Origin of the sequence: Pseudomonas piscis (assembly GCF_009380155.1) — a bacterium.
Lineage (GTDB): Bacteria > Pseudomonadota > Gammaproteobacteria > Pseudomonadales > Pseudomonadaceae > Aquipseudomonas > Aquipseudomonas piscis.
The window spans coordinates 846,939-1,068,259 of sequence record NZ_WHUV01000003.1 but is presented as its reverse complement, the minus strand read 5'-3'; the positions used below and the strand labels follow the sequence as shown (position 1 = coordinate 1,068,259).

Below are 221,321 nucleotides of genomic sequence, written 5' to 3'. Positions count from 1 at the left end.
TCTCGTTAGCGGGAGGCGAATTCTACAGCGTTACACGCTGCTGTCAACACCTCTTTTTAACCGCTTTCGATCGAGAGGATCGAAACGCTAACAAGGCCACTTTCGCTGCCTTATCAGCTCCTTTCGGACTTCGATGAACTGAAGCGTGACCGCTGTCGAAATCTTCGCAACTCGTTGAATCTCAAGGAGTTTTCCGTTTCGACTGCGCCGGAAGTGGGGCGAATTATAGACCTGTAGAATCTGCCGTCAAGCATTAATTTGCATTTTCTATGACTCAACGCAAAACAGCCGATTCGACACCTCTATATAGAAGCGTGAAAAAGACTTTGCGCACTATATTGCTCATCTACCGTTAGTTGAGCATCATGCCCCAAGTACTCTTTCTTCCCCATACCTTGGACGCCCTGCATGAACGACCACCCCCGCAGCCTCGCCTCGACCTTGTTTCCGGTCGGCCTGCTGCTTATTGCCATGGCCTCGATCCAATCAGGAGCCTCCCTGGCCAAGAGCATGTTCCCCGTCGTGGGTGCGCAAGGCACCACAGCCCTCAGGCTGGTTTTCGCCAGTATCATCATGCTGCTCCTGCTAAGACCCTGGCGTGCCAGGTTCACCGGCAAGACATTACGCACGGTGCTGGTCTACGGCATGGCATTGGGTGGAATGAACTTCCTCTTCTATATGTCCCTGCGCAGCGTGCCACTAGGAATCGCCGTGGCCCTGGAGTTCACCGGCCCACTGGCCGTAGCTCTCTGCGCCTCGCGCAGGCCACAGGACTTTCTATGGATAGCCCTGGCGATCGTCGGCCTGGTGCTACTGATCCCGACCGGAGCCACCGAGACCGCCATCGACCTGGTCGGTGCCAGCTATGCATTGGGCGCGGGGATCTGCTGGGCGCTCTATATCCTCTTCGGCCAAAAGGCCGGCGCCGAGAACGGGATCCAGACAGCAGCCCTTGGCGTGTTGATCGCAGCACTGCTGGTCGCCCCCATAGGTATCGCCCATGCCGGCGCGGCACTGCTCACTCCATCCCTGATCCCAATAGCGCTGGGGGTGGCCGTATTGTCCACCGCACTGCCCTACAGCCTGGAAATGGTCGCTCTGACTCGCATCCCAGCACGAACCTTCGGCACCCTGATGAGCATCGAGCCTGCCTTCGGTGCGCTCTCCGGCCTGCTGTTCCTGCATGAATACCTGTCCCTGGCTCAATGGGCCGCAATCGCTTGCATCATCCTCGCTTCCGTTGGGGCCACCCTGACCATGCGCCGCGACTCAAAGCCATTAGTTGCAGCTGATTGAGAAGCAACTCTGGTAATTGACGCTCAATTAGGCCATGTTTAGCCGGCTGTTCAACGTCACCCAGGAGGTTGTCGGACAGGGATATCGCCAACGCAAAAGACGCCAGATACTGCAGTCACACTCGGGCATCAGATCCGAGGCTAGCGATAAGGACGGGGATGAAACGATTTTTGATTCTGCTGACCATACTTGCCATTACAGGTTGTGCGGCAACCACCAGCAAGACCGAAGTCAAACGGGGTAAAAAAGGACTCCACATCAATTGCTCGGGTTTGTCCTCTTCTTGGGACAAGTGCTACACCAAGGCAAGCGAGTCCTGCGGACCGAAAGGTTACAAGGTGATCGCCAAATCCGGCGATGCGGTCGAAGATCCAGGGGATTACCCCTTCGGCCTGAACCCTGCCGGCTATACCAGCCGCAGCATGATCGTGATCTGCAAATAACCCGGCTTCTCAGTCGTGGGGCAGGCGCTCCAGTTGTCCGATGATCTGTTCATGATTGCCGGCCAGGAGCTGCTCCTGGAGGCTCGGGCTCACCAGCATCCGCGCCACCACCAGGGCCCCCACGCATTGCGCCAGGATCGACCAGGCCAGGCTCTCGCTGCCCAGCGTTTGCGCCCAGGCCTGGTGTAATCGATAGATAAGATCCTCGGCCCGCTGGCGCACCTCCTCCGGGCCTCGGGAAATCTCCGCCCCCAGCGCCGGCAACGCGCAGCCTGCTCCCGGCTGCTGCACATGGGCCATGCTCAAGTATTGCTTCAGACAGCGTCGCAACTTCTCCCGATCGTGCTGGCCGTTGCCTGCCAGGCGCTCCAGGCTCTGGCGCAGTTCGCGCTCGACAATCGAACCGAACAGCTCGTCCTTGGAAGCAAAATGGCTGTAGAAAGCCCCGCCGCTCAGGCCGATGGCCTTCATCAAGGCATCGACCCCGACAGTGGAAAAACCTTCGTCCTTGGCCTGGACCGAACTGCTCTGCAACAGGCGTTCACGGGTTTCCTGCTTGTGACCGGCGGAATAACGCATCCCTGAAAGCTCCCTAGACATTCTTGACGACTGAAAAATCATAGCATAACGTTCGTTTACCTAACGATCGTTTACCAAAGAGCGAGCCCCTCATGACCTTGAACAAGAAGAAAGTCGTACTGGTGGTTGGTGCCGGCGATGCCACAGGTGGCGCCATTGCCAAACGTTTCGCCGCCGAAGGTTTCATCGCCTGCGTAACCCGGCGCAGCGCGGACAAACTGCAACCTCTGGTGCAAAGCATCCAGCAGGCAGGCGGCGAAGCCCATGGCTTCGCGTGTGACGCCCGCAAGGAAGAGGAAGTGATCGCCCTGGTCGAACAGATCGAAACGCAGCTCGGCCCCATCGAAGCCTTCGTATTCAACATAGGTGCCAACGTGCCGTGCAGCATCCTCGAAGAAACGGCGCGCAAGTATTTCAAGATCTGGGAAATGGCCTGTTTTTCCGGATTCCTCAATGCCCGTGAAGTGGCCAAGCGCATGGCTACCCGCCAGCGCGGCACCATCCTGTTCACTGGCGCGACCGCCGGGATACGGGGTGCCGCCGGGTTTGCCGCCTTCGCCGGAGCCAAGCACGGCATTCGCGCCCTGGCCCAGAGCATGGCCCGCGAGCTGGGGCCAATGAATATCCATGTGGCCCACGTCATAGTCGACGGCGCCATCGATACCGACTTCATCCGCAGCACATTCCCCGAGAAATACGCCCTCAAGGACCAGGACGGCATTCTCGATCCCGAGCATATCGCCGAGAACTACTGGTACCTGCATAGCCAACCCCGGGATGCCTGGACCTTCGAGATGGACCTGCGCCCCTGGAGCGAGCGCTGGTGAACCCTCTCTGCAAGAACAATCATCGAGATTCGATCATGAGCAAAAGCGTGGAGTTCTTCTTCGACCTGGGCAGCCCGACCGCCTACCTGGCCTACACCCAACTGCCGCAGATCTGTGTCCAGACCGGCAGTCAACTGGTCTACCACCCCATGCTGCTGGGAGGCGTCTTCAAGACCACAGGCAATGCCTCCCCCATCAGCATCCCCGCCAAGGGGCGCTACATGCTGCACGACCTGGCACGTTTCGCCCGGCGCTACCAGGTGCAGCTCAGCTTCAACCCGCACTTCCCCATCAACACCCTGTTGCTGATGCGCGCAACCACCGGTGTGCAGATGCGCCTGCCGGAACGTTTCGTCGACTTCATCGACTGCCTGTTCCGCGCACTCTGGGTCGACGAACAGAACCTCAACGACCCCACCACCGTGACCCAGGTCCTGGAACGAAGCGGTTTCGATCCACAGCAGATCCTCGACCTGAGCAATGATGAAGAGGTCAAGGCCAGGCTCAAGGACAAGACCGAGCAAGCGTTGCAGCGAGGAGTGTTCGGTGCCCCCAGCATGTTCGTGGGAGACGAACTGTTCTTTGGCCAGGACCGCCTGGATTTCGTGCGCGAAGCACTGGCTGCACAGTAAGGCCTAGTGCTCCCGGTGGCCTTCACCGGGAGCACGCTCCTTGGCATCACCCGCCTTGCGCGGGTGATGGTGGTTTTCAGATTGCCGCGGTACGCACCTGCAGCCAATCCAGCGCCGCCCCTTGCAACAGGGGGCTCAGGCGCTGCCGCACTTCCTCGTGATAGGCATTGAACCACTCACGTTCTTGCTGGGTGAGCAACGAAGGCTCCAGGCAACGAGTATCGATGGGGCACAGGGTCAGGGTTTCGAAACGCAGGAACTCGCCGAACTCGCTGCTGCCCGCCTCGCGGTTCAACGCCAGGTTCTCGATACGCACCCCCCAACGTCCAGGGCGATAGGTCCCAGGCTCGATGGACGTGATCATCCCCGGCTGCATCGCCGTCTGCGGTGTCGGCGCCGCCTGATAGGCGATCACCTGCGGACCTTCGTGGACATTGAGGAAATACCCGACGCCGTGTCCGGTGCCATGCCCGTAGTCCACGCCTTCGGCCCAGATCGGCGCACGGGCGATGGCATCCAGCAAGGGCGAGAGAATGCCCCGCGGGAACTGCGCACGGGACAGCGCGATGACCCCCTTGAGCACCCGGGTGCAGTCACGCTTCTGCTCGGCGCTGGGCGTACCGATCGGCACCATGCGCGTGATGTCGGTGGTCCCCCCCAGGTACTGGCCGCCGGAGTCGATCAGCAACAAGCCGTCACCCTCGATCACCGCATGCTCCTGGGCAGTGGCATGGTAATGGGGCATCGCGCCATTGGCGTTGAACGCCGCGATGGTATTGAAGCTCAGCGACACATAACCCGGACGCCGCTCACGGGCCGCGGTCAGGTGTTCATCGATGGTCAGCTCGGTGATGCGCTCACGGCCCAGCGCACCGTCCAACCAGGCGAAGAACTCGCACAACGCCGCACCGTCCTGCTCCATGGCCTGGCGAATGTGTTCGGCATCGGCCAGGCTCTTGCGTGACTTGGCCAGGGTCGTGGGGTTGAGCCCTTCGACCAGCCGTACCTGCGGATCGAGGTGCTCCAGCAGGCCCACCGTGACCCGTGCCGGATCGATCAGCAGGCTCGCAGTGCCGGGTACCGCACCCAGGGCCGCCGCCACTTGTGAATAATCACGCAGGCTGACGCCATCGGCTTCAAGTACCGCACGCAGCTGCGCATCGATCTTGTCCAGGGCCACGAACAGGGTGGCCTGTTGCTGGCTGATCAGGGCGAAGGAAACGAATACCGGGTTGAAGGACACATCCGCGCCACGCAGGTTGAACAGCCAGGCGATGTCATCCAGGGTGGCGATGAAATGCCAGTCCGCACCACGCTCCTTCAGCTCCTCACGCAGCGCCGCGAGCTTCTCCACCCGGCTTTGCGTGGCCTGGGGCGGCTGGTGCTGGTACACCGGCTGGTCGGGCAACGCCGGGCGATCATGCCAGGCCTCCAGGAGCAAATCGATATCGGTACGCAGGCTGGCTCCACGCTCGGCCAGCTTGTCGCCCAGGGTACGGGCCGACGCCAGCGCCATGACCGCGCCATCCACTGCAACCACACCACCGGCAGGCGTCTGCTGTGCCAGCCAGTCCAGGGGACCGGGTTGGCCAGGCAAGAGCTTCACCAACTCGATGCCGCTGCCCTTGAGCTCCTTGGTGGCCTGCTCCCAGTAACGACTATCGGCCCACACGCCGGCAAAGTCCGCAGTCACGATCAAGGTGCCGACCGAACCGTGGAAACCCGACAACCATTGGCGCCCCTGCCAGTATCCCGGCAGGTATTCCGACAGATGCGGATCGGCCGAGGGTACCAGCAGGGCATGGATACCCTCGCGGTTCATCAACTGGCGGACATGCGCCAGGCGCTGGGGGACCCCTGCGTTGGTCGAAGGCTGCGTACTCATTGTGTCTCCTTAACCGGCTAATCATTGTTATGGAAGATCGGGGCCGCCCGATCCTCAGGTCTTGGCTCCGGCCCAGAATGCCGGAGCAGTGGCGAGTGACGCCTTGATCAGTTGTGCTGCACGGTCCACATCCTGCTCGGTGGTAAAACGTCCGAGACTCAAGCGAATGGTCCTGCCGGCCTGCCGGGCATCGAGCCCCAGCGCCAACAGCACGTGGGACGGGGTATTGCTTGCCGAATTGCAGGCCGACGTAGCGGAAAACGCCATGGACGCACTCAATGCGGCGGCATCGAACCCACCTTCGGCGAAGGTCAGGCTCAAGGTATGGGGTATGCGCTGGGTATCACTGCCATTGAGGCGCAGGCCGGCGATATCGGCCAATTGCGCGAGCAGCCGCTGGCGCAGGCGGGCGATCTTTGCAGTCTCCTCCTGCCACGACTCCCCCGCCAAAGCGAAGGCCGCACCCATGGCGGCAATCTGGTGGGTGGCCAACGTCCCGGAACGCAGCCCACCCTCATGCCCGCCGCCATGGATCTGCGCCTGCAATTGCTGGCGAGCCCGGGGCCCGACATACAAGGCACCAATGCCCTTGGGGCCGTAGAGCTTGTGGGCGGAAAACGACATCAGGTCCACCGGCCAGCGGGCGAGATCGATGGCGACCTTGCCAGCGCCCTGGGCGGCGTCCACATGCAACAAGGCCCCGTGCTCACGGACCACCTGGCCGATTGCCGGGATGTCGTTGAGAGTGCCGAGCTCATTGTTCACCAGCATCAGCGACACCAGTACGGTGTCATCTCTCATGGCCCGGCTCACTGCCTCGTGGCTGATCAGCCCATCGGCATCGGGCGCCAGGTAGGTCACCGCCACGCCGGCATCCTGCAACTGCCGGGCAGTATCCAGAACCGCCTTGTGTTCGATCTGACTGGTGATGACATGGCCGCGGGCCTGTATCACACCCTTGAGCGCCAGGTTGTTGGACTCGGTGGCCCCCGACGTCCAGACGATCTGTTCCGGCTCCGCACCGACCAATTGCGCCACCTGCTGCCGCGCATTCTCGACGCTGCGACGCGCCTGCTGGCCGAAGGCATGGGAGCTGGACGCCGGATTGCCGAAATTGCCATCGAAGCCCAGGCACTCGAGCATCACCTGGATGACCCGCTCATCCACCGGTGTGGTGGCAGCGTAATCAAGATAAAGAGGACGTGTGTTCATGGCTGAAAACCTGCAGAGCTTGTTCCAGGACCGGGGTCGACTCGAAAAAGAAGACCCATCGACGCGTCATTCGCAGCAGGCGCATCAACGGTAGTCAGCGAGGCGATACCCGATCAGATGCTTAAAGGAAGAGGACTTCATTTAAAAGTGCGTAGGAACGCTCCTGGCAGCCAGCTTAACAGGCCAGGACCGCAAAATTGAAGTGGGACTTAACAAAGGCTTTCCACCAGCAGTGGAACCAAGGACAGCACCAACAGCGCCGCCATCCCCAGGTTGAACAGGCGCAACCAGCGCGGATTGCGCAACACATTGCGCAGCAGGCTGCCGCAGGCCGCCCAAAGACTGACGGTCGGGGCATTGATCAGGGCAAATACCGCAGCGATCACCAGCACATTGGTGAAATAGCCTTGCAGCGGCGTATAGGTGCTGATGGCGCCCACAGCCATGACCCAGGCCTTGGGGTTGACCCACTGGAAAGCCGCGGCCCCCCAATACCCCAGGGGCCGGCCCCGGCCCTGCTGCTCATCGGATAGAGGACCGGAACGGGCGATCTTCCACGCCAGGTACAACAGGTAGGCCGCCCCGACATAGCGCAGCACGCCGTACAGCAGTGGATAAGCCTCGAACACCGCCCCCAGGCCCAGGCCGACCGCCAGCACCAGCACGAAGAAACCGCAGCTGATGCCGAGGATATGCGCAATCGAGCGCCTGAAGCCGAAGTTCACGCCTGAGGCCAGCAACATGGTGTTGTTGGGGCCAGGGGTAATCGAAGTGACCAGGGCAAACAGGGCGAACGCCAACAGCAGGTCGGGGCTAAGCGGCATGGTTTGAAGGATCCGGGAGCAGGTCGGTCAGGCTTCGACCCTACTCCACGCCCACGGCGAAACCCACGGACAGTTGACGGAAACTTCGACCGGTACAGTCTTCTTCAACTGGCTGGCTGGACACGACTGATACTACGTTGGGCGCTCATTTCACCGCTGTCATCGAAGGCCGCCGAATGCCCCTGCAACTCGGCCTTCTTCTGCTGGTACTCCTCGAACGACAAGCCGCGCCGGCTCAGGGCTTCCAGGGCCAGCTCGCGGGTTTCCTGGGCGGTATAGGGACGCAGTTCCGGAGCACCGGGGCTGGCGCAGCCGGCCAGGACACTGGAAACCAACAACAGCAAGACAACGGATAAAGCCTTCATGGCGGGCACCTGGAGCAGGTTGCGAACGATGGAGCCAGGCTACTCGCGGCCCGCGCGGGGCAAAAATCATCCCGCTCGATAGTCGCTATCGACTGTTCATGGATCGACGCTAATCAACATGCATATTCCCAAAAATTCTATAAATAGAGAAACACGCTCTTTTGCGGAATAAAAAACAGCATTTATAACAACCACATCCCGTCACCAACTGTTGCCAGGGCAACTGTTGCGCTGGCAACAACCGATCAACAAAACAGTGCTGGTCCAACAACAGCCAAACCTTGCTCACAAGGCGCAAGCCTCGTGGCACAAGGCTAACAGGGGGTTGGTACAGCTCTTGCTCCAGGGCCTGGCACCTGCCAAGGCTCGTCGAGCCACTGTCTTTGCCAAGGAGTTGTCCATGTCCCGTCCCTTGAATGTCGTTGCCCTCTCCGGTGGTACCTGGCGCCCGTCCCGGACCCTGGTCCTGACCCACGCCCTGCTGGCCGAACTGTCGAGCCAACTGCCGATCGCCAGCCACCTGATCGAACTGGGCGACATTGCCCGGCCCGTGGGTGCGGCCCTGTCGCGCCAGGAATTGCCGCCTGAAGTGGAGGCCGAATTGCAAGCCATCGAGAACGCCGACCTGCTGATCGTCGCCGCCCCGGTATATCGCGGCTCCTATCCGGGCCTGCTCAAGCACCTGTTCGACCTGATCGACCTCAACGCCCTGGTGGACACCCCGGTCCTGCTGGCCGCCACCGGCGGCAGCGAGCGGCATGCCTTGGTCCTGGACCATCAGTTGCGCCCACTGTTCAGCTTCTTCCAGGCCCTGACCCTACCGATCGGCGTGTATGCCACCGAGGCCGACTTCAGCGACTACCGGATCACCAGCGAGCTGCTGCAGGCACGCATCCGCCTGGCCGCCGAGCGAGCCGCGCCGCTGTTTGCCGCGCACCTGGACAAACTGCTGAAAATCGCCTGAGGAGCAAACATGGATGTGTTCTGGTTTCTCCCGACCCACGGCGACGGTCATTTCCTGGGCACCACCCAGGGTGCGCGCCCGGTCACTCTCAACTACCTCAAGCAAGTGGCCCAGGCCGCGGACAGTCTCGGCTATCACGGCGTGCTGATTCCCACCGGACGCTCCTGCGAGGACTCCTGGGTCATCGCCTCGGCCCTGGTACCCCTGACCGAGCGCCTGCGCTATCTGGTGGCGATCCGCCCCGGGATCATCTCGCCCACGGTCTCGGCACGCATGGCCGCGACCCTTGATCGCCTGTCCAACGGCCGTTTGCTGATCAACGTGGTGACTGGCGGCGACCCGGACGAAAACCGTGGTGACGGCAGCTTCCTCAGCCATGGTGAGCGCTACGAGGTTACCGACGAATTCCTGCGGATCTGGCGCCGGGTGCTGCAAGGCGAGGCCGTGGATTTCCAGGGCAAGCACCTGCATGTACAAAACGCCAAGGCCCTCTACCCGCCGGTGCAGACGCCCTATCCACCGTTGTATTTCGGTGGTTCCTCCGAGGCTGCCCATGAACTGGCCGCCGACCAGGTGGACGTCTACCTGACCTGGGGCGAACCGCCAGCGGCAGTGGCGCAGAAGCTCGCCGACGTGCGCGAGCGCGCTGCCCGCAAGGGTCGCCAGGTGAAGTTCGGGATCCGCCTGCACGTCATCGTGCGCGAAACCGAAGAGCAAGCCTGGAAGGCCGCTGACCGGCTGATCGAGCACATCAGCGACGAAACCATCGCTGCCGCCCAGCAGTCGTTCGCGCGGTTCGACTCCGAAGGCCAGCGACGCATGGCCGCCCTGCATGGCGGGCGCCGCGACCAGCTGCAAATCGCGCCCAACCTCTGGGCAGGGGTCGGCCTGGTACGCGGTGGCGCCGGCACCGCCCTGGTGGGCGATCCACGGCAAGTAGCCGAACGGATCAAGGAATATGCGGACCTGGGCATCGACAGCTTCATCTTCTCCGGCTATCCGCATCTGGAGGAGGCCTACCGCTTCGCCGAACTGGTGTTCCCGCTGCTACCGGAACCCTACGCCAGCCTGGCCGGCCGTGGCCTGACCAACCTGACCGGGCCGTTCGGCGAAATGATCGCCAACGACGTGCTGCCCAACCGCTGAGCTTCGCAGCCAGCCGTGGCCAGGCGCCCCTGGCGCCAGCGACGGCTCCTGCACCGTCCTTCCCCGGCCGCAGCGACGGCCAAGAATGAGGAACACCGCGTGACTGCCACACCGCAAAGCGCCCTGTTATCCCCCCTGCAGACCGCCCGCCAGCTAGCTGCCGAATTCGCCCTGAGCGCCGTCGAGCGCGATGAGCGCGGCGGCACTCCCAAGGGCGAACGCGACGCCCTGCGCCACAGCGGCCTGCTGGCCCTGAGCATTCCCCGCCAGTTCGGCGGTCTCGGCGCCTCCTGGAGCGAAACCCTGCAAGTCGTTCGCGAATTCGCCAGGGTCGACAGCTCCATCGCCCATGTCTTCGGCTTCCATCACCTGATGCTGGCCACCGTGCGCCTGTTCGCCCGGCCCGAGCAGTGGCAGCCATGGTTCGAGCAGACGGCGCGCAAGAACTGGTTCTGGGGCAATGCCCTCAACCCCCTGGACACCCGCACGGTGGTCAAGAACCTGGGGGGCTGGCGCGAATTCTCCGGCAAGAAGAGCTTCTGTTCCGGGGCCAGCGATTCGGAAATGCTCATCGCCTCGGCGGTGGACGAGAGCAACGGCGGCAAATTGCTGATCGCGGCGATTCCCAGCGGCCGCAGCGGCATCACCCTGCACAACGACTGGAACAATATCGGCCAGCGCCAGACCGACAGTGGCAGCGCCACCTTCGAGCGGGTCAGGGTCGAGGAGTCCGAACTGCTGCTGGACCCGGGCCCGCTCAGCACGCCATTCGCCTGCCTGCGCCCATTGATCGCCCAATTGACCTTCAGCCACATGTTCCTCGGAATCGCCGAAGGTGCCTTCGCCGAGGCCCGGCAATACACCCTCGGCGAAACACGGGTCTGGCATCGCTCCAACGCCCGCGACATCAGCCAAGACCCCTACATCCTCAGCCACTACGGCGAGTTCTGGGTGGCCCTGGAAGGCATCCGCCTGTTGGTGGAACGAGCTGGCGTCCTGCTGGACCAGGCCTGGGCCAAAGGCCCCGCCCTGGGCGCCGAAGAGCGGGGACACCTGGCCACCGCCATCGCCACCGCCAAGGTCGCTGCCAGCCGCCAGGGCCTGGAGCTGTGCAGCCGGTTGTTCGAGGTCACCGGGGCCCGCTCGACCCACGCTTCCCTGGGCCTGGACCGGCATTGGCGCAACCTGCGCACCCAGACCCTGCACGACCCACTGGACTACAAGCTCCATGAGCTGGGGGACTGGGCGCTGAACCAGGCCCTGCCGACCCCGACTTTCTATTCCTAGCCTTCTGCCTGCGGAGAATGCCCATGCAGCTTCTGACCCTGCCCCCCTCGCCCGCCCTTGCGACCTCGATCCGCGCCACTGCCCAAGTGTTCGAGGACCCGAAATCCCAAGCCTTGCTGGCCCACCTGCAGCAGGTGGCGCCAAGCGAGGCCAGCGTGCTGATCATTGGCGAGACCGGGACCGGCAAGGAGTTGGTGGCACGGCATATCCATAACCTCAGCGCACGACGCAACCGCCCTTTCGTGGCGGTCAACTGCGGGGCCTTTTCGGAATCCCTGGTGGAAGCCGAACTGTTCGGCCATGAAAAAGGCGCCTTCACCGGCGCCCTCAGCGCCAAGGCCGGCTGGTTCGAGGAAGCCGATGGCGGCACCTTGTTCCTGGACGAGATCGGCGACCTGCCCATGGCCATCCAGGTCAAGCTGTTGCGGGTGTTGCAGGAGCGCGAAGTCGTGCGCCTGGGATCACGCAAGAGCATCCCCATCGATGTGCGCGTGCTGGCAGCCACCAACGTGCAGCTGGAAAAGGCCATCAACGCCGGGAATTTCCGCGAAGACCTGTACTACCGCCTGGATGTGGTCGGCCTGGAACTGAGCCCGCTGCGAGAACGCCCCGGTGACATCCTGCCGCTGACTCGGCACTTCATCGAGGCCTACAGCCAGCGCCTGGGCTACGGCAACATCAGCATCAGCCCGCAGGCCGAGCACAAGCTCAAGAGCTACAGCTGGCCGGGCAATATCCGCGAGCTGGAAAACGTCATCCATCACACTCTGCTGATCTGCCGCGACGGGGTTATCGCCGAGGGCGACCTGCGCTTGTCGAACATGCGAATCGAACGCGCCGACGACGGCCACTGCGGCCCCGACGACTCAGCCGAGGGCTTGTTGGAGCGGGCCTTCCAGAAACTCTTCGCGGAGCAGGCCGGCGCGCTCCACGAAAAGGTCGAGGACGCCCTCTTGCGCGCGGCCTACCGCTTCAGCCACTACAACCAGGTGCATACCGCCAACCTCCTGGGGCTGAGCCGCAACGTCACCCGGACCCGGCTGATCAAGATCGGCGAGCTGGCGGTGAACAAGCGCCGGCCTGCGGACAACCTCAACGAGCGCACCCTGCAGTTGTCGATCTAGCCCGGCAAGTGGCAATGCAAGGCATCGTCATGGCTGCGGGCGATGCTGGTGCGTACCTGAAAGGAACCGAAGGTCACGGTCTTGGCCTGGTGCGCCAGGATCAGTTGCCAGAAGTCCTGCTCGCCACTCTCGAAACGCTGGAACGCCGCCTCGCCGGCCTCGCGGGTTTGCCACTGCAGGTAGTTGAGCACCCGCCGCCCATCGTCGCTGGCTTGCACACTGGCGCTGAGGAAACCGCCGTAGCCCTGGGCCAGCCGTTCGCTCTGCGCTGCCAGGGCCGATACCAGCGCCTCTTGTTGATGAGGCTCGATCTCGAACTCGATCAATTGGGTGAAGCTGCGATGTCTTTCAAAGGCGCTCATGGGTCATTCCCTACTGCGGAAGAGGATCTTGCGGTTGGATATGCGGCAGGGTAAAACCTCTAGTTAAGTAAAGGTCAAGCCCGTTTTTCACTTTTGGCGCACTCGATGATCGATCACGACACCATCCACAAGGAACTCACCGTCGGCCAACTGGCCGCCCGCAGCGGAGTAGCGGTCACCGCGCTGCATTTCTACGAAACCAAGGGGCTGATCAAGAGCCAGCGCAACCAGGGTAATCAACGCCGCTATCCGCGCTCGGTGCTGCGCCGGGTAGCGTTGATCAAGGTGGCCCAGCGCCTGGGCATTCCCCTGGCGGAGATTGGCCGGGCCCTGGCCACCCTGCCCGATGACCGGGCGCCCAGCGCCGCGGATTGGCAGCGCTTGTCGGAGCAATGGAGCCGCGAGCTGGACGCCCGTATCCAGCAGCTCACCTTGCTGCGCGAACGCCTGAACCTGTGCATCGGCTGCGGCTGCCTGTCGATGCAAGGCTGTCCGCTGCGCAACCAGGGCGACTATCTCGGGGAAACCGGCCAGGGCGCCCGCCTGCTGGAACCCGATGCGCCCAGCGATGACCTGACACCTTAGGCATGTCGAGACGGCAACCGTCGGACAGAAAGATCCGCTATCAAGGCTCATGGGGACTGCTGGGCCAGATCCCTGGGCAAATCGCCGAAGGCTGCTGCCCGAACTGCACCTCGTCGGCCCATCCCGGTCCTGCAACATTGCGGGTATAGAGTGAAAGTGCTCGATCCACCTCCCATAACAAGAGCAAGGAGCCCCATCATGAGCGTCAAACCCATTCCCGAAGGTTTCATTGGCGTCACTCCCTACCTGGGTATCCGCCAGGCCGCCGAAGCCATCGAGTTCTACAAGAAGGCCTTCGGCGCCCAGCAAACCATGCGCCTGGACATGCCCGATGGCAGTGTCGGCCATGCCGAGCTGCTTATCGGCGGCGCGCCCATCATGCTCGGCAGCCCTTGCGAGGAAACGCCGATGGGCAGTCCCGAAGCCCACAAGACCTCGGTGGGCCTGCATCTGTACGTCGAAGATGTCGACAGCTACTTCGCCAGGGCGATTGCCGCCGGTGCCAGCGAAGCGGAACCGATCAAGGACCAGTTCTATGGTGACCGCAGCGGTGCCCTGCGCGATCCTTTCGGACATGTCTGGTTCATCGCCACCCGTAAGGAGAACCTGACGGTCGAGCAAATCAATGAGCGCGCCGTACAGTTGTTCCAGCAACAGGCCCATTGACTCCCCCGGCGCCAGTTTCCACCGGAGCTGGCGCTGCCCCGACCAGCGGTAATCCCGCCTCGCTTCTTATTTATCTTCCTGCCTGTCGTTGCGATAAATGCCCTTGCCTGCAAGCTTCAACAGGCTCTGTAACATTTACTTTCATATCGCCTTTCGGGATTTACGATTCTCATTCGTCTTAATTAGATGCAGCAGGCCGCGTTGGCCATGGCTATGCCCAGCAAGAATCACATCAGGGCCAGCCCGGAGTTCCAGCGCAGCTCCACTCCTCGAATCAAGACGCCCATTCAATGTCGAAGAAATCCCGCTCAAAAATCTGGTTTCTGGTGCACAGCTGGCTGGCACTGCCCATCTGGTTCTTCGTGCTGATCGTCTGCGTTACCGGCACCCTGGCAGTGGTCAGCCAGGAAATCGTCTGGCTGGCCAACCCCGATGTCCGTGCCAGCAAACCCACGGACGACGCTCAACCCCTGAACTACGACCAGATCATCCAGGCCATCCAGCGCGCCGAACCCCAGACCCGGGTCGACACCATCAGCACCCCGGATGAAAGTCATTTTGCCTTGAGCGTCAACGTCACTTATCCGGATGGCCGCTCGCCCACGCTGTACGTCAACCCCTATACCGGAGCGATCCAGGGCGCGAGCCCGGACTTCGACTTCGAGGCCTTCACCCGCGCCCTGCATGGCTGGTGGCTGGTGCCCTTCACCAACGGCTATAGCTGGGGCTGGTACCTCGTATCGTTCCTCGGCGTACCGATGTTGATCTCGTTGATCACCGGCCTTGTGGTCTACAAGAAGTTCTGGAAGGGCTTCCTCAAGCCGACCCTGCGCCTGCGCCATGGCGCGCGGATCTTCTGGGGCGACTTCCATCGCCTGAGCGGCATCTGGTCGATCTGGTTCATCGCGGTGATTTCCATCACCGGTATCTGGTTTCTCATTCGCGCGATCCTGGGCGACAACCACATCAGCATCTCCAGCGAACCCATAGTCCCGGTGATCGCCCGGGAGCAGGTGCCGGTCAGCACCGACGGCAGCCCCGCGCCGATGATCAGCCTGGAACAGGCCATCGGCACCGCCACCCAGAAGATTCCCGGGTTCGACATCAGCTTCGTCAGCTTGCCGAGCAATGCCTATAGCCACCTGTACGTGGGCGGGCGCGGCTGGTATCCGCTGATGTTCCAGACCGCCAACATCAACCCCTACACCGGCTCCCTGGACTCCTCGTACCTGCTGGGCGACCGCTCCACCCTGGAGTTCGTCACCGAATCCATGCGCCCCCTGCATACCGGGGACTTCGGCGGGATCTGGATCAAGCTGGTCTGGTTCTTCTTCGGCCTGGTGCTGAGCATGATGGTGCTCAGCGGCCTGCTGATCTGGACCAAACGCACCGCCCTGGCCACCGCCAACGCCCTCAAGCGCGAGGAAAAAGCCACCCGCGCCCGCCCCGCCCGTAATCCCGCCCCGGCCCTGGGCCGGGAAACCTCGGAGAGTCCCCTGTGAGCCAGACCCAAACCGCCACCGCGGATTCCTCCCTGAGCCGCTTCTGGCACAAGTGGCGCTTTCACCTGAATATCCTCCTGGTGCTGATTCCCCTGGGTTTCATGCCCAAGTACTTCGCCGATGCCGCGCTGTTTCGCGGGGACAGCGGCCTGGGCGAGCGGGAGATCGGCGAAGTCCAGGTCGGACCCTGGAGCCTGCGCCTGGCCGAGATGCGCATCGAGCCACCGCGCAGCGACGGCCCCGCCGGGTATCTGAAACGCTTCAATGCCGCCCTGTGCCAGGCCTGCATCGAGCCGGTCAAGGCCACCTACCTGCGCATCGGCAAGCCTCGCAGCCTGCGGGCCGCCGGAGTGATCTTCTTCGGCAGCCCGTACCGCATGGGCGCCAGCCTGCCAATTCCGGAAAAGACCAAGGCCGACGCCGAGCTGTGGATCACCATGGAAGGCTGGGACGGCAGCATGCACCAGGCGGCCATTCCCCTGAGCCAGGCCTCGCCGGCCACCGTGGCCTGGCTCGAAAAACAAGGAGGCAAACCATGATCCGCGCACTCTTCACCCGACGCTTCGGCGCCACGCTCCTGCTGCTCGCTGGCGCAGCATTCAGCCACAGCGCCCTGGCCCATAACCCGATGTGCGAATGCAAGGCCATCGACGCCGAGCAGATCCGCTGCACAGGGGGCTTTTCCGATGGCAGCGGCGCCCCGGGCGTGACCCTGGACGTGATCGGCTACGACGAGACCATCCTGGTGCCCGGCAAGCTGGGAACCGACTCGACCCTGACCTTCAAGAAGCCCTCCAGCGAGTTCTACGTCCTGTTCGATGCCGGCCCCGGCCACGTCGTCGAGATCGACCAAGCGGATATCGAGGCCCCATGACCCCTGCCACTACCCAGGTCGTGCGCCCCGCCGGCGCCGGCCATGAAACCCTGTATGTCCTGCTGCTGTGCCTGCTGATCCTCTGTGCAGCCGCCAGCGTGGTGCTGTGGCACAGCGAGACGGACACCAGCAACACCATCGCCGCCCATCAACTGGATGCCCGCCGCGACCTGAGCGCCGGCGAACAAGGGATCTATGCCGACTTGCGGGTGACCCTCGACGAGATCCGCCTGCTGCAAACCGAAGGCCAGGCCCTGCCCAGTCCCGCGCAACTGGCCGAGGAAGGTTTCGCCCCCTTCGCCCAGGACGCCAGCTCGGTCAGCCGTGGCGGACATGCCTGGCAGGTGCTGGACCAGGCCTACCTGGGGCTGAGCCAGAACCCACAGGTGGCCGGCTCCTTCCTGATGCGTATCGCCCCAGAGGATGACGCCCAGGTGGATATCTGGCTCAACCGCAGTCCCTCGGCCAGCGTCCCCCACGACCTCGGCCAGCAACAGCTGATCGCCGCCGGCTGGCAGCAGGTGGTGGCGCAATTCGATGCCGGAGTGACCCGCCAGCACCGCCACTGAGCCCACGCATTCCCCCCGAGAGAAGAACACTAGCCCATGCCCATTTCATCTCCACGTCGTCCCTTCTTGCAGGTGCTGCTGGTCAGCCTGCTGGCCCTCCTCCTCAGCCCCCTGGCCAGCGCCGATGGGGCCAAGCGCCTGCGCATCGGCATCACCCTGCACCCCTACTACAGCTATGTGGCCAACATCGTCGGTGACAAGGCCGACGTGGTGCCGCTGATCCCGGCCGGCTTCAACCCCCATGCCTACGAACCTCGCGCCGAGGACATCAAGCGCATCGGCACCCTGGACGTGATCGTGCTCAACGGCGTGGGCCACGACGACTTCGCCGACCGCATGATCGCCACCAGCGAGCGCCCGGACATCCCGGTGATCGAGGCCAACGAGAACGTACCGCTGCTGGCCGCCACCGGCATCGCCGCCCGCGGCGCCGGCAAGGTGGTCAACCCGCATACCTTCCTGTCCATCAGTGCATCCATCGCCCAGGTCAACAACATCGCCCGGGAGCTGGGCAAGATGGACCCGGCCAACGCCAAGACCTACACCCAGAATGCCCGCGCCTACGGCAAGCGCCTGCGGCAGATGCGCGCCGATGCCCTGGCCAAGCTGACCCAGGCGCCCAACGCCGACCTGCGGGTGGCCACGGTGCACGCCGCCTACGACTACCTGCTGCGCGAATTCGGCCTGGAAGTCACCGCCGTGGTCGAGCCGGCCCACGGCATCGAGCCCAGCCCCAGCCAGTTGAAGAAGACCATCGACCAACTGCGCGAACTGGACGTCAAGGTGATCTTCTCGGAGATGGACTTCCCCTCCACCTACGTCGATACCATCCAGCGTGAATCCGGGGTCAAGCTCTACCCGCTCTCGCACATTTCCTACGGCGACTACAGCGCCGACAAGTACGAGAAGGAAATGAAGGGCAACCTCGATACCGTGGTCCGCGCCATCCAGGAGGCCGGGGCATGACCGCCATCGAGACCCTGCTGCGGGGCCCGGCCATCGAGTTCGACCAGGTCAGCCTGGTCCTGGGCCGCACCACCATCCTCGACCAGGTGACGTTCCAGGTGCAGCCCGGCAGCCTGCACGCCCTGGTCGGCCCCAACGGTGGCGGCAAGAGTTCACTGATCAAGACCCTGCTGGGACAGATGCCCCACCAGGGCCAGTTGCGCCTGCAGTGGCCGGATGCCCCGGGCACCATCGGCTATGTACCCCAGGCCCTGGAGTTCGATCGTGGCCTGCCGATGACCGTGGACGATTTCATGGCCGCCATGTGCCAGCGCCGGCCGGCGTTTCTCGGCCTGAGCCGGCATTACGCCAAGGCCATCGGCGAAGCCCTGGAGCAAGTCGGCATGCAGGACAAGCGCAAGCGGCGCATGGGCGCCCTGTCCGGCGGCGAACGCCAACGGGTGCTGCTGGCCCAGGGCCTGATTCCGGCACCGCAACTGGTGGTGCTGGACGAACCCATGTCGGCCCTGGACGAGGCCGGGATCCAGGTCTTCGAGCGCTTGCTCCAGGATTGGCGCCAGCGCGGCATCACCCTGTTGTGGATCGAGCACGACCTGGAAGCCGTGGGCCGCCTGGCGGACCGGGTCACCGGTCTCAATCGCCGGGTGCTGTTCGACGGCCCGGCGCAACAGACCCTGACGCCGGAACGCCTGCTCAGCCTGTTTTCCACCCATCCACGAGCCGCCGGGAGCGCTGCCTGATGAGTTATGAAGCTTTCCGCCTGATGGTCCAGGGCTGGGCCTCTTCAGGCTACCTGCCGGAAGCCCTGGCCTACGGTTTCGTGGTCAATGCCCTGCTCGCCGGCCTGCTGATCGGCCCGGTGCTCGGCGGCCTGGGCACCCTGGTCGTGGTCAAGCGCTTCGCTTTCTTCTCCGAAGCCGTGGGCCACGCCGCCCTGACCGGGGTGGCCATCGGCATCCTCCTGGGCGAGCCCTACACCGGCCCCTACGGCAGCCTGTTCGGCTACTGCTTGCTGTTCGGCATCCTGCTCAACTACCTGCGCAATCGCACCGGCCTGGCCCCAGACACCCTGATCGGAGTGTTCCTCTCGGTGTCCCTGGCCCTGGGCGCCAGCCTGCTGCTGATCCTGGCCGGCAAGATCAACGTGCACATTCTCGAAAACGTACTGTTCGGCTCGGTGCTCACGGTCAACGGCGACGACCTGCTGGTGCTGCTGGTCGTCGGTAGCCTGGTCCTGGGCCTGAGCCTGCCGCTGTACAACCGCATCATGCTGGCCAGCTTCAACCCGCAGCTGGCAGCGGTGCGCGGCGTGGCAGTGAAGACCCTGGACTATCTGTTCGTGATCCTGGTGACGCTGATCACCGTGGCCGCGGTGAAAGTCATCGGCGCGATTCTGGTCGGCGCCCTGCTGGTGATCCCGGCCGCCGCGGCGCGCCTGCTCAGCCAGTCGCTCAAGGGGTTCTTCTGGATCTCGGTGAGCATCGCCACCCTCTGCACCTTGTGCGGCATCCTGCTGCCGATCGTCTTCGACCTGCCAGTCCCCTCCGGCGCCGCGATCATCCTGGTGGCCGGCATCTGCTTCGCCCTCGCCGCCATCGCCCGCGGCACCGTCCCCAGCCTGAAAGGGAATATCGGATAAATGCACAATTCATCACCCAATCTGTCACTGCCGCGCCTGGCCCTGGTCCTGGTTCTCGGCGGCCTGCTCCATGCCCCGACCCTGTCGGCAGCGGACAATGTCCGCCAGCGCCAACCGGCACCCGCCGCCACCCTGCAGCCATTGACGGTGCTGGCCTCGCTGCCGGTGACCTTCGGCCTGGGGCAAATCCTGCTGCAAGGTACCGATGTCAAGCTGGAGCGGGCCGCCCCGGCCAACCTGCCGGGCTCGCGGCAGACCGCCTACTTCACCGGGCGCGGTGCCCCGGCCCTGGGCAAGCTGGCCCAGGGTGCCGACGCGGTGATCGGCCTGCGTTCGATCTGGCCGGACGACCCGCTGTATCCCAACGCCCGACGCAGCAATATCCGCATCGTCGAAATCGATGCCGCACGACCGGTGGATGGCGCCCTGCCCGGCGTCGCCCTGCAACCGGGCAAGAGCGACGGCCTGAATGCCCAGCCATGGTTGTCGAGCAACAATCTGGGACGCATGGCCGATGTACTGGCGGCCGACCTGGTGCGCCTGGCTCCCGCGGCCAAACCGCAGATCGAGAGCAACCTGGCCAACTTGAAACAGCGCCTGCTCAAGCTCAGCGCCGACAGCGAGGCGCGCCTGGCCGAAGCCGACAACCTCAGCGTAATGAGCCTGTCCGAACACTTCGGCTATCTTATCGGCGGCCTGAACCTGGAACTGCTGGAGGTGGACGCCCGAGCCGACAACGAATGGACGCCCGAAGCCCTGAAGAAACTGCAGGCTCGACTCAAGGACAACGACGTGGCCCTGGTCCTGCATCACCGCCAGCCGTCGGAAGCACTGAAGGCCGCCATCAGCGCCGGCGGCAGCCAGTTGCTGGTGCTGGAAACCGACAGCGCCGACCCAGCTGGCGAGCTGGAAACCAACCAACAGAAGATCATCCAGGCCCTGGGCCCGAAAAGCTGAGCCTGTAACCGTTGCCGAAGCTGAAAACGGTCTGGGCGGCACCCCGTGGCAGGGCTGCAATGCGTCCATGACCTGGAGGCTCGCCAGGCAAGGTCCTGCGGACCTTTGCGCAGCCTCGCAAGCTCGGCAACGGCTACAAGTGATGCCGCGGCGCTTACATATTTCCTGAAGATCGCGCTCATTTCCCGGTGCTAGTCTGCGCCTCGCCTAAATAGACGCCAGGAACAGCGCCATGAGCGATTACGTAAACCTCAACAAGACCAACTGGGACGAGCGTGCGCCCCTGCATGCCGCCTCGCCGGACTATTGCGTGCAGCGCTTCATCGACGACCCGCAATACCTCTCCGACGTGGTGCGTTTCGACCTGCCGCTGCTGGGGGATATCCGTGGCCTGCGCGGCATGCACCTGCAATGCCATATCGGCACCGACACCCTGTCCCTGGCTCGCCTGGGCGCACAGATGAGCGGCCTGGACTTCTCCCCCGCATCCCTCGCCGAGGCCCGTACCCTGGCCCAGCGCTGCGACACCGCCATCGATTACCACGAGTCGGATGTATTCAAGGCGGCCGAAGTGTTGCCGGCCGCCAGCTTCGACCTGGTCTACACCGGCATCGGCGCCCTGTGCTGGCTGCCGAGCATCGAGCAATGGGCCCGGACCGTGGGCGCGCTGCTCAAGCCCGGTGGCAGGCTGTTCATCCGCGAAGGGCACCCGATACTCTGGGCGATCAACGAAGATCACAGCGATTCGCTACGGGTGGAACTGTCCTACTTCGAACGCAGCGAACCCTTGGTCTGGGATGACAGCAGCACTTACGTGGAGACCGACAAGGAGCTGGAGGCCACGGTCACCCACGAATGGAACCATGGCCTGGGCGAGATCATCAGCGCATTGCTGGGCCAGGGCCTGGAAATCACCGGTTTGGTGGAGCACCAGAGCATTCCATGGGAAGCCCTGCCCGGGCAGATGGAAGTCGACGAACACGGCGAATATCGACTCAAGCATGCACCCTGGCGCCTGCCGCTGAGCTACACCCTGCAGGCCGTCAAGCGAGCCTGAGCCCCAGGCACGAAAAAGCCCGCTGGACCGAACGTCCAGCGGGCTTTTTCATGGCAGCGACGGCTTAACCGGCAGCCGCTTGCTGATCCATCTTCTGGCGCAGGCTCAAGGGGCGCATGTCGGTCCAGACTTCCTCGATGTAGGCCAGGCAGTCTTTCTTGAAGCCGCTCTTGCCCACGGTGCGCCAGCCTTGCGGCACAGCCTTGTAGTCAGGCCAGATCGAATATTGCTCTTCATGGTTGACCACTACCTGGAACAGGATGTCGTCGCGGTCGAATACGGAAGTCATTGCTTGTCTCCATCACTGAATGAGTGTCGCCGCGCCCAGGCGCGGCGATGGTGTAGAAGTAACGAACCAGGGCCGCGAAAAATTAGAGGCCGGCCACGGCGGCGGCCACCGCCTTGCTGAAGATCTCCGCCACCTGGTCGATCTGCGCCGCGGTGATCACCAGCGGCGGCAGGAAGCGCACCACGCTGCCATGGCGCCCGCCCAGCTCCAGGATCAGCCCGCGCTTGAGGCATTCGCGCTGTACCAGCGGCGCCAGGCGTTGATGTTGCGGCGGATGCCCCAGGGCGTCCGGTGTACCTTGCGGGTCCACCAGTTCCACTCCCAGCATCAGGCCCCGGCCACGAACGTCGCCCAGTTGCGGGTAGTCGCGCTGCAGGATCAGCAGGTGCTCGCGCAGGCGCTCACCCATGGCCGCCGCGTGTTCGGTCACCCGGTGTTCCTTGAGATAGCGCATCACCGCGGAACCTGCGGCCATGGCCATCTGGTTGCCACGGAAGGTGCCGGCATGGGCGCCGGGCTGCCAGGTATCGAGCCAGTCGCGATAGACCATCACCGCCAGCGGCAAGCTGCCACCGATGGCCTTGGACAGCACCACCACGTCCGGGATGATCCCGGCATGCTCGAAGGCGAACATCTTGCCGGTGCGTCCGAAACCGCTCTGGATCTCGTCGACGATCAGCGCCACCCCGGCCTTCTCGGTGATACGGCGCAGCCCGCGCAGCCATTCCAGGTCGGCCGGGATCACGCCCCCCTCGCCCTGTACCGTCTCGACGATCACCGCTGCCGGCAACGCCACGCCGGCTTCCGGATCGCAGAGCAGGTTCTCCAGGTAGTTCAGGTTGGCCTTGACCCCGGCGGCGCCCCCGAGCCCGAACGGGCAACGATAGTCATAGGGGAACGGCAGGAACTGCACGCCGTTGTTCAACAGCCCGGCCAACGCCCGCTTGGGTCCCAGGCTGCCCATCAGGCTCAGCGAACCCTGGCTCATACCATGGTAGGCACCCTGGAACGACAACACGGTGCTGCGCCCGGTGGCGGTCCGGGTCAGCTTCAGGGCCGCTTCCACCGCATCGGTGCCGGTGGGGCCGCAGAACTGGATCTTGGCCTCGGCGGCCAGGGCTTCGGGCAACAGGCCGAACAGGTCCTGGACGAACTGGTCCTTGACCGGCGTGGTCAGGTCCAGAGTCAGCAGCGGCAGTTCATCGGCCAGTACCTGCTGGATCGCCGCGATCACCACCGGATGGTTGTGGCCCAGGGCCAAAGTCCCGGCACCGGCCAGGCAATCGATGAAGCGCCGTCCCTCGACATCCTCGACGTGGATACCGCTGGCGCGCTTGAGGGCCAGGGGGATGCGCCGCGGATAACTGCGGGCATTGGACTCCTGGCGATTCTGGCGAGCCAGCAGGGGCGACTCGTCGAACTGGTAGAGCGTCTCGGCCACCGGGGCGGCATGCCCCACCGGCTGATCTTCCATAAGGCTGGTAACGGCTGACATCTGTGGAACCCTCACGCTGCAATTTGAGCAAAACGGCCACCGGCCGGATGCGCAGCCGAGAGGGGGTGCGCATTGACAGGTTTTCCTGTTCTGAAAACGCACCAGCAGCGTCGGGATTTACACCTTGGATCGGGGAAATTGCCCAAAGGCCCGTCCCGGGCCAGGGCGGCTCAAGCGCGCCGGGCAGGCAGGGTCAGTTCCACCCGCAGGCCATCGGGCTGGCTGTCGAAATGCAGCTCGCAGCCACAGCGCTGGACGATGGCCTGGACGATCGCCAACCCCAGGCCGCAACCACTGCTCTGGCTGTCACGCCAGAAGCGTTGGGTCAGGTGTTGCAGGTCTGCCTCGGGAATCCCCTGGCCGTGGTCCCGCACCTGGAAACGCACACGGCCGGCGACCAGCTCCAGGTTCAGCTCCACCGGACATTCTTCGGGCGTATGGCGCAGGGCATTGTCCAGCAGGTTGCGCAAGGCGGCGATGGCCAGGGTCGAGGGCATATCCACCGCAGCGCCAGCCGCGGTCGGCTCCAGATTCAACTGGACCCGCTGGCGGGCACCGACGACCGCGTCCTGGATCGCCAGGCGCGCCACCTGCTCCGCCGTGCACTGCACACCGTCATCGAACGACAGGCTGCCCTCGACGCGAGCCAGCAACAACAGCTGCTCCAGGGTCCGATGCATGCGATCGGCGCCCTCCTCGGCCCGGGCCAGAGCCTGGTCGTGGGCCGCTCCCTCGGTCATTCGCGCCACTTGCAAGTGGGTCTTGATCGCCGTCAGCGGGCTGCGCAGTTCATGGGCGGCATCGCCGGTCAGCCGCCGCTCGCGCTCGATGGTCCGGGCAATGCGCTGGAACAGCTGGTTCTGGGTTTCCAGCAGCGGGCGCAACTCGCTGGGCATGGGCTGGATCTGCAGCGGCTCCAGGGAGTCGGCGCTACGCCGCATCAGAGCATCACGGATGCGGTTCAGCGGCGCCAGGCTCTGGCCGATCCCCAGCCACAACAGCCACAGGCACCCCAGCAGGGCCACGCCCACCGGCACCGAAGCCGCCAACAGGATCGACAAGTTCAGGGCCTCGCGCTCCACCTGGCGGTCGGCGGTGGTGATGCGCAGGTCGCCGCGCACCAGGGTGAAGGTGCGCCAGGGCGCGTCGTCGATCATCTGGTCGTGGAACCCCAGCTTCTCGGCTTCCAGCGTGTGATCGGGAGTACTGTGGCTACGAGCCAGGATCTGTCCACGCAGGGAGCTGACCTGGCAAGCCATGCCGCCGGGAATGCTCAGGGCGGCACTGTCGATGTGATCGTGCGGACCATGGGATGGCAGAGCCGGCATCTGCTCCAAGAGGCCCGCGACCATCCGTGCCGAAGCCACCAGGCGCTGGTCCAGGGAGAACATCATCTGGTTGCGCAAATCGCTGAGCATCCAGGCGGCGGCCAGGGTCCAGATCAGGATGAAGGCAGCGCCCAGGGTTACGCTCAGGCGCAGGCGCAGGCTTCTCACTTAGCGACTCTCCTCGCCATCCGCCGGCCCCAGGCGATAGCCCAGGCCCCGTACGGTCTCGACGATGCCATTGCCGAGCTTGCGCCGCAGGTGATGGATGTGCACGTTCAAGGCGTTGCTCTCCAGCTCGTCGTTGAAGCCATAGACACTGTCCTTGAGCTGCTCGCTGGACAGCACCCGGCCGCGGTTGTGCAGCAAAGCCTGAAGCAACGACTGCTCGCGCCGGGACAGGTCCACCGGCTGCCCACCGAGCAGGGTCTCGCGGGTGCTGGGGTCGTAGGTCAGGCGCCCGTGCTCGATCAGGTTGACGCTGCGTCCCGCCGCCCGGCGCAACAGGGTATGCAGGCGCGCCGCCAGTTCGCGCAGGTCGAAGGGCTTGAGCAGGTAGTCGTCGGCACCGGCCTGCAGGCCGTCGACCCGGTCGGTCACCGCGTCCCGGGCGGTGAGGATCAGCACCGGGATCTCCAGGCCCTGCTGGCGCTGCTGCTTGAGCAGTTTCAGGCCATCTTCATCCGGCAGGCCAAGATCCAGTACCATCACGTCGAAATCGGCCACGCCGAGCATGGCCCGCGCCGCCGAAGCGGTGGCCACATGCTCGACCGTCAGGCCCTGGGCCGTGAGGCCGGCGACGATCCCGCTGGCGATCAGCTCATCATCTTCACAGACAAGTACGTGCATGGTCGGTCCTGTACAAAGGGCGTTGATTAAGCAAGCGGCGGATTAAGCGGACATTATGCCCGCCCGCTCCGGGCCACAAGGCGCGGTTTAATCATCGGTTAATCAGGGCCGGCCATTGTGCTCGCAACTTGCACCGGTTTAAGGCTTGACCATGCGTCGATTGTTCATCCTGTTGTTCATGCTGTTCACCACCCTGGCACAAGCCGGCAACAATCCGTTCGAGGTCAAGCCCGACTTCCTGCCGGTGGGCCAGGCGTTCGTATTCAGCTCCGAGCGTCTGCCCTCGGGCGAGACCCAGCTGTTCTGGCAGATCGCCGACGGCTATTACCTGTACCAGAAGCGCCTGAAGTTCGACGGCCTGCAGCCGGAGCAGCAGCCGAGCCTGCCGGCGGGCGAAGCCCATAGCGACGAATTCTTCGGCGACCAGACCGTGTACCGCCAGGGCCTGGAGGTGAAGCTGCCGGCAACCGCCACGGGCAAGGTCAAGCTGGGCTGGCAAGGCTGCGCCGACGCCGGCCTGTGCTACCCACCGCAAACCCTGGAGGTGGACCTGGGCGGAGCCCCGGCCGCAGCGGCTAGCGCCGGCGCCCAGAGCGGCACCGCAGCGGCCCAAGACCAACTGCTGGCCAACGACCTGCAACAGAAATCCTGGGGCCTGGGCCTGCTGGCGTTCTTCGGCTTCGGCCTGCTGCTGGCCTTCGCTCCCTGCTCGCTGCCGATGCTGCCGATCCTCGCCGGAATGGTGGTGGGCAGTGGCGCCAGCCCGCGCCGGGGCCTGGCCCTGGCTTCCAGCTATGTGTTGTGCATGGCCCTGGTTTACGCCGGCATGGGCGTGATCGCCGCCCTGCTGGGCAGCAACCTGCAGGCCTGGCTGCAGCAACCCTGGGTCCTGGGCAGCTTCGCCGCATTGTTCGTACTGCTGGCCTTGCCGATGTTCGGTTTCTTCGAATTGCAGATGCCAGCCTTCCTGCGCGATCGCCTGGAAGGCGCCAGCCGCCAGCGCCAGGGCGGCAGCCTGATCGGTTGCGGGGTCCTCGGCGCCCTGTCCGCGCTGCTGGTGGGCCCGTGCATGACCGCCCCCCTGGCCGGTGGCCTGCTGTATATCGCCCAGACCGGCAATGCCCTGTTTGGCGGCCTGGCGCTGTTCGCCCTGGGCCTGGGCATCGGCCTGCCGTTGTTGCTGCTGGTGACCCTGGGCAACCGCTTCCTGCCCAAGCCCGGCCCCTGGATGAACCTGCTCAAGGGCGTGTTCGGCATCCTTTTCCTCGGCACCGCCATCTACATGCTGCGTCCGGTGCTGAACGCCAGCCTGTGGATCGGCCTGTGGGGTGCCCTGGCCCTGGTACTGGCCTACTGCGCCTGGCAGCAACGGGTGATCGCCGGGCGCCTGCTGCACCTGTTCGGTGCCGGTGCGTTGCTGTTCGGCATCTGGGGCAGCGTGCTGCTGGTGGGTGCCGCTGGCGGCAGCGACGACCTGCTGCACCCGCTGAAGGTCTACAGCGGCGGCGCCCCCGCCAGCAACGCCAGTGCCCACGACGCCTTCACCACGGTCAAGACCCCTGCCCAGCTGCAAGGCGCCCTGGACAGCGCCCAGGCCCAGGGCCAATGGGTGCTGCTGGACTACTACGCCGACTGGTGCGTGTCGTGCAAGATCATGGAGAAGACCGTATTCGGCCAGCCCCAGGTCCTCGAAACCCTGAAGGACGTGCGCCTGCTGCGCCTGGACGTGACCCTGGATAATGCCGACGGCCGCGAACTGCTCGGTCGCTACAAGGTACCGGGACCTCCCAGCATGCTGTGGATCGGCCCGGATGGCAGCGAGCGCCGCAGCCAGCGCATCACCGGCGAAGTGGATGCCGCGACCTTCCTGCAACGCTGGACCCAGACCCTGGAAGCCCGCTGATGCTGACCTTTACCATCGGCACCTTCGCCATCGCCCTCAACCACCTGCTGCTGATCAGCGCCCTGGCCCTGGCCACGCTGGTGGGCTGGCGCGTGGCCAAGCGCGGCGGTGACAACCCGGAGTCGGTGCTGTTCTCGCTGTTCCTGATCGGCATGCTCGCCGCCCGGGTCAGTTTCGTCATCGCCTACTGGAGGCACTACCGGGACGACCTGTGGATGACCATCGACCTGCGCGACGGCGGTTTCCTCGCCTGGCCCGGGGTACTGGTCATGCTCCTGGCAGCCCTGGCCTGGGGTTGGAAACGCCCGGCCCTGCGCCGTCCCCTGGGCGCCGGGATCGCTACCGGCCTGGCGTTCTGGCTGCTGGCGACTCTGTCCCTGAGCCTCTACGACCAGGGTACGCGCCTGCCGGAAGTGGCCCTGCGCAACGCCAACGGCGACACCGTGCAGCTCACCGACTACCAGGGCGGGCCGCTGGTGATCAACCTCTGGGCCACCTGGTGCCCGCCCTGCCGGCGGGAAATGCCGGTGCTGGAAAAAGCCCAGCAACAACGCCCGGACCTGACCTTCCTGTTCGTTAACCAGGCCGAGAGCATGCAGAGCGTCGCCACCTTCCTGGCCACCCAGGAACTGAACCTGGACAACGTACTGTTCGACGGCAGTGGCCGCCTGGGCAAGGCCGTGGGCTCCATGGCCCTGCCCACCACCCTGTTCTACAGCGCCGACGGCCGCCTGCTCGGCAGCCATCTCGGGGAACTCTCGGAGGCCAGCCTGGCCCGCGCCCTGGAGAACTTCGACGGCATCCATCCGACTCCGGTCGCCCCCTCAAGGAAACCCCCATGCCCTTCATCCGCCACCTGCTGAGCCTGTCCCTGGGCGCGGCACTGCTCAATGTCCCGCTGCTGCAGGCCGAGGAACTGCCCGCGCCGATCCGCAAGATCGAGGCCAAGGGCGCCAAGATCATCGGCAGCTTCGACGCTCCGGCTGGCCTCAAGGGTTATGCCGCGCAGTACCAGAACCGCGGCATGACCCTGTACCTGACCGCCGATGGCCAACACGTGCTGCTGGGCAACCTGTACGACGCCGACGGCAAGGACCTCAGCGCCGAACCGTTGCAGAAACTGGTCTATGCACCGATGGCCAAGGAAGTCTGGGGCAACCTGGAGAAAAGCGACTGGATCGCCGACGGCAAGGCCGATGCGCCACGTATCGTCTACCTGTTCAGCGACCCCAACTGCCCCTACTGCAACATGTTCTGGGAACAAGCCCGGCCCTGGGTCAAGGCCGGCAAGGTGCAACTGCGGCACATCATGGTCGGCATCATCCGCGAGGACAGCCCAGGCAAATCCGCCGCCCTGCTGGCCGCCAAGGACCCGAGCCAGGCCCTGCAGGATCACGAGAAGGCCGGCAAGGGCAGCAGCCTGAAACCCCTGCAAAGCATCCCCAAAGCGATCCAGGCCAAGCTCGACGCCAACATGAAGCTCATGGAGGAACTGGAGCTGTCGGCCACCCCGGCGATCTTCTACCTGGACGACAAAGGCGAGCTGCAACAACAGCAAGGCGCCCCGGCCCCGGGCAAGCTGACGCAGATCCTGGGTCCGAAGTAGAGGGCGCATGCTCCGGCTGGGGTGTGCTCCCCAGCCACACCCTGCGGGCTGCCTGATACACCGCAACGCCAGGACCACGACGCCACTGAGCACAAGCAAGCGCCCTCGCCATGAACATCATCGCGAGGGCAGCCTCCCCTTCATTCGAGCATCCTGCCCGGCCTTACCAGTCGTAGCTCATTTCCACCGAGGCCACGCGCTCCTGGCCGTAGTAGCAGCCAAAGTTGTAGTTGCAGTCGGAGACGTATTCCCGGTCAAACAGGTTCTGCACGTTGAGGCTGCTTTTCAGCCCCCGCAGGCTCGGATCGAGCTTGCCCAGGTCATAGCTGACGGTGGTGTCGTACACCACATAGGCCGGTGTGCTGAAGGTGCTGTTCGAGTCCCCCGGTTTTCTGCCGGTGTAGCGCGCACCCACGCCAAAGGTCAGGCCGTTGAGCGCCGCCTGGGTGAAGTGGTAGTCGACCCAGGCACTGGCCGAGACTGGCGCCTGGGCCTCATTGCGATTGCCCTTGGTGGAGTCATTGGCCTTGGTATAGAAGGAGTCGATGTAGGTGGCGGCGGCCATCATGTCGATGTTGTCCAGGCTGGACTTGATTTCCAGTTCGATGCCCCGGGAGCGGATCTCACCCTGCTGCGCGTTGTATTCGGGGTAGTCGATGTCGCTGGTCAGGGCGTTCTTCTGCTTCACCTGGAACACCGACGCGGTCATCAGCGTCTTGTCCAGGGGCTGGTACTTCACCCCCACTTCATACTGCTCGCCCTCGGTCGGTTTAAAGGCCTTGGCGCCGCGCTCCGGGGCCCCGGTACCCACGGTCGGCAGGAACGACTGCGAGTAGCTGACATAGGGCGCCAGGCCGAACTCGGTGACGTAGGTCAGACCCACCCGGCCGGTGAATTTATGATCGCGCTGTTCGACGATGCTGCGGGCCAGCAAGTCCTTGTTTTCCACTTCGGCCCAGTCCTGGCGGCCGCCGATGGTCAGGATCCACTGGTCGAGCTTGATCTGGTCCTGGGCATAGATACCAGTCTGCTTGATCGTGTTGTCCCAGCGGGTGGTCAGCTCCGGGGTCACGCTGCCGGTGTCGTAGTTGTTCTTGCCGTACAGGTCAACCGGCAATACCCCATAGGCGTTGTAGCCGGTGTACTTGCGGTTGAAGTGACGGTAGTCCACGCCGGCCAGGGCGGTGTGTTCGAGAGCGCCGGTGTTGAAGCGATACTCCAGGTTGTTGTTCAGGGTGTAGGCGGTGTTGTGCTGTTGCCAGTCGAGCTTGGTACGGGTGGCCCGGGTGTAGTCGGTGACGCCGCCGGCATCGGTGACGAAGCCCCGCAGAAAGAAGCCCTTGTAACGGTCGCGCACATCGATGTAGCGCGCGGTGGAGCGCCATTTCAAGTCGTCGTTGAGGGCCTGGCTGAAGTCATAGCCAAGGATGTACTGGTCGCGCTTGTAGTCGTTGTAGCGCGAATCGCCGTTGAAGAAATCACGGTCGATCTTGCGCCCATCGGGACCACGCTTGAGGGTGCCGATCATCGGCAGCGCCTGATAGTCCGCCAGGCCGTCGTCACGCTGAATCTGCGCATACAGGGTCAGGCGGGTGGCATCGCTCGGACTCCAGCTCAGGCTCGGCGCCAGCAGGGTGCGCTGGCTGTTGGTATGCAGCACCTGCTCGCCGCCCTTCTTCGCCACACCGACCAGGCGGTAGGAAAACTCTCCTTGATCATCCAGCGGCCCGCTGCTGTCCAGGGCGCCATTGACCCGGTCATAGCTGCCCAGGCCGAACTTGACCTGATGCTGGGCGGTGCTGGCAGGACGCTTGGAGACCATGTTCACCAGGCCGCCGGGCTGGTTCTGCCCATAGAGCACCGATGACGGCCCCTTGAGGACCTCGATACGTTCCAGGGTATAGGGATCGATCTGCGGCGCGCCCCCAAGGCTGCCGGCATACGGCAAGTAGGCACCATCGAGGTACAGCGGGGTCGGGGCGAAACCGCGGCTGGTGATCTCGTCGGCAATGGTGTTGCGGTCGGTGTAGCCATTGACGCTCAGCCCCGGCGTGTAGCGCAGGACCTGGGTCAGGTTGCGCGCGCCCTGGGTCTGCACTTGATCGGCGGTGACTACGTTGATGGTCTGGGGAATTTCCAGGATCGGCGTGTCGGTCTTGGTCGCGGTGGCGCTGCGGGTCGCCACGTAGCCGTCCACCGGCCCCCAGGCCTGCTCCTGGGCCTGGCCCTGGATATGGGTCGGTTGCAGCTGCAGTGCCGACCCCGTTGGCAATGGGTAGAGGCTCCAGGTACCGCTGGGGGTGGTGGTCAGGCCGAGGCCGCTGCCCACCAGGGCCTGCTGCATGGCTTGCTCTGGGGTCAGCTGGCCGCTGACCCGGCTGGCGCGCTTGCCGGCAAGCAACTGCGGGGGCACCGATAGCACCCGACCGCTGTCCCGGGCGATGTGGCTCAAGGTCTCGCCCAGATCACCGGCAGGCAGATCGAACGACCGGGTGGCCTGGGCCTGTTGCGGCTCGGCTGCGGCGTGGGCGGCAACGGGCAGTGCGGCGTAACTCAGAACGACAGCCATCGCCAGCAGGCTGGGACGGAAAAAAATCTGGGACATGGGAAGGGCTCGTTATAGGTTGGCTTTCCATAACCAGGACACGGGAAAACCCCAACCCCCTCATCGTCCTGGTGTTTTTCTGGAAAAAATCAGCGCAACTCGATGCGGGTCAGCCAGAAGCCATGGCGGGTGACCTGGATCGGCAGGGTTTCGCCGAGAGACAGCAGCACCTGATCGCTGTCATCCAGAGGAAACACGCCATAGACCCGAACCCGTGCGGCTTCCGGGCTGATGCGTAGCAGGCCGCTGCGATAGGGCCGCAACAACTCGATCAACTCGCCCAGGGGCTCGTTGCGCACATCGATGCGGCCGTCGAGCCAGTCCACCCGGGTGCGCAGCGAGGGTGCCTGGCGTTCGATGCCATGACCATCGAAGGCAAAAGCGTCCCCGGCCTCGACTCGCTGCTGGCGCCCCTGGGAGGTGGTCAACAGCACGCTGTGCTGCTGCACAGAAACCAGGCTGCCCAGATCGTTGCGGCTGACCATGAAACGGGTGCCCAGAGCCTGCACTCGTCCATCGCGGCTTTCGACGATAAACGGCCGCGCAGGGTCGGCGGCGACATCAACCTGCACCGTGCCTTCACGCAAGATGATGCGCCGCTGCTCGGCATCGAAGCGGATATCCACCGCGCTGCGAGCATTCAGATGGATCCGGCTGCCATCGGCCAGGGTCCTGGAGGTGCGCTGGCCGGTGGCGGTATCCAGATCGGCCAGCACATGGCCCAGGGGCAGCACGCGGTTGACCAGGCCGGCAGTGCCGCCCCCCAGCAACAGCAGGGCCAGGCCGCCGCCCAGCACTTTGCGCCGCGAGGGCGCAGGCAGCGAACGCAAGGCTCGGCTAGCCGCTTGCAGTTGCCCGGGGCTGCGCTGCTCGGCGCCCTGCAGATGCTGCAAGGGCTGGCTCAGCACAGCGTTGACCCGCTGCCAGGCAGCGGCATGCTCACCACTGTGCGCCAACCAGTGGGCAAAGGCCTGCTGCACGGCATCGCCCGGCGTGCTGGATTCCAGCTTCAGCAACCAGTCCACCGCGGCGCGATTGGCCTGTTCGATAGCAGTACGGCTCATGCAGCGCACTCGCTGAGACAATGCAGGAAGGCCCGCCGCAGGTCGCGCTCGACGGTCGCCAGGGACACCTCCAGGCGCTCGGCGATCTGCGGCTGCGACAGGCCTTCAAGGCGATGCAGGATAAAGGCATGGCGCGCCCGTTGCGGCAAACCCTCGAGCAGCCGGTCGATCAACTCCAGCGCTTCGCGCACCAGTGCCAGATCTTCTTCGGAGGGGCTGAAGACCTGCGGCATCCGCGCCAGTTCCAGTAAGTACTGCTGCTCCAGGGCACGGCGTCGGAACAGATTGCTCAACAAGCGCTTGGCCACCGTGGCCAGAAACGCCCGCGGCTCGTTGAGATCGGCCAGCTGGCCGGCCGTCAGTGTGCGCACGAAGGTGTCCTGGGTCAGGTCCGCGGCATCCTGCGGACACTGCAATCGGCGATACAGCCAGGCCCGCAACCAGCGGTAATTCTCGCTGTAGAGGTTGGCGACTATGGCTTTGGTGTCTACGGGACTGTGCATCGAGACCGGCACGCTAATGGTAATTGTTATCATTATCCAGTTTGCCGATCGCGAAAATCAATGTTCATCGCTGCAAAACCCCACATTGCCACGGCGCACCCGCGGGGTGATGGTCAGGGGAATTCTGCCGGCGCCTCGCGTTCGAGAACTTGCTCCAAGTCGCTCAGGTCACCGCGCTCCTTGAGGATGCCCCTCACCTGATCGATCCACACTTGTTCCGAAGCGATCCCCGCCCACGACTGGCTGCCGAAGCCGTGATACGGCCGGTCGTCGAAGGTGCTGATGAGCAGCTGGTTCAAGCGCGCCGTCTCCAGGTTCTTGCGCTGGATCTGCACCTGCAGCGCTCCCAGTACCTTCTGCTGCTCCTGCGGATTCGGGGCGTAGGCCGTCACCCGCGGCGAGCTGAGCACCAGGAACTGCGGCGGCAGGTTCTCATCGATGGCGGCCTGCAAACGGTAATGCCCGTCAAGAATCAGGTAGCTGTTCAGGCCGCTGACATACCACAACAGGATCGGCGGCAAGCTGCCTTCACGGGCCTTCTTGCGCCACCACTTCAGGCGCCCGGCCAGCGGATCGACGCCATGCAGGCCAACCACCGCGCCACCCCCTGCCCAGAGTTCGACCCAACGCGCCGGGCCAGGCTGGCGGTTGTCGAGAATGTTGCGGCCGTCAATGGTCCACTGCGGCATATGGCTCAGGGCATCTTCGCCGCCTTTGAAGTACCACTGGTCGATGCCGCTGGGCAGTGATCGCCCATAGGGGTGGGCAGCAGGCTGCAGGGCCCGCACCAACCAATAGCCGGGGTAGAGAAAATCCGCTTGATGTCGCAGCAACTGCTGGACGAAAAACCGACTCCAGGCCTTGAGCTGCAGGGACGGGGCGAGACGCGAGTGTTGTTCCACCTGGGGCGAATCGATGGGCTCGACCAGGGTTTGCGGCAGTTGCCCAGGCAGCTGGTTGCGCACCAGCCACACCCCGTAGAGACAGCGCGACATGGTGGCCCAGAGCAGCGTCTGGCCTCCGACGACCAACTGCATGCGCCGGTTGTCGCCACTGAGCAGGCGCAGGTTCGGCTTGCCGTTGGCCGGAGGCCTGGCGTCCACCCCAAGGCCGCTCCAATTGCCAGCCAGATCCTCGATATCCCGCCAGAAAACCTGTTCCACCATCGTCCCTAATCCCCTGCCCTGTGGCGCGCGGGCGCGACTATAACAGAGGCCCCGTCAGCCACGCCGGGCAATCACTGCGTCCACCTCACCTTCGAGCCCCTGCCCGATCAGGCACTGGCGCACCTCATCGCACCACTGCTCCTGGGGTTCATTGCCGGCCCAGGCCTGGGTCGCGCTGACGTAGTGCGGCCGATCGTCGAAAGCCTGGATCAGCACTCGGTTGAGGTTCTCGGTACTCAAGGTCTTGTTGCGCGGCACCGTATCGCCACGCTTGTGCAGCGAATCCATGACCCGTTGCCGATGCTCGAGGCTCGGCGTGAAGTCGCGCGCGCAGGTAGCACTGAGGACGATGAAGGACGGCGCGAGATTTTCCGCGATGGCGGCCTGCAAACGGTAGTGCCCATCGATCACCAGGTAGGACGCCAGTCCGCCGACGTACCACAACAGCACCGGTGGCAGGCTGCCCTCCCGGGCCTTCTTGCGCCACCACTTGAGCCGCCCCGCCTGTGGATCGACGCGATGCAGGCCGATGAGCTTGCCGCCGCCGTGCCACCAGTCGATCCACTCCAGGGTCTGGGGTTGCAGGTTGTCGAGAAAGTCCTCGCCATACAGGAACCAGCTGGGCACGTGGGTCAACGGGTCGACCCTCGAGGTGAAGCGCCATTTGTCCAGGCCGTGGCCGGTACTGGACGGCTCCGGCACCAGGCCCTGGGCCAGCCAGTAGCCAGGGGTGAGGAAGTGCCGGGCACTGGCGCCCAGACGGCTGACGAAATAGCGGCTCCAGGCCTTGATCCGCAGCTCGGGCGCCAATGCCGCGTGCTGTTCGACGGTGGGTGAGTCGATGGGGGCGAGCAACCGGCATTCAGCGCCATCGACCAGCGGCTTGCGCACCAGCCAGACACCGCCATGGTCCCGGGCAATGGTGGCCCAGAACAGCGGTGTGTCATGGTGCATCAGCTTGAACCGGGCATTCGCGCCGGTGCGCAGGTACAGCGGCGGCTTGTCCGTGGCGCCGGGTTCGACCTCGACGCCCAGGCCGCTCCAGTGGCCCAGGGTGTCTTCGATATCGTGCCAGTAAAGCTGCTCTGCCATGGTTCCGGTCCTTGAACTGTCTGAAACGACAAAGCCCGACAAGGCTGCTGTCGGGCTTTGCGCGGCGGACTATTTCAAACTGAAGGTTATTTAGCCATTGGCCCCATTCATGGTTGCAGCAATGGCAGCAGCCCATGCGTCACGGCCAAATAGTACAAATCGAGACTCTATACCCTGCTTTGTAAAAACAGATAAAGAGTTGGGGAAAATGGGGATAAGACCTAAAAATCTAGTCCATGCCGGTTGCCATGACTGGATGTTTGAGATTTCAATCTCGTCAGGAGCGCTTTGAAAGTTAATTTTATGCGCGACAAATAGCAGACGCTGGTTCGTCAGAAAAAGCCTTCCGCCCACCGTCTCAATACTTCTTTGAAGGTTTGCCGGCCCTTCTTTGATGATTTTTTCGCCGCCTCGCAACTCTGCTTTCATTCAGTGCATCCTTGTCATTTTTTCTTCATGCTCAGTCCAATCGATAAGGGCAAACAAAAACCCTTACTTAATACTGCATTTCTATTTCCCCCCTGTATAGGCTTCCTGTAGAGACCGCTCGGTTATGCAGCGGCCGTAAAGCCTGAATGCGCGACCTTCCTGAAGGAGTGAGGCGCAGCCTTTGGAGTGGCTGCGCCCGCCGCAAAAGCCTACAAGCCCTCCAGCTCAGCCATCAGGTCGCTCAGGCGATCGACCTTCTCCTCGCTGATTTCATTGGCCCCCAGTCCGTCGATGTAGGCCGCCAGCTCCTGCACCGTGCTGCATTCGAACATCGCCCGCAGTGGCACGTTGCGTTGCAGGGTCTTCTGTACCCGCGAGGCGATCTGGGTAGCCAGCAGCGAGTGCCCGCCCAACTCGAAGAAGTTGTCGCGCACCCCCACCCGTTCCACCTTGAGCACTTCGGCCCAGATGTCCACCAGGGTGTGCTCCAGCTCGCTGCTCGGGGCCAGGTAGTCCTGGCTCTGCAACTGGCCGATCTCCAGGGCCGGCAGGGCCTTGCGATCGAGCTTGCCATTGGCGTTGAGCGGCAGGCGCTCCAGCCACAGCCAGTGCAGCGGCACCATGTACTCCGGCAACTCGGCGCGCAGGCGCGGCTTGATCCGCTCCAGGCGCTCGCTTTGCCCCAGGCCCGAATCGCTGGCAACCAGGTAGCCCACCAGGTGCTTGCCATTGACGCCCTCCTGCACCCCGACCGCAGCATCCCGCAGCTCCGGTTGTTCGTGCAGGCGCGCTTCGATCTCGCCCAGTTCGATGCGGTAGCCACGGATCTTCACCTGATGGTCGATCCGCCCGACGTACTCCAGCACGCCGTCGCTGCGCCGGCGTGCCAGGTCGCCGGTGCGGTACAGGCGTTCGCCCGCAGCACCGAACGGATGGGGCACGAAGGCTTGCACAGTGCGCAACGGGTCGCTGACGTAGCCACGGCCGACACCGGTACCGGCCACGCACAGCTCGCCCACCGCACCCAGGGGCACCAGCTCCAGGGATTCGTCCATCAGGTACAACAGGTTGTTGTCGGTGGGCGTGCCGATGGGCAGGTAGCTGCCCCGGGTCGAGGCCAGGTCCACGCGGAAGAAGGCCACGTCGTCGGAGCACTCCGCCGGGCCGTAGGCGTTGACCAGGCCGATCTGTGGATAACGCAGCAGCCACTGGTGCGCCAGCTCCGGTGGCATGGCCTCGCCGGTGGGTAGCATCCAGCGCAGGCCGTCCAGGGCGATGGCGTCCTGGGCCAGCATGCCCTGGATCAGCGACGGCACGCTCTCCAGCACCGTGATGCCCTGCTCCTGGACATGGGCCAGGAGCCCCTGGGGATCATGGGCGATGGTATTGGGCACGATGTCCACCCGAGCGCCGAACAGCGGCGCGGCAAGGAACTGCCAGACCGAGATATCGAAGCTCTGGGAGGCGGTCTGGGCGATCACATCGGCCTCGCTCAGTTGCAGGTACGGCACCTTGCTCAACTGGTTGTTGAGCATGCCGCGCTGCTCCACCATCACGCCCTTGGGCAGGCCGGTGGAACCGGAGGTGTAGATCACGTAGGCGAGGTTGTCCGCACGGCTGTAGCGTCCGGGATTGTCCTCGCGCCCAGCCCCGGCCTGGACTTCTTCCCAGACCAGCAAGCGCGGACGACCGGCGCAGCCGAACTCGTCCAGCAGGGCCTGGGCCTGTTCACGGCAAGCCTGGGTACAGACCAGGATCGGCGTGCGACTGAGCTCGATGATGCGGCCCAGGCGCTGGCCCGGCAGGCCCGGGTCCAGGGGCAGGTAGCCGGCCCCGGCCTTGAAGCTGCCGATGATCATGCCCAACAGCTCCAGGCCACGCTCGGCCAGCAGGGCCACCGGCTGGTCGAAATCCACGCCCTGGGCCACCAGGGCATGGCCCAGGCGGTTGCTGCGCAGGTTCAACTCGGCATAGCTATGGCTCTGTTCCAGGCAACTGGCGGCGATACGCTGCGGATGCGCGGCCACCTGGGCCTCGAACAACTCCACGTAGCTGCGCTCCAGCGGATACTGGTGCTGGCTCTGGTTGCAACCGGCCAGCAGGAAATCACGCTCCTCCTCGCCCAGCAACGGCAGCTCGGCCATGTCGCCATTAAAGCCCTGCATCAGCGCCAGCAGCAGGCGCTTGAACTCGCCCAGCATGCGCTCGATGGTCGCCTGCTCGAAGTAGCGCTGGTCATAGGACAGGTGCAGCCCCAGGTCGTCCCCCGGGTAGCAGACGGCCGTGATCGGGAAGTTGGTGTGGGTGCGGCCGGAGTCCGAACTGGCGTTCAGGCTCTGGGCCCGGTCCAGTACCGAGACCTCCACCGGGGCGTTCTCGAACACGAACAGGCTGTCGAACAGCGGCTGGCCCTTGGGCAGCTCGCTGGTTTCCTGGATCGCCACCAGTGGCAGATACTCGTACTCGCGCAGCTGCATGTTGCTGTCCAGCAACTGGCCCAGCCATTGGCGCACGCTGCAACGCTGGCCATCCTCGGGCAGCTTGACCCGCAGGGCGATGCTGTTGATGAACAGGCCGACGGTGCGCTGCATCTGCGGCATGTCCACCGGCCGCCCGGCCACGGTGACCCCGAACAGCACGTCGCGGTCGCCACTCATGCGCCGCAGGACCAGGGCCCAGGCCGCCTGGGCGAAGGTGTTGACGGTCAACTGGTGCTGCTGCGCCAGCTCGCGCAATTGCGCACCGTCCCGTGGATCGAGCCGGGTGTAGCAGTCGCCGACGATCATGCCGCCGCTGTCGCCGGCATGCTCGCGCAGGAACGGCCGGTCGCTGGGGATCGGCGTGGTGCGTTCGAAGCCCGCGAGATTCTGCCGCCACCACTGGCGCGCCTCGGCCAGGCTCTGGTGTTGCAGCCAGCCGATGTAGTCGCGGTAGCGCGGCGGTACTGCCAACTGCGCCTCGCGGCCTTCGCCCAGGGCGGTGTAGATCTCGAAGAAGTCGTTCATCAACAACGAGCGGCACCAGGCATCGATGAGGATGTGGTGGTTGCTCATCATGAACCAGTATCGCGCGGCGCCGACACGGATCAGCCGCAGGTGGAACGGCGCCTGGTTGAGCAGATCGAAACCGGCCTCGCGCTCGGCTTTGTGCAGGGCTTGCAGCCTGGCTTCTTGCTCGACCTCCTGTTCGGCCTCCGGCACATCGCTCCAGTCCAGGTACTCGATGGGCGTGCTGCCCGGCTTGTGGATAACCTGCAGCATGTCCTCGCCCACGTTCCAGCAGAACGAGGCGCGCAGGGCTTCATGCCGGGCCACCACGGCCTGCCAGGCCTGGGCGAAGCGCTCGGGGTCCAGTTCGCTGTTGATGCGGTAGCGGTCCTGCATGTAATAGAGGCCGGTGCCCGGCTCCAGCAGGGTGTGCAGCAACATGCCTTCCTGCATCGGCGTCAGCGGGTAGACATCCTCGATCTGCGCCGCCGGTACTGGTAGGGCATCGAGCTGGGCCTGGGTCAAGCACGCCAGGGGGAAGTCCGACGGCGTCAAGCCACCGGCATCGTCCTTCAGGCAATGGGCGATCAGGCTCTGCAGCTCACCCAGGTAGGCCGCCGCCAACTCGGCGATCAGCTCGGAGTCGAAGCGCTCGGCACTATAGGTCCAGCGCAGCACCAGTTCACCGCCGTAGACCTGGCTGTCGATGCTCAGCTCGTTGGGCAGCGGTGCCTCCAGGGCATGGGCCGGGCCGACTGACTCGTCCAGCGGACGCAGCAGCGCATCGCTACCGAAGCTCTGGTCGAACTGCCCCAGATAGTTGAAGGTCACCGGCGCCAGCGGTAGCGCCGCCAGGGCCGCTTGGCAGGCGTCATCGGCCAGGTAGCGCAGCACGCCATAGCCCAGGCCCTTGTGCGGCACACCACGCAATTGCTCCTTGATCGCCTTGATCGAGGCGCCCTGCCCGGCGGCTTCTTCCACCTGCAAGGGCGTCAGGCGCAACGGATAGGCGCTGGTGAACCAGCCCACGGTGCGGGTCAGGTCGATCTCGTCGAACAACGCCTCGCGGCCGTGGCCTTCCAGTTGCACCAGTGCCGAAGGCTGTCCGCTCCAGCGGCACAGTACCCGGGCCAGGGCGGTGAGCAGCAGGTCGTTGACCTGGGTGCGATAGGCCGCCGGGGCCTGTTGCAGCAGTTGACGGGTGCACTCGGCATCCAGGGTCACGCTGTGGCTGCGGGCATGCTGGTGTTGCTGGCCACCGTCCGGCTGCAACCCTGGCATTTGCGCTGCCGGGCCGGCCAGTTGCTGTTGCCACCAAGCCAGTTCCTCGCGCAGCGACTCACTGCCGGCGTAGGCCTGCAAGCGGCTCGACCAGTCGCGCAGGGCGCTGGTCTTGGCCGGCAACTGCACGGCCTGGCCGGCCTCCAGCTGGCGATAGACGTTCTGCAGATCCTCCAGCAGCACTCGCCAGGACACGCCGTCCACCACCAGGTGGTGGATGGCCAGCAGCAGCCGCTGCTCACCCTCCGGACCGTCCACCAGCACCGCACGCAGCAGCGGCCCATGCTCCAGGTCGAGGCTGCGCTGGGCATCGGCGAACAAGGTTTCGCAGGTGGCCATGGACGGCACCCGTACCTGCCACAGCAACGGCGCATCGGACAGCGGCAAGTACTCGGCGCGCCATTGTTCGTTGCTCTGGTTGAAGCGCAGACGCAGGGCATCGTGTTGTTCCACCACTGCCAGCAGTGCCTGCTCCAGGCGCTGGGCATCCAGGGGCGCCACCGGCTCCAGCAGCAGCGCCTGGTTCCAGTGCTGCGGCTGCGGGATGCGGCTATCGAAGAACCAATGCTGGATCGGGGTCAGCGGCGCCTCGCCGCTGAGCAGTCCTTGCTCGGCGCTGATGCGCTGGCTGCGGCTGGCTACCCGCGCCAGGGTTTGCACGGTCTGGTGCTGGAACAGGTCACGCGGGGTGAAATGGATGCCCAGCTGGCGCGCACGGCTGACCACCTGGATCGACAGGATCGAATCGCCGCCCAGTTCGAAGAAGTTGTCGTTGAGGCCCACCTGCTGCACGTTCAGCACATCGCACCAGATACGCGCCAGGCTCTGCTCCAGCTCGTTGCTCGGGGCCACGTACTGCTGGCGATTGAGCTCCGGATCCGGCATCGGCAAGGCCCGGCGATCGAGCTTGCCGTTGGCGGTCAGCGGCATGCTGGACAGCAGGATCAGGTGAGTCGGCACCATGTAGTCCGGCAACTGGGTCTTCAATTGCTGCTTGAGGGCTTCGCGCAGGTTGGCCTGCGCCACCTCGTTGTGTCCCGCGACCTCGGTCACCAGGTAACCCGCCAGTTGTTTGCCCGATGGCGCATCCAGCGCCAGCACCACCGCTTCGCGTACCGCAGGATGATCCAGCAAGCGGGATTCGATTTCCCCCAGCTCGATACGGAAACCGCGGATCTTCACCTGATGGTCGACCCGGCCGATGTATTCCACCTGGCCGTCGGCACACTGGCGCACTAGGTCGCCGGTGCGATACAGGCGACCGCCGGCGCTGCTGAACGGATCGGCGACGAAACGTTCGGCGCTCAGGCCCGGGCGACGATGGTAGCCCTGGGCCAGGCCCGCACCGCCCACATACAGCTCACCGGTCGCGCCTTGGGGCACCAGCGCCAGGTCGGCATCGAGGATATAGGCCACCCGCGCGCCGACGATGCTGCCGATGGGCACGCTGGCCACGCCTTCGGCCAATTGTTCCGGCGCCAGGCTGGCCAGGGGCATGACCACGGTTTCGGTCGGGCCGTAGGCGTTGAAGAACAGGCTCGGTTGGAAGGCCGCGCGAATGCGTTGCAGGTGCTCGCCAGTCAGGGCCTCGCCACCGGTGATGCACATGCGTACCGCCAGGGTTTGCTGCTGGGTCGCCAGGTGCTGGGCCAGTTGGCTGCCATAGCTGGGGGTGAAGCCCAGGATGCTGACCCGATGCTGGCGGATCAGCTGGCAGATCTCCTCGGCGTCCCACTGGCCCTGGGCCCGCAACACTACCTGGGCACCGCTGAGCAGCGGCACCAGCAAGCGCTCGGTAGCGGCGTCGAAGTTGATGGAATAGAAGTGCAGTTCGCAATCGTCGGCACGCATGCCGAACCGGCGGATCACCGCCTGGCAGTGCATGGCGATTTCCCCATGGGAGACCACCACGCCCTTGGGCAGGCCGGTAGAACCGGAGGTGTAGATCAGGTAGGCCTGGTGTTGCGGCAGGCTGACCAAAGGCAATTCGCTGGCCGGGTAGTCGGCCAGCAGCGCGCCGTCCTCCTCCAGGCACCAGCGCGCCACGCCTGCCGGCAGTTCGCCGAGGGCCTGGAACATCCGCGCATCGCTGAGCAGCAGGCCGATGCCGCTGTCCTCGATCATGTAGTGCAGGCGATCCAGAGGGTATTCCGGGTCCAGCGGCACATAGGCGCCGCCGGCCTTGAGGATCGCCAGCAGGCCGATCACCATCTCCAGCGAGCGCTCCAGCGCCAGGCCGACCCGCACCTGCGGGCCCACCCCACGTTCGCGGAGCATCCAGGCCAGGCGATTGGCGCGGCTGTCCAGCTCGCTGTAGCTCAGGGTCTGGCCGGCGAAGGTCAGTGCCGGGGCATCCTGGCGTGCCCGGGCCTGCTGGCTGAACAACTGCTGGATGCACTGGTCCAGGCGCTGCTCGCCGGCTTCGCTGCCCAGGCTATCGAGCAGTTGACGCTGCTCGTCCGGCTGCAGCAATGGCAGTTCGCACAGACGCTGCGTCGGGTCGCCCAGCAACGCCTCCAGCAGGTTGCGCCAGTGGGCAGCCATGCGCGCGATGCGTGGCTCGTCGAACAGGTCGGTGCTGTAGGTCAGGCAGCAGCCAAGGCGCTGATCCAGGTCGGTGACTTCCAGGTTGAGGTCGAACTTGGTGGCCCGGGCATCGTTGACCAGGTACTCCACGGTCATGCCCGCCAGTTGCCGGCTCTGCTGGAACTCCCAGCGCTGGACGTTGCACATCACCTGGAACAGCGGGTTGTAGGCGGCGCTGCGCGGTGGTTGCAGGGCTTCCACCAGATGGTCGAACGGCAGGTCCTGGTGGGACTGGCCATCGATCACCGTCTGGCGTACCTGCTCCAGCAACTGGCCGACGCTCATCTGTCCATCCAGCTGGCAGCGCAGCACCTGGGTATTGAGGAAGGCACCGATCAGGCCTTCGCTTTCCGGGCGGATGCGGTTGGCCACTGGCGCGCCGATGCGCAGGTCGGTCTGGCCGCTGTAACGATACAGCAGCACCGACAGGGCGGCGGTCATGGTCATGAACAGGGTCAGGCCGTGCTCGGCATTGAAGGCCCGGACCCGGGCCGCCAGTGCGTCGCCAAGGTCGAAGCGATAGAGCTCGCCCTGGTGGCTCTGCACCGCCGGCCGTGGCCGGTCGCTGGGCAGCTCCAGCAATGGATGCTCACGGCCCAGTTGTTCTGTCCAGTAGTCCAGCTGGCGCTGGCGCTCGCCGGATTCCAGCCATTGGCGCTGCCACACGCTGTAGTCCAGGTACTGCACCGGCAGCGGTTCCAGGGGCGAATCGCGATCGTCGAGGAAGGCTTCGTACAGCGCTCCCAACTCACGGGCGAAGATGTCCATGGCCCAGCCTTCGGTCACGATGTGGTGCAGGGTCAGGACGAAGTAGTGTTCCTGATCGCCGGCCTTGACCAGGCAGGCCCGCAGCAAAGGGCCGGTTTCCAGGTCGAAGGGCTGGTGCGCCTCGCTGTCCGCCAGCTGCTGCAGGCGCTGTTGCCGCGCCTCGGGGGCCAGGGCCGAGAAATCCTTCCAGGCCATGCGCAGGCCGGTATCGGCATGCACCTGCTGGCGAGCCACGCCGTTGACGCTGGGGAAGGTGGTGCGCAGGGTTTCGTGGCGCAGGATCAGCGCTTGCAAGGCCGCCTCGAAACGCCCGACATCCAGCACACCGCTCAGCCGCGCCATGCCGCCGACGTTATAGGCCGGGCTGTCCGGCTCCATCTGCCAGAGGAACCACATGCGCTGCTGGGAATAGGACAGCGGCACCGGCTGGCTGCGATCGACCTGGGCGATCGGTGGCTGCTGGTTGTGCGCCCCGGTCTCCTGGATCAGTCGCACTTGTTCGGCAAAGGCCCCCAGTTCGCTGGCTTCGAACAGCACGCGCAGGGGCAGCTCCACATCACAGGCCTGGCGAGTGCGGGAAATGATCTGGGTGGCCAGCAACGAATGGCCGCCCAGGGCGAAGAAATCGTCCGTCAGGCCGATGCGCGGCTGGCCCAGCACCTCGCGCCAGATAGCCGCGATCTGCTGCTCCAGCTCGGTGCCGGGCTCGACATGCTCGCGCACCTGCCATTGCGGCTCGGGCAGCGCCCGCCGATCCAGCTTGCCACTGGGGCTCAGGGGCATGGACTCAAGGCGCACCAGCTGCGCCGGTACCATATACTCGGGCAGCTCGGCGGCCAGGGCGGTTTTCAGGCGCGCGCTCTGCTGTTGTTCATCCTCTTCGTCGGCATGGGCCGTGTAGTAGCCGATCAACTGCGCTCCGGCCTGGGTCTTACGCACCAGCACCGCGGCCTGGGCCACGCCGTCCTGGGCGAGCAGGCGCGCTTCGATCTCCTGGGGTTCGACCCGGAAGCCCCGCAGCTTGACCTGCTGGTCGAGGCGACCGAGATATTCCAGTACGCCATCGGCGCACCAGCGCACCCGGTCACCGGTGCGGTACAGGCGCGCGCCCTCCTCGCTCAACGGATCCACCACAAAGCGTTCGGCAGTCAGCGCCGCACGCCCCAGGTAACCCCGGGCCAGGCCCTGGCCGCTGATGCACAGCTCACCGGGCACTCCAGCCGGCAGCACGTTGAGTTCGGCGTCCAGCACACGGCAGATCACATTCCCCAAGGGACGACCGATGGGCGAACGCTCGCCATCAGCCACCGCGCAGTGCCAGTGGGTGACGTTGATCGCGGTTTCGGTCGGGCCATAGCGGTTGTGCAGTTGCACGCCCGGCAGTTGCTCCAGCAAGCGGTTGCGCAACTCGGCGGGCAAGGCTTCGCCACCGGAGAACACCCGACGCAGGCTATGGCAGCCGGCGCTGAGCGGCTCGTCGACGAACAGCTGCAACAGCGGCGGGACAAAGTGCAGCGTGGTCACGCCGTGCTCCTGCACCAACTGGGCGATACGGTGCGGGTCACGATGCTCGCCGGGAGCGGCAATGAACAAGCGGCAGCCGGTGATCAGCGGCCAGAAGCATTCCCATACCGATACGTCGAAGCTGATCGGGGCTTTTTGCATCAGCACGTCATCAGCCTGCAACTGGTAGCTGTCCTGCATCCATTGCAGGCGCTCCATCAGCGCGGCGTGGGTATTGCCGACGCCCTTGGGTTGGCCGGTGGAACCGGAGGTGTAGATCACATAGGCCAGGTTATCGCCATGCAGGTGCAGGCCCGGGGCCTGGCTCGGCCAATTGTCGAGCTTGAGGCTGTCCATGGCGATGGCGCTGACACCAGCAGTGACCGGCATGCGCTCGAGCAGGTGGGTCTGGGTCAGCAGCAGCTCGACACCGCTGTCGCCGAGCATGTAGGCCAGGCGCTCGGCGGGGTAGTCCGGGTCCAGGGGTACATAGGCGCCGCCGGCCTTGACGATGGCCAGCAGGCCGATCAGCAGTTGCGGCGAACGCTCGGCGGCGATGGCCACGCACACGTCGGGGCCGACGCCCTTGTCCCGCAGGTAGTGGGCCAGGCGGTTGGCCTGGGTATGCAGCTCGGCAAAACTCAACTGGCCACCCTCCCACACCAGCGCGGTGCGTTCCGGGGTCAGCTGCCATTGTTCATGCAGCCGTTCCGGCAGCCAGCGCTCGGCCGGCGCACAGGGGGCCACGCTCCACTGTTGCAGCTGCTCGGCCTGTGCCTGGCTCAAGAGCGGCAGGTCGCCCAGGGCCGCCTCAGGTTGCTGGCAGGCGTGTTCCAACAGGCTGATGAAGTGTCCGGCCAGGCGCTCGATGGTCGCCGCTTCGAACAGCTCGTCGGCATAGTCGAAGGCCAGGCTCAGGCGTCCGTTGCGATCTTCCTCGGTGTGCAGTTGCAGGTCGAACTTGGCTTCGCGGCTGTGCCACGGCAGCTCTTCGGCCAGCAACCCGGGCAGGCGACGCAGGGCACTGAGGTCGCGTTGCTGGTGGTTGAACATGACCTGGAACAGGCCTTGCTCGCGGGCCTCGGGGAAGGCTTCCAGCAGTTGTTCGAACGGCAGGTCCTGGTTGGCCTGGGCGCCCAGGGCAGCCTGGCGAACCTGTTGCAGCAATTCGGCGAAGGACTGGCGCCCATGCAACTGGCCGCGCAAGACCTGGGTGTTGATGAAGAAGCCCAGCAGGCCCTGGGTTTCCAGGCGCGGGCGGTTGGCATTGGGCACCCCGACGCGGATATCGCCCTGGCCGGTGTAGCGGTACAGCAGGGTCTGGAAGGCTGCCAGCAGCAGCATGAATGGCGTCACCTGCTGGGCCTGGGCCGCCTGGCGCACGGCCTCGCTGAGGCTCGCGCTCAAGCGCTGGCCGTGGCGCGCGGCGCTGTGCCGGACCTGGGCCGAGCGTGGATGATCGGTGGCCAGGCTCAGGGCTGGGGCTTCATCGGCCAGCTGCTGCTTCCAGTAATCCAGCTGGCGCTGGCCTTCGCCCTGAGCCAGCCATTGGCGCTGCCAACTACCGTAGTCGGCGTATTGCAGGGCCAGTGGCGCCAGCTCCAGGGCCTGGCCTTGGGCGAAGGCCGCATACAGGCGCGAGAACTCGTCGATCAGCAGGTTCAGCGACCAGCCGTCGGCAATGATGTGGTGCAGGGTCAGCAACAGTTGATGTTCTTCATCATCCAGGCGCACCAGGGTCGCCCAGTACAGGGGCCCCTTCTCCAGGTCGAACTGGGTGTGGGCCTCATCCTCGCGGATCTGCCGGGCCCGGGCTTCGCGTTCGGCCGGTGGCAGGTCGCTGATATCGATCAGTTGCAGGTTGAATTCGCAGGGCTCATCCACTTGTTGCAATGCTTGGCCGTCACGCTCGAAGAAACGCGTGCGCAGGGCTTCGTGACGCTGGAGCAGTTGCTGGAAGCTGGCGCGCAGGGCGTCCTCGTCCAGTTCGCCACGCAAGCGCAGGCCACCGGGAATGTTGTAGGCGCTGCTGCATGGGTCCAGCTGCCAGGTGATCCACAGGCGGTTCTGGGCCAGGGATTGCGGCAACGGCTGCTGGCGCGACAGGGCGTTGATCGCACCCTGGGCAGTGCCACCGTCCTGCTGCAAGCGCGCGACCTGGGCACTGAACGCCGCCAGGGTCGGGGCCTCGAACAACAGGCGCAGCCCCAGTTCCAGGCCCAGCTCCTGGCTCAGGCGGGCCATGACCTGGGTGGCGGCGATGGAGTTGCCGCCCAGCAGGAAGAAGTGATCGTCGGCAGCCACCGCAGCGCATTGCAATTGCTCCTGCCAGATACGCCCGATCAGGGCCTGCAACTCATTGCCTGGAGCTTCGCCGGTGGCGTCCTGGCTAGGAGTCGAGGCATCCGGGAACAGCGCGTAGTAGTCCAGGCTGCCATCGGCCAGGCGGGTACGGCAGGCCGAGCGTTGCAGCTTGCCGCTGGAAGTCTTGGGCAAGGCCCCGGGATTGAGCAGTACCACCACGCTGGGCGCTTCCTGGCAGGCCTCGGCGACCGCCTGGCGAATGGCCTTGATCAGTGCCTCGGGCGGCAGGATCTTCTGCACGCTGCGGCTGATTTCCGCGGCGATGCCAATGCCTTCCTGGCCCTGGTCGGTGACGGCGAAGGCCGCCACCCGGCCTTTGCGCACCACTTCCACTTCGCGCTCGATGGTCTTCTCGATGTCCTGGGGATACAGGTTGTGCCCGCGCACGATCAGCAGGTCCTTCAGGCGCCCGGTGATGTACAGCTGGCCATCGCGCATGAAGCCCAGGTCGCCGGTGCGCAACCAGGTACGGCCGGCGTGCTGGACGAAGGTCTTGGCGGTCGCTTCGGGATTGCGCCAGTAGCCATGGGCGATGCTCGGTCCGGCGGCCCAGACCTCGCCGATGCGATTATCCGGCAGCTCGCGAAGCTGCTGCGGATCCATCAACAGCACCGCGTGTTCCGGCTGGCTGAAGCCACAGCTCATCATCGCGCTGCCCTGCCCCGGTTCGGCACGGTTCTGCGCCAGGGCCTGCTCGTCCAGGTGCAAGGCCGGGATGCCCTGGCCGCGCACGCCACCGGCGACGAACAGCGTGGCTTCGGCCAGGCCATAGGACGCCAGGAAGTTATCGGCGCTGAAACCGCAGGCACCGAACTTCTCGGCAAAGCGCTCCAGGGTGTCGAGGCGGATCGGCTCCGAACCGGAATAGGCCACGCGCCAACCGCTCAGGTCGAGGCGCTCCAGGGCCGACTCACTGACCCGCTCGCTGCACAGGCGGTAGGCGAAGTCCGGGCCGCCACTGATGGTGCCGCCGTATTCGCTGATGGCTTCCAGCCAACGCAGGGGCCGGGCCAGGAAGTAGGCCGGGGACATGAGCACGCAGGGCACGCCACTGAAGATCGGTTGCAGCAGGCCGCCGATCAGGCCCATGTCGTGGTACAGCGGCAACCAGCTGACGATCACGTCGTCCGGATTGAGGTCGATGCCGAAGCCGCGGCGGATCAGCATCTCGTTGGCCACCAGGTTGCCGTGGCTGACTTGCACGCCCTTGGGCAAGGCCGTGGAGCCGGAGGTGTATTGCAAGAAGGCGATGTCATCGTCCGCCAGCTCGACGGGCTGCCAGCCCTCGGCCAGGGCGCTGTCCAGGGTATCGACGCACAACAGTTGCGGTGCACCCTCGGCCTTGAGCTCGTCCATTTGCAACAGCGCCTCACGCAGCCCGGCGCTGGTCAGCAGCAGCCGTGGCTCGGCGTCGGCCATGATCGAGATCAGCCGTTCCTGGTGATGGCGCCGGGCCGATTCTGGCGGGTAGGCCGGCACCGCGATCACCCCGGCATACAGGCAGCCGAAAAACGCCGCGACGTAGTCCGGGCCACTAGGGAACAGCAGCACCGCCCGGTCGCCGAACTCGGCATTGGCCTGCAAGGCCGCGGCGATGGTGCGCGCCCGCAGGTCCAGGTCCCGGTAGCTGAGGACCACGCTCTGCTCCTGTTCTTCGGCGAGAAAGCGCAGCGCCACTTGATCAGGGGCCAGGACCGCCCGGCGTTGAAGGGCTTGGGCCAGGGTGCTGGGGAGTTCGAACGCGTCCGTCATGGGGTTTCCTGCCAGGATTGTGCATGCAATGGAGATCGGGCCCTGCGCTGCCGTGCCCTGTTGACCATCGACGGATCGAAAGGTCATGCGTGGGCCGCGGGCATCCGGAGGGCGCCGTGGCCGGGTCTGCTACCCGGAATCTTTCTCCAATGGGAACGGATGACGCCTGAAAATAATTAGCTGCTGGCGCCGTTTGCCGGCGGGCGTCTGCCCCGGGGCTTGCACAGCTTCGTCGCGTACTGTCACCAAACGGGAACAGACCCTGCGGCATGCTGCCTGGCAAGCCCTGCTCAGGACCGCTAATGCGCGCCCGTTCGCAATCTGTAAATCAGGAGAGCATTAGTTCTTTTTCTCAATTGACAATCATTATCATTCAGCCTAATTTGTCGCTCGATGTGTAGGACGAATCTGACCCCGCAGTAGTCCCACTACCCTCTTTGCAACAAGGTGATTTCCATGACGGAACAAGTATCCACAAGCAGGTGCGATTCACCGTTACTCCAGGCTTTTGTCGATAACCGCCTGATCCTGGTCAAGATTGCAGCACGCATCACCGGCTGCCGGTCCAGGGCCGAGGACGTCGTCCAGGACGCTTTCTTCCGGCTGCAATCGGCACCGCAGATCACCTCATCGTTCAAGGCCCAGCTCAGCTATCTGTTCCAGATCGTGCGCAACCTAGCCATCGATCACTATCGCAAGCAGGCGCTGGAGCAGAAGTACTCGGGCACCGAAGAGGAAGGCTTGAACGTCGTCGTCCATGGCGCCTCACCTGAAACTTCCCACATGAACTTCTCCACCTTGGAAAACATTGCCGAAGCATTGACCGAGCTGCCCTCGCGCACTCGCTATGCCTTCGAGATGTATCGCTTGCATGGTGTCCCACAGAAAGATATCGCCAAGGAACTGGGCGTTTCGCCGACCCTGGTGAACTTCATGATTCGCGATGCCCTGGTGCATTGCCGCAAAGTCTCGGGCAACCGCCCCGACACCTTCGCCCGTCGCTGACCCGCGACCGGTGCCGGGCCGTGGCGCCCAGCACCAGAACCGCTCGGGCTCAGCTCTCGAGCAGGCCGCTCCGGCCCAGGACCAGCAACGCCGCACGCTTGTGCAACAGATCGAATTCCTGCTGGCAATACCGACAACGGTCATGCCCGGCACACGCTGGCTCGTGGTTGGGAACCGGGGGGCGCTCGCAACCCGGTGGGTCCAGGTACAAGGCATGCACCTGGGCCGACAGCCAGAACGCCAGGCGGTCCTGGCGGGCCGCCTCCATGGCCTGCGCATCCACGGCCCCGGACTCTTGTCCCTCGACATGCAATGCCTGGAACAGCATCCGCCGTGCGGCAATCTCGTCGATGCCCAGCATGGCGCCAGTGCCTGGGGATTCAACGCTCAGCGGATTCACAAGGGCCATGGCAAGGTCACCGTCGAATGGGCATTCAAGCAAGTGACGTGGGCCGCCAGGAAAAATTTAGCCCGCCGTGAACCGGGCCGGAAACGGGCTCAAGCGTGGGGAACGGGCGTGACCACGATGCGATAAGGCTCGAAGATCTTCAGCATCTGGCCGTTGTCCCGCAACCTTTGCAACAACCCGGCGAAATCCCGGGCGCTGATGGGCGCCTTCGGCCGGATCAGGCTGTAGTGGTGGTAGACCTGGTCGATGCGCTCGGAAACCAGCAGGCGATCGGTACTGTCGACGTTGCGGGCCAGGAAGTCGCTGAGGTAGGAACGCGTCACCAAGGCGATATCCGCCCTGCCGCGCAAGACCATCAGCAAATTGCTGTCATGGGAATAGGTCAGCGTGGCGTTGAAGGTATCGGCCAGGTAGCGGGTATCGGCATTGAACTGGGCGAAGGCGTAGTGATAACCGCTGAACAGGGCCAGGCGCTTGCCCGCAAGGTCGGCGAAGTATTCCTGGCCGCGCCCGGGCTGGCGCTGGGCGACGAAGATCTCCGCATCCTCGAGCCCCATGTCGACGCTGGTGTGTTCGATATCCTGCCAGCCCCAGGCGGGGTTCTCGAAGATCGCCATGTCCACCCGCCCCTGTTCGAAATCGCGAAAGCGCCGGGGAATCGAAGTGGGCACCAGGACGAACTGGTAATCGCTCTGGGACTGGTTCAGCGCCTCCACCAGTTGCGGCAGCAGGCCAGTGTCGGCCCCGGTTTCAGGGCGTACGGTGTAAGGAGGGAAATGGGCCGCCGCGACCCGCACCAGTTGCGCCGAGGAGGCCGGAGCGACCCAAAGTGTTGCCAGAGCCAGCAAAAGCATTCGCAAGGCTGGCCGCAAAGGCAGGGACATCAAGGCAACACACCTCGGGCAAGAGAATGGGAATGCCGTAAAGCTAGGCGTTTTCGGACGCTTCGACAATCTGGCAAGCGATAATTAATCGGCGTTTCAGTGATCCTTCAGTACCAGCAGCAAGGCCTCTTGCGCTAACTGTTCCAGGGTCATGCTGCCCTCGGCGCGAAACCAGGTGGTGGTCCAGGACAGGGCACCGGTGAGAAAGCGCCGGGTGATGAACACATCGCCCCTGATGAAACCGGCTTCCTTGGCCTCGCCCAGCACTTGCAGCCAGATCTGCTCGTAGATATCGCGCAGGGCCAGGACCGCCGCCTGGCCCTCGGCCGATAGCGAGCGCCATTCGTAGACCAGCACCGCCATGGCTTCGCCGCTACCGCCCATGATCGACTGCAGCTCGCAGCGGATCAGCGCCAGCACCCGCTCACGCACGCTGCCGGCCTCGGCCAGCTCGGCGCGCATCAACGCGGTGTTGTAGTGGATGGTCTCCTGCATCACCGCCCGCAGGATGTCGTCCTTGCTCTTGAAGTGGTGGAAGATGCTGCCGGACTGGATCCCCACCGCGCCGGCCAGGTCACGCACGGTGGTGCGTTCATAGCCCTTGTTGCGAAACAGATGCGCAGCCGTGCGCAACAGCTTGCCCCGGGCGCTCTCGGGATCGGTCACTTGCCCGCTGGTGATCAGCTCGCGCACCACCTGCAAGGCTTTTTGCTCGTCCACCGGTGTTCTCCTACCTTCACTTCATCGATAGCCCTGGGGCCGGGCCCGTTAAAACCGGGCACGGCGCGCAATTTAAGCCCCCTACCGCCCCCAAGCAAGCGCTTGGGTAGAAGAATAGCCCAGGGCATTTACAAACCAAGCGCTTGCTTGGTAGCCTCCGTGCAGTTCTTTCCTCGAGAGCCCCGCCATGACCAAGACCGTACGAATCGGCTGTGCCAGCGCCTTCTGGGGCGACACCAGCAGCGCCGCCGCGCAACTGGTGCAAGGCGCCAGCCTGGACTACCTGGTATTCGACTACCTGGCCGAGATCACCCTGTCGATCATGGCCGGGGCCCGCATGAAGGACCCGGCGGCGGGCTACGCCACGGACTTCCTCGAAGTGCTCACTCCGCTGCTGGGCTCGATCCACGCCCAGAACATCCGCGTCATCAGCAATGCCGGCGGGGTCAACCCCCAGGCTTGTGCCGACGCCCTGCGCGCCGCCTGCGCCAAGGCCGGGGTGCCGCTGAAGGTCGCCGTGCTGCTGGGCGACGATCTGCAACCACAGTCCAAAGAGCTGGCCAGCGCCGCAATCGTGGAAATGTTCACCGGCGCCCCACTGCCGCCCATGTGCGTATCCACCAACGCCTACCTCGGCGCCCCGGGAATAGTCGCCGCCCTGGAACTGGGAGCGGACATCGTCATCACCGGGCGCGGGGTCGACAGCGCCGTGGTCAGCGCCGCCCTGGTGCATGAGTTCGCCTGGTCCTGGCATGACTACGACCGCCTGGCCCAGGCCGCCCTGGCCGGGCACATCATCGAGTGCGGCGCGCAGTGCACCGGTGGCAACTTCACCGACTGGCGCGACGTGCCGGACTACGAGCACATAGGTTTCCCCGTGGTGGAGGTCCAGGCCGACGGCCGTTTCGTGGTGAGCAAGGCACCGGGGACCGGCGGCCTGGTCAGCCCGCTGACGGTGGGCGAGCAACTGCTGTATGAGATCGGCAACCCCCAGGCCTACCTGCTGCCGGACGTGACCTGCGATTTTTCCCAGGTTCAACTGCAGCAAAAGGCCCCCGACGAAGTCAGCGTCCAGGGCGCCCGGGGCATGCCTCCCAGCCATCAATACAAGGTCAGCGCCACCTACCCGGACGGCTTCCGCTGCACCGCCAGTTGCCTGCTGGCCGGCATCGACGCGGTGGCCAAGGCCCGTCGGGTCAGCCAGGCGATCATCGACAAGACCAGCGAGATGTTCAGCCAGCGTGGCTGGGGCCCCTACAGCGAAGTGAACATCGAACTGCTGGGCAGCGAGGCCACCTACGGCCCCCACGGCCAGCGCCAGGACAGCCGCGAAGTAGTGATCAAGCTGGCCGTGCGCCATCCGAACAAGGCGGCCCTGGTGCTGTTCTCCCGGGAGATCGCCCAGGCCGCCACCGGCATGGCCCCGGGACTGACCGGCATCGTCGGCGGACGGCCGACGGTGTACCCGGTGATCCGCCTGTTCTCATTCTTGCTGGACAAGGACCGCTGCCGCCTGGAAATCGACTTCGCCGACCAGCGCCATGCCTGCTCCCTGCCTGAGCCCGACCCGCTGGACCCAGGCGCCCTGCCCGTTCCCCACCCGCTGCCCAAGCCCCAGGGCCAGGCCGATGCCAGCGTGCCCCTGGTCAAGCTGGCGGTGGCCCGCTCCGGCGACAAGGGCAACCACAGCAACATCGGGGTCATGGCCCGCCACCCCGACTACCTGCCGTGGATCGCCGAGGCCCTGGCCCCGGAAGTCCTGGTGGACTGGATGAGCCATGTGCTGGACCCGGTCCATGGCCGGGTCCAGCGCTGGTACCTGCCGGGCACCCACAGCCTCAACTTCCTCCTGGAAAACGCCCTGGGCGGCGGTGGCGTCGCCAGCTTGCGCATCGACCCCCAGGGCAAGGCCTTCGCCCAGCAACTGCTGGAAATCCAGATCCCGGTGCCCCAGCGCATCGCCGACGCCGTCAATTAAGGAGCTGCCGTGGTGTACGACTCGATCTTCAAAGCGCAATTGTTTGCCGGCCAGACCATCCTCGTCACTGGCGGCGGCAGTGGCATCGGCCGTTGCACCGCCCATGAGCTGGCGGCCCTGGGCGCCCGGGTGCTGCTGGTGGGGCGCAAGGCGGAAAAACTCCAGCAGGTCGCCGGCGAGATCGCCGAGGACGGTGGGCTGGTGGATTGGCAAGCCTGCGATATTCGCGACGAGGATGCAGTCAAGGCCCTGGTCGGTGAGCTGATCGAGCGCTTTGGCCCGATCCATGGCCTGGTGAACAACGCCGGCGGCCAGTACCCGGCGCCCCTGGCCTCGATCAACCAGAAGGGCTTCGAGACCGTGCTGCGCACCAACCTGGTGGGTGGTTTCCTCATGGCCCGGGAAGTGTTCAACCAGTCCATGAGCAAGCACGGCGGCAGCATCGTCAACATGCTCGCCGACATGTGGGGCGGCATGCCCGGCATGGGCCATTCCGGCGCTGCGCGCTCGGGGATGGACAACTTCACCAAGACCGCCGCCTACGAATGGGGCCATGCCGGGGTCCGGGTCAACGCCGTGGCCCCAGGCTGGATCGCCTCCAGCGGCATGGACACCTACGAAGGCGCCTTCAAGGCGGTGATCCCCACCTTGCGCGAGCATGTGCCGCTCAAGCGCATCGGCAGCGAATCGGAAGTCAGCGCGGCCATCGTGTTCCTGCTTAGCCCCGGCGCGGCCTTCATCAGCGGCAGTACCTTGCGCATCGACGGCGCCGCCAGCCTCGGCAGCCGCGCCTGGCCCCTGGGCAAGGCGCGCAACAGCCACTCGTACAACGGTTTTCATCGGGCCTACCTGCCCGATGTGCTCAAGGACGGGGAATAAGCCATGCCGGTGATCCAATCCCAACTCGACCCCCACAGCGCGCAATTCGCCCAGAACCAAACGGCCATGCTGGCCGGCCTGCAACAGCTGCGCGACATCCAGCAACACCAGTTGGACAAGGCCGCGGAAGCCAAGGCCAAGTTCGAACAACGCGGGCAGTTGCTGCCCCGGGAACGCCTCAACCTGCTGCTGGACCCGGGCGCGCCGTTCCTCGAACTGGCCGGCATGGCCGGCTACAAGCTGCACGACGACAAGGACGGCAGCCAGGCCGGCGGCGGCCTGATCGCCGGCATCGGCTACGTCTGCGGGGTGCGCGTGCTGGTGGCGGCCAACAACAGCGCGATCAAGGGCGGCACCATTTCCCCCAGCGGCCTGTACAAGTCCCTGCGCCTGCAACAGATCGCCATGGAAAACAAACTGCCAGTGGTGACCCTGGCCGAAAGCGGCGGCGCCAACCTCAACTACGCGGCGGATATCTTCGTCGAGGGCGCACGCAGCTTCGCCAACCAGGCGCGGATGTCGGCCATGGGCCTGCCGCAAATCACCGTGGTGCATGGCTCGGCCACCGCCGGCGGTGCCTACCAGCCCGGGCTGTCGGACTACGTGGTGGTGGTGCGCGGCAAGGCCAGGCTGTTTCTCGCCGGGCCGCCCTTGCTCAAGGCCGCCACCGGCGAGGTGGCCACCGACGAACAGCTCGGCGGCGCCGAAATGCACGCCCAGGTTGCCGGTACCGCCGAGTACCTGGCGGAAAACGATGCCGACGGCATCCGCATCGTTCGCGAGATCGTCAGCCTGTTGCCCTGGAATGCCCAACTGCCGGCACCGCCGCCCAGGACCTGGAGCGAACCGCTGTATCCGATAGAGGAACTGCTGGGGCTGGTTCCCGACGACCCGAAGAAACCCTACGACGCCCGGGAAATCGTCGCACGCCTGGCGGACGGTTCGCAGTTCCTGGAATTCAAGGGCGAGTTCGATGCCCAGACGCTCTGCGGCCACCTGCAGATCCAGGGCCGGGCCTGCGGTTTCATCGGCAACAACGGCCCGATCACCCCCCAGGGCGCGAGCAAGGCCGCGCAGTTCATCCAGCTTTGCGACCAGAGCCAGACCCCGCTGCTGTTCTTCCACAATACCACCGGTTTCATGGTCGGCACCGAATCCGAGCAGCAAGGGGTGATCAAGCACGGTTCGAAGCTGATCCAGGCGGTGGCCAACGCCCGGGTGCCGAAGCTGACCATCGTGGTCGGCGGCTCCTACGGTGCCGGCAACTATGCGATGTGCGGCCGCGGCCTGGACCCGCGTTTCATCTTCGCCTGGCCCAATAGCCGTACCGCGGTGATGGGCGGCGCCCAGGCCGGCAAGGTGCTGCGCATCGTCACCGAGGCCAAGCACGCCAAGAACGGCCAGGAGTCCGACCCGAAGATGCTCGACATGCTGGAGCAGGTCACCGCGCAGAAGCTCGACAGCCAGTCCACCGCACTGTACGGCAGCGCCAACCTGTGGGACGACGGCCTGATCGACCCGCGTGACACGCGCACCTTGCTGGGCCTGCTGCTGGACATCTGCCATGAAGCCCAGGTGCGCCCGCTGCAACCCAACAGCTTTGGTGTGGCGCGGTTCTGATCGCGCAGAACGGCCCACAGGTAGTGGGCCACAACGATCCGCTGGCGGCGTCACTCAACTTGAGAAGGACAACAACAATGATCTTCACCCAGGAACACGAAGAACTGCGGCGCACGGTGCGCAATTTTGTCGAGCGCGAGATCAACCCCCATGTCGATGAATGGGAAGAAGCCGGGCGCTTCCCCATCCACGAGATTTTCCGCAAGGCCGGCGAGCTGGGCCTGCTGGGCATCTCCAAGCCGGAGAAGTTCGGCGGCATGGGCCTGGACTACAGCTACTCGGTCGTTGCCGCCGAAGAGTTCGGCACCATCCGCTGCGGCGGCATTCCCATGTCCATCGGCGTGCAGACCGACATGTGCACTCCCGCCCTGGCGCGCTTCGGCTCCGATGAGCTGCGCGATCAGTTCCTGCGCCCGGCCATCAGCGGCGAGCAGGTGGGCTGCATCGGCGTTTCCGAGGTCGGTGCCGGCTCCGACGTAGCCGGGCTCAAGACCCACGCCCGCAAGGACGGCGATGACTACGTGATCAACGGCAGCAAGATGTGGATCACCAACTCCCCCAGCGCCGACTTCATCTGCCTGCTGGCCAATACCTCGGACGACAAGCCCCACGTCAACAAGTCGCTGATCATGGTGCCGATGGACACCCCTGGCATCAGCCTCAGCCCGAACCTGGACAAGCTCGGCATGCGCAGTTCGGAAACGGCCCAGGTGTTCTTCGACAACGTGCGGGTGCCCCAGCGCAACCGCATCGGCCACGAAGGCGCCGGGTTCATGATGCAGATGCTGCAATTCCAGGAAGAACGGCTGTTCGGCGCGGCGAACATGATCAAGGGCCTGGAGTACTGCATCGACAGCACCATCGAGTACTGCAAGGAGCGCAAGACCTTCGGCAATCCGCTGATCGACAACCAGGTGATCCACTTCCGCCTGGCCGAGCTGTCCACCGAGATCGAGTGCCTGCGGGCCCTGGTGTACCAGGCCACCGAACAGTACGTGCGTGGCCAGGACGTGACCCGCCTGGCCTCCATGGCCAAGCTCAAGGCCGGGCGCCTGGGCCGCGAGGTCAGCGACAGCTGCCTGCAGTACTGGGGCGGCATGGGCTTCATGTGGGACAACCCGGTGGCCCGGGCCTATCGCGATGTGCGCCTGGTGTCCATCGGCGGCGGTGCCGACGAGATCATGCTGGGGATCATCTGCAAACTCATGGGCATCCTGCCCGGGAAGAAGAAATGAGCCTGTTGCCGAGTTGCCAGACACTGTTGCTGGAATCACGCGACGGCGTGCTGTTCATCACCCTCAACCGCCCCGAGTGCCGCAACGCCATGAGCCTTGAGATGGTGGCGGAATTGCGCGCGGTGCTGGCCGCCGTGAACGCGCGCCGCAGCATCCGGGCCCTGGTGCTGCAGGGCGCTGGCGGACACTTCTGCGCTGGTGGCGACCTCAAGGACATGGCCGGCGCCCGGGCCCGGGGCAATGCGGCCTACCGTGAATTGAACCGGGCCTTCGGTGCGTTGCTGGAAGAGGCGCAGAAAGTCCCCCAGGTGCTGGTCTGCGTACTGCAGGGCGCGGTTCTCGGCGGCGGTTTTGGCCTGGCCTGCGTCAGCGATATCGCCATCGCCGAGCACTCGGCGCAGTTCGGCATGCCGGAAACCAGCCTCGGCCTGTTGCCGGCGCAGATCGCCCCGTTCGTGGTCCGGCGCATCGGCCTGACCCAGGCCCGGCGCCTGGCGCTGACCGCCGCCCGCTTCGATGGCGAACAGGCCCGGCAACTGGACCTGGTGCACTTCGTCGAGAACGACGCCACGGCGCTGCAGGAACGCCTGGAGCAGCAGCTGGCGCAGGTCCTGCGCTGCGCCCCCAGGGCCAATGCACAGACCAAGGCCCTGCTGCTGGCCAGCGTCGACCAGCCACTGGGGCCGCTGCTGGACCAGGCTGCCGATGACTTCGCCCAAGCCGTCGGCGGCGAGGAAGGGACCGAAGGCACCCTGGCCTTCGTGCAGAAACGCCAACCGTCCTGGGCCGGCTGACGCCCCACACAGACACAGGAAGCCTACGATGCCCGCGTTCACCAAGATCCTGATCGCCAACCGTGGCGAAATCGCCTGCCGGATCCAGCGCACCGCCCAGCAACTGGGCTATCGCACCGTCGCCGTATTCAGCGACGCCGACGCCGAGGCGCCCCATGTGCGCATGGCGGACGAAGCCGTGCGCATAGGCCCCGCGCCGGTCCAGCAGTCCTACCTGGACAGCGCCGCGATCCTCGATGCGGCCCGGCGCAGCGGCGCCGATGCCATTCATCCCGGGTATGGTTTTCTCTCGGAAAATGCCGAGTTCGCCGCAGCCTGCACGGCCGCCGGCATCACCTTCATCGGCCCCAGCGCCGCGGCCATCGAGTTGATGGGTAGCAAGCGCCGCTCGAAGATCGCCATGCTCGAGGCCGGCGTGCCCTGCATCCAGGGTTACCAGGGCGAAGAGCAAGACGACGCCACCTTGCAGCGCGAAGCCCAGCGCCTCGGTTATCCGTTGATGATCAAGGCCAGTGCCGGTGGCGGTGGGCGCGGCATGCGCCTGGTGCAGGAGCCCGGGCAACTGCTGGAGCAGATCAGGACCGCACGCTCCGAGGCGCTGCACGCCTTCGGCAGCGACGAGCTGATCCTGGAACAAGCGCTGGTCGAGCCGCGCCATGTGGAGATCCAGGTCTTCGGCGACCATCACGGGCAGTTGATCTACCTCGGCGAGCGCGACTGCTCGATCCAGCGCCGCCACCAGAAGGTCGTCGAGGAGGCGCCCTGCCCGGTCATGACCCAAGAACTGCGCCAGGCCATGGGTGAAGCGGCGCTCAAGGCCGGACGGGCGGTGGACTATGTCGGTGCCGGCACCGTGGAGTTCCTGCTCGATGCCCGGGGGCAGTTCTACTTCCTGGAAATGAACACCCGCCTGCAGGTGGAGCACCCGGTGACCGAACTGGTCACTGGCCTGGACCTGGTGGCCTTGCAACTGCAAGTGGCCGCCGGCGAGCCACTGCCGCTGAAGCAGGAACAGGTACGTTTATCCGGCCATGCCATCGAAGTGCGCCTGTATGCCGAAGACCCGGCCCAGGGTTTTCTGCCACAGACCGGCCAGGTGCTGCGCTGGGAGCCGGCGCCGGGTATCCGCACCGACCATGGCTTGCAGGAAGGCCAGTGGGTCAGCCCCTTCTACGACCCGATGCTGGGCAAGTTGATCGCCCACGGCGCCACCCGCGAGGAAGCCCGGCGCAAGCTGCTGCGCGCGGTGGAGGATTGCGTATTGCTGGGCCTGGAAAGCAACCGGCGCCTGCTGGCCAACCTGCTCGGGCACCCGGTGTTCGCCAGCGGCCAGTTCAGCACGGCATTCATCGCCGAACACTTTGCCGAGGATCCGAGCCTGCAACCGCAGCTTCCCGGCCACGAGGAACTGGCCATCGCCGCCGCGCTGTTTCATCACCACGGCGCCAAGGCCCATGCCGGGCCGCTCGCCGCATGGCGCAACAACGTCGGTGTAGCGCTGCACTACGGCCTGGGGCAGGAGGAACGGCTGTGGTCCCTGCAACTGAGCCCGGGGACCGCCGGCCAGGTACAGGTCCGGCAGGCTGGGCAGTTAGTGGAGCTGAAGGTCTGCAGCGCCGACGGGCGCCGGGCCATCCTGGAGCTTGGCGGTATCCGCCGGCACTACGCCTATCACCTGGAAAACCAGGAACTCTGGCTGCACAGCCAACAGGGCAGCCTGCACCTGCAGGACCGGACCCACGCCCCGGTCCAGAGCCAGTCGGGCGCCCATTCGGGAACGCTCAAGGCGCCGATGGATGGCGCCATCGTCGACGTGCTGGTGAGTGAGGGCATGCGCGTCAGCAAGGGCCAGCTATTGCTGGTGCTGGAGGCCATGAAGATGGAGCATCCCCTCAAGGCCGGGATCGACGGGACGATCACCCGGATCCAGGTCGGCCTCGGCGACCAGGTGAAGAACCGCCAGGTGCTGCTGGAGGTGGAATAACCCTACAGGTCCTATCGGCGTCGGGGCGGATCGTACCCCGCCCGGCGCTCCCCCCTAGGCGGATTCCCCGGCTTTGGCTACGCTCAAGCGTCATCGAGATGGTTGAAGGCTGGAATTCGTGATGCCCCACTGGCTGGTAATAGATCTGGAAGCCACGACCGATGAAGGGGGCTGGCCGGTGAGCGAGATGGAAATCATCGAGATCGGCGCTACCCTGGTCAACCGAGAGGGCCGGGAACAGGACCACTTCCAGCGTTTCGTCCGGCCCGTCAGGCGCCCGATGCTGACGCCGTTCTGCCGCGAGCTGACCCATATCACCCAGGCCAATATCGACGGCGCCGCCCCCTTGAGCGAGGTCTGGCCCCTGTTCGAGCGGTGGCTGGCCCAGCATCGACCGCGCCTGGAGGGCTGGGCCAGCTGGGGCGACTACGATCGCAAGCAGTTGCAGCAGGAATGGCACAACCAGCAGTTGCAGAGCTTGCTCGCCGATGTACCGCACATGAACCTCAAGCAGCGCTTCGCCAAGGCCCGGCGCCTGGAGCGCCCCCTTGGGCTGAATACCGCTCTGCAACTGGCCGGGATGCAGTTCAATGGCCAGCAGCATCGAGCCCTGGAAGATGCCCGCAATACTGCGCGCCTGCTGCCGCTGGTGCTTCCTTGATGGCGACAGGTGACTGCCCTTCGGGGCTTGTGCATACTGGCCGGCCTTTTTGACCCACTCTTGAGGAATCGCCCATGTTTAAAGTCAACGAGTACTTCGACGGCACCGTCAAGTCGATTGCCTTCGGCACGGCCGAAGGTCCTGCCACCATTGGCGTCATGGCCCCGGGCGAATACGAATTCGGCACCGCGCAACGGGAAATCATGCATGTGGTTTCCGGCGCCCTGACCGTCAAGCTGCCAGGCAGTGACGAGTGGCAGACCATCTCTGCCGGCAACCACTTCAACGTACCGGCCAACAGCAAGTTCCAGCTCAAGGTCGCGGTGGACACCGCCTACCTGTGCGAATACCGCGGCTGATCCCTCGCCCGGCTTGCACCAGCGCATGAAAAATGCCCGTCCCCCACTAGGAGACGGGCATTTTTTTCGCCGCGCCAAGGCTATTCGAGAATGGTCACCGGCATGCCCACCTGCAACTGGCCAATCCCGTCATTGACCAGGTTCTGGCCGAACATCGCCCCATCCTCCCGGGCACGGTATTTCTGCAAGGTCGCCAGGGGCTCACGATCAGGACTGCGCTCGCCTGTCTGCGGATCGATGGTGGTGAGGATGCAGCGCGAGCAGGGCTTGACCACGCGGAACTCGACATCGCCGATACGCACCCGCTTCCAGTTGTCCTCGGCGAACGCTTCGCTGCCCTCGACTACCAGGTTGGGCCGGAACCGCAGCATCTCCAGGGGTCGGCCAACTCGGCTGGCCAGGTCGTCCAGGGATGCCTGGCCGATCAGCAGCAGGGGAAAACCGTCGGCAAAAGCCACTTGGTCATCATCCTTGCCGTAGCCGGCAGCGGTGGTCCGCGCCCGCTCCAGCGGAACCTGTACCAGGCGCGTGGGCTTGCCGATGAATTCGCTGACCCAGGCTCCGGCCTCGTCACCGGCATCGGGCACTCGCAAGGTGTCCTGCCAGATGGTCACGCCACGCAGGGCCGCAGTCTCATCCGGCAGCGCCACCTCCAGCGAGGCCAGGCCCGGGGCACTGAGGGTCAGGCCGCCCCGGGCATTCCACAGCGCCGAGAGCTGGCTCATCCGTCCTACGGCACGCTGGGTCAGGAAGCGCCCGCTGGCCTCATCCACCAGCATCCAGCGGCGATCACCCTCGAGGCCGAGCTTGTCCAGGCCGATCTGTTGCAGGGTTTCGCCCCTGGCGGATTTCAACGGATACCGATAAAGCGCGCTAAGACGCATGTCCTGCTCCCTACGGGGAAAAACGCCCACCCTATACCAGCGCCCCGGTGAAACAAAGATCCATGACGCTGGCTCGCCGGACTCAGGCGCCGGCTTCATCCAATAGCAGGCGCTGGCGCACTACATCCACCAGCTTGTCGGGCTGGAACTTGGAGAGGAAGTTGTCGCAGCCGACCTTCTTGACCATGGATTCGTTGAAACTGCCGGACAACGAGGTATGCAGCACCACGTAGAGCCCGCGCAGGCGTGGGTCGTTGCGGATCTCGGTGGTCAGGCGATAGCCGTCCATCTCCGGCATCTCGGCATCGGTGAACACCATCAGCAGCTTCTCGGTCATGTCGACCCCGGTGTCGGCCCAGGCCTTGAGCATCTTCAGGGCCTTGAGGCCGTCGCTGGCGATGTGCATCTTCACCCCCAGCTGGCCCAGGGTATCGCGCAGTTGCGACAGGGCCACGTTGGAGTCGTCCACCAGCAGCACCTCGCGACCGCGGGCACGGGCCAACAGCGGGTCGTCGAGCTTGTCGCGGGAGACCTTGGCGTTGTACGGCACGATCTCGGCCAGCACCTTCTCGACGTCGATGACTTCCACCAACTGGTCATCGACCTTACTGATGGCGGTCAGGTAGTGCTGGCGGCCGGCGCTGGAGGGCGGCGGCATGATGGCTTCCCAGTTCATGTTGACGATGCGATCCACGCCGCCCACCAGGAACGCCTGTACCGAGCGGTTGTACTCGGTGACGATGATGGTGCTGTTGGGCCCGGGAACCAGCGGACGCATGCCGATGGCCTGGGACAGGTCGATCACCGGCAGGGTCTGGCCACGCAGGTTGACCACGCCGCAGACGAAGGGGTGGCGCTGGGGCATCAGGGTCAGTTTCGGCAGTTGCAGGACTTCCTGGACCTTGAAGACGTTGATCGCGAACAGCTGCCGACCGGCCAGGCGGAACATGAGGATTTCCAGTCGATTCTCACCCACCAGTTGCGTGCGTTGATCTACCGTGTCGAGAATGCCGGCCATTAATGACTCCTGGGCTGTACTGATGAATTCACTAAAGACAGATATCGGCCAGGTACGCCGTATCTTGACCCGTATGCAAATTGCCATACAAAGCCATTGATGTCACATTAACATCATGCTTTACTGCGGCGGTCAATTCAGCAGTACTACTGCTGCGCCGCCGAGACCTCTATCTCGGCGGAAGGTTCCCGTGCCTAGGGGATTCCCCTATCAACAATCAGGACCAGCCTGATATTCGCAATATCCAATAGCCATTAATGTGACGCCATTCTCATTGCATGAATGGAGTCAGGCTTTTGTTTTTGATCGCAAAAGGGTGGCCCGACCCCCTTTCAAGCCTACATGCCACTGCTCACAGAACCCCAGCGCCCATGCGCTGCTTCGCTGTGGGCGGTATCCGGCTGCCAGCGGCAAACGATGAAATCCGTTCATCGCGCCCGGTTGCGACTACTGAAAAAACGCCAGACTTGTCTACTATTCAAATTCTCCAAACGTCTCCCAAATTGAAACCGTTCAGCCAACGCCCTATCCCGCCATCGGAAACGAAGTCATGGAGATAAGCATGCTAAAGGACGGCCATGAGTGCACCACGCCCCTGCCCGAATTCCTGCTTGAAGCCCAGACACTGCTGGCCAAATCGGAAGATTGCCTGAGCCACCTGCACCTGATCAGGAACGACGAGGAGGCCATCAGTTGCCTGCTCGTGACCCTGCAGCGCCTGGCACAGTGCGCGGCACGCCATACCATCAGCCCGCTATCGGAGTTTTCCCTGCACATCCACGGCCTGCTCAAGCGGCCAGAGCATCCTCTGGACCTCAACGACCAGATCCTCGAAGCGCTCAAGAGCTGCCTGACCCTGATGGCCTGGCAACTGGAACTGATCGACCCGCGCGACGGCCAGCTCAACATGGATGACAGCGAACAAGTGATGCTGATCGAGGAATTGGCCGACCAGGTCTCGCAGAACTGCACCTGCTCGCACCCATCTTGCAGCCATTGAAGTTGCAATAACCGCCAAGCTGCCGGATAGAGAACATCGAACGACGATGGCCAGCCGCACAAGATAAATAAGTAGGCGGCTAACTATCCAATCTACTGTCGTTATTGAACAGCACATACCCAAGAACGACATCAGCCACTAAAACAATTTCAACTTGCGTCCAACCCGGCACTGATCGTCCCGGGGACTTGCGTGTACCTGCAGCAGCGGATTCCCCCGGATTCATTGCTCGCAACAGCCCCCCGGCAACCCGGGACAGGAATGATCGACCATGGTTTTCCTGACCTCCAGGACATATATACCCAGGCACTTGGGCGCGACCAGCAGTATCTTCGGTGGTATTATGCGGCGCACTAATGGACATACTTAATGGCACATTGATTCCAATGTCGACAATCACTATCGGGCCTGTAGCAGAAATACAGACAGAGTTGATTGAAACCGGATATTCAAATAGCACCGTTTCTCAAACAAGCCTGGCCATCCATTCCTGACCAGGCTCTTCGCAGCGAACATTCATTGGCTCCATCCGTCATGTACGCCAGTCTCAAGTCACTCTTCTCCTGGCCGCCCTCCCATGATCACCTGCGCTGGCTCAGCCTGTTGCTGTGCTCAGGCTCGGCGGTGGGCACCGTGCTGGTCTATTGCCTCGGGGACTCCCTGCCCCTGACCCTGGTACTTCTCAACATTGCGGCACTGGCCTGCATCTGGGGGCAGTACGGCTACTCGCGCAAGTCCATCCGCTTCCAGCCCCAGGAGCTCGCCGAACGCCTGCTGCAAGTCAAGGAAAACGAACGTCACCGGCTCAGCCGCGAATTGCACGATGACATCGGCCAACTGCTGACGGCCGCCAAGTTGCAGGCCGACTGGCTCAAGCGGCGCCTGCCGGAAGACCTGCAAGAGCATTTCGCCCTGCTCGGCACCACCCTGGAAGAGACCCTGACCAAGGTGCGCGATGTTTCCGCCATCCTCAACCCCCGGCAATTGACCAGCCTGGGCCTGGAGGCCAGCCTGCGCGCCCACCTGCTCAAGACCCTGGAGAACACCTCGGTGCACTGGAGCCTGGAATGCCACCAGCGCCTGTCGGGCATCCCGGAAGAAATGGCCGTCGCCGCATTCCGCATCACCCAGGAGGCGGTGACCAACACGCTTCGGCATGCCCGGGCGAACAACCTGCTGGTGCGCCTGCAACGCCTGCCCGAAGGCCTGTCGCTGTTCATCAGCGATGACGGCCAGGGTTTTTCCCCCGCCGCCAACCCCGGCGCCCAAGGCCAGCGTGGCATGGCCGGGATGCAGGAGCGGATCAATCAACTGGGCGGTTTCCTCAAGGTCACCAGTGAGACAGGCCAGGGCACCCAGATCGAAGCACTTTTTCCCTGGGCCCCTCGCACCCTTGAGCGGGCCAGTACAAATAAGGTTCTACATTGACCTGTAATTTACTTTTGGTGGATGACCACTCGCTCATCAGGGCTGGCGTGCGCGCCCTGGTCATGGACATTCCCGGATACGCCGTGATCGGTGAAGCCGACGATGGCGCGCACCTGCTGGAAATGGTCGAGAAACTGCGGCCGAACATCGTCCTGCTAGACCTGTCGATGAAGCACACCGGCGGCCTGGAGGCCCTGCGACAACTCAAGGCCACCCATCCACACAGCAAGGTGCTGATCTTGTCGATGCACACCGACCCGGCGCTGATCATGCAGGCGCTGGAATCCGGAGCCCATGGCTACCTGCTCAAGGACACCACCGCCACCGAACTGGAACACGCCCTCGAAGCGCTGCGCAACGACGAGCGCTACCTGAGCCCGGCCATCGCCCACACCGTGATTACCCAGGCCCTGACCCGCACCCAGAAGACCCAGCCGCCGCCGGCGGACAACCACAACCTGACAGCCCGTCAGTTGGAAATCCTGCGCCTGATCGTGCGCGGCAAGTCCACCCGGGAAATCGCCCAGGGGCTGGGCCTGAGCATCAAGACCGTGGAAACCCATCGCTCCCAGATCATGAAGCGCCTGCAGATCTTCGACGTCGCCGGGCTGGTGCTGTTCGCCGTACGCGAGCGCATCATCAGCCTCGACGACTGAGTCAACCAGCGCCGCCCAACAGCGGCGAATCGGCAGGCAGATGCACCTGCAAGGCCGCGGGCCGGACTTCGAAACGCAGCCGGTCGCCTTGCAGGGGCTCGCCGTCGAGGTTGATATCCAGCCCTCGCGAGGCCTTTATCTCGACCCAGGGCAGGCGGGTGCGAACGAACAGTTTGTCGATCGCCATCCCCCCGGCCAGCAGGTTCTTCAGGGTTCCCACCAGTTCCTGGGGCGCCGGCAGGATGCTGACATCGAGCAAGCCGTCATCGGCCAGCGCCTGGGGACAGAGCTCATGGCCGCCCCCTGCCTGGCGACCGTTGCCGATGCCCAGGGCCAGCAGCTCACCATGCCAATGAAAATCCGGCCCCTGCAACTCACCGTAGGCGGCACTCAGCTCGGCAAACCGTGATAACCCGGTGAACAGATAGGCGACTCCGCCCAAGACCTTCTTCAGGTCCTCCGAAGTATTGGCCGTGACCTGGCTGCCGAAACCGCCGGTGGCCATGTTGAGGAAGACCTCCCCGTCCACTTCCCCAAGGTCGATCGGCCGGGCCGGCACATCCAGCAGGTCCAGGGCCGCTGCGGGTTCCAGCGGCACCCCGGCGGCGCGGGCAAAATCGTTGGCGGTGCCCAGGGGCAACAGCACCAGGCTGCATGGGCTCTGGGCGTCGGCCAGGGCCTGGGCGACATCGCGCAGGGTGCCGTCGCCACCGCCGGCGACCAGCCGCCGATAACCGGCGGCCAATGCCTCGCCAACCAGGCGCTGGGCATCCCCTGCCTCCCAGGTCAGGCGCACCGCCAGCTCCCAGCCGGCTGCCCGCCTGGCCTCCACCGCGGCCCGTACTTGCTCGTTCAGGGCCTGCTTGCCATGCAGTATCAAGAGCGCCTTGCGTTCACTCATCACGATGACTCCCATCGGTCACATGGTTCTGATGAGATGTTGACTCTCCTGCGGCCGGAAAAGATCTGCCGGATCGTTTTTTTTTGCCTCCAAGCGCCCTGGTGCCCCACTTCCGAGGGGCTGGCAGGGGATTAAAGGTACAGCGCAAAAGATCTTTCATCGCCAGTCGGTTTTCGATTCGCCAGCCGCTGTTTCATGAGCTTTACTCAGCCAAGTCGTTTAGATGAGCAAGTGCAGCCATCGGGTCGATCGGTGCCAGGAGCCCCACCCAGATGCGCGCACCTGCCTGCCCAATGGCTTGCGATCGAGACCAGGGATGGTTTGCCTGGTTTCGTGCGGTATCGGGACTGCGCGATGCGAAGGTGCATTTTTTGACCGGTGGCCAACCTCCAGAGGCGCCGGTTTGCCTTGGGTCGAGGGAATTGATCTTATGCGGTTGCAACCTGTAGACAGCCTGTTACTGACTCGACCCAGCATGGTCGAGTACTTCCTGTTCGGCATCCGCGTGGTCCATGGACTGACCGCGATCCTTCCGGGGATCCTGCTCCTGCTGCTGGCGAGCCCCGAGCTCCCGGCGCTCAAGAGCGACCTGACCATCCTGGTGTTCTTCGGCATCATCAGCGTGCTGATCTTCCAGGCCCTGGGGGTCTATGCCGAATCCATCTTCAGCAACCAGTTGCGCTTCCAACTGACCTTGTTCGCCTGGTCGGCGTCCTTTTGCGTGCTGCTGTTCATGCATTACTCGATGTTGATGTTCCATACCATCGACAACCGCGGGCTGCTGGCGTGGTTCTTCGGCAGCTTCGTGCTGTTCGGCATCGAGCGCCTGATCCTCCTGACTCTGTTCCAGCAACTGATGCAGCGCGGCGTGTTCCTGCAGAACGCGGTGATCCTCGGCGCCACGGAGAACGGCCAGCGCCTGGCCGAGTACCTGGCCCAGCACCAGGACATCCGCTCCGGGGTCACTGGTTTCATCGACGACCGCATCGGCCGCCTGCCCAAGGTGCTGTGCAACCTGCCGCTGCTGGGCAACTCCAGCGATCTGGAACGCCTGATCCGCGAGGAAAAGGTCACTCAGGTCCTCGTGGCGCTGCCCTGGTCGGCGGAGAACCGCATGGCCTACGTGATCCGCGAACTGCGCAGGCTGCCGGTGAACGTGCTGCTGGTACCCGACATGGTGGCCTTCCGGCATGCGCACAACCGCATCACCGAAGTCGCCAACCTGCCGATGTTCAACGCCTCCGAAGTACCGCTGAGGGGCTGGTCGCCGTTCTTCAAGCGCCTGGAGGACATGATCCTCTCGAGCATCGCCCTGGTGCTGCTGTCCCCGGTGATGCTGCTGGTGGCCCTGGCCATCAAGCTCGACTCCAGGGGCCCGGTGCTGTTCAAGCAGAAGCGCTACGGCTACAACAACCGGCTGATCCAGGTCTACAAGTTCCGCTCCATGCACCAGCACATGAGCGATGCCAACGCCGAGAAGCAGACCACCCGTGGCGATCCGCGCATCACTCGGGTCGGGCGCTTCATCCGCAAGACCAGCCTCGACGAGCTGCCGCAGTTGTTCAACGTGTTCGGCGGCAGCATGTCCATGGTCGGTCCACGCCCCCACGCCACGGCCACCAAGGCCGCCGGCATTCTCTTCGAGGAGGCGGTCAAGGAATACACTTCGCGCCACCGGGTCAAGCCGGGAATCACCGGGCTGGCGCAAATCAACGGGTACCGGGGCGAAACCGATACCCTGGAGAAAATCGAGAAACGTGTCGAATTCGACCTGGAATACATCGAAAACTGGTCGGTCTGGTTCGACCTGTACATCCTGTTCCGCACCGTTCCATCAGTGATCATGACCCGCGAGGCCTTCTGAATGAGCACACTCATTCCCTGCATCATCGCTGGCGGTGCCGGCACCCGTCTGTGGCCGGTATCCCGCGAGGCAATGCCCAAACCCTTCATGCGCCTGCCCGATGGCGAAAGCCTGCTGCAGAAGACCTTCGAGCGCGCGACGGCCCTGGACGACGTCGGCCGCCTGTTGACCGTGACCAACCGCGACGTGTTCTTCCGTACCCTGGATGACTACCGCCTGCTGAACAAGAAGCGGGTCGACCTGGACTTCATCCTCGAACCCTTCGGCCGCAACACCGCGCCCGCCATCGCCGCCGCGGCCCTGCACGTCAGCCGCCTGTACGGCGAGGACGCGCAGTTACTGGTACTACCGGCCGATCACCTGATCAAGAACCTGGCCGCTTTCGCCGCCGCGGTGGGCAGTGCCCGGCAACTGGCCGAGCAAGGCTGGCTGGTGACTTTCGGCATAGTGCCGACCCATGCCGAAACCGGCTTCGGCTATATAGAAAAGGGCCAGGGCCTGAACAACGATGGCTTCCAGGTCAGCCGCTTCGTCGAGAAACCTGACGCCGCCACCGCCCAGCGCTATGTCGATGGCGGCCTGCACCTGTGGAACGGCGGCATGTTCTGCATGCGCGCCGATGCAATCCTCCAGGAACTGCGGGAATTCGTGCCCGAAGTGGTCAGTGCCGTGGAACGCTGCCTGGAGCTGAGCCATCGCAAGGAGGGCAAGCACGAACTGCAAGTGGAACTGGACGGCGACAGCTTCGCCCAGGCTGCGGACATATCCATCGACTACGCCGTGATGGAGCGTTCGAAGAAAGTCGCCGTGGTGCCCTGCCAGCTCGGCTGGAGCGATATCGGCTCCTGGCAGGCGGTGCGGGAACTGACTGCGGCGGACGAACACGGCAACCAGTGCAATGGCGAGACAGTGCTGCATGATGTTCACAACTGCTACATCGACTCGCGCAAGCGCCTGGTGGGCGGGGTCGGCCTGAACGACCTGATCATCATCGACACTCCGGACGCCCTGCTGGTGGCCGATGGCAAGCGCAGCCAGGACGTCAAGCTGATCGCCCAGGAGCTCAAGCGCCTGGGCCACGACGCCTACAAGCTGCACCGCACCGTGACCCGGCCCTGGGGCACCTACACCGTGCTCGAGGAAGGACCGCGCTTCAAGATCAAGCGCATCATGGTCAAGCCCGACGCCTCGTTGTCGCTGCAGATGCACCACCACCGCAGCGAGCACTGGATCGTCGTCAGCGGCATGGCCCGGGTGACCAATGGCGAGGACGAGTTCCTGCTCAACACCAACGAGTCGACCTTCATCAAGCCTGGCCGCACCCACCGCCTGGTCAATCCCGGGGTAATCGACCTGGTGATGATCGAAGTACAGAGCGGGGAGTACCTCGGCGAAGACGACATCGTGCGCTTCAACGATATTTATGGTCGGGTTCCCGCCGAGCCTGCCAAGACTTGAAACCGCGCTCTGCCCCCGAATCTGGCCCGACAGGGAGTTGTGACTATGCACGCCAGGAAGACCGCTCGATGAAAAGACTGCTGCTGATTTCCAGTGTTCTCATGCTGTGCGCCTGTTCCATACCGGCCAAGGTGGAACTGCCTCCCGGGCAGGACCTCGAACAAGGCCACCGGGCTGGCGAGGCCCTGGCTGGCAAGCCGCTGCCGCCGCAGCGAATCCGCCCGGGAGACACCCTGCGCATCGTTCGCAATACCGGCGAGGCACCGTCGATCTCGGCCTTCACCGCCAACTCGATCTACGAGCTGACGTTGTTCACCGTGCTCAACGACGGCACCTTCTCCTATCCCTATGCCGGCCAGATCAAGGCGGCGGGGCTCACCCCGCAGCAGTTGACCCAGGTCCTGGAAAGCAAGCTGAAGAACGTCTACCAGGACTCGGCGCTGACCGTGAACATCAACCAGGCACCAGGCAATACAGTGTTCGTCGGTGGATCGGTGCGTAACCCGGCGTCCCTGCCGGTGACCGTCACCACCACCCTGGAACAGGCCATCGTCGGTGCCGGGGGCCTGCTGTCAGTGGGCGACAGCCGCAACATCGCCCTGCTGCGCGAAGGCGAGGACGGGCGCTACAAGACCTACTTCTTCGACTACCGCAAGTTCATGATCGCCGGGAACGCCGGGGCGGCGCCGGTACTGCTGCAACGCGGCGACGTGGTGTTCGTGCCCAAGTCCAGCGTCGGCAACGGTATCGAGTGGGTGGATGTGTACCTCAACCAGCTGATTCCGTTCACCAAGTCGATCGGTATCGGGGCCAGCTACGAAATCAACCGCCAATCCAATTGATCGCCAAGGACTGCCCATATGATCAATATCCGTTCCTTTCGCGATTTGCTGCGGCTGTTCTTCATCTTCAAGCGCGAGGTCAAGATCACCGTCCTGGTGACGTTCATCATCATCGTGCTGGGCGCCTTCCTGCTGCCCAACCGCTTCGAGTCCACCGCCCTGCTGCTGGTCAAGCCGGGCCGCGACACCAGCACCCTGCCCATCGAGATTTCCGACCGCCAGGCAGTGGTGATTCCCAGCGCCCAACGTGATCCGATCCTCGACGAGGAGCGCATCCTCACCGGCGCCCCCATCGCCCGCAAAGTGGCGCAGCAGTACCTCGACGACCTGTCGCGCCAGCCCCAGCCCGGCGGCGTACTAGGCACCATCAAGAACGCGCTCAAGGGCGCGGTCGAAGGTATCGCCGACCTGTTTCGCGGGCTGCTGCAACTGGTGGGCCTGGTGGAGAAGCAAACCCCGGTCGAACGCCTGACCGAGCGCATGCTGAAGAACTTCAGCGTGACCCACGCCGCCGGCTCTTCGGTGATCGAAGTGAGCTTCACCTGGAACGATCCGCAAGTGGCGCAGACCGTGGTCAAGAGCTGGATCGAACAGTACCAACAAGAGCGTGCACAGACCCTGGGGCGCAAGAGCCTGTACGCCTTCTATGAAACCGAGAGCACCAGCACCAACCAGCGCATCCTCGGCTACAAGAAGCAGATCGCCGACTACCTCAACCAGCTGGGCGCGGTGAGCATCGACGAGCGGCTGAACGATATCTCGCGCAACCTCAACAACTTGCGCGGCGAACACCTCAATACCACTCGTGCGGTGGCCTCCACCAAGAGCGGCCTGGACACCATCCAGCAGCAGCTCAACAGCATGAAGAAAGAAATCAGCATCGGGCGCCAAATGAGTCTCAACCCCGACCGCCAGGACCTGCAACAGCGGATCAACGCCAAGCAGATCGAGCGCCAGGAGATGCTCCGTACCTTCAAGGAGGGCGCCCCGCCGGTCCGGGCCATGGATGCGGCGATCGCCAACCTGCAGGCCCTGCTACGGGCGGAAAACGCCACGGTCCAGCGCAGTGAGAACCTGGCGCCGAACCCGGTCTACACCCGCCTGCAGAACAGCTTCGCCGACCAGCAAGCCAGCCTCAGCCGCCTGAAAACCCAGGCTGCCCAACAGGAAAGCCAGTTGCTCAAGCTGGAACAGGACCGGCGCCATGCCCTGGACCTGGAACCTGAACTGGCCCGTTTGCAGCGCGAGCTCAGCGCCGCCGAGAAAAGCTTCGCCCTGTATAGCGACAGCACCGAGAAGGCGCGGATCGACCGCGAGCTGGACCAGAGCCAGATCAGCAACATCGCGGTCATCGAGGACGCCACCTTCCAGCCCAGCCGGATCTTCCCCAAGAGCCTGACCATGCTGCTGGCGGCCATTCCCCTGAGCCTGGCGGTAGGCCTGCTGGCCCTGTACTTCTTCTACCTGCTGGACCAGCGCATCCACGACGCCGACCAGCTGGAGGAGCGCTTCGGGGTCAAGGTCTGGACCAGCCTGCAGGACCTGGACAGCCACCTGCCGCAGCGCAACAGCGCCTTCACCGCCAGCCTGTACCGGTTGTATGGCGTGCTGCCGCTGAAACAGGTGACCGAGCGCGGCCTGGTGATCGGCCTGACCTCGGCCCGCCACGGCGAAGGCGTGAGCTTCGTGACCGGCCATCTGCGCGACCTGTTGCAGGAGCGCGGCCACGGCGTGCGAGTCAACGGCGCCCCCACCGCACAGCCCGGTGAAATCGTACTGCTGGAGGCCTCGGGCTTCTTCTCCAACCAGGAGGCCTTCGTCAGCCTGCGCGAAGCCGACCTGATCGCCCTGATCATCGAGGCCGAGACCACCACCGTACCGGTCCTGCAAAACGCCCTGTCGATCCTCAACACCGCCTTCAAGCGCGTCGACGGCATCATCCTCAACCGCCGGCGCTTCGGTATTCCGGAAAGCGTGCTCAGCTTCATGGCGCGGATCAGGAGCCCACATTGATGCATATCGCCGTGCTGGCCCCCATGCCTCCCGAGCAGAACGGCATCGCCGACTATGCCGCGCATTTGCGCACGGCCCTGCAGGAACGAGGGATACGGATCAGCACACCACTGCAAGGCCTGGGCAACGATCCGCAGCGGGCCACCGAGCGCGTGGCCCAGGTCGACTGGCAGGATATCGACCTGGTACACGCCGAGCTCGGTGGCGGCCGGCTGGCCGAGTTCCATGCCTTGAGGGCCTTGCGCCAGCGCTTCCCCAGCCTGCCCCTGAGCGCCACCGTGCATGACCCCGAGCGCCTGGTCTGGCGCCGGGCCGCCTTGCCCTGGCCATTGTCGCTGGCCACACGCCTGCCTTCACCGATGCCTCAACTGGCCACGGTACTGGCCGACCCGATCTGCCTGCACGAGGAAAAACAGCTGGCCCGCAGCCTGAACCGGCTGATCACCCTGACCCGTGCCGGCGGCGAGTGCCTGCGCCAGCGCATGGGGCTGCGCGCCGAGCAGATGGTGGTGATTCCCCATGGCAACCTGGCGATCCCTGCCCGGCCGCTGCCGCCGCTGACGCCACTTCGATTGCTGTACTTCGGCTTCATCTATCGCGGCAAGGGTATCGAGGACCTGCTGGATGCCCTGGCCATGGTCTTCACCCAACAACCGGACCTGCGCCAGCGCCTGCGCTTGACCCTGGCCGGAGGCAGCGAGCCGGAAATGGCCTTCGGCACTGCGGGCAGCTACCTGGACCAGTTGCGCCAGCACATCCAGCGCCTGAACCTGCAGGACAGCATCGACTGGCAGCTGGACCTGCCGGCCGGTGATATCCCCCGAGTCATCCAGGACCACCATGTGATGGTCCTGCCCTATCGCGAATCGAGCAAGCTCAAGCTCCTGGGGCAGTTGCGCGGCACCAGCGGAGCGCTGTCCTGGGCCGTGGCCTGTGGCCGCGGGGCCATCACCTCCGATGCCCGTTCGTTCGCCGAGGAAGTCGCGCAGGATAATGGCGTGATCTTTCCCCAGGGCAACGTCGCGGCCCTGGCCGCCGAGATCAGCCACCTGTGTGCCAGCCCGGAGCTGGTGGAACGCTGGGCCGAGCACGCCGCGATGATCGGCGCGCATCGGGTCTGGAGCCAAACCGCCGAACGCTTCGCCCGAGTGTTCGCCGATGCCTGCGCAGGAGCTGCCCATGTCCATGCCACGTAGATCAGGCCTGTTGCTCGTGCTGCTGGCCAGCCTGGCCGGCCCGGTCCTGGCCGACAACACCATGCGCGGACCGCGACCGGTAATCTGGAAGGACTTCCTCGGGGTCAATGCGCAATTCCAGTATTTCGCCCCCAGCGTGTACCAGAAGCAGATGGACCGTCTCGACGCCCTGGGCCTGAACTGGGTCCGCCTCTCCATCCACTGGGCCATGATCGAACCCGTGGAAAATCAGCTGAAACTCGACACCCTGGATGGCGCGATGAACGCCATGAAGGATCGCCACTACAAGATCCTCGCCTACATGGTCGGCTCAGCGCCCTTCGCCGCCAACGTCCCGGCCGGCGCGCCGCCCTCCGACCAGTACCCGCCCAAGGACTTCAACGTCTTCGCCCAGCGCATGAAGATGCTCGCCCAGCGCTATCCCCAGGTGAACACCTGGCAGGTCTGGAACGAGCCGAACATCGTCTGGCTGCCCAAGGAAGATCCCAGCGCCTACGACCAACTGCTCGGCACCACCAGCAACGCCATCCGTGCCGCCTTGCCGAACAAGCCCGTGGCCACCGCCGGCATGGCCTACTACAGCCAGATGCGCAGCACTCCCGGGCTGATGCTCGAGAACCTGCTGGTCCAGGGCCTGGGCAACGACAACCTGATCGCCGCCTACCACCCCTACTCCGAGTACCCCGAGGGTGATGACCCGGCGGCCAAGGATTTCCTGGCCCGGGGCAACTTCCTCAACAGTGCCCTGCACGGCAAGGGCGTGCAGCAGGTCTGGGCCACCGAATGGGGCTGGTCGAGCTATACCACCGGCGAACGCGAGATGCAGGCGATGATCGGCCCCAGTGGCCAAGCCGACTACACCCTGCGGCGCCTGGCCCTGATGGCGGCCATGGACTACCAGCGGATCTTCCTGTTCAACCTGAGCGACCTGGACGCCCGGGCCACCAACCGCGACCAGTCCTATGGCCTGGTGGACCTGGCCGGCGACCCCAAGCCGGTCTACACCGCCCTCAAGTATTTCCTCGAAACCACCGGCCCCAGCCTGGCCCCCGCCGACCCGCCGCCCCTGGCCAATGCCCCGGGCGATCTCTACAGCATCGCCTGGACCCGCCCCGATGGCTCCCATGTGTGGATGTTCTGGAGCGCCAGCGGCTCCAGCCTGCAGATCCCCGGGCTGGCCAGCGCCACCTTGCATGACCCGCTGGCCGGCACCCGCACCGACTTGAGCGGGGCCCAGGGCATCAACGTGCCGTTGAAAACCAGCCTGCAACTCCTGGTGTGGTGAACATGAAGATTCTCTGGACCCTGCCCTACCTGCCCTGGCCAGCCACCAGCGGCGGCAAGACCCGGCAATACCATCTGCTGCGGGCCCTGGCCGCCCGTGGGCACCGCATTACCCTACTGGTGCAATCCAAGACGCCTTTGGACGAAGCCTCGCGCGCCGCCCTGGAACCCTGGCTGGACCGCCTGATCGTGCTGCCGCGCCGGCCCCTGCGCAGCCTCAAGACCCTGCTGGCGGTGCTGTTCGCGCCGTACCCGATGCTGGCCACGATCAATGGCCTGGCCGAGCCGCTGCAACAGCGTTTCCGGCAATTGCTGGAGGAGCCCTGGGACGTGGTGCAGATCGAACACAGCTACAGCTTCCAACCCTTCGAGCAACCACTGCGCGAGCACGAACAAGACTTCATCCTCACCGAGCACAATGTCGAGTCGGCCCTCGGAGCCGCCAGCTACGACCGCCTGCCAGCCTGGTCCAAGCCCTTCACCCTGTATGACCAGTGGCGCTACCGGCGCTGGGAAACCCGGGTATTCCAGCAGGCGGCCCGGGTCGTGGCCGTGACCGAACAGGATGCCGTGACCCTGGCCCGCCTCAGCGGCAAGCCGGCGCCGGTGGTGGTCAACGGCGTCGACTGCGGGCATTACGTCTCGGTGCAGCCGGACTTTTCCAGCCAGCGGCTGTTGTTCATCGGCAACTACGAATACAGCCCCAACCTGGATGCCGTGGAATGGGCCCTGGACAATATCCTGCCGCAGCTGTGGGCCCTCAACCCGGACGTACGTTTCGCCATCTGCGGTTATGCGCTGCCGGACAGCTTCCGCCAACGCTGGACCGACCCGCGCATCGAATGGCAAGGCTTCGTTCCCGACTTGCGCGACCTGCAACGACGCTCGACGCTGTTCTTCGCCCCGCTACGCCAGGGCGGAGGTTCCAAGCTCAAGGTCCTCGAAGCCATGGCCGCCGGCTTGCCGGTGGTCACCACGGCCCAGGGCTGCTCGGGCCTGCAGGTGGAAAACGGCGAGCACTACCTGGGCGGCGAAGACTCCGCGACCCTGGTGCAAATCCTCGCCCAGGCGCTGGCCGACCCCGAGCGCCTGCGTCGCGTCGGCGCGGCCGGAAGAGCCTACGTCCTGGCCAAGCATGACTGGAGCGCCGCTGCCGCCCAGCTCGAAGCGGTCTATCACCAACTCCCCTCTGTCAAGGAAGAAGTATCCGTATGCGCATAGGCCTGGATTACCGCCCCGCCGCGGGTTACAGCAATACCGGGATTGGCCGGCAGAATCTGGCGCTGGAAGAAGCCCTGCGCGCCAACCCGCAGGTCAGCCTGCAGTTGTTCGGCGTGGCCCCGGAAGATCATCCACTACGTCGCCGGGTGCACTGCCCGCGCTGGGGAGCGGCGCTGCAAGGCATCCACCGGTTGCCCGGACGGCTGCGCTTCGAAGGCGGCTTTCTACCAGGTGCCCTGCGCGAGGCGGGGGTCGAGGTCTACATCTGCAACTTCAACATGGGCCTGCCGCTGGGCAAGAAACCCCAGGACTTGCGCTATGTGCTGCAACTGCACGACCTGTTCCAGTTGACCCTGAGCAACAGCCATGGCTCGCGCCTCAAGGAACGCTTCTACCGCCAGAGCGACAAGCTCTCCATCGGTTATTCGGTGAAGCAGGCGGACCGCATCTGGACGCCCTCGCAGTACACCGCCAATGAGTTGGTCAAGCTGTTCCCCGCCGCCCGGGACAAGGTCCGGGTCCTGCCCAACCTGGTGGCCGGCTTCAGCGGCGAGCCGGCCGACATCAGTGAACTGCAACTTCCCGAGCGCTACTGGCTGGTAGTGGGCACTCGCGAACCACGCAAGAACATTCCCTGGTTCGTCGCCGCCTGGCAGGCCGCACGCCAGCAATCGGCCGACGTCCCGGAACTGCTGCTGATCGGCGCCCCCGAGCATCTGCCCAGCGAACTACGGGCCCTGCACGGCCTGCATTTCCTCAGCGACATCAGCGACAGCCAACTGCACGCTGTCTACCGCCAGGCCCTGCGCCTGTGGCAACCCTCCTATGCCGAGGGGTTCGGCTTGCCGGTGATCGAGGCGCTGAGCGTCGGCACCCCGGTGGCAGTGGCCTCGGGCTCGGCCCTGGATGAAATCACCCCGGCCGGCAGCCCGCGTTTCTCGCCCACCGACAGTGCCGCGCTGGGCCAGTTGATGGTGCAGTTGACCGACTCTCCCAAGGAAGATCCGGCGGCGCTCCAGGCCTGGGCCACCGGTTACGCCGAAGGCGCTTATCGCCAGCGCCTGGATGAACTGCTCGAGGAGCTCAAGTAATGCCCATCGCCCTGCCGCTGGCGCTGATCTTCAGCCTGGTTTTCGGCGTGCTGATCTGGCTGCTGCCGCCCTTGAAGGTACTGGTGCTGATGGTCGCCATCGCCGCGGCCGTGACCGTGGTCCGCCAACCTTTGCGCGGGCTGCTGCTGTTCGCCGTGCTGGCCACCTTCCTGCCCTATTCGACGGTACAGATCGGCCTGCGTACCACGGTCTCCGAGGCGCTGCTGCTGTTGGTCTGGGTCAGCGTCCTGACCCAGAACCTGTTCTCCAACCTGCCGCGCCCGCCCCGGCTGCTGCGTACCGAGAAGCTGTTGTTGGCGCTGATGGCCTTCAGCGCCCTGCCCTTCATCATCGGCCAGTTGACGGTCGACGCCGTGGGCAACGGGCCGGTGAACTGGGTGCGTTGGCTGCTCAACCTGTCGGCACTGTTCCTGGTGCCGCGCCTCTTGCAGGAGCAACGGGCCCGGGAGCAACTGGTCTGCGGGCTGTTGCTGGGGACTTTGATGCTCCTGCTGCTGTCGATCAGCGTATTCCTCAAGAGCGGCACCGCCACCGCCATGACCCCGATCCTGGAAAGACTCGGCTACGGCGGCATCGCCGTGCTGGGCGACAGCCTCAGCGCCCTGGCCAACCGCATGGGCTCGCCCTGGATGCACCCCAACGTCACTGGCGGCGCCATGGCGTTGATCCTGCCGCTGGCCTTCTGCTTCGGCCTGACCCGAAGCGGCTGGGAACGCCGCCTGGGACTGGGCGTGGCCTTGCTGGGCGCGGTCGGCCTGTTGCTCTCAGGCTCGCGTGGCGCCCTGTTGAGCCTGTTGGTGGTACTGATCTGGATGGCCCGCCAGCGGGTGCCCTACACCGGACGCATGCTCATGGGCGGCTTCGTCCTGGGCGCCCTGCTCATGATGTCCTACCCGCCCCTGCAGGATCGCCTGCTGACCCTGTTCACCTCCAACGATGCCAGTACCAGCGTGCGGGTCGACGAGTACACGCACTTCCCCGAGGCCATGGCGATGTTCCCCTTCGGCATCGGCTTCAAGGTCGATCCGCCGGTGCCTGGCACTGGCCTGTGGGGGATTTCCAACCTGTGGTTGAACTACATCTACAAGATCGGCGTGCCGGGCATGCTGCTGTTTGTCGCGGTGATCTGGAGCTGGTGGCGGGAAACCCGGGCCCCTGGCCTGCAAACCCGCCTGACCCGGGACAACGCGCTGTGGCTGGGCAGCGGCGCGGGGCTGAGCGCGGCGCTGATCAGCGGCCTGTTCGACCACTATTTCAGCTTCACCCAGGTCTTGGCCGCCCTGTTCTGGCTGCTGCTGGGCCTCAACCTGCATGAAGCCAGGCGCCTGCGGCTCAAGGCCCAGGCCGCGGCGCCAGGCAATGCTCCAGAATCTTCTAGCTCAGGAAACCATTCATGAAACATCGCCTCTTTCACTCGCAGAACCTGAAACAGGCACTGCCCGAATATGCGCAAAAAATGGGCGTAAGCCTCGAGGAACTGGAAGCGGCCTATCAGTGGATGCTGGAAAACGACGTGATTTTCGAGCAGCCCCTCAAGGGCAACATCCTTACCTACATCAGCTACCTGAACATCGAATCGAAGATCGAACCGGCCCTGCCCCGGCGCTTCTATGCCCTGCTGGGTCGCGAAGTAAAAGGCGCGCTGATCCCCATGTACGGCATCAACTGGCCGACCCTGCGCGATCGCATGCTGCGCACCTGGGAGCAGATGTACAACATCCTGATCTGCAAGATCCCCAGCCATACCCTGCGCCTGCTCTGGTTGCGCATGGGCGGGGCGAAGATCGGCAAGGGCTCCACGGTCTGGCGCAACACCGAGGTACTGGGTATCGACAGCCTGCGCATCGGCCAGGACAGCACCGTGGCCTGGCATTGCCAACTCGATGCCCGGGGTGGCTTGATCATCGGCGATCACGTGACCATCGCTTCCCACGTACTGATCATCGCCGGCGGCCACGACCTCAAGGAGCCGGAGTTCTGGGCGGTCGGCGGGCCGATCTATATCCATGACTACGCCTGGATCGCCAGTCGCGCACTGCTTTCCTATGGCGCCGATATCGGTGAGGGCGCGGTGGTCGGAGGCCAATCGGTGGTGTCCAAGCCGGTGCCGCCCTATGCCATCGTCAGCGGCCCGGATGCCGCGATCAAGGGCGAACGCTGTCGTAACCTCAACTACAAAGTGGGCGGCAAAGGCCTGTTCACTTTGTTCCACTGAAACGCCCGGCATGTTCGGCGCAACGCTGTGGCTGACCCTGGCCACCCTGACCGGCCTGGCCGCCGGCTTCGCCCGGGAGTGGCTGTTGGTGGCCGCCTGGGGTGCGGGCGGCCAGAGCGATGGTTTCCTGGTGGCGATGTTCCTGCCCGAGGCCCTGCGCATGGCCCTGGCCGCCGGCCTGCTCAGCGCCGCGGCCCTGCCGCTGTACCAGCAACGCTCGGCCACGCAGCAGCAGGCCTGGCTCGCCGCCCTGGCCCCGCGCCTGTTGCTCTGCGGCTTGTTGCTGGGCGGCATACTGAGCCTCGGCGCGCCCCTGTGGGTACGCCTGGTGGGCCCAGGCCTTTCCAATGACGGCTACGCCCTGGCCAGCGGTGGCCTGCACTGGCTCGCCTGGTGCGCACCTGGATTCATCCTCCACAGCCTGTTCTGCGTGCCCTTGCAGGCTCGTTCGCGTTTTGTCCTGGCAGGGCTGGGCTCGTTGTTGTTCAACCTGCCGCCAGTGCTCTACCTGGCCAGCTTGCACCATGCCGCCAGCCCCACCGGCCTGGCGGCCGCTTGTGTCCTGGGCAGCGTGCTGATGCCCAGCGTGCTGCTGCCCAGCCTGCTGCGCGAGGGCTGGCGCCCCTGGCGCATCCAGGGCGCGCCCGGGGCCGGCCGCGAGTTGCTGCAGCGCATCGGGCCGTTGCTGAGCAGCAACCTGGCCAGCCAGGGCCTGGCGTTGCTGGAACGCATGGCCGCCTCGTTGCTGGGCGAGGGTGCGGTCACCTGGATCAACCTGGCGCGCAAGCTGATCAACCTGCCGCTGATCGCCCTGATGAGCCTCAACCAGGTGCTGCTGGGCCTGATGAGCGGCAGCTCCGGCGAACAACGGCTGGATCTGCTGCGCAAGGGCCTGAGCAGCGCCAGCCTGCTGACCATCCCGGCGGTGGTGGGGCTGATCGGCGCCGCGGCGGCCCTGGTGCATCTGCTGTTGCCTTCCCAGGCAGCGAACAGCCCCTTGCCGAACCTGCTGGCCTGGTTCTCGGTGCCACTGCTGTTCGGTGCCTGGAACGCCCTGCTGGCGCGTTATGCCTACGCTGCGGGAGATACCCGCATGCCGCTCAACTGCGAACTGGCCGGCAGCCTGCTCAATGCCTTGCTGCTAGCTGCGCTTCCCTATTTCCTGGGGCTGGTGGGCATCGCCCTGGCGGCCATCTGTGGGGTGGTGCTCACCGCCCTGCTGCTGATGCGCCGCCAGCAGTTGCTGGGCCTGCTGCCCTGGCGCAGCCACTGGTCGATCGGCATCGGCGGCATGCTGCTGGCGGCGCTGTTCCTGCATCCGCTGACCTCGATCATCTGGCAACTGGCCCTGAGCAGTGCCTGCGGGTTGCTATTGTTGCTGGGACTCGCCGCCTGGCTGCGCCCCTGGCGCCAGAACCTGACCTGAACCGGAGGCATCTATGTCGGCACTGCGCGTGGCCTGTGTAATCCCCACCTACAACGGTTGCCGGGACCTGGCCCGGTTGCTGGATTCCCTGGCCATCCAGAGCGCCGTCTTCGATACCCTGATCGTCGATTCCAGCTCCAGCGACGGCACTTATGAACTGGCCGTGTCGCGTTGCCCCAACGTGCTGCGCATCGACAGCCGCGACTTCAATCACGGTGGTACCCGGCAACTGATGGTGGAGCGCAATGCCGACTACGACGTCTATGTGTTCATGACCCAGGACGCCTACCTCGCCGATGCCGAGGGCATCGCCAGGATCGTCGCGCCCTTCGCCGATGGACAAGTGGGAGCCGTGTGCGGGCGCCAACTGCCGCACCTGGATGCCAGCCCCCTGGCCACCCATGCGCGGCTGTTCAACTACCCTCCCACGTCCCAGGTGAAGAGCCTGGCCGATGTGCCGGCGCTGGGCATCAAGACCGCCTTCATGTCCAACTCGTTCTCGGCCTATCGTCGCGAGGCGCTGATGCAAGTGGGCGGTTTTCCCAACCACGTGATCCTGTCCGAGGACATGTACGTCGGCGCCAAGATGCTCCTGGCCGGCTGGAAGGTCGTCTATGAAGGCACAGCCTGTTGCCACCACTCCCACAACTACAGCCTCAGGGAAGAGTTTCGCCGCTATTTCGACATCGGGGTGTTCCACGCCCGGGAGCCCTGGATCCGCCAGGCCTTCGGCGGCGCCGGCGGCGAAGGATTGCGCTACGTCAAATCCGAACTGGCGTTCCTCGGTCTCGGACGGCTGCTGCAATGGCCAGGCTCATTGCTGCGCAATGCACTGAAGCTGTTCGCCTACAAGCTCAGCCAGCAGGAACGCTACCTGCCCCTGGGCCTGAAGAAGCGCCTGGGCATGTACCGCCGTTACTGGGACGGCCCCAACGCTCGCCCTCAGCCAGGGCCGCGGCAGTAACTTTTCTGACTTTAGAAAGAGAATCCCCCGAATTGACCCTCCAGCACCGATCAGTGACTGTGGTCGTCAGGCACTGACGCCTCAAACAGGGAAGTACAAGGTCATGAATGACAAGGGGTTGTATCCACGAGCGCATTCGACGCTCAACCGCATCAAAGACAACGCCTGGCTATCCAGCCCTTCAAGCCAGGAGTTCCGCGAGCCGCGCCCGCCTCAGTCCCGCCTATCGTCATTGCTCAAGCGCCTGGGTCGACTGGCATTCGCCGCAGCCCTGCTGGCGGGTCTGGTGACCTGGGGTCTTCACAGCCGTTTCGGCCTGTTGCTGCTGTTACTGCTGCGTTGAACGCATCGGAGCCGGCCCAATACCGGGCCGGCTCCGGAGGTTCAATCCAGCAGCTCGCTCAGGGGAATGAAAGCGACCTGGTCACCTTCGACCAGGGTCCGCCCTTCGAGCACCTCCACCAGACCTTCGGCCCACGCTGCGCTACGCAGGACCCCTGAACTCTGGTTGCGATAGATGATCGCTCGGCCATTCTCGAGCCGCCCCCGCAAGTACTCACGCCGATTGCCCGGCTGAGGCCAGGCAAAGCCGGCCGCCACCTGGAAACGCAGCGGTTGGATGTTTTGCACGCCCTGGCGCCGCAGCAGGTAGGGACGAGCCAACAGGGCGAAGGTCACCAGGGTCGATGCCGGGTTGCCAGGCAAGCCAATCACCGGCACACCCCGAAAATGCCCGAAGGTCAGTGGCTTGCCCGGCTTGATCGCCAGCTTCCACAACGCCAGCTCGCCCGCCTCGCGCAGGGCCAGGCCGAGGAAGTCCGCCTCCCCTACCGAGACACCTCCGGTGGACAAGATCAGGTCGACGCCCTTGAGCTCTGCCAAGCGTTCGCGGGTTGCGGCCAGGTCGTCAGGCAGGATCCCGGCGTCCAGCACTTCGCAGCCCAGGCGCTGCAGCCAGCTGCACAACAGGACCCGGTTACTGTTGTAGATCTGCCCGGGCCCCAGGGGTTGGCCCGGCTCCAGCAGTTCGTCGCCGGTGGACAGCACCGCCACCCGCACACGGCGAATCACGTCCAGCTCGGCACATCCCAAGGAAGCGGCCAGCCCTTGTTCGATAGGCCCCAGGCGAGTACCCGCAGCGAGGATCTGCTCACCAATGGTGGTTTCCTGGCCCTGTGGACGGATGTTCTGCCCGACTTTCAGCGGCTCGGTGAAACGCACCCGTTGATCGTCCTGGACCTCGGTGTTTTCCTGCATCTGGACACAATCCGCGCCGGCCGGCACCGGGGCCCCGGTGAAGATCCGCGCGCATGTTCCCGGTTGCAGCGGCTCCGGGACCTGGCCGGCGAAGATCTTCTGGCTGACCGGCAGGGGCTCGCCCTTCCTATCCTCCAGGCGCAGGGCATAACCATCCATGGCGCTGTTGGGCCAGGGCGGCAGGTCCAGGCTGGATACCAGGGGCTCGGCCAGCACCCGCCCCTGGGTCGCCGCCAGTGGCAAACGCTCGCGCTCGCGGATCGGCGTCGCCTCGGCCATCGCCAGCAGGCGCTCCAGCGCCTCCTCCACAGGCATCAGGGCACCGAGCTTGCCCGGCTTAGCCACGGGATTCACAGGGTGCCGCCTGTTTCAGGTGAGGAACGAAATTGCAGGGACGGTGCCGCGAGTCCAGCTGTTCGGCAAGGATGCCATCCCAACCGGTGCGCACTGCGTTGGTGGAACCAGGCAGGCAGCAGACCAGCGTGCCATTGGCCAGGCCGGCCAGCGCTCGCGACTGCACGGTGGAGGTGCCGATGTCCGCCACGGAGATCTGCCGGAACAGCTCGCCAAAACCATCGACCTGCTTGTCCAGCAGGCACGCCACCGCTTCTGGAGTGCTATCGCGCCCCGTGAAACCGGTACCGCCGGTGATCAGCACTACCTGTACGTGGTCATCGGCGATCCAGGTGGCGACCTGAGCGCGGATCTTGTACAGGTCGTCCTTGAGCAGGACCCGCGCCGCCAGGTGGTGACCGGCAGTACCCAGGCGCTCGACGAAGAGCTGGCCGGAGGTATCGGTGTCCAGGGTGCGGGTATCGCTGACGGTCAAGACCGCGATATTCAGCGGGGCAAAAGGTACATCAGCCTTGGCTTTCATAGGCTCGATCCAGTGATGGGGAAACAGGCCGGTGTTATATCACAGGCCTCCGCTCCGCCGCCGTGCATCCGGCAATGCCTCGAGGGTCGGTTCATTCGGGAACAATCAGGCACAATGAGCGGCGCACATCAGCGAACGCCTGCGATCGTCCCGCCAACGTGGCAGAATGTCCCTGGCCAAGGAACTTGCAGACGTTGTATACGTCTGAAGACCAGCACTCATAAGTACTCATTTCGGAGACATACAATGACTCAACGGACCCTCGCCACTTTCATGCTCGCATTGGGCCTGGCCACTCTCGCCGGTTGCGCATCGCCGACAGTGATCACCCTGAATGATGGTCGCGAAATCCAGGCCGTGGATACCCCTAAGTTCGACAGTGATTCCGGCTTCTACGAGTTCGAACAACTGGACGGCAAGCGCACTCGCATCAACAAGGATCAGGTACGTACCGTCAAGGAGCTGTAAGCCTGGCGACTGCCGACCTGAAAACGCTAAAACCCGCCTGGTGCGGGTTTTAGCGTTTCTACGTCTCGAGATTTACCAGTCGAGGCGGATACCACTCTCGAACTCACGCTCCTGGCCAGTCAGCGGATCGATGAAACGCAAGCCCTGGGCCAGCAGCTTCAACGGCTTGGCAGGGTCATCCTCAGCGTCCTTGAGCACCTGGGGATAGAAAGGATCATTGCAGATCGCCGCGCCCAGCGCGCTCATGTGCACACGCAACTGGTGCTTCTTGCCCGTCACCGGATACAGCCCGTAACGCCAAAGGTCACCATGCTTTTCCCGGACTTCCACCAGGGTCTCGGTGTTGCTCACACCTGGGACCTCCTGCATGCGGAAGAAGGGTTCGCCGTCCACCAGCCGGCTCTTGTGCAAAAGCGGGAAGACCAGCTCGGGCAAGGCCCCGGCAATGGCTTCATAGCGCTTCTCGATCTGCCGGGTGGGAAACAGCGCCTGATAAGCCGAGCGACTACCCGGGTTGGCGGAAAACAGCACCAGCCCAGCGGTGTGCCGGTCAATACGATGCAGGGGCACCAGGTGCGGATTGTCAAAGCGACGGATCAACCGCCGCAGCAAGGTCTGCTCGACATACTCGCCCGCCGGGGTCACCGGCAGGAAATGCGGCTTGTCCGCCACCACCAGGTGCTCGTCGGCATACAGCACCGTCTCCTGCACCGGAATCACCTTTTCGTTCGGTACCTCGCGAAAATAGTGAATCAGCAAACCTTCACGATAGGCCAGCTCCACAGCGATGGGCTGGCCTTGTCCGTCCAGCACCCGCCCCCGGGCAAACCGGTCCAGCCATTGCTCGCGACTGATGGCCTTGAAGTGATCGCACAGGCAATCCAGCACGGTCGCCCAGGGGCCTGGAGGCAGGTACAAAGTGCTGGCCTGATGCTGTGCCGCAGAAAAACTCACGCAAGACATACAAAAACTCGAGGGATCGATCCAAGCCGGCATTATCCAACAGCGATCCCCGGCAGCCTAGGAAGAGTTTGCCCACCTTCAGGCACAGGACTGCCTGGCCTGGGCCGCCGCCTCGGTGAACTCCTTGAGCCAGCGCAAGACGTCTACCGCTTCCCAGCGAGCCGGATCGTAAAGGGCATACAACAGCCCCTGGTACCCTACGACGTCCAACTGGCGGTGATAGCCCGCACGCTGGAACAGGGCCTCTATCTCGGCGAAACAGGTGTTGAAATGCAGCTTGTTGAAAGGCGTCTTGCCCTCGGTGACCAGACCATCCAGGCGCAGCTCATGCACCGCCTCGCGCAGCACGTCGGGAGACATGTTGTTCACGCTGTTTTTCAGTTGTTCGACATTGACCATCATTTATTCCTTTGAAGGTTCGAAGCCTGCACCACATCCATCAGGGCTGCTTGTGCCCAACGTAGCTGACGACCCAAAGCACCACGCCCCAGATCTCGATCGAGCCCAAGTCGTCCAGGGCAATGGAAGGGATCGACGGACGCGCTGCCTTGAGCAGCAGGCCGCCACGGGGATCGGGTGCCAGCAGGCGCAGCGAATACTCGCTGCAGCCGTGGGGGCGTACCACCAGGTATTGATCCACCACCGGGGTGGCGGAACGATCGACGATCAGGCGATCCCCGGGGTACATGCCAAACCCCAGGAGGTTGTCATCGTCCACCAGCAGGCCGTGGATCTGAGGAGCCCCCAGGCCCAGGGTCCGGTCCAGTGAGAAACCACTGCCGATGGGGCCAGGGGCAGGCTCGCTGTCGCCCAACTCCATGAGACGGGTTGGCAACGGTTGCGAACGTTCGATACCGGTCAGGAAAGTGAGAGACATGGCGAGATTCCTCGTTGACTGTATATGCATACAGTAACCGAATCGATGGATCTCGCCAACGAATTCCAGGCAAGGGCGACAGGCGGAAGCTGCGCGACGCCAGTTTTCAGCGCAGGAAGGCCACCACCTGTTCGGCGTCGAACGGCCAGCCCAGCTCGGCGCCATTGTCTGCCCGGCGCAGCACCGGGATACGCAGGCCGTAGGCCTCGAACAGCTCCTGGCTGTCGGCGATGTCCACCAACTCGACCATCAGGCCGTGCTCCACCAGCGGCATCAGCTCGGCCTCGGCCAGTTCGCACAAATGGCAGCCAAGGGTGCCGAACAATTGGCATTCAGGAGGCATGGGGATCGACCATTGAAATGAGGAACGGGCGCTCATTGTAGGGCCTGGATGAAAACAGCGTCGACCCGCCCTAGAGAATGAAGCGCACCCGGCGGCTGGCCAGGATCAGCAGCGGTGCCACGGCAAAGGCTAGCACCAACACCAGCATCGTCATCTGGTTGCCATAGGCCATGCCCGCCGCAAGCGCGCCATAGACGAACCAGGGGTGCACGTAATACACCGCCGAGGACAGCTTGGCCGGGAAGTTGCTGTGGCTGGCCCGAAAGTAAGCCTGGGGCAGCAAGAACAGCGCCGGAGTGATCACCAGCAGCGATGCGAGAAAATCGAAGTTCTGCTCGACGTCCGCCCGCAGCGCGAAATTCACTGCGGCCTCGCCCAGGATCAGCACCAACCCTAGCCCCAGCCAGCCCCACAGCAGCGGCCGGCCGATACGCTGCGCCAGTTCATGGCGGGCACAGAGGAAACCGATGGCCATGAACGGGAAACCCATGAACAGGAAATTGCGCGCCGTGTAGTCGTTCTGGTTGAAGTGCTGGAGAAAGGCGTTGGGCAGCTCGAAATAGACCCGCGCGTATTGCAGGCACAAGCCAGCCAGGAACGCCGCCAGGGCCAGGCCGATCAGTGCCGGCGAACGCCAGCGGCGCAACGCCAAAAGGATCAGCCCGCCGCCCAGCATTCCCAGCAGGTACCAGAGGTGGAAGTAGCCGATCAGCAGCTTCTTCACCACCCCCAGTATCCCGCCGAGGCTGGCGATGGTCGCCGGATCGACGTACTGCGGGCTGTAGACCAGCATCCAGAACAGATAGATCAGCAATCCACGCTTGAACCACTGGGCGAAGGAATGCCCCCCTTCCAGGGTCTGGTACAGGTAGTAGCCATTGATGATGAAGAAGGTCGGCACCGCCACCCGGAACAGGCCGTTGCACAACAGGTAGCCGACCCAGGTGTAATTGCCCCCCAGCAGCTTGCAGTGCAGCATCACCACCATTACCGCGAGCAGGACCTTGAGGGCGTCGAGATTTCCGTTGAGAACTTTCGGCATCGAATGGCTACCCGAGCAGGCAGAAGGATTCCCGGATTACACCGGATCGTAGTGTTTGCGCTTGCCGGCCGAACTGAAGCGACGCTTGCAGTAGGCCGTGGCCCGATCGAGGATCGGCTTCTCGTAGAACTGATAGCCCACCCAGCCATAACAGACCACCGCCGTCATCATCAGCAGCAGGAACAGCAGGTTATCCACAGGGCTGTGGGGCCAGGCTCCGATCACCTGCCAGGCCCTGCCGATCACCCCCAGCACCAACAGGTGCGACAAGTAGATGGTGTAGGACATATCGCCGGTGGCCGTAAGAAAGGCCGGCATCCGGATCAACTGCCGTCGCTCCAACAGCGCCAGGGACAGCACCAGGGCGCCGAACGCCAGGCCCACCGCCAGCATCCTCGGCAAGCCTTCGGTGGTGAAGAGCCGGTAGCTGTAGATCAACGGGAACCCTACCAGCAGCACCGCCACCAGAGCGCCCCAAGCCAGCCAGGTGGGCACCCGGGCGCTGTGCGGCCCATAGAAGAACAGGGCCAGGGCACTGCCGACGATGAATTCCAGGGCATAGGGATGCAGCATGATCTTCAGGGCCGGGGAATAGTCCTGCCACTCCTGCAACAGGTTGAAGGCCACCAGCGCCACTGCCCACAGCAGCAGGATCCACGGCAACCAGCGCTCCTTGAAGAACAGCAGCAGGGTGAACACCAGGTAGAACCACAACTCGAACAGCAGCGACCAGGCCACCATCACCAGCAGCACTCGGTCGTTGGGCAGCAGCAGGAACGACATCCACAGGTTCGAGCCGCCGTGGGAGCTGTTCACCAGCGCCGGCTGCCACAGGTACACCCCCAGGGTGATGAAGAAATACAGCCAGTAGGTGGGATAGATCCGCGACAAGCGGTTGAACAGGAAGCGCTGGGTCTCGACGCTTTTCTGGAAGCGCCCGCGGCTGACGATCACCATCACGAAACCACTGATGACGAAGAACAGGTCGACCCCCAACTGGAAGAAGTCCACGTACACCGGCAACAGGATGTCGCCCCCGGAATACTTGATCTCCACCGACATCATGTGGAACAGCACCACTCCCAGCACCGCGGCCCCACGCAACCCTTGCAGTGAATACAGACGCTCCATAAACCTCTCCGGCTCCCCACTGGCACGGCCCCTGTGGCACAGGCTGCCTGAACATCGCCCTGCGTCGCCCCCCGGCCACTTGCCGCCGGGCGCCACTCGCATCGACCGATTCTGAGCATAGCGAAGGCTCGTGAAGATGGGACACTCTGGCGAAAGAATGACCTGGGTCAGCACGATTTCCTGCCGGCCGGGGGATCCTTCCGACCTTTTTGCCTCTAGGCTTTGCCTGGCCGCCCCTTGTCCGGAGATAACCGTTGTTCGCCAACCTGCTGATCATTCTCGCCTCCTCGCTGGTGGTCATCGCGCTGTTCCGGCGCCTGAGCCTGCCGCCAGTGCTGGGTTACCTGTCGGTCGGACTGATGGTCGGCCCCACCGCCCTGGACTGGGTCAACGACAGCGAGGACCTGCCGGACCTGGCCGAGCTGGGGGTGGTGTTCCTGCTGTTCTCCCTGGGGCTGGAGTTTTCCCTGTCGAAGATGCTCGCCCTGCGTCGCGTGGTCTTCGGCCTCGGCAGCCTGCAAGTGCTGTGCACCGGCCTGGTGCTGGGTGGACTGCTGGCGCTGTTCGGCATGTCCTTGAGCTCGGCGCTGATGCTCGGCACCGGGCTGGCCCTGTCGTCCACCGCCATCGTCAGCAAGGAGCTGACCAGCCTGGGCGAGATATTCAGCAGCCACGGCCAGAATGCCATCGGCGTGCTGCTGTTCCAGGACGTGGTGGCCGTGCTGTTGCTGACCCTGGTCCCGGTGTTCGCCGGCAGCACCGACCAGGCCTGGTACTGGGCCCTGCCCGCGACCCTGGGCAAGACCGTGGTGCTGTTCGTCGGCCTGCTGCTGGCCAGTCGCTGGCTGCTGCCACGCCTGTTCCACGAGGTCGCCGCCTCCCACTCCGCCGAACTTTTCGTGCTGCTGGCCCTGGTGATCGTCCTGCTGACCGCCTGGCTCACTCACCTTTTGGGGCTGTCGCCGGCCCTGGGAGCCTTCCTGGCCGGCATGCTGCTGGGGGAAAGCCACTACCGGCACCAGATCGAAGCCGATATCCGGCCGTTTCGCGACATCCTGCTGGGGTTGTTCTTCGTCAGCATCGGCATGCTCATCGACCTGCAGCTGTTCATCGACCACAGCCTGCTGATCATCGGCCTGACTCTGGCCCTGCTGCTGGTCAAGGGCACGGTGGTCGCGGCCCTGCTCAAGCTGCGCGGCAGCGACGGCGAAACCGCCTGGCGCAGCGGCCTGGCCCTGGCCCAGGGCGGCGAATTCTGCTTCGCCCTGATGGCCCAGATGCAGCTGAGCCAGATGATCCCGTCCACGCTCAGCAGCCTGCTATTGGCCGCCACCTTCTGTTCGATGCTGCTGACGCCATTGCTGCTGCGCGCGGCCCCGGTGCTCACCGCGCGCTTGCACCGCAAGCCCAACCAGGCTGCGCAGCTGGAGGAAATCAGCGCGCAGAACGCGCAGTTGCAGGGCCATGTGCTGATCTGCGGTTATGGTCGGGTCGGCCAGTCCATCGGCCGTTTCCTGCGCCACGAACAACTGCGCTACATCGCCCTGGACGACGATCCCGTGCGGGTCCAGGAGGCCTCGGCGGCGGAAAGCTGCGTGCATTACGGTGACTGTCGGCGCGGCGACCTGCTGGCGGCGGTCGGCCTGGAGCGCGCGCGGCTGCTGGTGATCGCCGTGGACAAGACCGATATCGCCCTGACCGTGCTCAAGGCCGCCCGGCGCCTGGACGGCAACGTGCCGATCCTGGTGCGCACCCGGGACGACAGCCAGCTGGCGGAACTCAAGGCCGCCGGTGCCAACGAAGTGGTGCCCGAGCTGCTGGAGTCGAGCCTGATGCTCGCCTCCCATGCGCTGATCATGCTGGGCCTGCCCGAGCAGCGGGTGCAGCGCACGGTGGATGAAGTGCGCCAAAGCCGCTACCGGCTGCTCCACGGCTTCTACCATGGCGGACAAAGCGATACCCAGGACAACCACGAACCGCCTGCCGTACAGATGCACGCGGTGAACCTGGATGCCGATGCCCATGCCTGCGACCAGCCGCTGCAAGCCCTGGCCCTGGATCGCCTGGGAGTGGACATCCGCGCCGTGCAACGCCAGGGCCACGACCTGCCGCTAGGTCCGGGCCTGCGCCTGCAAGCGGGCGACCGGGTGCTGCTGTCCGGTCCGCAGAACGCCATCGAAGCTTGCGAGGCGCGCCTGCTGGGCGGCTGAACTTGGTGCGCCGTGCCCCCGGTTGGCCCATGGTCAACCGGGGACGATGGCGGCTCACTCCTGGTTGACCGCACCGATCTTGTGCAACGACAGGTCGGCACCGTAGTACTCCTGTTCCTGGCTCAGGCGCAGGCCGCAGGTGGCCTTGATCGCGCCATATACGGCGAAGCCTCCCAGCAGCGCCACCAGCACCCCGAGCCCGGTGCCGAGCAACTGGCTGGCCAGGCTCACGCCGCCCAACCCGCCCAGCGCCGCCTGGCCGAAGATCCCGCAGGCGATTCCGCCCCAGACCCCACACAAGCCATGCAGCGGCCACACTCCCAGCACATCGTCGATCTTCCATTTGCCCTGGGCGGCGATGAAACACCAGACGAACAGCGCCCCGGCTATGACCCCGGTGCACAACGCCCCCACCGGATGCATCAGGTCCGAACCGGCACAGACCGCCACCAGCCCCGCCAGCGGCCCGTTGTGCAGGAAGCCCGGGTCGTTGCGCCCGACGATCAACGCCGCCACTGTGCCGCCGACCATGGCCATCAGCGAGTTCACCGCCACCAGTCCGCTCAGGCCCTGCAGGGTCTGGGCGCTCATCACGTTGAAGCCGAACCAGCCGACGATGAGGATCCACGAGCCCAGCGCCAGGAAGGGAATGCTCGATGGTGCGAAGGCCACCAGCTTGCCGTCGCGATAGCGCCCATTGCGCGGCCCCAGCAACAACACCGCCGCCAGGGCCAGCCACCCCCCCATGGCATGCACCACCACCGAACCGGCAAAATCGTGGAAACCGGCGCCAAAGCGTTGTTGCAGCCAGGCTTGCAGGCCATGGTTGCCGTTCCACACCACCCCTTCGAAGAACGGGTAGACGAACGCCACGATCAACACCGTGGCGCACAACTGCGGGACAAAACGCGCACGCTCGGCGATGCCGCCGGAGATAATCGCCGGGATCGCCGCGGCGAAGGTCAAGAGGAAGAAGAACTTCACCAGGCCGTAGCCATGGTCGGCACTGAGTGCCGCCGCCGGTTGCAGGAAGCTCACGCCGTAGGAGATCCAGTAGCCTATAAAGAAATAGGCCAGGGTCGAGACAGCGAAGTCGCTGAGGATCTTCGACAAGGCGTTGACCTGGTTCTTCTGCCTGACCGTCCCCACTTCGAGGAAGGCGAAACCGGCGTGCATGGCCAGGACCATGACCGCCCCGATCAGGATGAACAGCGTGTTGGAACCGTGGACCAGGGTGTCCACAGCGCTTTGCAGGTTTTCCATGGAGTGGGCAGATCCGCTAATGGCGGTCGGCTTGCCCTGCGGTCGACGCACCCTGCACCAAATTGGCTCCCGGGGGCGCCGGCAAGCGCCTCCGATGAACCGTTTTGGCGCGCCGCACGCCGCACGCGAAACCGCAGGCAAGACAATGACCGGGAGTTGTGGTTGATTCGTCCAGGGCTGACGCGGCTTGCACGCCAGCCCCGCGCATTTTCGGCGCAGGCCCCGGGGCCTGCGCACCAGGACAAAGCAAAAGCTGTACCAGGCAATTTCAGTGAACCTTCATCCGGGGCTCACACTCATAGCTCACACAAGCCACCCAAGGAGGCAGCAGCATGGCCAGCAAAACGGCAAAGACAGCTCAAGAAGTATTGATGGCGGATTTTCAGGCACTGGTCAGCGACACCGAGCGTCTGCTGGAGCACACCGCGACCCTGGCCGGCGACCAGGCCGATGAGTTGCGCGAGCAGATCCACGAGAGCCTGCTCAAGGCCCGGGAAACCCTGCAACTGACCGAGGAATCCCTGCGCCAGCGGGGCCAGGCGGCCGTCACCGCCGCGGAAGACTACGTCCAGGCCAACCCTTGGCAATCGGTGGGAATCGCCGCCGGGGTGGGCTTCCTCATTGGCCTCCTGGCGACGCGGCGCTGATATGGCGCTCGACGAATCCAGCGCATCGGGCAGCGGCCCGAGCGCTTCCTCACGGCGCCTGGGGGCGGCAGTCCTGGGCTTGTTGCACAGCCACGTAGAGCTATTTGGCATAGAACTGCAGGAGCAGAAGGCCCGCACCGTGAGCCTGCTGCTGTTCGCCGGGCTGGCCCTGGTATTCGCCCTGCTGTTGCTGGTGGGGCTGTCGGCACTGGTGCTGATCCTGCTCTGGGACACCTATCGCCTGGCCGGCATCGTCGGCCTGTGCGTGTTCTACGCCCTGGCCGCGCTGTTCTGCGGCCTGCGCCTGAAATCGGCGGTGTTCGATGAGTCCTCGCCCTTCCATGCCACCCTCGAAGAGCTGGCCAATGACCGGGAGCGCCTGCTGCCATGAAGTTGCCTGACATTCCGCAGAACGCCTCGCGCCGGGACATGCGCAAGGCCCTGATCCGCTTGCGCATGGAAATGCACCGCCAGGAGATCCGCCAGGAAACCCGGCAACTGCTGCAACCCCTGCAGCGCATGCGCAGCATGGGGCAGAACTGGCAGCAAGGCCTTGGGATCAAGCACGCGCCACTGTGGGGCGTGGCGGTGGTGACCCTGCTGGGCTTTCTTACCGGCAAGGGTGCTCGCAATGGCGGTACCAGCAGCCTGACCCGCCTGGTACGCCTGGGCTCCAGCCTGCTGCCGTTGATCAAGCTGGTGCTGCAGGGCTCCTCGCGCAAATCCTGAAGCACCTGCGTAGTCCCTGCTCCTTGCCCGGCCATCCGCAGCGGCTCCCGGACTCCAGGGGCCGCTTTCGGCCGTCGCCAGATCGCCGATGAATCCCCGAGGACATTTACCGTCGCGCCCCTTGCAGCCATGGCCGGGAACCCGGAAGCTGGGCGCTTCACGTTTTCTTCGGAGAGACCCCGCCTTGGATTGGCAGACCCTGCTCAACCGCGAACGCCTCGGAAAGCCAGTACACAGCCCGGAAGAACTGGGCCGTAGCCCTTTCCACAAAGACCACGACCGCATCATCTTCTCCGGCGCCTTCCGCCGCCTGGGCCGCAAGACCCAGGTACACCCGGTATCCAGCAACGACCATATCCACACCCGCCTGACCCATTCCCTGGAAGTCAGCTGCGTGGGCCGCTCCCTGGGCATGCGGGTGGGCGAGACCCTGCGCGGCGCCCTGCCTGAATGGTGCGAACCCAGCGACCTGGGCATGGTGGTGCAATCGGCCTGCCTGGCCCACGACATCGGCAACCCACCCTTCGGTCACTCCGGCGAGGACGCCATCCGCCATTGGTTCCAGCAAGCGGCCGGACGTGGCTGGCTGGATGCGATGAGCGAGGCCGAACGCCAGGACTTCCTCAATTTCGAGGGCAATGCCCAGGGTTTCCGGGTCCTGACACAGCTGGAATACCACCAGTTCGACGGTGGCACCCGATTGACCTACGCCACCCTCGGCACTTACCTGAAGTACCCCTGGACCGCGCGCCATGCCGACTCCCTGGGCTACAAGAAGCACAAGTTCGGCTGCTACCAGAGCGAACTGCCATTGCTGGAGCAGATCGCCCACAAGCTGGGCCTGCCGCAACTGGAAGAGCAGCGCTGGGCCCGACACCCCCTAGTGTACCTGATGGAGGCCGCGGACGACATCTGCTACGCGCTGATCGACCTCGAGGACGGCCTGGAAATGGACCTGCTGGAGTATGCCGAGGTGGAGTCCCTGCTCCTGGGCCTGGTGGGCGACGACCTGCCGGAAACCTACCGCCAGCTGGGCCCGGGTGACTCGCGCCGACGGCGCCTGGCGATCCTGCGGGGCAAGGCCATCGAACACCTGACCAACGCCGCCGCACGGGCCTTCGTCGAGCAGCAGGACGCCCTGCTGGCCGGCACCCTGCACGGCGATCTGGTGGAGCACATGCATGGCCCCGCCAAGCGCTGCGTGCTCAACGCCAAGGACATGGCCCGCAAGAAGATCTTCCAGGACAAGCGCAAGACCCTGCACGAGATCGGCGCCTACACCACCCTGGAGATCCTGCTCAATTCCTTCTGCGGCGCCGCGCTGGAACAACATGGCGGCAAGACCCCGTCGTTCAAGAACCGGCGCATTCTCGACCTGCTGGGCAACAACGCCCCGGACCCAGGCTGGCCATTGCACAAGGCTTTCCTGCGGGTCATCGACTTCATCGCCGGCATGACCGACAGCTATGCCAGCGAAATGGCCCGGGAAATGACCGGACGCTCCAGCCCGCAATGACCCCTGCGCTGCCGCGGCCTGGTCTTCGAGACAGGCCGCGATAGCCTCGCGACCACCCCGCCAGCAACTAGGGGATTCCCCTAGCCCACTATCCACCAGCACCAGCCGGATACTTGCCAAGCACGCCCATGAACCGGGCAATAGCAGCAAAATTAGATATCTAGGGAAAACCCTTAGTGAAACTAATTTAACCAACCCAGACAAAAACTAGAGCAACTACTCAGGTCAAATCCCCAACTAGCTAGAAGCACTCATTAGTCTGCGAGTGGATATCCGGCCACCCTCACAGAATTAAACATTTGTTCACCAACTCAACCAAACATCCGATCTTTGGCATTTTGCCATCCAAGCTACAAGCCTTGCCCATCAAGGACATGACGCAAATTTAGTTAGCCTTCTATGCACTTACAATTTAGATACAAATAGGATTTTTGGTTTCGGATAGTCTCGATTTCAACAGGAAATTTCCCCGCTGAACGCCCCCGAATAAAAATAATTCTGCTCTGCGCTGTAACGTTTCCAGGTCAACTCACTCAACCCTTTTGTCATACCTGAAACTGCACTGATTCATCCGGTACTCACTCAGGAACTGTCACTCTCGAGCACTTGGACATTTGCCCCCGATATAGATATCGACGGCGCAACATGTTCATAGGGCAGAACTAAAAGCGACGTCACTAGTTGAGCCCGCTGACCGGCTTCTCTGTTGTTCGTCACTTGGTCTTTTTACAGTAAGGATGCCAAGTGCCCCATTCATCACACACTGTCCGCTCCCTCCTCCCCCGCACCGGCGTGTGGTGCCTGGGACTGCTGTTCGGCATGGCGCAGCTGGGCCCGGCCCTGGCCGACGAGCCGGGCCAGGAAGCCCTGCGCCTGCAACAACAGCAACAACGTGACCTGCAGCAACTGCAACTGGAGCAGCGCCAGCGGCAGATGCAGCGCGGCAGCTTCAGTGCCAGCCCGGTGACGCCGGAAGTACCCCAGCAGCCGGCCAGCGATAGCCGCTGCTGGCCCTTGAGCGGCACCCGCATCGGCGGCGTCAGCCTGTTCAGCAAGACCCGGCTCAACGACTACATCAAGCCGTACGTGGCGCCCTGCATGGGGGTCAACCAGATCAACCAGCTGCTGGCCGCCCTCACCCGGCTGTACGTCGACGCCGGCTACATCGCCAGCCGTCCGTACCTGGCCAGTGCCCCGGCCGCCGGGCACAGCCTCGACATCCTGGTGGAGGAAGGCTACGTCGAGGCCATCGAGCTGGCCGACCAGAGCCTGCCGGTGTCGTTGCGCGGAGCGTTCCCGGGAGTGCTCGGCAAGCCCCTGAACCTGCGCGACCTGGAACAGGGCCTGGACCAGCTCAACCGCCTGCGTTCACTGGACTTGACCGCCGACATCGCCCCCGGCAGCCAGCCCGGCGCCTCGCGGATCATCCTGCGCTCGCGCACCAGTGCCGCACGCTGGGGCCTGGGCCTGGGCGTGGACAACCTGGGCAGTGCCAGCACCGGCCGCGACCGGCAGTCGATCAACTTCAACCTCGACAGCCCGTTGCAGCTCAACGATGCCCTGAGCCTGAACTACAGCGACACGCTCAACCACGGACCGCGCTACAGCCGCAGTTCCAGCCTGTTCTACTCGGTGCCCTACGGCTACTGGACCTACAGCCTGTTCGCCAGCCATGCCGAATACCGCGCGCCGCTCAAGCTGGCCCGCACCACCTTGTACAACAGTGGCCGTACCGACATGGTCAGCGCCCGCGCCGACCGGGTGCTGTGGCGCGGCCAGAGCCACCAGCTCAGCGCCAACCTGCAACTGGCCTACAAGGATGTGGACAGCTATCTGCAAAAGGCCCACCTGAAGATCCAGAGCCCGACCCTGACCGTGGCCGAGGCCGGCCTCAACCTGTTCTGGCTCAACAGCGCGGTATGGAACCTGGATGCCAGCTACGCCCAGGGCCTGACCTGGTTCGGCGCCGACGACGACTCACAGCAAGTGCAACGCAACCTGCCCAAAGCGCAGTTCCGCAAGTACCGCGCCGGCCTCAGCCAGTGGCGCAACGGCCAGCTGGGCGGCCAGCGCTGGCAGTGGCAGAGCCAGTTGGCGGCGCAGTACAGCCCGGACCCGCTGCCAGCCATCGAGCAGCTCTTGGGCACCGACGACTCGGCGGTGCGTGGTTATCGCCTCAACAGTGTTTCCGGCGCCATCGGCGCGGTATGGCGCAACACCCTGCGCCTGCCCCTGGACAACGATCTGCCGGTGAAACTCACCCCACGCCTGGGCCTGGACAACGGCTGGATCAAGGCCGACCACGGCGCCCAGAGCCGGCACCTGGCCGGTGCCAGCGTGGGCCTGAACCTGGCCTGGAAAAAACTCCAGCTCGACCTCGACTACCAGCGCAACCTCAGCACCCCGCAGGGGCTGCGCACGGAGCCGGAGGTTTGGCTGGCCCGCATCAGCCTGCAGATCTGACCAACCGCCGATTAGCCTGAACCAATCGATGAACCTGGGCACCACGCGCCGTTGCACCGAAGAAAGCGCCGGGCTCAACCACTTAGAACGAGGTTCTCATGCCTGACAACACTAGGTTCCACCTTTCCCCCCAGGGCACCTTGCGCTGGACCATTGCCAGCCTGCTGCTGGTCTCCCACCTGCCCCTGGCCCTGGCCAGCGGCATCACCGTGGTCGAGGGCCCGGGTGGCGTGCCGATCCTGCAAGACCAGGGTGGCGTGCCCATCGTCAACATCGTCGCCCCCAACTCCGGCGGCCTGTCCCATAACCAGTTCCTGGACTACAACGTCGGCCAGCAAGGCGTTGTGCTCAACAACAACAGCGATGTGTTGCACCAGGCAGCTTCGCAACTGGCTGGCCAGGTGGCGGCCAACCCGCAGTTCCAGGGCCAGGCGGCCAGCGTGATCCTCAACGAAGTGATCAGCCGCAATGCCTCGCAACTCAACGGTATCCAGGAAATCGCCGGCACCGCCGCCGATTTCGTGCTGGCCAACCCCAACGGCATCTCGGTCAACGGTGGCAGCTTCCTCAACACCCCCAACGCCAGCCTGGTAGTGGGGCGCCCGGAACTCGAGGGCGGCAAGCTGCAAGGTTTCACTACCCAGGACGCCCGCGGCCAGCTGGATATCCACAGTGGCGGCCTGCGTAATGAAAACGGCTCGATCGATCTGATCGCTCCACGCATCGACAGCCAGGGCGAACTTGCGGCCCAGAAACAGTTGAACCTGACCGTGGGCCGCAACCAGCTCGATGCCAAGGGGCAAGTAACCCGGGTCGATCCCGCCGGCCATACCCAGGAACAACGCATCGACGCCAGCCTGTTCGGGGCCATGCGCGCCGGGCGGATCAATATCGTCAGCACCGCCGAAGGCGCCGGGGTACGCGTTGGCGCGGTACAGATCGACGGTCACGATGGCATCAAGCTGAGCTCCGCCGGCGACCTGGACATCCGTGGCCAGGCCGTGGCCAACAGCCTGGACGCCACCCGTGCCGACCTGCGCAGCCAGGGCGACATCGACCTGCATGGCCGCCGCGACCTGGACCTGGCCGCCACCGATGTCAGCGGGCGCAACGTCAAGCTCGACGCCGGACGCAACCTGACCCTGAGCAGCATCGAAAGCCGCAAGCTCCAGGAAAAGCGCCAGCAATGGGACAACAGCACCATCGGCATCACCTGGGAAACCTACGACCGCACCGAGACCGGCAGCGACAGCCGCCAGCACGGCAACAAGGTGGTGGCGCAACAGGATGCCGAGTTGAAGTCCGGCGCCAATACCCGCATCCAGGCCAGCAGCATCGAGGCCGGCAATCGCCTGTCCGCCAACAGCGATGGCGACCTGCTGCTCACGGCTGCCACCGAGACCAATACCCAGCGCGACCAGGGCCAGCACCGCAAGCACCTGTGGAAGGAAACCTGGGATACCGCCAGCAGCGAGCAACGCAGCATCACCAGCCAGCTCAAGAGCGGCAACCAGTTGCAACTCGAGAGCAAGCAGAAGCTGCGCCTGGAGGGTGCCGAGCTGCACAGCCAGGGTGACATCCGCCTGGCCGCCAAGGACGTGGATATCAACAGCGCCAGCCGCCACAGCAGCAGTAGCGAACAACGCTACTCCGGCGACCTGGTGGGCGGTGGCTTCTTCGGCAAGAACGCCGACGGCGACCAGGGCAAGACCCAGAACCAGGGCAGCAAGGTCACTGCCGACGGCAAGCTGATCGTGCAAGCCGACAACGTGCGCATCAGCGGTAGCCAGGCCCGGGGCGGTACCCAGGCCAGCGTCATCAGCGACAACGGTTCGCTGACCATCGACGGCGTGCAGGACACCTCCCACGCCAACAGCCATAGCAAGGACAGCAAGTTCTTCGGCGTAGCCAAGGACGAGAGCCGCCAGCAGGACAAGGCCAGCACCACCGTCGGCAGCCAAGTGCGCTCGGACAGCAACCTCAAGCTGCAAAGCGCCAAGGACCTGGTCGTCAGTGGTTCCCAGGTCAACGCCAAGGGCCAGCTGGACGCCAGCGCCAAGGGCTCGGTCAAGGTGACAGCGGCCGAGGACACCCAGCACACCAGCAGCAGCTCGCAACAGCGCGGCTTCGATGCCTACGCCAAGCAGACCGCCCCCGGCAGCGGCCAGTACCGGGCCGGCGTGCGCTACCAGGACCAGCAACGCAACGACAGCAGCGACAGCACCCGGCAACAGGCGTCCAGCCTCGGCGGCGCCAGCCTGGCGGTCAGCGCCGGCGAGGACGTGAGCATCCAGGGCAGCAAAGTGGCGGCCACCGCCGGCGATGCCAGCCTGAGCGGCAAGAACGTCGAGCTGCTGGCAGCGCACGACAAGCAAGACAAGCACAGCGACAGCACCACCACAGGCGGCGGCTTCTACTACACCGGCGGCCTGGACCGGGCCGGCAACGGCGTGGAGGTGGCCCATAACAGCAGCCAGGACAGCAGCAGCAAGAGCACCGCGCAAACCAGCAACATCGCCGCCAGCGGCAACCTGACCATCAGCGCCGGCAACCGCCTGAGCACCGAAGGCGCCCAGGTCAAGGCCGGTGACAAGCTGCAGGTCAGTGCCGGGCAGATCGACAACCGTGCCGCGCGCAACAGCGAAAGCAGCCATCACCAGGAAAACAACTGGGCGGTGGATGTCGGCGCCAACGTCGAATACAAGGGCGTGGCCCGACCCATCGAGAAAGCCGTCCAGGGCGTGGCCCAGCGCAAGTTCCACCAACCCGGGGTACTCGACGCCCTGGAACAGCCCAACATCGGGCTGGACGTGGATGTCAGCCACCAGAACCGCCAACTCGACACCAGCGCCAGCACTGCGGTGGCCAGCCAGTTGAGCGGTGGCCAGGTCCAGGTCAAGGCCGACGGCCAACTGCAGGACCAGGGCACCCAGTACCGCGCCACCGACGGCGCGCTGAAGATCGATGCCGGCAGCCTGGTGGCCAGCGCCGCCAAGGACACCCACAGCAGCAGCGAGCAGGCGGTGGACGCCAAGGTCGGCGTACGGGTCTACACCAACACCGGTGAAGACCTGAACATCCGTGGCAGTGGCGCCGGCGGCAGCAGCACCGTCACCAGCAACACCGAGAAGGCCCAGGTGGGCAGCTATGCCGGCAGCCAGGGCGTGGAGATCAAAGTCGCCGGCGACGGCCGTTTCGAAGGCAGCCAGTTCAATGGCGGCCAGGGCGACGTGAAGATCAAGGCCGGCGGCGAGCTGGCGTTGAACCAGGCCAACGACAAGCAGGACAGCAGCAACTCCAGCCTGCGTGGCGATGCCTCGCTGAGCCTGGGCACCCTGCCCGGCAGCAGCGGCACCAACCTCAACGTCGGCGCCGGGGTCCAGTTGGACCACAAGCGCCTGGACCAACAGGACAGCCAGGCACAAGTCGCCAGCATCCAGGGCCAGGGCAAGGTGCAGCTGGAAAGTGGCGGCAACCTGACCCTGCAGGGCACCAAGATCGGCAACGCCGCGCGCCCCACCGGGGATGTCAGCCTCAATGCCGGCGGCAAGCTCGACCTGCAAGCCGCCACCGACACCCACGCCAGCCAGGGCAGCAACCTGGGCGGTGGCTTCACCGCCGGTGGTGGCAAGTCCAGCAGCGAGCAGAGCAGCGGCAAGAACGCCAACCTGAGCGCCAACTTCAACATCGGTCGGGTCTCCGAGCAGGACCAGGACCAGCGTGGCGGCCAGGTCTATAGCCAGGGCCAGGTAACGCTCGCCAGCGGCGCCAGCGGCGATGCTGCGATCCACCTGCAAGGCACCCGGATCGACGCCGGCAAGGTGGTGCTCGATGCCGCCCAGGGCGGTATCTACCAGGAGTCGGCACAAGCCACCCAGGTCCACAACAACTGGGGCCTGACCGTGGGCGCCGGAGCCAACCTGAGCCAGACCACCCCGACCGACGCCGAGCAGGGCCCGGCGAAGAACGCCCACGGGATCAACGCCCGGGCCAAGATCGACGTCGACCGGCGGCAGAACAGCACCCAGCATGACAGCCTGATCAAGGCTGACCAGGTTGTGCTCGCCAGTGCCGGCAACGTGCACCTGGCCGGCGCCCACATCGACGCCCAGCGGGTCGATGGGGCGATCGGCGCAGACCTGACCATCGAAAGCCGCCAGGACCAGGTGCGTTCCACCCAGGTCAACATCGACGCCAAGCTCGACGCGGAGAAGAACCAGCCTGGCCTGGTGAGCAAGCTGGCCAAACCCGCCGGTCCACTCAAGGACGACCTGCAAGCCAAGGCCGAGAAGAGCTTCGGCAAGCACCGGGAAAAACTCGAGAACGCCGTCGACAAGGGCGTGGACAAGCTCGGCTCGGCCAAGGACAGCCTGGTCAGCCAGGCCGACAATGCCAAGGAACGCCTGGGCGAAAAGCTCAGCCGCAGCGCCAGCTACGACGTCAACCCCGAGCCTCGCGGCGCCATCGGCAACAGCGTGGACAAGGCCAAGGGCTATCTCGCCGACAAGGCCGACGCGCTGGGCAATCGCTTCTCCAGCCTGAAGGACCGCTTCTGGCCCAAGACCAGCGACAGCTACTCGGTCAACGAGAAGACCAGCACTGGCGCCAGCGTGGCCAACACCACGGAAAACGTGCTGTTCGGCGACAAGAGCGGCAATACCTCCTACACCCCGACCTTGAACCTGAACCTCAGTCACCAGGGCAAGGACAGCGTGCAGCAGGCCTCGGGCATCAGTGGCCGGCAGGGCGTCAATCTGTCGGTGAGCGGTGAAACCAAGCTGACCGGGGCCCGTATCGGCGCCAGTGACGGACGTGTCGACCTGAGCGGCTCGCGAGTCACCAGTACTGCCCTGGCCGGCTCGGACTACCGCGTCGACGTCGGGGTCAACCTGTCCAAGTCGCCAGTCAACCTGGCCCTGGGCAGTGGCAACGAACTGACCCGCAAGCAGGACGACGCCACCCAGAAGGACCAGGTGTTCAACCTGGGCCCGCTGCGTGTCGGCGGCCACAGTGACAGCCAACTGCTGCAGGCCGGTATCGACCAGAAAGCACCTTGAAGCATCGGCCGCCCCCACCCTGGGGGCGGCCCTTGCCACTCCCTTCCCCGCACGGGACTTCCTCTGATTACCACCCTCCTGTAATACCTCCCTTTATTCGCTGTAGGACCGTTCTCGAATTCGCTTCACGGTCTTTTTCGCCACGCCACCCCCAAGGCAGCTGGGCTACTGTTCGGGTTTTCCATTCATCGACAGGAGGCCTGCATGCGCTCGGTACTCATCATCGACGATCATCCCGTCATACGCCTGGCCATCCGTTTTCTCCTGGAGCACGAGGGGTATGTGGTCATCGGTGAGACCGACAACGGCGTCGATGCCTTGCAGATGGTCCGCGAATCCGAGCCGGACCTGATCATCCTCGACATCTGCATTCCCAAGCTGGATGGCCTGGAGCTCCTGGAACGCTTCAGCAGCATGCCCAAGCCCTTGCGTGCCCTGGTCCTGACCGCCCAGTCGGCGACGCTGTTCGCCAATCGCTGCATGCGCGCCGGGGCCAGCGGTTTCGTCTGCAAGCAGCAGGACCTGAGCGAGCTGCTCAGCGCCATCAGGGCCATCTGCAACGGCTACAACTATTTCCCCAGCCAGGCCCTGCTGATCAACCAGGTGGCGCTGGGCCAGACCCTGGAACTGGCGCAGTTCAACTCGTTGAACGACCGGGAACTGATGGTCATGCAGCTGTTCGCCATGGGCCAGACCAACCAGCAGATCGCCGTGGGCATGTTCCTCAGCAACAAGACCGTCAGCACCTACAAGAAGCGCATCATGCAAAAACTGGCGACCACCTCCATGAACACCCTGGTGGACCTGGCCAAGCGCCATGCACTGATATGAACAGCCTGCCCCTGCCGCCCTGGCCACCTCGCAGGCCATGGCGATGATCGAGCCCATACTGCAACAACCCGCCCCCTGGGCCTTACTCCTGGCTGCTGGGCTGGGCCTGGCCTGGCTATACCGGCGGCTGCGCCGCAGCCAACGCTCGCTGCAAGCGGCCCTGCAGGCCACCACGGAGCTGAAGGCCGGCAAGCAGCAGGCCGAAACCGCCAGCCGCGAAAAAAGCCGGTTCCTGGGCAATATCGGCCACGAGATCCGCACGCCGCTCAATGCCCTGGTCGGCCTGCTGGAGCTGGTGCTGCGCCGCACCCAGCCACTAGATCCGAACCGCTGCTCCCTGGAGCTGGCGCTGGACTCTGCCAGGGACCTGCGGGAGCTACTGGCGGACCTGCTGGACGTGACTCGGATCGAGTCCGGGCAAATGTCCCTCAACCCGGACTGGGTCCTGCTGCGGGACTGCGTCGATCCGGTGATGGGGATATTCCAGGTCCTGGCGCGGCGCAAGCACCTGGGCTTGCACCTGGAGTTCAACGCCCCGGAACCCGAACCCCAGGTACTGATCGACGCCCTGCGTTTCAAGCAGGTGCTGAGCAACCTGCTGAGCAATGCGATCAAGTTCACCCACCTGGGCGAAGTCCGGGTCAGGTTGCACCTGCAGCCCGATTCCCTGCCGGACCAGTTCCGGCTGCGCCTGCAAGTGCTGGATACCGGCCTGGGCATCGCCGAGGAACAACGCCAGCGCGTGCTGCTGCAACCCTTCGCCCAATCCGCCACGGCCGGCCAGTCGGCCCGCGACAGCACCGGGCTGGGCTTGCCCATCAGTCATCACCTGTGCCAGCAGATGGGCGGCAGCCTGACCCTGCACGGGCGCAACGGCCCTGGCACCGAGGCGCGGGTCGGCTTGACCCTGGCCGGCCGCGAAGCGCCCGCCCCGGTGATCGAGGAACCGGTACGCCAGATCGCCAGCCCGCCGCTGGATATCCTGCTGGCGGATGATCATCCGGCCAGCCTGGCGCTGCTGCAGGGGCAACTGGAGTACCTGGGGCACCGGGTCACCAGCGCCGAGGATGGCACACAGGCATACCGGCTATGGCTGGCCGGAGACTTCGACCTGCTGATCGTCGACTGCAACATGCCCGGGATGAACGGCTACCAGCTGACCGCAGCCATACGCCGCGACGAGGCCCGGACCCAGCGCCCGGCCATCACTGTGCTCGGCTACAGCGCCAGCCATGAGCGGGAAACGGTCCGGCAATGCCTGGAAGCCGGCATGCATGACTGCCTGTTCAAACCCCTGGGCATCAACCTGCTGGGCCGCAAGCTGGCGATGCTCGCCCCGCTGCCCAGGGCGGACTGCTTCAACATGACCGCCCTGCTGGCCCTCACCCGCGGCGATACGCCGTTCGCCTTGCGCATGCTCAGGGAGCTGCTGCAATGCTGCCACGACGATCGGCGGATGCTGGGACTGATCGCCGTCGGCAACCAGAACGAACTGCGGGCCCTGGCCCACAAGGTCAAGGGCTCTGCGCTGATGGCTGGGGCCAATGTCCTGTACCGCTGCTGCGAAGCACTGGAGCAGGCCTGCCAGGATGACAGCGGGATCGACACCTTCGATACCAAGGTGCGCGACCTCGACCTGGCCCTGGTGCGATTCAGCCAGGCCCTGTACCAACACATCGAATCCTTGCGCCAACCTGCCGCCTGATCCCTGCGCCCTGCACCGCACCATCAACGGCAGCTGATGCCGGTCCCTGGCGATACCCTATTGCCAGATTGATATCACAAAGCCAGTATTCTCTTCGCCGTACCTACCGACCACACCGTCCATGCCCGGGAGCGGGTCGAGGTCGGCGAACTCCAGGCCAGTCGAGGCAGGAATGCCCGCCTTAACTATGCTTGGATCCTGAGCCGAGCCCGATGTGCCTTTGGAGAGAACTGGAATGCCGAGCACCCCCTTGCCCGCACAACGCCGCTTCCCTCTGCATATTCATATCAGTGTGATGTTCACCCTGTTGCTGCTCATGACCGGGGTGATACTGGGCATCTACAACTACCACGCCACCACCCGGATCATCCTGGGCAGCAGCGAAAAACTGTTCCAGCGCATCGAGCAGGATGTCCGCAGCGACCTGAGATCCACCTACGAACCCATCCGCCATGTGCTCAGCCTGCTGGCGACCAGGTCGGCGACCCAGGCCCCCAGCCTGGAGCAGCGGCTGGAACTGCTCCGGCCATTCAGCCAGTCCCTCTTGGACAACTCCGACCTGGCCTCGCTGTACCTGGGTTATGCCAACGGCGATTTCTTCATGGTGCGCCCGCTGCGCGACGCCCAGATCCGGGACAAGCGCCAGGCCCCGGCCAACAGCGCCTATGAGGTATGGAGCATCGAGCGCGATGCCAGTGCCGGCCAGGTCAAGTCGCAGTCATTGTTCTATGACGCGAACCTGGTGCTGCTCGAGCGCCTGGAGCATTCAGACGAGCGCTACGATCCACGGACCCGGGACTGGTTCGTCAATGCCCGGGGCAATACCGACCAGATCACCACCCGCCCCTATGTGTTCTATTCCACCCTCAACGTCGGCACCACCCTGGCTCGCAGCAGCGGAAAGATGGCAGTGATCGCCGCCGACCTGACCCTGGAACAACTGTCTTCGACCCTGGCCAAGCATCGGGTCACGCCGACCACCGAAGTCGCCCTGCTGGACGACCTGGGCAATGTCGTGGCCTATCCCGAAAGTCACAAGCTGCTGCTGGAGCAACGCTCCGCACGCCTGATCAAGGGCAGCGACCTGAGTCCGGCGCTCGATGCCCTGTTGCAGAGGCGGACCGAGGACGGTCACCTGCAGGCCCAGGGCCGCAACTGGATAGTCGCCAGCAGCCACATCGCCGAAGGCGGCCCCGGCGGCCTGCAACTGGACTTGCTGGTGCCCGAGGATGAGCTGCTGGCCGATGCCTACCGCCTGCGCTGGCAAGGCGCGTTGATCACCCTCACCACCTTGCTCTTGTGCCTGCCCCTGGGCTGGCTGATCTCGCGCATCCTGGTCCGTCCGTTGCGTAACCTGGTGCAAGAGGCCGATGCCATCCGCAGCTTCGACTTCCATTACCCGGCCTCACGCCGTTCACCGGTGCTGGAAGTGGATCAGCTGAGCGTGTCCATGACGCGGATGAAGAGCACCCTGGCCAGCTTCTTCGAGATCAATGCCAGCCTGTCCGCGCAAACCCGCTTCGACCCGTTGCTGCAGCGGGTGCTGTTCGAAACGGTGAAGATCGCCCAGGCCCAGGCCGGACTGATCTACCTCTGCGAGAGCAAGGGATCGCGCCTGGAGCCCCACGGCCTGATCATCGACGGGCAACCCCAGGACCTGTCGTCGTTCGATATCGCCACCCAGGACCTGGCCGCCCCGCACAACCCGGACTGGCTGCGCCAGCTGGCGGACCACGACAACGTGGTCACCACCCTGGGCTTCGAGCAGGCCGGCCAGTTGCAAAGGATACTGCTCGCCCTGGACAGCCCCAGCACCCACCTGGTGGGAATTCGCCTGCGCAACCGGCACCACGAGACCGTGGGCATGCTCCTGCTGTTCCTGGTGGACAGCGGTACCGAGGCGGACCTGGACAAACTCAGCCCCGATCGCATCGCTTTTATCCAGGCGGTATCGGCCACCGCCGCGCTGTGCATCGAAAGCCAGCGCCTGCAGAACAAGCAGAAGCAGCTGCTGGACTCGTTCATCCAGTTGCTGGCCGGCGCCATCGACGCCAAGAGCCCCTATACCGGCGGGCATTGCCAGCGCGTGCCGGCATTGACCCTGATGCTGGCCGAGGCCGCGGCGGCCAGCCAGGAGCCGGAATTCGCCACCTACAGGCCCAGCGAGGACGAATGGGAAGCGCTGCATGTGGCCTCCTGGCTGCACGACTGCGGCAAGGTCACCACCCCTGAATACGTGGTGGACAAGGCCACCAAGCTGGAAACCCTGAACGACCGGATCCATGAAATCCGCACTCGCTTCGAAGTGCTCAAGCGCGATGCCTGGATCGACTACTGGAAGGCCCTGGCCCAAGGGGCCGAGGAAGCGCCCCAAGCCAGCGAGCGCGACGCCCGGCTACAGGAGCTGGATGAGGAATTCGCCTTCGTCGCCCGCTGCAACCTGGGGGCGGAGTTCATGGCCGAGGCCGACCAGCAACGCTTGCAGCGCATCGCCCAACGCACCTGGAGCCGCACCCTGGACAATCGCCTGGGCGTGTCCTGGGCCGAGGGCCAGCGCCTGGAACGTTCTCCGGCGCCCAGCCTGCCGGTCACGGAAACCTTGCTGGCCGACAGGCCCGACCACCTGCTGGAGCGCGACAGCTCGGAAGTGTTCGCCGCCGACAACCCCTGGGGCTTCAAGCTCCAGGTGCCGGAGCACAAGTACAACCGTGGCGAGCTGTACAACCTGAGCATTCCCCGGGGCACCCTGACCGCCGAGGAGCGCTACGTGATCAACCACCACATAGTGCAGACCATCATCATGCTCGAGCACCTGCCCTTCCCCAGCCACTTGCAGGGCGTGGCGGAGATCGCCGGTGGTCACCACGAGAAAATGGACGGCAGCGGGTACCCACGCCAACTCAAGCGCGAGCAGATGAGCTTGCCGGCGAGGATGATGGCCATCGCCGATATCTTCGAGGCGCTGACCGCGGCGGACCGTCCGTACAAGAAAGGCAAGACCTTGAGCGAGGCGCTGAACATCATGGCCATGATGTGCCGCGACGCCCATATCGATCCGCAACTGTTCGGGCTGTTCATCCGCCAGAAGATCTATCAGCAGTACGCCGAGCGCTTCCTGACGCCGCAGCAGATCGACGAAGTGGACCAGGCGGCCTTGCTGGGCAAGGCCGGATTGGACAGCTGAGGGCTCAGCAGTCGCTGGCGTTCAGGAAGATCTGCGCCAGGCGCTCGATCCCCGCCTGGTCCTCGACGCCGAAGCGCGCCAGGCTCGGGCTGTCCAGGTCCAGTACGCCGATCAACCGGCCAGCCTTCACCAGCGGCACCACCAACTCGCTGTTGGAGGCGCTGTCGCAGGCGATATGCCCGGCAAAGGCGTGCACGTCCTCTACCCGCTGGGTCTGCAAGGTCGCCGCAGCAGTGCCGCAGACACCCCGGCCGAAAGGAATGCGCACGCAGGCGATCTGCCCCTGGAACGGGCCAAGCACCAGTTCCTCACCACGGGCGAGGTAGAACCCGGCCCAGTTCAGGTCGTCTAGCTGGCTGAACAGGAAGGCCGAGAACTGCGCCGCGTTGGCGATGAAGTCACGCTCATCGGCCAGCAGCGATTCGAGCTGGGCACACAGCAGCCCATAACCGTCCAGGCCCTGTCCGGCGTTTTTCAGATCGATCATGGCTTTTGCTCCAGCAGTTGCAGGCCCACCCAATAGCGGGCGAACTGATAGGCGCAGCGACCGTTGCGGTTGCCGCGTCCGGTAGCCCAGCGCACCGCCAGGATGTCCAGCTCTTCATCGCGCTGCCACTTCAGGCCGGCCTTGCGGGCCAGTTCGCCGATCCAGTGCTCCACCACGTTGAGGAAGTGTTCCTGGGTGAAGGGATAGAACGACAGCCACAGGCCGAAACGGTCCGACAGGGCGATCTTGTCTTCCACCGCTTCGCTGGGGTGCAGCTCGCCATCGACGCGCTTCCAGTTCTCGTTGTCACTTTCCTTCTCCGGCACCAGGTGGCGGCGGTTGGAGGTGGCGTACAACAGTACATTCTCCGGAGCCTGCTCCAGGGAGCCATCGAGCACGCTCTTGAGTACCCGGTAGTCGCCCTCGCCGGATTCGAAGGACAGGTCATCGCAGAACAGCACGAAACGCTGGGGCAGCTTGACCAGTTCCTCCACCACCCGTGGCAGGTCGGCCAGGTGATCGCGCTCGATCTCGATCAGGCGCAGGCCGCCCTTGGCGTGCTCGGCCAGCAGGGCCCGGACCAGGGAAGATTTGCCGGTGCCGCGCGAACCCCAGAGCAAGGCGTGGTTGGCCGGCAAGCCGTCGAGGAACTGCTGGGTGTTGCGGGCCAGCTGCTCGCGCTGCTTGTCGACCCCGATCAGGTCGCTCAGGCGCATGTCCAGGCTGACGTCCAGGGGCAGCAGGAAACCGCTGCGGCCTTCACGTTGCCAGCGCGCAGCCAGGCACTGGCTCCAGTCGATGGCTTGGCGCGGGGTGGGCAACAGCGGTTCGATCCGGGCCAGGACCGCATCGGCGCGTTCAAGAAATGCATTCAATCGAGCATCCACGACTTTTCCTCAGGCACGTTCAAGGTAATGATGCGGCACACAGATGAAACGCAGTCCTGATCAACGGGTCCAAAGGCCCTGTCAGCTGCTGCCAGGCCAAGCCGGCAACCCAAGATGATCAGCTATGCTTGCGCAGCGAAGGGAAACGAAAGTGGTTCAACCCCCCATGGATATCAAGTTCACCAACCGCCTGTCCTATAAACAGGCCCGGCTCACCGTGTTGGTGGGTTTCATTCTGGGGACCGCGCTCAGTCTGGTGCAAATCGGTATCGATTATGCCAGCGAAGACGCCTCCATCAATCGTGAAATCCACTCGCTGCTGGAAATCAGCCACAACCCGGCCTCACGCATCGCCTACAACATCGACGCCGAGCTGGCACAGGAACTGACCCTGGGCCTGTTGCGCTCCCCGGCGATCATTCGTGCGCAATTGATCGACAACAACAATACCCTGCTGGCCAACGTCGAGCGCCCGCCGTTGCAGAGCCGCTATCGGGCCATCAGCGACTTCCTGTTCGGCGCCGACCGGCAATTCGAAGACCGCCTCTACCTCAGCCACCTGCCGGAGGAATCCCTCGGCACCCTGCACCTGGACGTCGACACTTACGCCTTCGGTAGCCGCTTCCTGCGCCGCGCCGAAGTCACCCTGCTCAACGGCTTCGTGCGCAGCCTGATCCTCACCGGGATCCTGCTCGGGCTGTTCTACGTGATGCTGACCAAGCCCCTGGTGGGGGTGATCCGCGAACTCAGCAGCCGCGACCCACGGGGCTCGCGGCAGGCCAAGCTGGACTTCCCCCATGGCCACGAGAACGACGAAGTCGGAGTCCTGGTCAAGGTGGCCAACCAGCAGTTCGAAATAATGGCCACCGAGATCCAGCAGCGGCGCAATGCCGAGAACCGCCTGACCGAATACCTCGGGCAGCTAGAGAACATCGTTTCGGCGCGCACCACCGAACTCAAGGCCAGCAACGCCAGCCTCAGCCAATCCAACGAGGAGCTGGAAGCCGCCCGGCGGACCGCCCTGGACATGGCCCAGGCCCGCTCGGCCTTCCTGGCCAACATGAGCCACGAGATCCGCACGCCGCTCAACGGCCTGCTGGGCATGATCGCCCTGTCCCTGGACAGTCCGCTGAACCCCGAACAACGCCAACAGCTATCCATCGCCCATGACTCCGGCAAGGTGCTGGTGGAACTGCTCAACGATATCCTCGACATGTCCAAGTTCGACGCCGGGCAACTGGAGCTCGAGCGCATCCCCTTCGATCTCGGGATGCTCGTGGAGGACACCGCCAACCTGCTGTCGCAGAACGCCGCGGCCAGCGTAGAGCTGACCTGCCTGGTGGCCCCGGACTTTCCGGCGCTGGTGCTGGGCGACCCGATGCGGGTGCGGCAGATCGTCAGCAACCTGTTGTCCAACGCCCTCAAGTTCACCCGTTTCGGCCGGGTCGACGTGCGCCTGAGCACCTTGGCCGACGGCGTGCGCATCGAGATCTGCGACACCGGCATCGGCATCGCCCAGGAAGCCCAGGTGAAGATCTTCCAGCCCTATACACAGGCCGGCGCCGGGATCACCCGCCAGTACGGCGGTACCGGCCTGGGCCTGGCCCTGACCTATAACCTCTGCGAGGCCATGAACGGCCGCCTGAGCATCAGTTCGGAAGTGGGGTTCGGCAGCCAGTTCTGCGCCGACCTGCCGCTGCCCAGCCACGCCCCGGCCGCCGTGCCGCCGCGCTTGTCCGGCAAGATCATCGCCATCACCGATAGCGGCAGCGGCCTGTCCGAGCTGCTGTCGAGCCTGTTGCCGGCCTGGGGCCTGACCTACCAGCGTTGCGACATCGAGGATTCGCTGGCCGGACTCAATCCTGACTTGCTGATCACCGACTGCCCGGAGTGCCTGTTCGGCCTGCGCCCGGCCATCAGCGCCCCGATCCTGCTGGTGACCGCCTACGGCAGCTTCCTGCCCAGCGAGGAGGCCAGCGCCCTGGCCCCCCTGCAGCAACAAGCCCGGCCTCTGGCACGCAACGCGCTGTACCAGACCCTGCGCCGTTCATTGCAGGCCGAAACCGTCACCCTCAACGATGCGCAACTGGAGATGCCGGTGCAGATCCGCCGGGCGAACATTCTGCTGGTGGAAGACAACCCGGTGAACCAACTGGTGGCCAAGGGCATGCTGAGCAAGCTCGGCTGCGCGGTGACCGTGGCCGTGCATGGGGCCGAAGCCCTCAACCAGCTGGAGCACAGCGATTTCGACCTGATCCTGATGGACTGCAACATGCCGGTCATGGATGGCTACGAGGCCAGCCGGCAAATTCGCCGCAGCGGGCGCTGGCCGGACCTGCCGATCATCGCCCTGACCGCCAATGCCATGCCCGAGGAGCGCGAGCGCTGCCGGGCCGCCGGCATGAGCGACTACCTGGCCAAGCCCTTCAGGCGCGAAGAACTGATCGCCCTGCTGGACCTGTGGGTTCCGACTACGAGCAAGCTCTGAGCTGCAGCAGCAGGCGGTCGAGCTGTTCGCGCAACGGGCCCAGGCTGTCGAGATCGACGCCGCTTTCGCACAACAGCGCCGCCTTGAGCGGCCTGACCTGCTCACGCAAGGCCAGCCCGGTATCGCTCAGGCTCAGGTGCACCTCGCGCTCATCGCGTCCGGAACGTCGGCGTTGCACCAACTGCAACTGTTCCAGGCGCTTGAGCAGGGGCGTCAAGGTGCCGGAGTCCAGGGCCAGGCGCTCCCCCAGGGCCTTTACCGTGGGCAGCGCCGGCGGCGTCTCGTGCCACTCCCACAACACCAGCATCACCAGGTACTGCGGGTAGGTCAGGCCGAGCTGGTCGAGCATCGGCTTGTAGCCGCGCACCACCGCTCGCGAAGCGGCATACAGCTTGAAACACAGCTGGCTGTCCAGTTGCAGCGAAGCATCGGGCAGGTGGTTCATTTGAGCAGGGCTTCGATCTCGCCGGCCAGGTCCTGGGGTTTGGTGGTCGGGGCGAAACGCTTGACCAGCTTGCCGTCCTGGCCGATCAGGAACTTGGTGAAATTCCACTTGATGCCCTGGGAACCCAGGAGTCCGGGCGCGCGCTTCTTCAACTGGACGAACAGCGGATGGGCACCGGCGCCATTGACCTCGATCTTCTTGAACAGCGGGAAGCTGACGCCGTAGTTGAGCTCGCAGAACTCCGAGATCGCTCCCTCGTTGCCCGGTTCCTGCTGGCCGAACTGGTTGCACGGAAAGCCCAGGACCACCAGCCCCCGATCCTTGTAGGACTGCCACAACTGCTCGAGCCCCTTGTATTGCGGGGTGAAGCCGCATTTGCTGGCGGTGTTGACCACCAACACGGCCTTGCCGGCGAAATCCGCCAGGGTCTTTTGCTCGCCCTTGATGGTGGTGCAGGGGATAGTCAGCAACGCATCGGTCATGGCAGCAACTCCACTCAAGATTAGGAACGGATAAAAATAGTGCTCAATTAGATTGCATGCAATTTAAATCACGAAAAATCGGCTCCATGGAGCCTGATGCCCGTCAGTCGAGCGAGGTGATCCTCCATGGGAGCGAAGCTTGCTCGCGATGATCGTCAACACTAGCGCGTATTGACTGGATGAACGCAGCGCTCTGGAGCCCAGAGCGGGCAAGCCTCGCTCCTACAATTTCCTTAGCTTATCGTCCCGCCTTACCGCCTAGCGGGCTACCAGGTCCAGGCAGACGGAGTTGATGCAATAACGCAGGCCAGTGGGTGGCGGGCCATCGGGAAACACATGGCCCAGGTGCGCATCGCATTTGGCGCAGACCACTTCGGTGCGGATCATGCCGTGGCTCAGGTCGCGGATCTCGATCATCGCGCTGTCGGCGATGGGCTCGTAGAAGCTCGGCCAACCGCAACCGGAATCGAACTTGGCCCTGGAGTCGAACAGCGGCTCGCCACAGCAGACGCAGTGGTACACCCCATCGGTCTTGGTGCCGTTGTACTTGCCCGAGAACGGGCGTTCGGTGCCCTTGAGCCGGCAGACGTTGTATTGCTCCGGATCGAGCATCGCCCGCCATTCTTCCAGGGTTTTTTCCAGCTTTTCCATGGTCCTTCCTCTGCAACGGAAAAAGCCCGATCTGTATCTTTTCCACGGATCGGGCGGCACGTATGATTGCGCCTCGTCAGACGCCAGTCTGGCAGCCGCGCTACACCCATTCAAACGGATTTTGCCGCAGCCGGTGCGGGCTACAGCCCGGTGTAGGACGGCAGGATTCCCAGTACGGTAGTTCATCCTCCGCCTGGATCGTTCATTTTCGGGAACACATCGCCATGCAGGTCAGCAAATCGAACAAGCTCGCCAACGTCTGTTATGACATTCGCGGCCCAGTGCTCAAGCACGCCAAACGCCTGGAAGAGGAAGGCCATCGCATCCTCAAGCTGAACATCGGCAACCCAGCGCCCTTTGGCTTCGAGGCGCCGGACGAGATTCTCCAGGATGTGATCCGCAACCTGCCGACCGCCCAGGGCTACAGCGACTCCAAGGGCCTGTTCAGCGCGCGCAAGGCAGTGATGCAGTACTACCAGCAGAAGCAGGTGGAAGGCATCGGCATCGAGGATATCTACCTGGGCAACGGCGTATCCGAGCTGATCGTGATGGCCATGCAGGCCCTGCTCAACAATGGCGACGAAGTGCTGGTTCCGGCCCCCGACTATCCACTGTGGACCGCCGCGGTGAGCCTGGCCGGCGGCAACCCGGTGCACTACCTGTGCGACGAGCAGGCCAACTGGTGGCCCGACCTGGCCGACATCAAGGCCAAGATCACCCCGAACACCAAGGCCCTGGTGATCATCAACCCGAACAACCCCACCGGCGCCGTGTATCCCAAGGAAGTGCTGCTGGGCATGCTGGAGCTGGCACGCCAGCACAACCTGGTGGTGTTCTCCGACGAGATCTACGACAAGATCCTCTACGATGACGCCGTGCATATCTGCACCGCCTCCCTGGCCCCGGACCTGCTGTGCCTGACTTTCAACGGCCTGTCCAAGTCCTACCGCGTGGCCGGCTTCCGCTCCGGCTGGGTGGCCATTTCCGGTCCCAAGCAGCATGCCCAGAGCTACATCGAGGGCATCGACATGCTGGCCAACATGCGCCTGTGCGCCAACGTGCCCAGCCAGCATGCGATCCAGACCGCCCTGGGCGGCTACCAGAGCATCAACGACCTGGTCCTGCCGCCTGGCCGCCTGCTGGAGCAGCGCAACCGCACCTGGGAACTGCTCAACGACATTCCCGGCGTAAGCTGCGTCAAGCCCATGGGCGCGTTGTATGCCTTCCCGCGGATCGACCCGAAGATCTGCCCGATCCACAACGACGAGAAGTTCGTCCTCGACCTGCTGCTCTCCGAGAAACTCCTGGTCGTGCAAGGCACCGCCTTCAACTGGCCATGGCCGGACCACTTCCGGGTAGTGACCCTGCCCCGGGTCGACGACCTGGAACAGGCCATTGGCCGGATCGGCAACTTCCTCAAGTCCTATCGTCAGTAATTTCTCAAATGCAGTGCGATCTTTCGCGGATCGCACTGCGATTAATTCAGCAACACATCTTCACTGACCCTCCCCGCCCCCCTTCTACTAAGCTTGCACTTTCCGTCGTTGCCACTGTCACAGCGTCTGCGTCGCAGCTGGACGACGGTCGTCCACGGCGATCGGTCATGAACTTGCCACACGCCTGTCATGCCCCGCCCCATGCGACATAGTTTGAAATAGAAGCCGTGTTGAATCGGTGCTTGCCGCGCCTTATATACCCCCGCGGAACGCTACATCTTTAGCTTGAGGAGATTTCTACAACCATGATGCGAATCCTGCTGTTTTTGGCCACTAACCTTGCGGTCGTGCTGATTGCCAGCATTACCCTGAGCCTTTTCGGCTTCAACGGGTTCATGGCGGCCAACGGGGTTGATCTGAACCTCAATCAGCTGCTGATTTTCTGTGCGGTCTTTGGTTTCGCCGGCTCGCTGTTCTCGCTGTTCATCTCCAAGTGGATGGCGAAGATGAGCACCAGCACGCAGATCATTACCCAGCCGCGCACCCGCCATGAGCAATGGTTGTTGCAGACCGTTGAACAACTGTCCCGCGAAGCCGGCATCAAGATGCCCGAAGTGGGGATTTTCCCGGCCTACGAGGCCAATGCCTTCGCCACCGGCTGGAACAAGAACGATGCCCTGGTAGCTGTCAGCCAAGGGCTGCTGGAGCGGTTCTCCCCCGATGAAGTGCGGGCCGTGCTGGCCCACGAGATCGGCCACGTCGCCAATGGCGACATGGTGACCCTGGCGTTGATCCAGGGCGTGGTGAACACCTTCGTGATGTTCTTCGCGCGGATCATCGGCAACTTCGTCGACAAGGTGATCTTCAAGAACGAGGAAGGCCAGGGCATGGCCTACTACGTGGCGACCATCTTCGCCGAGCTGGTCCTGGGCATCCTCGCCAGCGCCATCGTCATGTGGTTCTCGCGCCAACGCGAATACCGCGCCGACGAAGCTGGTGCGCGCCTGGCCGGCACCAATGCGATGATCGGCGCCCTGCAGCGCCTGCGCTCGGAACAGGGCCTGCCGGTGCACATGCCCGATACCCTGAATGCCTTCGGCATCAACGGCGGTATCAAGCAGGGCCTGGCCCGGATGTTCCTGAGCCACCCACCGCTGGAAGACCGTATCGACGCCCTGCGCCGTCGCGGTTGATCCACTCCGGCAACAACAAGAAGGGCGACGCAAGTCGCCCTTTTTCATGGTCGCGGAAAGCTCAGCGGGTGCCGGTCTTCTCCAGGCGGTAGACCCGCTCCACCAGCCGGGTGACCCCGCCCTGGAGGAACTTCCAGCTTTCACCGAGGATGTCGCGCTCGGTCTCCACCTGCAGCTGCCAGCTACCCTCCAGGCTCTCGCGCACCTCATCGTCCAGCACGGCGAATGGCGGCCCGTCGAGCTGCGCCTGGTCGTAGTCCATGGTAATCAGCAGCCCACGGCTACCGTGGGGCAACAAGCCACTGATGTGCGCGGCATAGCGCTGGCGCATCTGCCGCGGCAGGGCGATCATCGCCGCGCGATCGTACAGGGCCGTGCAGCCGGCGACATCCTCGGCGGCCAGGGCGAAGATGTCGCCGCACCAGAGCTGGATCGCCCCATGGGCATAGACCTTGAACGCCCCTTGCTGGCTGACCTGCGGCTGCAACTGGTGTTCGCGGAAGAAATCCTCCACCGCCTTCTCCGACAGCTCGATCCCCAGCACCTGATGCCCGCGACTGGCGAGCCAGGCCAGGTCCAGGCTCTTGCCGCACAGCGGTACCAGCACCCGGGCCTGGTCAGCGAGTCCAAGCCCCGGCCAGTACTGCTGCAGATAAGGATTGACCTGCGCCAGGTGGAAGCCGATCTGGTCGCGTTCCCAGCGTTTGTGCCAAAAGTCCGCTTGCATGGAATGTCCTTGGAATTCGATCAAAAAGCCCTAAAACTTATATTAGATTTAGATCAATGATCTGATTGAAGATGGCGCATCTTAACCCTCAGGACCTTCTTCATGCTCCCCAGCCTGTTCATTTCCCATGGTTCTCCCATGTTGGCCCTGGAGCCCGGCGACAGCGGCCCTGCCCTGGCCCGCCTGGCGGCGCAACTGCCCCGGCCGCGGGCGATCCTGGTGGTGTCGGCCCACTGGGAAAGCTCCGACCTGCGGGTCAGCGCCCATCCGCACCCGGAGACCTGGCATGACTTCGGCGGCTTCCCCGCCGCCCTGTTCGCCGTGCAGTACCCGGCGCCTGGCGATCCCGGGCTGGCCGCCCAGGTCGTGCAATTGCTGGCGGCCAATGGCCTGCCGGCGCGACTCGACGAGCAACGGCCCTTCGACCATGGCACCTGGGTCCCGCTGTCGCTGATGTACCCGCAGGCGGACATTCCGGTGGTCCAGCTGTCCCTGCCCAGCCAGCAGGGCCCGGCGTTACAGACCCGCATCGGCCAGGCCCTGGCCAGCCTGCGCGAGCAAGGCGTGCTGCTGATCGGTTCCGGCAGCATCACCCACAACCTGCGGGAACTGGACTGGCATGCCGGCCCGGAAAGCGTCACCCCCTGGGCCCAGGCCTTTCGCGACTGGATGATCGACAAGCTGGCCAGCGACGACCAGGCCGCGCTGCATGACTACCGGCGACAGGCGCCCCATGCCGTACGCAGCCACCCCAGCGACGAACATCTGCTGCCGCTGTATTTCGCCCGGGGCGCCGGTGGCGCATTCAGCATGGCCCACCAGGGTTTCACCATGGGCGCGCTGGGCATGGATATCTATCGCTTCGGTTGAAGCGCGGGTAAATCCCGGGCAAAAAAAATCCCCGGACCAGCCGGGGATTTTTCATGCGTGATCGATCAGCCCAGGGAGCGGATCAATCCTCGCGGTAGCGACGCAGCTTGAGCTGCTTGCCGGCAACGCGAGTGTCCTTGAGCTTGGCCAGCAGGCGGTCCAGACCGTCTTCCGGCAGCTCTACCAGGCTGAAGCTATCGCGTACCTGGATACGGCCGATGGCTTCACGGGCCAGGCCACCTTCGTTGAGGATCGCACCCAACAGGTTCTTGGCGGCGATGCCATCACGGGCGCCCAGCGCGGTACGGCAACGAGCACGACCTTCGGCCAGTGGAGCCGGAGCGCGACGCTCGCGATCACCACGATCAGGACGGTCGCCGTAACGCTCGGAACGCTCGCCACGTGGGGCATTGTTCGGCACCAGCGGACGCTCTTTCTCGATGGTCGCCAGATCCAGCGCCTGGCCATTGGTGGCCTTGCGCAGCAGGGCCGCGGCCAGGGCGCGCGGGCTGCAACCGATGTCGGCGGTCAGGCGGTCCAGCAGATCGCCATGGGACGCTTCGGCGTCAGCTACCAGTGGCGCCAGGCCGTTGGTCAGCTTCTTGATGCGCGCGTCGAGTACGGCCTGGGCGTCCGGCAGGCGGACTTCAGCCACTTTCTGCCCGGTCACACGCTCGATCACTTGCAGCATGCGACGCTCGCGTGGAGTCACCAGCAGCAGCGCGCGACCTTCGCGACCCGCACGACCGGTACGGCCGATACGGTGGACGTAGGATTCCGGATCGTAAGGCATGTCCACGTTGAATACGTGGGTGATGCGCGGTACGTCCAGGCCACGGGCGGCGACGTCAGTGGCCACAACGATGTCCAGGCGGCCATCCTTGAGGGAGTCGATGACGCGCTCACGCTGGTTCTGGGCGATATCGCCGTTCAGCGCGGCGGCCTTGTAGCCCTTGGCTTCCAGGGCGCTGGCCAGGTCCAGGGTCGCTTGCTTGGTGCGCACGAACATGATCAGGGCGTCGAAGTCCTCGACTTCCAGCAGGCTCAGGACCGCGCCAGTCTTCTGGTCGGCGTGAACCAGCAGGTGGGCCTGCTCGATCGCGGTGACGGTCTGGGTCTTGCTCTGGATCTTGACGTGCTTCGGATCCTTGAGGTGACGCTCGGCGATCGCGCGGATCGACTGCGGCAGGGTGGCCGAGAACAGTACGGTCTGGCGGGATTCGGGCATGGCCTTGAAGATCACTTCCAGGTCATCCATGAAGCCCAGCTTGAGCATTTCGTCGGCTTCGTCGAGAACCAGGTGGTTCACGGTGGCCAGGACCTTCTCGTCACGACGCAGGTGGTCGCACAGACGGCCCGGGGTGGCGACAACGATCTGTGCGCCGTTACGGATTGCCTTGAGTTGTGGGCCCATCGGCGCACCGCCGTAGACGGCCACAACGGTCACGCCCGGCATTTGCTTGGCGTAGGTTTCAAAGGCGGTTGCTACTTGTAGCGCCAACTCGCGGGTTGGGGCCAGGATCAGAGCTTGCGGCTCGCGCTTGGACGGATCGATGCGGTGCAGGATAGGCAGGGCAAAGGCAGCGGTCTTACCGGTACCGGTTTGCGCCTGGCCAATCATATCGTGACCGGCGAGGATGATCGGGATCGATTGCTGCTGAATGGCCGAAGGCTCTTCGTAGCCGGTGGCGACTACTGCAGCAACAATACTGGGATGAAGTTCAAGAGCGGCGAAGCCGCCGATTTCCTGGGTCATGGGTCTGCCTCTAAGTGCATCCGCAAAGACCCATGCTCCAAAGCTGCGCATGCCGTGTAAGACTCGATGAGTCACCCTGGCAGCTTTGTCGGCGGGGATTTGCGAAAACGATTGAAAGAAATGAACGTCAAGGATAGTCCGCGAAGCGGACAAGCAGCCGAAGCTGACTTCGGGGAAATGCGTTACCTAAACGAGGCCCTGCTAAAGGCCGGCGCGCACTATACCGGAATTACTCAAAAAAGGGAGTTTTTTTTGTCGGAAAAATCCGCCAAACCCCCGACTACCACAGGCTTTGCGCCGTTTCGGAAGGCCGGCCATCGGGCTCGAACCCAAGCGTATTCGGGCCCCTGGCTTAAACGGTTCACCTCGTGACGCCAAGCTACTGCGGCAAACTGCCTCGCCTGCTGCAGAGAATGGCGTCCGGATCTCCCGGGCCACGGTGCCACTTGCGCGATGCAAGTACACCGATACTTGTCGACCCGGCCAGCCTGGCCGCCAGCGCTGCCGGGCGCGTCCGCTCAGGTAGCGGGCCGGATGTCCTTGATCAACGACTGCAACGAGTACCCCAGGCGCGGTGCCAGGGCCTCGGCCCGGGCGACCAGGCCCGGCATGTCCAGCTCCTGTTCCAGGTCGGCCGGGACGATCAGGATCACATTGCCCTCCTTCACCGGCAGCTCCCAATAGTGGCGGTGATAGAGGCCACGCAGCAATGCGGCGCCCAGGGGCTTGCCGTCATCGGTGGCCCATTGGTTGATCACCAGCCAGCCACCCGGATTGAGACGCTTCTGGCAGTTTTCCAGGAACCCCCAGGCCAGGTGCCCGACGCCCGGTCCAACATCGGTATACAGGTCGACGAAGATCAGGTCGGCGGGCTCGGCGCTTTCCAGCAGCTCCAAGGCATCGCCGATCCTTATATATAGACGCGGATCATCGTCCAGCCCCAGGTATTGGATGGCCAGGCGCGGCACGTCCGGACGCAGCTCGATGGCCTCGACGTCCTCCAGGGGCAAGAACTTCAGGCACGCCTGGGTCAGGGTGCCGGCGCCAAGCCCAAGAAACAGCGCGCTCTCCGGTGCGTCATGGCACAGCGCGCCGATCAGCATGGCCCGGGTGTAGTCGTACTCCAGCCAGCTGGGGTCGGCAGTGAACACGCAACTTTGCTCGATGGCCTCACCGAATTCGAGGAAGCGGTAATCGGCCACTTCCAGGACCCGGATCATGCCGAACTCGTCGTGAACCTCGGCCAGTACGCGTTCGACGCGTTCCTCAGTCATTTCATCTCCTCGTCGCCCGGGCCGGGAACCTTGCCAGGGCGCTAAACCTGCCGCTCGGTAGCGAGGGCAAAGGCGCGATTGTCGACCAAGGCGCAGGAACAGGTCACGCACTAATTTGCTGCTAACATGCCCATCCCAACGTAAAGCATTCGAGTCTGCGATGAGCCAACCCTGGAGCCCCGACAGCTGGCGCGCCCTGCCGATCCAGCAACAACCCCACTACCCCGACGCGGCACACCTGCTCAAGGTCGAGCAGACCCTGGCCAGCTATCCGCCCCTGGTATTCGCCGGGGAGGCCCGGGAGTTGCGCCGCCAGTTCGCCGAAGTCACCCAGGGCCGGGCCTTCCTGCTGCAAGGCGGGGATTGCGCCGAGAGTTTCGCCGAGTTCTCCGCGGCGAAGATCCGCGACACCTTCAAGGTGCTGCTGCAGATGGCCATCGTCATGACCTTTGCCGCCGGTTGCCCGGTGGTCAAGGTCGGGCGCATGGCTGGCCAGTTCGCCAAGCCACGCTCGGCTAACGACGAGACGGTCAACGGCGTGACCCTGCCCGCCTACCGTGGCGATATCGTCAATGGCATAGGTTTCGATGAAAAGAGCCGGGTACCGGACCCGGAGCGCCTGCTGCAGTCCTACCACCAGGCCACAGCCACCCTCAACCTGCTGCGCGCCTTCGCCCAGGGCGGTTTCGCCGACCTGCACCAGGTGCACAAGTGGAACCTGGACTTCATCGCCAACTCGGCCCTGGCCGAAAAGTACAGCCAACTGGCCGATCGCATCGATGAAACCCTGGCTTTCATGCGCGCCTGCGGCCTGGACAGCTCGCCGCAACTGCGCGAGACCAGCTTCTTCACCGCCCACGAAGCGCTGCTGCTCAACTATGAACAAGCCTTCGTTCGGCGCGACAGCCTGACCAACGACTACTACGACTGCTCGGCGCACATGCTGTGGATCGGCGACCGTACCCGGCAACTCGATGGCGCCCATGTGGAATTCCTGCGCGGGGTGAACAACCCGATCGGGGTCAAGGTCGGCCCCAGCATGAACAGCGACGAGCTGATCCGCCTGATCGACATCCTCAACCCGGACAACGACCCGGGCCGGCTCAACCTGATCGTGCGCATGGGCGCCAACAAGGTCGGCGACCACCTGCCACGGCTGATCCGCGCGGTGGAAAGCGAAGGCAAGCGGGTGCTCTGGAGTTCAGATCCGATGCACGGCAACACCATCAAGGCCAGCAGCGGCTACAAGACCCGTGATTTCGCGCAGATCCTCACCGAGGTCAAGGAGTTCTTCCAGGTGCACCAGGCCGAAGGCAGCTATGCCGGCGGCATCCATATCGAAATGACCGGGCAGAACGTCACCGAATGCATCGGCGGCGCCCGCCCCATCACCGAAGATGGCCTGTCGGACCGCTACCACACCCACTGCGACCCGCGGATGAACGCCGACCAGTCGCTGGAACTGGCATTTCTGATCGCCGAGACACTGAAGCAGGTCAAGCGCTAGGCTCGATCACAGCGCCGCGCCAGCCATGGCGCGCGGCGCTCAGGCCAGGACCTGGCGCAAACGTCGTGCCCCCTCGCGCTGACAATTGAGCTGGATATCCGCCAGCCCCAACCAATCCGCCATCTGCCGCAGTTGCCCGGCCAGGGCCTGGATGCCCTGCTCGTCCAGGCCTGGGGTTTCCTCGTGCACCGCATGCACCGCCAGGCGCCCCTGGACCCGCTCCGCCCGCAGATCGACCCGCGCGGCGATACGCTCGTCATGCAGGAACGGCAGCACGTAGTAGCCATAGACCCGCTTGTGCTGCGGTGTGTAGATCTCCAGCCGATAGCGGAAATCGAACAGACGCTCGGTGCGGCTGCGCTCCCAGATCAGCGAGTCGAAGGGCGACAGCAAGGCACTGGCAGCGACCTTGCGCGGCACCTTGGCCTCGGGCAGGCAATAGGCTGGCTGGCGCCAATCCTGAACCTGGCAGGCCAGCAACTGGCCGTCTTCGAGCAATTCGCCCAGCCGGGCACGGCTGTCCGCCGGATCGAGGCGAAAGTAATCGCGCAGGTCCTTTTCCGTGGCCACGCCCAGGGCCCGCGCCGCCTGCAACAGCAGTCGGCGCTGGGCCTGGGCCTCGTCCGGCAGCGGCTGGCAGAGAATCGCCTGGGGAATCACCCGCTCCGGCAAATCGTACAGGCGCTCGAAACCACGACGCCCGGCCACCGTCACTTCCCCGGCGGCGAACAGCCACTCCAAGGCATGCTTCTCTGCGCTCCAGTCCCACCATGGGCCCGCCCGCTCCTCACGGGTAGACAGGCTGCCGGCGCCCAGCGCGCCTCGTTCCTGGACGGCGGCCAGGACCCGGCCGATGGTCGCCTGGTGTTCGTGGCCAAAACGCGCCAGCTGCGAATAGATGCCCTGGCCCTGGCTGGCCCGCTGCATCCGCCAGCGCATCAGCGGGTACATGGACATCGGCAACAGCGACGCCTCGTGCCCCCAGTATTCGAACAAGGTACGTCGCCGCCCCTGGCTCCAGGCGGCCTGGTCCAGCAACTGCTGTGGATAACTTCCAAGGCGGGAGAACAGCGGCAGGTAATGGGCGCGCACCAGGGCATTGACCGAATCGATCTGCAACAAGCCCAGGCGCTCTATCTGCTGGTTGAGCCGCGCGGCCTTGATCGCCGCTGGCGGCTGGCGACCGCCAAACCCCTGGGCGGCCAAGGCCAGTCGACGAGCCTGCTTGAGGGAAAAGGAATGGGCTGCGGTCATGGGATGCTCCTTGTCTGCCCGCACGCTAACGCAGCCGCGCCCCACTTGGATAGCCAGGCGCCGGGCATTTTCGCGACACCGACCGACCCGGGCAGCCATCGATAGCACCGCACTGCCCTGCAAGCGCAAACTCGCCGCCTTTGCAGCGCACCAGTTACTGCCCCCTCCTGTCGCCGTTCTGGCTACAATCGCGCCCATTAATGGCAATTAGCCGCACCGGCGGTTGTTTTCCGCTCCGCTCTTGCTGACGAGAACCAGGATATGACGCTGCATCTCCCCACCTTGCTCGTGGTATCCGTGTTCATCTTCTTCCTGATGGGCCTGCTGACCTTGCACGCCTGGTTGCGGGAAAGCCGCGAACGGCCACTGGCCTACCTGGGCGGCATGATGCTGCTGGCTTCCCTGGGCGTGGCCCTGGTGAGCTGGCGCCATCACGTAGAACACTGGGTTCCCGTGGTGCTCGGCAACGTGGTCCTGCTGTTCAGCGCGGCCCTGAACTGGACGGCGATGCGGGTCTTCGCCGGACGCGAACCCCATGTAGCCGGCATGCTCGCCGGCGCCGGCCTGTGGCTGGCCTTATGCCTGATCCCGGCCTTTCATGAATCGATGCCGGTACGGGTCACAGCCTATTCGTTGCTGGTGAGCGGTTATGGAACCCTGACGGCCCTGGAGTTCTGGCGCAGCCGCCGGAGCCTGGAAGTGGCCTATGTACCGGCCCTGGTGCTGACCATCCTGCATACCTGCTTTTATGTCGTGCGCAGCGTCATCGACCAGGGCCTGGGGCTGGCCCAGGCCCTGGATGGCCAAGGCGAAGGCGTACCGTTCTTTTCCCTCATGCTGTTCGAGGCGATGGTCTACGTGATCGGCATCGCCTACGTGACCCTGGCCATGGTCAAGGAACGAGTGGAGCGACGCTTCAAGGCCGCGGCTTTCTGTGATGCCCTGACGGGGATCGGCAATCGCCGGGCATTCATGGCCAATGGCGAACGGTTGCTGGCCGGCTGCCAACGGCGAGGCGTACCAGTGGCGTTGCTGTTGTGCGACCTCGACCACTTCAAGCGCCTGAACGACGCCTTCGGCCATCAGACCGGCGACCAGGCGCTGATCGCCTTCAGCCAGGTATTGGTGCGCACCTTGCGCGCCAATGACGCCTTCGGCCGTATCGGCGGCGAGGAGTTCGCCTGCCTGCTGGCAGCAGTGGATGAGCAAGAGGCGGTACGGGTGGCCGAGCGCATCCGCGAGACCTTCGCCGACCTGACGTTGCTCGAGCCCGGGCTGCTCAGCGTCAGTATCGGCGTGGTAACCAGCCAGGCCCCGGACTATGACCTGTCGCGCCTGCTATCCCAGGCCGACGAAGCGCTGTACGACGCCAAGGGCAAGGGCCGCAACCGGGTACAAACCCTGGTGCGGCCCGCTTTCGAACTACCTGTGCACTGAAACGGCACGCCGTTGGCCAGCGAACCGGCGGGCACTCATTTCAACAACGGATCGTCCCAGAACGGCCGCGCCCGTTCATGCTCCACATCCGCCCGGGACAAGCCGATGTCCTTGAGCGCCTCATCGTTCAAGCCCGCCAGCATCCGTCGCTCATGACCCAGGACGTACCAGCGCGCGACCTTGTGCCACAAGGCCGCGAGCGAGAAGCCGTGGAACGACTGGACCAACAGATAACCCTTTTGACCTTTCATCATCTTGTCCTCCTGTAGGATGACGACAGTGTCTGCCTGGGCGAATGATCAATCCAACGAATGTTTCTTATGCTCTACATCTCAAGATTTGATGGATCATCCTTGCCCATCCAACGCCACCTCAAATCCGGTAGTCTCCGGGCCAGCCGCCCAGAGGGTCCCGCCCGAAACCATCGAGACTGGCCGTCGCGGCCTCCTCCCATGCCAACAGGCTGTAGCCTCCCAGGTCGTCGGGCAGGTCCGCAGCCGAAGGCGCCAGCACTATGGACGGATGCAACTGCCCGAGGACGTCCTCCACACGAGGCCGGGTCGTCGGCCGGCTGCCATCGACGGCCAGCACCGCCGCCCCAGGGGCCAGCGCTTCTACCAGCACGGTATGCCCGTGATTGCTGCAACTAACTGAAAGTCGGCCTTGCATGCGCTGTTTTTCGATCTGCCGCGCCGGCTCTTCAGCCGCCGCCAGGACCACCGCACAACAGCCCGTCGCCCCCATGATTCGCGCCTGCGGATAACGACTGCGCAAGCTGGCATAGGTGGACTGCTTGCCAGTGAGGACGATCAGCCCGTCCCGCCCCTGGAACTGCCTGGCCAGGCTCGCCGAGGGCTGGTCGCTGACGCGCAGCAGCTCCTGCACCTGCAGCAGGCTCGCCAATTCGGCGATCACTGCGCTGGCCTCCGGATAACGGTCATCGCGTACCGACACCGTGGTGGGAATGCCCATCAAGGCGAATGGCACGGCGCGGCGAATGGCATGCAGGCAAAAACCGTAGTAAGGCAACAGGCACAGGACCTCCTCGCCGTAGGCCTGGACCTGCGCCTGGCCCAGGTCCTCCTTGGCGCGGATCAGCGCCCAGCGAAACAGCGCCAGCAACTCGCTGTGCAGCACATCGCGCCACATCGCCAGCGACATGCGCGGCTCCGGCAGGCGCCTGGCCAGGGCGTCGAAGTCCTGCTCCTCGAACAGCAGCTCATGCAGGCGCGCCAGGGGCTGCACCGTCTGGAAGTAGGGCCGGTTCATCTTGCACTCCAGGCCTGGCGCTGCAGGACCGAATCCTTGCCGGTGCAGTAATGGGCGCGAATGCCATCCAGGAAACTCCAGGCCAGCGACGGCAGGATCGCCGCCCGCGTCACGGAATCGCGACTCACCTCGCCCCGTGCCAGCAGGTACTGGATATTGCGTGAGGGTCGCAAGTCATGGCCCAGTTCATCATCCAGCTCATCGTGGGCCGCCATGGCCCCCAGCAGCGCGGCGCAACGGGGATTGTTGGCCGAAACCCGGGAATAGAACTTCATGTGGCGATCATCGCCGCGGCATTCGCTCAAGCTTTTTTGCAGGTAGGTCGAACCGATCAGGTAGCCCTTCCAGTCATGGCGCGCCAGGTCGCTGAGGTAACCGACGAAGGCCGCGGTGGTGGGCAGCGGCCGCATCGCCGTAGGCTGCCGGACTCCCAGCTCCCGTAGGCGAGGCTTGAGAATGTCGCAATGGGTCAGCTCGTCCTGCAGGTGCTGCAACAGGTTTTCGCGGATCCGCGCATCCTGGCAGGCGGCAATCGCCGGGCTGACATGGCGAGTGGCCGAGGCCAGGTAATGGAAATTCTCCAGCATGTAGCCAATCACCAGTTCGTCGCTGCACCCCTGGGTCATCTGCTGCCATAAAGGATGGCCGTCCACCGACACCAGCCAATCCGTGGTCATCCGTTCGATGGCCGCGATGCTGTCGGCGCCGACACCCTGGCTGTCGACCAGTTGCTCGTGGATCTGCCCCAGCAGCAGGCAGAACGGCGCGCCGTTGGCGGCCAGTTGTGGCACCCGGTGCCCCAGGGCATAACAGGAAGCGACGATGATGTCCGAAGGGCTGTCATCACCAGAGCGTTCGCCGTTGACCAGGCTCATGACGCTGGCCGGCCAGACCGGCAAGCCCTGGAAGATGCCCACCTCCAGCGGCGAATCGCAATCGCGCAGCGGTTGATCCAGGCCATCCTCGGCGAGCACTTGCGCCGCCGTGACGATGGAACTGGCGCAGCCCTGCTCGAGGGCGGACAACCAGCGGTAGATCATCTCGCTCAGGCTGCAGACCGTGTTCAGTACGCTGGCCACCACCGAGGCGGGATGACAGTCCTGGGTGCGGACCGCCTTCTTCCAGTTCTCGGAGTGCCCGTAGTCGAGGTCGGTGGCGAAGTGGCCCAGCACTTTGTTGGTGGCCATGCGGCTCAGCAGGTTGTGGCCCACCAGCAGGTCGTGCCAGCCAATCACGGCTTCTTTCTCCACCGAGGAATGCTCCATGAAGCCGGAGCAGGCGGCCGACACCAACTCGCCCATGGCCGCGATGTGCCGGGACAAGTGGATCCACTCCAGGGTCGCCGGCAAGGGCCTGGCCAGCCGTACCACGTCGTTCGAGCAACCGATGAGCTCCAGGGCCTCGTTGAAGAACCGCGCGTGATCCCATTCCTCCAGGGCATGCCTGGAGAGCATCAGGGTGATCGGTGACAAGCCGATACCCGGGCTGACAGCAGGGCACATCCGGGAAGCGGCGGCAGCCAGGTAATGTCGGGTTTCCAGGATGTAGGCATGCAACGCGGATTGATCACCCTCGCGGATCTTTCTCCAGATCGGATGGCCATATACAAACTCTTCGGCGGCGGTGTATTGCTCGCCGAGCAACAAGATGAATTCTTCCGCGCTGAAGTGACTGCCCAGTATCGATAAGTTGAGGCTCTGGGCCAGGCGCTCGGTAAAAGAGGCATTGTCGCTCAGCGTCGAGATCGGAGCTTCCAGGCTTCCCAATAACAGCACCGCATGATCGCCATGGGTACTTCGCGCTAAAAATGGAGGGCTACGCAATGGTTCAGATAGATCAACATGATTGTTCCGAGTAGTGATTTCCATTTCTGATCCGCCCTCCAAGACGTTAGCGTCGGTTACTCGACTATGGCTGCCCTAAGTTGCTTGGCGGCCTTCTCCGTACGCTCTACCAGGCCGACCAGGGCCTTGAGGTCTTCTGGCGCCAGCTTGCCGGCCTTGAGCTTGGCCTTGAGCTGGGTAAGTTCTGCATTAGTTGGTTCGGCATGTTCCGCTTTCGCGCTCATGAAAGGACCCTCCAAAGTTGGTCGCAATCCCAGTACAGACCATCTGTACATGGCACCCGCAACACTAGTTGCGGATATAGCTTTAGGCAAACTTGAGAAAAGATAAAACACGCCATTAATCGGCATCACCCTCAATCTGTAATTTTTATCGCCAGAGGCAATTAATAACAATAAAAACATAGCCAACCACTGTATCGAAACTTGCTTATTTCCAGGCCTGATAATAACTATTGCCAAACTATCAACTTTGAATAGTTCCCCAACAAGAGCAGGAACAAGCGATATCACCTATAACAGTCTTGCAGCCGCCGGAGGCGACGAGACCGGCAAGCGCAACCGGAGCACCAAGGAGCATTAGCGATGAGAGACATGCTGAACGTGGATTGGTCGAGCATTCCCGCTCCCCAGGATGACGGCGCGGCCCGGCACCTGGCCGGCCGATACCTGCCGCAATTGTCGCTACCCTCGACCACCGGACAGGCAGTGGACCTGTCCGTGCTGCCAGGTCGGACGGTGCTGTACATCTATCCGCGTACCGGCCGGCCGGACCTGCCGCTGCTCGAAGGCTGGGACCAGACCCCCGGGGCCCGTGGCTGCACCCCGCAATCCTGTGCCTTTCGCGATCATGCCCAGGAGCTTGCAGCAGCGGGCGCGGCGCAATTGTTCGGCCTGTCGAGCCAGGACAGCGCCTACCAGCGCGAAGCCGTCGAACGCCTGCACCTGCCCTTCCCGCTGTTGTCCGATGCCGAGGAACACCTGGCCCGGGCCCTGGCCCTGCCACAGTTCGAGCTCAACGGCAGGCGTTTTCTCAAGCGCCTGACCCTGGTGATCGATGGCGGGCGGATCGAGCAAGTGTTCTACCCGGTGTTCCCCCCCGATCAGAATCCGCAACAAGTGCTGGCCTGGCTGTCGTCCCAAAACCGGGCATGAACCGGCAGCCCGGGGGATGACGGCACTGGTCCGTGGGGAATAAGATCAGCCGCAAGAATGCTTCCCGCGTATCCATCTCAGGGTTTGATGAATGTCCCAGTTCCCCAGCATCGATACCGAAGTGCTGCGCACCTTCGTCGCCATCGCCGATGAAGGTGGTTTCACCCGGGCCGGCGAGCGGGTCAACCGTACTCAGTCAGCGGTGAGCATGCAGATGAAACGGCTGGAGGAGGACGTGCTGCAACGCCAGCTGTTCCAGCGTGACGGCCGCCAGGTCAAGCTCACCGCCGAAGGCCAGGTGCTGCTGGGGTATGCCCGGCGCATCCTCAAGCTGCACAGCGAGGTGTTCAATACCCTGCGCGAGCCGCATATGGTGGGCCTGGTGCGCATCGGCACTCCGGATGACTACGTGATGCGCTTCCTGCCGGGCATCCTGTCGCGATTCGCCCAGAGTTACCCGTTGATCCAGATCGAGGTGCATTGCGAATCGTCCAGGCAACTGTTGCAGCGCCAGGACCTGGACCTGTCCATCGTCACTCGCGAGCCGGGCAACGAAATCGGCCAGTTGCTGCGCAAGGAGCGTTTCGTCTGGGCCGCGGCCGAGTGCTTCGAGCCCCCGGGGCAAACACCGCTACCCCTGGCGATGTTCAACAGCGACTGCTTCTGCCGGCTGTGGGCCTGCAACGCCCTGGATGCCAGCGGCCTCGACTACCGCATCGCCTACAACAGCTCCAGCCTGTCGGCGATCATGGCGGTGGTCAGCGCGGGGCTGGCGGTCACTGCCCAGCTGGAGAGCCTGATCACACCTGACTTGCGCATCCTGGGAGAAGCCGAAGGCCTGCCGTTGCTACCGGAGGCCAGCATCATGCTGGTACGCAACCTCAACCAGCCATCGCCGATCACCGAATGCCTGGCCGAGCATATCGTCGAGGGTTTCAAGTCCTGAGTCCCAACATCACTGCGCAAATCACCAGGAAGGCGCAGAACAATGCGCGCAGCAGGCGCTCGGGCAAGGCATGGGCGACCTTCACCCCCCAACTGATGCTCAGCAAGCCACCGGCCGCCAATGGCAGGCCCACCAGCCAGTTCACCTGGTGATGCAGACCATAGGTCACCAGGGTCACCCCGGTGCTAGGCAGCGCCAGGGCCAGGGCCAAGCCCTGGGCCACCACCTGGGAGGTGCCGAAGACACTGGTCAGCACCGGGGTGGCCACTACCGCGCTGCCGACCCCGAACAGCCCGCCAAGCGCCCCGGAAGCCGCTCCCAGCGCTCCCAACCAAGGCCAGGAATAGCGCATCGATGAAGCTGCCGCGGGAACATTGCCGAACAACCGCAACAGGTTGTAGCCGGACAGGGCCAGGAGGAAAACCACGAAGATGGTGCGCATTTTCTGTGGGTCGATACCCACCGCCCAGATCGAACCAAGCCAGGCGAAGCTGAAGCCCATCAGCGCCAGGGGCAAGGCATGCCGGGCCTCGATACGGTTGTGCTGGTGATAACGCCACAGCGCCAGCATCACGTTCGGCACCACCATCACCAGTGCCGTGCCCTGGGCCAGTTGCTGGTCCAGACCGAACCACACCCCCAGCACAGGGATAGCGATCAACCCGCCACCGATGCCGAAAAGGCCCCCGACCGTCCCCAGGGCCGCGCCCAATAGCAGATACATCACTAAATCGATCAAGACCGCTCTCCTCACTCGAGGCTTGCATGCTACGCAGTCACCGCTGGTACGGAAACGCATAGCAACGCACAATGGCTTTGCTGTTTTCGCATAGGCGAGCTGACCATGAATCCCAATATCCTTACTGAACAACTGGGGCTGTTTCTCGATGTGCTGGAAGCTGGCAGCTTCTCCGCCGCCGCCCGCCGCCATCCTCTGACCCCTTCGGCAGTGGCCCGGCGTATCGACGGCCTGGAAAAAGCCGTGGGCACCACGCTGTTCATGCGCACCACCCATGCCGTAGTGGCCACCGCGGCCGGCCTGGCATTCGCCGAGCGAGCCCGGCGCATCGTCGCCGAACTGCAACTGGCCAGGGCCGAGGCAGTGTCCTTGAGCCATGCGCCGGAGGGGCTGATCCGCATCGATGCTCCTGCCGCCTTCGGCCGCCGCCACCTGGCCCCGGCCATCGCGGATTTCCTGATGCTGTACCCGGGCCTGGACGTGCAACTGCACTTGATCGACAGCTTCGTCGACATGCAAGGCTCGCATCTGGGCAAGGTCGACCTGGTACTGCGGGCCGGACAGCAGGTGGACACGCGCATGGTGGCCACGACCCTGGCCAGCATCGTGCGGATCGCCTGTGCCAGCCCAGCCTACTTGAAGGGCCACGGCACACCGGTCCACCCGGCCGAACTCGACCAGCATGATGGCCTGGACTGGGACGGCCTGGCTCCGTTGTTCGCCTGGCGCTTCGAACTCGACGGCCAACTGCAGACTCATCGTCCGCGGCGGATCCGTTTCAGTGCCAACAACGCCGAGGCCCTGCTGTCCGGGGCCTTGGCCGGCCTGGGCATCGCCCACCTGCCGACCTGGCTAGCCAGCGAATATCTGCTGCGCGGGGAACTGGTGCCGCTGTTCTGCAACGGCGGTTTGCCCAAGCCGGAAACCGCCGGCATCTATGCCTTGCGCATGGAGCAGCATCCCAATGCCCGCAGCCGTCTGCTGCTGGAGTACCTCAAGAGCCGGTTCAGCCCTATTCCGCCATGGGACCTGGCCCTGCAGAGCACCATGGGCTGAGCCCTGGCGAAATTCATCTGGCGCATTAAAGATTCGCCCGCTAGATTCAGGACCATCAATGATCAAGGCTTCGACATGACCACCGAACGCACCACCTCGCCCGCCTGCGATCCACTGCTGCTGGACAACCAATTGTGCTTCGCCCTGCATTCCACCTCTTTGCTGATGACCAAGGTCTACAAACCGCTATTGCAGCGCCTGGGGCTGACTTACCCACAATACCTGGCAATGCTGGTGCTCTGGGAGCGGGATGGACTGACTGTCGGCGAAATCAGCCAGCGCCTGCTCACCGACCCCGGCTCCCTGACCCCACTGCTCAAGCGCCTGGAGGCCGAGGGCCTGCTCAGCCGTACGCGAAGCCGTGAAGACGAACGGGTGGTGATCGTCCAACTGACCGAACAGGGCCGTGCCCTGCAAGCCCAGGCCCAGGCAATACCGCAATGCATCCTCGGCGCCAGCGGCCAGACGGTGGCGCAACTGCGCCAGTTGCAGGAAGACCTGCTGGCCCTGCGCCGTAATCTGCAAGAAAGCCTCTAGCCCTCCGCAGAGCCTACCGGCCCCGCCTTGGGGCTGGTTCTTCGTAAAAAATATTTTCTTTATCAATCAATTGGTTAGCCATTAAAAGCGCCCCATGGACGGTTTTACACGAAAATTTATCTTGCGCACTAAATATTAGCGCAATATATTCACACCACAAATTACTTGGCGCACCAATAATTAGCACACACAAACCAGAACGAGGCTTTCACCATGCAGACTCTCTATACCGCAGTTGCAACCGCCACCGGTGGCCGTGACGGTCGTGCCGTTTCCAGCGACAACATCCTCGACGTCAAGTTGGCCACTCCCAAGGAGCTGGGCGGTGCGGGTGGACAGGCAACCAATCCGGAGCAGTTGTTCGCCGCCGGCTACTCGGCGTGCTTCATCGGCGCCTTGAAGTTCGTGGCCAGCCAGAGCAAGCGCAAGATTCCAGACAACGCCTCGATCACCGCCCATGTCGGCATCGGCCAGATCCCCGGCGGCTTCGGCCTGGACATCGACCTGCACGTCAACCTGCCCGGCCTGGCCCGGGACGAGGCACAAAGCCTGGTAGATGCCGCCCACCAGGTCTGCCCCTACTCCAACGCCACCCGCGGCAATGTCGATGTTCGCCTGCACGTAAGCGTCTGAAACGACGAATTGCAGGCACAAAAAAGCCCGACTCAAGGTCGGGCTTTTTCATCTACAAGAACGGGCCAGGTTTAAACCTTGGCGCGGCCTTTGTAAGAACCGCCTTCGCGGGTATCGATCTCGATCCAGTCGCCGATCTCGATGAAGTCGGCAACGCTCAGCTCGGTGCCGTTCTTCAGTTTGGCAGGCTTCATCACCTTGCCCGAAGTGTCGCCGCGAGCGGAACCTTCGGTGTAGTCGATCTGGCGCACGATGGTGGTCGGCAGGTCAACGGAAACCAGGCGGCCTTCGAAGAACACGGCTTCGCAGACGTCGGTCATGCCTTCTTCGATGAACGGCAGAACGGCTTCGATGTCCTCGGAGTTCAGCTCGTACATGGTGTAGTCGGTGGTGTCCATGAAGGTGTAGGAGTCACCGCTGATGAACGACAGGGTCGCTTCTTTGCGATCCAGGATCACGTCGTCCAGTTTGTCGTCCGCACCGTAAACGGTTTCGGTCTTGTAACCGGTCAGCAGGTTCTTCAGCTTGGTCTTCATGATCGCGCTGTTACGACCGGACTTGGTGAATTCAGCTTTCTGAACCAGCCAAGGATCGTTGTCGATACGGATCACGGTACCGGGTTTGAGTTCTTTACCAGTTTTCATTGCGAATATCCGAATTTGGATGGGATTTACAAAAATCTAGGCCGCGTATCATATCCAATTTAGGTAAAACTGCACCAGCGCCGCAGCAAGATCGGCCTGCAAGCCCTGTTCCAGACACCATTGTTCGGCATGCGCGGCGATTTCCGGCCAGTGTCGCAGCAGTTTTTCCCAGGGATCGGCCATCTGCCCCTCGGTGTTCCAGGCCCGCCACAGGGCCAGCACCGCCGCCCCGGCCTCGGCTGACAGCCCCCGGGTGTAGAGCGCAAGGAACGCCTCAAGCTTGTCCAGGTGGATGTCTTCATCCTGGCGATAGATGTGCCAGAGCATCGGCCGCCCCGCCCATTGCGCCCGGACGAAAGAGTCTTCGCCCCGTACTGCGTTGAAATCGCAGCACCACAGCAGGTGGTCATAATCTTCCTGGCGGATGAAAGGCAGCACTTGGAGCGTCAGCGATTGCCGGGCCAGCACGCTGCCCACGGCCAAGGAGTCGACGCCCAGCCAGCGTTGCACATCACCGAGGATGCGCCCTTCGGGCACCAATAAATGGGTGGGGCGCCGATCGGCGGCCAGGGCGTCCAGCCAGCCAGCCAGGCCGGCATTTTCATAGGCGAACAGCGACATCAACCGGGCATCGCTGGCTGGCACCACCCCAAGCTGGCGAAGGAATGCCGCCTGGGCCTCGAGGTCAGCCTGGAACGCCCGGCGTCGCTCCAGCAGGCCGCTCTCGCGCAGCAACCCGCCGGTCTGCGCCTGGAATCCCGGGAAGAAGAAGTACTTCTGCACACCACGAAACTTCACCGAGGGCAGGCCGTGGCAGCCCCCGACCCAGTCCTCGGCGCTCAGGTAATCCAGGTTCAACCACAAGGGCGTCCGTTCACGATCGGCCATGGCTTCCATATAGGCGTGGGGCAACTGGCAGGCAAACGCAGCGATCACCACATCGGCCGCGACTTCACCTGGCCACTGGGCCGGCCAATGCCGGACCTCGACCCCGTCCTGCTGCTGGCGGTCCTTGTCCATGTCGATCTCCGGACAGATCCGCTCGAAGGCGCGCAGGTCGTCGACCCACAAGCGCACGGCACAACCATGTTCGGCCACCAACTGCCGGGCCAGACGCCAGGTCACGCCGATATCCCCGTAGTTGTCGACCACGCTGCAAAAAATGTCCCAGGAGGCTTTCATTCCTGTCCCCGATTGGCAAAGGCGCCGATTGTCCGCATAAATGCCCCTGCGCAGAAGAGCCGACCTCGATTAATCTTCGTGCGACAATCAGCTCTCGTTCAACCTTGCCCGCCAGGAGGCAAACATGCCGCACCGTCCGCCCGCCCGCCGCCCATTGCGCATCGGCTTCAATGCCCTGGCGCTCAGCGCCAGTATCGCCCTGGGCCTGTGGCTGGGGTTCCTGGCGATCGCCCTGACCTGCTGGCTGGCCTCGCACTTTCTGTTCAGCCAGCAACTGGCGCCGGTGGCCCAGGCCGTGCAACAACTGGGCAAACCCGCCGTGGCCGCCCCCGAACAGCCCAACCGCCTGTTCGAGCAATACCAGGAAAACCTGCGCAAGAACGAGGAACTGCAATCCCTGGAGAACGCCCGTAGCAACCCGCGCAACCTGTCCAACCCCAAGTGCCAGTTCTGGCTGCAGCAGGACCAGACCGCGCCGAGCGACAAGAGCCGGGCCAACGTCCTGCAGTTCTGTAATTGACCATGAATAAACAGTCCGTCTACCAACTGATCCTGCAACAGCTCCAGGACGATCTGCAGATCGCCCTGCGAGCGGCGCAAGCCGCCTACGAAACCGCAACCCACGAAGAGAACGTCGCCGAAAACAAGTACGACACTCTGGGACTTGAAGCCGCGTACCTGGCCGCCGGTCAATCCAGGCGGGTCGAGGAAATCCGCCAGGCCCTGGGGCTCTGGCAGAACCTGGTCTTGCGCCCCGGCGATGCGCAATCGAGCATCCAGGTCGGGAGCCTGCTGGGCCTGGAAGATGAGCGCGGGCGCGAACAGTGGCTGTTCCTCGGGCCCGACGGAGCGGGGCTGAAGGTCCAGGTGGTCGGCCAGATGGTGACGGTGATCACTCCACGCTCGCCCATGGGCCAAGGCCTGCTTGGCAAGTTCGAGGGTGATGAAGTGGAAATCGTGGTGGCCGGCTCTCGGCAACAGTTCACTGTCACCGAGGTGCGCTAGGCCGGCGGGAAATCAGTGGACCGGTAGCTCGACGCCGTCGAACAGCTCTTCCAGTTCTTGCTTGTTATGGCACTGGATGGCCTTGGCCATGACCTCGCGGGTCAGGTGGGGGGCGAACTTTTCGATGAAGTCGCACATGAAGCCGCGCAGGAAGGTACCGCGACGGAAACCGATCTTGGTGATGCTCGACTCGAACAGCTCGCTGGCATCCAGTACCACCAGGTCGCTATCGAGCTTGGTATCCACGGCCATCTTGGCCACGATGCCCACGCCCAGGCCGAGGCGCACATAAGTCTTGATCACGTCGGCGTCGGCGGCGGTGAATACCACCTTGGGCGTCAGGCCGCGATGGCTGAAGGCTTCGTCGAGCTTGGAGCGGCCAGTGAAGCCGAACACGTAGGTCACGATCGGGTATTCGGCCAGGGTCTCGAGGGTCAGCTTCGGCAACTTGGTCAACGGGTGGCCCTGGGGCACGACCACGCAGCGGTTCCAGCGGTAGCACGGCATCATCACCAGGTCGCCGAACAGCTCCAGCGCCTCGGTGGCGATCGCGAAGTCCACGGTACCGTCGGCAGCCATCTCGGCGATCTGCATGGGCGAGCCCTGGTGCATGTGCAGGGCCACATCCGGGTACTGCTTGATGAAGCTGCTGATCACTGGAGGCAGGGCATAACGCGCCTGGGTGTGGGTGGTAGCGATGGACAGGGTGCCCTTCTTTTCATTGGAGAATTCCTGGGCGATCTGCTTGATGCTCTCGACCTTGCGCAGGATCTCGCCAGCGGTGTTGATGATTCGCTCGCCCGCCGGGGTCACGCGGGTCAGGTGCTTGCCGCTGCGGGCGAAGACCTCGACACCCAGTTCGTCCTCGAGCAGGCGGATCTGCTTGCTGATACCCGGTTGCGAGGTGTAGAGGCTTTGGGCAGTAGCGGAAACGTTGAGGTCGTGGTGCGCCACTTCCCAGATGTAGCGCAATTGTTGAAGCTTCATATCAATCCCTCAAAGCAGGTAGGCGCCACGGGTATCAGCGACGGTATATAACTATATTAATGGTCAGGAGAATAAATCTAGAACTTTTCTTCAGAATTTTCCATTCCGTCCTCAGGCGTCGCCCTGGCGTCGCCGCTGCACCAGGGGGACCAGGTAAACCGGCACTTTGGCCAGCTGCAAGACCCGCGCGGCGGTGCGCCCCAACGGCGTTTGCGCCCCCACCCCATGGCTGTGACTTCCTACGATCAACAGATCCACCGAGAGTTTCGCCGTCTGCTCGAGTATCACCTGCGAGGGGTCTCCCTGCAGGACACGCACCGACTGGATCAGGGTCAGGTCCTGCATGCCCTCCCCCAGTTCTTCGCGAAAGCTGTCCAGCACCCGCTGCTCGATATTGGCCATCACCGTGTTCAGCCCCTGGCGATGGAACTCGTTCAGCGACTGCTCGTCCAGATAGCTCTGCAATACCGACTCGGCGAACAACCCCATGGGTTCGACGGCGTGCACCACGTGTAGGTCGGCATTGAACGTTCGAGCCAGTTCCAGGGCGTGCTGCATCACATAGGGGGCGTAAACGCCGAGGTCCGTGGCATACAGCATCGAACGAATCATACGACCTCCTCAACTGCCAATCTGGCGGAGATTGATTCAGCTTAGCAGTGCCTGGAGGTGTGCGAGCCCCGGATTCCGGGGGGCTCAGGCCTTGGCTTGGTTACTGATGCCATGGGGCACGTGACCGGTGGCTACCACCTCTCGCGCCAGCTCGCAGTGACCGGCCTGGTCGTCGAAGAACACATCGGCGGCGAAGGCTTCGAGGAAGGCGGCCTTTTCCAGGCCGCCGAGAAAGAGCGACTCGTCGAGGCGGATATTCCACTCGCGCAAAGTCCGGATCACCCGTTCGTGGGCCGGGGCCGAACGTGCAGTGACCAGTGCCGTGCGAATCGGGCAGGCATCGCCGGGGAACTCGCCCTGGAGCAGGTTGAGCGCCGCCAGGAATCCCTTGAACGGCCCACCCGGCAGAGGCTCGCGGGCCGACTGGCGCTCGCTGGCCTGGAATGCCTCCAGACCGCCGGACTGGTAGATGCGTTCCGACTCATCGGAAAACAGTACCGCATCACCATCGAAGGCAATGCGCAGCTCGCCGTTCTCCGCCCTCCGGGTGCCACCGGAAAGAATGGTGGCCGCGGCAAAACCGGCCTCCAGCGCACTGCGCACATCCTCGGCATGGGTGGAAAGAAACAGGTCGCTGCCAAAGGCCGCCAGGTAAGGATAGGGGCTACGTCCGCCAACGAAGGCAGCCCGGGAAATCCCCAGGCCGTAGTGCTGGATCGAGTTGAACACTCGCAGGCCCGTGTCGGCGCTGTTGCGTGATACCAGCACCACCTCGACTCGCGCCCGCCCCAGGCTGGCATTCAGGCTCAGGAGCTTCTTGACCAGGGGAAAGGCATCACCGGGCTCGAGGATTTCCTCCTCATGCTCGATCTGGTATTGCCGGTAGGCCTCCACCCCCTGGGCCAGGTAGACCTTATGGCTATCACTCAGGTCGAACAGTGCCCGCGAAGAGATCGCCACCACCAGCTTGCCGTCCAGTCCCTTTGCCATATTCGCTCCTAGTTGAGGTGATGGGCCGGCCTCAGGCCGGATGCCGATCGATGAAACCCAGGGCCTGGTACAACGCCCGGATCTTCGGCAGCTCGCAACCCGCTGCCTGCGCGGCAGCCAGCGGAGCAGCGTAGATGGCCCCGAGTTCCAGCGGGCGCCGGTGCAGGAAATCATGGTACATGCTGGGCCAATAGTCGGGCATGAGCTCGGTGGACTTGAACAACTGCTGGGCATAGGCCTCGGGAATGGCGTAGCCGCAGGCCGCAGCACCCTGCAATACCTCTCGCATCAAGTCCTGGATCAACTGCCGGCAGTCCGGGTCGGCCATCAGCGGCGTGGTACTCGCCCGCAGCAGCACCGACAAGCCGTTGTACGGCACGTTCCACACCAGCTTCTGCCAACGCGCCTGCTGCAGGTTGCCCATGGCCTGGGAATCGATCCCGGCTTCACGGAACAACCCGGCCCCCTCCTCGACGATCGCCTGGCGCAGTGCCGGGTCGCCGGCGGGACCGCTGTGATAGCCCAGGTTCACGGCGCCAAGGGCCTGGTGCTCGATCTGCCCGGGGCCGGCACGATGGACACAGATGAAGCACAAGCCGCCCAATAGATGCAGCGAGTCGGGCAAAGCACCACGCAACTGGTCTTCGACACCCAGGCCATTCTGCAACAACAGGACCCTGGCTCCCGGGGCGGCAGCCTGGATGATCGCCGGTGCCAGTTGCAGGTTGCTGGTGGTCTTGGCGCCCACCAGCAGCCAATCGCAAGGCGGCATCTGCTCGGCGCTGGCGTAGGCCTGCACTGGATCGAGGGTCAAGGTGCCATGTACCGCGCTGGTCAAGCGCAGCCCCTGTTCGACGACGGCCGAAAATTCACTGCGCAATAGAAAGTGCACGTCGAAACCGGCACGGGCCAGCAGCAACCCATAAAAACCGCCGATCGCCCCGGTCCCGATAATGCCCACACGCGGCTTGCGAACTGCATCCATCACGGCAACTCCTCTGGTAATCGTTCAAGCGCCTGATCCAGGCCCAGGGCAAGTTCCCCAGCCGTCAGCCGCGATTCTATGCCCCCATGAAACCGAGCATCGCGCACCACGAACAATGCTGGAAGGTGGAACACCTGGTAACGCTCCACCGCGCCGCCATTGTCACCGGCATCGATCCAGCACAGACGATCGACCGGCAAATCCAGCCTGGGTAACTGCTGCCGTGCCCAACGGCAGGCGGAACAGCCGGGGCTGGTGAAGATCACCAGGGAAACCCCCGACAGCCCCAGCAAGGTCTGGTCGACGTCGAAATCGGTCAGCTCCAATTGGGCCACTATACTTCGGGAAACAATGTCAGTTGGACGACACTCGGAGTCTGCGGTCATGGGACGGTTTCTGCCTCATCCTGATGATGTTCCGGTTGAATTGACCCTGCGCAAGCATGCCTGCATTTCGCGCCAGCGGCTGCACACTATCAGCCTCGGCGGCATGGCCTGCAATTACCATCGCGCCTGGCGTCGCGGCACCGCGCTTGAAGTGCACATGCCGACCCTGGGTGAGAATGCCCGCTATAACGGCTATGTGGCCTGGTGCCTGAAGCGCAAGCGTGGCTACCTGGTGGGCATCGCCTTCGTCGACGAACAGACGTTGTTCGGCGCACGCATGAGTGAGCAGGTCTGCCAGATCGCTCGCTACTGCCGCCTGCACGAGCCCCAGAGCGAACAGCAATGTATCGAGGCACTGGCCCTGGACTGGGTCGAGCGCCACGCGCAGGATTATTCCGAGGACCGGGTACACCAGGCATTCATACAGCCATAGCCCCATAAAACCGCACCCTGCCCATTGTCGAGCCCCCGGGTAACGCGCTAAGGTTCGGCTCCCCGACGCGCCCAAATCCGCTGTGCTCCGCCGCTCTCGGGGATCGCTGGCGGCCGGCATCCGTGACCTGACGAGTAACACGATGGCTGATTTACCGATCAACGACCTTAACGTCGCCTCCAACGAGACCCTGATCACTCCCGATCAACTCAAGCGAGACATTCCGCTGAGCGACACCGCCTTGCGCACCGTGACCCGCGGTCGCGAAGTGATCCGCAACATCCTCGATGGCACTGATCACCGTCTGTTCATCGTCATCGGGCCTTGCTCGATCCACGATATCAAGGCGGCCCATGAGTACGCCGAACGACTCAAGGCCCTGGCCGCCGAAGTTTCCGACACTCTCTATCTGGTCATGCGGGTGTACTTCGAGAAACCTCGTACCACCGTTGGCTGGAAAGGCCTGATCAACGACCCCTACCTGGACGACTCGTTCAAGATCCAGGATGGCCTGCACATCGGCCGCCAGCTGTTGCTGGACCTGGCTGAAATGGGCCTGCCTACCGCCACCGAAGCCCTGGACCCGATCTCCCCGCAATATCTGCAGGACCTGATCAGCTGGTCGGCAATCGGTGCGCGCACCACCGAATCCCAGACCCACCGCGAGATGGCTTCCGGTCTGTCCTCGGCAGTAGGGTTCAAGAATGGCACCGATGGCGGCCTGACCGTCGCGATCAACGCCCTGCAATCGGTTTCCAGCCCTCACCGCTTCCTGGGGATCAACCCAGAGGGCGGCGTGTCCATCGTCACCACCAAGGGCAACGCCTACGGCCACGTGGTCCTGCGGGGTGGCAACGGCAAGCCGAACTACGATTCGGTCAGCGTCGCGGTCTGCGAACAGGCCTTGAACAAGGCCAAGGTCAAGCCGAACATCATGATCGACTGCAGCCACGCCAACTCCAACAAGGATCCGGCGCTGCAGCCACTGGTGATGGAAAACGTCGCCAACCAGATTCTCGAAGGCAACCAGTCGATCATCGGTTTGATGGTGGAGAGCCACCTGAACTGGGGCTGCCAGGCGATCCCCAAGGACCTGTCGGAGCTGCAATACGGCGTGTCGATCACCGATGCCTGCATCGATTGGGAAAGCACCGAGAAGACCTTGCGCAGCATGCATGCCAAGCTCAAGGATGTCCTGCCGCAACGCAAGCGCAGCTGATTTCGCCAGATACGAAAACGCCGGGCCAAAGCCCGGCGTTTTTCATTAGCACCCTGTTCAGAGTTTTGCTGCGTGGCGCTGGTGCCGCTCCATATAGCGCTCCACATACGAGCAGGACGGGATCACTGTGTAGCCCATGCGATCGGCGTACTCCAGGGCCTGCTCGGTCAGCGCCGCAGCGATGCCACGCCCCCGCAGGGCGTTGGGCACGAAGGTGCGGTAGATATCCAGGGTCTGCTTACCCAGGTCCATATAGGTCAGGTAGGCACGATGACCGTCCACATTGGTCTCGAACTGATGACCAACCTGGTCATGGTGGATGGACAACGCCTCGCTCATCACTACTCCTTGCGGGTCTGGAATGCTGACCCCTACCTTACCGATGTTTTTCCGGCGAAGGAACAACTTACGCCACCTCGTGCCTGTCAGGCGCCGAGTAGATTCTTGCACCAAGAGAGCACGTTACAAAATATTAGGCGCCCTTGGCATGAATGCTCAAGCCATACCCGTCACAGACCAGCACAAAATGACCTGATGGCCGCTTGCCACCCATGCCTGGCTCTGATTCAAGATACCTGGCAGTGATACATCGCCGGATGCTGAAACTTAAGACGAAGCAGCGCTCTTAAAGTCACCGCCCATAGACATAAAGAGCTCGCTCGAAACCTGCACAAAAGTGTCATCCACACAATATAGACCGACTTTAGTCTAGCCTCCGAAACTGCGCCTGGAAAAATTCCGGGATCAATGCTGGCAAACAAGCAGCACTCATGCCCTGCAAGGCCTCTGCGTTGAATATTTTTTATCCAGGCGGTTTGTGGAGTTGATCGAAAAAGATTCACCGCCTAGAATTTTTTTTGCTTCTTGCGCTACGTCAGTTTACTTACTACAAGTAATGGGTAGTATGTACGCCGGCTATTTCCTCGTTCTGAGGTGATAGCTACTAATAGAAAGTCCTTGAAGGGGAACACGATGAACAACGTTCTGAAATTCTCTGCTCTGGCTCTGGCCGCAGTTCTGGCTACCGGTTGCAGCAGCGTATCCAAAGAAACCGAAGCTCGTCTGACTGCTACTGAAGACGCAGCAGCTCGTGCTCAGGCTCGTGCAGACGAAGCCTATCGTAAAGCTGATGAAGCTCTGGCTGCTGCTCAAAAAGCACAACAGACTGCTGACGAAGCTAACGAGCGCGCTCTGCGTATGCTGGAAAAAGCTAGCCGCAAGTAATAGTCCCTCGGGATTGTTATCGAGCCGATCCAATTTTTTGGGTCGGCTTTTTTATTGCCTGGCTTTTGCCTCGGCAATAAAAAACCCGCCGCAACCAACAGGCCGCGGCGGGTTCTCTTGAGCCGCTTACTGCGGCATTTCAAAAGGTGTGCTGGACAACGATGTCGCGGGGGCAGCCGTTGGCACGGCAATCTCTACCGGCAAGCCATCTTCGGCCGCCACTACATCGCGCACCACATCCCAGTTCATACGCAGGTTGTTAGCCAGGTCTTCGCGCTTGAGCAAGGCGTTGATTACCGCAGTGTGCTTGTCGACCACCGAAGGATTGCCTTTATCATCCAATGGCGTATGAGCCTCAAGATAGACTTTGCCGGCACTGATACCGAACTTGTACGGTTCATTGATGATACGCACGGAAGTTCCCACCGGAACCATACCGGCCATTTGCAATACGTTGTTGTTGAGCATGCGGAAACAACCATGGCTGGTGCGCATGCCGATCCCGAACTTCTTGTTCGAACCATGAATCAGGTAGCCGGGCGTGCCCAGGGTGAACTTGAACGGCCCCAGGGGGTTATCCGGCCCGGCCGGCACCACGCCAGGCAACGGATCGCCATCGGCAGCGTGTTCCGCCCTGATCGAGGCAGGCGGCGTCCAGGTCGGGTTCGGCGTCTTGGCGGTGATACTGGTATGCGCGATCGGCGACCCCCAGCCTTCTCGACCGATCCCCAGCGGGAAGGTATAGACCACGCTCTGCCCCTTTGGAAAGTAGTACAGCCGATACTCCGCCAGGTTGATCACGATACCTTCGCGCGGCCCCGGGGGCAGGATGAAGCGAGTGGGCAGGATCACCTCGGTGCCCGCACCCGGCAACCAGGGATCGACACCCGGGTTGGCCGCCACCATCTCCAGGTAACCCAGGTCGTTGGCCGTGCCCAGGTCGGCGAAGGTATCTTCGTACTTGGCCTTGATCACCTGTACCTGGCCGACGATATCTTCGCCGGGAGGAGGCAGGGGGAATTCCAATGCGGCAACAGGGCCAGCCACACACAATGCGGCAAGTGACAGGCAACGGGTGAGGACAGGGAGGCGCGGCAACATCCGGATAATCCTTCGCATGTACAACCAATGAAAGAAACACGATTGTACACCCCGCCCCAAGGCTCCGGGAGCCAGGCCGGGGGAGACAAGCGCACATATGCAATCCCTGCCGAAACGACCCGCTAGCGGCCGCCTACAACTCGAAGCGTAGCTCGGGCCAGATCGGCGGAGTGCCACGTTTCTGCGACTCGAGGATCGCCCGGCACAAGGGGCAGAGTCGCTGGTCCTGGAAAATCGTCCTGTCCACGCTCGACCAACGCGGTTGCGCCGGCAACAACGTGCCGCACAAGGTACGGTCGGCGGAACCGCCCAACTCAAGCTGACGCGTCACCAGGTGCACCCTGACCTCCTGACAAGCGAACAGGTCAAGCTGTTCATCAGGCTCGATCAGTTGGTAGGCAAACAGGGACCAGGCGGGACGCGGCATCGGGGGCTCCAAATCGGGGGCGCAACATTAGCCGAAACACCGCCACTAGAAAAGCGTCAAAGCAGCGGTTTTAGCGTCGGCCAGACATTTTCCAGCAACTTGTCCTGGGCCACTGCCGCCGGGTGCAGACCGTCCGCTTGCATCATCTCCGGGTGACCGCCGACCCCTTCGAGAAAAAACGGCACCAGGGCCACCTTCTTGTCGCTGGCCAGTTGGCCATAGACCTTGGCGAAAGCCTGGGTATAACGCACGCCGTAGTTGGGTGGTAGTTGCATGCCCAGAAGCAGCACCTTGGCCCCCGCGGCCTGGGCACTGTCGATCATCGAGGCAAGATTTTGTTGCAATTGCTGGGGGGGCTGGCCTCGCAGGCCGTCATTGCCTCCAAGTTCGAGTACCACCACCTGCGGCTTATGCTCCGCAAGCAGCGCCGGCAGCCGTGCCTGGCCTCCGGCACTGGTATCACCGCTGACCGAGGCATTGATCACCCTGGCGCCGAAACCCTGGTCGTCGAGGCGCTTTTCCAGCAGTGCCACCCAACCCTGGCGGGTATCCAGGCCGAAAGCCGCACTGATACTATCGCCCACGATCAGGACCGTTCCCGCCGCTGCGTTCTGGACCATGCACATCAGGGCCAGGCCGGCACTCAAAAACCATACACGCATCGGATTCTCCATGGGCGCAAGCATTCTCACTGCGCGGAACCTTAGCAAAGTGGTTCCCAGCGCGGAAGGTGAGCTGACTATCCTCCACGAGCTCAGCCTGGAGCTCGACCAGGGCGACAGCCTGGCCATCGTCGGTGCCTCGGGCTCCGGCAAGTCCACCCTGCTCGGCTTGCTGGCAGGCCTCGACCTGCCCAGTAGTGGCGAGGTCATCCTCGCCGGCCAGAGCCTCGGCCAGCTGGATGAAGATCAGCGGGCCCGCGTCAGGGCCGAGCATGTGGGCTTCGTCTTCCAGTCCTTCCAATTGCTCGACAGCCTCAACGCCCTGGAGAACGTCATGCTGCCCATGGAGCTGGATGGCCGCCGCGATGCTCGCGAACGCGCCACCGAGCTACTGCGCCGGGTCGGCCTGGGCCAACGCCTGAGCCACTCGCCGCGCCAGTTGTCAGGCGGAGAACAGCAACGGGTGGCCATCGCCCGGGCATTCGCCGCCGAACCTGACGTGCTGTTCGCCGACGAACCCACCGGCAACCTCGATAGCCATACCGGAGAGCGTATCAGCGACCTGCTGTTCGAACTCAACAGGGAAAGCGGTACCACCCTGGTGCTGGTGACCCATGATGAGCGCCTGGCCCACCGTTGCCAGCGCCTGATCCGTCTCGAAGCGGGCTCGCTGGTCGCCCCCCTGGAGCCTTGATGGCACGCCTGTCCCTGTTGCGAGTCTTCAGCCTGGCCCTGCGCCAATTGCTGCGTGATGCCCGGGCCGGTGAGCTGCGGGTCCTGTTCTTCGCCTTGCTGGTGGCCGTTGCGGCGAGCACGGCCATCGGCTATTTCGGCGCCCGCCTGAACGGAGCGATGCAGTTGCGGGCCACCGAATTCCTCGGCGCCGACCTGCTGCTCGAAGGCAGCTCGCCAGCACATCCGCAACAGATCGACAGCGGGCGCGTCCTGGGCCTGGAACACGCCAGTATCGTCGAGTTCTCCAGTGTCATCGCCACGGACAACGGTATCCAGCTGTCGAGCATCAAGGCCGTGGACAGCGCCTACCCGTTGCGCGGCCAACTCAAGAGCGCCGAAGCCCCCTATGCCAGCGAGCTACCTGGTGGGACTCCCGGGTCCGGCGAAGCCTGGGTCGAGCCGCGGTTGCTGGCCGCACTTAACTTGAAGATCGGCGATAGCATCGACGTCGGCAGCAAGACCTTGCGCCTGGCCCGGGTCCTGACCTACGAGCCGGATCGTGCCGGCAACTTCTATAGCCTGACGCCCCGTGTGCTGATCAACCTGAATGACCTGCAAGCCACCGGCGTGGTCCAGCCCGGCAGCCGAGTCAGCTACAAGGAACTCTGGCGCGGCCCTGCACCTGCCTTGGAGGCTTACCGCCAGCAGGTCAAGCCGGGGCTTCAAGCCAACCAGCGACTGCAGGATGCACGCGATGGCAACCAGCAGATCGGCGGCGCACTGGGCAAGGCCGAGCGCTACCTGAACATGGCCAGCCTGGTGGCGGTACTGCTCTCGGGAGTCGCGGTGGCGCTATCGGCCAACCGATTCGCTGCGCGCCGTTTCGATGCCAGCGCCTTGTTGCGTTGCCTGGGGCTATCGCGCCGGGAAACCCTGTTGTTGTTCACGACCCAATTGGCGTTGCTCGGTCTGCTGGCCAGCCTCAGTGGCGCATTGCTGGGATGGCTGGCGCAGTTGGTGTTGTTCTACCTGCTGCACGGGCTGCTACCTGCCGATGTTCCTCCGGGCGGCCTGCTGCCGGCCATTGCCGGCATCGGTACCGGGCTGGTGGCCCTGGCCGGCTTCGCCTTGCCGCCCCTGGCAGCGCTGGGCCGCGTGCCGCCCTTGCGGGTCCTGCGTCGCGACCTGCTGCCGATCCCACCCAGCACTTGGCTGATCTATGGCGTCGCGCTGCTGGCCCTGGGCCTGATCATGTGGCGCTTGAGCCTGGATCTGATCCTGACCTTCGCCCTGCTGGGTGGCGGCCTGGTCGCCGCGCTGGCCCTGGGCGGCCTGCTATTGCTGGCGCTGCAGAGCTTGCGCCGGTTGCTGGCTCGCTCCTCCCTGCCTTGGCGCCTGGGCTTGGGCCAGTTGCTGCGCCATCCCCTGGCCGCCGCCGGGCAATCCATGGCGTTCGGCCTGATCCTGCTGTCCATGGCGCTGATCGCCCTGTTGCGGGCAGAACTGCTGGATACCTGGCAAAACCAATTACCGAAAAATGCTCCCAACTACTTCGCCCTGAATATCCTGCCAGCCGACAAGCAAGCCTTCACCGAACGCCTGCTGCAGTTGTCCGCTCCATCCGCGCCCCTGTACCCGGTGGTCCCCGGACGCTTGGTGAGCATAAATGGCGAAGCGGTGCAGCAGATCGTCACCAAGGAGTCCAGTGGCGATCGAGCGGTGCAACGCGACCTGAGCCTGACCTGGTCTGCCGAATTGCCCGCGGGCAACCAAATTACCGCAGGAAGCTGGTGGTCGTCCTCACCCCAGGCTGATGAGGCACTGCCTGGTGTATCGGTGGAGGCCAAGGTGGCCGAAAGCCTGAAACTGAAACTGGGGGACCAGTTGACCTTTACCGTTGCCGGTGTGAACCGGCAAGCCCGGGTCACCAGCTTGCGCAGCGTCAACTGGGACAACTTCCAGCCGAACTTCTTCATGATCTTCCAACCTGGAACCCTCAAGGACCTGCCGGCGACCTACCTCACCAGCTTCTACCTGAGCCCCGGGCACGACCAGCAAGTGGTGGAGCTGTCGCGGGCCTTCCCGGCCGTGACCATTCTCCAGATCGAGGCCTTGCTGGAGCAATTGCGCAGCATCCTGGCCCAGGTCACCTTGGCGGTGGAGTATGTGCTGCTGTTCGTACTAGCGGCAGGAATGGCGGTACTACTGTCCGGTTTGCAAGCCACGCTCGACGAACGCCTGCGCCAAGGTGCACTACTGCGAGCACTGGGCGCCGAACGACGGCTGCTGGTCAAGGCACGACGGATCGAGTTCGGCCTGCTCGGGGCCATGAGCGGCCTGTTGGCGGCACTGGGTTGCGAACTGGTCAGCCTGGTACTCTACCGCTTCGCCTTCGACCTGCCCTGGCACCCGCACCCCTGGCTGTTGCTGCTACCGCTGGCTGGTGCGGTGCTAGTGGGGGCTGCCGGGGTGTTCGGCACCCGGCGAGCGCTCAACGCCAGTCCATTGAGCGTTCTGCGCGAGGGATGAGAGCTCGCCGCTGCGGTGGCGAGCCTACTTCTGGTAGTCGATCTGGTTGATCCACCAGCAGGTCTCGCCCGCCGGAGTCACGACGATGGCTTCATCTCCCACTTCCTTTTTCAGCAGGGCCCGAGCCATGGGCGAATCAATGGATATGTAGTCCTTGCGCTGGTAGATCTCGTCATAACCCACGATGCGAAAACGCTTGATCTCGGCCGCTTCGTTCTCGACTTCGACCCAAGCGCCGAAGAACACCCGGCCCTCCTGCTCCGGCGCATATCCCACTACCCGCATGTCCTCCAGACGCTTGCGTATGTAGCGCACCCGGCGATCGATTTCCCGCAGCAGCTTCTTGTTGTACTGGTAGTCGGCATTCTCACTCCGGTCCCCCAACGAAGCCGCCCAAGTGACCTTCTGCGTGATTTCCGGGCGATGCTCCCGCCACAGGTAATCCAGTTCCTGCTTGAGAGCCTCGTAACCTTCCTGCGTGATGAGCTTGGTACTCAATTGGCTTGTCATCTCCCAGCCCGGCAGGCTGCTACGTTGTTTGAATGAATCGCAAAGCACGGTCACCAGGGAGCATCGCCGCTCCGCCACTTCCGCTCTATACAACTATCAGATTTGTCCGATTTAGATCTCAGAAAAATCCACCAATCATTTGATCAAGAGGACAAAGCCTCAGACGACAAGGCACCTTTTCAGCAGCGCTCTCAGTACTCCAGGCCGCTCGCCAGCTGGAGCCCTCCACTTCAAGGACTCTCAAGGTGCCTCTCGATCCGCCGAAAATCAAAGGGAGCCACCGATGGGCAGCATCATCATCGTCGATGACCATCCACTGATCCGCCTGGCGCTCAGGTCGGAACTGGAAACCCGGCAGTACACCATAGTCGGCGAAACCGACAATGGCGCCGACGCCGTGCAACTGGTACGCCAACACAACCCGGACCTGCTGATCCTCGACCTGGGCATTCCCAACCTGGACGGATTTTCGGTCATCGATCACATCAGGTGTATCCAGAAGCCTCTCAAGATCCTGGTGGTCACCGCCAGTGAGTCAAAAAACTACGCCTTGCGCTGCCTGCAGGCCGGAGCCATGGGTTTCCTGAGCAAGACCGAAAACCTCCACGAACTGGGTCATGCCGTCAAAGCCATATTATCCGGCTATATCTACTTTCCCGACGACACCCTCAACCTGATGCAGCAGAACAGCCGTGCCACCGATCAGGAGAGCGTGCTTATTTCCCGTCTTAGCGATCGCGAGATCACGGTCCTGAAACTACTGGCCAATGGGCTGAACAACCAACAGATCGCCGATAACCTGCTGATCAGCCACAAGACCGTCAGCACCTACAAGATTCGGCTATTCAAGCACTTCAACATTTCCAACCTGGTAGCCCTGGCCGAGTTGGCGAAGCGCAATTCGGTGGTGTGAATGACTGCTCGCCAGTCGGACTGGAACCATCGCTGGTGAGCCCTTGGTACCGCCGACCAATACGGGTCCGACTGGAGCGAGGACGCTCAACGACGAACGATCAACCCTTGCCGGGCGACACGGGTCAATTGCTTGATGACTTCAGCGGCATCCTGCGCCTGGGGAGCGGGGATGACCGCCAAGTCGAAATTGTCACTGGCAAAACGAGCCAGGGACTCACCGTCCTCGACAAACTGGATCAGGAACGCCGCCGGTCCCGTGGAACGCCGGGGCCAGCCATCGAGATAACGCAACAAGGTAGGTTGGTGCTGACCGCTGAGGAGGATTTTCGGATTGCGCGGGGAAAGACTCGCCGTGATTGGCGCAAGACGTACAAGGGGGCGTGGTGCATTCATCGTATCGTGTCTCTGCCTCAAGTTTCTGCCGGGCAGGTGAGAGGCAACACCGAACCAGCGCTTTAGCGGTACTTCGAAGCCGGACTGGCTTCTGGCAGCAAGCTTTCGGCTTGCCTGGCGCCCCGCAAGTAGCTGTTTAAATCGGCGCATGAGCAGCATCCTAGAGAAGCCGGCCGGTCAGTGTCAAGATTCCAGCAAGACGAAAAAAGGCCTGCATCGGCAGGCCTTGGGACATTCTTGCAAGCGCTTGACCCGGGACAATCGCAGGAGCTGCGCCCACCCGGATCGACCGCCAGGATCACTTGGCGATGGACGCATCCAACGAGAGTTTGCCGGCCCCTTCGATCAGCACCGCCAGGGTACCGCCGAGCAGCGCCAGGGCGAATTCGTAGCCATTGTTGGCCATGAACAAGCCATTGCTGATATGCACCGAGAAGATCGCCACCACTAGGGTGAAGGTCAAGCCCAGGGCCGCAGGACGGGCCAGCAAACCGATGATCAGCGCCAGGCCGGCGAAGAACTCGGTGCCACCCGACAGCAAGGCCATCAGGTAACCCGGGGCCAGGCCGATGCTTTCCATCCACTGGGCAGTGCCCGCCAGGCCGCCACCGCCGAACCAACCGAAGAGTTTCTGCGAACCGTGGGCCGCGAAGATGATGCCGACAAGGATGCGCACGACGGTCAGGCCATAACCTGCGCGGGTTCCCAGTACGTTCTTGATCAAAGTGCTCATGCTGTGTGTCCTGTGTAAGGGGGAGAAGTTGGTCGCCATATTAATCAGTTTTCATCATGTTAAAAGCGGAAATACTCCGACATAACAATCAAATTTTTAGATTATTTGCGCGATACAACTTTTCGCTCACGAGGCTCCAGGGAGTCCCGTTCGCGATCGAAGGCCAGATAGTATTTGTTGACACTATTAACATAGCTGACCGCCCCCATCCCCACCTGCTCCATGGCGATGCGCTCCACCTGGAAGAACCACTGGTTCGGGTTCAACCCGCGACGCCTGGCCTCGGTGCGCATGCCCTGGACCCGCTCCGGCCCCATGTTGTAGGCCGCCAGGATGAACGCCATCCGCTCGCGCTCATTGAGCTTGGGGCTGGCGAAGAATTTGCGACGGATCATGGCCAGGTACCTGGCTCCGGCCTGCACATTGCTGTCCACGGATTGGATATTGCTCACACCCACCCGCTGCGCCGCCGAAGGCGTGATCTGCATCAGCCCGGTGGGACCGCCACCACTCCTGGCACTTGGCTGAAGAGCCGATTCCTTGAAGGCCAGGGCTGCCAGGTTCAGCCAATCCATGCCCTGTTCCCCGGCATGCTTTTGCAGCACCGGTCGCAACTTCTCCAGGCGCTGGCGATCGGCCCGGGCCAGCGGGTAATGCACCTGGTACTGGCGTCGGTAGATACGCAGGAAGGCCGCATCCTGGTCCGCTGGCGTCTTGTAGGTCTTGAGGAACCGATCGATGCTCGCCCGCAACATCGAGGCATCACGCCGGACGAACCAGTGTTCCTCCCCGGGCTCGCTGATCTTCAGTTGCCGGTCCAGGCGCAACTTGCCGAGGATCTTGCCCCAGCGCTCGGCAATCGGCTGCTCGACTATGGTCAGGTGGAAGATGCCGCCCTGGACCATTTCCAGCACATCCTCCACCGCCAGGCTGGGATCGACCCACTCGACCTTGATCGGAGCCAGCTTGTGCAGGGCCAGCTTCTGGTTGATCTGGCTCACCGCCTCACCGGCAGCACTGCCGGTGGTGAGGGTCAGGGTCTTGCCGGACAGTTGCTCGACTCGCGTATAACGCCGCTCCCCCTTGATTCCCACCAGCAGCAACGGAACGTTACTGGCGATCGGATCGCTGGAGCTGACCGCATGCCCGGGCTGGGACTCCAGCAACTCCCCTGGGGCCACCAGGTCCCCTTCTCCGCGCTGCAGGGCACCCAGTAACTGGTCCTTGGCCTTGGGGATGATCTTCAGGCTGATTTCCTGGCCATCGCGGGCATGGCCATTGAGGTACTGCTCGAAAGCCCGCAGGCGATGGTACTCGACCCCGATGGGCTGGCCCTGGACTTCACCGGAGCTGTTGCGGCTCTGGTTGACCAGCACCCGCAGCACCCGACTGCTACGGATTTCCGCCAGGTCGCGGACCTTGCCCTTGGCCTGGACTTCCGGTGGCCCGGCCAGGCGCGCCACCGCCGGCAACGGCAGGAGCAGGGTCAGGCACAGAGCGAGCAAGATCGAGGGTCGGGTCATCCGTTCTCCGCATGGAATACTGTTCAACCCTTCGTCGCTTTTCCGGGGTTGATCGCCAGAAACTAAGCGCCGTGGGCGCTGGCAAGGTGCGAAAGACAGCTGAAATGGCCGGTGCGAGCGCTGGGCCATTGCTGTTTGCGACAGCAAGAGACAGCTTCAACTCGTTGTAGTTCTTGGTTTTTCTTATTAAATCCAGAGCTCTGATATGCTTTCCGGCCGCAGGCGGAGATAGCACCATGCAACTCATCGATATCGGCGTCAACCTGACCAATCCCTGTTTTTCCGAAAAACGCCAAGCGGTTCTCGATCGTGCTTATGAAGCTGGTGTCTGCCAATTGATCGTGACCGGAACCAGCGTCGAGGGCAGCGAACAGGCCCTGGACCTGTGCCAACAACTGGATCCCGAGGGCCAGAGGCTGTTCGCCACTGCCGGCCTGCACCCCCACAGCGCCAGCGACTGGAACCCCGACAGCGCCCGGCGCCTGCGAGCCCTGCTGGGCGAATCGCGGATACGGGCGGTGGGCGAATGCGGCCTGGACTTCAACCGGGATTTCTCACCTCGCCCGCAGCAGGAAAAGGTCCTGGAAGAGCACCTGGCCCTGGCGGCCGAGTTGCAACTGCCGGTGTTCCTCCACGAACGCGATGCCAACGAGCGCCTGCTGGCTATCCTGAAAGACTTCCGGGACCGTTTGCCGGCAGCCGTGGTGCATTGTTTCACCGGTGAGCAGCGAGCGCTGTTCAGCTATCTCGACCTGGACCTGCATATCGGCATCACCGGCTGGATCTGCGATGAACGCCGGGGGACCCACCTGCATCCGCTGGTGCGGGAGATTCCTCGGGGCCGCCTGATGCTGGAGAGCGATGCGCCGTACCTGTTGCCACGCAGCCTGCGGCCGAAACCGAAGAATGGCCAGAATGAACCGGCCTACCTGACCGAGGTGCTGCGTGAAGTGGCCTTGCACCGCCAGGAAACACCGGAGGACCTGGCTCGCCACAGCACAGCCTGCGCCCGGGCGTTCTTCGGCCTGTCAGAAATTGCTTGATGCATATCAAGATTTTTCTTAACGCATAACGGCACAATAATGGCACCTTGCCAATACTATTCCGCTCAATCAGAGAAGACCTTCTATGGGTGCCTGGCTTAGCAATATCTCGCTGAAATACAAATTCTGGGCGGTCAATGCGGTCGCCTTCGTCACCACCTTGTTATTAGTGCTGTACGCCGTGCAACTGGAACAACAGGCCCGTAGCCAGAGTGCCCAGGCCGCTGCCCAGGCCCAGGCGCGCCTGCTCGATGCCTGGCCTGTCGACAAACCACTGCCCAGCGCCGAGAACCTGGTGTTTTTCTCCCGAGGGCAGACACCGGCCCTGAACGACCAGCCCGTCCCCGAGCTGAATGGCGCCAGCGGCTGGGTCGAACTCAACCACCTGCCGCTGTTCGGCGACAACCCGCTGTTGGGCGCTGAGGTCATAGGCCGCGCCGACGGCCGGCAAGTCGCCGTACTGGCCCATACTCCCAGCTTCGCCCAGGTGTTCGGCGATCGCTTCACCAACTACGCAGTCGCGGTGTTCATCCTGATGTTCGCCATGCTCTGCGCTTCGCAGTTGCTGATCCGCTTTCTTCTCAGCCAGCTCAACACCCTCAAGGACGTGATGCTGCACGTTGAAAAGACCGGCGATTTATCCGCCCGGGTACCGCTGTCCTGCAAGGACGAAGTGGGCCAGATGGCCAGCGCCTTCAACGCCATGCAAGCCGGCTACCAGCGGGTGGTGAACACTGTGGCCAATACCGCGCGCCAGCTTGACCAGGGCGCCGCACGCTTGGCATCGAGCATGAACGACGTGCGCCACGGCATGCTCGGCCAGCAAAGCGAAACCGACCAGGCGGCGACGGCGATCAATGAAATGTCCGCCACCGTCTACCACATCGCCCAGCATGCCGGGGCGACCCGGGACCTGTCGCAAACCGCCGATGCCCTGGCCGGTTCCGGGCACGAGGTGGTGGGCCGGGTGCAGAAGTCCATCGCCGGGTTGTCCAACGGCGTGCAGCAGACCGCCGAGATGATCCAGAAGCTGGCCGAGGACAGCCAGAAGATCAACGGCGTGGTCAACGTTATCCACAGCATCGCCGAACAGACCAACCTGCTGGCGCTCAACGCCGCCATCGAGGCCGCGCGGGCTGGCGAGATGGGCCGCGGCTTCGCCGTGGTGGCCGACGAAGTACGTAACCTGGCCAAGCGCGTGCAGACCTCCACCGATGAAATCACCAGCATGGTCTCCGCCCTGCAGGCAGGCACCCGCGACGCCGTGGACTTCATGCAGGAAAGCTCGTTCAAGGCCGATGATTGCGTGCAGCAGGCCCAGGAGGCCGGCGAAGCCCTGGCGGAAATCACCGGTGCCGTGGCGCAGATGCGCGAAAGCAATACCCAGATCGCCGTCGCGGCGGAACAGCAGAGCCAAGTGGCCGAAGAAATGAACCGGGCGGTGGTGAGCATCCGTGACGTCACCGAAAACACCGTGCAGCAGACCGTGGCCTCCGCCACGACCAGCAGCGAGCTGGCCACCCTGGCCGGCGAACTGAGCAAGGCCATCGGCCAGCTCAAACTCTGAGCGACAAGACCTGCCAAAGGGGGCGAACTGCTCGCCCCCGCCTCTGCGCCTCCACGCTTGCGCTATCGAGACGATAGCCAGCCTTGATTCGTCGCCGTGCGGCTCGCGCCCTATCCTTGGTCCATGAGTTTCCAGACACTAAGGATGAGCACCATGGGCCAACGCCACCCCAACCTCCCCGCCTGGCAATGGCGGGTCTACCCGAACAGCCACCAGCATCCGACCAACCTGGTGTTGCACCTGATCGCCGTGCCACTGTTCATCGTCGGTTTCCTGCTGATTGCCTCGGGAGTGTTTTCCCTGAGCCTGCTGAACCTGGCCATCGGCGTGATCGGCATCCTCGCGGCCCTGGGCCTGCAACGCCACGGCCATAGCCTCGAAACCCAGGCCAGCGAGCCTTTCACCGATCGCCAGGACGCGGTCCAGCGCTTGCTGGTGGAGCAGTTCGTGACCTTTCCCCGCTTCGTCCTGAGCGGCGCCTGGTGGCGTGCCTGGAGGCAACGCCACCGGCACTGACGGCCACAGGGGCTCAGCCGAAAATGGTCACCGTCTGCCGACTCAGTGCGACCAGCCGCCCATCGGCACTCCACAGTGCGGCAGCGGCATGCCCATAGCCGTCGCGGGCATGCTCGATCTCCACCCGATACTTGCACCAGTCCAGGGTATCCAGCTCCAGCAGCGGCTGGACGAATTCGATGGTCCAGGTCAGGGTGCTGCCGGCGGCGGGCTTGGTCAGGTGCGGCAACAACGCCGGCGGCCAGGCATCCACCAGGGCCAGGATGTGCGCTTCGGTCACCGGTTCTTCCTTGACGTCGCCCCGCAGACGCACCCAGCCCCCCATGTCCCGTGAGCGATTGCCGGTGAACGGCATGCCGCCGATGCTCCAGCGCATCGCCAGGTGGCGCATGAATTCCGGAGTCACACCCGGGATATAGGGCAGCTCCTGGCAATCGTCCCAGTGCTTCATTTCGGGTGCCGGCAAGGCCTCGACACTCACTACCGACTCCCGCGAGGCGCCGAAGCTGCCCTGCACCAACGTCACGACCTGGCCTTCCTGCATCACCCGTCCCAGGACCTGGCTGACTGCCTTGCCCTCACGCAGCACATCCACTTCGAAACTCACCGGCACCTCGGGAGCCACAGGACCGACGAAGGTCACCGCCAGGGAGCGCACCGGGCGGTCCGCCGGAACCTTGGCGCGCATCGCCTCGTACTGCAGGGCCACCACCAGACCGCCGAAGCTGGCCCGCCCCTGGGCCCATTGCGCCGGAATGGTCAGGGCCTCGGGCTGCTTGCGAACCGCTTCGAGCAAATCATAGAAACGCATGAAAACCTCTACAGGAAATGAATGAACCCAAGGATCTTAACCAGCGAGCCAAGGCTCTACAGCAACCATTCCGGCCAAAGCAGCGGACAGATAGGCCGCTGGCCGATGCTCAATGACCGAAGCAATCGCCGTACAATTTCTCCAGCATGCGGTCGGCACGCGCCTCGGCCTTGAGCATGGTGCGCCGCCAGGTGGCCACGCAAGGCAGCAGGTCCGGCTGCTGCTCGGCCTGGGCCAGCCATTGCCAACAGTCATGCCAATCACCCAGCGCCGCCTGGGCGGCCTTGAGCCGCTTGATGGCCGGGCCAGGCAAACGGTCCAATTCAGGATAGGACTCGGCGGCATAACGCACCCGCTTGATCAGCAAACGCAGGCGATGGCGGTCGTGGGCCGGATCCTCCAGTGCCTGGCCCAGGGCCTGCCACTGCTTGCCCAGGCGCTTCTCGATGCGCGGGCGCAAGCCGCCCAGCAACTCCTGGCGCTGGGCGGCCCTGAGAAATCGCGGGAATGCATCCAGAACCATGGCCAGGCGCGCCAGCTCAGGCCCCGCCGCCACGGCAGGATACTCCTGGGCCAGCAGTACCGTGCGGCGGCCGCCGGCGGCATGCTGGCCATGCTGATGCAGGTAGGCCGCCAGGACTTCGCGATCCCGGATCGGCGTGGTCACGCGCCCTACTTGCGCACCGGCCTGTTCCAGCTGCTCGACTCCCGGCAGGCCGCGCAACGGCCGCAACAGGCTGCGCAAGCGCCGTACCCCGACACGCAGGTCATGCAGTGCCTCAGCGTCCGTGGCGGCCGCCAGGCGCGCCTGGCAGGCCAGCAAGTTCACGTCCAGGCTCAGGATCCGAGCCACCAATCGATCAACCAGGGCAGACATCAAGGATTCCCCAACACAACTCAACCAACCCGGTGCCGACTCGTCCGGCCCCGGAATGAAATCGCGGGCCGGTGACCGGCATTACGTCCGGCCCGCGGCCCGCGATCTTCGATTTTGCCGGCTTAGCGTAGCGCTTGTCGCCTTTCAACGTCCGGCACGTGATTCGCGAATATAGAAACGCGCCTTCTCGGCCTTGTTGGTGCAGCCTTCGAAGGCTTCGAACTGCTGCTGGGTCTTGGCGCCCGTCAGCAGCGACAGCGCCTTGGAGTAGCTCACGGTGCCGGCGAAACCCTCGGCCTTGGCCAGGTCCAGCTCACGCCAGGCGGCATCCAGCTGGGTACCGCAGCTGTCACGGTAGGCGGTCTTGCCTGCGCAACCGGTCAGAACCAATGCAATCAGGGGCAAGCAGATCCAGGCTTTCATCAATGACACCTCAAGAATGGGAATACAGTCGTACGGGTTAAGACGGTGGCGGTGAAAAAAAGTGCCAAGGCCACCTCCAGGAAAATATAGCCGCAGGCGCCGTGGCGCGAGGCGCGACGTCAGTCCGCGACGCCGTGCCGAGGCGCAATCCCGGGCCAGCCGCGATTGAACCTCGGGGCGCTAAGGGTGCATTGTGGCAGCCTGCTTGGCGAAAGGACGAATCATGAAAAAACGTGTCGCACTGGTCCTCGGTTCGGGAGGTGCCCGTGGGTACGCCCATATCGGGGTCATCGAGGAAATCGAAAAACGCGGTTACGAGATTGCCTGCATCGCCGGTTGCTCGATGGGGGCGGTGGTAGGCGGCATCTATGCGGCAGGCAAGCTCGACCAGTACCGGGAATGGATCGAGAGCCTGGACTATCTGGATGTGCTGCGCCTGGTGGACGTGAGCTTCCGCCTGGGGGCGATTCGCGGCGAGAAGGTCTTCGGCCAGATTCGCAAGATCGTCGGTGACATCAACATCGAGGACCTGCGCATCCCATACACCGCAGTGGCGACCGACCTGACCAACCAGCAGGAAATCTGGTTCCAGGAGGGCTGCCTGCACCAGGCCATGCGCGCCTCGGCGGCGATCCCCAGCCTGTTCACCCCGGTGATGCAGGGCAATCGCATGCTGGTGGATGGCGGCCTGCTCAACCCACTGCCCATCGTGCCGGTGGTCTCCAGCCACTGCGACCTGATCATCGCGGTCAATCTCAACTCCACCAACCAGCGGCACTATCAGTTGCCGGTGATCCAGCGCCCGCCAGCCTTCAAGAGCCGCTTCGACAGCCTGATCAACTCGCTGGGCTCGCGCCTGCCATTCCGGCGCAAGCAGGCCGAGCAACTGTTGCTGCTGGAGCAAGAGGCGTTCAGGAGCGATGCGGCGCAGATCAATCCCTGGGTCGAAGGCGCCGAACCTGAGTCCCAGCAGCCCGCTGCGGCCCCGGAAACCGACGGTGCTCCCAGGTCGGCCAGCGGCTCGTTCATCGTCGATAACGTCGGCCCCGCCTCGCTGCTGGACCTGGTCAACCAGAGCTTCGAGGTCATGCAGACCTCCCTGGCCCAGTACAAGATCGCCGGCTACCCGCCGGATATCCTGGTCAACGTACCCAAGCGGGTGTGCCGTTTCTTCGAATTCTACAAGGCGCCGGAGCTGATCGCCTTGGGTCGGGAAATCGCCAGCGACACCCTCGACCGCTACGAACAGGAGCAGCTCTAGCTCAAGCTTCGCCCGTCAACAAGCGATAACCGACCCCGGCCTCGGTGACGATGAAACGCGGCCGGGTCGGGTCGTCTGCCAGCTTCTGGCGCAAGTGCCCGACCACGATCCGCAGGTAATGGCTGTCTTCGGTATGGGTCGGCCCCCAGATGTCCTTGAGCAGTTGCTGCTGGGTGATCACCCGCCCCGGGTGGCGAGCCAGCTGGGCCAGCACAGCATATTCCTTGCGTGTCAGGGCTACTTCCACGCCTTCGAGCAACACCCGGCGGTACGCCAGGTCGACCGTCAAGGGCCCCACCTGCAACGCCGCTTCCTGGACTTCTCCGGACGGGGCCTGGCGCAACAGGGCGCGTATGCGAGCCAGGAACTCCTGGATGCCGAACGGCTTGGTGACATAGTCGTTGGCCCCACCGTCCAGGGCTTCGACCTTCTGCAACTCGCTGGCCCGCACCGAGAGCACCAGCACCGGTACCGCCGACCACTCGCGAAATTCGCGCAGCACCTGCTGGCCATCCATGTCCGGCAACCCCAGGTCGAGCACCAGCAGGTCCGGCTTGTTCAACGCCGCCTGGGCCAGGCCCTCGATACCGGTGCCGGCTTCAATCACTTTGTATCCTTGGGACGCCAGGCTGATGCGCAGGAATTTGCGGATCTGCGGCTCGTCGTCGATGACCAGGATGGTCGCGGTCTGGCTCATGGGTTCAGTTCAAGACAAATAAGAGACAAGAGAGTAGCGCAACGCCAATCTCCTCCAGAGGGCTTTTGCAGGAGCCCTCGCCCCTGCCACCAGGCGCATCACAGCTCACCCTCGAGTTCGGGCTGGGCCTGCAAGGGCAGGTACAGGGCGATGCAGGTACCCCGCCCTTCGATGCCATCGGCGACACTGATATGTCCGCCGTGCGCCCCCACCATGCCCTTGCAGATCGCCAGCCCCAGGCCCGTACCCTGGCCGCCCCGATCGCCCCTGGCGGCGGTGTAGAACATGTCGAAGATCTTCGCCCGCTCCTCCTCGGGAATACCCGGCCCCTCGTCGCTCACAGCGAAACTCAGCGCCTGCTCGTCGGCGCGAACCGCCAGGTGCAGGCGGCCATGGACCGGGGAAAAACGCGCCGCATTCTCCAGCACATTGACCAGGGCCTGTTCGATCAGCGCCGCGTGTACATACAGCAGCGGCAGATCCTGGGGCAACTGCGTACTGACCTGCAACGGCGCCAGCACCACCCGCAGGCGATTGAGCGCGCTGCCGACGATATCCGCCGGGGTGACCCAGTCGCGGGCCAGCTTCAAGGCGCCATGGCCAAGGCGGGTCATGTCCAGCAGGTTCTGGATATATCGATCCAGGCGCTCGGCTTCATCCCGGGTGCCCTCCAGCAGTTCCCTGCGATCCTCCAGGGGAATCGCCTCGCCCAAGGCCAACAGGCTATCTATGCTGCCGCGCATCGACGTCAGCGGAGTGCGCAAGTCGTGGGACACCGAGGCCAGCAAGGCGCTGCGCAGTTGCTCGGTTTCGCCGTGCAAGCGCGCCGCCTCCAGGTCCTCGGCCAGGCGCGCCCGGGCCAGGGCCTGGGCCAACGGCTGGCTGAGCGCGGTGAGCAAGCGCCGACGTTGATCACTGAAGATCGCGCCCTCCCTGGGGCACACCCCCAACAAGCCCAAGGGGCCGTCATCCACCGACAGCGGCCACCACCACCAACGGCCAAAAGGCAGGGTCCCGGTGCCCAACCCCGCAGGTTGATCGTGCTGCCAGGCCCAATCGGCCGCGGCTCGCTCGGCTTCGGAGAGTTGCTGCGTGCCGCCGCTCTCGACCTTCCAGGCACCTTGCTCATCGCGGTTGAACAAACAGATACGCAACTCCTCGCGCCCGTTCAGGTGCTGGATCGCAGCGCTGATCACCGCCTGCCGATCGGTGGCAGCCGTGAGTTTGCGCGACAGGTCCAGCAACTCGCCGGTTTCTTCCTGGGTATCGCGCAGGGCCTGCAATTGCCGACGCTGGCGGGCCGCGAGATTACCCGTGAGGGCGGCCATCAGCAGGAAGAACAGCAGGGTCAGCACGTCTTCTTCGCGCTGGATGGAAAGGGAGAAGTTCGGCGGGATGAACAGGAAGTCGTAACTCAGGAACGACAGCGCGGCGCAGGCCAGGGCCGGCCCCAGGCTGCTGCGCACCGCCACCAGCAGCACTGCGGCGAGAAATACCAGGGAGATGTTCGGCAGCGCCAGGATTCCAGCCACGCCCCAGGCCAGGGCACTGGCCAACAGCGTCGCCAACAGCGCCAGGGCATAGTCGAACCACATCAACGGATGCTTGACCCGCAACTTCGGCTGGCTGGGCAATGGCTCGCTGTCCAGGACATTGATTTCCAGGCCATCGGCGTTGCGCAGCAAACGTGCCGCCAGCCCGCCGCCGAACCAGCGCCGGCGCCAGCGACGGCTCGACTGCCCCACCAGCAACAGGCTGGCCCGCCGCTCGTTAGCGTGCTGGATCAGGGTCTTGGCCACCTCGCCCGCCCGCAGCAGGACCACCTCCCCGCCCAGGCGCTCGGCCAGTTGCTGGGCCGCTTGCAGACGCAAGCGCGACTGCTCGTCGCCAAGGCGGCCGTTATCTACATGCACCAGGCTCCAGGGCAGATGCCGACGCTGTGCGACTCGGCTGGCATGGCGCACCAGGCGTTCGGCCTGGAGATCACCGTCGACGCCCACCAACAGCCGCCCGCGCACCGCCGGTGCCGCTTGCCCGAGGCGGCGATAACCCTGGGCCAGGTCGTTGTCCACCTGGGCCGCCGCGGTCTGCATCGCCAACTCACGCAGGGCCGTGAGGTTGGTCTGGCTGAAGAAGGCATCGATGGCCGCCCGCGCCTGCTCCGGCACATAGACCTTACCATCGCGCAGGCGCTCCAGCAGCTCCCGGGGCGGCAGGTCCACCAGTTGCAGCTCATAGGCCTCCTGCAGTACCCAGTCGGGCAAGGTCTCGCGGACCTGGACCCCGGTGATGCCGCGCACCTGGTCATTGAGGCTCTCCAGGTGCTGGACGTTGACCGTGGTGAACACGTCGATGCCTGCCGCCAGCAGCTCCTGGATGTCCTGCCAGCGCTTGGCATGGCGGCTGCCCGGAGCGTTGCTGTGGGCCAATTCGTCCACCAGCGCCAGCTTGGGCCGGGCCTTGAGCAGGCCGTCCAGGTCCATCTCCTCCAGCAGCACCCCACGGTACTCCGAGCGCAGCAGGGGCTGTTGCGGCAAGCCGCCCAGCAGTGCCTCGGTCTCGGCCCGGCCGTGGGTCTCCACCACGCCGGCCAGGACCTTGACGCCCTGGCGCATCTGAGTGTGGGCGGCCTGGAGCATGGCGTAGGTCTTGCCGACTCCGGGCGCGGCGCCGAGAAAGACCTTGAGCCGGCCACGCCCGTCCCGGGGCAGCTCGGCAAGCAGCGCGTCGGCGCGACCGGAATCACTCATGGGGCATCTCTCTGCGACAAGACAATGGATTTCAATCGTCACTCCTTGGGGCTCGAGCATCGCAAAAGCCTCTTTCGGGGCTTTCCCAGGCTCGCCAGGTTACAGCCGCTCCAGGGCCAGGTTCAGGGCCAGTACGTTGACCACCGGCGGGCCGATCAGCGGCCGTTCGGTGTGCTCTGCCACCAAGGCTCGTAGCCGGTCGGCTGGCAGGTTGCGAGCCGCTGCAACTCGCGCCAGTTGATAGTCAATCGCCTGCGGTGGCAAGTGCGGATCCAGGCCGCTGCCGGAAGTGGTCAGCAACGCCAGGGGCACTGGGCCCTGCCCGTGCACCAAGAGCTTGTTGGCATCCTCGATCACCCGGGTCGCCAGCGCCGGATTGCTCGGTGCCAGGTTGCTGGCCCCGCTGGCCACCGTGGCAAAGGCGCCTGCGGAGGGGCGCGGGTGGAACCAGGCATCGCCGGCAAAGTCCTGGGCGATCAGGGCAGAGCCCCGCACCTTGCCGCTGTCATCGCGGACCAGGCTGCCATTGGCCTGGTCCGCGAACGCGACCTGAGCCACTCCAGTGACCACCAGCGGATAGGCCACGCCGGTGATCAGGGTCATCAACACGATCAGGCTCAAGGCCGGACGCAATACGCTAGACATTTCTCAATCCTCGATGGGTCAATCCCGGCCGCCTACACCAGGTGGGCGGCGGTCAGCAGCAGGTCGATCAGCTTGATTCCGGCAAAGGGCACCACGATGCCGCCCAGGCCGTAGATCAGCAGGTTGCGCCGCAGCAGGTGGGCGGCACTGGCGGCCTGCACCCGCACACCGCGCAAAGCCAGGGGAATCAGCACCACGATGATCAGCGCGTTGAACACGATCGCCGAGAGAATCGCGCTCTGCGGGCTGGCCAGGTGCATGATGTTGAGCACGCCCAGCTGTGGATAAATCGCCGCGAACAAGGCCGGCAGGATGGCGAAGTACTTGGCCACGTCATTGGCGATGGAAAAGGTGGTCAGGGCGCCACGGGTCACCAACAGTTCCTTGCCGATCTGCACCACGTCCAGCAGCTTGGTCGGATCGCTGTCCAGGTCGACCATGTTGGCCGCCTCGCGAGCGGCCTGGGTGCCGTCGTTCATGGCCATGCCGACATCGGCCTGGGCCAGCGCCGGAGCATCGTTGGCACCGTCGCCGCACATGGCCACCAGGCGTCCGTCGTTCTGCTCGTGACGGATGCGCGCCAGCTTCTTCTCCGGCGTGGCCTCGGCCAGCACATCGTCGACGCCGGCTTCGGCGGCGATGGCGGCGGCAGTCAGCGGGTTGTCGCCGGTGACCATCACGGTACGGATCCCCAGTTTGCGCAACTCGGCGAAACGCTCGCGGATACCGGGCTTGACCACGTCCTTGAGGTGAATCGCGCCCAGCAACCGGCCAGCGGCGCAGACCAGCAGCGGAGTGCCGCCGCTCTGGGCGATCTTGTCGATCTCGCGGGCCAGCGCCGGAGCCAGGTCATCGCGCTTGAGGCCAACGAAATCCAGCACCGAGTCCACTGCCCCCTTGCGGTAGGCCTGGCCACGATAGTCGACCCCGGACAAGCGGGTCTCTGCGCTGAAAGGCACGGCCACCAGCAGTTCGCTGCCCGGCTCGGGCTGTGGATAAAGTTCGCGCAGGTATTCGACGATGGACTTGCCTTCGGCCGTATCGTCGGCCAGGGATGCCAGCAAGGCGGCCTCGGCCATGTCCCCGGCGCTGATGCCCGGGGCCGGGTGGATGGCGCTGCACCGGCGATTGCCGAAGGTGATGGTGCCGGTCTTGTCCAGCATCAACACATGCACGTCCCCGGCGGCTTCCACCGCCCGCCCGGACTTGGCGATGACATTCAGGCGCACCAGACGGTCCATGCCGGCGATGCCGATGGCCGACAACAGGCCGCCGATGGTGGTCGGGATCAGCGTCACCAGCAGCGCCACCAGGAACACCAGCGGCAAGCTGCCATTGGCGAAATGGGCGAACGGCTGCAGGGTCACCACCACCAGCAGGAAGATCAGGGTCAGGCCGATCAGCAGGATGTCCAGGGCCACCTCATTGGGGGTCTTCTGACGCTTGGCGCCTTCCACCAGGGCGATCATGCGGTCCAGGGTCGACTCCCCGGGATTGCTGGTGATACGCACCAGCAACCAGTCGGACACCAGGCGGGTGTTGCCGGTCACCGCCGAGCGATCGCCACCGGACTCGCGGATCACCGGCGCCGACTCTCCGGTGATCGCCGCTTCGTTGACCGCGGCGATACCTTCGATCACTTCACCGTCGCCCGGGATCATTTCCCCGGCATCGACCCGCACCACATCGCCTTTGCGCAGGTTGGCCGCTGGCACCAGCTGGAAGCTGCCATCAGCCCCCCGGCGCCGGGCGCTCAGGCCTTCGCTGCCGGCCTTGAGGCTGTCGGCACGGGCCTTGCCACGCCCTTCGGCCAGGGCCTCGGCGAAGTTGGCGAACAACACGGTGAACCACAGCCACAGGGCGATCTGCGCGGCGACGAAAGTCGGCACCGCGGTGTTGGGCACCAAGCACAGCACAGTGGTGAGGATCGCGGTCAGCTCCACCACCAGCATCACTGGCGAGCGCTGCAGTTGCCGTGGGTCGAGCTTGACGAAAGCCTGGACCAGCGCCGGGCGCCACAGGGCGGACAGGCTGGTGGCCGACGACGGCGCAGGAGAATGCTTGGCCTTGGCCGCCGCATCGGCGACCTTGTTCGAGGCGGGAACATGCATATTCATCATCGGATCCTCAGAAGCCCATGCTCAGTTGTTCGGCGACCGGCCCCAGCGCCAGGGTCGGCAGGAACGTCAGGCCACCTACCAGCAAGATGGTCATGGTCAGCAAGGCCACGAACAGTGGGCCATGGGTGGGAAAGCTGTTCTGGCCTACAGGCGCGGTTTTTTTCAGGGCCAGGCTGCCAGCCAGCGCCAGCACCGGCAGGATGTAGCCAAAGCGACCGATCAGCATGCCCAGGCCCAGCATCAGGTTATGAAACGGGGTGTTGGCGCTGAAACCACCGAATGCCGAACCGTTGTTGGCGCTGGCCGAGGTGTAGGCGTACAGCAGTTGGCTGAAGCCGTGGGGCCCAGGGTTGCTGATCGCTCCTGCCGGTCCTGGCAAGCTGGCGGCCAGCGCCCCCAGCACCAGCACGCCGATGGGCATGACCATCAGGGTCAATACCAGCAGTTGCACCTCCCTGGCCTGGAGCTTCTTGCCCAGGTATTCAGGCGTGCGCCCGATCATCAGGCCGGCCAGGAATACTGCGATCAGCACGTTGAGCAGCATGCCGTAGAGCCCGGCGCCAACGCCGCCGAAGATCACCTCGCCCACCATCATGTTGATCAGCGCCACCATGCCGCTCAGCGGGTTGAGGCTGTCGTGCATGCCGTTGACCGAACCGTTGGAAGCGGCGGTGGTGGTCACCGACCACAGCACCGTGGCCGTGGTGCCGAAGCGCGTCTCCTTGCCTTCCAGCGGCGCTGTCTGCTCCACGGCCGGGTTGGCCAGTGCCGGGTTGGGCTGGTATTCGGCCCACAACGAGGTGGCGCCGCCGATCAGGAACAGCGCCAGCATGCAGGCGATGATGGCCCGGCTCTGGCGCATGTCCTTGACGTAATGGCCAAAGGTGAAGACCAACGCCACCGGGATCAGGATGATCGATACCAGTTCGAACAGGTTGCTCCAGGCCGTGGGGTTCTCGAACGGATGCGCCGAGTTGACCCCGAAGAAGCCACCGCCATTGGTGCCCAGTTGCTTGATGGCGATCTGGCTGGCCGCTGGCCCCAGGGGAATCACCTGGTCGTTACCTTGCACGGTCAGGGCGTCCACATAGTGAGCGAACGTCTGCGGCACGCCCTGCCAGACCAGCAGCAAGGCCAGCAGCAGGCACAGCGGCAACAGGCCGTAGAGGGTGGCCCGGGTCATGTCGGCCCAGAAGTTGCCCAGGGTGCGTACCGAACGCCGGCCGATACCCCGGCACAGGGCCACCAGCACCGCCAGCCCGGTGGCCGCGCTGACGAAGTTCTGTACCGTCAGGCCGGCCATCTGGCTGAAGTAGCTCAGGGACGCCTCGCCGCTGTAGGCCTGCCAGTTGGTGTTGGTCATGAAGCTGACCGCGGTGTTGAAGGCCAGGGTCCACTCCTGCCCCGGCAGGTGTTGCGGGTTGAGGGGCAAGTGGTCCTGGAACAGCAGGATGATGAACAACAGGACGAACCCGGCGAGGTTGAAGGCCAGCAAGGCCAGGCTGTACTTCTGCCAGCTCTGCTCCAGCTGGGGATCGACCCCGGCGATGCGGTAGCACACACGCTCCACCGGCCCCAGGATCGGGGTCAGCCAGGTACGCTGGCCCTCCATCACTTTGTAGTAGAAGCGTCCCAGCCAGGGTGCGGGCACCAGCACCAGCGCGAAGAAGGCGAGGATCAGCCAATAGTCATAACTGTGCATCAGCGTCGCTCCTAGTTCCGATTCGCGCACAACAGTGCAATCAGCAGGTAAACGAACAGGCCCACCGCCAGCAGCAACGACACCGCGTCCAGTATGTTCATGGAATGTCTCCGAGGTACGGCGATCGCCGCGAATGGCGACATTGTCCGCAGGCTGCCTGTAAAGGAACGAGAGCGACGGGGTGGGTGGGCCATAAAGAAAGCGTAAAGACTCACGCCATGGCCGCTCTGGCCCGGGCGAAGGACGATAGACCCTTGCCCCAAAGCGAGGCTGCCAAGCGCACCGGATTGCAACGCCCAAGACGGGCCGCGGTCGGGGAATATCCTCGATACGACGGTTTTCCGAACTTTGCGACGCCCCGTGGCCGCCTGGCACGACCGCTGCAACGCCCTGTCCCGGACCTTTCCAATCGTTCAGGACGCTATCGATGAACACAAGACTCAAGCCCACCCTGGGCACGCTGCATCTCTGGGGGATCGCTGTCGGCCTGGTGATTTCCGGGGAGTATTTCGGCTGGAGCTATGGCTGGGGCGTGGCCGGGACCCTGGGGTTCCTGGTGACCTCGCTGCTGGTCGCCTGCATGTATGCCTGCTTTATATTCAGCTTCACCGAACTGACCACCGCGATTCCCCACGCCGGAGGCCCTTTTGCCTACAGCCGTCGGGCCTTCGGCGAAAAAGGCGGGCTGATCGCCGGGCTGGCGACCCTGATCGAGTTCGTCTTCGCCCCACCGGCCATCGCCCTGGCCATCGGTGCCTACTTGAACGTGCAGTTTCCGACGCTGGACCCCAAGCACGCCGCAGTGGCGGCCTATGTCGTCTTCATGGGCCTGAACATTCTCGGGGTGAAGCTGGCGGCAACCTTCGAACTGGTGGTCTGCGTCCTGGCAGTCCTGGAATTGCTGGTATTCATGGGCGTGGTGGCCCCGGCGTTCAGCTTCAGCCACTTCGCCGCCAATGGCTGGGCCGGCACGGATCAGTTCGGTAGCGCAGCAGTTGCCGGCATGTTCGCGGCGATCCCCTTCGCCATCTGGTTCTTCCTGGCCATCGAGGGCGCGGCCATGGCTGCCGAGGAGGCCAAGGACCCCAGGCGCACCATCCCCCGGGCCTACATCAGCGGCATCCTGACCCTGGTGGTGCTGGCCCTGGGCGTGATGATCTTCGCAGGTGGCGTGGGTGACTGGCGCAGTTTGGCGAACATCAACGACCCGCTGCCCCAGGCCATGAAGGCGGTGGTCGGCAACAACTCCGGCTGGCTGCACATGCTGGTGTGGATCGGCCTGTTCGGCCTGGTAGCCAGCTTCCACGGGATCATCCTCGGCTACTCGCGGCAGTTCTTCGCCCTGGCCCGCGCCGGCTACCTGCCCGCCTCCCTGGCCGGGCTGTCGCGGTTCCAGACCCCGCACCGGGCGATCATCGCCGGTGGGCTGGTGGGCATCGCCGCGATCTACAGCGATGGCCTGGTCAACCTCGGTGGACTGAGCCTCACCGCAGCCATGATCACCATGGCCGTGTTCGGCGCCATCGTGATGTACATCATGAGCATGCTCAGCCTGTTCCGACTACGCCGGACCGAGCCCGGCCTGCCACGCAGCTTCCGCGCTCCCGGTTATCCGCTGGTCCCGGCCCTGGCACTGCTGCTGGCCGTGGTGTGCCTGGTGGCCATGGCCTGGTTCAATACGCTGATCGGCCTGGTCTTCCTCGGCCTCATGGGGCTGGGTTTCATTTACTTCCAGTGCACCGCGCAGTCGCGGGCCAATGCGCCGGCCGATGCCATGCTCACCGGACTCTAGAGACGCTGCCGGCCAGGCCGATCAGGCATACAATGGAACCCCTGCAAAACGTTTTGACTCAAAGCGTTACAAGCCGCTGCGGAGCGAACCTCGCTTCCGGCAGACGGCCTCATCAAGGAGAGCCCTATGCCCTGGTATGCCTGGTTGATTCTGGTGGTCGCTATCGGTTCGATCGTGGGTGGCCTGATGCTGCTACGCGATACCGCCAGCAAGGTGGAACTTACCGAAGAACAGCGCCGACGCGTGGCCGAACGCAATGCCGAAGCGGACGCCAAGGACGCCCGCGACCGGTGAATACATGGCCCCCTGCGCCTGCGGCGCAGGGGGCCATGGACTCAACTTTCCCACTCGGGCGTGGCGATCTGCAAACCATGCAGGCCCTGATAGGCCGCCCGTTCAGGCGAGCTCCAGCCCTCGAGTAACGCTGGCTCCAGGCGATAGACCTCGACCCCCAATGGCCGGCATACGCTGAGCGGGTCCTGCGCCTGTGGCCCCCACATCGGCAGGGACAAATCCCCGCCAGGGCAGGTCGACAAGGCGCAGAGCAGGTCGATTTCAGCAAAGAACTCCAGGTAATCGCCCTTGCCCGCCGGGCAGGCCTTCATGAAGTACAGGTCGTCGTGGTTCAGCCCTGTGCACTGGAAGATGTTCAGCACATCATGCACGTCGAACTCAGTCAGGCCGTGGGGCAGCACCGCCCGCGTCAGGTTGGAATGGCAGTGGTGGTGAAAATCCTCGCCGGTGAGCATCCGGTTCACATAGGGATCGCAGCGGGTTCCCAGCAAGTCATGCAGGCGCCCGCCATGCTCATCGATACCGTAATCGGCCAGGCTGTCATCGGTGATGGTCACCAGCGGCCGCAGGAACGGCAGGTTCGACCAGAGCCGATCGTGAGTACTGACATGCGCTCCCTGCAACTGCCGGGTTCGGGCCGCCCATAAGCGCTCGCGCGGATCGTGGGCATTCCAGACGTTGAAATCGCCCACCTGCGGACCATGGGGCGTGGTGACCCGGAACACATGACCGGCTGGCACCTTCCAGGCACGTCCCGTGCGGATCGGCACCTCGAAACTCTCGATCAACATGCGCTGGCCAGGGTTGGCCCGAATGCGCTCGTAGAAGGCCGTGTCCACTTGCAACGCCGAGCCCTTGCTGACCTGGTAGGCCGCGGGATAGTCCTTGTACATCGCTATGCTCCTCGTTCAATGACGCAAGGATGGATCGAACATGTTCAGCAACAGGCGCTCGGAATCATCCAGGTAACACGCCATGGCCGTTCCGGCCGACGCCGTGTCGCCGTCGGCCAGCCACCCATGGATCTGCCGGTCGCGCTCCAGCCAGGGGGCCTGGAACAGCGCCTCGTCTGGCGCGGTGCAAAACACCAGGCGCAGCTGCGCCACCACATTGGTGAAGAACTCGTCCAGCAATGGTGAGTCCAGCAACGCCACCACATGCTGGTGAAAAACCAGGCCATGGGTACCGACGGCGCGCCAGTCCTCTCGGTCCCTGGCCAGTTCGGCCGCCTCGATAGCATCGAGCATACGGCCCGACTGGCACTCGCGCAGCGGCCTGGCGCTGGCGATTGCCTGCAACTCCAGGGTCCGGCGCACCCTGAACAGATCGCGCAGATCGTCCCTTTCCAAGCGGCGGACCATCACTCCCTTGTGGCGCACATAACGTGTCAATCCCTCCTGCCCGAGGCAATGCAACGCCTCGCGGATAGTGTTGCGCGAGGCGTTGTAGCTACCGGCCAGTTCGTTCTCCACCAGGGGCATGCCGGGCAAAAGACGACCGCCGATGATGTCTGCACGCAGTTCCAGGCGAATCTGATCCGCCAGGGATAAACCAACGTTCATGAAAAGGCCTCAGGATTGTTCAACAATAGATGAGTGATCAGGAACCACTTATCGTGCCAACTCACCTGACTATGCTTGGCATGGAAACCTGTCGCCAAGCTGTAGCAGCCAGCCAAAGCAGGTGCAGAAGTGGATGTGATCTGCTGAACCCTGGTTAAAATAGTGGCCTTGTTGCGGAGGTTTCCCAGATGCGTTATTCAACAGACCACAAAGCCCAGACCCATAAACGCATCATCAAGGAAGCCTCGGAGCGATTTCGTCGCGATGGTATAGGGGCAACAGGCTTGCAACCCCTGATGAAAGCCCTGGGCCTCACCCATGGCGGCTTCTACTCCCACTTCAGCTCCAAGGACGAACTGGTGGAAGAAGCACTCTGCTCTGCCGCCCAGGACCTCGATGCTCATTGCGCCAAGCTGTTCGCCCAGGAACATCCCCTGCAGGCATTCATCGACAACTACCTCTCCGAATGGCACCAGGAGTCACCACACCTGGGCTGTCCGCTCCCGACCATGAGCTCGGAGCTCGGCCAGCGCGGCCAACCCAGCGCCACCACCGACGCGGTGCTCAAGGCCAGGCTCGCGCAAGTGGAAGCGACCCTGGATGGCGAAGACAAGGCCAAGCGCAGCCTGATGATCATGTCGACTCTGGCAGGTGCGCTGATGCTGTCGCGCAGTGTGGAAAATCCACAACTGGCTGCGCAGATACTTGAAGTGGTACGCGAAGGCTTGAAGGAACAGGAGCGGTAACGGCAACCGCTCCGTTGCGTGCTTATTTGTAACGGGCTGCCGCGCTGCTGCGTGAGAGGTTGGGGGCCAGGGCCAAGCGCGCCGCCACCATGGCCTGCCAATCCGCGGCATCGGGCAGCGACGGCAGGGTAATCAATTCCCGCTGATCGAAACCACTCAAGGCCGCATCGACCATCTCCCCCGCATCCATCACCATTTCTGCCGGGATAACCGATACATCAAAGCCCGCGCGCTGCCAGATTTCGGTACGGGTGACTCCGGGCAGGACGGCCTGGACTTGGACCCCGGTGTCTTTCAGTTCCGCCTGCAGGGATTGGCTCAGGCTTAATACATAAGCCTTGGTGGCGCTGTAGGTCGCGTTGAAACGTTCCGGCAGCAGGGCCACCACGGAGGCGATATTGATGATCGCCCCTCGCCCCGCCGCAGAAAAGTTGGCGGCTGCGGCGCCCGCCAAACGGGTCAGGGCCACCACATTGAGCTGGATCATCTGCTCCATCTGATCCAGGTTCGCAGCAGCCAGGGGGCCATCGGCCGCGACTCCGGCATTGTTCAGCAATAGGCTGATGTCCCGGTCATTGCGCAGACGGCGCTCGACCTCGAGCAGATCGCTTCTGGAGGTCAGGTCGGCTTGCAAGACCTCGACCTGCACCGAATGGCTGGCTTGCAGATTATTAGCCGCGACATGCAGACGCTCCTCATCCCGGGCCACCAGCAACAAGTCAAAGCCTCGCGCCGCCAAGCGCTCGGCATAGACCGCGCCAATACCGGATGAAGCTCCCGTGATCAAGGCCTTGCCTTGGGAACGAACCGAACTCATAGCTGCACTCCTGACGATGAATGAACCTGATGGGCATTCGCGATCCTGCAAGGTTGGCGAATTAAATATTACACATATAATATTTCCATTGTTTCATGGAAAAAATCTACCTCGCCGATGAGGATTTGACCTCGAGGCCATCCTTTCTGAAGGCGAAGGCCGATCAATGATCGGCTTTCGTCTTGAACGGGCCGCCTCAGTTGACCTGGAGCTTGTCTCGGTTGCGCTCGAGGATGGCCTTGCCGATTCCCTTGACCTCCAGCAGTTCATCCACTGAAGCGAAGGGGCCGTTTGCCTCGCGATAACTGACTATCGCCCTGGCCTTGGCCTCACCTATGCCAAGCAGTTCGCGCTGCAAGAGGGTGGCATCGGCAGTGTTGAGGTCGAGCCTGGTTGAATTGGAGGTGGAATGTTCTACCACTTCGGTGGCGGCTTCCTGCACCTTGGCGATCGGTGCTGCCTGGGTGGCGAGAGAAAGGCTGGCCAGCAATGCAAAAGCCAGGGAGGAGAAATAAGGATTACGCATAATGACGCTCCATGACATCGAGAAGGAAAGCAGCTTTTCCAAAGCTGCCCTCCAAACCTAGGAGATGCATGGAGCAAGTCAAAATCGGGAGAGTTACCGCTTGTGTAGATTCAGGGTTTGAGGCGCTGTTGCTGATAAACCCAATCGACTATTTCTCCGTCAGGTGTGTAACCGCTGACGGTCTCGCGCAAGAGCTGGCGAACTCGTGAATAATCATCGTTATCCAGTGCCACCAGGAGTTCGCCGAGCTTGATCTTGAGTGCATCCCAAGACAAATGATCCTCGTTGGCGCTCATGATCATTGGGTGCTGGGTGGCCACGACGTTGTCGCCAATCAGCAACTCTTCGTAAAGCTTTTCACCAGGGCGCAAACCGGTGAACTCAATAGCAATATCTCCATGGGGGTTCCTTTCCGAACGAACACTCAACCCGGAAAGATGAATCATCTTCTCTGCCAGTTCGACGATTCTTACCGGTTCACCCATATCCAGCACGAAAACATCCCCCCCCTGCCCCATCGAACCAGCCTGGATGACCAGTTGGGCAGCCTCCGGGATAGTCATGAAATAACGGGTGATTTTCGGATGGGTAACCGTGAGCGGCCCCCCGGATTTGATCTGCTTATGAAACAGCGGGATGACCGAACCTGACGAACCCAGCACATTGCCGAAGCGGACCATGGTGAAACGGGTTTTATTGACCCGTGAAATCTTCGATGAGTCGTTGAACAGCACGGGGGCCAGTTCCTTGCTCAGCGCTTGCAAGGTGAGTTCCGCCAGGCGCTTGGTACTACCCATCACATTGGTTGGCCGAACGGCTTTGTCGGTGGAAATCAGCACGAAATTGGCGACCCCCGATTGCAACGCGGCCTGGGCAGTATTGAGGGTGCCCATGACATTGTTGAGCACACCTTCGGCGATGTTGTGCTCGACCATCGGAACATGCTTGTAGGCCGCGGCGTGATAGACCGTATCGACATTCCAGGTACCCATCACGCTCAAAAGCTTTTCATAGTTGCGCACCGAGCCCAGGATTGGCAGCAACTTCACTGGCAGGGACTCCCGGGACAGGCGCTGCTCCAACTCTGCCAAGATGTTGTAGAGGTTGAACTCGCTATGGTCGAGCAGTATCAGGGTGGTCGGGCGCAAGCTCAGGATCTGCCGACACAATTCGGAACCGATGGATCCACCAGCCCCCGTCACCAGAACCGTTTGCTCCTTGATGCAATGAGCCAGCAGGTCGCCCTGGGCAGGAACGGCGTCCCGCCCGAGCAGATCGGCAATATCCACCTCTTGGATATCGTCGACCTTTACCCGACCACTAGCGAGGTCCATGAAACCCGGCACGCTCCTGACATGGAGGGGGAAGCCTTCCAGGAACCCCAATATCTCCCGACGCCGGCTACGACTGGACGAAGGAATGGCCAGCAGGATTTCTTCTGCCCCGGTGTCATCGATCATTTGCTGCAGGTGTTTGGGTTTGTATACCTGGAGCCCGGCGATCATCCTGTCGGCGATGATGCTGTCATCATCGATAAATGCTACAGGACGCATCACACGCCCCAGGCGCAGAGCTGCAACCAATTGATTACCGGCTGCCCCCGCGCCATAAATGGCCACTTTTGGTAAACCATCATCCCGATTGGCAAATGGCACATGCTGGGCTGTGGTAAACCAATCGCCCAGAAAGTACTGACGCATGAGCAGCCTGAGCCCTCCGATCATCACCATGCTCAACCACCAGTAGTTGAACACTATGGAACGAGGTACCACGGTCTGATGATTGCTATAGATATAAACGACCAGCGCCAGAACCAAAGCTGCCAGTGTCACTGCTTTTACAATGGCGATGAGTGCATCATTGCCAAAGTAACGCATGACGGCACGGTACATGCCAAAGCGGATGAACAGCGGAATGGCAATGATCGGAGCACTGAGAAATAGCCAGAGATGCACTACAAAAGGATTGTTCAGCTCATCAAAACCCAGCCTGACAACGAACGACATCCACAACGCAACCCATACCAGCAAAACGTCGGCGATGACTTGCAGGATTCTTTTTTGTCTGCGTGGAAGCCTTAGCAGACGCGTTCTTATTTTATCCATAATCCTTTTTAGAACCTCGACCCCTAGTCACAACCTACATTACACATTGATAGACAGCACTCATCTGGTGTTGCAGAGCTGACTCATCTCAGTTGGCCTTTTCTAACTCACCCGCATGAAATCTGACGGCAAGAGCGAGCAACGGCAAATAAGCCAATACCGTGCCAATCATACCATTCAGGCCCCACAGACCTACGCATACGGCTATGGGGAACAACCACAGTGCATTGATCACCAGAACCGCAAGGGTCACTGGTAGATGCCGGCCATATCGGCGGGAGGCAAACTGATAAGCATGACTGCGATGCGCTTCGTAAACCTTGTCTCCTCGCAGTAATCTGCGCATCAAGGTAAAGGTTGCATCAACGATGAACACGCCCAGGAGAATCAACCATACCCAGAAAAACTTCGAAGAAGTCCAGGCTGCCTGGATAGAAAGTACACCGAGAACGAGGCCAAGGAATCCACTACCTGCATCTCCCATGAAGATACGTGCCGGGGGGAAGTTCCAGTAAAGGAAGCCCAGCACTGCCATGGTCAGGAGCAGTGGCCCCCAGATCAAGGATGTATCACCAGCCGCCCAATAAATAACGCATGCACCAAGGCAGGTAGTAACAGCCTGGACGCTGGCAATGCCATCAATACCATCCATGAAGTTATATAGATTGAGCACCCATACCAGATAAAGAACAGCGAAGGCATGGCCGAACCAAGAAAGGTTGAACGTTCCACCCAGCAACTGAATCGGTGGAAAGCCACCCAACCAGGCCAAAGCCCAGATAGCAGCCGAGAAATGGGCCAATAGTCGCCAGCGCGCCGCGATATGACCATGATCATCCAGAAAACCAACTACGGCTATAAGCGCTCCGCTACCCCATAATGCCCATATGTAAGACCAGGGCATCTCAACAACTCCGCCTAAAAAGGGAATAGCAGAGAGAAAACTCAGGACAATAGCTACACCGCCTCCTCTCGGAGTCGGGACTGAATGGGAACTACGGTCGTTGGGAATATCCATGAGACTGCGCGTCAGCGCATAACGTCGCAGCACCCACGTTAGTAAAAGTGAAGCACCGAGCACTACCAACATCAACCAGCTGATTGCCATCTAGACTTCTAATCCTTAAAAAAACAGAGCATTAACTGAACACCCACCATTCATTAACAATGAAAAAACACACAACCACTAACAAATATAATTCAGGTATGTTTCTCAAGAAAATTACTGGCTGTAACACCAAGTGCTGAATCCACACTTAATGGTGGCTTCCAACCTAATAACTCACGATTCTTGGCGATATCGACCTGGAGTGAACCACAGAGACGCTGCGAAAGAGACTTTTTGCCCAGCAAAAATGCTGCAAGTTTTAAAAACAAACTCGGAACAGGTAAAAGTCGAGCGGGCTTATTCAATGCTTGAGCCATCTTCTTCAGTAACAGAGTCGTTGAAAGATCATCACCATCACTGACGAGGAACGTCTGGTTGGCAGCTTTGGGGTGATCGATACATGTAACAACAAGATCCACCAAGTTATCCAAAGCCACTAGGCTACGACTGTTATTGATCGCACCAAAAGGCAACGGAACACCCTTGCTCAACCATTTCATCATGCTCAAGAAGTTTGCCTTGACCCCAGGACCGTAAACGAGAACAGGGCGAACGATCACCACCTCCATCCCGGTCTGTGAGGCAATGCTCATGAGTCCCAGTTCCGCCTCCAGCTTGGAAATACCATAAGGATCCACCGGAGCTGGTTCAGAATCTGCGGTATAGGGGGTCCCGAAGGTTTCTTCACCATTGACCTTGATGGAGCTAATGAATATGAAGCGGCGAACGCCCTTGGCTGCAGCTTGCCGGGCCAAATTCAGCGTCCCCTCTACATTCACTTTCCGAAACGATGCAAGAGGATCTTTGGAAGATTCATGCATTACATGGACACGAGCGGCAGCATGTATGACCACTTCGCAATCCAGCAGCGATTGACTCCAGTCCGTAGCTCCATCGATTTGCTCGATCAGAGCACTGGTAACAGCAGCTCCAAGTGCTTGCATGGGCCTACGTAATGCGAGGGTCAAATCGTAAGTCGAGAATTTGGCTAAACGCTCATGAAGAGCGGCTCCCACAAAACCGGATGCTCCTGTCAAAAGAATCCTGGTCATTTCCTAGCGTATCCTCTCAAACCCGCGCTACAGACGATGCCTGAAACACTCAAAAGCTGGCATTATGCGCCTACAATGCACCGAGGAGCTACATTTCCCCTCAAAAATCCCTCACCACTGATCCTTAATCCGCAAACCGGTCAGTACAGCCTGCCCCCCAATAAGCTACAACAGGCGTAAACTGCAAAACCCACAACGAAAGCTCAAACTACAAGTACAAAAAAACCACACCCATCTATTGAATTGGTATGGCAAGAAAAAATACCTAAATGTCCCAGAATAGCGAGAGGCTCTGCTCTAGCAACTCCGCAAGAGCAATTGGAAAGTAGTTCCTTCCTTATTGAAGCTTGAAGTCTCTCAGAGTCAAAACTTAAAAATCATTACCCTCTTCCTCATTAACCCGATCCCTAAGCTCCTTGCCTGGCTTGAAATGCGGAACAAACTTCCCGTCCAAGCTGACCGACTGACCTGTCTTCGGATTTCGGCCCACCCTCGGAGCACGGTAGTGAAGCGAGAAACTACCAAACCCCCTGATTTCGATCCGATCACCGGTAGCCAAACACTGAGACATTTGCTCAAGCATAGTCTTGATGGCCAACTCGACATCCTTGGATGACAGCAGCCCTTGATGGGTGACAATTCGTTCGATCAACTCCGACTTCGTCATATTTTTCCCTTCTTTTTCAAGCAGCTAGGTCAGTGCTTAGAAGGTTTTAGCATGCCTAGAAGGTTTTGAACAGCCCACCCTCATCGAGCAATATAAACGAGACGCATCTGTAACAATCGAAAATCTTAGCGACACATAACGAGCATTGTCCTCGTCACATACCCTGCCGGGTTCCAGCCAAAGGGATAATCGCCTTCCTCATCTTTCGCATCGCTGGATTTGCTGATGACCTTATAGCCACTGGCATCGCACTCACGCACAGCCCGCTCATAGCACCTATTCCAATCCGAGCCCAATCCAGAACAATCGATTTCTATACCAGTGGCTCCACGAATCGCGTGGGTTTTTACGCTGGCCTCACAACCAACCAAAAACAACATCAAACCAACAATCATGAACCTGCTCATACTCCTCCCTAGGCCAGGCTTCGTGCTACCTGAGTCACCCAGCGAAAACCAAGACTCTTACATGCCCCCCTTAAGAGACCGCTGATTGCACTCCTTGGTTTCCCCCCAAGATAGCTCTACTGATTTCCAGGCACAAAAAAGGGCGACCGAAGTCGCCCTTTTTTTGGTGAACCAGAACTTAGTTCTGCTTCTCCATCTGTGCACGCAGCAGGTCGCCCAGAGTGGTAGGACCAGCAGCGATATCCGAGGTAGCTGGCTTGTCGCGCAGGCTCTGGATAGCTTCTTTCTCGTCTTCAACGTCTTTCGACTTGATAGAGAGCTGGATTACACGGCTCTTACGGTCAACGCTGATGATCTTGGCTTCAACTTCTTCGCCTTCTTTCAGGACGTTGCGCGCATCTTCGATGCGGTCACGGCTGATTTCAGAGGCTTTCAGAGTAGCTTCGATATCGTTAGCCAGGGTGATGATGGCGCCTTTGGCGTCAACTTCTTTTACAACACCCTTAACGATTGCGCCTTTATCGTTCTCTTGTACGTACTCGGAGAACGGATCGCTTTCCAGCTGTTTGATACCCAGGGAGATACGCTCACGCTCTGGGTCAACCGACAGGATAACGGTGTCCAGCTCGTCGCCCTTCTTGAAACGACGTACGGCTTCTTCGCCCACTTCGTTCCAGGAGATGTCGGACAGGTGAACCAGACCGTCGATGCCGCCGTCCAGACCGATGAAGATACCGAAATCGGTGATCGACTTGATGGTACCGGAGATCTTGTCGCCCTTGTTGAACTGGCCAGAGAAGTCTTCCCATGGGTTGGACTTGCACTGCTTGATGCCGAGGGAGATACGACGACGCTCTTCGTCAATGTCCAGAACCATAACTTCCACTTCGTCGCCAACTTGTACGACTTTCGAAGGATGGATGTTTTTGTTGGTCCAGTCCATTTCCGAAACGTGTACCAGACCTTCAACGCCTTCTTCCAGCTCAGCGAAGCAGCCGTAGTCAGTCAGGTTGGTTACACGAGCGGTAACGCGGGTGCTTTCTGGGTAACGAGCCTTGATGGCAACCCATGGGTCTTCACCCAGTTGCTTCAGGCCCAGGGAAACACGATTGCGCTCGCGATCGTATTTCAGAACCTTGACATCGATCTCGTCGCCAACATTGACGATTTCGGAAGGATGCTTGATACGCTTCCAAGCCATGTCGGTGATGTGCAGCAGGCCATCGACGCCACCCAGATCGACGAATGCGCCGTAATCGGTGAGGTTCTTGACGATACCCTTGACTTGCTGACCTTCCTGCAGGGATTCCAGCAGAGCTTCACGCTCGGCGGAGTTCTCGGCTTCGAGGACGCTGCGGCGGGAAACGACAACGTTGTTGCGCTTCTGGTCGAGTTTGATGACTTTAAACTCGAGCTCTTTGCCTTCCAGGTGCGTGGTGTCGCGCACTGGACGGACGTCAACCAGAGAACCTGGCAGGAACGCACGGATGCCGTTAACGTCGACAGTGAAGCCGCCTTTAACCTTACCGTTGATAACGCCCTTGACCACTTCTTCGGCTGCGAAGGCTGCTTCCAGAACGATCCAGCATTCAGCGCGCTTGGCTTTTTCACGGGAGAGCTTGGTTTCACCGAAGCCGTCTTCAACCGAGTCCAGAGCAACGTGAACTTCATCACCAACATTGATGGACAGCTCGCCAGCATCGTTGTAGAACTGCTCAAGCGGGATCAGCGCTTCAGACTTCAGACCAGCGTGAACGGTTACCCAACGCGCTTGGTAGTCGATGTCGACGATAACACCGGTGATGATGGAGCCTGCCTGAAGGTTCAGGGTTTTCAGGCTTTCTTCAAAGAGTTCCGCAAAGCTTTCGCTCATTTTAATTCCTGTTGATAAGGGCGAAGATTCCGCCCATCTGCCACATTCCAGACAATGTGGGTTACGTTCATATAAAAGAAAGATCGCAGGACTATGACTGGTCCCCTACGATCTTCCTTGTTCACCCGGCGATATCGCGAAGGGCGATTTCGCTCAAGATGCGTTGCAACACCTGATCGATGGACAACTCCGTGGAATCCAGCTGTATGGCGTCAGCCGCCGGCTTGAGCGGGGCGACCGCTCGCTGGGTATCGCGCTCATCACGCGCACGAATCTCATCTAGCAGACTCGACAGACTAACACCATCGACTTTCCCCTTCAACTGCAAGTAGCGGCGACGCGCACGCTCCTCGGCACTAGCGGTCAGGAAAATCTTCAATGGTGCATCGGGAAAGACCACTGTCCCCATGTCACGACCATCGGCGACCAGCCCCGGCAATTCGCGAAAGGCCCGTTGACGCTGCAGCAGAGCATCCCGTACCGCCGGCAACGCAGCGACCTGGGAAGCCCAGGCGCCGACCTGCTCGTTACGCAGGTCGTCGGTCACATCGTCGCCTTCGAGAATGATCCGCTGCGGATGGCTTTCGGTAGCGCCCAGGAACTGTACGTCCAGATGAGCCGCCAGAAGCTTGAGCGACTCCTCGTTGGTCAGGTCGACCCCATGGTTGCGGGCAGCGAATGCCAGCAGCCGATACAAGGCCCCGGAGTCCAGCAGGCACCAGCCCAGATGCTCGGCCAGCTTGCCAGCGATGGTGCCCTTGCCCGAACCGCTTGGCCCATCGATGGTGATTACAGGCGCCTTGCTCATCACGACTGGGCCTCTTGGGCAACACGGATGCCGACCTGGGCGCACAACGCTAGGAAGTTCGGGAAGGAGGTGGCGACGTTGGCGCAGTCATGGATGCGAATCGGCGCATTGGCGCGCAACGAGGCCACACTGAAGGCCATGGCAATCCGGTGGTCGCCATGACCATGGACCTCGCCACCACCAATCTGGCCACCATCGATGATGATGCCATCCGGGGTCGGCTCACATTTCACACCCAGGGTCAGCAGGCCGTCGGCCATCACCTGGATACGGTCGGACTCCTTGACCCGCAGCTCTTCCGCGCCACGCAGCACCGTACGCCCCTCGGCACAAGCGGCCGCGACGAACAGTACCGGGAACTCGTCGATCGCCAGCGGGACCAATTCCTCCGGGATCTCGATACCCTTGAGCCTGGCTGCGCGCACATGCAGGTCTGCAACCGGTTCGCCACCCACTTCACGCTGGTTTTCCAGGCGAATGTCGGCCCCCATCAAGCGCAGGATGTCGATGACTCCGGTACGAGTCGGGTTGATCCCGACATGCTCCAGCACCAGCTCGGAGCCTTCGGCGATCGAAGCGGCCACCAGGAAGAAGGCAGCGGAGGAGATATCCGCCGGCACCTCGATATGGGTAGCCTTGAGCTTGCCACCGGAGGCCACCGAGGCGGTCGCTCCTTCGACATCCACCGAATAACCGAAGCCGCGCAGCATGCGCTCGGTATGGTCGCGAGTCGGCGCCGGCTCGGTCACAGTGGTCTTGCCTTCGGCGTACAGCCCCGCCAATAGCAGACAGGATTTCACCTGGGCACTGGCCATCGGCAAGGTGTAGGTCAAGCCCTTGAGCTTGTGACCGCCACGGATCACCATCGGCGGGCGACCTTCGGCCGCGGTCTCGATCACCGCGCCCATCTCCCGCAACGGGTTGGCCACACGATTCATCGGACGCTTGGACAGCGAAGGATCGCCCGTCAGGGTGCTATCAAAATCCTGCGCAGCCAGCAGGCCGGAAAGCAGGCGCATGGACGTACCGGAGTTGCCCAGGTAGATCGGGCCAGGTGCCGGCTTCAAACCGTGCAGCCCCACCCCATGAATGGTCACCCGGCCGTGATGCGGCCCCTCGATGACCACACCCATGTCGCGGAAAGCCTGCAATGTAGCCAGCGCATCCTCACCCTCGAGGAAGCCTTCCACTTCAGTGGTGCCCTCGGCCAGGGAGCCGAGCATGATCGAGCGGTGGGAAATCGATTTGTCACCTGGAACACGAATCCGCCCACTCAGGCGGCCACCAGGATTTGCCAGGAAAATCAGATCGTTGGAGTTCATAGCGTCCACATAGGCCCGGCGGGCCAGGATTTTACCGAAATGCTCGCGGGCTACCCGGGCGCGAGTGAATACGCCCAACAGCTGATGCCCGTCCCCTGCATCGACCGCGTCGCGCAAGGCGTCGAGGTCATTGCGAAATGTATCGAGTGTGCGCAGGACCGCTTCGCGATTGGCGAGGAAGATGTCATGCCACATGACCGGGTCACTGCCGGCGATTCTCGTGAAATCGCGGAACCCGCCCGCAGCGTAACGGAAGATGTCCAGATTTTCACTGCGCTTGGCCAGCGAATCGACCAGCCCGAATGCCAAAAGATGCGGTAGATGGCTAGTTGCAGCCAGGACCTCGTCATGCCGCTGGACCTGCATATGTTCGACATCTGCCCCCAATTCGCGCCACAAGCTGTCGACCAGCGCCAGCGCCAGCGCATCCGTCTGCGCCAACGGCGTCAAGATCACCTTGTGCCGACGAAACAACTGGGCATTGGAAGCCTCGACACCACTTTGCTCGGAACCGGCAATCGGATGCCCAGGCACGAAGCGCGCCGGCATACCAGCAAAAGCCTCGGTCGCCGCCCGCACCACATTGCCCTTGGCGCTGCCGACATCGGTCAACACCGCCTGCCCCAGATCCATGCTCGCCAACTTGGCCAGCAATTTTTCCATGGCCAGGATCGGCACCGCCAGCTGGATCACATCGGCGCCCTGGCAAGCCAGGGCCAGATCCTCTTCGCAGCGATCCACCACCCCAAGCTCCACGGCCAATCGACGGGACTGCGGATCCAGATCAACGCCAACCACTTCGCGACAGATGCCACTTTCACGCAGCCCCTTGGCAAAGGAGCCGCCAATCAATCCCAGGCCGATCACCACCAGGCGACCGATCATAGGCACAGCAGATTGCACTGGAATGACATCAACCACGAGCCATGACCTTGGCCAAGGCCTCGAGGAAGCGAGTGTTTTCCGCCGGCAAGCCGATGGTCACGCGCAGGTGGTTGGGCATTGCGTAGTTGGCCACGGGGCGCACGATCACCCCTTCACGCAACAACCCCTGGAATACCGGCGCGGCTTCGCGCCCCAGGTCAACGGCAATGAAGTTGCCCCTGGACGGGATCCAGCCCAAGCCCAGCTCGCGGAACCCCGCTTCCAACTGCTGCATGCCAGCCTCGTTGAGGCGGCGGCTTTCAGCCAGGTAGTCATCGTCCTGCAACGCTGCGCAAGCCGCTGCCAGGGCCAGGCTGTTGACGTTGAAGGGCTGGCGCACGCGATTCAGCACATCCGCCACTACCGCGGTAGACAAACCATAACCGACCCGCAGCGCTGCCAGGCCGTATGCCTTGGAAAACGTCCGCGAGACCAGCAGGTTCGGGTAAGCCGCCAGGAAATCCAGGCCATCAGGCAGATCACTGCCTTCGGCATACTCGATGTAGGCCTCGTCCAGCACCACCAGCACATGGGCCGGTACGTCCTGGAGAAACTCGTCCAGCGCCTCGGCATCGAACCAGGTGCCTGTCGGGTTGTTCGGGTTGGCGATGAACACCACCCGGGTCTGCGCATCGATGGCCTTGAGCATGGCGGACAGGTCGTGCCCCCAATCCTTGGCCGGCACTACCCGCGCCTCAGCCCCGACCGCCTGAGTGACGATCGGGTAGACGGCAAAGGCGTGCTCGCTGAACACCGCGTTCAGGCCTGGGGCCAGGTAGGCGCGAGCGACCAGCTCGAGAATGTCGTTGGAGCCATTGCCCAGGGTCACCTGCTCGATCTCGACGCCACAGCGCTCGGCCAACAGGGACTTGAGCGCGAAGCCGTTGCCATCCGGGTAGCGGGTCAGCTCGGCCAGCTCTTCGCGAATCGCCGCAAGCGCCTTCGGACTGGCACCCAGCGGATTTTCGTTGCTCGCCAGCTTGACGATGGTGGCCGGATCGATATCCAGCTCACGGGCCAGTTCGTCCACGGGCTTGCCCGGAACGTACGGCGAAAGTTGTTGCACGCCTGGCTGCGCCAGGGCGAGGAAGTCGCCACTCATTGTTAAATGCCTCAGAGAACCGCTTTCGGGTAGGAACCCAGCACCTTGAGTGCCACTGCTTCCTGGCTGATCTTCTCCAGCACACCCTTGACCAGCGGGTCGCGGTGGTGGCCGACGAAGTCGATGAAGAATACGTAGGTCCATTTGCCACTGCGCGAAGGCCGGGTCTCGATCCGCGTCAGGTCGATGCCATTGTCATGGAACGGCACCAGCAGCTCGTGCAACGCACCTGGCTTGTTGCTCATGGAAACGATGATCGAGGTCTTGTCGTCACCAGTCGGCGGCACTTCCTGGTTGCCAATCATCAGGAACCGCGTGGAGTTGTCCGGACGGTCCTCGATCTTGTCGGCCAGGCGAGTCAGGCCGTAGAGGCTCGCCGCCATGTCGCCGGCAATCGCCGCGGAGTTCCACTCGCCCTTGACCCGCTTGGCGGCCTCGGCATTGCTCGATACCGCGACCCGCTCCACATTCGGATAGTGGGCGTCCAGCCACTTGCGGCACTGGGCCAGCGACTGGGCATGGGAGTAGATACGGCTGATGCTGTCGGTCTTGGTGTTCTCGCCCACCAGCAAGTGGTGGTGGATACGCAGCTCGACCTCGCCGCAAATCACCATGTCGTGCTCGAGGAAGCTGTCGAGAGTGTGGTTGACCGCACCCTCGGTGGAGTTTTCCACCGGTACCACGCCGAAGTTCACCGCACCGGCCGCCACTTCGCGGAACACCTCGTCGATGGCCGCCATCGGCTTGCTGATCACCGCATGCCCGAAATGTTTCAGGGCCGCAGCCTGGGTGAAAGTGCCCTCGGGCCCCAGATAGGCCACTTTCAGCGGCTGCTCCAGCGCCAGGCAGGAAGACATGATCTCGCGGAACAACCGCGCCATTTCCTCGTTGTCCAGCGGCCCCTGGTTACGCTCCATCACCCGCTTGAGGACCTGGGCCTCACGCTCGGGGCGATAGAACACCGGCACCTCGCCTTCGGCCAGGGAAGCCGTCTTCACCCGGGCCACTTCCTGAGCACAACGCGCGCGTTCACTGATCAGCTCCAGGACCTTCTCGTCCAGGGAGTCAATGCGCAGGCGCAAGGCCTTGAGTTCTTGCTCAGACATCAGCCATGTTCCTTCTCGAACTCCGCCATGTAAGCCACCAGAGCGTTGACCGCATCGAGGCCCAATGCGTTGTAGATGGAGGCACGCATGCCGCCTACCGAACGGTGGCCCTTGAGATTGAGCAGACCACGAGCATCCGCGCCGGCCAGGAAAGCCTTGTCCAGGCGCTCGTCGGCCAGACGGAACGGCACGTTCATCCACGAACGGGCGTTGACGCTGATCGGGTTGGTGTAGAAGTCACTGTTGTCGATGAAGCCGTACAGGGTGTCTTTCTTCGCCTTGTTGCGCTGCTCCATGGCGGCAACGCCACCCTGCTCCTTCAGCCACTCGAAGACCAGGCCCGAGAGATACCAGGAATAGGTGGCCGGAGTGTTGTACATCGAGCCGTTGTCGGCAGCGACCTTGTAGTCGAGCATGGTCGGACAAGCGCTACGGGCGCGGCCCAGCAGGTCTTCACGAACGATCACCACCACCAGGCCGCTCGGACCGATGTTCTTCTGCGCGCCGGCGTAGATCATGCCGTACTGCGACACATCGGCCGGACGCGAAAGAATGTCGGAGGACATGTCGACCACCAGAGGCACATCACCGGTCTGCGGCACCCAGTCGAACTGCAGGCCACCGATGGTTTCGTTGGACGCATAGTGCACGTAGGCCGCGTTGGGGGTCAGCTTCCACTCGTTCTGGCCCGGAATGGCCAGGTAGTCGTAAGCCTTGGCGCTGGCGGCGATGTTGACGGTGCCGAAGCGACGGGCTTCCTCGATGGCCTTCTTCGACCAGATACCGGTCTCGACATAGTCGGCCGTGCCGTTTTCCGGCAGCAGGTTCAACGGGATCTCGGCGAATTGCTGGCTGGCGCCGCCCTGGAGGAACAGCACCTTGTAGTTGGAGGGGATGGACATCAGCTCGCGCAGGTCCTGCTCGGCTTTTTCGGCGATGGCCACATAGTCGTCGCTACGGTGGCTCATTTCCATGACCGACAGGCCCTTGCCGTTCCAGTCCAGCATCTCGGCCTGGGCGCGCTTCAGCACCGCTTCAGGAAGCGCGGCAGGGCCTGCGCAGAAGTTAAAGGCTCGTTTGCTCACATCCACTCTCGCTCTGCTTCATTTATGAAGCGGGGCGATCATGCTGATCGCCCCGCCGGGTTATTGCGCTGGGTTACTCCTGGGGCACCTCGTCGGCGGCGCCGGGCTCCTCGCCCTCGGTGTCGACCACCTCGCCATCGATCACCTCGCCGTCTTCGAGCACGTCTTCGAGCTCATCCGACGCCTGGATACGCTCCAGGCCTACCAACGTCTCATCGTCGGCCAACTTGATCAGCGTCACCCCCTGGGTGTTGCGGCTGAGGATGGACACCTCGCCGACCCGGGTGCGCACCAGGGTCCCCTGGTCGGAGATGAGCATGATCTGCTCGTCCTCGCGCACCTGGATGGCGCCGATCAGGTTACCGGTACGGCCCTTCATGGCGATCACGCCCTGGCCACCACGCTTGCGGCGCGGGAACTTGGGCAGCTCGGTACGCTTGCCAATACCGCGCTCGGACGCAGTGAGGATCTGCGCACCGGACTCGGGGATCAGCATGGAGATCAGTTGCTGGGACTTGCCCAGCTTCATCCCGCGCACACCACCGGCCACACGACCGCGCTCGCGAACTTCGCTCTCGACGAAACGGATGACCTTGCTGGCGCTGGAGAACAACATGACTTCCCGCGCACCATCGGTGATGGCCGCAGCGATCAGGGTGTCGCCCTCTTTCAGCTTCAAGGCGATCAGGCCGGCCTTGCGCGGCTTGGCGAAGCTCGCCAGCGAAACCTTCTTGACCAGGCCGAAGGCGGTCGCCATGAAGACGAAGGCACCGGTCGGCTCAGCGACCCACTCCGGCGTGTCGCGATCGTCGTCGTCCTCGGCTTCCTCGTCATCCATCACTTCGGCTTCGGCCAGCACGTCCTCGGCCTCTTCCACCTCCTCGGAATCAGCGCCCTGTTGCAGGGCCTCGAGGTCGATCTGCAACATCGCGGTGATGCGCTCGCCCTGCTCCAGCGAGTCGATGATGTTCACCAGCGGTCGGCCACGGGCAGCACGGGAGGCTTCAGGAATCTCGTAGGTCTTGAGCCAGTACACCTTGCCCTTGCTGGAGAACAGCAACAGGGTCGCATGGCTGTTGGCTACCAGCAGGTGCTCGATGTAGTCCTCATCCTTCACGCCGGTCGCCGACTTGCCCTTGCCACCACGGCGCTGGGCCTGGTAGGCCGACAACGGCTGGGTCTTGGCATAACCGCCATGGGAAATGGTCACTACGCGCTCTTCTTCGGGGATCATGTCGCCGTAGTCGAGGTCGTGGGTCGCATTGACGATTTCGGTGCGGCGCTCGTCGCCGTATTCGGCACGGATCACTTCCAGCTCTTCGCGGATCACTTCCATCAGGCGCTCGGCGCTGTTGAGAATGCGGATCAGCTCGCCGATCTGGTTGAGGATCTCCTGGTACTCGGCCAGCAGTTTCTCGTGCTCCAGGCCGGTCAGGCGGTGCAGGCGCAGTTCCAGGATGGCCTGGGCCTGTTCCGGGGACAGGAAGTACTTACCGTCGTGCAGGCCATACTGCTCCGGCAGATCCTCAGGACGGCAGGAATCGGCACCAGCGCGCTCGACCATGACCTGCACGGCACTGGATTCCCACGGCGTGGAAACCAGCGCTTCCTTGGCTTCGGATGGGGTCGGCGAGGCCTTGATCAGGGCGATGACCGGATCGATGTTGGACAGGGCAACGGCCTGGCCTTCGAGGATATGGCCACGCTCGCGAGCCTTGCGCAGCTCGAATACGGTACGCCGGGTCACCACTTCGCGACGGTGACGAACGAAGGCTTCCAGCAGGTCCTTCAGATTGAGGATCCGCGGACGACCGTCGATCAGCGCGACGATGTTGATACCGAACACACTCTGCAGCTGGGTCTGGGCGTAGAGATTGTTGAGCACCACTTCCGGCACTTCGCCACGGCGCAGCTCGATCACTACGCGCATGCCGTCCTTGTCGGACTCGTCGCGCAGCTCGGTGATGCCTTCGAGCCTCTTCTCCTTGACCAGCTCGGCGATCTTCTCGATCAGGCGGGCTTTGTTCAGCTGGTATGGCAACTCGGTGATGACGATCTGCTGGCGACCACCGACCTTGTCGATGTCCTCGATGGTGGAGCGGGCGCGCATGTAGATGCGGCCACGACCGGTGCGATAGGCCTCGATGATGCCCTGGCGCCCGTTGATGATACCGGCGGTGGGGAAGTCCGGACCCGGGATGAACTGCATCAGATCGTCGACGCTCAGCTCGGGATTGTCGATCAGCGCCAGGCAGCCATCGATCACTTCGCCCAGGTTGTGCGGCGGGATGTTGGTCGCCATGCCCACGGCAATACCGCTGGAGCCGTTGACCAGCAGGTTGGGGATCTTGGTCGGCATGACCGCGGGAATCAGTTCGGTGCCATCATAGTTGGGCACCCAATCCACGGTTTCCTTGTGCAGGTCGGCCAGCAGCTCGTGCGCCAGCTTGGTCATGCGCACTTCGGTGTATCGCATGGCCGCCGCGTTATCGCCGTCCACCGAACCGAAGTTGCCCTGGCCGTCTACCAGCAAGTAGCGCAGGGAGAATGGCTGGGCCATGCGGACGATGGTGTCGTACACCGCAGTATCGCCGTGGGGGTGGTACTTACCGATCACGTCACCGACCACACGGGCAGATTTCTTGTACGGCTTGTTCCAGTCGTTACCGAGTTCGCTCATCGCGTACAGCACACGCCGGTGCACGGGCTTCAAGCCGTCGCGCGCATCAGGCAGTGCCCGCCCGACGATTACGCTCATCGCGTAGTCGAGGTAGGACTGTTTCAGCTCGTCTTCGATATTGACCGGTAGGATTTCTTTGGCCAGTTCGCCCATGAGAAGCCTGATTCCTTTTTCTGGTGAAACTTCGCCACATCCAGATGGGACGAACGAAGCTCGCCGCTGCAGGCCTAGTGCCAGCACCGACTTACGACAAATCAACAAGTTATGACATGGATTTGCGCAGTAGAGGTGACCGCATCGGACCACCCTGGAAACCGCCGGATGTTATCACAATCGCCGCCACGCACCTATCCCCCTGATGCGCATGGAACGTAGCTAGTTGACCGATGACCACCTGAAAGACGGCGACAGGGCCTCAGAGACCGATCCCCCTTCCCGCCAACCCGGTTTTTTACCTGTCGGCAATCATTTACCGGTCAACCCAGCGGCAGGTGTCGACGCAGGATCAATGCAGACGCTTGCGACACAGCAATTGGGCCATCTTTGCCGCATCAGGGCGCTCGACGATGCCCTTCTCGGTGACGATGACATCGATCAGGTCCGCCGGCGTGACGTCGAACACCGGATTGAAGACCTCCACCGCCGCCCCCACCGGCTTGCCGCCCACCTCCAGCAGCTCCCGGGCGTCGCGCTCCTCAAGCGGAATGTCCTCGCCAGTGGCCAGGCTCATGTCGATGGTCGAGCTGGAGGCCACCACCATGAAGCGCACGCCATGGTGCATGGCGTTGACGGCCAACTGGTAGGTACCGATCTTGTTCGCCACATCGCCATTGGCGGCGATCCGGTCCGCACCGACCACCACCCAGGTCAGGCCCTTGGTCTTCATGATGTGCGCCGCCGCGGCGTCGGCGTTCAAGGTCACCGGCACGCCTTCGCTGGCAAGCTCCCAGGCAGTCAAACGTGAGCCTTGCAGCCAGGGCCGGGTTTCATCGACATAGACCCGCTCTACCATGCCCTCCAGCCAGGCGCCGCGAATCACCCCCAGGGCAGTACCGAAGCCACCGCTGGCCAGGGCCCCGGTATTGCAGTGGGTCAGCAGCGTCTGCGGGTTGCCCTGGTATCGACGAATCAGTTCCACCCCGAGCTGGGCCATGGTCAGGTTGGCCTCGCGATCGCTTTCATGGATCGCCAGGGCCTCGACCTCCAGGACAGCCAGAGGATCGGCATGTTCCCTGACCCGCTCCAGCCGCTCACGCATGTGGCGCAAGGCCCAGGAAAGGTTGACCGCCGTCGGCCGGGTAGCTTCGAGCAGCTTGAAGTCCGCATCGAGCGCGGCGATCCAGTCGCCACCGGCAGCAAAACGTGCGCGAGCAGCCAGGACCACACCGTAGGCCGCACTGATGCCAATGGCCGACGCGCCGCGCACCGCCATCGCGCGAATGGCCTCGGCCACCGCAGCGACGCTGTCGCAGGCCAGCCAGGCCTCTTCAAGGGGCAAGGCCCGCTGATCGAGCAGGTACAGAGTGCCATCCCGCCAATCAATGGCCTTGACCTTCTCCGCAGCCAACAGACGATCGCGCATCCCTCACCCCGCACTCATGAACAAAAGCCGCCGATTATAGCGATCCCCCGGCGAAGACGCTCGGGTATACTTCGCCATCCTTTGTCTTTGAAGCCCTGGACCGATACTCGATGCCGAACCGTGAACCTGCGCTCGACCTCCTGCTGCTGCCCACCTGGTTGGTGCCCGTGGAGCCAGCCGGCGTCGTCCTCAAGGACCACGGCCTGGGCATCCGCGACGGTCGCATCGCCTTCATCGGGCCACGCAGCGAAGCCCTGAGACGCCAGGCTGGCGAGGTCCGCGAACTGCCCGGCATGCTGCTCAGCCCGGGCCTGATCAACGCCCACGGGCATGCGGCCATGACCCTGTTCCGCGGCCTGGCCGATGACCTGCCACTGATGACCTGGCTGGAGAACCACATCTGGCCCGCCGAAGCCAAGTGGGTGGATGAAGCCTTCGTCCACGACGGCACGGACCTGGCCATCGCCGAGCAGATAAAAGGCGGCATCACCTGCTTCTCCGACATGTATTTCTTCCCCAAGGTCGCCAGCGAACGGGTCCATAACAGCGGCATTCGCGCCCAGATCGCCATCCCGGTACTGGACTTCCCGATTCCCGGTGCCCACGACGCGGCCGAAGCCATTCGCCAGGGCGTGGAACTGTTCAGCGATCTCAAGCATCACCCGCGTATCCGCATCACCTTCGGCCCCCATGCTCCCTACACCGTAGGCGACGAGAACCTGGAGAAGGTCCGCATGATCGCCGAGGAACTCGACGCCTCGATCCACATGCACGTGCACGAGACCGCGTTCGAGGTCCAGCAGTCCCTGGAGCGGCATGGCGAGCGACCGCTGGCCCGCCTCTCCCGGCTAGGCTTGCTGGGACCACGCTTCCAGGCCGTTCATATGACCCAAATCAGCGATGAAGACCTGGCTTTGCTGGTAGAAACCAACACCAGCGTGGTTCATTGCCCGGAGTCCAACCTTAAACTGGCCAGCGGCTTCTGCCCGGTGGAGCGCCTGTGGCAGGCCGGGGTGAATGTCGCGGTGGGCACCGACGGCGCGGCCAGCAACAACGACCTGGATCTGCTCGGCGAAACCCGCACCGCAGCCTTGCTGGCCAAGGCCGTGGCGGGCTCGGCAACGGCACTGGATGCCCATCGCGCCCTGCGCATGGCCACCCTCAACGGCGCCAGAGCCATGGGCCTGGACGATGAAGTGGGCTCCCTGGAGCTCGGCAAGGCTGCGGACCTGGTGGCATTCGACCTGTCCGGGCTGGCCCAGCAACCGATTTACGACCCGGTGTCGCAACTGATCTACGCCACCGGCCGCGACTGCGTGACGCACCTCTGGGTGGCCGGCAAGCAGCTACTGGACAACAAGCGGCTAAGCCGCATGGACGAGCGCCAACTCGGCGAAACCGCCCGCGACTGGGCCCGGCGCATCAGCGGGCACGTCCAATAAACCCGGGCCTCGCGCAAGCGCGAGGCCCTACCGAATTCCTCAAGTTTTGGAGCACTACCCATGAGCAACGTCGACCACGCTGAAATCGCCAAGTTCGAAGCCCTGGCCCACCGCTGGTGGGACCGCGAAAGCGAGTTCAAGCCCCTGCACGATATCAATCCGCTGCGGGTCAACTGGATCGACGAACGGGTCGGCCTGGCCGGCAAGAAGGTCCTGGACGTCGGTTGCGGCGGCGGCATCCTCAGCGAAGCCATGGCCCAGCGTGGCGCTACCGTCACCGGGATCGACATGGGCGAGGCCCCACTGGCGGTCGCCCAGCTGCACCAGCTGGAATCCGGGGTGAACGTCGAATACCGGCAGATCACTGCCGAGGCCCTGGCCGAGGAAATGCCCGAGCAGTTCGACGTGGTCACCTGCCTGGAGATGCTCGAGCACGTTCCCGATCCTTCGTCGGTGATCCGCGCCTGCTTCCGCATGGTCAAGCCCGGTGGCCAGGTGTTCTTCTCCACCATCAACCGCAACCCCAAGGCCTACCTGTTCGCCATCGTCGGTGCGGAATACATCATGAAGCTGCTGCCACGCGGCACCCATGACTTCAAGAAATTCATCCGCCCATCGGAACTCGGCGCCTGGAGCCGCGCCGCCGGCCTGACCGTCAAGGACATCATCGGCCTGACCTACAACCCGCTGACCAAGCACTACAAGCTGGCAGCCGATGTGGACGTCAACTACATGATCCAGACCCTGCGAGAGGAGTGAAACATGGCCATAAGAGCCGTTCTTTTCGATATGGATGGCACCTTGCTCGATACCGCGCCGGACTTCATCGCGGTCTGCCAGGGCATGCGCCGTGATCGCGGCCTGCCGCCCATCCCCGACCAGCACATCCGTGACGAAATCTCGGGCGGTGCCCGGGCCATGGTGGCCGTGACCTTTTCCATGGACCCAGAATCCCCGGGATTCGAAGAGTTGCGCCAGGAGTTCCTCGAGCGCTACCTCGAGCATTGCGCAGTGCATAGCCGGTTGTTCGACGGCATGGAACAGCTGCTGGCCGACATCGAGCGAGCGAACCTGCCCTGGGGCGTGGTGACCAACAAGCCCGTGCGCTTCGCTGCGCCGATCATGGAGCAACTGGGACTGGCCGGGCGCTCGGCCCTGCTGATCTGCCCCGATCACGTGAAGAACAGCAAACCGGATCCCGAACCACTGATCCTGGCCTGCAAGATGCTCGACCTGGACCCGTCCACCGTGCTGTTCATCGGCGACGACCTGCGCGATATCGAATCCGGCCGCGATGCCGGCACCAAGACCGCAGCCGTGACCTACGGCTACATCCACCCGGACGACAATCCCCGGCACTGGGGCGCAGACGTGGTGGTCAGCCACCCGCTGGAACTGCGCCAGGTCCTGGATAACGCATTGTGCAGCTGCTGAGCAGCGCCCTGCCCGACTGACTCCCGGGCAGGTTCCCATTTCCGCTGAGGCTTTTTATGTTTGATTACTCCGCCCGCCCCGAACTGCTCAAGGACCGGATCATCCTGGTCACCGGCGCCGGTCGTGGCATCGGCGCCGCCGCCGCCAAGACCTACGCCGCCCACGGTGCCACCGTGCTCCTGCTGGGCAAGACCGAGGCCAACCTGACCGAAGTCTACGACGCCATCGAGGCCGCCGGGCACCCGCAGCCCGTAGTGATCCCGTTCAACCTGGAAACCGCGTTGCCGCACCAGTACGACGAGTTGGCGGCCATGATCGAAGCCGAATTCGGTCGTCTCGACGGCCTGCTGCACAACGCCTCGATCATTGGCCCGCGCACACCGCTGGAACAGCTGTCGGGGGAGAACTTCATGCGGGTCATGCAGGTCAACGTCAACGCTACCTTCATGCTGACCAGCACCCTGCTGCCGCTGCTCAAGCTGTCCCAGGACGCTTCGGTGGTCTTCACCTCCAGCAGTGTCGGCCGCAAGGGCCGCGCCTACTGGGGCGCCTACGGGGTATCCAAGTTCGCCACCGAAGGCCTGATGCAAACCCTCGCCGACGAACTGGACACCGTCGCCCCGGTACGCGCCAACAGCATCAACCCCGGCGCCACCCGCACCAGCATGCGCGCCCTGGCCTACCCGGGCGAAAACCCCAGCAAGAACCCCCAGCCCGAAGAAATCATGCCGGTCTACCTCTATCTCATGGGCCCGGACAGCGCCGGCATCAACGGCCAGGCATTCGACGCGCAGTAACCCCCCGCCGTTCGTCGCGACGGAATACCGTCGCGACTCCTCGACAAGCCTCATCCGGCACGGACTTCAAGCCAAACAACCGTCGCACCGGATGATGGCAATTTTTCGCATGTTTCCAAGCCATTGAATTGAATGGATTTTTCTCAATCTGAACCGAATGGCACGAGTTTCGCTCTAAGAACACTCAACACACCGTGCCTTGGCACCGTGGAACATGGCTTTTATCGGGGCGTGGAAGCCCAAGATGAAGCGGCATAAAATGTGCGCGATTGTCCTACGGGACTGAAGGAACAGTACGACGCGCAGCTCCGAGCCGCTCTCACCCAGGCCAGTAAGACTTTACACAGTGCTCAGGGGGCGCAAGCTCAGATGAAGATTCCCACCCAGAACAACGCAATTGACTTTGACAGCGCCAAATTGCAACGCCTGGGCTTTACCCAACAGTCGCCACTGCTCAAGCAGCCTGTGAGCCTCGCGCAGTTGCGCCAGCAACTGGGCCTGCAACTGCAGACCAGCCTGGAACCACAACGCATCCTGGGCCTGTTCTTTCGCGAAGTGCAGCGCCTGGTTCCCCTCGATGCCCTGCACTACGCATACACCCCCAGCGACCTGCGCCTGGAGTTCGGCCAGCGCGGCCATCACTCCATCAGCTACAGCCTCAGCCATGAAGGCGAGCCCATGGGCGAACTGGTCTTTCGTCGCAACCAGCGCTTCAGCGATAGCGAACAAGGCCACCTGGAATCCTTGCTCTCCACCCTGCTCTACCCGATGCGCAACGCCTTGCTGTACCGCGCCGCCACCCGCAGCGCCCTGCGCGACCCGTTGACCGACACCGGCAATCGCATCGCCATGGACCAGACCCTGTCGCGGGAAATCGAGATGGCTCGACGCCACCTGCTGCCGCTATCGCTGCTGATGCTGGACATCGACCACTTCAAGCGCGTCAACGATAGCCATGGCCACAGCACTGGCGATGAGGTGCTCAAAAGCGTTGCCGCCTCCATCAAGGGGCAATTGCGCAATGTGGACATGGTGTTTCGTTTCGGCGGGGAAGAATTCCTGATCCTGCTTTCCAACACCGGTCGCGAGGCTGCGGCCATGGTCGGGGAACGCCTGCGTAATGCTGCCCAGGCCCAGGAGCATCGTGCCGATGGCAAGCTGATCGAACTGACCGTCAGCCTGGGCTGCGCCACGCTGCTGCCCGGGGAATCCGCTGAAAGCCTGCTGCGCCGCGCCGATAGCGCGCTTTACGTCGCCAAGCGCGAGGGCCGCAATCGCCTGGCCATGGCAGGCTAGGCGTCAAATATCGCCACAAGCGCTAGCCGCTTGTGGCGATCTGTCCTGCCAACTGCTGACTCAGCCCTCGGCCAGCGCCAGGCGCTCGCGAGTCACCGTGCTCTTTTCCAGCTGCATGCAGCGTTCCAGGAACAGGTACATATAGTCATAGCTCTTGCAGATCGCCTGACGCAGTTCGGCCTGCAGCGCCTTGCTCGGGTTCAGCCCAGCCAGGGTGACGATGATCTCAAGCGCTTCCCAAGGATGGGCATCGTCATACTGCGCGTGCATCTTCAGCCACTTCATGGCGCGCTTGCGATCTTCCTCGGGAAAAGACGCCGCATAGATGCCGTTGGAGCAGACCAGGGCCGACCACTCGCCGGTCGCCCCTTCGATGGCGTAGTTGGTGGCGGCGATCGCCACGATCAGCGAATCCGCCGAGCTGGTGTGCCAGCACCAGTGGCTCAGGGCATGCAGCTCCGGTGGCACCTGCTGGGCCTGCAGGTCTTCAAGGGTCACCCCATGGGCCCGGCTCCAGTGCACCCAGTAGTCGGCATGGTTGAGCTCGACGCGAATGTTGCGCATCAACCAGCGGCGCGCCATGTCTTCCCCGGGATGGCGGGCAAAACGGGTCTTGGTCAGGTTCTGCGCCATGTACAGGGCGAACTGCTCGACCACCGGCCACCCACCGATCAGGTATTGGCGCATGACTTTCGGGCTGAGCTTGTTGTCTCGCATGCGCTGGTACAGCTCATGCTCTACGACGCGGCGCTTGCTCTCGCTGCAGTCCTGGATCAATTGCTGGGTCCAGGCGGGGTAACTGGCAGCTTCCATGAGCGGGCCGGTTCGGCTGAATGTGTCGATCACTGTCGGGCTCCTTTTGATTGTGATGTACGGATCCAAAGAAGGTTTCAGCGGAACGTGCCGGGCGCCTTGAGCAATACGGGCCGTGGCCGCACGGGTCGACACTGCAGGCTGTCACAGGTGAACAATTGCGGACGCTCGATGTTGTAGCCTTGAGCATAATCCACGCCGATCTCGAGCAGGGCCTGTTCGATCTGCGGCGTTTCGACGAATTCGGCAATCGTGCGCTTACCCATGACATGCCCGATATGGTTGATCACCTCGACCATGGCGCGGTTAATCGGGTCGTCCAGCATATCCTTTACGAAACTTCCATCGATCTTCAGGAAGTCTACAGGCAAATGTTTGAGATAAGCGAACGACGACATTCCCGCACAAAAGTCGTCCAGGGAAAAATGACAACCTAAGCCCTTGAGTTCGTTTATAAAACGAATCGCGCTGCCCAGATTGGCGATGGCGCTGGTTTCGGTAATTTCAAAACAGATCAGCTCCGGTGGCACCCGGTAGATGGCGAACTGCTCGCGCAGGAAGTCGAGGAACTCGTCGTCGCCGATGGTGATCCCCGACAAATTGATCGCGCACATGGCCATCGGCCCTTCCCGACCCTCTTCGATACACTGGGCAACGATCTTGAATACGTTCTGTACTACCCAGCGATCCAGGGACGTCATCAGGCCATAGCGCTCGGCTGCCGGGATGAAACTGTCCGGCAGGATCATGCGCCCGGCCTCATCGTGCAGCCGCAGGAGGATCTCCAGATGGCCACCATCTCCCTCCATGTGGCCCAGCGCGGTGATTTCCTGGGAGTACAGGCAGAAGCGGTTTTCCTCCAGCGCCATGTGCAGGCGCTGGACCCAGGCCATCTCGCCAAAACGCAGGGACAGCTCCGAGTCATCGGCATGGTAGACCTGCACTCGATTGCGACCCTTTTCCTTGGCCATGTAGCAGGCCATGTCCGCCGCCCGCAGGGAGGCCTCCAGGGTGGTCGGGGTCTGGGCGATATGTACCAGGCCGATACTCACGGTGGTCACGAACGGCCGGCCCTTCCAGACGAAATGCAGGTTCTGCACGGTCTGGCGCAAGCCTTCGGCGATTTTCTCCGCAGCCTCCGGCGAGCAATTCTCCAGGAGGATGCCGAACTCGTCCCCACCCAGCCGGGCCAGGGTATCGCCCTCGCGCAGGCCCGACTGCAGCAAGGCGCAGATATGCCGCAGCAATTCGTCGCCGGCGGCATGGCCGCAGGTGTCGTTGACCAACTTGAACTGGTCCAGGTCCAGGAACATCAGGGCATGCCGCGCCGGTTGCCGGGCCAGGCCGTACAGGGCCTGTTCCAGGCGGAACTCGAACTCGCGGCGGTTGGCCAGGCCAGTCAGGGCATCGTGGGTCGCCTGCCAGGACAGGTTGGCGATGTACTGCCGCTCCTGGGTCATGTCGTGCAGCACTAGCACCGCACCGCTGACCTTCCCGGAATTGCGAATCGGTGCCCCCACCAGCGTCACCGACACCGTGCTGCCGTCCAGGCGCTGGATCAGCTTGGAATGCTCGCTGCCACCACTGAGCTGGCCGCTGAGAATATGCTCGATCAGCGTGAAACCATCGGCCTGGGCGTTTTCATCCAGCAGATTGAACAGTGCCGCCAGGGGCAAACCCACGGCCTGCGCAGCCTTCCAGCGAGTCAGTTCCTCCGCCGCCGGGTTCATGTAGGCGATGGCACCCTCGACATCAGTGGTGATTACCCCATCGCCGATGGACTGCAAGGTGATCTGCGCCCGCTCTTTCTCCAACTGCAGAGCGGTGGCGAAGGCATGGCGCTGGGCCAGCAGCTTGTGGGTGCGCAGCAAAGCCAGGCCGATCAGGAACAACGCCGTGGCCAGGTTGGTCACCAGCAGCAACCGCAGGATCACCCGCGAGCCCTCTCCAAGGGCATCGCTGAACGCCTTGGCCGCGGGGGTGACCCCGTCGTTGATAGCGAAGATTTCGCTCTTCCAGCGCTGGACATCGGCCTCGCTGGCATTGTTGCTACTGATGTGCTGGTGCATTTCCCGCGCCACCTGGTCCAGTTGCAACAGGTAGCTGTCGCCCACGGTCCAGCGGTCGATGGCTTTTTCCAGGTAGCTGAAGTGCCGGAAGTTGAGGTACAGCCAGATCAGGCTGGCCACGTCGTCCGGGTGGTTGCCGCCCTTGAGGATCCCCAGGCGCGCTGCTTCCAGGTCTGGAGGCTGGCTATCGAGCGCCACCCGCAGCTCATGCCCGCCCTGAGGCACGGCGATCGCGTTCTGGTATTTGAGGAAGGTGCCTTCGTCGCGGCTGTCGGCATACAGGCTGAGGTAATAGATAGCGTCTTTCTGGCCCTTGGACCACAGGCTTTCGCCGGCGACGTAGCCACGCACCGCCGATAGCACATACAGGCTGAGGCCACCCAGGAGTGCCTGGAATACCACCACTGCAATGAAAGGCCAGACAATGCCCAACAACCGTGGCGTTGCGAAAGTCCGCTTTTGCTTCATGAGGGTCCTTGCTTCAGCACTGCCAAATGAACACCCAGTAGTCCCGCCTCAGACAGCACAGATTAGGCTAATTTCCCCCGTTTCGAGACCGGGCGAACGGCCGTTGGCTCGGGCCCTTTGCAAAAGGTCCCGAGCCAAGCCTGCTGAAGCGATCAATACATCTGGAAATTCAAGCACTAAGCACAGAAAGCCGGATAAAACTCAAGGCGCTCGAACTTGCTGCAAATGCCCATAAAGCTTGGCATAGAGGCCGCCATCGGCAATCAGCTGCTGATGGTCGCCATCTTCGGCGATCTGTCCGCCATCGAACACCAATACCCGGTCCGCCTGCTTCACCGCCGACAGGCGATGGGCAATGATCAGCGTAGTCCGGCCCCGCAAAAAGCGCGTCAGCGCCTGGTGCAGGTTGTATTCGGTGGCCGCATCCAGGGCGGAGGTGGCCTCGTCGAGGATCACCACCTTGGGTTCGGCCAGGACCATCCGCGCAATCGCCAGGCGCTGGCGCTGCCCCCCTGACAGTCGTACCCCGGAACGTCCGACCACGGTGTCCAAGCCCTGGGGCAGGCTCCTCACCGTGACATCCAGCTGGGCGATCTCCAGCGCCTGCCAGCAGGCATTGTCGCTGCGCTCACGGCCCATGGTCAGGTTGGCCCGTACGGTGTCATTGAACAGCGCTGGATGCTGCAGCACCACGGCCACGTTCTCGCGCACGGTCGCCAGGCCGATCTCCTCCTGGGTCGAGCCGCCGAAGCGGATACTGCCGGCCTGCGGCGTGTACAGGCCAAGCAACAGTTGCACCAGGGTACTCTTGCCGCCGCCGCTGGCGCCGACGATCGCTACCTTCTCCCCCGGGGCGATGGACAGGTTCATGTTGTCCAGCACGCGCTCGTCGCCATAACCGAAGCTCAGCCCGCGCACCTCGATGCCCACGGTCTCGCGCCCCTGGAACGGGTCCACGCCACCGGCATATTGCGGCTCGTCGGCGCGCGCCAATAGCTCGTTGATCCGGGTCAGCGCCCCGCCCGCGGCGTAATAGGCGTATTGCAGGTTCAGCAATTGCTCCACCGGCCCGATCATGAACCACAGGTAGCTGAACACCGCGAGCATCTGGCCGATGGACAGGTCGGAAAACAGCACGGTGAGCATCGCCACGGCGCGGAAGATATCGATGCCGAACTGGAACAACAGCCCGCTGGCCCGCCCCGAAGCGTCGCTTTTCCACTGCGAGGCCACCGCATAATCCCGCACCTCTTCGGCACGCCGCCCCAAGCGCCCGAGGAAGTAGCCCTGGCGATTGCCGGCACGGACTTCCTGGATCGCTTCCAGCGTCTCGGTCAGGGCCTGGGTGAAGCGCGAGGTGCTGTCGTTCTCCAGCTTCTTCAGGTGCTTGACCCGCTTGCCCAGTTGCACCGTGGCGAAGATCACCAACGGGTTGAACAGCAGGATCAGCAATGCCAGTTTCCAGTGCATCCACATCAGGATCCCGGCGGTGCCCACCAGGGTCAGCATGGCTACCAGGAAACGACTCAGGGTCTCGCCGACGAACTTGTCCACGGTGTCCAGGTCGGTCACCAGGTGGCTGCTAACCGTGCCGCCACCCAGGCTTTCATACTCACCCAGGGAGATGCGCTTGAGTCGCTCGATCAGGCGGATGCGGATGCGATAGACGATGTCCTTGGCCAGGCCGGCGAACAATCGGGCCTGGACCACGTTGAACACCAGGGCCGCGCAACGCAGGATCAGGGTCGCCAGCAGCATCAGGCCGATATAGCCAGCGGCGCTATGCCAGGAAGCCGGCAGCAACAGCCGCATCACCTGCAACGCGGCATCGCCATGCCCCAGTAGCACTTCGTCCACCAGCAACGGCAACAGCAAGGGAATCGGCACACTGCACAGGGTCGCCAGGACAGCGACGCCATTGGCGATCCACAGGGATTTCTTGTGTTGCAGGGCCAGGCGACGGATTTCCGCCCAGCTCAGACGATCGACGGTCTTGCCGCTGGCGCCTGGATCGACCGGCTCAGGCACTGGCAGCGCGCTCCAGCCAGCGCCCCAGCAACGGCGAGAGTTCGCCGAGTGGCTGGTAGCCGTTGGTCAGCAACGCCAGTTGGCCGTTGCGTTCGGCCAGCATGGTGGGGAACCCGGCGATGCCCAGGTCCTGGACCCAGGTGAAGTCCGCCGCCGTGGCCGCATGCTGCTCGGCGCGGTCGAAAGCCTCGGCGAATTCGATGCGCGGCACTCCGGCCCGCTCGGCCAGTTCCACCAACACGCTGGCAAGGGTCACATCCCGGCCTTCGACATAGAACGCCCGCTGGATCAACCCCAACAGCTTCCAGGCGCAATCCGGCGCCAGGCCACGCGCAGTGACGATGGCCCGGCAAGCCGGTTCGGTGTCATAGACGAATCCGTCGGGCAACGCCCCCTCGAACTTGAATGCCTGGCCGGTGGCCTGGTGCACCGCCTGCCAGTGTTCGAGGATGTAGCGCCGGGTCGTGGGCTCCAGGGCCGCGCCGCTGCCAGTGCGCAAGCCGCCCACCACCAGGTGCAGCTCGACGCCGGCAGCTTGTGCCTGCTCCACCAGGGCCTCGGCCACCGGAGCGAAGCCCCAGCACCATGAACACATCGGGTCCATCACATAGAGCAGGCGGGCGGACATGGCTCAGGCCTCGGAGGATGTTTGCTTGTAGTTGTAGCCGATCGGGTGCGGCTGGTTGCGAGCCTTGGCCAACTCGATCTGTTTCTGCCGGTCGATGGCGCTGCGGCGAGTCTTCTCGCTCAACGTGTCCCAGCAATGGGGGCAACTGATGCCCGGCACGTAGTGCTCGGAGGTACGATCCTCGACGCTCACCGGAGTCCGGCAGGCATGACATTGATCGTAGTCGCCTTCGCTCAGGTCGTGGCGCACGGTGACCCGGTTGTCGAACACGAAGCAGTCGCCCTGCCACTTGCTCTCTTGCTGCGGCACTTCCTCGAGGTACTTGAGGATCCCGCCCTTGAGGTGGAACACCTCGCCGAAACCTTCGCTGAGCATGTAGCTCGAAGCCTTCTCGCAGCGAATGCCGCCGGTGCAGAACATCGCCACTTTCTTGTGCTTGCTGGGGTCGAAGTTGGCCCGGATGTAGTCCGGGAACTCGCGGAAGGTGGTGGTCTTCGGATCGATGGCGCCTTCGAAGGTACCGATGGACACCTCGTAGTCGTTACGGGTGTCGATCAGCAGGACCTCCGGGTCGCTGATCAGGGCGTTCCAGTCCTGGGGCTCGACGTAGGTCCCGACTTGCTTGTTCGGGTCCACGCCCGGCACGCCCAGGGTGACGATTTCCTTCTTCAGCTTGACCTTGGTGCGGTAGAACGGCTGCTCGTCGCAGTACGACTCCTTGTGATCGATGTCGTGCATGCGCGGGTCGTTCTTGAGCCAGGCCAGCAGGCCGTCGATGCCTTCACGGCTGCCGGAAACCGTGCCATTGATGCCTTCCTCGGCAATCAGCAGGGTGCCCTTGATGCCGTTGTCGAGCATGGCCTGCAGCAGGGGCTCGCGCAGGCTGACGTAATCTTCGAGGGTGACGAACTTGTACAGTGCCGCCACGACTATGGGTTGAGTCATGGGTAATCTCCAGGTGGCTACCCTCGTAAAGGGTGAACCGGATGCAAAAAAAACGCGCCGGCTAAGCGGCGCGTTGCGGATTGTAACAGGAAGCCGGCGGCAAGCTCCAAGTCTCGAGCCGCAAGCGAGCAGCCGAGCCGGGAATCTGCAGCCAGGGCTCGCCGCCGGCCTGCGCCGCGACGCCTAGGAATGGCCCCCGGCGCAGGTCGGCGAGGCCGGGGCCGCGCCGATCGTTTCCCATTCCTGGGGCGTGTAGGTATGCAGCGCCAGGGCATGGAACTGGCCCATCAGCTCACCCAGGGTGGCGTAGACCTTCTGGTGGCGCTTGACGCTGTTGAGGCCGGCAAACTGCTCGCTGACCAGCACCGCCTTGAAGTGGGTTTCCTGGCCACGGCTATGCATGTGGCTTTCGTCCAGCACTTGCAGGTGCGCAGGCTGCAAGCCCGCCAGCGCCGTTTCGATCCGTTGTTGCATGATCATCGCGGGCTCCGCTTACTTCTTCTTCGCCGGAGCGGCCTTGGGCTCGAGCTCGGCGGTCATGTCGGCCAGCAGCTTGTTCACCACCGGCACTGCGCTTTCCAGCTTGCCCTGGGTCATCTGCGCCGATTGCTGGGTCAGCTGGGGCATCTTCTCCAGGACCTTCTTGCCCAGTGGCGACTGGTAGAACGCCACCAGTTCCTTGAGCTCCGACTCACTGAAGTTGCTGGTGTAGAGCTTGACCATGTCCGGTTTCAGCTTGTTCCAGCCGATGGCCTGGTCCAGGGCGGCGTTGGCCTTGGCCTGGTAGGTTTCCAGCAGCGCACGCTTGGATTCCGGAGCCTTGGTCTGCTCGAAACGCTGGGCGAACATCTGCTGCACTTGCATGTAGACCGGGGTACCGAGCTTGTCCGCATGGGCCAGGGTCAGGAAAGCCTCGGCACTGGCGTTGTGGCTGGCGGTATCGGCAAGAACCTGGCCGCTGGCACAGACCAGAACAACCGCGGAACAGAGGGCACGAAGACGGGTCATCGAGTTTCCTTTTCTAGCAGGCGAGGTAGAACCCCAAGGGCGCCCATTCTGCGCCTATTGCTCCGCGTCCCTCAACCCCACCCGGTTTTGCCCGGGCCAATGGCAGGGATAAATCCCTCCAAGGGAACCCGAGCCTCGGATCAGGGCCTAAACTGGCCAGTCAGACTAGGAGGATCGCCACGATGAATCGAATCGAAACTGACAGCCTGGGCCAGGTTGAAGTCCCGCAGGAAGCCTACTGGGGCGCTCAGACCCAACGCTCGCTGGTCAACTTCGCCATCGGTACCGAACGCATGCCGCTGTCGGTCCTGCACGCCCTGGCGCTGATCAAGAAAGCCGCGGCCCGGGTCAACAACCGCAACGGCGACCTGCCCGCGGATATCGCCCGGCTGATCGAACAGGCCGCCGACGAAGTGCTGGCCGGCGAGCACGACGACCAGTTCCCACTGGTGGTGTGGCAAACCGGCAGCGGCACCCAGAGCAACATGAACGTCAACGAAGTGCTGGCCGGACGGGCCAACGAGCTGGCGGGCAATCCCCGCGGCGGCAAGGCGCCGGTGCACCCCAACGATCATGTCAACCGTTCCCAGAGCTCCAACGACTGCTTCCCCACCGCCATGCACATCGCCACCGCCCAGGCCGTGCAATTCCAGCTGCTGCCGGCCATCGCCGAACTCTCCGGTGGCCTGGCCGAGCTGTCGGCGCGGCACATGAAGCTGGTGAAGACCGGACGCACCCACATGATGGATGCCACGCCAATCACCTTCGGCCAGGAACTCTCGGCCTTCATCGCCCAGCTGAGCTACGCCGAGCGAGCGATCCGCAGTGCCCTGCCGGCGGTCTGCGAACTGGCCCAGGGCGGCACCGCCGTGGGTACCGGGCTGAACTCGCCCCACGGTTTTGGCGAAGCCATCGCCGCCGAGCTCGCCGCCCTCTCCGGTCTGCCCTTCGTCACCGCGCCCAACAAGTTCGCCGCCCTGGCCGGCCATGAGCCACTGACCACCCTGTCCGGGGCCCTGAAGACCCTCGCGGTGTGCCTGATGAAGATCGCCAACGACCTGCGCCTGCTGGGCTCGGGGCCGAGGGCCGGCCTGGCGGAGGTCAAGCTTCCGGCCAACGAGCCGGGCAGTTCGATCATGCCCGGCAAGGTCAACCCGACCCAGTGCGAAGCCTTGTCGATGCTGGCCTGCCAGGTCATGGGCAACGATACCGCCATCGGTTTCGCCGCCAGCCAGGGCCATTTGCAGTTGAACGTGTTCAAGCCGGTGATCATCCACAACCTGCTGCAATCGATCCGCCTGCTGGCCGATGGCTGCAGCAACTTCCACCAGCACTGCATCACGGGCCTGGAGCCCGATCCGGTGCAAATGGCCGCCCACCTGGAACGCGGCCTGATGCTGGTGACAGCGCTCAACCCGCATATCGGCTACGACAAGGCCGCCGAGATCGCCAAGAAGGCCTACGCCGAGAACCTGACCCTGCGCGAGGCGGCGCTGGAACTGGGTTACCTGGACGATGCGCAGTTCGACGCCTGGGTCCGCCCGGAAAACATGCTGGAAGCCGGAAAACAGGGCTGACATCCAGAGCGGGCGGCGGGTTTCATGCCGCCGCCCGTGATCGTCACCTGGCGCCACCGCGCCGACGCCGTGCCCGCAACCCCTCGATCAGCGACGGCCCCAGGGCCGTCAGCGCCGACCCCAGCACCACCAGCAACGCACCGCCATAACCCAGGCCGTTGATCTGTTCCGCGTGCACGTACTCCGGCCACATCCAGGCCGCCCAGGCCACGGCGGCGAAGGTCACCAGCGGGGTGATGGCCAGGGTCGCGCTGACCCGCGATGCTTCCCAATGGGCCAGGGCTTCGGCAAACGCGCCATAGGCCACCAGGGTATTGAGGCAGCAGGCCAGCAACAGCCAACCTTGCAATGGCGTCAGCGCCAGAACCTCCAACGGATGAACCCAGGGCGTGAGCAGCAAGGCGCAGGACAGGTAGATCACCATCATCACCTGCAATGAATTCCACACACTCAACAGCTGCTTCTGGCCCAGGGCATAGAAGGTCCAGACCGCCGATGCCGCCAGCACGGTGAACACGCCAGCGGTGTAGTCGCCCAGGGACGTCAGCAACTCGGCCAGGCGCTGGTTGAAGAACAACCCGAACCCCACCAGCAATACCAGCAGGCCCAGGCCCTGCCCCAGGCTGAAGCGCTCCTTGAACACCAGCACACTGGCGACCAGCAGCAAGATCGGCCCCATCTGCACCACCAGTTGCGCGGTGCCCGGGCTCAACAGGTTCAGGCCCATCAGGTACAGCACGTAGTTGCCCACCAGACCAAAAACCGCAAGCGGCACCAGCCAGGCGCCCCGCGGCCCGAGCCGACGCCAGTCGGGCAGGCGTCGTACCGCCGCCAGGTAGACCAGCAGGCACCCGCCGGACACCAGCAGGCGGAACCAGGTCACGGTGACCGGATCCATCGCTTGCAGTACTTGCTTGAGCTTGATGGGCAGGATGCCCCAGAGCACCGCGGTCACCAATGCGAGGAACAGGCCGTAGGCCCAACGACCGGATGAAACATGCATGCCAACCCCACAAAACCTGCCAGCGACGGGCACATTCTAGGGCCGGAGCCTGGGGCGACACAGCGGCTATGAGCGACCGCGCGCAAACAGGACAGTCCAGGTCGCAAACACGCAAGCCGGCCCCACCGGAGCCGGCTGGTATAGCGGCAACAGGCCTAGCGCACGGCCTCGAACAGCCCGGTGGCGCCCATGCCGCCCCCCACGCACATGGTGACGATGCCGTAGCGCAAGTTGCGCCGCTGCAGCTCGCGCACCAGGTGTCCGACCTGGCGCGAGCCGGTCATGCCATAGGGGTGGCCGATGGCGATCGAGCCGCCATTGACGTTGTAGCGGGCGTTGTCGATTTCCAGGCGCTCGCGGGCATACAGGCACTGGGACGCGAAGGCCTCGTTGAGTTCCCACAGGTCGATGTCGGCGATGCTCAGGCCCTTGGCCTTGAGCAGCTTGGGCACCGAGAACACCGGGCCGATGCCCATTTCGTCCGGCTCGCAGCCGGCCACGGTGAAGCCACGGAAGAACGCCTTGGGCTTGAGCCCCAGGGCCAGTGCCCGCTCCAGGCTCATCACCAGCGTCATCGAAGCCCCATCGGAGAGCTGCGAGGAGTTGCCAGCGGTCACCGAACCATCCTCGGCGAACACCGGCTTGAGCGCCGCCAGGTTCTCCAGGGTGGTGTCCGGGCGGTTGCAGTCGTCGCGATCCACCACGCCATCGAGGATCTGCACCTGCCCGGTGTTCTTGTCCTCGACCCTGTACTTGACCGCCATCGGCACGATCTCGTCGTCGAACAGGCCGGCGGCCTGGGCCTGGGCGGTGCGCTGCTGGCTCTGCAGGGCGTAAAGGTCCTGGCTCTCGCGACTGACCTTGTAGCGCCGGGCCACCACCTCGGCGGTCTGGCCCATGGGGAAATAGATGCCCGGCACCTGCTCCTTGAGCAACGGGTTGATCAGGTTGTCGGTATTGACACTCTTCATGGTCAGGCTGATGGACTCCACCCCGCCGGCGACGATGACGTCGCTGCAGCCGGAGGCGATCTGGTTGGCGGCGATGGCGATCGCCTGCAACCCCGAAGAGCAGAAACGGTTGAGGGTCATGCCCGCGGTGCCGGTGCCCAGGGCCGAAAGCACGGCGACGTTGCGCCCGATGTTGTAGCCCTGGGCCCCTTCGTTGGAGCCGGCGCCGACGATGCAATCCTCGACGCTGGCCGGGTCGATGCCAGTGCGCGCCAGCAGCGCATTGACACAATGGGCGGCCATGTCGTCCGGACGGGTCTGGTTGAACTTGCCGCGAAAGGACTTGGCCAGGCCAGTCCGCACGCTGTCGACTATCACCACTTCACGCATGACGCTCTCCTTGTTGTTGCCAGCTCAAGAGCGTCGAGCATAGATCCGCGGCCAACCGGCCGCGACGATCATTCATTGGCCGTATGCGTGGCCATCGGCCTACTTCTTGTGTTTCTTGTCGTGCCGGTCGCTGCGCTCGAACGCCTCTTCCAGGGTCCGGTTGATGGTGCGCAGGACCTTGACCCGGGCCCAGCGCTTGTCGTTGGCCTCCACCAGGGTCCAGGGCGCCACTTCGGTACTGGTACGGTCGACCATGTCGCCCACCGCAGTACGGTAGTCGTCCCACTTGTCGCGGTTGCGCCAGTCGTCCTCGGTGATCTTGAAGCGTTTGAAGGGGATCTCTTCGCGCTCCTGGAAACGCTCCAGCTGGGTGTCCTTGTCGATGGCCAGCCAGAACTTCACCACGATCACCCGGGCATCGGCCAACTGCTCCTCGAAGTCGTTGATCTCGCTGTAGGCACGCAACCAGTCGGCCGGGCTGCAAAAGCCCTCGACCCGCTCCACCAGCACCCGGCCGTACCAGGAACGATCGAATATGGTGAACTTGCCCCGGGCCGGGATCTGCCGCCAGAAACGCCAGAGGTAGGGCTGCGCGCGCTCGTCTTCGGACGGCGCGGCGATCGGCACGATGCTGTATTGGCGTGGATCCAGCGCCGCCGCCACCCGGCGGATGGCGCCGCCCTTGCCCGCCGCATCGTTGCCCTCGAACACCGCCACCAGGGCGTGCTTGCGCATGCGCTTGTCGCGCAACAGGCCGGCCAGGCGCGCCTGCTCGGTGATCAGTTGCTCTTCGTAGTCGTCCTTGTCCAAGCGCTGGGTCATGTCCAGGCTGTCCAGCAGGCTCAACTGGTCCACCGCTGGCGGCAACGGCGCGGCGTTGACCTGGGCCGGCTTGAGCGGCTTGCGAGCCAGGGCGCTCTGCAAGCCCTCGAGGAGGATGCGGCCCACGGTGAGGCTGCGGTAATGCGGGTCCACGCCTTCGATCACATGCCAGGGCGCATAGTCGCGACTGGTGCGGCGCAAAACTCGCTCGCCGTACTTGACGAACTTGTCGTAGGTTTCTGACTGCTGCCAGTCCAGCGGGCTGATGCGCCAGCTGTGCAGCGGATCGTCCTGCAGGGCCTTGAGCCGGGCCTTCATCTGCTTCTTGGACAGGTGGAACCAGAACTTGAAGATCAGTGCGCCCTCATCGCAAAGCATCTTCTCCAGGCGCTCGGCAGCATTGATCGCCTGGTCCAGGCGCGGGTCCTTGATCTGCCCATGCACCCGCCCCTGGAGCATCTGGCTGTACCAGTTGCCGAAAAACACCCCCATGCGGCCCTTGGCCGGGAGCATGCGCCAATAGCGCCAGGCCGGTGGCCGCGACAGCTCCTCGTCGGTCTGCTGGTCGAAGGTGCGCACCTCGATCAGGCGCGGGTCCATCCATTCGTTTAGCAGCTTGACCGTCTCGCCCTTGCCCGCCCCTTCCACGCCATTGATCAGCACGATCACCGGGAATCCGGCCTTCTGGCGCAACTCGAACTGCGCCTCGAGCAAGGCTTCACGCAGGGCCGGCACTTCGGCGTCGTAGGTTTCCTTGTCGATGGCGTGACCGATTTCAGCGGATTCGAACATGGGTGGCTCCCTTCCAAGAATTTTCCAAGACTAGCGGATGGACCTCCGCCAGGGAAAACAAATCCAGAAGCGCCAACGGCTTGCCATGGATCAAGCGCCGACCCGGTGATCGGCTAGAATGGCCGCCTTGCGCCACATGAGCCGAACATGACAGCAGAACTGCCCTACGCCCAGCTCGACTGGGACGACCAAGGACGCCCGCGCTCGCGGGTCTTCGACGATGTGTATTTCTCCAGCGACTCGGGGCTGGATGAAACCCGCCACGTCTTCATCGAACAGAACCGCCTGGGGGAACGCTTCGTCGCCCTGGCCGCCGGCCAGCGCTTCGTCATCGGCGAGACCGGCTTCGGCACCGGGCTGAACTTCCTCTGCGCCTGGCAACTGTTCCGGCAACAAGCGCCGGCTGGCGCGCGCCTGCATTTCGTCAGCGTCGAAAAATACCCCCTGAACCACGCCGACCTGCAACGGGCCCTGGGCCTGTGGCCGGAGCTGGCCGACCTGGCGCAGCCGCTCTTGGTGCAGTACCAGGCGATCCACGGTGGTTTCCAGCGCCTGGTCCTGGACCAGGGCCGGGTCATCCTGACCCTGTTGATCGGCGATGCACTGGAGCAACTGCCGCAACTGGACGCCCAGGTGGACGCCTGGTTCCTCGACGGTTTCGCCCCGGCGAAGAACCCCGAGATGTGGACCGCCGAGCTGTTCGCCGAACTGGCCCGCCTGGCTGCACCGGGCGCAAGCATCAGCACCTTCACCAGCACCGGCTGGGTGCGGCGCCTGTTGAACGCCGCGGGCTTCAAGATGAAGCGCACCCCGGGCATCGGCCGCAAATGGGAAGTGCTGCGCGGCGAGTTCCTCGGCTGGCCCGAAGAAACTCCCGCTCCGGCCGCAGCCAAGCCCTGGTTCGCCCGCCCACCACGACAAGACAAGAGCGCCCTGGTGATCGGCGGCGGCCTGGCTGGCTGTTCCAGTGCCGCCAGCCTGGCTGCCCGTGGCTGGCAGGTACAACTGCTCGAACGCCACGGGCAACTGGCCCAGGAAGCCTCGGGCAATCCCCAGGGCGTGCTCTACCTCAAGTTGTCGGCCCACGGCACGGCGTTGTCGCAGATGATCCTCAGCGGCTTCGGCTACACCCGCCGCCAGCTCGAACACCTGCAACGAGGCCTGGACTGGGACGGCTGCGGCGTCCTGCAACTGGCGTTCAACGCCAAGGAAGCCGAACGCCAGGCGCAACTGGCCGCGGCCTTTGCCCACGACTTGCTGCACATCCTGGACCGCGAGCAAGCCCAGGCCCGGGCCGGCATTGGCCTGGAATACGGCGGATTGTTCTTCCCCGAAGGGGGCTGGGTCCATCCGCCGGCGCTGTGCCAATGGCAAGCCGCGCATGCAGGTATCCAGGTCCTGGCCCATCGGCAGGTGCTGGAACTGCGCCGGGTCGACCAGCAGTGGCAGGCCTGGGACGGCGAACAGCTACTGGCCAGCGCCGCCGTGGTGATCCTCGCCGGCGCGGCCGAGATCAAGCAGTTTCCCGCCAGCGCCGAGTTGCCCCTCAAGCGCATCCGTGGGCAGATCACCCGCCTGCCGCAAACGGCACGCAGCCAGGCCCTGGCCACGGTGGTCTGCGCCGAAGGCTATGTCGCCCCACCCCGGCTGGGGGAACACACCCTGGGCGCCAGCTTCGACTTCCACAACCAGGACCTGGCCCCGACCACCGCCGAACATGCGGGCAACCTGGCGATGCTGCGGGAAATCTCCAGCGACCTGCTGCACCGCCTGGACGCCGAGCACTTGCCCCTGGAAGAGCTGCAAGGCCGCGCGGCCTTTCGCTGCACCAGCCCGGACTACCTGCCCATCGTCGGCCCGCTGGCGGACCCCGCTGCCTTCGCCGACACCTATGCCGCCCTGGGCAAGGACGCCCGCCAAGTACCGGACCTGCCCTGCCCCTGGCTCGAAGGCTTGTACATCAATAGCGGCCATGGCTCGCGCGGCTTGATCACCGCGCCGTTGTCCGGGGAACTGCTGGCCGCCTGGCTGGAGGACGAACCCCTGCCATTGCCCAGGAACGTGGCCGAGGCCTGCCATCCGAACCGCTTCGCCCTGCGCCGGCTGATTCGCGGCAAGGCCTGAAACAGGGCCCCGGCAGCCGCCTGGCCGAAGCGCTGCCTGCTCCTGCCCTGCCCCGGTCCGTCCGGGGTTGGACAGTGCCTGGCGCTTATAACCCATCGATCTAAAACTCCCGAGTTATGCACAGGTCAGTTTCCTGGTAGCCGTCATTTTGGCGGCGACGGATTGACTCTTCCCCAACGGAAAAAACCGGTAAGGACTTATGTGCGGATTAGCTGGAGAACTACGTTTCGATCACCAACCTGCCGACCTTGCGGCAGTTGAACGCATCACCCACCACCTCGCCCCCCGCGGCCCCGACGCCTGGGGCTTCCACAGCCAGGGTCCGATCGCCCTGGGCCATCGGCGACTGAAGATCATGGACCTGTCGGACGGCTCGGCGCAGCCCATGGTCGACAACCAGCTGGGCCTGTCCCTGGCCTTCAATGGCGCGATCTACAACTACCCCGAGCTGCGCGCCGAACTGGAAGCCAAGGGTTATGCCTTTCATTCCGGGGGCGACACCGAAGTGCTGCTCAAGGGCTATCACGCCTGGGGCGCCGAGCTGCTGCCCAAGCTCAACGGCATGTTCGCCTTCGCCATCTGGGAACGTGACAGCAAGCGCCTGTTCCTGGCCCGCGACCGCCTCGGGGTCAAGCCCCTGTACCTGTCGCGCACCGGCCAGCGCCTGCGCTTCGCCTCGAGCCTGCCGGCACTGCTCAAGGGCGGCGACATCGATCCGCTGCTCGATCCGGTCGCCCTCAACCACTATCTGAACTTCCATGCCGTGGTCCCGGCCCCCAGGACCTTGCTGGCGGGCATCGAGAAGCTGCCGCCGGCCACCTGGATGCGCATCGAGGCCGATGGCCGCAGCGAGCAGCAGACCTGGTGGACCCTGGCTTACGGCCCGGCCGCCGATGAAACCCGGTTGACCCTGGAGGATTGGCGCGACCGAGTGCTGGACAGCACCCGTGAAGCGGTGGCCATCCGCCAACGGGCAGCGGTGGACGTCGGCGTGCTGCTGTCTGGTGGCGTCGACTCGAGCCTGCTGGTGGGGCTGCTGCGTGAAGTCGGAGTGGACGAGTTGTCGACCTTCTCCATCGGTTTCCAGGATGCCGGCGGCGAACGGGGCGACGAGTTCCAGTATTCCGACCTGATCGCCCGGCACTACGGCACCCGCCATCACCAACTGCGCATCGCCGAGCACGAGATCATCGAGCAGTTGCCCGCTGCGTTTCGTGCCATGAGCGAGCCGATGGTCAGCCACGACTGCATCGCCTTCTATTTGCTGTCCCGGGAAGTGGCCAAGCACTGCAAGGTGGTGCAGAGCGGCCAGGGGGCCGACGAGTTGTTCGCCGGCTACCACTGGTATCCGCAGGTGGACGGCGCCGATGATCCCTATGGCGCCTATCGCGCGGCCTTCTTCGACCGCAGCTACGAGGACTACGCCGCCACCGTGCAACCGCGCTGGCTGCTGGACCACGACGCCGCCGGCGACTGGGTCCGCGAGCATTTCGCCCGGCCCGGGGCCGACGCCGCCGTGGACAAGGCACTGCGCCTGGACAGCACGGTGATGCTGGTGGACGACCCGGTCAAGCGCGTGGACAACATGACCATGGCCTGGGGCCTGGAGGCCCGCACGCCATTCCTCGACTACCGCCTGGTGGAGCTCTCGGCCCGGGTCCCGGCGCGCTTCAAGCTGCCCGATGGAGGCAAGCAGGTACTCAAGGAGGCCGCGCGGCTGGTGATTCCCAGCGCGGTCATCGATCGCAAGAAAGGCTACTTCCCGGTACCGGGGCTCAAGCACCTGGAGGGCAAGACCCTGGACTGGGTCCGCGAACTGCTGCTGGACCCGAGCCAGGACCGCGGCCTGTTCAACCCGGCGATGCTCGACCGCCTGCTGACCGATCCCCAGGGTCAGCTGACGCCGTTGCGCGGCTCCAAGCTGTGGCAACTGGCGGCGTTGAACCTGTGGCTCAGTGAACAAGGAATCTGACCGATGAAAGCCCATGCTACGGCCTACAGCCAACGCCTGCTGCGCGGCCAGGCCCCCTCCTACGAACGCTTGCAGGCGCGTTTTGCCGAAGACGGCAGCGAGCCAGGCAACGACCCGGTTGCCGTGCACTGCGGTTGGGGCCGCCTGCTGATCGGCCATACCTTCCCCGACGCCGCTCGGCTGGCCGAGGAACTGCTCAACGAGCGTCCCGGCGAGCGGGACATCGCGCTGTATGTGGCCGCGCCCCAGCAGGTGCTGGGGCTCGAGCCGGCGCAGCTATTTCTCGACCCCTCCGACACCCTGCGCCTGTGGTTCAGCGACTACCGCCAGGCCACCCGGGTATTCCGTGGCTTTCGTATCCGGCGTGCGCAAAGCGCCGCCGACTGGCAGGCCATCAACCAGCTGTACCTGGCCCGGGGCATGCTGCCCATCGATCCAGAGCTGCTGACCCCACGCCACCAGGGCGGGCCGGTCTACTGGCTGGCCGAGGACGAGGACAGCGGCGCGCTGATCGGCAGCGTCATGGGCCTGGACCATCACAAGGCCTACCAGGACCCGGAGCACGGCAGCAGCCTGTGGTGCCTGGCCGTGGACCCCGACTGCAGCCGACCGGGTGTTGGCGAAGTCCTGGTGCGCCACCTGATCGAACACTTCATGAGCCGTGGCCTGAGCCACCTCGACCTGTCGGTGCTGCACGACAACCGCCAGGCCAAAAGCCTCTACGCCAAGCTGGGCTTTCGCACCCTCTCGACCTTCGCCATCAAGCGCAAGAACGGCATCAACCAGCCGTTGTTCCTTGGTCCCGGCCCCCAGGCACAGTTCAACCCCTATGCCCGGATCATCGTCGAGGAAGCCCATCGCCGGGGTATCGACGTACAGGTCGACGATGCCACGGCCGGCCTGTTCACCCTCAGCCACGGCGGGCGCCGGGTGCGTTGCCGGGAATCCCTGAGCGACCTGACCAGCGCCATCAGCATGACCCTGTGCCAGGACAAGAGCCTGACCCACAAGGTGCTCAAGGGCGCCGGGCTGAACCTGCCGGCCCAGTGCCTGGCGGGCAACGCCGATGACAACCTGGAGTTCCTCGACGAACATCGACGGGTGGTGGTCAAGCCCCTGGACGGCGAGCAGGGCCAGGGGGTAGCGGTGGACCTGCGCAGCATCGAGGAGGTGCAACAGGCCATCGACCAGGCCCGCAAGTTCGACAGCCGGGTGCTGCTGGAAAGCTTCCACGAGGGCCTGGACCTGCGCATCCTGGTGATCGGCTTCGAAGTGGTGGCCGCGGCCATCCGCCGCCCGGCACAGATCATCGGCGATGGCCAGCACTCCATCGGCGCGTTGATCGAAGCCCGCAGCCGCCGGCGCCAAGCGGCCACCGGTGGCGAGAGCCGCATCCCCCTGGACCACGAGACCCAACGCACCCTGCACGCCGCCGGCTACGACTACAACAGCGTGCTGGAACCCGGCGAGCTGCTATGCGTGCGGCGTACCGCCAACCTGCACACCGGCGGCACCCTGGAAGACGTCACCGACATCCTCCATCCGCAGCTGGCCGATGCCGCGGTGCGCGCGGCCCGGGCCCTGGATATCCCGGTGGTCGGCCTGGACCTGCTGGTGCCGGCGGCGGACCAGCCCGAATACGTGTTCATCGAAGCCAACGAGCGTGCCGGGCTGGCCAACCACGAACCACAACCAACGGCCGAGCGTTTTGTCGACCTGCTGTTCCCCCTCAGTCAACCAACCCCCTGAGCCCCTGGGGCCTGCGACGCCAGCGAGTGCCGCAGGTCTTGGACGAAGCCATCGCTGGGCGTTTTTTCATCAGGAGTTTCCATGACCCGCAAGATCGCCGAACCGGACCTCGCCTACCTGCAGAAGGTCCTCCTGGAAATGCTCGCCATTCCCAGCCCCACCGGTTTCACCGACACCATCGTGCGCTATGTCGCCGAGCGCCTGGAAGAACTGGGCATTCCCTTCGAACTGACCCGGCGCGGCACCATCCGCGCCACCCTCAAGGGCCAGAAGAACAGCCCCGACCGGGCCGTCTCGGCGCACCTGGACACCATCGGCGCCAGCGTCCGCGCGGTGAAGGACAACGGCCGCCTGACCCTGGCGCCCGTGGGCTGCTGGTCCAGCCGTTTCGCCGAAGGCAGCCGGGTCAGCCTGTTCACCGACAACGGCGTGCTGCGCGGCAGCGTACTGCCGCTGATGGCCTCCGGGCACGCCTTCAACACCGCGGTGGACGAGTTGCCCATCAGTTGGGACCACATCGAGCTGCGCCTGGACGCCTACTGCACCACCCGTGCCGACTGCGAATCCCTGGGCATCGGCGTGGGGGACTTCGTCGCGTTCGACCCCCTGCCGGAGTTCACCGACAGCGGCCATATCAGCGCCCGACACCTGGATGACAAGGCCGGGGTCGCGGCCCTGCTGGCCGCCCTCAAGGCCATCGTCGACAGCGGCGAACCCTTGTCGATCGACTGCCACCCGCTGTTCACCATCACCGAGGAAACCGGTAGCGGCGCCGCCGCCGCCCTGCCCTGGGACGTCAGTGAATTCGTCGGCATCGACATCGCCCCGGTCGCTCCGGGCCAGCACTCCAGCGAGCACGCGGTCAGCGTGGCCATGCAGGACTCCGCCGGGCCCTACGACTACCACCTGTCCCGGCACCTGCTGCGCCTGGCCGGGGAGCATGAGTTGCCGGTACGACGCGACCTGTTTCGCTACTATTTCAGCGATGCCCATTCGGCGGTCACCGCCGGCCACGATATCCGTACCGCGCTGTTGGCCTTCGGTTGCGACGCTACCCATGGCTACGAACGGACCCATATCGACAGCCTGGCGGCGCTGGCCCGGCTGCTGAGCGCCTACATCCTCAGCCCACCGGTATTCGCCAGCGACGCCCTGCCGGCCCAGGGTTCCCTGGACCGCTTCAGCCATCAGCTCGAGCATGATGCGCAGATGGAAAGCGAGACCCGGGTGCCTTCGGTGGACAGCCTGGTGGGCAATCGCTCCTGAACATGGCGGGCAGGTTCGTGCAGATCGTGGTTGGCGGGTGGCTGCCTGGCGCAGTAGCATCCGGGATTGTTTGCCGGAGGCCCCCATGCTGATTCCCCACGACCGCCTTGAAGTCGACACCCTGACCCGCTTGATCGAAGACTTCGTCACCCGCGAGGGCACCGACAACGGTGATGAAACCCCGCTGGAAACCCGGGTCCTGCGGGTCCGCCAAGCCCTGGGCAAGGGTCAGGCGGTGATCGTCTTCGACCCCGACAGCGAGCAGTGCCAGTTGATGCTCAAGCACGATGTGCCCAAGGAACTATTCGACTGAACACGACGCCCGGGCCTGCCCCGGGCATTTTTTCAAGAGGCGCTCAAGCGCGGCCCGAACAGGATCACGCTGGCGCCAATCACGCACAGCGCCAGCCCCAGCCAATCCGACCCCAGGGGACGGACCCGCTCCACCACCGCCAGCCAGCCAATCGACGCGACGATGTAGATGCCTCCATAGGCGGCATAGGCGCGCCCGGCGTAAACCGCCTCGACCTTGGTCAACAACAGGGCGAACAGGGTCAGGCTGACCAGCGCGGGGATTACCCACAGGGCGCTCTTGCCCTGGCGCAACCACATCCAGAAGGCATAGCAGCCGAAGATTTCGAACAGCGCGGCGAAAAAGAACCACAGGTAGTTGAGCATGCAAGGTCTCGTCAGGATTGCCAGATGCCGGCAACCCTAACCAGGCCCAGGCCGACGGGCAAGTTCAGCTGGCGCCTTGCTTGGCCTTGGCGCGCATCTTCTCGGCCATCTGGGTCATTTCGGCGTACAGCGCCTGGGGATTGTGCTGCTTCAGGGTCCAGGCCAGGCGCCCCTGCTCATGGGGCAGGATCATGAACTGGCCGGCCTGCACCTGCTGGTGGATGTAGTCGGCGATCTCGACCGCGCTGATTGGCGAGCTCTCCAGCAACTTGCCCACCTGGGCCTTCATCGCCGGGGTCGGGCCACGGAAGGAGTCCAGCAGGTTGGTCTGGAAGAACGACGGGCAGACCACGTGCACGGCGATCTCCTGCTGCGCGAGCTCGACCAGCAGGCTTTCCGAAAGCGCCACCACGCCAGCCTTGGCCACGTTGTAGTTGCTCATCGCCGGCCCCTGCATCAGCGCGGCCATGGAGGCGATGTTGATGATCTTGCCCTTGCTCTGCTCCAGCAGCGGCAGGAAGGCCTTACAGCCCTTGACCACGCCCATCAGGTTGATTGCGATCTGCCAGTCCCAGTCCTCCAGGGACAGCTCGCTGAAGAAGCCACCGGAAGCCACGCCGGCGTTGTTGACGATGATATCGATGCCACCGAACTTGAGCTCGCAAGCCTGGGCGAACGCGGTCAGTTGACTGTAGTCGCGCACATCGCAGCGCTGCACGAAACCATCGCCACCGGCTTGGCGAACCAGCTTCAGGGTCTCTTGCAAACCCGCCTCGTTGACATCGGACAAGGCCAGCCGCCAGCCCTCGCGCGCCCAGCGCAAAGCGATTTCGCGCCCCAGGCCGGAGCCGGCGCCGGTGATCATCATGCGATTGTGCATAGCAGTTGCCTTGTAGGTCCTGGAAAGATGAGCGCAGTGTAGCGAAGGCCCCGGCACGCCCCATGCACCATCAGGGTGCTGAATGGCGCGGGCAAACCCGTGCCTCGGTTCGGCCCTTGGGAGCGACGGCGCTGGCCGGCGAAAAACTTTGAATCTTGTGCACCGGCAACGAGTCCGAAACAGTAAGCGGCCCATGTTGCGAGCAAGACAGGTACGCAACCTTAGCCGTTCGACAAATACTTCCTAAAAGGACATCGCTATGGGCACCATCCTGATCATCATCCTGATCCTGCTGCTGATTGGCGGCCTGCCAGTCTTCCCCCACTCCAGAAGCTGGGGCTACGGCCCTTCGGGGGTGATTGGCGTGGTACTGGTCGTGTTGCTGGTGTTGCTGTTGCTCGGCAGGATCTAGGGCACAAGCCGCTCCGGCAGCTTCGGACCGGGCAAAAAAAAACACCCCTGCCAGAGGGGTGTCCAGATACCTGGCCGTTCAAGCCATGGCGCCCGGTCGGTACTCGAAAGAGCACCGGCCGGGCGCCAGCGCGATCAATCCGGCTTGCCGTTGATCACGCCTGCGGTGTTGTCCAGCAAGCTCTTGGTCGCGGTTTGCAGGAAAGACTCGAGTTTCTGCTTGAGTTGCGCCTCGTCGGCGGATTCCGGGATCAGTTCCCCCCCCGGATTACTACCCAACTCGTACTTGTACAAGCGCGGCGGCATTTCCTTGGGCAGTACCAGGACCCGATCGGCGGTCAACAGGGCTACGGTCTGGTCACTGCCCGAGGGCTTGATCACGCCAAAGCCCTTGTCACCTTCGGGCAGGTTGAGCAAGTCGCGTCCCCAGCACTGGTGCAGCACGTCGCCACCCAGGCGCCCCATGATGGTCGGCACGATATCGATCTGGGTGCCCACGGTGTGGTCACGCTGGCCGAACTTCTCCTGGATGCCCGGAGCGATCATCAGCATCGGCACGTTGAAACGCCCCAGGTCCATCTCGGTAATCTGCTGCTCGTTGCCAAAGCCATGGTCGCCGACCACCACGAACAGAGTCTCCTTGAAGTACGGCTCCTTGCGCGCCTTCTCGAAGAACTGGCCCAATGCCCAGTCGGAATAACGCATGGCGGTCAAGTGCTCGTTGAGGCTGCCACGATCGGTCACTTTCTCCACCGGCAACGGCGTCGGCAAAGCGTACGGAGTGTGGTTGGACAGGGTCTGCAGCAAGGCGTAGAACGGCTTGCCGTTTTCCCGGGCCTTCAACTCCTGCAGGCCACGCTCGAACATGTCCTGGTCGGACACGCCCCAGGTCGGGTCGGAGAACACCGGGTCGACGAAGTCATTGCGACCGATGAAGTTGGTCATGCCCTGGTTGCTGAAGAAGCCCGACTGGTTGTCCCAGGCGAAGTCGCCGTTATAGACGTACACATCATCGAACTTGCGCGCACTGAGCAACTGCGGCAGGCCGGACAGCTTGTGGCTGCCTTCCGGGGTCTGCATCAGGTATTCGAAGCCCGGCAGGTTGGGGAAGCAGGCCATGGTGGCGAACATGCCCTGGTGGGTATGGGTGCCATTGGAGAAGAAACGGTCGAACAACAAGCCTTCCTTGGACAGCTTGTCGAAGTACGGCGTGACCTCGCCCGGGCGGCCCAGGGCGCCCACCGAATGCCCGGCGAAGCTCTCCATGAGGATCACCACGACATTCTTGATCGGCAGGGTCTTGTCCGCATCGGGAGTGTAGCTGCGGCGTACGGCTGCGATGTCGGCATCCACCAGCTTGTCGCTCGGGACCAGCAGCATGTCGCGCACGGTTTGCTGGGCCAGGGGCTGAGGCAGGGTCGCCTTCCAGATGTTGGTGCGATCCTCGGACATGCGGTCCTTGGCGGCGGCCAACAGTTGCAGGGTGCCGTTGAGGCCCAGTTGGTTGGCGAAGTTCGATTCGGTGGTGTAGACGTCACCCCAGCGCATCGGCGGCCCTTGGCGCAGGGTGCCGCGAGCAGCCACGACGCAGATCACCAGGCAAACCACGAACACCGCCAGGCGCGCATACCAGGGAGCGATCTGGCGCGCCCCGACACTGCCGCCAGTGAATGGCCCACGGGGCCGGGTAGCACGATCGGC

General features: G+C 63.6%; 196 protein-coding genes (1 of these 196 only partly in view). 96 read left to right on the top strand and 100 right to left on the bottom strand.

Annotated elements, in window-relative coordinates; genetic code table 11:
• Positions 1–408 precede the first annotated feature (408 nt).
• Together rhtA and GDH07_RS21935 are read left to right on the top strand one after the other, a co-directional pair.
• Positions 409–1,296 carry a threonine/homoserine exporter RhtA gene (gene rhtA, locus GDH07_RS21940; protein WP_152898856.1) on the top strand — a complete coding sequence of 296 codons (888 nt, stop codon included), beginning with the start codon at positions 409–411 and terminating at the stop codon, positions 1,294–1,296.
• 158 nt (positions 1,297–1,454) lie between these two features.
• Positions 1,455–1,739: a hypothetical protein gene (locus GDH07_RS21935; protein WP_031320227.1), complete on the top strand. Its 285-nt coding sequence runs from the start codon at positions 1,455–1,457 to the stop codon at positions 1,737–1,739.
• A gap of 9 nt (positions 1,740–1,748) precedes the next feature.
• On the opposite strand, the gene GDH07_RS21930 is transcribed toward GDH07_RS21935, so the two are convergent.
• Positions 1,749–2,318, bottom strand: coding sequence for a TetR/AcrR family transcriptional regulator (locus tag GDH07_RS21930; protein WP_152898855.1), 570 nt, complete (start codon positions 2,316–2,318; stop codon positions 1,749–1,751).
• A gap of 92 nt (positions 2,319–2,410) precedes the next feature.
• Between GDH07_RS21930 and GDH07_RS21925 the strand changes: the two genes are divergently transcribed.
• Both GDH07_RS21925 and GDH07_RS21920 read left to right on the top strand, forming a co-directional pair.
• On the top strand, positions 2,411–3,145 hold the full coding sequence (locus GDH07_RS21925) for an SDR family oxidoreductase (RefSeq protein ID WP_022639865.1): 735 nt from the start codon (positions 2,411–2,413) through the stop codon (positions 3,143–3,145).
• Positions 3,146–3,180: 35 nt separating this feature from the next.
• A complete protein-coding gene (locus GDH07_RS21920; protein ID WP_152898854.1) occupies positions 3,181–3,777 on the top strand; it encodes a 2-hydroxychromene-2-carboxylate isomerase in 597 nt (198 codons plus the stop codon).
• Between the two features lie 76 nt (positions 3,778–3,853).
• Here the strand turns inward: GDH07_RS21920 and GDH07_RS21915 are convergent, their stop codons facing one another.
• The 4 genes from GDH07_RS21915 to GDH07_RS21900 all read right to left on the bottom strand — a co-directional run bounded on the left by GDH07_RS21915 (position 3,854) and on the right by GDH07_RS21900 (position 8,063).
• Positions 3,854–5,662 (bottom strand): aminopeptidase P family protein, encoded by a 1,809-nt coding sequence (locus GDH07_RS21915; RefSeq protein ID WP_152898853.1) that lies wholly within the window; start codon positions 5,660–5,662, stop codon positions 3,854–3,856.
• A gap of 54 nt (positions 5,663–5,716) precedes the next feature.
• A complete protein-coding gene (locus tag GDH07_RS21910; RefSeq protein WP_152898852.1) occupies positions 5,717–6,874 on the bottom strand; it encodes an aminotransferase class V-fold PLP-dependent enzyme in 1,158 nt (385 codons plus the stop codon).
• Positions 6,875–7,083: 209 nt separating this feature from the next.
• On the bottom strand, positions 7,084–7,698 hold the full coding sequence (locus GDH07_RS21905; protein ID WP_152898851.1) for a LysE family translocator: 615 nt from the start codon (positions 7,696–7,698) through the stop codon (positions 7,084–7,086).
• Between the two features lie 104 nt (positions 7,699–7,802).
• Positions 7,803–8,063, bottom strand: coding sequence for a hypothetical protein (locus GDH07_RS21900; protein WP_152898850.1), 261 nt, complete (start codon positions 8,061–8,063; stop codon positions 7,803–7,805).
• A gap of 400 nt (positions 8,064–8,463) precedes the next feature.
• Between GDH07_RS21900 and msuE the strand changes: the two genes are divergently transcribed.
• The 4 genes from msuE (at position 8,464) to GDH07_RS21880 (ending at position 12,584) form a co-directional block, all read left to right on the top strand.
• Positions 8,464–9,027, top strand: a complete 564-nt coding sequence (gene msuE / locus GDH07_RS21895; protein WP_152898849.1) for an FMN reductase — start codon at positions 8,464–8,466, stop codon at positions 9,025–9,027.
• Positions 9,028–9,036: 9 nt separating this feature from the next.
• Positions 9,037–10,173: an FMNH2-dependent alkanesulfonate monooxygenase gene (ssuD, locus tag GDH07_RS21890; protein ID WP_152898848.1), complete on the top strand. Its 1,137-nt coding sequence runs from the start codon at positions 9,037–9,039 to the stop codon at positions 10,171–10,173.
• 99 nt (positions 10,174–10,272) lie between these two features.
• A complete protein-coding gene (locus tag GDH07_RS21885) occupies positions 10,273–11,460 on the top strand; it encodes an acyl-CoA dehydrogenase family protein (RefSeq protein WP_343038309.1) in 1,188 nt (395 codons plus the stop codon).
• A gap of 23 nt (positions 11,461–11,483) precedes the next feature.
• Positions 11,484–12,584, top strand: a complete 1,101-nt coding sequence (locus GDH07_RS21880) for a sigma-54 interaction domain-containing protein (RefSeq protein ID WP_022639952.1) — start codon at positions 11,484–11,486, stop codon at positions 12,582–12,584.
• Here GDH07_RS21880 and GDH07_RS21875 read toward each other — a convergent pair.
• Entirely contained in the window at positions 12,581–12,946 is a 366-nt protein-coding gene (locus tag GDH07_RS21875; protein ID WP_022639953.1) for an antibiotic biosynthesis monooxygenase, read from the bottom strand. The genes GDH07_RS21880 and GDH07_RS21875 overlap by 4 nt on opposite strands.
• A 105-nt stretch (positions 12,947–13,051) precedes the next feature.
• Here GDH07_RS21875 and soxR point away from each other — a divergent pair, with 105 nt between their 5' ends.
• The 11 genes from soxR (at position 13,052) to GDH07_RS21820 (ending at position 21,761) form a co-directional block, all read left to right on the top strand.
• Positions 13,052–13,531 carry a redox-sensitive transcriptional activator SoxR gene (soxR, locus tag GDH07_RS21870; RefSeq protein ID WP_152898847.1) on the top strand — a complete coding sequence of 160 codons (480 nt, stop codon included), beginning with the start codon at positions 13,052–13,054 and terminating at the stop codon, positions 13,529–13,531.
• A 198-nt stretch (positions 13,532–13,729) separates the two neighbouring features.
• Positions 13,730–14,197, top strand: coding sequence for a VOC family protein (locus GDH07_RS21865; protein WP_152898846.1), 468 nt, complete (start codon positions 13,730–13,732; stop codon positions 14,195–14,197).
• 290 nt (positions 14,198–14,487) lie between these two features.
• A complete protein-coding gene (locus GDH07_RS21860; RefSeq protein ID WP_152898845.1) occupies positions 14,488–15,699 on the top strand; it encodes a PepSY-associated TM helix domain-containing protein in 1,212 nt (403 codons plus the stop codon).
• Complete coding sequence (locus GDH07_RS21855; RefSeq protein ID WP_085596680.1) at positions 15,696–16,238, top strand: thiamine pyrophosphate-binding protein; 543 nt, start codon at positions 15,696–15,698, stop codon at positions 16,236–16,238. The genes GDH07_RS21860 and GDH07_RS21855 overlap by 4 nt, the downstream gene beginning before the upstream one ends.
• Positions 16,235–16,573, top strand: coding sequence for a hypothetical protein (locus GDH07_RS21850; RefSeq protein WP_152898844.1), 339 nt, complete (start codon positions 16,235–16,237; stop codon positions 16,571–16,573). The genes GDH07_RS21855 and GDH07_RS21850 overlap by 4 nt, the downstream gene beginning before the upstream one ends.
• A complete protein-coding gene (locus GDH07_RS21845) occupies positions 16,570–17,142 on the top strand; it encodes a DUF6162 family protein (protein ID WP_152898843.1) in 573 nt (190 codons plus the stop codon). The genes GDH07_RS21850 and GDH07_RS21845 overlap by 4 nt, the downstream gene beginning before the upstream one ends.
• Before the next feature lie 36 nt (positions 17,143–17,178).
• On the top strand, positions 17,179–18,108 hold the full coding sequence (locus GDH07_RS21840; RefSeq protein ID WP_103324961.1) for a metal ABC transporter substrate-binding protein: 930 nt from the start codon (positions 17,179–17,181) through the stop codon (positions 18,106–18,108).
• On the top strand, positions 18,105–18,848 hold the full coding sequence (locus tag GDH07_RS21835) for a metal ABC transporter ATP-binding protein (RefSeq protein WP_053133004.1): 744 nt from the start codon (positions 18,105–18,107) through the stop codon (positions 18,846–18,848). The genes GDH07_RS21840 and GDH07_RS21835 overlap by 4 nt, the downstream gene beginning before the upstream one ends.
• Positions 18,848–19,747 carry a metal ABC transporter permease gene (locus tag GDH07_RS21830; protein WP_022639961.1) on the top strand — a complete coding sequence of 300 codons (900 nt, stop codon included), beginning with the start codon at positions 18,848–18,850 and terminating at the stop codon, positions 19,745–19,747. The genes GDH07_RS21835 and GDH07_RS21830 overlap by 1 nt, the downstream gene beginning before the upstream one ends.
• On the top strand, positions 19,748–20,704 hold the full coding sequence (locus GDH07_RS21825) for a metal ABC transporter solute-binding protein, Zn/Mn family (RefSeq protein ID WP_152898842.1): 957 nt from the start codon (positions 19,748–19,750) through the stop codon (positions 20,702–20,704).
• A gap of 232 nt (positions 20,705–20,936) precedes the next feature.
• Positions 20,937–21,761 (top strand): class I SAM-dependent methyltransferase, encoded by an 825-nt coding sequence (locus GDH07_RS21820; RefSeq protein ID WP_152898841.1) that lies wholly within the window; start codon positions 20,937–20,939, stop codon positions 21,759–21,761.
• Positions 21,762–21,825: 64 nt separating this feature from the next.
• Here the strand turns inward: GDH07_RS21820 and GDH07_RS21815 are convergent, their stop codons facing one another.
• The 4 genes from GDH07_RS21815 to GDH07_RS21800 form a co-directional block, all read right to left on the bottom strand.
• Complete coding sequence (locus tag GDH07_RS21815; RefSeq protein ID WP_152898840.1) at positions 21,826–22,050, bottom strand: MbtH family protein; 225 nt, start codon at positions 22,048–22,050, stop codon at positions 21,826–21,828.
• 82 nt (positions 22,051–22,132) lie between these two features.
• Complete coding sequence (locus GDH07_RS21810) at positions 22,133–23,545, bottom strand: aspartate aminotransferase family protein (protein ID WP_053133013.1); 1,413 nt, start codon at positions 23,543–23,545, stop codon at positions 22,133–22,135.
• 170 nt (positions 23,546–23,715) lie between these two features.
• Positions 23,716–25,041, bottom strand: a complete 1,326-nt coding sequence (locus GDH07_RS21805; RefSeq protein ID WP_343038308.1) for an ATP-binding protein — start codon at positions 25,039–25,041, stop codon at positions 23,716–23,718.
• Positions 25,042–25,719 carry a response regulator gene (locus tag GDH07_RS21800; RefSeq protein WP_022639968.1) on the bottom strand — a complete coding sequence of 226 codons (678 nt, stop codon included), beginning with the start codon at positions 25,717–25,719 and terminating at the stop codon, positions 25,042–25,044. It lies immediately after the preceding gene.
• A gap of 151 nt (positions 25,720–25,870) precedes the next feature.
• Between GDH07_RS21800 and dsbD the strand changes: the two genes are divergently transcribed.
• From dsbD to dsbG, 3 genes are read left to right on the top strand one after another with little or no spacing between them, the layout of a single operon-like run.
• On the top strand, positions 25,871–27,622 hold the full coding sequence (gene dsbD / locus GDH07_RS21795) for a protein-disulfide reductase DsbD (protein WP_152898839.1): 1,752 nt from the start codon (positions 25,871–25,873) through the stop codon (positions 27,620–27,622).
• On the top strand, positions 27,622–28,485 hold the full coding sequence (locus tag GDH07_RS21790) for a TlpA disulfide reductase family protein (RefSeq protein ID WP_022639971.1): 864 nt from the start codon (positions 27,622–27,624) through the stop codon (positions 28,483–28,485). Before dsbD ends, GDH07_RS21790 begins: the two co-directional genes overlap by 1 nt.
• Positions 28,461–29,228, top strand: a complete 768-nt coding sequence (dsbG, locus tag GDH07_RS21785) for a thiol:disulfide interchange protein DsbG (RefSeq protein WP_022639972.1) — start codon at positions 28,461–28,463, stop codon at positions 29,226–29,228. Before GDH07_RS21790 ends, dsbG begins: the two co-directional genes overlap by 25 nt.
• Before the next feature lie 163 nt (positions 29,229–29,391).
• Here dsbG and GDH07_RS21780 read toward each other — a convergent pair whose 3' ends face one another.
• From GDH07_RS21780 to GDH07_RS21750, 7 genes are all read right to left on the bottom strand, one after another.
• Positions 29,392–31,833 carry a TonB-dependent siderophore receptor gene (locus GDH07_RS21780; protein WP_152898838.1) on the bottom strand — a complete coding sequence of 814 codons (2,442 nt, stop codon included), beginning with the start codon at positions 31,831–31,833 and terminating at the stop codon, positions 29,392–29,394.
• 89 nt (positions 31,834–31,922) lie between these two features.
• A complete protein-coding gene (locus GDH07_RS21775) occupies positions 31,923–32,897 on the bottom strand; it encodes a FecR family protein (RefSeq protein ID WP_022639975.1) in 975 nt (324 codons plus the stop codon).
• Entirely contained in the window at positions 32,894–33,400 is a 507-nt protein-coding gene (locus tag GDH07_RS21770) for a sigma-70 family RNA polymerase sigma factor (RefSeq protein ID WP_152898837.1), read from the bottom strand. The genes GDH07_RS21775 and GDH07_RS21770 overlap by 4 nt, the downstream gene beginning before the upstream one ends.
• Before the next feature lie 113 nt (positions 33,401–33,513).
• Positions 33,514–34,566, bottom strand: a complete 1,053-nt coding sequence (locus GDH07_RS21765; RefSeq protein WP_152898836.1) for a hypothetical protein — start codon at positions 34,564–34,566, stop codon at positions 33,514–33,516.
• Between the two features lie 54 nt (positions 34,567–34,620).
• A complete protein-coding gene (locus GDH07_RS21760; RefSeq protein ID WP_152898835.1) occupies positions 34,621–35,658 on the bottom strand; it encodes a hypothetical protein in 1,038 nt (345 codons plus the stop codon).
• Positions 35,659–35,748: 90 nt separating this feature from the next.
• A complete protein-coding gene (locus tag GDH07_RS21755) occupies positions 35,749–36,087 on the bottom strand; it encodes a hypothetical protein (protein WP_152898834.1) in 339 nt (112 codons plus the stop codon).
• A gap of 209 nt (positions 36,088–36,296) precedes the next feature.
• Positions 36,297–49,328, bottom strand: a complete 13,032-nt coding sequence (locus GDH07_RS21750) for a non-ribosomal peptide synthetase (protein ID WP_152898833.1) — start codon at positions 49,326–49,328, stop codon at positions 36,297–36,299.
• A gap of 456 nt (positions 49,329–49,784) precedes the next feature.
• On the opposite strand from GDH07_RS21750, the gene GDH07_RS21745 reads away from it, so the two are divergent.
• On the top strand, positions 49,785–50,333 hold the full coding sequence (locus GDH07_RS21745; protein WP_022639980.1) for an RNA polymerase factor sigma-70: 549 nt from the start codon (positions 49,785–49,787) through the stop codon (positions 50,331–50,333).
• A gap of 49 nt (positions 50,334–50,382) precedes the next feature.
• Here GDH07_RS21745 and GDH07_RS21740 read toward each other — a convergent pair whose 3' ends face one another.
• The 3 genes from GDH07_RS21740 to GDH07_RS21730 form a co-directional block, all read right to left on the bottom strand.
• Positions 50,383–50,742 carry a hypothetical protein gene (locus GDH07_RS21740; RefSeq protein ID WP_031320234.1) on the bottom strand — a complete coding sequence of 120 codons (360 nt, stop codon included), beginning with the start codon at positions 50,740–50,742 and terminating at the stop codon, positions 50,383–50,385.
• Between the two features lie 89 nt (positions 50,743–50,831).
• Positions 50,832–51,626, bottom strand: a complete 795-nt coding sequence (locus GDH07_RS21735) for a substrate-binding periplasmic protein (RefSeq protein ID WP_031320236.1) — start codon at positions 51,624–51,626, stop codon at positions 50,832–50,834.
• Positions 51,627–51,722: 96 nt separating this feature from the next.
• A complete protein-coding gene (locus tag GDH07_RS21730; RefSeq protein WP_343038307.1) occupies positions 51,723–52,346 on the bottom strand; it encodes a TetR/AcrR family transcriptional regulator in 624 nt (207 codons plus the stop codon).
• Between the two features lie 187 nt (positions 52,347–52,533).
• Between GDH07_RS21730 and GDH07_RS21725 the strand changes: the two genes are divergently transcribed.
• The 8 genes from GDH07_RS21725 to ppnP all read left to right on the top strand — a co-directional run bounded on the left by GDH07_RS21725 (position 52,534) and on the right by ppnP (position 61,856).
• Positions 52,534–54,324: an acyclic terpene utilization AtuA family protein gene (locus GDH07_RS21725; RefSeq protein WP_152898832.1), complete on the top strand. Its 1,791-nt coding sequence runs from the start codon at positions 52,534–52,536 to the stop codon at positions 54,322–54,324.
• A 9-nt stretch (positions 54,325–54,333) separates the two neighbouring features.
• Entirely contained in the window at positions 54,334–55,203 is an 870-nt protein-coding gene (locus GDH07_RS21720; RefSeq protein WP_053133048.1) for an SDR family oxidoreductase, read from the top strand.
• A gap of 3 nt (positions 55,204–55,206) precedes the next feature.
• Complete coding sequence (atuC, locus tag GDH07_RS21715; RefSeq protein ID WP_152898831.1) at positions 55,207–56,823, top strand: geranyl-CoA carboxylase subunit beta; 1,617 nt, start codon at positions 55,207–55,209, stop codon at positions 56,821–56,823.
• A gap of 77 nt (positions 56,824–56,900) precedes the next feature.
• Positions 56,901–58,058, top strand: a complete 1,158-nt coding sequence (gene atuD, locus GDH07_RS21710) for a citronellyl-CoA dehydrogenase (RefSeq protein ID WP_022639987.1) — start codon at positions 56,901–56,903, stop codon at positions 58,056–58,058.
• Positions 58,055–58,852 (top strand): enoyl-CoA hydratase/isomerase family protein, encoded by a 798-nt coding sequence (locus GDH07_RS21705; RefSeq protein ID WP_152898830.1) that lies wholly within the window; start codon positions 58,055–58,057, stop codon positions 58,850–58,852. Before atuD ends, GDH07_RS21705 begins: the two co-directional genes overlap by 4 nt.
• A 28-nt stretch (positions 58,853–58,880) precedes the next feature.
• Positions 58,881–60,836: an acetyl/propionyl/methylcrotonyl-CoA carboxylase subunit alpha gene (locus GDH07_RS21700; protein ID WP_152898829.1), complete on the top strand. Its 1,956-nt coding sequence runs from the start codon at positions 58,881–58,883 to the stop codon at positions 60,834–60,836.
• Positions 60,837–60,957: 121 nt separating this feature from the next.
• Positions 60,958–61,497, top strand: a complete 540-nt coding sequence (locus GDH07_RS21695) for a 3'-5' exonuclease (protein ID WP_022639990.1) — start codon at positions 60,958–60,960, stop codon at positions 61,495–61,497.
• A 74-nt stretch (positions 61,498–61,571) separates the two neighbouring features.
• Complete coding sequence (ppnP, locus tag GDH07_RS21690) at positions 61,572–61,856, top strand: pyrimidine/purine nucleoside phosphorylase (protein WP_022639991.1); 285 nt, start codon at positions 61,572–61,574, stop codon at positions 61,854–61,856.
• Between the two features lie 80 nt (positions 61,857–61,936).
• On the opposite strand, the gene GDH07_RS21685 is transcribed toward ppnP, so the two are convergent.
• Together GDH07_RS21685 and GDH07_RS21680 are read right to left on the bottom strand one after the other, a co-directional pair.
• Complete coding sequence (locus tag GDH07_RS21685; protein WP_152898828.1) at positions 61,937–62,740, bottom strand: MOSC domain-containing protein; 804 nt, start codon at positions 62,738–62,740, stop codon at positions 61,937–61,939.
• An 82-nt stretch (positions 62,741–62,822) separates the two neighbouring features.
• Positions 62,823–63,758, bottom strand: a complete 936-nt coding sequence (locus GDH07_RS21680; RefSeq protein WP_022639993.1) for a chemotaxis protein CheV — start codon at positions 63,756–63,758, stop codon at positions 62,823–62,825.
• A 562-nt stretch (positions 63,759–64,320) separates the two neighbouring features.
• On the opposite strand from GDH07_RS21680, the gene GDH07_RS21675 reads away from it, so the two are divergent.
• From GDH07_RS21675 to GDH07_RS21665, 3 genes are all read left to right on the top strand, one after another.
• Positions 64,321–64,758, top strand: a complete 438-nt coding sequence (locus GDH07_RS21675) for a hypothetical protein (protein WP_022639994.1) — start codon at positions 64,321–64,323, stop codon at positions 64,756–64,758.
• A 534-nt stretch (positions 64,759–65,292) separates the two neighbouring features.
• A complete protein-coding gene (locus tag GDH07_RS21670) occupies positions 65,293–66,186 on the top strand; it encodes a sensor histidine kinase (RefSeq protein ID WP_152898911.1) in 894 nt (297 codons plus the stop codon).
• Positions 66,183–66,842 (top strand): response regulator, encoded by a 660-nt coding sequence (locus GDH07_RS21665; protein WP_031320239.1) that lies wholly within the window; start codon positions 66,183–66,185, stop codon positions 66,840–66,842. Before GDH07_RS21670 ends, GDH07_RS21665 begins: the two co-directional genes overlap by 4 nt.
• A gap of 1 nt (position 66,843) precedes the next feature.
• Here GDH07_RS21665 and yegS read toward each other — a convergent pair whose 3' ends face one another.
• Entirely contained in the window at positions 66,844–67,743 is a 900-nt protein-coding gene (gene yegS / locus GDH07_RS21660; RefSeq protein ID WP_152898827.1) for a lipid kinase YegS, read from the bottom strand.
• A gap of 430 nt (positions 67,744–68,173) precedes the next feature.
• On the opposite strand from yegS, the gene GDH07_RS21655 reads away from it, so the two are divergent.
• From GDH07_RS21655 to GDH07_RS21595, 13 genes are all read left to right on the top strand, one after another.
• On the top strand, positions 68,174–69,607 hold the full coding sequence (locus GDH07_RS21655) for an undecaprenyl-phosphate glucose phosphotransferase (RefSeq protein ID WP_053133057.1): 1,434 nt from the start codon (positions 68,174–68,176) through the stop codon (positions 69,605–69,607).
• Positions 69,608–71,065, top strand: coding sequence for a mannose-1-phosphate guanylyltransferase/mannose-6-phosphate isomerase (locus GDH07_RS21650; RefSeq protein ID WP_152898826.1), 1,458 nt, complete (start codon positions 69,608–69,610; stop codon positions 71,063–71,065). It abuts the gene before it with no gap.
• A gap of 68 nt (positions 71,066–71,133) precedes the next feature.
• Entirely contained in the window at positions 71,134–71,907 is a 774-nt protein-coding gene (locus GDH07_RS21645; RefSeq protein ID WP_085596709.1) for a polysaccharide biosynthesis/export family protein, read from the top strand.
• Between the two features lie 18 nt (positions 71,908–71,925).
• Positions 71,926–73,920: a GumC family protein gene (locus GDH07_RS21640; RefSeq protein ID WP_152898825.1), complete on the top strand. Its 1,995-nt coding sequence runs from the start codon at positions 71,926–71,928 to the stop codon at positions 73,918–73,920.
• On the top strand, positions 73,920–75,116 hold the full coding sequence (locus GDH07_RS21635) for a glycosyltransferase (protein WP_152898824.1): 1,197 nt from the start codon (positions 73,920–73,922) through the stop codon (positions 75,114–75,116). The genes GDH07_RS21640 and GDH07_RS21635 overlap by 1 nt, the downstream gene beginning before the upstream one ends.
• Entirely contained in the window at positions 75,106–76,401 is a 1,296-nt protein-coding gene (locus tag GDH07_RS21630; protein WP_152898910.1) for a cellulase family glycosylhydrolase, read from the top strand. Before GDH07_RS21635 ends, GDH07_RS21630 begins: the two co-directional genes overlap by 11 nt.
• 2 nt (positions 76,402–76,403) lie before the next feature.
• Positions 76,404–77,621: a glycosyltransferase family 4 protein gene (locus GDH07_RS21625; RefSeq protein WP_152898823.1), complete on the top strand. Its 1,218-nt coding sequence runs from the start codon at positions 76,404–76,406 to the stop codon at positions 77,619–77,621.
• The gene (locus GDH07_RS21620) at positions 77,612–78,712 is read left to right on the top strand and encodes a glycosyltransferase family 4 protein (protein ID WP_152898822.1); all 1,101 of its coding nucleotides are present in this window, start codon (positions 77,612–77,614) and stop codon (positions 78,710–78,712) included. Before GDH07_RS21625 ends, GDH07_RS21620 begins: the two co-directional genes overlap by 10 nt.
• Positions 78,712–80,130, top strand: a complete 1,419-nt coding sequence (locus GDH07_RS21615) for an O-antigen ligase family protein (protein ID WP_152898821.1) — start codon at positions 78,712–78,714, stop codon at positions 80,128–80,130. The genes GDH07_RS21620 and GDH07_RS21615 overlap by 1 nt, the downstream gene beginning before the upstream one ends.
• Complete coding sequence (locus GDH07_RS21610; protein WP_022640008.1) at positions 80,127–80,948, top strand: acyltransferase; 822 nt, start codon at positions 80,127–80,129, stop codon at positions 80,946–80,948. Before GDH07_RS21615 ends, GDH07_RS21610 begins: the two co-directional genes overlap by 4 nt.
• A 10-nt stretch (positions 80,949–80,958) precedes the next feature.
• Positions 80,959–82,374, top strand: coding sequence for a lipid II flippase MurJ (locus GDH07_RS21605; RefSeq protein ID WP_152898820.1), 1,416 nt, complete (start codon positions 80,959–80,961; stop codon positions 82,372–82,374).
• A 13-nt stretch (positions 82,375–82,387) separates the two neighbouring features.
• A complete protein-coding gene (locus tag GDH07_RS21600; RefSeq protein WP_053133078.1) occupies positions 82,388–83,338 on the top strand; it encodes a glycosyltransferase family 2 protein in 951 nt (316 codons plus the stop codon).
• A 103-nt stretch (positions 83,339–83,441) separates the two neighbouring features.
• A complete protein-coding gene (locus GDH07_RS21595) occupies positions 83,442–83,681 on the top strand; it encodes a hypothetical protein (RefSeq protein ID WP_152898819.1) in 240 nt (79 codons plus the stop codon).
• 41 nt (positions 83,682–83,722) lie between these two features.
• Here GDH07_RS21595 and GDH07_RS21590 read toward each other — a convergent pair whose 3' ends face one another.
• A complete protein-coding gene (locus GDH07_RS21590) occupies positions 83,723–84,910 on the bottom strand; it encodes a molybdopterin molybdotransferase MoeA (RefSeq protein WP_152898909.1) in 1,188 nt (395 codons plus the stop codon).
• A 22-nt stretch (positions 84,911–84,932) separates the two neighbouring features.
• Positions 84,933–85,472 (bottom strand): molybdenum cofactor biosynthesis protein B, encoded by a 540-nt coding sequence (gene moaB, locus GDH07_RS21585; RefSeq protein ID WP_152898818.1) that lies wholly within the window; start codon positions 85,470–85,472, stop codon positions 84,933–84,935.
• Between the two features lie 246 nt (positions 85,473–85,718).
• Between moaB and GDH07_RS21580 the strand changes: the two genes are divergently transcribed.
• Entirely contained in the window at positions 85,719–85,940 is a 222-nt protein-coding gene (locus tag GDH07_RS21580; protein ID WP_022640016.1) for a YgdI/YgdR family lipoprotein, read from the top strand.
• A gap of 72 nt (positions 85,941–86,012) precedes the next feature.
• On the opposite strand, the gene GDH07_RS21575 is transcribed toward GDH07_RS21580, so the two are convergent.
• From GDH07_RS21575 to GDH07_RS21550, 6 genes are all read right to left on the bottom strand, one after another.
• On the bottom strand, positions 86,013–86,903 hold the full coding sequence (locus GDH07_RS21575) for a pseudouridine synthase (protein ID WP_031320243.1): 891 nt from the start codon (positions 86,901–86,903) through the stop codon (positions 86,013–86,015).
• A gap of 78 nt (positions 86,904–86,981) precedes the next feature.
• Positions 86,982–87,302, bottom strand: coding sequence for a hypothetical protein (locus GDH07_RS21570; protein WP_022640018.1), 321 nt, complete (start codon positions 87,300–87,302; stop codon positions 86,982–86,984).
• Between the two features lie 40 nt (positions 87,303–87,342).
• Entirely contained in the window at positions 87,343–87,780 is a 438-nt protein-coding gene (locus GDH07_RS21565) for a S24 family peptidase (RefSeq protein WP_022640019.1), read from the bottom strand.
• 106 nt (positions 87,781–87,886) lie between these two features.
• A complete protein-coding gene (locus GDH07_RS21560) occupies positions 87,887–88,123 on the bottom strand; it encodes a glutaredoxin family protein (protein ID WP_053133091.1) in 237 nt (78 codons plus the stop codon).
• Positions 88,124–88,193: 70 nt separating this feature from the next.
• The gene (locus tag GDH07_RS21555; RefSeq protein ID WP_152898817.1) at positions 88,194–89,165 is read right to left on the bottom strand and encodes an acyltransferase family protein; all 972 of its coding nucleotides are present in this window, start codon (positions 89,163–89,165) and stop codon (positions 88,194–88,196) included.
• 36 nt (positions 89,166–89,201) lie between these two features.
• A complete protein-coding gene (locus GDH07_RS21550; RefSeq protein WP_152898816.1) occupies positions 89,202–90,296 on the bottom strand; it encodes an acyltransferase family protein in 1,095 nt (364 codons plus the stop codon).
• Between the two features lie 254 nt (positions 90,297–90,550).
• Here GDH07_RS21550 and GDH07_RS21545 point away from each other — a divergent pair, with 254 nt between their 5' ends.
• Complete coding sequence (locus tag GDH07_RS21545; RefSeq protein ID WP_022640024.1) at positions 90,551–92,506, top strand: monovalent cation:proton antiporter family protein; 1,956 nt, start codon at positions 90,551–90,553, stop codon at positions 92,504–92,506.
• A 54-nt stretch (positions 92,507–92,560) separates the two neighbouring features.
• On the opposite strand, the gene GDH07_RS21540 is transcribed toward GDH07_RS21545, so the two are convergent.
• Positions 92,561–93,769, bottom strand: a complete 1,209-nt coding sequence (locus GDH07_RS21540) for an ammonium transporter (protein WP_053133101.1) — start codon at positions 93,767–93,769, stop codon at positions 92,561–92,563.
• A gap of 332 nt (positions 93,770–94,101) precedes the next feature.
• On the opposite strand from GDH07_RS21540, the gene GDH07_RS21535 reads away from it, so the two are divergent.
• From GDH07_RS21535 to GDH07_RS21495, 9 genes are all read left to right on the top strand, one after another.
• Positions 94,102–94,416, top strand: a complete 315-nt coding sequence (locus GDH07_RS21535; RefSeq protein WP_031320244.1) for an ElaB/YgaM/YqjD family protein — start codon at positions 94,102–94,104, stop codon at positions 94,414–94,416.
• A gap of 1 nt (position 94,417) precedes the next feature.
• Positions 94,418–94,807 carry a phage holin family protein gene (locus tag GDH07_RS21530; protein WP_022640027.1) on the top strand — a complete coding sequence of 130 codons (390 nt, stop codon included), beginning with the start codon at positions 94,418–94,420 and terminating at the stop codon, positions 94,805–94,807.
• On the top strand, positions 94,804–95,145 hold the full coding sequence (locus tag GDH07_RS21525; RefSeq protein ID WP_022640028.1) for a hypothetical protein: 342 nt from the start codon (positions 94,804–94,806) through the stop codon (positions 95,143–95,145). Before GDH07_RS21530 ends, GDH07_RS21525 begins: the two co-directional genes overlap by 4 nt.
• 184 nt (positions 95,146–95,329) lie before the next feature.
• Positions 95,330–96,661, top strand: coding sequence for a deoxyguanosinetriphosphate triphosphohydrolase (locus tag GDH07_RS21520; protein WP_022640029.1), 1,332 nt, complete (start codon positions 95,330–95,332; stop codon positions 96,659–96,661).
• An 819-nt stretch (positions 96,662–97,480) separates the two neighbouring features.
• Positions 97,481–99,124, top strand: a complete 1,644-nt coding sequence (locus GDH07_RS21515) for a ShlB/FhaC/HecB family hemolysin secretion/activation protein (RefSeq protein WP_152898908.1) — start codon at positions 97,481–97,483, stop codon at positions 99,122–99,124.
• A 98-nt stretch (positions 99,125–99,222) separates the two neighbouring features.
• Positions 99,223–104,181: a hemagglutinin repeat-containing protein gene (locus GDH07_RS21510; RefSeq protein ID WP_152898815.1), complete on the top strand. Its 4,959-nt coding sequence runs from the start codon at positions 99,223–99,225 to the stop codon at positions 104,179–104,181.
• Positions 104,182–104,385: 204 nt separating this feature from the next.
• The gene (locus GDH07_RS21505; protein ID WP_022640032.1) at positions 104,386–105,012 is read left to right on the top strand and encodes a response regulator transcription factor; all 627 of its coding nucleotides are present in this window, start codon (positions 104,386–104,388) and stop codon (positions 105,010–105,012) included.
• A 43-nt stretch (positions 105,013–105,055) separates the two neighbouring features.
• A complete protein-coding gene (locus GDH07_RS21500) occupies positions 105,056–106,717 on the top strand; it encodes a response regulator (RefSeq protein ID WP_152898814.1) in 1,662 nt (553 codons plus the stop codon).
• Positions 106,718–106,952: 235 nt separating this feature from the next.
• Positions 106,953–109,901 carry an HD domain-containing phosphohydrolase gene (locus tag GDH07_RS21495; RefSeq protein ID WP_152898813.1) on the top strand — a complete coding sequence of 983 codons (2,949 nt, stop codon included), beginning with the start codon at positions 106,953–106,955 and terminating at the stop codon, positions 109,899–109,901.
• Between the two features lie 4 nt (positions 109,902–109,905).
• On the opposite strand, the gene GDH07_RS21490 is transcribed toward GDH07_RS21495, so the two are convergent.
• Positions 109,906–110,388 (bottom strand): GAF domain-containing protein, encoded by a 483-nt coding sequence (locus tag GDH07_RS21490; RefSeq protein ID WP_152898812.1) that lies wholly within the window; start codon positions 110,386–110,388, stop codon positions 109,906–109,908.
• Complete coding sequence (locus tag GDH07_RS21485) at positions 110,385–111,275, bottom strand: ATP-binding protein (RefSeq protein ID WP_343038306.1); 891 nt, start codon at positions 111,273–111,275, stop codon at positions 110,385–110,387. Before GDH07_RS21485 ends, GDH07_RS21490 begins: the two co-directional genes overlap by 4 nt.
• Positions 111,276–111,441: 166 nt before the next feature.
• Here GDH07_RS21485 and GDH07_RS21480 point away from each other — a divergent pair, with 166 nt between their 5' ends.
• A complete protein-coding gene (locus GDH07_RS21480) occupies positions 111,442–113,763 on the top strand; it encodes a hybrid sensor histidine kinase/response regulator (RefSeq protein ID WP_152898810.1) in 2,322 nt (773 codons plus the stop codon).
• On the opposite strand, the gene GDH07_RS21475 is transcribed toward GDH07_RS21480, so the two are convergent.
• The 3 genes from GDH07_RS21475 to msrB form a co-directional block, all read right to left on the bottom strand.
• Positions 113,747–114,208 (bottom strand): MarR family winged helix-turn-helix transcriptional regulator, encoded by a 462-nt coding sequence (locus tag GDH07_RS21475; RefSeq protein ID WP_053133116.1) that lies wholly within the window; start codon positions 114,206–114,208, stop codon positions 113,747–113,749. The genes GDH07_RS21480 and GDH07_RS21475 overlap by 17 nt on opposite strands.
• The gene (locus tag GDH07_RS21470) at positions 114,205–114,690 is read right to left on the bottom strand and encodes a glutathione peroxidase (RefSeq protein WP_022640039.1); all 486 of its coding nucleotides are present in this window, start codon (positions 114,688–114,690) and stop codon (positions 114,205–114,207) included. Before GDH07_RS21470 ends, GDH07_RS21475 begins: the two co-directional genes overlap by 4 nt.
• A gap of 258 nt (positions 114,691–114,948) precedes the next feature.
• Positions 114,949–115,341 carry a peptide-methionine (R)-S-oxide reductase MsrB gene (gene msrB / locus GDH07_RS21465; protein WP_022640040.1) on the bottom strand — a complete coding sequence of 131 codons (393 nt, stop codon included), beginning with the start codon at positions 115,339–115,341 and terminating at the stop codon, positions 114,949–114,951.
• Between the two features lie 224 nt (positions 115,342–115,565).
• On the opposite strand from msrB, the gene GDH07_RS21460 reads away from it, so the two are divergent.
• Both GDH07_RS21460 and htpX read left to right on the top strand, forming a co-directional pair.
• Positions 115,566–116,777, top strand: a complete 1,212-nt coding sequence (locus GDH07_RS21460; RefSeq protein ID WP_022640054.1) for a pyridoxal phosphate-dependent aminotransferase — start codon at positions 115,566–115,568, stop codon at positions 116,775–116,777.
• A 305-nt stretch (positions 116,778–117,082) separates the two neighbouring features.
• The gene (htpX, locus tag GDH07_RS21455; protein ID WP_022640055.1) at positions 117,083–117,970 is read left to right on the top strand and encodes a protease HtpX; all 888 of its coding nucleotides are present in this window, start codon (positions 117,083–117,085) and stop codon (positions 117,968–117,970) included.
• Between the two features lie 61 nt (positions 117,971–118,031).
• On the opposite strand, the gene GDH07_RS21450 is transcribed toward htpX, so the two are convergent.
• Positions 118,032–118,697 (bottom strand): thiopurine S-methyltransferase, encoded by a 666-nt coding sequence (locus GDH07_RS21450; RefSeq protein ID WP_152898809.1) that lies wholly within the window; start codon positions 118,695–118,697, stop codon positions 118,032–118,034.
• A 102-nt stretch (positions 118,698–118,799) separates the two neighbouring features.
• Here GDH07_RS21450 and GDH07_RS21445 point away from each other — a divergent pair, with 102 nt between their 5' ends.
• Positions 118,800–119,567, top strand: coding sequence for a DODA-type extradiol aromatic ring-opening family dioxygenase (locus GDH07_RS21445; RefSeq protein WP_152898808.1), 768 nt, complete (start codon positions 118,800–118,802; stop codon positions 119,565–119,567).
• Positions 119,568–119,649: 82 nt separating this feature from the next.
• On the opposite strand, the gene GDH07_RS21440 is transcribed toward GDH07_RS21445, so the two are convergent.
• Together GDH07_RS21440 and GDH07_RS21430 are read right to left on the bottom strand one after the other, a co-directional pair.
• Positions 119,650–121,323: a DEAD/DEAH box helicase gene (locus GDH07_RS21440; protein ID WP_022640059.1), complete on the bottom strand. Its 1,674-nt coding sequence runs from the start codon at positions 121,321–121,323 to the stop codon at positions 119,650–119,652.
• 518 nt (positions 121,324–121,841) lie between these two features.
• Positions 121,842–122,597, bottom strand: coding sequence for a spermidine synthase (locus GDH07_RS21430; RefSeq protein WP_022640060.1), 756 nt, complete (start codon positions 122,595–122,597; stop codon positions 121,842–121,844).
• 160 nt (positions 122,598–122,757) lie between these two features.
• Here GDH07_RS21430 and GDH07_RS21425 point away from each other — a divergent pair, with 160 nt between their 5' ends.
• Positions 122,758–124,104 (top strand): class II 3-deoxy-7-phosphoheptulonate synthase, encoded by a 1,347-nt coding sequence (locus GDH07_RS21425; protein WP_152898807.1) that lies wholly within the window; start codon positions 122,758–122,760, stop codon positions 124,102–124,104.
• Between the two features lie 39 nt (positions 124,105–124,143).
• Here GDH07_RS21425 and GDH07_RS21420 read toward each other — a convergent pair whose 3' ends face one another.
• Positions 124,144–125,358, bottom strand: a complete 1,215-nt coding sequence (locus GDH07_RS21420) for a winged helix-turn-helix domain-containing protein (protein ID WP_152898806.1) — start codon at positions 125,356–125,358, stop codon at positions 124,144–124,146.
• A 261-nt stretch (positions 125,359–125,619) separates the two neighbouring features.
• On the opposite strand from GDH07_RS21420, the gene GDH07_RS21415 reads away from it, so the two are divergent.
• Positions 125,620–126,795 carry a GGDEF domain-containing protein gene (locus GDH07_RS21415; RefSeq protein WP_053133127.1) on the top strand — a complete coding sequence of 392 codons (1,176 nt, stop codon included), beginning with the start codon at positions 125,620–125,622 and terminating at the stop codon, positions 126,793–126,795.
• 35 nt (positions 126,796–126,830) lie between these two features.
• Here GDH07_RS21415 and GDH07_RS21410 read toward each other — a convergent pair whose 3' ends face one another.
• The 4 genes from GDH07_RS21410 to GDH07_RS32345 all read right to left on the bottom strand — a co-directional run bounded on the left by GDH07_RS21410 (position 126,831) and on the right by GDH07_RS32345 (position 130,132).
• Positions 126,831–127,046 carry a DUF1127 domain-containing protein gene (locus GDH07_RS21410; protein ID WP_053133421.1) on the bottom strand — a complete coding sequence of 72 codons (216 nt, stop codon included), beginning with the start codon at positions 127,044–127,046 and terminating at the stop codon, positions 126,831–126,833.
• Positions 127,047–127,167: 121 nt separating this feature from the next.
• Positions 127,168–128,064, bottom strand: a complete 897-nt coding sequence (locus GDH07_RS21405) for a hypothetical protein (protein ID WP_152898805.1) — start codon at positions 128,062–128,064, stop codon at positions 127,168–127,170.
• Complete coding sequence (locus GDH07_RS21400; protein WP_178124093.1) at positions 128,061–129,839, bottom strand: thiaminase II/PqqC family protein; 1,779 nt, start codon at positions 129,837–129,839, stop codon at positions 128,061–128,063. Before GDH07_RS21400 ends, GDH07_RS21405 begins: the two co-directional genes overlap by 4 nt.
• A gap of 125 nt (positions 129,840–129,964) precedes the next feature.
• Positions 129,965–130,132 carry a hypothetical protein gene (locus GDH07_RS32345; protein WP_022640067.1) on the bottom strand — a complete coding sequence of 56 codons (168 nt, stop codon included), beginning with the start codon at positions 130,130–130,132 and terminating at the stop codon, positions 129,965–129,967.
• A 360-nt stretch (positions 130,133–130,492) separates the two neighbouring features.
• On the opposite strand from GDH07_RS32345, the gene GDH07_RS21390 reads away from it, so the two are divergent.
• Positions 130,493–131,062, top strand: coding sequence for a peroxiredoxin (locus tag GDH07_RS21390; RefSeq protein ID WP_152898804.1), 570 nt, complete (start codon positions 130,493–130,495; stop codon positions 131,060–131,062).
• A gap of 91 nt (positions 131,063–131,153) precedes the next feature.
• Positions 131,154–132,008: a LysR substrate-binding domain-containing protein gene (locus tag GDH07_RS21385; RefSeq protein ID WP_022640069.1), complete on the top strand. Its 855-nt coding sequence runs from the start codon at positions 131,154–131,156 to the stop codon at positions 132,006–132,008.
• Here GDH07_RS21385 and GDH07_RS21380 read toward each other — a convergent pair.
• Positions 131,998–132,747, bottom strand: a complete 750-nt coding sequence (locus GDH07_RS21380) for a sulfite exporter TauE/SafE family protein (protein ID WP_152898803.1) — start codon at positions 132,745–132,747, stop codon at positions 131,998–132,000. The two genes, GDH07_RS21385 and GDH07_RS21380, sit on opposite strands and share 11 nt — an antisense overlap.
• Positions 132,748–132,852: 105 nt before the next feature.
• Here GDH07_RS21380 and GDH07_RS21375 point away from each other — a divergent pair, with 105 nt between their 5' ends.
• The 3 genes from GDH07_RS21375 to GDH07_RS21365 all read left to right on the top strand — a co-directional run bounded on the left by GDH07_RS21375 (position 132,853) and on the right by GDH07_RS21365 (position 134,973).
• On the top strand, positions 132,853–133,803 hold the full coding sequence (locus GDH07_RS21375; RefSeq protein WP_152898802.1) for a LysR family transcriptional regulator: 951 nt from the start codon (positions 132,853–132,855) through the stop codon (positions 133,801–133,803).
• A 75-nt stretch (positions 133,804–133,878) separates the two neighbouring features.
• Entirely contained in the window at positions 133,879–134,340 is a 462-nt protein-coding gene (locus GDH07_RS21370) for a MarR family winged helix-turn-helix transcriptional regulator (protein ID WP_022640072.1), read from the top strand.
• A gap of 213 nt (positions 134,341–134,553) precedes the next feature.
• Complete coding sequence (locus GDH07_RS21365; RefSeq protein ID WP_152898801.1) at positions 134,554–134,973, top strand: organic hydroperoxide resistance protein; 420 nt, start codon at positions 134,554–134,556, stop codon at positions 134,971–134,973.
• Between the two features lie 71 nt (positions 134,974–135,044).
• Here GDH07_RS21365 and GDH07_RS21360 read toward each other — a convergent pair whose 3' ends face one another.
• Positions 135,045–135,617, bottom strand: a complete 573-nt coding sequence (locus GDH07_RS21360; RefSeq protein ID WP_053133142.1) for an elongation factor P — start codon at positions 135,615–135,617, stop codon at positions 135,045–135,047.
• A gap of 48 nt (positions 135,618–135,665) precedes the next feature.
• Complete coding sequence (earP, locus tag GDH07_RS21355; protein ID WP_152898800.1) at positions 135,666–136,799, bottom strand: elongation factor P maturation arginine rhamnosyltransferase EarP; 1,134 nt, start codon at positions 136,797–136,799, stop codon at positions 135,666–135,668.
• Positions 136,800–136,923: 124 nt separating this feature from the next.
• Between earP and GDH07_RS21350 the strand changes: the two genes are divergently transcribed.
• Positions 136,924–137,319 (top strand): hypothetical protein, encoded by a 396-nt coding sequence (locus GDH07_RS21350; RefSeq protein ID WP_152898799.1) that lies wholly within the window; start codon positions 136,924–136,926, stop codon positions 137,317–137,319.
• Between the two features lie 2 nt (positions 137,320–137,321).
• Positions 137,322–137,804 (top strand): GreA/GreB family elongation factor, encoded by a 483-nt coding sequence (locus tag GDH07_RS21345; protein WP_152898798.1) that lies wholly within the window; start codon positions 137,322–137,324, stop codon positions 137,802–137,804.
• Between the two features lie 12 nt (positions 137,805–137,816).
• Here the strand turns inward: GDH07_RS21345 and cysB are convergent, their stop codons facing one another.
• From cysB to GDH07_RS21320, 5 genes are all read right to left on the bottom strand, one after another.
• The gene (gene cysB / locus GDH07_RS21340; RefSeq protein ID WP_022640079.1) at positions 137,817–138,791 is read right to left on the bottom strand and encodes an HTH-type transcriptional regulator CysB; all 975 of its coding nucleotides are present in this window, start codon (positions 138,789–138,791) and stop codon (positions 137,817–137,819) included.
• A gap of 111 nt (positions 138,792–138,902) precedes the next feature.
• Complete coding sequence (locus tag GDH07_RS21335; RefSeq protein ID WP_022640080.1) at positions 138,903–139,403, bottom strand: universal stress protein; 501 nt, start codon at positions 139,401–139,403, stop codon at positions 138,903–138,905.
• Positions 139,404–139,487: 84 nt separating this feature from the next.
• Positions 139,488–140,393 (bottom strand): 5'-nucleotidase, encoded by a 906-nt coding sequence (locus tag GDH07_RS21330; protein WP_022640081.1) that lies wholly within the window; start codon positions 140,391–140,393, stop codon positions 139,488–139,490.
• Between the two features lie 31 nt (positions 140,394–140,424).
• Positions 140,425–141,378 carry a putative 2-dehydropantoate 2-reductase gene (locus GDH07_RS21325; RefSeq protein WP_152898797.1) on the bottom strand — a complete coding sequence of 318 codons (954 nt, stop codon included), beginning with the start codon at positions 141,376–141,378 and terminating at the stop codon, positions 140,425–140,427.
• A complete protein-coding gene (locus tag GDH07_RS21320; RefSeq protein ID WP_085596751.1) occupies positions 141,378–141,764 on the bottom strand; it encodes a YbbN family protein in 387 nt (128 codons plus the stop codon). The genes GDH07_RS21325 and GDH07_RS21320 overlap by 1 nt, the downstream gene beginning before the upstream one ends.
• Between GDH07_RS21320 and GDH07_RS21315 the strand changes: the two genes are divergently transcribed.
• A complete protein-coding gene (locus GDH07_RS21315) occupies positions 141,763–142,197 on the top strand; it encodes a PilZ domain-containing protein (protein WP_152898796.1) in 435 nt (144 codons plus the stop codon). The two genes, GDH07_RS21320 and GDH07_RS21315, sit on opposite strands and share 2 nt — an antisense overlap.
• Positions 142,198–142,339: 142 nt before the next feature.
• Complete coding sequence (locus GDH07_RS21310) at positions 142,340–143,416, top strand: 3-deoxy-7-phosphoheptulonate synthase (RefSeq protein ID WP_022640085.1); 1,077 nt, start codon at positions 142,340–142,342, stop codon at positions 143,414–143,416.
• 57 nt (positions 143,417–143,473) lie between these two features.
• Here the strand turns inward: GDH07_RS21310 and GDH07_RS21305 are convergent, their stop codons facing one another.
• Positions 143,474–143,755 (bottom strand): GNAT family N-acetyltransferase, encoded by a 282-nt coding sequence (locus tag GDH07_RS21305; protein WP_022640086.1) that lies wholly within the window; start codon positions 143,753–143,755, stop codon positions 143,474–143,476.
• Between the two features lie 633 nt (positions 143,756–144,388).
• On the opposite strand from GDH07_RS21305, the gene oprI reads away from it, so the two are divergent.
• Positions 144,389–144,640 carry an outer membrane lipoprotei OprI gene (gene oprI, locus GDH07_RS21300; protein ID WP_003448337.1) on the top strand — a complete coding sequence of 84 codons (252 nt, stop codon included), beginning with the start codon at positions 144,389–144,391 and terminating at the stop codon, positions 144,638–144,640.
• A 126-nt stretch (positions 144,641–144,766) separates the two neighbouring features.
• Here the strand turns inward: oprI and GDH07_RS21295 are convergent, their stop codons facing one another.
• From GDH07_RS21295 to GDH07_RS21285, 3 genes are all read right to left on the bottom strand, one after another.
• Entirely contained in the window at positions 144,767–145,741 is a 975-nt protein-coding gene (locus GDH07_RS21295) for a L,D-transpeptidase family protein (protein ID WP_031320262.1), read from the bottom strand.
• Positions 145,742–145,874: 133 nt separating this feature from the next.
• Complete coding sequence (locus GDH07_RS21290) at positions 145,875–146,168, bottom strand: hypothetical protein (RefSeq protein ID WP_007931378.1); 294 nt, start codon at positions 146,166–146,168, stop codon at positions 145,875–145,877.
• Positions 146,169–146,224: 56 nt separating this feature from the next.
• Entirely contained in the window at positions 146,225–146,830 is a 606-nt protein-coding gene (locus GDH07_RS21285; RefSeq protein WP_152898795.1) for an arylesterase, read from the bottom strand.
• A gap of 10 nt (positions 146,831–146,840) precedes the next feature.
• Between GDH07_RS21285 and GDH07_RS21280 the strand changes: the two genes are divergently transcribed.
• Entirely contained in the window at positions 146,841–147,524 is a 684-nt protein-coding gene (locus tag GDH07_RS21280) for an ABC transporter ATP-binding protein (protein WP_152898794.1), read from the top strand.
• Positions 147,524–150,034: an ABC transporter permease gene (locus GDH07_RS21275; RefSeq protein ID WP_152898793.1), complete on the top strand. Its 2,511-nt coding sequence runs from the start codon at positions 147,524–147,526 to the stop codon at positions 150,032–150,034. Before GDH07_RS21280 ends, GDH07_RS21275 begins: the two co-directional genes overlap by 1 nt.
• Before the next feature lie 24 nt (positions 150,035–150,058).
• Here GDH07_RS21275 and greB read toward each other — a convergent pair whose 3' ends face one another.
• Entirely contained in the window at positions 150,059–150,532 is a 474-nt protein-coding gene (greB, locus tag GDH07_RS21270) for a transcription elongation factor GreB (protein ID WP_031320264.1), read from the bottom strand.
• 295 nt (positions 150,533–150,827) lie between these two features.
• Between greB and GDH07_RS21265 the strand changes: the two genes are divergently transcribed.
• The gene (locus tag GDH07_RS21265; RefSeq protein ID WP_022640091.1) at positions 150,828–151,457 is read left to right on the top strand and encodes a response regulator transcription factor; all 630 of its coding nucleotides are present in this window, start codon (positions 150,828–150,830) and stop codon (positions 151,455–151,457) included.
• A gap of 86 nt (positions 151,458–151,543) precedes the next feature.
• Here GDH07_RS21265 and GDH07_RS21260 read toward each other — a convergent pair whose 3' ends face one another.
• The 3 genes from GDH07_RS21260 to GDH07_RS21250 all read right to left on the bottom strand — a co-directional run bounded on the left by GDH07_RS21260 (position 151,544) and on the right by GDH07_RS21250 (position 154,108).
• Positions 151,544–151,852 carry a hypothetical protein gene (locus GDH07_RS21260; RefSeq protein ID WP_053133423.1) on the bottom strand — a complete coding sequence of 103 codons (309 nt, stop codon included), beginning with the start codon at positions 151,850–151,852 and terminating at the stop codon, positions 151,544–151,546.
• Positions 151,853–152,150: 298 nt separating this feature from the next.
• Entirely contained in the window at positions 152,151–152,585 is a 435-nt protein-coding gene (locus tag GDH07_RS21255) for a DoxX family protein (protein ID WP_022640093.1), read from the bottom strand.
• A 101-nt stretch (positions 152,586–152,686) separates the two neighbouring features.
• Positions 152,687–154,108: an MltF family protein gene (locus GDH07_RS21250; protein ID WP_152898792.1), complete on the bottom strand. Its 1,422-nt coding sequence runs from the start codon at positions 154,106–154,108 to the stop codon at positions 152,687–152,689.
• Between the two features lie 236 nt (positions 154,109–154,344).
• Between GDH07_RS21250 and GDH07_RS21245 the strand changes: the two genes are divergently transcribed.
• From GDH07_RS21245 to GDH07_RS21235, 3 genes are all read left to right on the top strand, one after another.
• On the top strand, positions 154,345–155,151 hold the full coding sequence (locus GDH07_RS21245; RefSeq protein WP_152898791.1) for a TatD family hydrolase: 807 nt from the start codon (positions 154,345–154,347) through the stop codon (positions 155,149–155,151).
• An 85-nt stretch (positions 155,152–155,236) separates the two neighbouring features.
• Positions 155,237–156,718 carry a methyl-accepting chemotaxis protein gene (locus tag GDH07_RS21240; protein ID WP_152898790.1) on the top strand — a complete coding sequence of 494 codons (1,482 nt, stop codon included), beginning with the start codon at positions 155,237–155,239 and terminating at the stop codon, positions 156,716–156,718.
• A gap of 153 nt (positions 156,719–156,871) precedes the next feature.
• Complete coding sequence (locus tag GDH07_RS21235; protein WP_152898789.1) at positions 156,872–157,234, top strand: terminase; 363 nt, start codon at positions 156,872–156,874, stop codon at positions 157,232–157,234.
• A gap of 13 nt (positions 157,235–157,247) precedes the next feature.
• On the opposite strand, the gene GDH07_RS21230 is transcribed toward GDH07_RS21235, so the two are convergent.
• The 3 genes from GDH07_RS21230 to GDH07_RS21220 form a co-directional block, all read right to left on the bottom strand.
• Complete coding sequence (locus GDH07_RS21230) at positions 157,248–158,045, bottom strand: acyl-CoA thioesterase (protein ID WP_022640097.1); 798 nt, start codon at positions 158,043–158,045, stop codon at positions 157,248–157,250.
• A 109-nt stretch (positions 158,046–158,154) separates the two neighbouring features.
• Positions 158,155–158,922 carry a CHAD domain-containing protein gene (locus tag GDH07_RS21225; protein ID WP_152898788.1) on the bottom strand — a complete coding sequence of 256 codons (768 nt, stop codon included), beginning with the start codon at positions 158,920–158,922 and terminating at the stop codon, positions 158,155–158,157.
• Positions 158,923–159,066: 144 nt separating this feature from the next.
• Entirely contained in the window at positions 159,067–159,345 is a 279-nt protein-coding gene (locus GDH07_RS21220) for a hypothetical protein (RefSeq protein WP_022640099.1), read from the bottom strand.
• 223 nt (positions 159,346–159,568) lie between these two features.
• Here GDH07_RS21220 and GDH07_RS21215 point away from each other — a divergent pair, with 223 nt between their 5' ends.
• Positions 159,569–160,606, top strand: coding sequence for a patatin-like phospholipase family protein (locus GDH07_RS21215; protein WP_152898787.1), 1,038 nt, complete (start codon positions 159,569–159,571; stop codon positions 160,604–160,606).
• Between the two features lies 1 nt (position 160,607).
• Here the strand turns inward: GDH07_RS21215 and GDH07_RS21210 are convergent, their stop codons facing one another.
• From GDH07_RS21210 to GDH07_RS21185, 6 genes are all read right to left on the bottom strand, one after another.
• Positions 160,608–161,303 carry a response regulator gene (locus GDH07_RS21210; RefSeq protein ID WP_152898786.1) on the bottom strand — a complete coding sequence of 232 codons (696 nt, stop codon included), beginning with the start codon at positions 161,301–161,303 and terminating at the stop codon, positions 160,608–160,610.
• A 98-nt stretch (positions 161,304–161,401) separates the two neighbouring features.
• Entirely contained in the window at positions 161,402–164,053 is a 2,652-nt protein-coding gene (locus tag GDH07_RS21205; protein WP_152898785.1) for a sensor histidine kinase, read from the bottom strand.
• Positions 164,054–164,152: 99 nt separating this feature from the next.
• A complete protein-coding gene (kdpC, locus tag GDH07_RS21200; RefSeq protein ID WP_152898784.1) occupies positions 164,153–164,698 on the bottom strand; it encodes a potassium-transporting ATPase subunit KdpC in 546 nt (181 codons plus the stop codon).
• Between the two features lie 32 nt (positions 164,699–164,730).
• Positions 164,731–166,815 (bottom strand): potassium-transporting ATPase subunit KdpB, encoded by a 2,085-nt coding sequence (kdpB, locus tag GDH07_RS21195; RefSeq protein ID WP_103324902.1) that lies wholly within the window; start codon positions 166,813–166,815, stop codon positions 164,731–164,733.
• Between the two features lie 10 nt (positions 166,816–166,825).
• Positions 166,826–168,520, bottom strand: a complete 1,695-nt coding sequence (kdpA, locus tag GDH07_RS21190; protein WP_152898783.1) for a potassium-transporting ATPase subunit KdpA — start codon at positions 168,518–168,520, stop codon at positions 166,826–166,828.
• Between the two features lie 11 nt (positions 168,521–168,531).
• The gene (locus GDH07_RS21185) at positions 168,532–168,621 is read right to left on the bottom strand and encodes a potassium-transporting ATPase F (protein ID WP_022640106.1); all 90 of its coding nucleotides are present in this window, start codon (positions 168,619–168,621) and stop codon (positions 168,532–168,534) included.
• Between the two features lie 326 nt (positions 168,622–168,947).
• Here GDH07_RS21185 and eat point away from each other — a divergent pair, with 326 nt between their 5' ends.
• Both eat and GDH07_RS21175 read left to right on the top strand, forming a co-directional pair.
• Positions 168,948–170,312, top strand: coding sequence for an ethanolamine permease (gene eat, locus GDH07_RS21180; protein ID WP_152898782.1), 1,365 nt, complete (start codon positions 168,948–168,950; stop codon positions 170,310–170,312).
• 126 nt (positions 170,313–170,438) lie between these two features.
• Complete coding sequence (locus tag GDH07_RS21175) at positions 170,439–170,606, top strand: DUF2897 family protein (protein WP_022640108.1); 168 nt, start codon at positions 170,439–170,441, stop codon at positions 170,604–170,606.
• 41 nt (positions 170,607–170,647) lie between these two features.
• Here GDH07_RS21175 and GDH07_RS21170 read toward each other — a convergent pair whose 3' ends face one another.
• Together GDH07_RS21170 and GDH07_RS21165 are read right to left on the bottom strand one after the other, a co-directional pair.
• The gene (locus tag GDH07_RS21170) at positions 170,648–171,499 is read right to left on the bottom strand and encodes an urea carboxylase-associated family protein (protein ID WP_022640109.1); all 852 of its coding nucleotides are present in this window, start codon (positions 171,497–171,499) and stop codon (positions 170,648–170,650) included.
• Positions 171,500–171,514: 15 nt separating this feature from the next.
• Positions 171,515–172,168: a GntR family transcriptional regulator gene (locus tag GDH07_RS21165; protein WP_152898781.1), complete on the bottom strand. Its 654-nt coding sequence runs from the start codon at positions 172,166–172,168 to the stop codon at positions 171,515–171,517.
• 188 nt (positions 172,169–172,356) lie between these two features.
• Between GDH07_RS21165 and GDH07_RS21160 the strand changes: the two genes are divergently transcribed.
• On the top strand, positions 172,357–172,914 hold the full coding sequence (locus tag GDH07_RS21160; protein ID WP_152898780.1) for a TetR/AcrR family transcriptional regulator: 558 nt from the start codon (positions 172,357–172,359) through the stop codon (positions 172,912–172,914).
• A 22-nt stretch (positions 172,915–172,936) separates the two neighbouring features.
• Here GDH07_RS21160 and GDH07_RS21155 read toward each other — a convergent pair whose 3' ends face one another.
• From GDH07_RS21155 to mtnA, 15 genes are all read right to left on the bottom strand, one after another.
• Positions 172,937–173,731, bottom strand: coding sequence for an SDR family NAD(P)-dependent oxidoreductase (locus tag GDH07_RS21155; protein ID WP_152898906.1), 795 nt, complete (start codon positions 173,729–173,731; stop codon positions 172,937–172,939).
• A gap of 196 nt (positions 173,732–173,927) precedes the next feature.
• On the bottom strand, positions 173,928–174,257 hold the full coding sequence (locus tag GDH07_RS21150; protein ID WP_152898905.1) for a ComEA family DNA-binding protein: 330 nt from the start codon (positions 174,255–174,257) through the stop codon (positions 173,928–173,930).
• A gap of 110 nt (positions 174,258–174,367) precedes the next feature.
• Positions 174,368–176,362 (bottom strand): polysaccharide biosynthesis protein, encoded by a 1,995-nt coding sequence (locus GDH07_RS21145; RefSeq protein WP_152898779.1) that lies wholly within the window; start codon positions 176,360–176,362, stop codon positions 174,368–174,370.
• An 88-nt stretch (positions 176,363–176,450) separates the two neighbouring features.
• Positions 176,451–177,470 (bottom strand): MraY family glycosyltransferase, encoded by a 1,020-nt coding sequence (locus tag GDH07_RS21140; protein WP_152898778.1) that lies wholly within the window; start codon positions 177,468–177,470, stop codon positions 176,451–176,453.
• 92 nt (positions 177,471–177,562) lie between these two features.
• The gene (locus tag GDH07_RS21135; RefSeq protein ID WP_152898777.1) at positions 177,563–178,522 is read right to left on the bottom strand and encodes a UDP-glucose 4-epimerase family protein; all 960 of its coding nucleotides are present in this window, start codon (positions 178,520–178,522) and stop codon (positions 177,563–177,565) included.
• A gap of 370 nt (positions 178,523–178,892) precedes the next feature.
• Complete coding sequence (gene ihfB / locus GDH07_RS21130; protein WP_152898776.1) at positions 178,893–179,189, bottom strand: integration host factor subunit beta; 297 nt, start codon at positions 179,187–179,189, stop codon at positions 178,893–178,895.
• Between the two features lie 125 nt (positions 179,190–179,314).
• Positions 179,315–179,596, bottom strand: coding sequence for a hypothetical protein (locus GDH07_RS32570; protein ID WP_152898775.1), 282 nt, complete (start codon positions 179,594–179,596; stop codon positions 179,315–179,317).
• Positions 179,597–179,774: 178 nt separating this feature from the next.
• Positions 179,775–181,469, bottom strand: coding sequence for a 30S ribosomal protein S1 (gene rpsA, locus GDH07_RS21120; protein ID WP_058435296.1), 1,695 nt, complete (start codon positions 181,467–181,469; stop codon positions 179,775–179,777).
• A 121-nt stretch (positions 181,470–181,590) separates the two neighbouring features.
• On the bottom strand, positions 181,591–182,277 hold the full coding sequence (cmk, locus tag GDH07_RS21115; RefSeq protein WP_053133198.1) for a (d)CMP kinase: 687 nt from the start codon (positions 182,275–182,277) through the stop codon (positions 181,591–181,593).
• Positions 182,277–184,484, bottom strand: coding sequence for a bifunctional prephenate dehydrogenase/3-phosphoshikimate 1-carboxyvinyltransferase (locus GDH07_RS21110; protein ID WP_152898904.1), 2,208 nt, complete (start codon positions 184,482–184,484; stop codon positions 182,277–182,279). Before GDH07_RS21110 ends, cmk begins: the two co-directional genes overlap by 1 nt.
• A gap of 28 nt (positions 184,485–184,512) precedes the next feature.
• On the bottom strand, positions 184,513–185,625 hold the full coding sequence (gene hisC / locus GDH07_RS21105; protein ID WP_053133201.1) for a histidinol-phosphate transaminase: 1,113 nt from the start codon (positions 185,623–185,625) through the stop codon (positions 184,513–184,515).
• A gap of 11 nt (positions 185,626–185,636) precedes the next feature.
• Positions 185,637–186,731 carry a prephenate dehydratase gene (gene pheA / locus GDH07_RS21100; RefSeq protein ID WP_022640122.1) on the bottom strand — a complete coding sequence of 365 codons (1,095 nt, stop codon included), beginning with the start codon at positions 186,729–186,731 and terminating at the stop codon, positions 185,637–185,639.
• Positions 186,731–187,816: a 3-phosphoserine/phosphohydroxythreonine transaminase gene (gene serC, locus GDH07_RS21095; protein WP_103325837.1), complete on the bottom strand. Its 1,086-nt coding sequence runs from the start codon at positions 187,814–187,816 to the stop codon at positions 186,731–186,733. The genes pheA and serC overlap by 1 nt, the downstream gene beginning before the upstream one ends.
• Before the next feature lie 73 nt (positions 187,817–187,889).
• On the bottom strand, positions 187,890–190,649 hold the full coding sequence (gyrA, locus tag GDH07_RS21090) for a DNA gyrase subunit A (RefSeq protein WP_152898774.1): 2,760 nt from the start codon (positions 190,647–190,649) through the stop codon (positions 187,890–187,892).
• A 352-nt stretch (positions 190,650–191,001) separates the two neighbouring features.
• The gene (gene mtnA / locus GDH07_RS21085) at positions 191,002–192,078 is read right to left on the bottom strand and encodes an S-methyl-5-thioribose-1-phosphate isomerase (RefSeq protein WP_152898773.1); all 1,077 of its coding nucleotides are present in this window, start codon (positions 192,076–192,078) and stop codon (positions 191,002–191,004) included.
• Positions 192,079–192,188: 110 nt separating this feature from the next.
• On the opposite strand from mtnA, the gene GDH07_RS21080 reads away from it, so the two are divergent.
• The 5 genes from GDH07_RS21080 (at position 192,189) to GDH07_RS21060 (ending at position 197,047) form a co-directional block, all read left to right on the top strand.
• Entirely contained in the window at positions 192,189–193,520 is a 1,332-nt protein-coding gene (locus tag GDH07_RS21080; RefSeq protein ID WP_152898772.1) for a TRZ/ATZ family hydrolase, read from the top strand.
• A gap of 60 nt (positions 193,521–193,580) precedes the next feature.
• On the top strand, positions 193,581–194,279 hold the full coding sequence (gene ubiG / locus GDH07_RS21075; RefSeq protein ID WP_022640126.1) for a bifunctional 2-polyprenyl-6-hydroxyphenol methylase/3-demethylubiquinol 3-O-methyltransferase UbiG: 699 nt from the start codon (positions 193,581–193,583) through the stop codon (positions 194,277–194,279).
• Positions 194,280–194,282: 3 nt separating this feature from the next.
• Positions 194,283–194,954, top strand: coding sequence for an N-acetylmuramic acid 6-phosphate phosphatase MupP (gene mupP / locus GDH07_RS21070; protein ID WP_152898771.1), 672 nt, complete (start codon positions 194,283–194,285; stop codon positions 194,952–194,954).
• Between the two features lie 56 nt (positions 194,955–195,010).
• Positions 195,011–195,751 (top strand): YciK family oxidoreductase, encoded by a 741-nt coding sequence (locus GDH07_RS21065; protein ID WP_022640128.1) that lies wholly within the window; start codon positions 195,011–195,013, stop codon positions 195,749–195,751.
• Positions 195,752–196,120: 369 nt separating this feature from the next.
• On the top strand, positions 196,121–197,047 hold the full coding sequence (locus tag GDH07_RS21060; RefSeq protein WP_152898770.1) for a GGDEF domain-containing protein: 927 nt from the start codon (positions 196,121–196,123) through the stop codon (positions 197,045–197,047).
• A 60-nt stretch (positions 197,048–197,107) separates the two neighbouring features.
• Here the strand turns inward: GDH07_RS21060 and GDH07_RS21055 are convergent, their stop codons facing one another.
• The 7 genes from GDH07_RS21055 to GDH07_RS21025 all read right to left on the bottom strand — a co-directional run bounded on the left by GDH07_RS21055 (position 197,108) and on the right by GDH07_RS21025 (position 205,006).
• Positions 197,108–197,860 carry an iron-containing redox enzyme family protein gene (locus tag GDH07_RS21055; RefSeq protein WP_152898903.1) on the bottom strand — a complete coding sequence of 251 codons (753 nt, stop codon included), beginning with the start codon at positions 197,858–197,860 and terminating at the stop codon, positions 197,108–197,110.
• 77 nt (positions 197,861–197,937) lie between these two features.
• Positions 197,938–200,397, bottom strand: a complete 2,460-nt coding sequence (locus GDH07_RS21050) for an EAL domain-containing protein (protein ID WP_152898769.1) — start codon at positions 200,395–200,397, stop codon at positions 197,938–197,940.
• Between the two features lie 201 nt (positions 200,398–200,598).
• Positions 200,599–202,425, bottom strand: a complete 1,827-nt coding sequence (locus GDH07_RS21045; protein ID WP_343038305.1) for an ABC transporter ATP-binding protein — start codon at positions 202,423–202,425, stop codon at positions 200,599–200,601.
• Positions 202,418–203,020, bottom strand: a complete 603-nt coding sequence (locus tag GDH07_RS21040) for a DsbA family protein (RefSeq protein ID WP_172681653.1) — start codon at positions 203,018–203,020, stop codon at positions 202,418–202,420. The genes GDH07_RS21045 and GDH07_RS21040 overlap by 8 nt, the downstream gene beginning before the upstream one ends.
• Before the next feature lie 36 nt (positions 203,021–203,056).
• Positions 203,057–203,998 (bottom strand): oxygen-dependent tRNA uridine(34) hydroxylase TrhO, encoded by a 942-nt coding sequence (gene trhO, locus GDH07_RS21035; protein WP_053133227.1) that lies wholly within the window; start codon positions 203,996–203,998, stop codon positions 203,057–203,059.
• Positions 203,999–204,181: 183 nt separating this feature from the next.
• A complete protein-coding gene (locus GDH07_RS21030) occupies positions 204,182–204,478 on the bottom strand; it encodes a BolA family protein (protein WP_022640135.1) in 297 nt (98 codons plus the stop codon).
• Positions 204,479–204,490: 12 nt separating this feature from the next.
• Complete coding sequence (locus tag GDH07_RS21025) at positions 204,491–205,006, bottom strand: DUF2059 domain-containing protein (RefSeq protein WP_022640136.1); 516 nt, start codon at positions 205,004–205,006, stop codon at positions 204,491–204,493.
• 182 nt (positions 205,007–205,188) lie between these two features.
• Here GDH07_RS21025 and GDH07_RS21020 point away from each other — a divergent pair, with 182 nt between their 5' ends.
• Positions 205,189–206,583, top strand: a complete 1,395-nt coding sequence (locus tag GDH07_RS21020) for a class II fumarate hydratase (protein WP_152898767.1) — start codon at positions 205,189–205,191, stop codon at positions 206,581–206,583.
• Between the two features lie 43 nt (positions 206,584–206,626).
• On the opposite strand, the gene GDH07_RS21015 is transcribed toward GDH07_RS21020, so the two are convergent.
• The 3 genes from GDH07_RS21015 to pap all read right to left on the bottom strand — a co-directional run bounded on the left by GDH07_RS21015 (position 206,627) and on the right by pap (position 210,540).
• Entirely contained in the window at positions 206,627–207,586 is a 960-nt protein-coding gene (locus GDH07_RS21015) for a DMT family transporter (RefSeq protein ID WP_152898766.1), read from the bottom strand.
• A gap of 155 nt (positions 207,587–207,741) precedes the next feature.
• Positions 207,742–208,926 carry a thiolase family protein gene (locus GDH07_RS21010; protein ID WP_022640139.1) on the bottom strand — a complete coding sequence of 395 codons (1,185 nt, stop codon included), beginning with the start codon at positions 208,924–208,926 and terminating at the stop codon, positions 207,742–207,744.
• Between the two features lie 99 nt (positions 208,927–209,025).
• Complete coding sequence (gene pap, locus GDH07_RS21005) at positions 209,026–210,540, bottom strand: polyphosphate:AMP phosphotransferase (RefSeq protein ID WP_053133233.1); 1,515 nt, start codon at positions 210,538–210,540, stop codon at positions 209,026–209,028.
• A 147-nt stretch (positions 210,541–210,687) separates the two neighbouring features.
• Here pap and mnmC point away from each other — a divergent pair, with 147 nt between their 5' ends.
• From mnmC to GDH07_RS20980, 5 genes are all read left to right on the top strand, one after another.
• The gene (mnmC, locus tag GDH07_RS21000; protein WP_152898765.1) at positions 210,688–212,664 is read left to right on the top strand and encodes a bifunctional tRNA (5-methylaminomethyl-2-thiouridine)(34)-methyltransferase MnmC2/FAD-dependent 5-carboxymethylaminomethyl-2-thiouridine(34) oxidoreductase MnmC1; all 1,977 of its coding nucleotides are present in this window, start codon (positions 210,688–210,690) and stop codon (positions 212,662–212,664) included.
• Between the two features lie 199 nt (positions 212,665–212,863).
• Positions 212,864–214,636: an N-acetylglutaminylglutamine amidotransferase gene (locus GDH07_RS20995; protein WP_152898764.1), complete on the top strand. Its 1,773-nt coding sequence runs from the start codon at positions 212,864–212,866 to the stop codon at positions 214,634–214,636.
• A 3-nt stretch (positions 214,637–214,639) separates the two neighbouring features.
• The gene (ngg, locus tag GDH07_RS20990; protein ID WP_022640143.1) at positions 214,640–216,385 is read left to right on the top strand and encodes an N-acetylglutaminylglutamine synthetase; all 1,746 of its coding nucleotides are present in this window, start codon (positions 214,640–214,642) and stop codon (positions 216,383–216,385) included.
• A gap of 81 nt (positions 216,386–216,466) precedes the next feature.
• Positions 216,467–217,651, top strand: coding sequence for an osmoprotectant NAGGN system M42 family peptidase (locus GDH07_RS20985; RefSeq protein WP_152898763.1), 1,185 nt, complete (start codon positions 216,467–216,469; stop codon positions 217,649–217,651).
• A gap of 85 nt (positions 217,652–217,736) precedes the next feature.
• Positions 217,737–217,964: a YheU family protein gene (locus tag GDH07_RS20980; protein WP_022640145.1), complete on the top strand. Its 228-nt coding sequence runs from the start codon at positions 217,737–217,739 to the stop codon at positions 217,962–217,964.
• 32 nt (positions 217,965–217,996) lie between these two features.
• Here the strand turns inward: GDH07_RS20980 and GDH07_RS20975 are convergent, their stop codons facing one another.
• The gene (locus GDH07_RS20975) at positions 217,997–218,329 is read right to left on the bottom strand and encodes a YnfA family protein (protein ID WP_053133239.1); all 333 of its coding nucleotides are present in this window, start codon (positions 218,327–218,329) and stop codon (positions 217,997–217,999) included.
• 64 nt (positions 218,330–218,393) lie between these two features.
• A complete protein-coding gene (locus tag GDH07_RS20970) occupies positions 218,394–219,209 on the bottom strand; it encodes an SDR family oxidoreductase (RefSeq protein ID WP_152898762.1) in 816 nt (271 codons plus the stop codon).
• 253 nt (positions 219,210–219,462) lie between these two features.
• Between GDH07_RS20970 and GDH07_RS20965 the strand changes: the two genes are divergently transcribed.
• A complete protein-coding gene (locus GDH07_RS20965) occupies positions 219,463–219,621 on the top strand; it encodes a DUF3309 family protein (RefSeq protein WP_172681654.1) in 159 nt (52 codons plus the stop codon).
• A gap of 134 nt (positions 219,622–219,755) precedes the next feature.
• Here GDH07_RS20965 and GDH07_RS20960 read toward each other — a convergent pair whose 3' ends face one another.
• Positions 219,756–221,321 carry the 3' portion of an LTA synthase family protein gene (locus GDH07_RS20960; RefSeq protein WP_152898761.1) on the bottom strand. Its footprint extends 522 nt past the window's final position, so only the last 1,566 of its 2,088 coding nucleotides appear in the window; the start codon falls outside the window, past its right edge — the gene reads right to left on this strand; the stop codon is at positions 219,756–219,758.

What these genes read in the sequence shown, in the direction of transcription:
- rhtA (WP_152898856.1), top strand. Translation starts at nt 409, where the DNA reads ATGAACGACCACCCCCGCAGCCTCGCCTCGACCTTGTTTCCGGTCGGC.
- GDH07_RS21935 (WP_031320227.1), top strand. Translation starts at nt 1,455, where the DNA reads ATGAAACGATTTTTGATTCTGCTGACCATACTTGCCATTACAGGTTGT.
- GDH07_RS21930 (WP_152898855.1), bottom strand. Translation starts at nt 2,318, where the DNA reads ATGCGTTATTCCGCCGGTCACAAGCAGGAAACCCGTGAACGCCTGTTG.
- GDH07_RS21925 (WP_022639865.1), top strand. Translation starts at nt 2,411, where the DNA reads ATGACCTTGAACAAGAAGAAAGTCGTACTGGTGGTTGGTGCCGGCGAT.
- GDH07_RS21920 (WP_152898854.1), top strand. Translation starts at nt 3,181, where the DNA reads ATGAGCAAAAGCGTGGAGTTCTTCTTCGACCTGGGCAGCCCGACCGCC.
- GDH07_RS21915 (WP_152898853.1), bottom strand. Translation starts at nt 5,662, where the DNA reads ATGAGTACGCAGCCTTCGACCAACGCAGGGGTCCCCCAGCGCCTGGCG.
- GDH07_RS21910 (WP_152898852.1), bottom strand. Translation starts at nt 6,874, where the DNA reads ATGAACACACGTCCTCTTTATCTTGATTACGCTGCCACCACACCGGTG.
- GDH07_RS21905 (WP_152898851.1), bottom strand. Translation starts at nt 7,698, where the DNA reads ATGCCGCTTAGCCCCGACCTGCTGTTGGCGTTCGCCCTGTTTGCCCTG.
- GDH07_RS21900 (WP_152898850.1), bottom strand. Translation starts at nt 8,063, where the DNA reads ATGAAGGCTTTATCCGTTGTCTTGCTGTTGTTGGTTTCCAGTGTCCTG.
- msuE (WP_152898849.1), top strand. Translation starts at nt 8,464, where the DNA reads ATGTCCCGTCCCTTGAATGTCGTTGCCCTCTCCGGTGGTACCTGGCGC.
- ssuD (WP_152898848.1), top strand. Translation starts at nt 9,037, where the DNA reads ATGGATGTGTTCTGGTTTCTCCCGACCCACGGCGACGGTCATTTCCTG.
- GDH07_RS21880 (WP_022639952.1), top strand. Translation starts at nt 11,484, where the DNA reads ATGCAGCTTCTGACCCTGCCCCCCTCGCCCGCCCTTGCGACCTCGATC.
- GDH07_RS21875 (WP_022639953.1), bottom strand. Translation starts at nt 12,946, where the DNA reads ATGAGCGCCTTTGAAAGACATCGCAGCTTCACCCAATTGATCGAGTTC.
- soxR (WP_152898847.1), top strand. Translation starts at nt 13,052, where the DNA reads ATGATCGATCACGACACCATCCACAAGGAACTCACCGTCGGCCAACTG.
- GDH07_RS21865 (WP_152898846.1), top strand. Translation starts at nt 13,730, where the DNA reads ATGAGCGTCAAACCCATTCCCGAAGGTTTCATTGGCGTCACTCCCTAC.
- GDH07_RS21860 (WP_152898845.1), top strand. Translation starts at nt 14,488, where the DNA reads ATGTCGAAGAAATCCCGCTCAAAAATCTGGTTTCTGGTGCACAGCTGG.
- GDH07_RS21850 (WP_152898844.1), top strand. Translation starts at nt 16,235, where the DNA reads ATGATCCGCGCACTCTTCACCCGACGCTTCGGCGCCACGCTCCTGCTG.
- GDH07_RS21845 (WP_152898843.1), top strand. Translation starts at nt 16,570, where the DNA reads ATGACCCCTGCCACTACCCAGGTCGTGCGCCCCGCCGGCGCCGGCCAT.
- GDH07_RS21840 (WP_103324961.1), top strand. Translation starts at nt 17,179, where the DNA reads ATGCCCATTTCATCTCCACGTCGTCCCTTCTTGCAGGTGCTGCTGGTC.
- GDH07_RS21835 (WP_053133004.1), top strand. Translation starts at nt 18,105, where the DNA reads ATGACCGCCATCGAGACCCTGCTGCGGGGCCCGGCCATCGAGTTCGAC.
- GDH07_RS21830 (WP_022639961.1), top strand. Translation starts at nt 18,848, where the DNA reads ATGAGTTATGAAGCTTTCCGCCTGATGGTCCAGGGCTGGGCCTCTTCA.
- GDH07_RS21825 (WP_152898842.1), top strand. Translation starts at nt 19,748, where the DNA reads ATGCACAATTCATCACCCAATCTGTCACTGCCGCGCCTGGCCCTGGTC.
- GDH07_RS21820 (WP_152898841.1), top strand. Translation starts at nt 20,937, where the DNA reads ATGAGCGATTACGTAAACCTCAACAAGACCAACTGGGACGAGCGTGCG.
- GDH07_RS21815 (WP_152898840.1), bottom strand. Translation starts at nt 22,050, where the DNA reads ATGACTTCCGTATTCGACCGCGACGACATCCTGTTCCAGGTAGTGGTC.
- GDH07_RS21810 (WP_053133013.1), bottom strand. Translation starts at nt 23,545, where the DNA reads ATGTCAGCCGTTACCAGCCTTATGGAAGATCAGCCGGTGGGGCATGCC.
- GDH07_RS21800 (WP_022639968.1), bottom strand. Translation starts at nt 25,719, where the DNA reads ATGCACGTACTTGTCTGTGAAGATGATGAGCTGATCGCCAGCGGGATC.
- dsbD (WP_152898839.1), top strand. Translation starts at nt 25,871, where the DNA reads ATGCGTCGATTGTTCATCCTGTTGTTCATGCTGTTCACCACCCTGGCA.
- GDH07_RS21790 (WP_022639971.1), top strand. Translation starts at nt 27,622, where the DNA reads ATGCTGACCTTTACCATCGGCACCTTCGCCATCGCCCTCAACCACCTG.
- dsbG (WP_022639972.1), top strand. Translation starts at nt 28,461, where the DNA reads ATGCCCTTCATCCGCCACCTGCTGAGCCTGTCCCTGGGCGCGGCACTG.
- GDH07_RS21780 (WP_152898838.1), bottom strand. Translation starts at nt 31,833, where the DNA reads ATGTCCCAGATTTTTTTCCGTCCCAGCCTGCTGGCGATGGCTGTCGTT.
- GDH07_RS21775 (WP_022639975.1), bottom strand. Translation starts at nt 32,897, where the DNA reads ATGAGCCGTACTGCTATCGAACAGGCCAATCGCGCCGCGGTGGACTGG.
- GDH07_RS21770 (WP_152898837.1), bottom strand. Translation starts at nt 33,400, where the DNA reads ATGCACAGTCCCGTAGACACCAAAGCCATAGTCGCCAACCTCTACAGC.
- GDH07_RS21765 (WP_152898836.1), bottom strand. Translation starts at nt 34,566, where the DNA reads ATGGTGGAACAGGTTTTCTGGCGGGATATCGAGGATCTGGCTGGCAAT.
- GDH07_RS21760 (WP_152898835.1), bottom strand. Translation starts at nt 35,658, where the DNA reads ATGGCAGAGCAGCTTTACTGGCACGATATCGAAGACACCCTGGGCCAC.
- GDH07_RS21755 (WP_152898834.1), bottom strand. Translation starts at nt 36,087, where the DNA reads ATGAAAGCAGAGTTGCGAGGCGGCGAAAAAATCATCAAAGAAGGGCCG.
- GDH07_RS21750 (WP_152898833.1), bottom strand. Translation starts at nt 49,328, where the DNA reads ATGACGGACGCGTTCGAACTCCCCAGCACCCTGGCCCAAGCCCTTCAA.
- GDH07_RS21745 (WP_022639980.1), top strand. Translation starts at nt 49,785, where the DNA reads ATGACGGAACAAGTATCCACAAGCAGGTGCGATTCACCGTTACTCCAG.
- GDH07_RS21740 (WP_031320234.1), bottom strand. Translation starts at nt 50,742, where the DNA reads ATGGCCCTTGTGAATCCGCTGAGCGTTGAATCCCCAGGCACTGGCGCC.
- GDH07_RS21735 (WP_031320236.1), bottom strand. Translation starts at nt 51,626, where the DNA reads ATGTCCCTGCCTTTGCGGCCAGCCTTGCGAATGCTTTTGCTGGCTCTG.
- GDH07_RS21725 (WP_152898832.1), top strand. Translation starts at nt 52,534, where the DNA reads ATGACCAAGACCGTACGAATCGGCTGTGCCAGCGCCTTCTGGGGCGAC.
- atuC (WP_152898831.1), top strand. Translation starts at nt 55,207, where the DNA reads ATGCCGGTGATCCAATCCCAACTCGACCCCCACAGCGCGCAATTCGCC.
- atuD (WP_022639987.1), top strand. Translation starts at nt 56,901, where the DNA reads ATGATCTTCACCCAGGAACACGAAGAACTGCGGCGCACGGTGCGCAAT.
- GDH07_RS21705 (WP_152898830.1), top strand. Translation starts at nt 58,055, where the DNA reads ATGAGCCTGTTGCCGAGTTGCCAGACACTGTTGCTGGAATCACGCGAC.
- GDH07_RS21700 (WP_152898829.1), top strand. Translation starts at nt 58,881, where the DNA reads ATGCCCGCGTTCACCAAGATCCTGATCGCCAACCGTGGCGAAATCGCC.
- GDH07_RS21695 (WP_022639990.1), top strand. Translation starts at nt 60,958, where the DNA reads ATGCCCCACTGGCTGGTAATAGATCTGGAAGCCACGACCGATGAAGGG.
- ppnP (WP_022639991.1), top strand. Translation starts at nt 61,572, where the DNA reads ATGTTTAAAGTCAACGAGTACTTCGACGGCACCGTCAAGTCGATTGCC.
- GDH07_RS21685 (WP_152898828.1), bottom strand. Translation starts at nt 62,740, where the DNA reads ATGCGTCTTAGCGCGCTTTATCGGTATCCGTTGAAATCCGCCAGGGGC.
- GDH07_RS21680 (WP_022639993.1), bottom strand. Translation starts at nt 63,758, where the DNA reads ATGGCCGGCATTCTCGACACGGTAGATCAACGCACGCAACTGGTGGGT.
- GDH07_RS21675 (WP_022639994.1), top strand. Translation starts at nt 64,321, where the DNA reads ATGCTAAAGGACGGCCATGAGTGCACCACGCCCCTGCCCGAATTCCTG.
- GDH07_RS21670 (WP_152898911.1), top strand. Translation starts at nt 65,293, where the DNA reads ATGTACGCCAGTCTCAAGTCACTCTTCTCCTGGCCGCCCTCCCATGAT.
- yegS (WP_152898827.1), bottom strand. Translation starts at nt 67,743, where the DNA reads ATGAGTGAACGCAAGGCGCTCTTGATACTGCATGGCAAGCAGGCCCTG.
- GDH07_RS21655 (WP_053133057.1), top strand. Translation starts at nt 68,174, where the DNA reads ATGCGGTTGCAACCTGTAGACAGCCTGTTACTGACTCGACCCAGCATG.
- GDH07_RS21650 (WP_152898826.1), top strand. Translation starts at nt 69,608, where the DNA reads ATGAGCACACTCATTCCCTGCATCATCGCTGGCGGTGCCGGCACCCGT.
- GDH07_RS21645 (WP_085596709.1), top strand. Translation starts at nt 71,134, where the DNA reads ATGAAAAGACTGCTGCTGATTTCCAGTGTTCTCATGCTGTGCGCCTGT.
- GDH07_RS21640 (WP_152898825.1), top strand. Translation starts at nt 71,926, where the DNA reads ATGATCAATATCCGTTCCTTTCGCGATTTGCTGCGGCTGTTCTTCATC.
- GDH07_RS21635 (WP_152898824.1), top strand. Translation starts at nt 73,920, where the DNA reads ATGCATATCGCCGTGCTGGCCCCCATGCCTCCCGAGCAGAACGGCATC.
- GDH07_RS21630 (WP_152898910.1), top strand. Translation starts at nt 75,106, where the DNA reads ATGCCACGTAGATCAGGCCTGTTGCTCGTGCTGCTGGCCAGCCTGGCC.
- GDH07_RS21625 (WP_152898823.1), top strand. Translation starts at nt 76,404, where the DNA reads ATGAAGATTCTCTGGACCCTGCCCTACCTGCCCTGGCCAGCCACCAGC.
- GDH07_RS21620 (WP_152898822.1), top strand. Translation starts at nt 77,612, where the DNA reads ATGCGCATAGGCCTGGATTACCGCCCCGCCGCGGGTTACAGCAATACC.
- GDH07_RS21615 (WP_152898821.1), top strand. Translation starts at nt 78,712, where the DNA reads ATGCCCATCGCCCTGCCGCTGGCGCTGATCTTCAGCCTGGTTTTCGGC.
- GDH07_RS21610 (WP_022640008.1), top strand. Translation starts at nt 80,127, where the DNA reads ATGAAACATCGCCTCTTTCACTCGCAGAACCTGAAACAGGCACTGCCC.
- GDH07_RS21605 (WP_152898820.1), top strand. Translation starts at nt 80,959, where the DNA reads ATGTTCGGCGCAACGCTGTGGCTGACCCTGGCCACCCTGACCGGCCTG.
- GDH07_RS21600 (WP_053133078.1), top strand. Translation starts at nt 82,388, where the DNA reads ATGTCGGCACTGCGCGTGGCCTGTGTAATCCCCACCTACAACGGTTGC.
- GDH07_RS21595 (WP_152898819.1), top strand. Translation starts at nt 83,442, where the DNA reads ATGAATGACAAGGGGTTGTATCCACGAGCGCATTCGACGCTCAACCGC.
- GDH07_RS21590 (WP_152898909.1), bottom strand. Translation starts at nt 84,910, where the DNA reads ATGCCTGTGGAGGAGGCGCTGGAGCGCCTGCTGGCGATGGCCGAGGCG.
- moaB (WP_152898818.1), bottom strand. Translation starts at nt 85,472, where the DNA reads ATGAAAGCCAAGGCTGATGTACCTTTTGCCCCGCTGAATATCGCGGTC.
- GDH07_RS21580 (WP_022640016.1), top strand. Translation starts at nt 85,719, where the DNA reads ATGACTCAACGGACCCTCGCCACTTTCATGCTCGCATTGGGCCTGGCC.
- GDH07_RS21575 (WP_031320243.1), bottom strand. Translation starts at nt 86,903, where the DNA reads ATGTCTTGCGTGAGTTTTTCTGCGGCACAGCATCAGGCCAGCACTTTG.
- GDH07_RS21570 (WP_022640018.1), bottom strand. Translation starts at nt 87,302, where the DNA reads ATGGTCAATGTCGAACAACTGAAAAACAGCGTGAACAACATGTCTCCC.
- GDH07_RS21565 (WP_022640019.1), bottom strand. Translation starts at nt 87,780, where the DNA reads ATGTCTCTCACTTTCCTGACCGGTATCGAACGTTCGCAACCGTTGCCA.
- GDH07_RS21560 (WP_053133091.1), bottom strand. Translation starts at nt 88,123, where the DNA reads ATGCCTCCTGAATGCCAATTGTTCGGCACCCTTGGCTGCCATTTGTGC.
- GDH07_RS21555 (WP_152898817.1), bottom strand. Translation starts at nt 89,165, where the DNA reads ATGCCGAAAGTTCTCAACGGAAATCTCGACGCCCTCAAGGTCCTGCTC.
- GDH07_RS21550 (WP_152898816.1), bottom strand. Translation starts at nt 90,296, where the DNA reads ATGGAGCGTCTGTATTCACTGCAAGGGTTGCGTGGGGCCGCGGTGCTG.
- GDH07_RS21540 (WP_053133101.1), bottom strand. Translation starts at nt 93,769, where the DNA reads ATGGAAAACCTGCAAAGCGCTGTGGACACCCTGGTCCACGGTTCCAAC.
- GDH07_RS21535 (WP_031320244.1), top strand. Translation starts at nt 94,102, where the DNA reads ATGGCCAGCAAAACGGCAAAGACAGCTCAAGAAGTATTGATGGCGGAT.
- GDH07_RS21530 (WP_022640027.1), top strand. Translation starts at nt 94,418, where the DNA reads ATGGCGCTCGACGAATCCAGCGCATCGGGCAGCGGCCCGAGCGCTTCC.
- GDH07_RS21525 (WP_022640028.1), top strand. Translation starts at nt 94,804, where the DNA reads ATGAAGTTGCCTGACATTCCGCAGAACGCCTCGCGCCGGGACATGCGC.
- GDH07_RS21515 (WP_152898908.1), top strand. Translation starts at nt 97,481, where the DNA reads ATGGCGCAGCTGGGCCCGGCCCTGGCCGACGAGCCGGGCCAGGAAGCC.
- GDH07_RS21510 (WP_152898815.1), top strand. Translation starts at nt 99,223, where the DNA reads ATGCCTGACAACACTAGGTTCCACCTTTCCCCCCAGGGCACCTTGCGC.
- GDH07_RS21505 (WP_022640032.1), top strand. Translation starts at nt 104,386, where the DNA reads ATGCGCTCGGTACTCATCATCGACGATCATCCCGTCATACGCCTGGCC.
- GDH07_RS21500 (WP_152898814.1), top strand. Translation starts at nt 105,056, where the DNA reads ATGATCGAGCCCATACTGCAACAACCCGCCCCCTGGGCCTTACTCCTG.
- GDH07_RS21495 (WP_152898813.1), top strand. Translation starts at nt 106,953, where the DNA reads ATGCCGAGCACCCCCTTGCCCGCACAACGCCGCTTCCCTCTGCATATT.
- GDH07_RS21490 (WP_152898812.1), bottom strand. Translation starts at nt 110,388, where the DNA reads ATGATCGATCTGAAAAACGCCGGACAGGGCCTGGACGGTTATGGGCTG.
- GDH07_RS21480 (WP_152898810.1), top strand. Translation starts at nt 111,442, where the DNA reads ATGGATATCAAGTTCACCAACCGCCTGTCCTATAAACAGGCCCGGCTC.
- GDH07_RS21475 (WP_053133116.1), bottom strand. Translation starts at nt 114,208, where the DNA reads ATGAACCACCTGCCCGATGCTTCGCTGCAACTGGACAGCCAGCTGTGT.
- GDH07_RS21470 (WP_022640039.1), bottom strand. Translation starts at nt 114,690, where the DNA reads ATGACCGATGCGTTGCTGACTATCCCCTGCACCACCATCAAGGGCGAG.
- msrB (WP_022640040.1), bottom strand. Translation starts at nt 115,341, where the DNA reads ATGGAAAAGCTGGAAAAAACCCTGGAAGAATGGCGGGCGATGCTCGAT.
- GDH07_RS21460 (WP_022640054.1), top strand. Translation starts at nt 115,566, where the DNA reads ATGCAGGTCAGCAAATCGAACAAGCTCGCCAACGTCTGTTATGACATT.
- htpX (WP_022640055.1), top strand. Translation starts at nt 117,083, where the DNA reads ATGATGCGAATCCTGCTGTTTTTGGCCACTAACCTTGCGGTCGTGCTG.
- GDH07_RS21450 (WP_152898809.1), bottom strand. Translation starts at nt 118,697, where the DNA reads ATGCAAGCGGACTTTTGGCACAAACGCTGGGAACGCGACCAGATCGGC.
- GDH07_RS21445 (WP_152898808.1), top strand. Translation starts at nt 118,800, where the DNA reads ATGCTCCCCAGCCTGTTCATTTCCCATGGTTCTCCCATGTTGGCCCTG.
- GDH07_RS21440 (WP_022640059.1), bottom strand. Translation starts at nt 121,323, where the DNA reads ATGACCCAGGAAATCGGCGGCTTCGCCGCTCTTGAACTTCATCCCAGT.
- GDH07_RS21430 (WP_022640060.1), bottom strand. Translation starts at nt 122,597, where the DNA reads ATGACTGAGGAACGCGTCGAACGCGTACTGGCCGAGGTTCACGACGAG.
- GDH07_RS21425 (WP_152898807.1), top strand. Translation starts at nt 122,758, where the DNA reads ATGAGCCAACCCTGGAGCCCCGACAGCTGGCGCGCCCTGCCGATCCAG.
- GDH07_RS21420 (WP_152898806.1), bottom strand. Translation starts at nt 125,358, where the DNA reads ATGACCGCAGCCCATTCCTTTTCCCTCAAGCAGGCTCGTCGACTGGCC.
- GDH07_RS21415 (WP_053133127.1), top strand. Translation starts at nt 125,620, where the DNA reads ATGACGCTGCATCTCCCCACCTTGCTCGTGGTATCCGTGTTCATCTTC.
- GDH07_RS21410 (WP_053133421.1), bottom strand. Translation starts at nt 127,046, where the DNA reads ATGAAAGGTCAAAAGGGTTATCTGTTGGTCCAGTCGTTCCACGGCTTC.
- GDH07_RS21405 (WP_152898805.1), bottom strand. Translation starts at nt 128,064, where the DNA reads ATGAACCGGCCCTACTTCCAGACGGTGCAGCCCCTGGCGCGCCTGCAT.
- GDH07_RS32345 (WP_022640067.1), bottom strand. Translation starts at nt 130,132, where the DNA reads ATGAGCGCGAAAGCGGAACATGCCGAACCAACTAATGCAGAACTTACC.
- GDH07_RS21390 (WP_152898804.1), top strand. Translation starts at nt 130,493, where the DNA reads ATGAGAGACATGCTGAACGTGGATTGGTCGAGCATTCCCGCTCCCCAG.
- GDH07_RS21385 (WP_022640069.1), top strand. Translation starts at nt 131,154, where the DNA reads ATGTCCCAGTTCCCCAGCATCGATACCGAAGTGCTGCGCACCTTCGTC.
- GDH07_RS21375 (WP_152898802.1), top strand. Translation starts at nt 132,853, where the DNA reads ATGAATCCCAATATCCTTACTGAACAACTGGGGCTGTTTCTCGATGTG.
- GDH07_RS21370 (WP_022640072.1), top strand. Translation starts at nt 133,879, where the DNA reads ATGACCACCGAACGCACCACCTCGCCCGCCTGCGATCCACTGCTGCTG.
- GDH07_RS21365 (WP_152898801.1), top strand. Translation starts at nt 134,554, where the DNA reads ATGCAGACTCTCTATACCGCAGTTGCAACCGCCACCGGTGGCCGTGAC.
- GDH07_RS21360 (WP_053133142.1), bottom strand. Translation starts at nt 135,617, where the DNA reads ATGAAAACTGGTAAAGAACTCAAACCCGGTACCGTGATCCGTATCGAC.
- earP (WP_152898800.1), bottom strand. Translation starts at nt 136,799, where the DNA reads ATGAAAGCCTCCTGGGACATTTTTTGCAGCGTGGTCGACAACTACGGG.
- GDH07_RS21350 (WP_152898799.1), top strand. Translation starts at nt 136,924, where the DNA reads ATGCCGCACCGTCCGCCCGCCCGCCGCCCATTGCGCATCGGCTTCAAT.
- GDH07_RS21345 (WP_152898798.1), top strand. Translation starts at nt 137,322, where the DNA reads ATGAATAAACAGTCCGTCTACCAACTGATCCTGCAACAGCTCCAGGAC.
- cysB (WP_022640079.1), bottom strand. Translation starts at nt 138,791, where the DNA reads ATGAAGCTTCAACAATTGCGCTACATCTGGGAAGTGGCGCACCACGAC.
- GDH07_RS21335 (WP_022640080.1), bottom strand. Translation starts at nt 139,403, where the DNA reads ATGATTCGTTCGATGCTGTATGCCACGGACCTCGGCGTTTACGCCCCC.
- GDH07_RS21330 (WP_022640081.1), bottom strand. Translation starts at nt 140,393, where the DNA reads ATGGCAAAGGGACTGGACGGCAAGCTGGTGGTGGCGATCTCTTCGCGG.
- GDH07_RS21325 (WP_152898797.1), bottom strand. Translation starts at nt 141,378, where the DNA reads ATGGATGCAGTTCGCAAGCCGCGTGTGGGCATTATCGGGACCGGGGCG.
- GDH07_RS21315 (WP_152898796.1), top strand. Translation starts at nt 141,763, where the DNA reads ATGGGACGGTTTCTGCCTCATCCTGATGATGTTCCGGTTGAATTGACC.
- GDH07_RS21320 (WP_085596751.1), bottom strand. Translation starts at nt 141,764, where the DNA reads ATGACCGCAGACTCCGAGTGTCGTCCAACTGACATTGTTTCCCGAAGT.
- GDH07_RS21310 (WP_022640085.1), top strand. Translation starts at nt 142,340, where the DNA reads ATGGCTGATTTACCGATCAACGACCTTAACGTCGCCTCCAACGAGACC.
- GDH07_RS21305 (WP_022640086.1), bottom strand. Translation starts at nt 143,755, where the DNA reads ATGAGCGAGGCGTTGTCCATCCACCATGACCAGGTTGGTCATCAGTTC.
- oprI (WP_003448337.1), top strand. Translation starts at nt 144,389, where the DNA reads ATGAACAACGTTCTGAAATTCTCTGCTCTGGCTCTGGCCGCAGTTCTG.
- GDH07_RS21295 (WP_031320262.1), bottom strand. Translation starts at nt 145,741, where the DNA reads ATGTTGCCGCGCCTCCCTGTCCTCACCCGTTGCCTGTCACTTGCCGCA.
- GDH07_RS21290 (WP_007931378.1), bottom strand. Translation starts at nt 146,168, where the DNA reads ATGCCGCGTCCCGCCTGGTCCCTGTTTGCCTACCAACTGATCGAGCCT.
- GDH07_RS21285 (WP_152898795.1), bottom strand. Translation starts at nt 146,830, where the DNA reads ATGCGTGTATGGTTTTTGAGTGCCGGCCTGGCCCTGATGTGCATGGTC.
- GDH07_RS21280 (WP_152898794.1), top strand. Translation starts at nt 146,841, where the DNA reads ATGGGCGCAAGCATTCTCACTGCGCGGAACCTTAGCAAAGTGGTTCCC.
- GDH07_RS21275 (WP_152898793.1), top strand. Translation starts at nt 147,524, where the DNA reads ATGGCACGCCTGTCCCTGTTGCGAGTCTTCAGCCTGGCCCTGCGCCAA.
- GDH07_RS21265 (WP_022640091.1), top strand. Translation starts at nt 150,828, where the DNA reads ATGGGCAGCATCATCATCGTCGATGACCATCCACTGATCCGCCTGGCG.
- GDH07_RS21260 (WP_053133423.1), bottom strand. Translation starts at nt 151,852, where the DNA reads ATGAATGCACCACGCCCCCTTGTACGTCTTGCGCCAATCACGGCGAGT.
- GDH07_RS21255 (WP_022640093.1), bottom strand. Translation starts at nt 152,585, where the DNA reads ATGAGCACTTTGATCAAGAACGTACTGGGAACCCGCGCAGGTTATGGC.
- GDH07_RS21250 (WP_152898792.1), bottom strand. Translation starts at nt 154,108, where the DNA reads ATGACCCGACCCTCGATCTTGCTCGCTCTGTGCCTGACCCTGCTCCTG.
- GDH07_RS21245 (WP_152898791.1), top strand. Translation starts at nt 154,345, where the DNA reads ATGCAACTCATCGATATCGGCGTCAACCTGACCAATCCCTGTTTTTCC.
- GDH07_RS21240 (WP_152898790.1), top strand. Translation starts at nt 155,237, where the DNA reads ATGGGTGCCTGGCTTAGCAATATCTCGCTGAAATACAAATTCTGGGCG.
- GDH07_RS21235 (WP_152898789.1), top strand. Translation starts at nt 156,872, where the DNA reads ATGGGCCAACGCCACCCCAACCTCCCCGCCTGGCAATGGCGGGTCTAC.
- GDH07_RS21230 (WP_022640097.1), bottom strand. Translation starts at nt 158,045, where the DNA reads ATGCGTTTCTATGATTTGCTCGAAGCGGTTCGCAAGCAGCCCGAGGCC.
- GDH07_RS21225 (WP_152898788.1), bottom strand. Translation starts at nt 158,922, where the DNA reads ATGTCTGCCCTGGTTGATCGATTGGTGGCTCGGATCCTGAGCCTGGAC.
- GDH07_RS21220 (WP_022640099.1), bottom strand. Translation starts at nt 159,345, where the DNA reads ATGAAAGCCTGGATCTGCTTGCCCCTGATTGCATTGGTTCTGACCGGT.
- GDH07_RS21215 (WP_152898787.1), top strand. Translation starts at nt 159,569, where the DNA reads ATGAAAAAACGTGTCGCACTGGTCCTCGGTTCGGGAGGTGCCCGTGGG.
- GDH07_RS21210 (WP_152898786.1), bottom strand. Translation starts at nt 161,303, where the DNA reads ATGAGCCAGACCGCGACCATCCTGGTCATCGACGACGAGCCGCAGATC.
- GDH07_RS21205 (WP_152898785.1), bottom strand. Translation starts at nt 164,053, where the DNA reads ATGAGTGATTCCGGTCGCGCCGACGCGCTGCTTGCCGAGCTGCCCCGG.
- kdpC (WP_152898784.1), bottom strand. Translation starts at nt 164,698, where the DNA reads ATGTCTAGCGTATTGCGTCCGGCCTTGAGCCTGATCGTGTTGATGACC.
- kdpB (WP_103324902.1), bottom strand. Translation starts at nt 166,815, where the DNA reads ATGAATATGCATGTTCCCGCCTCGAACAAGGTCGCCGATGCGGCGGCC.
- kdpA (WP_152898783.1), bottom strand. Translation starts at nt 168,520, where the DNA reads ATGCACAGTTATGACTATTGGCTGATCCTCGCCTTCTTCGCGCTGGTG.
- GDH07_RS21185 (WP_022640106.1), bottom strand. Translation starts at nt 168,621, where the DNA reads ATGAACATACTGGACGCGGTGTCGTTGCTGCTGGCGGTGGGCCTGTTC.
- eat (WP_152898782.1), top strand. Translation starts at nt 168,948, where the DNA reads ATGAACACAAGACTCAAGCCCACCCTGGGCACGCTGCATCTCTGGGGG.
- GDH07_RS21175 (WP_022640108.1), top strand. Translation starts at nt 170,439, where the DNA reads ATGCCCTGGTATGCCTGGTTGATTCTGGTGGTCGCTATCGGTTCGATC.
- GDH07_RS21170 (WP_022640109.1), bottom strand. Translation starts at nt 171,499, where the DNA reads ATGTACAAGGACTATCCCGCGGCCTACCAGGTCAGCAAGGGCTCGGCG.
- GDH07_RS21165 (WP_152898781.1), bottom strand. Translation starts at nt 172,168, where the DNA reads ATGAACGTTGGTTTATCCCTGGCGGATCAGATTCGCCTGGAACTGCGT.
- GDH07_RS21160 (WP_152898780.1), top strand. Translation starts at nt 172,357, where the DNA reads ATGCGTTATTCAACAGACCACAAAGCCCAGACCCATAAACGCATCATC.
- GDH07_RS21155 (WP_152898906.1), bottom strand. Translation starts at nt 173,731, where the DNA reads ATGAGTTCGGTTCGTTCCCAAGGCAAGGCCTTGATCACGGGAGCTTCA.
- GDH07_RS21150 (WP_152898905.1), bottom strand. Translation starts at nt 174,257, where the DNA reads ATGCGTAATCCTTATTTCTCCTCCCTGGCTTTTGCATTGCTGGCCAGC.
- GDH07_RS21145 (WP_152898779.1), bottom strand. Translation starts at nt 176,362, where the DNA reads ATGGATAAAATAAGAACGCGTCTGCTAAGGCTTCCACGCAGACAAAAA.
- GDH07_RS21140 (WP_152898778.1), bottom strand. Translation starts at nt 177,470, where the DNA reads ATGGCAATCAGCTGGTTGATGTTGGTAGTGCTCGGTGCTTCACTTTTA.
- GDH07_RS21135 (WP_152898777.1), bottom strand. Translation starts at nt 178,522, where the DNA reads ATGACCAGGATTCTTTTGACAGGAGCATCCGGTTTTGTGGGAGCCGCT.
- ihfB (WP_152898776.1), bottom strand. Translation starts at nt 179,189, where the DNA reads ATGACGAAGTCGGAGTTGATCGAACGAATTGTCACCCATCAAGGGCTG.
- GDH07_RS32570 (WP_152898775.1), bottom strand. Translation starts at nt 179,596, where the DNA reads ATGAGCAGGTTCATGATTGTTGGTTTGATGTTGTTTTTGGTTGGTTGT.
- rpsA (WP_058435296.1), bottom strand. Translation starts at nt 181,469, where the DNA reads ATGAGCGAAAGCTTTGCGGAACTCTTTGAAGAAAGCCTGAAAACCCTG.
- cmk (WP_053133198.1), bottom strand. Translation starts at nt 182,277, where the DNA reads ATGAGCAAGGCGCCTGTAATCACCATCGATGGGCCAAGCGGTTCGGGC.
- GDH07_RS21110 (WP_152898904.1), bottom strand. Translation starts at nt 184,484, where the DNA reads ATGATCGGTCGCCTGGTGGTGATCGGCCTGGGATTGATTGGCGGCTCC.
- hisC (WP_053133201.1), bottom strand. Translation starts at nt 185,625, where the DNA reads ATGAGTGGCGACTTCCTCGCCCTGGCGCAGCCAGGCGTGCAACAACTT.
- pheA (WP_022640122.1), bottom strand. Translation starts at nt 186,731, where the DNA reads ATGTCTGAGCAAGAACTCAAGGCCTTGCGCCTGCGCATTGACTCCCTG.
- gyrA (WP_152898774.1), bottom strand. Translation starts at nt 190,649, where the DNA reads ATGGGCGAACTGGCCAAAGAAATCCTACCGGTCAATATCGAAGACGAG.
- mtnA (WP_152898773.1), bottom strand. Translation starts at nt 192,078, where the DNA reads ATGCGCGATCGTCTGTTGGCTGCGGAGAAGGTCAAGGCCATTGATTGG.
- GDH07_RS21080 (WP_152898772.1), top strand. Translation starts at nt 192,189, where the DNA reads ATGCCGAACCGTGAACCTGCGCTCGACCTCCTGCTGCTGCCCACCTGG.
- ubiG (WP_022640126.1), top strand. Translation starts at nt 193,581, where the DNA reads ATGAGCAACGTCGACCACGCTGAAATCGCCAAGTTCGAAGCCCTGGCC.
- mupP (WP_152898771.1), top strand. Translation starts at nt 194,283, where the DNA reads ATGGCCATAAGAGCCGTTCTTTTCGATATGGATGGCACCTTGCTCGAT.
- GDH07_RS21065 (WP_022640128.1), top strand. Translation starts at nt 195,011, where the DNA reads ATGTTTGATTACTCCGCCCGCCCCGAACTGCTCAAGGACCGGATCATC.
- GDH07_RS21060 (WP_152898770.1), top strand. Translation starts at nt 196,121, where the DNA reads ATGAAGATTCCCACCCAGAACAACGCAATTGACTTTGACAGCGCCAAA.
- GDH07_RS21055 (WP_152898903.1), bottom strand. Translation starts at nt 197,860, where the DNA reads ATGGAAGCTGCCAGTTACCCCGCCTGGACCCAGCAATTGATCCAGGAC.
- GDH07_RS21050 (WP_152898769.1), bottom strand. Translation starts at nt 200,397, where the DNA reads ATGAAGCAAAAGCGGACTTTCGCAACGCCACGGTTGTTGGGCATTGTC.
- GDH07_RS21040 (WP_172681653.1), bottom strand. Translation starts at nt 203,020, where the DNA reads ATGTGTTCATGGTGCTGGGGCTTCGCTCCGGTGGCCGAGGCCCTGGTG.
- trhO (WP_053133227.1), bottom strand. Translation starts at nt 203,998, where the DNA reads ATGACTCAACCCATAGTCGTGGCGGCACTGTACAAGTTCGTCACCCTC.
- GDH07_RS21030 (WP_022640135.1), bottom strand. Translation starts at nt 204,478, where the DNA reads ATGATCATGCAACAACGGATCGAAACGGCGCTGGCGGGCTTGCAGCCT.
- GDH07_RS21025 (WP_022640136.1), bottom strand. Translation starts at nt 205,006, where the DNA reads ATGACCCGTCTTCGTGCCCTCTGTTCCGCGGTTGTTCTGGTCTGTGCC.
- GDH07_RS21020 (WP_152898767.1), top strand. Translation starts at nt 205,189, where the DNA reads ATGAATCGAATCGAAACTGACAGCCTGGGCCAGGTTGAAGTCCCGCAG.
- GDH07_RS21015 (WP_152898766.1), bottom strand. Translation starts at nt 207,586, where the DNA reads ATGCATGTTTCATCCGGTCGTTGGGCCTACGGCCTGTTCCTCGCATTG.
- GDH07_RS21010 (WP_022640139.1), bottom strand. Translation starts at nt 208,926, where the DNA reads ATGCGTGAAGTGGTGATAGTCGACAGCGTGCGGACTGGCCTGGCCAAG.
- pap (WP_053133233.1), bottom strand. Translation starts at nt 210,540, where the DNA reads ATGTTCGAATCCGCTGAAATCGGTCACGCCATCGACAAGGAAACCTAC.
- mnmC (WP_152898765.1), top strand. Translation starts at nt 210,688, where the DNA reads ATGACAGCAGAACTGCCCTACGCCCAGCTCGACTGGGACGACCAAGGA.
- GDH07_RS20995 (WP_152898764.1), top strand. Translation starts at nt 212,864, where the DNA reads ATGTGCGGATTAGCTGGAGAACTACGTTTCGATCACCAACCTGCCGAC.
- ngg (WP_022640143.1), top strand. Translation starts at nt 214,640, where the DNA reads ATGAAAGCCCATGCTACGGCCTACAGCCAACGCCTGCTGCGCGGCCAG.
- GDH07_RS20985 (WP_152898763.1), top strand. Translation starts at nt 216,467, where the DNA reads ATGACCCGCAAGATCGCCGAACCGGACCTCGCCTACCTGCAGAAGGTC.
- GDH07_RS20980 (WP_022640145.1), top strand. Translation starts at nt 217,737, where the DNA reads ATGCTGATTCCCCACGACCGCCTTGAAGTCGACACCCTGACCCGCTTG.
- GDH07_RS20975 (WP_053133239.1), bottom strand. Translation starts at nt 218,329, where the DNA reads ATGCTCAACTACCTGTGGTTCTTTTTCGCCGCGCTGTTCGAAATCTTC.
- GDH07_RS20970 (WP_152898762.1), bottom strand. Translation starts at nt 219,209, where the DNA reads ATGCACAATCGCATGATGATCACCGGCGCCGGCTCCGGCCTGGGGCGC.